Raw genomic sequence first — 230,686 nt, forward strand, 5'->3', positions numbered from 1 at the left:
CCGAACCACTCTGCTGCGCTTAGCGCAATTCTGGAGGTGGTTCACAAAACGGGCATCGATGTCACGGATCTGGCGGGAGTAGGTCATCGCGTTGTGCATGGGGGGGCGTCACTCCAAGCCTCCATCGGCGTGGATGCGGCGGTTATCAAGGAAATCCAGCGCTGCAGTGATCTAGCTCCCTTGCACAATCCTCACAATCTGGCAGCGATTGAGGCGCTTAGTGACTTGGCGCCAGATTTGTTGCAGGTCGCGTGTTTCGATACTGCTTTCCATGCCACCAATCCGGAAGTGGCCCAGCGTTACGCACTACCGGACAGTCCGGAGATGAAAAACTTCCGGCGGTACGGGTTTCACGGCATTTCCTATCAAGGGCTAGTGAACACATTGGCCGATCGCGCTCCAGACGGTGTGCCGGATCGGCTGCTTGCGCTCCACCTGGGCAACGGTGCCAGTCTTTGCGCCATTAAATCTGGCCAATCGGTCGCAACGACCATGGGCTACTCGCCGCTAGAAGGCCTTACCATGGGGACACGGTGCGGCGGCATCGACGGCAATTTGGTCTTGCGTTTGGCCGAGCAATTCGGGGTCGACGAGACATCTCAGATTTTGAACCGGAAAAGCGGACTTCTTGGTCTCGGTGGTATTTCGGACATGAGGGCCTTGCATGCATCCGGAACTGATGCTGCACAGTTCGCCATCGATCACTTTTGTTATTGGGCGGTCCGTCATGCGGGATCGATGATTGCCGCGATGGGTGGTCTGGATGGAATCGCGTTTGCCGGGGGGATCGGTGAGAATGATGCGCTGGTCCGGCATAAAATTCTTTCAGGGTTGACTTGGCTCGATACCGGTTTTGACACGAAAGCCAATGAAAACAATGCGTTTCGGATCGATGCCGTCGGTTCTTCAATCCCGATTTGGATCGTTGAAGCCGAAGAAGAAAAAACAATAGCGGCGGAAACGCAAAGGCTGCTGAAGCAGTACGACTAGGCTGAATTCCGGTTGCTCTCATCAGAAATGTCGTTTTTCGACAACAGATGTCGTGAAAATTTCTTTTCTTTTTTCATTTTTTGTGTGAAATTTTTTGAATAAATTTCACGGAGCCGGAATTGGTATGGCTGATCTGGGCGCGGATTTACGCGCACTTCGAAAAACAAAAGGCATTACTCTGACCGAACTTGCAGAACGTCTCGGCAAATCGGTTGGATGGCTCAGCCAGATCGAGCGCGGCATCTCAAAACTGTCGAGCGAGGATATCGATCGCCTTGCCGATGTGTTTGACGTTGCTCCATCGCTCCTGGACGGCAGGGAAGGTCCGGACGCTCGGGAAAATGGAATAATTGTCCGGTCGTCTGATCGGCGCATGATTGGCGAGAGGGTGCCGGGGCTGGTCGAGGAACTTCTCTCGCCCGATCTCACAGACAGTTTTGAAGTCATCCACTCAACATTTCTTCCAGGCTCAGAACGGGAAGATGCAATCAACAGACCGACCCAGGAACTGGCCTTTCTGGTGTCCGGAAAACTGAAAATCTGGCTCGAAGATGAGCCATTTCTCATCCGCCAAGGCGACTCCTTTCGGATCCGGGGAGACAAGTATCGCTGGGCAAATCCTTATGATGAACCAGCTGTCGCAGTCTGGATCATTTCACCTCCTGTTTATTAATCCCTGACTCAACCGGAGCCAGCCATGTCGGAATTTCCTAGCACAGCACGTGTCGTGATCATCGGGGGAGGGGCTGTCGGTGCCTCGGTTCTCTATCATCTTGGTCTGGCTGGATGGAACGATTGTGTTCTTTTGGAAAAGAACGAGCTGACAGCCGGAAGTACCTGGCATGCGGCCGGCAACATTCCGACATTCTCGTCCAGTTGGGCGGTCATGAACATGCAGCGCTATTCCACCGAGCTCTACCGGCGGCTGGGTGATGAGGTGGACTATCCGATCAACTACCATGTCACGGGATCTGTTCGGCTGGCGCATTCCAAAAACCGGATGATGGAGTTTGAACGGGCCAACAGCATGGCCCGGCGGCAGGGCATTGACTCAGCCATGATGTCGCTTGCGGACCTTAAGGACGCTTATCCGTTCCTGGAAACACATGATCTGGAGGGCGCGTTCTGGGATCCCACTGACGGCGATATGGATCCGGCCCAGCTTACCCAGGCGCTGGCAAAAGGTGCGCGCGCCATGGGGCAGAAGATCCTGCGCTTTACACCCGCGACTGGTGTCCGCCGGGAGAACGATGAATGGATCGTAGAGACCGAAAAGGGAGATATCCGCTGCGAGTATGTTGTTAATGCCGCTGGGTATTACGCGCAGCGTGTTGGTGAATGGTTCAAGCCCTATGGTGGCCGCACTGTGCCAATGATGGTGATGAGCCATCAATATCTCCTGACTGAACAGATGGATGAGCTGGCCGCCTGGACCAAGGAAAGTGGCAAAAAACTGCCGCTCCTTCGGGATGTGGATTCGTCTTATTATCTGCGCCAGGAAAACACCGGCCTGAACCTCGGGCCGTATGAGCGAAACTGTAAAGCACATTGGATCACGCCCGATGATCCGATGCCGGATGATTTCAGCTTCCAGCTCTACCCGGACGATCTCGACCGCCTGGAATGGTACATAGAAGATGCCATGGCTCGGGTGCCGCTGCTTGGCCAGTCTGGAATTTCAAAGGTTATTAATGGCCCCATCCCATATGCCCCGGACGGCAATCCGCTAATCGGTCCGATGCCGGGTGTGAAGAACGCCTTTGAAGCCTGTGTGTTTACCTTCGGGATCGCCCAGGCGGGTGGTGCTGGCAAGATCCTCACCGAGTGGATCACCGAAGGGGAAACTGAGTGGGACTGTTGGGGACTCGATCCCCGGCGTTACACCGATTACACCGACCACGACTATTGTGTTGCCAAAGGAATGGAGATTTATGGCCATGAATACGCAATGCATTATCCGCATTACGAATGGCCGGAAGGGCGGGACAAAAAGCTCTCGCCTGTGCATGAGACCCTGAAAGCTTCTGGCGCCCAGTTTGGCGCTTACAACGGTTGGGAGCGGGCCAATTGGTTCGCTAAAGAAGGTGACGATACCTCATTGGAGGGTGCCGAGACCTGGATGCGGAAGGGGCCTTGGTTCGAGCGGGTGCGCGAAGAAGCGCTTGCTGTTCGGGATGGTGTCGGCGTTCTTGATCTACCCGGATTTTCACGTTTCAAATTGTCCGGGCCGGGAGCTGCAGGTTGGCTGCGAGGACGCATCGCGGGTGGGTTGCCGAAGATTGGCCGCATGACGCTTGCCTACTTCCCGACCTCGAAGGGCCGGGTTCATACGGAAATGTCGATCATTCGCTACGGTGAAGATGACTTCGTATTGATCACCGCGGCTGCGGCGCAATGGCATGATTTTGAAATCCTTGCCATGCACATGCCAGATCATCTCAGCCTCACCGACATCACCTCTGAGCTGTCGACTCTCATTGTCACTGGGCCGAAATCACGGGAGCTTTTCGAAGCGATCGGAACCAGTGCCGATCTTAGTTTGCCATGGCTGAGTATTCAAAAAGCACACGTTGCCGGGATCGCATGTGAGCTTTACCGGGTGAGTTTTGCCGGCGAACTTGGATGGGAAATCCATGCGCCGCTGGCCGATATTCCTGCGCTTTATGCTGCCGTGACGAAGGCGGGGGCGGCGCCGTTTGGAATGTATGCTCTCAACAGCCTGCGGATCGAAAAAGGATACCGGGCATGGAAGGGTGATCTCAGCACCGACTACACCTTGCTGGAATCCGGTCTGGACCGGTTCACCAAGCTGGACAAGGAAGAAGACTTCCCTGGTAAAGCCGCGCTGCTGAATGAAAAGCAACAAGGTTCGAAACAGCGCTTCGTGACACTCAAGGTGGACAGCGACGAGATCGATCCGCCGTATATGTCGAACATCTGGATGAATGGAAACATTGTGGGCGAGACAACGTCCGCGGCCTACGGTTTCCGGATTGATGCCTGTGTGGCGCTTGGCATGGTTCGGGAAGATTTGGCCCATCCAGATACCGCTCTTGAGGTTGAAGTCTATGGGCAGCGCGTCGCTGCGACTGTCCAGCCGGATGGTCCGCTTTGGGATCCTCAAAACCAAAGGCTTAGAGCCTGAACGCGCGCCGTCTGACCAAGACACTTTGATCAATTGCTATTTGGACGAGGTCCCATGGCCATTCCTTCAAAAGCCCGTGTTGTCATTATCGGTGGCGGTGTTATCGGGTGTTCCGTTGCCTACCATCTGGCAAAGCAGGGCTGGAGCGACATCCTTCTTTTAGAGCGTAAACAGCTCACAAGCGGCACGACATGGCATGCGGCGGGGCTGATTGCCCAGCTTCGGGCGACCCAGAACATGACCCGCCTCGCCAAATACAGCCAGGAGCTCTACGGCTCTCTGGAAGAGGAAACCGGTCTGTCGACAGGCTTCCGGCGATGCGGGTCGATCACTATGGCTCTGACGGATGAACGCCGGGAGGAAATCCTCCGTCAGGCCTCAATGGCGCGGGCTTTTGGTGTTGAAGTCGAGGAGATTTCGCTTTCAGAAGTCAATCAGCGCTATCCGCATGTCAGCACCGATGGAGCCACAGCGGCCGTCTATCTCCCGCTCGATGGGCAGGGCGATCCAGCCAACATCGCGCTGGCACTTGCCAAAGGCGCCCGGCAAAAAGGTGCCAAGGTTCTTGAGCGGGTCAAGGTAACCGGGATCGATGTCAAAGACCGCCGTGCCACTGGTGTTTCCTGGGAACACGAGGGTGAAACTGGGTTTGTTGAGGCCGACATGGTCGTCAATTGTGGCGGCATGTGGGGCCACGAGGTAGGCCGCATGGCCGGGGTCAATGTTCCGCTTCATGCCTGCGAACATTTTTATATCGTCACCGAACAGATTGATGGATTGGGGCAACTGCCCGTCCTGCGTGTCCCCGACGAGTGTGCCTACTACAAGGAAGATGCCGGCAAGATGCTGCTTGGGGCGTTCGAACCGAATGCCAAGCCATGGGGCATGAACGGTATTCCCGACCGGTTTGAATTCGATCAGCTGCCGGAGGACTTCGATCATTTCGAACCGATCCTGGCAGCCGCTGTCGAGCGCATGCCGATGCTGGCCGAAGCGGGCATTCACACGTTCTTCAATGGGCCGGAAAGCTTCACGCCGGATGACGCTTATCATCTAGGACTGGCGCCGGAACTGGAAAACTTCTGGGTCGCGGCAGGGTTCAATTCCATCGGCATTCAGTCCGCTGGAGGGGCCGGAATGGCGCTGGCCGCCTGGATGGATAGCGGCGAAAAACCGTTTGATCTCGGTGATGTCGACATTTCCCGCATGCAATCGTTCCAGGGGAACAAGACCTATTTGTTCGAACGGTCCAAGGAAACCTTGGGACTACTTTACGCAGATCATTTCCCGTACCGTCAAAAAGCGACCGCTCGAGGCATTCGCCGTTCACCGCTTCACGCGCATCTTTTGGAGCAAGGTGCCGTGATGGGGGAACTCTCCGGTTGGGAACGCGCCAACTGGTATGCAGACCAGGGTCAAGACCCAGCCTATCAATACTCCTGGAAGCGTCAGAATTGGTTTGAAAACAGTGCGCGCGAGCACATGGCGATCCGGGAAAATGTTGGCATCTACGACATGAGTTCGTTCGGAAAGATCCGAGTTGAAGGACCGGATGCCGAACGTTTCCTGAACCATGTCTGCGGCGCGGATATGAGCGTGCCAGCTGGCCGGATCGTTTATACTCAAATGCTCAACAGCAAAGGCGGCATCGAGGCGGATGTGACGGTTACACGGCTTAGCGAGACCGCCTATCTGATGGTCACCCCGGCCGCGACCCGTCTGGCCGATCAGACTTGGTTGCGCCGGCATATAGGCGACCATCAGGTTGTCCTCACCGATGTGACCAGCGGTGAAGCCGTTCTGGCGGTTATGGGGCCAAAGTCCCGGGATTTGCTTGGCCGTGTTTCGCCGAATGATTTTTCCAATGGGGTTAATCCGTTCGGCACCGCTCAAGACATCGAAATTGGTATGGCGCTCGCCCGGGCACACCGGGTCAGCTATGTCGGCGAATTGGGCTGGGAAATCTATGTGCCGACCGAATTTGCTGCTCATGCGTTCGAAACTCTTCGGGAGGCAGGGCAGGACGACGGGCTGAAACTCTGCGGTCTTCACGCTATGGACAGTTGCCGGATGGAAAAGGCCTTCCGGCACTTCGGCCATGACATCACCTGCGAAGATCATGTCATTGACGCCGGTCTTGGCTTTGCCGCCAAGACAGCCAAACCGGATTTCATTGGCCGCGATGCCGTCCTGAAACGCAAGGAAACTGGTCCTAAAAACCGATTGGTTCAGTTCCTGCTGACGGATCCGGAACCCATGCTCTACCACGCGGAGCCGATCCTGCGCGACGGCAAAGTCTGCGGCTACTTGTCTTCTGGCGCTTACGCACATGCGTTGGGTGCTGCTGCTGGCCTCGGCTATGTGCCGTGCGAAGGCGAGAGCGCGGCAGATGTTTTGGCATCTACATACGAAATTGAAGTGGCCGGGCAACGGATTGCTGCTCAGGCGTCCCTCAAACCAATGTACGACCCGCGGTCAGAGCGGGTGAAAGCATAAAGCGCAAGTCGATCTTAAGGGAGGAGAGTCGATGGTTCAGGAAGAGATGACACCGGCCCCGCGCCGGTCCGGGCGTTCCGGTGGACGGGCTGCGCGCAAGGCCTTGCGGGCAGCTCCTCTTGCCGACAACATCCGGCCAATCCGCCCCGGAATGAGCGGTGGGCGTTACAAGCCAATGACTGATGCCGGTGTTGAACGCATTCACCAGGCTGCACTCGAAGCATTGGAAGTGATCGGCTTGTCTCAAGCCCCACAATCCGGCATCGATGCGATGACGGCAGCAGGTGCGGACCTTGGCGATGATGGCCGTCTGCGGTTTCCCCGGGCACTGGTGGAAGACATGCTGGCAAAGGCGGCCCGCAACATAACGCTGCACGGCAGGGATCCGAAATACGACCTGCACCTCAGCGGATCAAATGTTCATTACGGTACGGGTGGCGCGGCCGTGCATCTGGTCGACCTGGAAACCAACACCTACCGGGAAACGACCGCGCAAGATCTTTATGACGCTGCCCGCATTGTCCAGAATCTAGACAATGTCCACTTCTTCCAGCGGGCTATGGTCTGCCGGGATGTGACCGACAATTTGGAAATGGACCTGAACACGCTTTATGCCTGCTGTTCCGGTACGCAAAAACATATTGGCACGTCCTTTTCAGACCCTTCTTATGTGGCGCCATGCTTTGAGTTGATCCACGAAATCGCTGGTGGGGAAGATGTTTGGCGAGATCGGCCATTCATCTCCAATTCCAACTGTTTTGTTGTGCCGCCTATGAAGTTTGCCGAGGAAAGCTGTGTTGCCATGGAACACTGTATCCGTGGCGGCATGCCGGTTCTGCTGCTCAGCGCTGGTCAGGCAGGAGCCACGGCGCCGGCACCGATTGCTTCTGCTATTGTTCAGGCCGTGGCTGAATGTTTGGCAGGTGTCGTATATGTCAACAGCATCAAACCGGGGCATCCGGCGATTTTTGGTACCTGGCCGTTTGTAAGCGATCTGCGCACGGGCGCCATGTCGGGCGGTTCTGCTGAGCAAGCGCTTCTGACTGCAGGCTGTGCCCAAATGCACCGTTTCTACGACCTGCCTGGTGGTGCTGCGGGTGGTATTTCGGATTCCAAATTGCCGGACATGCAAGCTGGCTGGGAACAGGCCAACAACAATACGCTGGCTGGGCTCTCCGGTCTGAATATGGTCTATGAGGCCGTCGGCATGCACGCGTCTCTGCTGGGTTTCTGTCTGGAATCGCTGATCCTCGGTGACGATGTACTCGGCCAGTCTTTGAGAACTGTGCGGGGCATTGATGTCACCGAGGACAGCACGTCAATCGAGGTCATGAAATCGGTCTGTCTGGAAGGTCCCGGCCACTATCTCGGCAGCGAGCAGACTCTGGCGTTGATGCAGACAGAATATGTCTACCCGGCCCTTGGCAACCGCATGAGCCCAAAAGAGTGGGTGGAAGCGGATCGGCCAATCCTTCTGGAAAAGGCAATCGCACGTAAGAACGAGATCCTAGCAACGGCCCCGAGCCAGATTGCAGAAGACCTTGATCGTGCGATCCGCGACCGCCTGAACATTTACTTCAACTAGTAGCTAGAACGGCAGCCGGATCAGTCGGCTGCCGTTGAAAACTTCGATCCTTCCCCTCGACTCCCCCGGCCAATGGCCGGGGTCTTTTTTTGAGGTCGACAAAACGCCGGGGCGGAGAGGAGTTAGGTTCGCTCTTGCCTCAGCCGAAAACCGCAGTCAAAGCTTCATCGATCGTATTTGTGATCTGATCAATGTCGTCAGCTGTCGCGATCAGGGCAGGTGCCAGGCACAGGGTGTTGTTTAACCCTGGCAATGCCCGGTTTGTCATGCCGATGATCACACCTTGCGCCATACAATGCCCGACGACAGCTTGAACTTTGGCTTCATCAGCCGGTTCCTTGCTTTGCCGGTCGGCGACCAGTTCTGCGCCAGCAAACAACCCGCGGCCACGGACATCGCCGATCACTGCATGTTTGGCTTTTAGGCCTTCCAGATTTTCCATAAGCCGTGCGCCCATGGCGAGGGTGTTGTCGAGCAGACCCTCGTCTTCGATGATACGCATGTTTTCAAGTGCCGCCGCAGGTCCAGCTGCACATCCGGCATAGGTCGAAATGTCCCGGAAGTAGCTGAGGGGATCGCCTGAACCATCTTTGAACATGTCAAAGACTTCTTCCGTTGTCACTGTGCAGGAGATTGCTGCATACCCGGAGGCAACTCCTTTTGCCATGGTGACGAAATCCGGTTTGATACCAAATTGCTGATAGCCGAACCAAGTTCCAAGCCGGCCAACACCGCAAACCACTTCATCCAGATGGATCAGGATTTGGTGCCGTTTGCAGATCTCTTGGACGCGCTCCCAATACCCTTCGGGCGGAACAATGACACCGCCACCGGCCGTCATAGTTTCCAGACAGATCGCACCGATTGTATCCGGTCCTTCGCGCAGGATCACTTCTTCAATCGCATCGGCAGCTCGCTCGCCGTAGGCGTCCGCACTGTCATATTGATTGCGGTATTCCAAACAATGCGGGACAGGAACAAATCCTGGAGTGAAGGGGCCATAATGCGCTGAGCGCTCGTCTTGACCACCGGCAGACAAAGCCGTGATGGTCGTACCGTGATAGTCCCGGTCCCGATAAAGGATTTTCGATTTCTTCCCCCCGTGATGCAGCTGAGAAATCTGCCGCACCATCTTGAAGACTTTTTCGTTCGCCTCTGATCCGGAGTTTGAATAAAATACGCGGCTCATGCCCGGCATTTTAGAGATCAACCGTTCGGCAAACAGAGCGCCAGGAACAGAGCCGAGCGTATTTGCAAAGAAGTTCATCGACACAAGCTGGTCACGTACAGCGTCGGCGATGCTTTCCCGGCCATATCCGACATTCACGGTCCACACACCGCCGGAGACGGCATCAAGGTGTTCTTTGCCGTTCGCATCCCAGACCTTGAGGCCTTTGCCCTCAACTATGATCCGGGGATCAACGGTTTCAAAGGCTTTGTGCTGAATTAAATGGTGCCAAACGTGTGCCTTATCGGCTGCAATGACATCGGAATTGTCGTTTTTTGCGAGAACAGCATCCACGGTAACACCTCCATGGTTTTGGTGGAAATCCATTTGGCCTTCGGCCTTAGCTTTGCGGTTGGCCAGCCGCAAATTCCTTTGCAGATAAACCATCGCAATGCACAATCTTGCGTCACTGTGCATAGCCACCAACCACGCAATAGGGCCAGTGTGTTGCCAGGTGTAAGTCCAGACTTGTTCCATTGCTTGCCAGCTGAAATCTCAGCTCATACGCTTTTTCACGGATAAACGGCAGCGGAAGAATTGCCGTGCTCAACAGAACAAGAACCGTGGCAATTTCCGGGAATCTGATCTCGAATTTTCAGGAACCTCCCGGTAGGGCAAATAACAGATGGAGTGGAACAATGGCGTTGAAATCGAAACTTGGTGGTGCTGTGGGGCTCTTGGCCTTGATGGGAATGTTTCAACCTGCATCGGCGGAAGAGTTGACTGTTGCTTACTTCCTTGAATGGCCGATGCCATTTCAATATGCCAAGGTGACCGGCAAGTATGATGAGGCTCTGGGTATGAAGGTCAATTGGGTGTCCTTCGACACCGGAACCGCCATGTCCGCCGCCATGGCTTCTGGCGATGTTCAGATTGCTGTCAGCCAGGGCGTGCCGCCATTCGTTGTCGCCACATCCGCGGGCCAAGATCTGCAGATTGTCGATGTTGCTGTCAGTTACGCAGAAAATGACAATTGTGTCGTTGCTGAGAAGTTGGAAATCGACAAAGACAGCGCAGGTGAATTGGCCGGCAAGAAGGTCGGTGTTCCTATCGGAACGGCTGCGCATTACGGCTTCTTGAAGCAGATGGAGCATTTTGGCGTCGACATCAACACAATGGATATTGTCGATATGGCTCCGCCGGATGGTGCTGCTGCTTTTGCGCAAGGCAGCCTTGATATGGTGTGTGGCTGGGGTGGCGCGCTGCGCCGAATGAAAGAGCATGGCAATGTTCTCCTGACTGGTAAGGAAAAGGAAGAACTTGGTATCCTGGTGTTCGATGTGACATCGGCTCCTGCTTCATTTGTTGCTGAAGAGAGCGAAACTCTGGCGAAGTTCCTTAAAGTCACCGCAGATGCCAACGCTATGTGGAACTCGGGCGATAACACGGCGGAAATGCTGCCTGTGATTGCAAAAGATGCTGGTATGTCGGAAGATGACACAGCAAGCACAATGGCAACTTTCGAGTTCCCCAATGTGGATGACCAGCTTAGCGGTAAATGGCTGGGTGGCGGGTCCCAGAATTTCATGAAGGGTGTTGCTGAGGTCTTCGTGAAAGCTGGAAGCATTCCTTCTGCCCGCGACTCTTATGAGGGCGCTGTTGACACGTCACCGCTTGGCGCAGCTTCGAAAATGTAAATTGCGATCTGGCTGACACGATGCAGCGGGCTTGGTCCGCTGCATCTCCAGGGTTGGGCTACCGGGAGTGTAACGTGCCGCTGATACTTGAGAATATTTCGATGCGCTTCGATCTGCCGAACGGCAGCTCCATTCAAGCGCTCAAAGACGTTTCCCTGACATTAAAAGATGGTGAACTGCTGTCGGTACTGGGGCCTTCCGGCTGCGGCAAGACGACGTTGCTGAACATTCTGGCAGGGTTTTTAGCGCCGACAGAAGGCCAGGTGGTGCTGAACGGCGACGTGGTCACCGGCCCGGCTCCTGAGCGTGGCATGGTGTTCCAAAAAGGGGCTCTGTTTGAGTGGATGAATGTCCGGTCAAATGTTGATTTTGGGCCGCGCATGAAAGGCATGCCTAAAAAACGGCGGGACGAAATCACCGATCACTTGTTGGAAATTGTTGGGCTGCAGGACTTTAAGGAGAAGGCAGTTTATGAACTCTCCGGCGGGATGCAGCAGCGTGTAGCGCTGGCCAGGTGTCTTGCCAATGAACCCGATGTGATCCTGATGGACGAGCCGCTCGGGGCGCTCGACGCTTTGACCCGGGAAAAGATGCAAGGACTGGTTCTGAAACTTTGGAAGGAAACCGGCAAAACCGTCATTCTTATCACTCACTCGGTTGAAGAAGCTTTGCTGCTTGGCGAAAGGCTTTTGGTGATGGCGCCGCGTCCGGGGCGAATTCATAAGGAATATCAATTGCCCTTCGCCGATAGCGCGGTGAACGCGGATCTGCGAGCTGTGAAAAAGCAGAAAGGCTTTTCAGAAACGCGGGATGAGATCCTCAATATGATCTGGGAAATGGAAGAAGAGATCATGGGCCGGGCGGAGGCTGCCGAATGACCATTCTCCTTGCCTACATCGTGATCTTTATCGCCGCATTTCTCATTGTCCGGTTTATAACCATCAGGCTTGTGCACCGGATCGATTTCACCAGTTTGAAGACAGTGACTTTCGGAGATGAAAGCGCCGTCAAAGCGAACCGCGTCGCTTCAGTCATTTCTGTCTTGGCAGTGTTCTTCATCTGGGCAGCCTTCACAGGGTCCAAGTTAACTCCGATCCACGTTCCGGGCCCATTTATCGGCACGACGGAGTTCACGTACACCGCTGAAGATGCATCTGGAGCGACCGACAGCGCAACGGTTACGGTCGTTGTTCACAAACTGGACGAGAAGGTAGAGCTGCCTGAACCGGCGTCAAGCAGCGGTTTTGCCCAGAACGATGTCGATAGTATTGCGGCCTGGCGCAGCGGTCTGATCAAAGTCAACCGCAATGACACCGGCTATAAAGAAGACGGCTTCAAGATCATCGCCATTGACGGACAGCCGATTTCCGTCGGCTCTCCGGTTGAAGTTGCCGACGGCTCTGTCGCACTAACAGCAAAGGGGTCGCTGAATTTCACACCGGACAAAGGCATGCAGATGGAGCCGATCTGGCTGCCGTCACCAGAAGCTGTCTGGAATCGCTATGTCGAAATATTTGGCGAGGGGTATCAGGGCATTACCCTGGTGGAACATCTAGGATGGTCGCTGCTCCGCGTCTTTGCAGGTTTTGTGCTCGGCAGTCTGATTGGTATTCCACTTGGCTATGCCATGGGGCTGTCCGGCTGGTTCCGTGGCTGGTTCGACCCAATTGTAGAATTCATGCGTCCCGTTCCGCCGCTGGCTCTCATCCCGCTGGTGATCATCTGGTTCGGTATTGGTGAGTCTGGGAAGATCATTTTGTTGTTCCTCGCCGCTCTTTGGATCATGACTATTGCCGCCCGCGCTGGTGTGTCGGGTGTCAACATATCCAAGGTCCATGCAGCCTATTCGCTTGGTGCCTCAAAACTGCAGATCCTTATGCATGTGATCGTGCCGAACTCGCTGCCCGAAATCTTTACCGGTGCGCGGGTCGCCATGGGTGTTTGCTGGGGAACGGTTGTTGCTGCCGAACTGGTGGCAGCAGAAAAGGGGGCCGGCAAGATGATTGTGGCGGCCAGCAAGTTTCAGCTGACCGACATTGTAATCATGGGCATTGTACTCATCGGTGTGATTGGTTTTGCCATTGATGTTTTGATGCGCCGTGCCGAGAGCTGGCTTGTCCCCTGGAAAGGACGCAGCTGACAATTATCCTTCAAAGTGAGCCGCGCAGTTCTACTGCGCGGCCACCTGAGCTGTTTCGGAAATGACGGAAATCAGTGTTTTCGTGATCGCACGTGTTCCCATGTCACCGCCAAATTCCATCGGCCGCAGCATGTTGTTCTGAAAGCCTGTTTCGACTGCCGCATTGATAAGGTCAGCCGCGTCCGATAGCGCTGGTTGGTCTTGCGTTTCTGCCACATAATCCAGCATCAAGGCACCGCTCAGGATCGCAGCGAGCGGATTGGCCTTATCTTGCCCAATGATATCCGGGGCGCTGCCGTGCGCCGGCTGGAATAGACCATTCTTGTCGCCAATTTCGGCACAGGCAGCCATGCCCATGCCCCCGACAAGGCCGCCAGCGAGATCAGACAGGATATCGCCGAACATGTTTTCCATCACCAGCACATCAAAGTCCCAGGGCTTGCGGACAAGATCCAAAGCTTGCGCGTCGACATAATTGTAACCGACCGCAACATCAGGATGGTTTTGCCGTACCTCATCGAAGATCTGACGGAAGAAGGCGAGGGAGGTGAAAACATTGGCCTTGTCGACACAAGTCAGCGTGCCGGCACTGCCCTTGTCCCGGCGTTTGCGGGCAAGGTTGAAGGCAAACTCATGCAGCTTTGTGGTCGTCTTGCGGGTAATACGCAGGACGTCTCGAACTTCGTCGTCATTGGCGAGCAAAGTACGGTTGTGGGTGGCAGCGGAGTAAAATAGTCCTTCGGTCGACTCTCGCAAGATTATCAGATCAATGTTGGCCGCGCGCGGATCGGCCAAGCGTTGTGGGGCGTTCGGATAGGCTTTTACAGGGCGGACACCGGCATAAAGCTCGAACCTGTCGCGCAGGCGCAAGTGTGGTGATATTTCCGTGCCATCGGCATGGCGGATTGAGGGCAGTCCGATCGCTCCAAGAAAGATCGCATCGGCAGCTTCCGCTCGGTCTTCACCGCCCGGCTCAATGTCGTGTTGCGTTTCCTTGTAATAGCCGGCACCAGCTTGGATTTCGTCGTACCTGGGGGGGAGCTGACCCGTCTTGGCAAGAGCAGCCTCAACAACAGCTATTGCAGCTTCCGCCACATCAACGCCGATCCCGTCACCTTTGATTAGGGCAATTCTCATGGCCGGTCCTTAAGTCCAATCTACATCAAAACGGTCTATAACCCGGGAAATCTGATCCGGGGTGAGGGCTGCCACCGGCATGCCGTGCAGGAGCACGGCAAGACGGGCGTTGGCTTCCAATTCTTCCATCGCAAAAACAGCGGCTTCCAAATCCTTACCCGCAACAACAGGACCGTGATTAGCCAGCAGCACCGCGGAGCGTTTTCCGGCCAATCCCCGGACTGCGTTGCCCATTTCGGGATCGCCGGGCACAAAAAACGGCAGCAGTTTGACCTTTCCCAGTTGCATGATCCCATAGGCCGTCAGTGGCGGAAGCACATTGTCCGGATCAATGCCGGGTAGGAGTGAGAGGGCAACCGAATGGCAGGAATGAAGATGAACTACGGCTCCGGTTGCGGCTCGTGTTTGATAAAAAGCCGAATGAAGCGGCATCTCTTTGGTTGGTTTGTCGCCCGACAGAAGGGTGCCGTCTTCTGAGAGGTGGCTGATCCGCTCTGGATCGAGAAACCCCATAGATGACCCCGTTGGTGTCACCAGCAAGCTGCCATCGCTGAGGCGCATGGAAATGTTGCCTGTTGAACCATGGGTTAGGCCGCGGTCAAACATTGACTTTGCCATCTGCGTGATTTTTTCGCGGGCCTGGGTCGTCTCACTCATGCGGTTTGCTCCAGAATTTCCAGAGCTTCTGAGAAGAAGTCCGGACCACCAAAATTTCCGGATTTCAGGGCGAGCGCGAGCGGTTGGCCGGAAACTTTCAGTGCCGGAACACCAGCCGCAATTTTGGGGCCGATTTCTAGCGTATCGGCTTTAAGTCCGGAGACAACAGCCCCGGAGGTTTCTCCTCCGGCAACCACAATGCGATTGACCCCGGCCTCTGACAAGGCAGCTGCCAGCTTGTGAAACAAGGTTTCAATCGCTGCCGCGCTTTCAACCCGCCCATGAATTCGTTGAGCTTCCTTGACGATTGTTGGGTCTGCTGATGTAAAAAGCAGGGGCGGTGTGTCTTGTTGCATTGTCCAATCAACAATTTCGGCAATTTCGACCTTACCGTTCATGATGTCACTTGCAGCCAGTTCGCGGAATGGCGCCTTGGTTTGGTACTTCGCGACTTGTTGCCGAGTTGCATTCGAACACGAACCAGAGAGCACTGCCGCTTTACCGCTGCAGCCGTTCCAGTGACTGCGGCTTTGCGATGCGGTCAAGTTCTCGGCAAGGCCAAGCGCAATACCCGAGCCACCCGCGACAAGCTTTCGGTTCGCGGCTGCTTGTCCAATGGTAATGAGATCGGCGTCGCTGACTGCATCGACAATAAACATGGTTTTAGATTGGCTGCTGGTCGCAGTCTGGATTGCTGCCGCACCGCTATCGACCACGGATAGGGGGACATGACCGATCTGCCAGCTGGTTTGGCGGGTAAGGACGCGCCGGATGTCAGGATCGGTCATTGGCGTGAGCGGGTGATGCTGCATCCCGCTTTCACTCAGGAGCTTGTCGTGGACAAAGAGATGCCCCTGATAGACGGTCCGGCCATTTTCAGGAAATGCCGGGCAGACAAGCACCGACGTTTCGCCAAGCCGGTCGGCCAAGGCCTCTGCGACTGGACCAATGTTGCCATCATCCGTGGAATCGAAGGTGGAACAGAATTTGAAGATAATCTGTTCGCAGCCTTGGGCGCTCAACCAGTCACAGGCATCCAGTGATTGTTGAACGGCGTCGCGCGCGGCAATTGTGCGCGATTTCAAACTGATGACACCGGCGCTGAAACCGGGATCTGCAGGTCGGTTTGGAATGCCAACATATTGAACGGTTGGCATGCCGCCTTCCGAAATCATCAAGGCAATATCAGAGGCGCCGGTAAAGTCGTCGGCAACGACACCCAGTTTCATACCCCGATCCCCTTCAATGGCCCATTGTCCAGCCGGACAATATGGTCCGGTCCATGAACCGGGAACAACTCCCGTACCAACGGATCATGGCCTGGAACCACAAGATCAACGGAACTGGCGAGCGTTTGGATTGTTCTGAACCCGTCCAGCATTTCTTTCAGGTCAGCGACGATTGGGAACGGTTTTTCTTCCAAGAAATTCTCGTAAAAATGGGAGGCATCAGAAGCAAGACACAGCCAGCCGGATGCGGTCATGACCTGAACGGCTTGCAGGCCTTTGCTGTGCCCGCCAATCCGGTGGACCAGAATACCTTCACGCACTTCCGAGCTGCCGTTATGAAACACCAGGCGGCCGGAATAGAGCCGTTTGACCGCTTCGCACACATGCTCAGCCGTGAACGGGTGTTTCAGGGCGTCGTGACACATGCAAGGCCCAGTCGCATAAGTCATCTCGGCTTCTTGCAGATGAATTGTGGCATTGGGGAAATGCTTGAGCCCACCGGCATGGTCATAATGAAGATGCGTGACGATGATGGTCGAAATGTTTTCAGTCGTAATGCCAAGTGGCGCCAGCGCTTCGGCCGGATTCATGAGGACGGGCCGGCCACGGTCCTTTCCTTCCTCATGGTCGTAACCTGTGTCGACAAGAAGAACCTCGTCCCCGCGCCGTAGGACCCAGATGAAATAGTCCATTGGATGGGGAGCATCGTGATTGTCTTCAAAAATGAAGCTGTCTTTGCGCATGCGGGCATTTCTGTCCGCATACTTGACCGCATAGACTTCCCAGGGCGTCATTGGATCACCTGTGTAAAGGTCTGCACTGTCTTGTTTGCAACCATCGAAGCCACCTTGGCATCAAAGACCTTGAAGTGCCGAGTCAGAAGGTGTGCTCTGAAAGCCGCTTCATCGTCATAGAGCTCATAGAGGAAAACCTCGTGGAGTTTTGCCGGATTGCAACACACATCAAACTGCCGGCAGCCGGGTTCTTCCTTCAAGGATGCTTTTGCGTTGGCGGTCATGAGAGGCAGGAAGTCGTTGACATGCGATGCCTTAATTTCAAACATCACTGTAACTGCGAACATCGATTGCTCCCCTTTCATCGGAACAAATACACCATAGACATGGAGATGAACGGCAGATAGGTCACTGCCAGGAGAGCCGCGATCGCCGCGATGTAGAGCGAGGCCATATTGCGGGCAATCGACAAGACACCGACGCCAGAGATCCGTGAAGCGACGTAGAGCGTTGCTCCAACTGGCGGCGTGAACAGCCCGACCGCCACGTTACAAGTCATGATGACACCGAGATGCACTGGATCGACACCAAAGGCTTTGGCAGTCGGCAGGAACAGCGGTGCTGTCAGCAAGATCGCAGGGACCGGATCCAGGACAAGTCCAAGAACCAAAAGCACGATGTTGACGAGGAGCAAGAACATCCAGGGGCTGGACGAGAAGTCTTGAACGAAGCCGACCAGGATCTGAGGCATTTGTTCCAGGGTGATCAGCCAACCAAGAACAGTCGTCGCGCCAATCACAACCATAACCACGGCGCTGGTCACGAAAGAGTCGACCATCAGTCGGGGTAGATCACGCAGCTTAAAGTCCCGGTAGACCACCGTGGTGACAAACAGACCGTAGATCACAGCAAGCGCTGCGGCTTCGGTCGGCGTGACCCAGCCGGTAAAGATACCGCCGAGAATGAGCACAGGCATGAACAGCGCCGGGGCGGTGCCGATGAAGGATGACACCAGTTCATTTAAGCTTGTTGTGCGGCCGCCGGGGTCACACTTGGATGTCTTGCCAACGTAATAACAGACACCCATGAACATTGCGCCGAACAAGATGCCGGGGACCATGCCGGCCAGAAAGAGGTCGGCGACGGACACGCTGCCGACAAAACCGTAGATCAGCATTGGAATGGACGGCGGAATGATAATGCCGATGGTGCCAGCAGCAGCCACCAGACCGGCGGCAAAAGCAGTGTTGTAGCCCTCGCGCGACATGTTCTTGATCATGACGGAGCCAATGGCTGCGGAATCGGCGATGGCCGATCCGGAAATGCCGCCGAAAATCATCGAGGCACCCACGACAACCATCCCAAGGCCGCCGGCCATGAAGCCGAAGGCGGCGCGGGCAAAGCCAATGATGCGCAGGCCGACACCGCCGCGGCTCATCATCTCGCCGGCTACGATAAACAGCGGAATTGCCAGGAAGTGGTTCGGTTCCACACCGCCAATGAAATTCAGGAACAAGGCCTGAAGCGGATAGCCGAGATCAAAGAAAAAAATTGGTAGCACGGCTGTCAGAAGGATGGCCCAGACAAGCGGAATACCCAGGAAAACCGTGGTCAGGAAAACCGCGACAACAAACAGAAGGATCATGTGACTGCCTCCCCGCCATCAGAGTGGGCGGCATGGGGGACGACCGGATTGCGCAGGTCGTATGTCATGTTGAACAGATGGAAAATCAGGCTGATGGTCATACCGGCAGGCATGGAGGCATAGAGTAGTCCGACCGGCCAATAGAGTACGGTGGTTTTCTGCGCCCATGTATGAACGGAGATGTGGTAGCCGGTGTAGATCAGGCTGATCAAAAGGCCCGCAATGATCACATCAATCAGGACCGACAAGCTGCGCTGGACGGATGTCGGCAGCAGTTTCTCAACGATCTCAGTGACCCGCATGTGCGCTCCGCGCGCAATAGCCGCCGAACATCCGATAAAGGTGCTCCACAGCAGTAGGAAACTGGTGACCTCAAGAGACCAGGCCAGGTCAAATCCGGCAAAGCCTCTCAGAGACGCGTTGCAGAAAACAAGTGTGATGATCGCGATGCCGCCAAGCGCAAGGCAAAAGTCGACCAGATGGCTGAGCCAGCGAAGCGCAGCCGGATAATGATCTCGGTAGTCCAAGGAATTTCACTTTCAGGAAAAAGACCGGAACCTCACGGGTTCTACGATAAGGTTCCGGTTCAGTTAGCCCCTACGGATTGGTCAGTTCTGGGCTGGGAGTGCTTCCCGGATCGTCGCCGCGTCGGCCAGGATCTTGTCGACGGCTTCGGCGCCGTAAACATCCTTTGCTTTTGCGTAGACCGGCTGAACCGCTTCACGGAACGGCCCAATCTCCGGAACGCTGACCGACGCACCGTCTTCCTGCATTTCAGTCAGCTGGCTATCAACCGAACTCTTGACGAGATTTCGGCTGAAGGCTGCCGATTCCGCCGCTGCTTTCCGGATAGCTAACTGATCATCTGCCGAGAATGACTGCCAGGTTTTCTCTGCCACTGTTAGCGGTAGAGGGCTGTAAACGTGACGGGTCAGTGTGATGTTCGGCGCAACTTCATAAAAGCGCAGCGACTTGATGGTGTCGACCGGGTTTTCCTGACCGTTCACGATACCTTGCTGGATCGACAGATACACATCCGTGATCGGCATAACGACGGTCTGGAAACCGATGGCTTCCATGGACCAGCGGATCATGTCGTTCGGGAAAACGCGCATTTTCATGGATTCTGCGTCTTTTGGAGACGTCAGCGGTTCGTTGGTTGTGAAGCTGCGGAACCCAGCTTCCCAAGTGGATAATACGCGGAAACCTTTGCTTGGAAGTTTTTCAAACTCACCTTGGAGCCAGGCTGACTTGTCGTAAAGCTCCCAGCCTTGCTCGTAGGTGTCGACAAGGAATGGCATGGCGGTCAGGTTGAGGGATGGCAGGTGGGTTGCATAGCTGCCCGTGGCCGAAACGGTGAAGTCGATGCCGCCCAGTTGCAGCATTTCGATGGCTTTAGGATCGTTGGCGAGCTGACCTGACGGGAAGATCTGCACTTCATAGCGGCCGTCTGTGTATTCGGCGACTTTCTCAGCAAACAGTTCAGCAGCTGCCTGGCGGGAACCGCCTGGATTGTCGGTGTGGCTGAACCGCAGTTTTTCAGCCGCGATCGCACTGCTCATGCCTACGGCGAGTATTGCTGCACCAGCCAGCAAACGACCAAGGGATTTCTTGTCAATCATTTCAAACTCCTCCCACGGCCCTCGAGCCGTATTGATTTGCACATTTCATTGCGTATACATAATTCAATCCCTTGTCAACGGCAGCAAGGTCGACTATCAAGAATCCGCAAGGGGTGATTGCAGCTGCCTCGCTGCGGGAACCGCGAACCACGCGCTCAATTGGTGTGCAGGAGGAAAGAATGAAGAATGGCGCCGAGCCGCTAAGGGTCGCCTGTTTGGGAGCGGGGTATTTTGCCGGATTTCACTATGAGGCCTGGCGCAAGATCGACCGTACCCGCCTGGTTGGCGCGTGCGATCAGGGCCGGGATAAGGCAGTGGCCACTGGCCTAGCCGCCTTTACGGATTTGGCGTCCATGCTAACCATGGCGCAGCCAGACCTCCTGGACATCATCACACCGCCGCAAACGCATTATGAAGCAATCAAGCTTGCCATCGAACATGGCGTGAACACGGTCATCTGTCAGAAGCCGTTTTGCTTGTCTCTAGATGAAGCACAAGCGGCAACCCGGCTCGCTGAAGATGCCGGTGTTACGTTGGTCATCCATGAAAATTTTCGGTTCCAGCCATGGTACCGGACGATTAAACAAGCGCTGGACACCAAATTGATTGGCGATGTGCTTCAACTGACGTTCCGGTTGAGAACTGGCGACGGGCAGGGCCCTCATGCCTATCTTGACCGGCAACCCTACTTCCAGGAGATGCCAAAACTTTTGATCCACGAAACGGGGGTCCACTGGATTGATACTTTCCTATTCCTTCTTGGCGAGCCGTCTGCGGTCTATGCAGATTTGCGCAAGATGAACCCGGTCATCAAAGGAGAAGACGCTGGCTATTTTGTCTTCGATTACGACAATGGGGTCCGTGCGCTCTTTGATGGCAATCGGTTGCTAGATCATGCAGCTGAAAACTGCCGGACAACTTTGGGCGAAGCCCTGATTGAAGGAACCGAAGGCACACTCGCTTTGACCGGAGAAGGTTCGGTAAAGCTACGGCGTTTTGGCGATCAGGCTGAAAAAGACCTTCTGGCAGCCAAAAAATGGCCAGGATTTGGCGGTGATTGTGTGAAAAACCTGATCGCGCACGTGGTTGATGGGATTTTGGACGGAAAACCCCTTGAGAATCAGGCAAGAGAGTATTTGAGGGTCATTGTCATCGAACAGGCAATCTACGACTCCGACCGTCAGGAGCGAAAAATCCGGGACTTCGCCCATGCTTGAAACCCCAAAACAAAAAACCATCACAACGCAGGCCATGGAAAAAATCCGGCAACTGATTTTTGATGGCGAATTGGCGGCGGGGTCCGATCATCTTGAAAGCGAACTTGCCGGACGTTTGGGGATGTCCCGAACTCCGGTCCGGGAAGCGACTTTAATGCTCGCGCAGCAAGGTTTGCTGGAAGTACGCCCGCGCAAAGGTGTACGGATCGTCACTTTGTCTCTCAAGGATATGGAAGAAATCTATGCTGTCCTAACAGAGCTTGAGAGCCTGGCAGCCGAAGAAGCAGCCAGACGTGGCTACAAGGACGCGGATCTGGCCGACCTCAAAAAGGCGATTGAGGCCATGGAGAAAGCGCTGGCCGACGAGGACCGGGAAGCCTGGGCGTTGGCCGATGACGCGTTTCATACGGAATTGGTCCGTCTTGGCGGCAATTCTCGGATTCAGACCATCGTTGCGATGATGGCCAACCAGGTGCGCCGGGCGCGTGCCATGACGCTCTACATCCGGCCGCTGCCGCTCAAATCCAATGAGGATCACAGAGCTGTTTTTGATGCGATCCGAAAAGGTGATGCCAACTTGGCGCGTGAGCGGCACCACAGCCACCGTCAGCACGCCCGGGAAGTGCTGATCGAACTATTGAAAAAGCACAAGCTGTTTCAGCTTTAGTACTAGCTCAGCGAGCCGCGTTCTTTCGGCTGGAGTCTTGCACACAAGTGCTCAAACACGGCCAGCAGATGGAATGTGCTCCAACACATAATGCCGAAAAACTTGGCGCTGTCTTCCAAGTATACGATCCCCGCCTCAACGCTGTGAAAAAACTGATCGACAAACATGGAAAGCCCAAGTGCAGCTGCCCCCAAGACCAAGATCCACCAACTCTGAGCGAAGATAAAACGCCAGCTAACGGCGACATAAAGAGCAGCTAGAGCAAGGTAGATAATCATTACCAGTTCTTGAGGAACACCTAGTTTTGGCATGACTTTTTCATGAACCAGGAACATGTCATCGAGCCCGATCCAGCCGGACAGGCAACCGGCACTCAACGCAAAGCGTGTGAAGCGATCGGCTCCGGACACCGCCCAAAAAGCCAGCCCAACGACGAGACAGACGGCTGCCGTTCCGATCCAGAAAACCAAACCGATGTTGGATATGAAACCATAATAGACATGGCAGCATTCGGGAGCCATTTCAGCAGCTGCTAGGGGATCGAGGAACATCCATTTCGGTTCGGCAAACGGCTGCAAAAACACGGCGGCCAAGAGCAGAACTGGAAACGCAAACATAATGAAAATCGCAGCACGGATCACTGTTCCTTCGGACACCGTAAACCTGCGGACGGTGTTGCGTTCAGCAATGATTTTGTCAGCGTCTGGTTTTGTCGTAATCATTTCAAATATGCCTTTCCTGGCACGAGGCTAAGCCGTCATGCCCAAGCTGCACAATTAATCCCGGTTTTCTGTCTTGCCGAAAACCACATCAACAAAGTGCTCACAACACCTGCAGCCAAATATCCAATTGCAACAGCTGTTAGCCCTACACTTTGATGTGTGGCGATCAACACGGCGATGGAAACGAAAAGAGCCAACACGAGTATCTGGAGGACGCGGTTCTGATTGCGCTTCATACCAAGAACTGCCGGGGCGGGACCAAACAAAGCCCGGATCGGCAAAGTTGCCATGATGATCATCAGAACCTCGTGGCCTTGCCTGAACTGTTCTCCAAACAATCCCAGCAGGAATGGACCAGCGAGTGCCACAGCGGTCCAGGCGGCAAGGGCGTAGACAAACGCCACCCTGCTGGACAGGCGGATGAGGCCTTGTGCTTCGCTGTCATTTTCGATTGCATTGGCTGCAAAGACCTTGGGCATGAGCAAAGAATACAGGGCTTTCATGCCGAAACCCGCCAGTTGTCGCATGCGGAAACAAATGTGAAGCAGGGCAATTTCAAAGGATGCGAACAGCAAGCTGGCAAGCAAGATCTGAATCTCGATGAAATAGTCCCAAAGCAGCGTGATCAGTGCCCAGCTGGGCGCGATCTGCCACCATTTTTTCTTTTCTTTTTTGAAAGACGCTGGATCAACTGGACCTGAGCCCGAGTGCCGCCGTAAGCTCAGCCACAAAAGACTAGCTGTGACCCAGAAAATGCAGGTTGCCGCAAGCAGAAATGTCCAGGTTTCGATGTCCGGAACGAAACCAGCAAACAAGACTGTCACCAGTATCACCAGCAAGGGGCGCAAGAGCATATCCGGCAATTGTCCGGCAAAAGGATGCTGTAGGCCGATCAAAATGCTGCTGTTGAAATAGATGAGCGCCATCGCCACGGCAGACGGAACGGCAAAGGCGGAAATCAGTCCGTATTTGTGAAGTTGACTGTCAGGCCAAATGGAAAACAACAGGATTGCTGTTCCCGCAACGAGCAGGCCAGTCCCAAAAATCAGTTTCTGCCCATAACCGATATAAGCTCGAAGCATTGCCGGATTGTCTTGTGAAACATATTCGGCGGCAAGCATCGAGCCGATGGCATGAAAACCGCACGGCAGCAGCACAGACAAAACACTGGCGATTGCCAGATAGACGGCGTATTTCGCCATCATGTCCGCACCAAATTGGCGTGTGATCAAAAGCGTTGTCGCAAATATACATAATGAACCGACGATCCGTGCCCCGGTCAGGAACGCCATCCCAGAAAACAAACGGCTATTGAATTCACGTCTCACGCTTGCCTCGAAGCGTTAGGTACCTGAGCCGGCTTTGTCCGATTACGGTAGTCGTGAAGGATCCGGGCGAACTCACCCTTCTTGCGCCTTGTAAAGTAGAGCGCGTGCCCCAGTGCGCGCACTTTGAGGGTGGCACCAAAATGATAATATCTTGGCGTAACCGATATTTGGCCGCGCTTGCCAACAAAGCCGCGTTTGAATTGATGCAAATGGCAATCCTTGTCGGCACCGCCAAGATCATACCAACGCACATGTGGCGCAGCGACCAAGTGTTTTGAAATCTCCCAATGCATGACATACCCGGCCTTGAGCGGCAGAGCTCTGTTGTTGGTGGCTCCGTATAAATAAACCGCACGTTCGCCGCTCGCGTCGACAACGCCGCCAGCAATCGGTTCTCCATTCTGTTCGACGATCAGGATCAATGGTCTCAACGCAGGTTCTTTGGCGTCCATCAACGCCTGCAACGTATTGATCGCGGACGTGTCGTGAAACGCCTTTCGGTCAATCATGGCGTTGTAGAGTTGCATGAAGGTCTTGAAGCCATCTTCGCCCTCTACGAAGCGTGCTGACAGTTCGTTCTTTTCCGCCTTTTTGAGATTGTAACGCCACTTTTGCGACAGGCTTTCGCGCAAGCCCTTGAGCGACAGATCCATATTCACAAAATATCGGTCGGGTGATGCCAGTTCTTCACCGGGATGAAACCCGCTTTGCTCCAATGCCTGTGTTTCAATGCCTGATATTTCCGGATCGGCCCGCGGAAAAAAACTCAGAAAATAACCCCCATCGAGCGCGTAGATTTGTTTGAGGGCATCAATTGTTCGTTGAAGGTTCTTGGGATCGTCCGGTCGGCCTTTCGGGCGCCAAAGCGGACCCCATTTGACGACTGCTATCCCGCCGCCGATGACCGGAAACCGCATCTTGAGAATTACAGCGGCGCTGACCAAGTGACCGTTTTTGTAGAACGCAACGCGATCGAGTTGATGAGGGGGCCAGCGGAGGGCGTTGAAACATTCGGTCTGTTCGTGAAGCACATCACGAAATTGAACCGCGATTTCATCCCACTTGGATGGCGGAACAAACTTTGACTCAAGGTTGTCCAAATCATTGACGATTTCCGCTTGCGTTTGCTGAGCTTGTTGGAGTGCCGGCATCACAGGCACTCCTTGCGCATCACGACCCGAAAGAAGGCAGGTTGCGTGAACCGGAGCCGTGTTATGCCACCGATCAGAGGTAAGCTGTCACAGAGTGTGAAAAGACCCGGTAATCGGTCATTTTGGACAAACCCAACGTCAATATCTGTGTGCTTGAAGTAGGAATAGGCCTTACGGGCGGCAACCAATGCCTGCCAGAAGGAGAGTTTTCCTGTTTGCCAAGCTTTTTTGATGGAAGCCAGTTCGCCAGCCAGCCAACCGTAGGAAATTCCAACAGTCCCTTCTAGATAAGAAGCGGGGGAATTACGGCCCTCTGTCAAGTCGATCAAGCAGTCTCCAAGGCCAAGATTGCATTCCTCAGGCACAGCGTGATTGCCCGCAATACGCGGGTTTAGTTCAAGAAAATTCACATTGCCTGTCTCAGGCTCAACAAGATATTGAGCACATCCAATCCCAGTGTAGTTCAAGTTCTTGACGAGTGCTTTAGTGTGCTGCTTCAGCGCCGGGCATGGCGCAACCGTCTTGCCTTCGATTGCCAATCCAGATCCGTCAGGCTGATCTGTCCGGGTGATTTTCGCGTGAAGATAGCGATAGATTTCGCCGTCTTGGGCTGCGAAATAGATGTTTTCCCGCAATCCTGGCGAATGCCGTTGAACTAAAAGCCGGTAGTCACAATCGATCCAAATGGGATCGAGTCCCTTCAAGGCCTCCAAGTGGTCAACCGTGATGGCTTTTTGACCGTCGAGCAATTTGCCGGTTTGAAGGGGACGGATTACCAGAGGAAAGCCGATCTCCGAAGCAGAATAATAAAAATGCTCTTTGCCGGACGTTTCGGTAAAGGGGGCAACTGGAACTGACAACTCTTTTGCTTCGGCAAGCAGACTCTGTTTGTCGAGGCAGCGAAGAACAAGTTCTCCTGCTGTCGAGCCCAACCTCACGGGACGAGCCAACGTCAATTTGCCGTCTGCAAATGCACGTATGACCGGCTCTGCAACCGGATAGATATCCGAGATATCAGGCCGGGATGCTAGGAGAACGTCGAGCTCTTGTTGAAAGGTGTCTACTTCTGAGGAGTAGGAACTGTGCCGCCAAACCGTATCAACATATTTGGAAACTTCTGCTCCGCGGTCAAAACCATCCAGTCCGCAAATAACGTTATACCCACGCTGCTTTAGACTGCGAGCGAGTATAAAAGTTGGCCGATAGTTTCCCAACAGCAATGCTGCCTTCACGGATGTTCCCCCAAGGTGATGAGTAAGCCTTTGGGTTTAAGCGCTTTCTTCTATAAACGGAGTAAAAATCCGGGTGAATACCGATAAAATGGGCGATATGGTTACCCAACGGTATGTTTGTTTTGCCATGACAGTTTGGCCGTTTCCATTTCACCATATTGGCGAAGTTCACAATTCGTCCAAACGGCCTAATTCCAGACTGTGCCTAGTTGAACTTAGGCATCAGTTTCTTGAGAACACCGCGAAGTGAACCTCGCGATTGATAAGCGGAAAAGGCCAACCGGCCGACCAATCCGGACGTCGCGGTCACATTGGTGAGAGGAATTCTATCGGCGCGAAACGATTGCTTGTAATCTTCATCTCCAATTGTGAAGTCGAAGATCGTTCGGCCTCGTTCCGTCTCATCGCGAATTTTTTCACACAGGCCAATCAAGCCAAGAGAATATCGTTGATATTCCTCGTTGTTCGAAAAACCGCCGAGCAGGAATAAAAACCGGTCATTTTGGCGAAGGCCAAAATCAACTGATATGATCTGATCTTCAAATTTCCCAACGAAAGTTGATGCAATTCCTTGTTGGCTACCGAGCACCGCGACGTTCCGGTAAAACTGGAAATACTCCAGCCGCGAAAACAGATCGTCCTCATATCGGGCCGCTCTCAACTCCCGCATGAGTTTGAACGCTTCGTCGATCTCTTTCTCTTCGGCGAGTTCATGAAAACTAAGCTCGCCATAGTCTTTTTCAAAACCGTTCCGTTTGCGTCGTAACCCTTTGCGCATGTTTTTAGAGACCACGTTATTCAGCCATTGATCATAGTCCCGGCCAATAACCGCCTCATAGGAGCTGCTAATATTCGGTCTTTTTTCAGCGCCAGAAAACAGCTGTGCAGCGTCAAAAACCCAAGGCGGCTGTTTGCGGAATAAAATCAAATCATAAGGCCGGATAGCTTTCAGGAGATCCTTTGAAAAACTGGGTGTTTTAGCAAGTACTTCGAGGTTTTCGTCTGAGCCAATGACCGCGTTATAATCAGCGACACCGAGGTCGGCGGGCTGGATGATTTGAATGCCAAAATGGGTTTCCCGTACAAGCGGGATTACAACAGCCGGATCTTGAGAGCCATTCAGGTAAATCGTGACGATAATCGGAGTTGCGCCTGCTCCTGGTACGATCGTTTTGTAAAACTGCTCGAGCCACAATGGGCCTTGAAACGCCGTTGCGCTGGAGCGGTCAAACAACGCTGAAAAATGATCAGACAAAAAGTCGTAGGCATCGCTTGTTTCGATCCGGTAATCGGAAACGTCGATGGCAGCTTGGCGGTTCATGAAACCTGTACCCTATTGATTTTGGGGAATGGAGGCGTCTTTGGATTTCAAAAGCGCATTTATTGCGTCTTTGTCAGGCTCATGCGTCCTTGGATCCACTATTCCAAATCCGTCAGAATAATCCCAGTGCGTCCATCCGATGCACCGTTCTTCCACTGCATTTACAACTGTACCCAACCAGAACAAGCGGTCGGTTCGTGGAGCGTCGTAAGATAGTACGCCGAATTCATTCACTACCACCGGACGGCCATGTTTTTGCGACCACCTTTGAACGGTGTTGAATGCGTTCTCGATGTCTTTGGCGGTCCAGGGTTCTTCAAAAATTTGACGGACTTCTTCTGCCGCTTGCAAATGGCCCTCTTCGGTCAATCGGTCAATCAGCGCGTCAATCCGTGGGTCATTTTCGCGGGATGGGAAAGGAACACCGACGGAAAGCCGGACAGGATCTGAAGGCGGATGCCATTCAGCGCCCTGATGGGTGAAGATGAACGGGTCGTAGAAATGGACTGCATAAATGACATTCGGGTCGTCTAAGGGATGAAAATCGGCAAGACTTTCATGGCGCATAGGCCCGGATGGCCCAACAACAATCGTATGACGAGGCAGCCATTGCCGCATCTTGTGAGCTAGCCTTTCCGCGTGGCTGTGCCAAATTTCTGGTGTCAGGTCCGGTTCATTCAAAAACTCGATAGCGACTAATTCTGGGGGCGTGTCCTGAAGTGCTTCTGCCAGAAAGCGCCAACTCTGTTCCAAGCGCCGGTATCCCGCTTCCGTGTTAGTTCTGAGAAGCCGATTGAAATCTCCATCCGGGTGGAAGTCGATTGTTACTGCGTATCCGATCCCAGTCAGCTTTTCGATCACAGACAAAACCCAATGCGTGTAGTCCGCTAGATCTGCGGATCCAAAGTCCGCATCGTTAAATGCTGAGTGGAAAACCGGTAAACGGATATGGGTGAAACCCTGGCCATAAAGGTCGCGCACAGTCGCAAAGTTGGGACGGTACTCGATGTGGTCGGTATCCCAATTCGGCAGGTTCACACCGCGGGCCATTTTTTTCAAAAGCGGCGCATTGGCAAACGCCGGAAAGGTATCCTGAGTGAAACAGTGATTAGCTGGTTGGCTGAAAGCTGAAGAAGTATTCACCGCGATTGCCAGAAGGCTCGCCCACAAACTGCGCTTGATCGGAAGAAGGAACCGCATACTGGTCAATCTTCAAGAAACTTAAAAAGCGCCTTGTGGTTTGTCTGGAGATATCTAGGCCCCAGTCGGCGCGGCTCAAGAATTGTTCTGTAGAGCCATTCCAAACCGAGCGCTTGCATCCACTTTGGGGCTCTTGAGCGCTTTAATGACAAAAAGTCAAACAGTCCGCCGGAAGTCTTAATGACACCGACATTTGTCAATTTGTTGAGGTTCCGCGATACAAATTGCTGTTCTCTGGGAACACCCATTCCAACCCACAAAAAGTCAGGCCCCAGTTTGTTGATCTCTGCGACAATTTTGTCTTCTTCGTTTGCAGAGAAATAGCCATTCCGGCGACCAGCGATCTCCAGATCCGGATAAAGCTCCGCGGTCCGATTCACTGCAGCCTCATTGGACTCTTCATCGCTTCCGAGCAAATAGAACGATGCGCCGATTTTTTGCGCGATCTCGGCAACGTCGTGATAAAGATCTGTTGTTGCGACCCGCTCAACGTTCGGAAGTTTGTGTTTGAATTTTGATAGCCAGACCATTGGCATTCCGTCGGCCAGAATTTGGTCGGCATGCAAGAACTCATCAAGCACAGCGCTGTCTTCGCTGCACATCACGACAACCTGACCATTTGCCGAAGTCGAATAAAACGGTTTCGCAGGCTGCCCCCGTTTGGCGAGAGCCTGAGCAATAAGTGTTTCGGCGGCCGTAGTGCGGTCGGTCCACGTAATTGGCAGTCCGCCGAGGGTCTTTACCGGCAGATATGAACGTGCCAGCTCCGCTAGGTGTTTTGCGTCTGCCGAACGCGCCTGGACACTCCGTGCCTGTTTTGATGTTTGCTGACCGTTCATGTGATCCAGCGAGGCTCCCGAATTCTTACAAGCCTATAATTACCTGTAGGGGATTAATGTTCGGCAAACACGTATGGTTTACGCGGGGAGGCATTAGAGTAAAATCCGGCGAATTCTGTTGTGTGTCTTCGAGGAAAGTTCGCCTAATAAGGCCTTGGTACGCGGGCTTTCCGGCTCGTGAGCAGATTCTATCAGCACGAAAAAGTCGGCAAATTCTACCAGTCTTTGGATCTGATCTTGGTTTTTCACCGGCGGCGCATCAACAATCATGCAGGATTCCCGGCCGACATTGCTGACAGAAAAGCCCTCAACGATCTCCCAGATCGACCGGCGGTTTCCGAAGTGTTTCGCAGTGATCTCAGTTGGATTAACGATCGATATTTGCTGACTTTTTGGGAAGCCCAGAGCATCCAGATCCGGCCGGTTCATATCACTGAGGGCAGTGTTGGCCGTAAGCAGTAAGATAGGAATCGATCGTTGGCCAGCGAGTGCAGTCAGGCCTAGGGCTAGATCTGACTTGCCAGGATGTGCGATCGGTGAGCTCAATACAATGACCGCTCCGTGCCGGAGCATGCGGTTGAGATCGCGGCGCAATGGTCCGTGTTCCAGGCGTTGGGCCATTTCTAGAGGATCAAGGATTTCCTGATCGTCAAACCGTTCAGCATTGTTGTGGTTTGAACTTTGGGGCGGCTCAGTCCGGTCGTAATCTGCGTCTACATCCACAAAACCGATCTTCTGGATAGTCGCGTGTAGTTTCCGCGCCGATTTTTCTTGGCCTGTTACGTGAGAAACTGCCGTCGTATGCTCTGCGGATCTCTTTGATCCGAATGGCAAAGCCGTTTTTCCCGAGAGTATTATTGGCGTAGCAAAAAACGTTTCTCGAGCTACGGCATACGCTACTGCAATAAACCCCGATAGCAAGCCGAAAACGATTGTTGCGAGGATAGTACCTGGTTTGCTTTTCTTCAAAGGTGGCAGAGCTGGGGACGCAATCCTGGCCTGTTCGGTTTCAAGTCCACTTTGTTCTTCCGTGGCTTTGAACCTGGCAAGGAATTCTTCGTAAAGTCGGCGGTTTGCTGCCGCTTCACGTTCCAAGCCAGCCAGCTGCACCATGGCGCGCTCAGTTTCGAGCGCTGCTTGCTTTCGCTTCGTCAGTTCCTGGGTTAGGGCCTCCAATGCGGAGGTGCTGCTTTCTAAACGCTCCTTTTGGATGGCCAGGAGGCGTCTGCGTTCTTCTGCAATTTGCCGGTCGATGCCGGATAATTTGCTGCGTTCGGAGGTCACACGCGGGTGGCGGTCACCATATACCCGGCTGAACTCAGACAGGGTTTGCAAAACTTGGCCGCGTTCACGGCGTAGTTCTACGAGCTGCGCGGCATCTGATTGCTCTGCTGCCGGTAGGACACCAGACCCGGTGCGGATTTTATCATGACGTGCCCGGGCTGCCTCGGTTTGCGCTTTGGCTGCAACAATTTGTTCGTTTAGCGTGATCAGCTCACGTTGCAGCAGAGTGCTGTCTTCCGTGACGTCGATGATGCCATTTTTTGCCTTGAAACGAGCAACCGCTTTTTCCGATGTCTCAAGATTGCCTTGGAGCACATTTAAGCGTTCTAGCAGCGAAGAAGCCGCGGTCTCAGTCGCTAACACCCGCGATTGTGTTTGGCTATCAACAAAGGCCTGAGCGACAGCGTTGGCGTAAAGGGCTGATTTATCAGCGCTGTTCGAGGAAAATGAGATTTCTACGATGAAGGTTGCGCCGACACGATCAACCTCAAGCTTGCGTTTGAAGGCGGCCAGCAGCTTGCGGTCATCCGATCCAGCAGAGCTGGCGAACAAGGGGTCTTCTTTGACGTTCAGATTATCAATCACGGGCCGCAAAAAGCCGTCGGAATGAACAATCTGAACGATACTTTCCAAGAATGCCGCGTCAGACCCAATTCCAGGCAGAACGTTTTCCGTCAACGTGACCCTGCGCTCCCTTGGATCAACCAGAACCAGAGCTGTAGCGCGGTACGGGAACGGATAGAGAGAAAACAGCACTAGAAAAACAAGCGTCAAAACTATCGTGACGATCGAAATCCGGACGAGATTGTGGCGGGCAAATGCCAAGAGTTCGGAAAAGTCCACCAAACCCTGATCGAAAGGACCGTAAAACCGATTGTCTTCGCGGGAGAAATCACCTTTCGAGGTGTTTTTGGTCCAGGCTCTACCTGGAATGGCGGTCATGTCAACGCGCTCCAGTCCCATCGAAAAGCACTCAAATCTATACGATTGTTAATACGCCTAGGGGCGTAAGTGGTTGGTGGCGATGGTCAAAAAGTTAGCACTAATTCAATAACTATCCGTTAAACATACCAGGATTCGGTGTGTATTGGTTCCTATCAGGTGCGTCTTCAAAGCTTGTCGTTTGTATGAGAGTTGCCGGTAAAAATCATTCTGTTCAGATATCCTTGCGGTTCCGAACCTGGAACCGCGACACCGTTGATGCATTGGGGGCATTGGCAGGCGGCTTTTTGCTCATCGGCATTTCTGTTATTGGGCATTTGCTATCCCCGTTGATAGCGATCCCATTGGCGGCGTTGCTCAGCGCATTCGTGGCAAATTACGCGCCGCGCACCGCCGTGGTTAGCGTTATTGTCGCGCTTTTGTTTCAGAATTTGTTTGTTTCGCTGGTCTCGGAATACTTAAGCGGGCCGGATGAATTCAAGATCATCCGGGGCTACAATTTCATAATTCTGGTCATGGTTTGGGTGACGATAGCAGCAGGATATTTAACCCGGCTACGTGGAGCAAACAGATCAATCGATAAGCTGATGAACGTGACGTCTTGCGTTATGGGGATCGTGTTTATCTATTTTTTGTTCGGTTTCATTCAAAACCCAACACCGGCAGTTATTTATTTGCGGAACATTGTTTCGCCGATCATGCTTTTTCAAATAACAGTTTTGGTATTTTGCCGACTTGAGTTCCGGATTTCAGCAGCGCTGTTCTTCATCTCTCTTATTTTTATCTTGTTGGGATACGTTGAGCTAACGTCGCGTGCGGATTGGCTCAATCTCACCGGTGGCAATAACTACTGGGAATTGGATATGCGCGGTGAGCGTCTTTCTTTGGAGTGGGACCGGGAAGCGCGTGAGTCGGGGCGTGTTACGACCAGTTATCTGGATGCCTTTAAGGTCGACTTTTTTAATACTCCGCTCCTGGATGGACTGGATTTGAGGATCACCCGTCTCATGGGCCCGAATATGCATGCGATCAGCTATTCCTATGCGGTCGCGTTTTTGTTGATTTTTGCGCTGTTCCGGGGCACGCCTATAAGTGCTGCGCTGCTCTTTCCATTGCTGGTCTTTGCCAACGCGAAAGGGGCCCTCATTCTTCTGGTCTTGGTGGGTGCAGGCTGGTGCGCATTTAGACTACTTGGTGCACGATTGAGTTTTTGGGCAATGGGGTTGCTCCTAACGGTCTACACTTTGGCCGGGGTCGTAGTCGGCCTTCAAATCGGTGATTTCCATGTTCTGGGCTTTATGGGCGGCCTGCATAATTTCCTGAGTTTCCCTTTCGGGCATGGCATAGGTGTCGGTGGAAACCTTGCGACGGATTTTACCAAACTCGATTGGCCTGCTTATCAAGCGCTGGGGCGAACGCCAGTTGCTATTGAGAGCGCCGTTGGTGTTTTGCTGTATCAGATGGGGCCGGGTGCGTTTATTCTGTTGGGACTTTACGTCTGGATTGCGTGGCAAACGCTTCGAGTTGCATCTTATACTGGCAATTCACTTCACATTGCTGCGAGTTTTGCTCTGTTAACTGTACTTGTGAACGGAATCTTTCAAGAAGAAGCTCTATTTTCACCGCTTGCGCTCGGTCTCTTGATCACTCTCAACGGCATGGCGCTTGGCCAGGCTATCCGAAAAGGCTTCATTCCATAGGCATGAAAAACGTGTTTGCCTCTTTTGCCGCTTTTGTCCGACGGACCGAAGTGATGGGTGTCATTACGTCCATCGTAATAAAAGCCGTATCGATACTTTCTGCATTTTTGCTGTTCACCTTGAGCGCACGGGTCTTAGGGGAGGAGCAATTCGGGCAATTCGCCCTGTTCTTTAGTGCCGCATCCATGGTGTCGGTTGCTGCTGTCTTCGGCCAGGAAATGCTGATCGTACGGGTCTGGAACGAGCACATTGCGGCTGGCCGTTTGGATCTGGTTAAAGGCGGGATTGTTTTTGGCCTGGCTGTCTCAGCAGCTGGTGGGGCGTTGGGCGCTGCCGTCATGGGGCTGATTGTCTTTTTCTATCATTCTTTTGCCGCTGCACTCAGCGCCAGTGTGTTCGTTGCGGTCGCCGTTTTTCTACTTTTTCTCTCCAGCCTGGCCAGATCAGTAGTCAGCATTTTGATGGGCGACGGGCAACGGGAAATGACAGCCTTTTTGCCGGCTAACCTTGGTCTTGGTATTTGCCTAGCCTTGAGCTTGAGCCTTTCCGTTACCTGGGTTGTCAATCTGCTGACACTTGGAATGGTGTTGGCCGTGGCTTGTCAGATCTTCTATTTGCTGCGCGTCTTGCGAAGAACTCAGCCAGACATCTTCAAAAGCTCCTGGTCTTATACGCCGGAGATTTGGTTTCCGTCGTCGCTCCGGCTTTGGGGGGCCAGTATGCTGGAGGTGTCGAACCAGTATCTCGACGTCATTCTGGTAGGGTATTTTCTAGATCCGGTTGCGGCCGGCGCCTATTTCGTCACGACGCGCCTTGCCAATGGATTTGCTTCGGTTGCCGACGCATTCAACACATTTGCTATGCGCCAATTTCCTGAGCTCTATTACAAGCGCGACAATGTCGGCCTTGTGCGTTTGCTGCAGACGCTCGCGATTTTAACCGGATTGGCTGTGGTTTCCGGCCTGGTTGTCGTCGGCTTTGCGGGGGATTGGCTCTTGCTGATATTCGGCGAAGAATACATGGGCTACTACCACGTTCTGTTGATTTTGTGCTTGGGGACAGCCGTGTTGGCGGCAACCGGACCTGCAGCACCGGTTTTGATGTTGACGGGACATGAAGGCGCGTATCTTCGTATTGTTGCAATCAGTGTGTTAGTACGTGCTGTCGGGTTTGTTTTTGTTGTGCCGCTATTCGGAATCGTTGGTGCAGCGTCAACGACAGCAGTATCGCTTCTTGTCATGGCTGTGTTGGTTAGCATCAAGGCGCAAGTATCGACTGGTTATAATGTGACGGCGACACGTGTATTAACTGACTGGTATTCCGGTCGCATAAAGGTCAGAGAATTGTGAGAATGAAGAGGCGCCGCATCGTCTTCGTCCAGACACAGGCGGAAAATGCGGGTGCGCAGGAAGTTTCCCGGCTTCTTGGCGAGCAATTGACGAACCGTGGCCATGAGGTCCGTCACGTCTTTTTTTATAGGAAATCAGAAGATTTCTCGGCGCCGCCGAACACTTTCATCATTTGTGACAAGCGGCCGTCCAAAGCTGAGATTTTTTCTTTCCTGACTGGCCTTTACAAATTCATCAAGGAGTTCGAACCGGACTGTGTGTTCTGCTTTCAGCACTTTGGCAATGTGCTTGGGGCACCTGTTGCCCGCCTGGCAGGATGTCCGGTGATCGTTGCAAATCAGGTGACAGCGCCAAGCCTAATCAATCCGGTTTTAACTGCTCTCGACAAGGTATTCGGAGTGATCGGGCTATATGACAGCATTACCGTGAATTCCAATTTCCTTCTTGATGCGTACACCCAGCGGCCAAAACGCTATGTCGAAAAGCTCACGCTAATTCCTCAAGGGTTTGAGACCAAGAAGTCGGACGTTGACAAGGCGACCGCCCGTCTCGAACTTGGATTGCCTGAGGATGTGGCGCTGCTCGGATGTTCGGCGCGGTTAAATCCGGCAAAACAATTGGACAAGGTGATAGCAATCCTACCAAATAAACCGGATTGGCACTTTGCAATTGCCGGACAGGGGCCGGATTATAATCGCTTGATGGAGTTGGCCGCAAAACACGGTGTGACTTCTCAAGTCCACTTTCTGGGTGAGTTCTCTCCGGATCGCATTGGTGTTTTTCTCGCGAGCCTGGATGTGTTTGTGTTTCCGTCCGCTGCCGAAAGTTTTGGATTGGCGGCCATAGAAGCGGCACAAGTTGGCGTGCCGGTTGTTGCAAATTCTCTACCTGTTTTGCAAGAAGTGCTTCAGGCAAACGGAGCGCCTTGTGCGCTGTTTGCAGATGTTTCAAACACTGCTGAATTCTCTAGTGCGATTGAAACGGTTTTGACGGATCAGGACCTCGCCAATTCCCTTCGTGATCGAAGCGATGATTTGAAGATGCGCTATTCGCTCGACGCTATGGTGGACGCCTATGAGAACCTTGCAGTCGGTAATGATGTTTCGTTTTCCACTAACGAGGCGTTGGCATCCTGATGCGGGTTGAAATTGTCATTGAAAAAGATCGGGCACGCGGCTGGCTCCTGCATTTGATGGACGTTCTGCAAAAGTCTCGTTCCGCAGATGTTGTGTTTCGGTTTGTCGATCCCGAACCGCCGGTTTCCAGCGCATTGAAAACGCTTTTGGCGTTTGAAAAGGTCTTGATGCGCTCCCACCGGCCTTGCGGATCGGAGTTGATCGACGTTGATCGTTTGCCACAGGCGCGAGACGGGGAGGCCCAGGCAGACTGGACGTTCAACCTGACGCCCAAATCCCCTTCAGCTTTTTCCGGTCAAACGTTTGATATCAGGTTTGATGGTGCGCTGGGAGAGGAGGCTTTGTTTGCAGCGTTGATAACAAATGGAACACCCACCATTGAGATCATTGATCTGAGTTCCGGCCAAATTGCAGCGCATGGGACAGCTTCTTTGGAGGCGGCGGTTGGAACTGGCGGTGCGATGGAGGCTGTCTATTCGCGCGTGGCAATCTTGATTGGCCGGGTTATAGGGCGCGCGCATGAACACGGAACACCAGCTAAAACCGACACTCTCCCTCCGATATCCGTGAAACAAGTCGCGACCCGTATGCTTCGGGAGAGCGTGGTTACGGTCATTCGTGCGATCTACAGGAAGTGTTTTCATGCATCACATTGGCGTATTGGCTGGCGCTATGGTGCCGCAGAAAGTGTAGCTGCTAATCAGGATTTAGGCGGTGCACCTTGGAAAGTTTTAGCCAGTCCGCACGATCATTTTTATGCCGACCCTTTCCTGTTCGAAAAAGACGGCCGGCAATTTTTGTTTTTTGAAGATCTGCCGCAAAAGACCCAAAAGGGCGTCATTTCTATGGTTGAAATGTCGCCTCGCGGGCCCGTGTCCGAGGTTCAAACGGTTTTGGAAGAACCATGGCATCTCTCCTATCCATTTGTGTTCGAACGGGACGGCAGCATTTGGATGATCCCGGAAAGTTCCACGAACCATGAAGTGGTTCTTTATAAGGCCGCAGAGTTTCCACTGCGATGGGAGCGGCACTCGGTCTTACTGTCCGGTGTTGAGGCGGCAGACGCAACGCTCGTTGAGCATGAAGGGCGGCTTTGGATGTTCGCGGTTACGCGTCATGGCGTCGGCGGTTATTCCGACACCTTGAGCATCTATTTTGCGGATGAGCTCACGGGACCCTGGCAGCCGCATAAAGGTAATCCGGTTGTTGTCAACGACCGCACAGCCAGACCAGCCGGAGAGTTCTACCGCCAAGCTGGCAAACTCTGGAGGCCGGTGCAGGATTGCAGAAATGGGTATGGCGCTGCTCTTGCTCTTGCGACAGTCGATGAACTGACCCCGTCAACTTTCAAGCAAACCGTCCATAAAACTCTGACACCAGGCGCTGTTTGGCCCGGGCGCAAGCTGCATACTTTGAATAAGGCTGGAGACCTGGAGGTCATCGATGGATGTACATATCATCCAAGATCACAAACCGCGGCATATCTGAAGGACCTTTTTGAGAAGTCCCCTTCGTGATGCAGTTGCCAAGTGCCTAATAGAGGCTGGAGGTTTCCATACAATAACGGTTTCGACCGTCTTGCTTGGCACGGTAAAGTGCCTTATCCGCCCGCGCAACGAGATCATCAATCGTTTCATTGCCGTTGGACATTGCAATGCCCTGGCTGAGGGTAACCTGGATGGTATGGTCCTCGTGCTGCACTTCAAGAACCTCGACAGATTGACGCACACGCTCCGCAATATCGGCGGTTGCCGTAAGGTCAGTGTCGCTGAGAACAACCATGAATTCTTCGCCGCCATAGCGGCCAACGTGATCATAGCCGCGCAAGGCATTTTTGATCCGAGTGGCCACCAAATTCAGGACTGCGTCACCAGCAATATGCCCATGGTTGTCGTTGACGGACTTGAAGTGATCAATATCGGCCATGATGACCGTGACTGGTTTGTTGTTCCTTTTGGCTTTGCTAAGGTCGTGCTCTAGCAGCTCGAAAATCGCGCCTCTGTTCAAGACACCGGTGAGTGCATCGTGCATCGACTGTTCTTTTAACTGCTGGTGCGCCTCAGAAAGGAGGGTGTTTAGGTCAAAGAGCTGCTGATAGAGTAGACTCTTTTCGATCAGAACCGAGACTTGACCAGCGATCTGCAAAAAAATGTCATGGTGGACATTGTCGTAGGTGTTCTTCTCGCGGCTTGAAAAGAATAGAAACCCGATAGGTTTGCCGTTGGCAATGAGCGGGCATGTCAAGCTGGAGCGTATGCCTTCTGCAATGATTGTCCGTGTGGCTTTTGAACCCGGGTTTTGGGCCAAATACTCCTCAAGATCATTGATGATCCGCGGCTTTCCAGTCGCGATAATCTGTTCCAGGCTGCTGCCTGCCATCTTTGCTGTATAGTTTTTGTTGAGCCGCGTGTCCAAGTAATCTGCTCTTGCCCAATAGGCACACAAAAACTGGCCATCGTCCTCTAAAAGAGCGCAACCGATCCGGTCATAAGGAATGAGTGAACGGAAGGTTTTGTATATTCTGTCGAGAACGTTTTCAGCAAACAGTTCGCTGCCGATTTCTTCCGACAGCTCTTGAAGTTTTCGGAATTCGCTGAACCTCACTTCGAGCCACTGGCCGAGCTGTGCCAACTCGTGTCCGAATGCATCGATGGGATCTGCAACATTGTTCGGTGCGGACACTTTGTCGAATTGCCCGGCCCGCATTTGGCGCACAGCAGAACCGTAATTTTCCAGGCGTTGTAGATCTGTTTCCCCAATGGGCGCGGGAGCACCTGTTTTCATCATCGGCCCTTTCGTACGGACTGTACTCGCTCTGTGGCACATAAGTGAGCTGGTTGGAGCGTAGGGGGAATGGCTAAATTTTATGTAAAAACCGCTGAATAATAAAATGTATTCAATCAGTGGTGGTGTAAAAATGACGCTGCGTCAATTTGAGCTTGTTACCAGCTTCGCCGCACTGTTAAACAGAGCGGCGACCTTCGGTGTCAAAGTAACGGGCCTTTTCGGCTGTAAAACCCAAAGAGACTTCCTGACCCTCTGGAATATCATGCTGGCCAAAGAACCGTGCCGTGATTTGTTTCTCTCCAGTTTTGGCAATCACATTGGTATCGCCGCCGAGATGTTCCACATGCTGAACGATCGCTTTGATCGGTCCGTCAGATGCAACAACAAGGTCTTCAGGCCGAACTCCAAGCGTGCGTGTATCTCCCGGTGTAATCGTGTCTGCAGGCAAGAAATTCATGGAGGGTGACCCGAGGAACCCGGCGACAAACTGATTTACAGGGTTGTTGTAGAGCTCCATTGGGCTGCCGATCTGTTCGACACGGCCATCACGCAGGACGACGATCTTGTCAGCCAATGTCATGGCTTCTGTCTGGTCGTGGGTCACATAGACGATCGATGTGCCAAGCTGGCGATGCAAGTTGGCAATTTCCAGCCGAGTGTTCATGCGGAGCGCGGCATCAAGGTTAGACAGTGGCTCATCAAACAGGAAAAGTTTGGGCTGCCGAACAATAGCCCGTCCAATGGCAACCCGCTGGCGCTGTCCGCCGGAGAGCTCAGATGGGTACCGGTCGAGATACTCTTCCAGATTGAGCATTCGGCTGGCCTCGCCTACCCGGCTGCTGATCTCTGTTTTACTTTGCCCTTCTTGTTTCAACGCGAGAGACATATTCCCGCGCACGTTCAAGTGCGGATACAGAGCATAGCTCTGGAACACCATGGCAATGCCGCGCTTGGAAGGCGGGGTATTGTTGACGATGTCACCACCAATCCGAACCTCACCAGAAGTCGCGTCTTCAAGACCCGCAATGATCCGCAGCAAAGTGGATTTGCCGCAGCCGGACGGGCCGACGAAGACGACAAATTCTCCCTCTTCGACTTCAATGTTGATGTCTTTTAGAACCTCAACAGCGCCGAACGATTTGTGCACATTGGAGAGAGAAAGAGCGGTCATTGCGCTGGTCCTAAGGTAATCGGTTGGCCGGTGCGGATGCTTTCATCGGCCGCAAGGCAGATTGCAAGTGACTGAACGGCGTCCTGCATGTGACGGGTCAGATCGATGTTCTCGGTGATTGCTCGAACCATATAGGCTTGTTCTGCATCGCAGAGTTCCTGATGGCCAGGTTCACCGGGCATGTCGATGGTCTCATCACCTTCTGGCCGATGTACCAGGATACTGCCGACTTTGGTGTGTCCGTCGATATCCGCAGACGCACCTTTGTTGCCGTCAGTGATCGAAACAGAACCGTTCGGCGAGACGATGTCTTTCACGAAGAAGGCTGTTTCCGACATCATCGGCCCCCAGCCGGCTTCATACCATCCGACGGATCCATCGTCGAAAATCACCTGAAACTGGCCATAGTTGTACATGTCCTCGGCGATCTCGTCAGAAAGACGCACCCCCATGCCATTAACACGGACCGGCTTTCCATCTGTGATCTGACACATGACATCAACATAATGCACCCCGCAGTCGACAATCGGACTTGTCGTTCGCATCAGGGATTTGTGCGTTTCCCATTCCGGACCTGAGGATTGCTGATTGAGATTGAGCCGGAAGACGAAGGGACCGCCAAGATCGCGAGCCTCGGTGATCAGGCGAACCCAGGATGGATGGTGACGCAGGATGTAACCGATCACCAGTTTTCTGTTCGTTTCGATAGCCTTTGCAACCACCCGTTCAGCATCTTCGACAGTTGTTGCCAGCGGTTTTTCAACGAAAACATGGGCACCGGCCTCCATCGCAGCACAAGCATAATCCGCGTGGCTGTCGGAATAGGTCGCGACGACAACAAGATCTGGTTTGAGCGCCAATCCATCTTCAAAATGGTTTAAGAGGGGGTAGGTTCTCAATTCATCAGGTAAGTCTACCGGAGAGCGGTTGACCAAACCAACGATCTCTACGCCGGGGTGTTTGTGAAGGGCCAGAGCATGGGACAAGCCCATGTTGCCAAGCCCGGCAACAACAGCACGGATCATTTGACAGCTCCTGATGTGAGGCCGCGGATCAGCTGGCGAGAGAAGATCACGTAAAGGACCAAGACCGGCAAGATCGCCATGGACAGCGCCGAGAGCACCGCGTTCCAGTCGGTGACGAACTGGCCGATAAAGACCTGACTGCCGAGCGTCAGAGTCTTAGTTTCTTCAGCCGGTGCCAGGATCAGAGGGAACCAAAGGTCGTTCCAGATCGGGATCATGTTGAAGACGGCGACGGTTGCCAAAGCCGGGCGGACCAACGGCAAGACCAACCGCAAGAAGATCGTATATTCGCTAAGGCCATCGACCCGTGCGGCGTTCTTCAGGTCGTCTGATACCTGACGCATAAACTCCGTCAGGATGAATACTGCCAGTGGTAAACCTTGAGCGGTGTAGACAAGGATTAGTGCCCAGAGCGAGTTAACGAGACCTGTTGTCACCATCATTTCTAAGATCGCGACAGTGCCGATCCTGATCGGCACCATGATGCCAAGCGCCATGTAAAGTCCGAGCAACATGTTTCCGCGGAACCGGTATTCGCTCAAGGCAAAGGCCGCCATCGAGCCAAACAACAAAATGAAGAAGAGGGACGCGACCGTGACGATCATGGAATTCTGGAAATACAGGAAGAAATCTCCCTGTTTCATCACGGTCTGATAACCGATCATCGAAAAGCTGTCCGCACTTGGAAGTGCGAGAGGTTCGCGGAAAATGAACTTCCGGCTCTTGAAGCTGTTGATCAGGATGACGAACACAGGGAACAGCGCGATCAGCGTATATACGATCAACGCGCCGTGCATTGCCACAGTGTTGATGGGATTGGTGCGGGCCTGGCTCATTCTTTCGACCTCATAATTGGTACCGGCGGAGCCGTGTTTGAATGCCGAAGAGGTAGACGCTCACGCCAGCTAGAATAATCACGAACATGGCACTGGCAACGGCGGCGCCCATATGCGTATCACCCAATTGAAGCTGGAAACCGTAGAACGTGCGGTAGAAGAAGGTTCCGAGAATGTCGGTGGAGAAATTGGGACCGGCCAGAGCGCCTTGGGAGGCATAAATCAGGTCAAAAGCGTTGAAATTGCCGACAAATGTCAGGATGGAGATGATCCCGATCGAAGGCAGGATCAAAGGGAGCTTAATCTTCCAGAACGCGGCCATGCCGGTAATTCCGTCGATCTCTCCGGCTTCCAGGATCTCTTCCGGGATCGACAAGAGCGCGGCATAAATCAGCATCATCGGGATCCCGATGAACTGCCAAACGGAAATCAGCGACAAGGTTGTCAGCGCGTATTCTTCTTTTCCGAGCCAGGGCGCGAACAGGAATTTCAATCCGACGGCGTCCAGCATCGACGGCGCTATCCCCCAAATCGGTGAAAGAATAAGTTTCCAGGCAAATCCGACGATCACGAAGGACAAAATAGTCGGAATGAAAATCGCAGACCGGTAAAGCGCCGCGAAGCGGAGTTTTGGATGAGATAGCATCGCTGCAAGCGCAATCCCAATCGGGTTTTGGACGAGCATATGGATGACAAAGAACCAGATATTGTTACCCAGAGCATTCCAGAACTGGTCAGACCAGACCGGGTCGCCAAAGAGCGTCATGAAGTTTTGTAGGCCGACAAAAATCCGCTCCTGGTCAATGCGGCTATAGAGGGCCAGACGCAGGGTATTAAACAGAGGGAAAATCATGATCGTCGAATAAACAAGCACTGCAGGTGCCAGAAAAACGACAATATGCCAGCGAATGCGGGGGCGGTTCATGCGGCCTCCGATGCCAATCCGGGTAGCTCAATGGCTACCCGGAGGTACGTTTCTAGGTGTTGTTTACTTGTGCGGTGCGTACCAGCTGGACAGGCCTTCCTGAAGTTTGGCGCCCAGTGCTTCCGGAGTTTCTGTGCCTTTGATCGCGGCCACACTTGCGCCCCAGGTGTCGTTTTCCAGGTTTGGCGTGCCGCGGGACAAGATCTGGTAGGTCGAGCGGATAGTGGATTCGCACTCACCACGCCAGCTCGCGAACTCCTTGGCAAGCGGATCTTCCAGTTCCACCGGTGTTTTAGACAGCGGGAAGAAACCCGGCAGTGCATTGCCGAAGATTGACGCAAACTCGGGGCTTGCGACCCAAGCCAGGAAGGTTTTTGCAGCCTCTGCATTCGGGCTGGCAGCGTTCATTCCGATGCCGATATCCGTATGGTCAGAGATGTAGCAAGTGTCTCCGGCGTTTTTGACCGGCGCTTTGAAGGCACCCATTTCAAAGTCGACTTGCGCATTGAAGCCGGCGATTTCCCAGCTGCCGGCCGGGTAAACAGCAGCGCGGCCGAGCATGAACAGGTTTTGGCTGTCTGGGTAGGTTTGTGCTTCATAGCCGTCACCCAGATATGGAGCCCACTTTGCCAGTGTAGCGTAAGGGGCGACCCAGGCCTCGTCCGTCAGTTTCTGTTCGCCCTTGATCAAGGCTTGGCGGCCTTCTTCGCCTTTCCAATAGTTCGGACCGATGTTGTTGTAGCCCATGGTGGCCGCTTCCCATTGGTCACTGGTGCCCATGGCCATCGGAATGTAACTGCCGTCGTCCTTGATTTTGGCGAGGGCTGCGAAGAACTCATCTTCGGTTTTCGGGGCCTCGAGGCCAAGTTCTTTGAAGGCGTCTTTGTTGTAGATGAACCCATGAATGACCGAGGCCATCGGAACGCAGAAGGAAGCGGATCCATCATCCGTTTGCCAAGCGGACTTCGCGACATCTGAGAAATTCGACATGGCTTGCATATCGTTGAGATTCGCCAGGTGACCATCTTCAAAGAGTGCAAGCGACGCATCAAACGGGCGGCAGGTGATCAGGTCGCCAGCACTGCCTGCTGCCAGTTTAGAATTGAGGGCGGCATTGTATTCTGTCGGTGCGGTTGGTGAGAAAACAATCTTGATACCCGGATTGTCTTTCTCAAAGGCAGGAATGATCTTGTCTTGCCAGAGCGTCAGATCGTCCGTCCGCCAGCTTTCAATTGTCAGTGTGACATCTTCAGCGATTGCAGCTGTGCTAACCAGCGCTGTTGATGCAAGGGCAATACCTAACGTTTTCAGTTTCATGAGCGTGTCCCCTCTGTTCGATGATGTGTTGTTTCCCATCGGGTCTTTGCCCGAATTTTTTCGAGCGCTGGGCGCAAGTGCCCGCCGCTTTCTCCTAAGAGGTCAGATGCCTCTGTAATGCTTTGCGCGCCTGCGGCGAGCAGGCAGGCGTATTTGACATTGCCGTTTGATTTTTCGATGGCTGCAGATGCTGCTTCTAGCGTTGCACCTGTGATCGTTGTGACAATGCGGCGTGCACGTTCGCGCAGTTTGATGTTGTCCGCCCGCAGGTTCACCATCATTCCGTCGTATATGTGCCCCAACTCCAGGGCCATGAGCGTCGACAAGGTGTTGAGTGCTATTTTTTGCGCGGTGCCTGCGCCCATTCGGGTTGAACCGGAAACGATTTCGGGCGCTGTCGGCAGGTGAATCGCGTGAGTGCTCATCTCGAACAATAGCGCATCCGCATTGTTGGCAATGGCAATCAAGGTCGATTTGGCGGCGACTGCAAGGCGCGCAGCTTCGAGCGTGTAGGGCGTTGATCCACTTGCCGACACCACAAGGACCGTATCTTTTTCCGATAGGTTTGCGAGATTAGCTTCCAGGTCTGCAGTTGCGTCTTCGGTATCTCCTGGCATGTAAGCCGAAGTTGGAATGCCTCCTGCCATCATGATGCGAATTTGATCGGCTGGGATCCCGAACGTGCCGCCAAGCTCCATTGCATCTGCTGCGGCCATCAACCCTGAAGAACCGGCGGCAATGTAATAAAGCGAACCGCCGGCGCGGATTGTTCGGGCCATGGCCATAGCTGCTGTGGTGATTGCAGCTTTGGCATTTTCCACGGATTGAGCGGCTGAAATTTGTCCTTGAATAAGAATGGACGCCACGTCTGCTGCGGGCTGGGAATCGATCCCGGCAGCCAAATGATGCAGCTTTTCTGTGGTGGCCTTCGGCACGCGATCCTCCTTCAATCAACAGAACAATACCTTTTTAATACCATTTGTCCAGACTTTAATTTTGATTCAGGGAATTTTGCGGTTTGAGGGCGGTGGGGCGCGGTTGGTCTTGTTTTTTTAATTGATTTTGCTGAAAGGTATTATATAGGTATTGTTATGTTTGAACCCGCGCATAGCTGTATTCTCGCTGTAGATGGCGGCGGCACTCGGTGCCGTCTGGCGTTGGTGTCAGGAGCTGGCAACATGCGGGTGGAGGTCGGGGCGGCGAACGTGACGACCGATATTGAGGCGGCTGTTCACGAGATCAATTTGGGACTGTCGAGCTTGTCTGGAAAGGCTGGCCTTGCTTTGGAAGATCTCGGCAAAATGCCGGCCTACCTTGGATTGGCAGGGTTTCATGCCGAAAAAAATCTGGCGCGTCTCAACGAAGGGCTGCCGCTTCGTTTCATGAAAGTCGAAGATGATCGCCCTGCTGCGCTACAGGGTGCTCTCGGTGCGAGGAACGGGGCGCTGATTCACAGCGGGACCGGGTCGTTTTTCGGAGTTCAAGTAGGCGGTAAAAAGAAATTCTCTGGCGGTTGGGGGGCAATCCTGGGTGATTGTGGTTCAGCAGCTTGGTTTGGCAAAAGTGCCTTGGCTTTGGTTCTTGATGCAGAAGATGGACTTCTGGAAAAAACCACTCTTACTCAAGCTTTGCTCGTCCGTTTTAAAACTCCTTCTGGAATACTGGAGTTCGCAAACAACGCGAGGCCTGCAGATTTTGGCGAGCTGGCGCCGATTGTTCTTGATGTTCCCAATGACCCTGTCGCACAAATTCTCGTCCAGAGAGCGGCAAGTCACTTTGAGCGAAATCTGCGTGCAATTGGCTGGTCGGCGGATTTGCCTGTGTGTTTGACCGGCGGTTTAGCGCCGCATCTGGCACCGTATCTCACAGCAGATGTTCAAAGCAATTTATCGGCCGTCACTGGAACGCCGCTTGATGGAGCTGTTTCCCTGGCCCGAATGTTTGCAGAGGAGGTGCAGGTCTCATGCTGAGTGATTTCCTTGTCCCTGACCATTGGTTCACGCAAAGCGCAGGCCCGAGATACGTGCAGCTCCGCCAGCGGCTGGAAGAGGCGATTGAAACAGGCCTTCTTCCGGCAAATAGTTCTTTGCCGCCTGAACGCGAAATTGCTGATATTACGGGGTTTTCCCGGGTTACTGTCCGCAAGGCTATCCAGGAGATGGTCAAGGATGGCGCGATCGAGCAGCGCCAGGGCTCAGGGTCCTTTGTCCGGGAGGCGCCGCCGCGGGTGGAGCAATCCCTGTCGCACCTTACTTCCTTTACCGAAGACATGGCCAATCGTGGCATGGAAACGAGTTCCCGGTGGTTGGAGCGCGGAGTGTTCATGCCAACCCAGGATGAAATCAGGACGCTGTCTCTTTCGCATGAAGACCAAGTGGCACGCATCTATCGATTGCGCGAAGCCGGCGGTCAACCAATGGCACTGGAACGTGCTGCTTTGCCGCTTGATATCCTTCCCAACCCGCTTGAGGTTGTAACCTCTCTCTACGAGGTGCTCGCAAAACACGGTCACCGGCCGGTCCGAGCAACACAGAAGATTGCGGCAATCAATCTGGAGCCAGTCGAAGCACATTTGCTCGGTGTTCCTGAAGGGACTGCAGGTTTGAAGATCCAGCGGATTTCTTATCTTGAAAGCGGACGTGTCGCTGAATTTACCCAATCCATCTATCGCGGAGATGCTTATGACTTTGTCGCAGAGCTCCGGTTGTCTGACTAGTGAGGCCTTTCCGATGGCGCAAGCCACCAAGATGAAACAGGAAATCGCTGAGATCCCGGTCGCTGTAGAGCGGTTGCTGAGCGCAGGCGAAGCGGACATCAAAGCCATTTCCTCTGAAGTGCGTGGCAGGGATATCCGCTGCCTTTTGTCGGTTGCGCGTGGATCTTCCGATCATGCCTGCACGTATTTGAAATATGCCGCGGAACTACTCCTTGGGTTGCCTATGGCTTCTGTTGGACCTTCGCTTGCCTCTGTCTATGGCGCCAATTTGCGCGCGAAGGGCATGCTCTGCTTTTCGGTGTCTCAATCTGGCAAAAGCCCCGACATCACCCGGATGACGCAATCGCTGACGGATAGTGGTGCCACGACACTGGCAATCACGAACAATCCAGGCTCACCACTGGCGAATGCCTCTACAGCGACAGTTCCGATCCATGCTGGTCCGGAACTGTCGGTCGCTGCAACCAAGACCTTTGTAACCTCGCTTGTTGCGGGATTGTGGCTGCTTGCAGAATTGAAGTCTGATGCCGCGCTCATCAGTGCGATCAGAAATCTGCCCAGAGATCTCGAAAAAGCCGTGACATGCGACTGGTCGAAAGCGGCGCCGAGCAAGGATGTTGGGTCTCTGTTTACACTGGGCCGTGGACCATCCTGGGCAGTTTCCAATGAAGCTGCGTTGAAGTTCAAGGAAACGTGCCAGCTTCACGCCGAAAGCTATTCCTCGGCTGAAGTGCTGCACGGGCCGGTTTCAATTATCTCAAAAGATTTTCCGGTTATCGCCTTTGCCGCCGCCGACGCAGCCGAGCAAGCCGTGGTGGATGTTGCCGATAAACTGTCTCAAATGGGCGCTCGGGTTTTTGTGACCAGTTCAAAAGCGCAAAAGGCTGATGTTCTCCCGGTAATTCGCACGGAACATTGGCTGACGGATCCGATTGCGTCCATCGTATCGTTTTATGGATTGGTGGAACATGTAGCCGGACTGCAAGGCATCAATCCGGATGCCCCAAGGCATTTGAACAAAGTCACGGAAACCGTATGACCGAGACTGTTCTTGTAAAAGCGGCTGCGATCTTTGACGGCGACACGCTGCACACCGGCGCTGGTTTATTATTTGGCCCAAACGGGTTGGAGCGTATCAGCCCCGTCGAAAGTGTCGCTGATAATACGCGGATCATTGACTTCGGCGAGGATTGCATCAGCCCTGGCTTTGTTGATCTTCAGGTCAATGGCGGCGGTGGCATCATGCTCAATGATACGCCCAGTGTTGAGACGGTGCGCCGAATTGCGGAGGCGCATTGGTCTTTGGGCACGCGCCATTTCTTGCCGACACTGATCACCGACACGCCGGAAACGACCGAAGCTGTTATCGCGGCAGTTATTGATGCTGTAGGGGAAACGGTGCCGGGAGTTGCTGGACTTCATCTGGAAGGACCGCATTTGTCTGTTGCCAGGAAAGGCGCTCATGATGCGGCCTACATCCGGCCGATGGAGGATGGCGATCTTGAAACCTTGCTTCAGGCAGCAAAGCAGCTTCCTGCGCTGCTCGTCACGATTGCCCCGGAGAACGTTTCTCTGGAACAAGTGGCAGCGCTGTCTAAGGCTGGTGTGGTGGTGTCAATCGGGCATTCGGATGCCGATTTCGACACCGTTATGGCCTATGCGGAAGCTGGGGCGCTGTGCGTCACGCATTTGTTCAACGCCATGAGCCAGATGGGGAACCGCGAACCCGGTGTGGTCGGTGCGGCTTTGGCGTCAGGTAACCTCTCGGCCGGACTGATCGCAGATGGCATTCATGTTCATCCTGACATGATCCGCATCGCCTGGGATGCCAAACAGGAGCCGGGCAAAATTCTTCTGGTAAGTGACGCGATGGCTGTCGCCGGAACCACCGACGACTCCTTTGAGCTCGATGGCCGGAAAATATTGCGGGCAGGGGGGAAATTGACCCTTGAGAACGGCACTTTGGCGGGCGCTGATCTTGATTTGTTGACTGCCGTCCGCGTTCTGGTTGAGCAGGTTGGGATTCCCTTGGCAGATGCTTTGAACGCGGCCACCAAGACCCCGTTTGACCTCATTTCGAAGGCGCCGTTTCAAGTTGTTGGGATGCCTGCTGATGACTTCATCCGCATCTCAAAAGACCTCAAAACCACCATGCCACTCACCCTGGGTTGATGGTTGGCCGGGAGTCGAAGATGCTGCTCGAAGTCTGTGTCGATACGATTGACGGTGCCTGGAATGCAATTCGGGGTGGGGCAGGGCGGATCGAACTCTGTTCTGCGTTGTCGGAAGGTGGCCTAACCCCGTCCGCCGGGCTTATGGCTGCCGCTGCCGACCTTCCGGTTCCTGTCTATGTCATGATCCGCCCGCGCACTGGGCTTTTCCACTTCTCGAAAGAGGAAGAAAAGATCATGGCGAGGGACATTGAAGTGGCGAAGTCCCTCGGGCTTGCCGGTGTTGTGCTGGGGGCTCAATGCCAAGACGGAACTCTCGATCGGGACATGCTTGAACGGTTGTCTTCAAAGGCTGCCGGAATGGGGCAAACCTTGCATCGGGTGATTGATAGGGTTCCGGACCCGATTGCTGACTTGGAAGTGGCAATCGACCTTGGTTTTGAACGTGTTCTGACATCGGGCTCAGAGCCAGCGGCAGAGCAAGGCTTGCCTTTGATCCAGAAACTTTTTGAAGCCGCGACTGGTCGGATCGGCATTATGCCGGGCTCCGGGGTGACGCCCGAAAATGCCGGGAAAATCCTTCAAATGACGGGTGTCCGGGAGCTTCATGCCTCTTGTTCAGTGGTGGTTGCTGATGGTGATGAAGAATTGAGTTTTGCGCCGCTCGGCGGTCTCAAACAGACTTCAGAACAGCGCGTAAAAGAGATGGTTGAAGCCATGGATCAAGCGATGAGCGCTTCAAACTATCCATTATAAAGCTGAGCTGGAAGACCGGGAAGTTATGGGGTATTACTTTTGAAAAGTTCTAATAAATCAAATTTTTAGCAGTTCGTGCTCGCATATTGACGCAAGTCAATTCCTGCCACCTCGATCCGTGCGCTAACTCATCCTGAGCTGAAATCCGTCTTGGCTGTTCATGTCCATGACGCCCCCAGCGCTTATCAGGATTGAGGTTTGGCCAAGAACCCAGGCACTTTTCCTGACCAGCCAGGAAAGGAAGCCTCGGATGTTTCTCAGGATCCTTGTGAGTGCCATGCTACTAGGGGCTCCGGCATTGGCGGCAGAACCTGTCACACCGGAAGCGCCGCTGGTAGTCGATGAGGCCCGCGCCGAACTCGGCAAGCGCCTTTTTTATGACTATCGCCTTTCCGGTGACACCTCGCTTTCCTGTTCCAGCTGCCACCAACCAGACAAGGCCTTTACCGACGGCCTGCCACTATCTGCTGCCTATTCGGGGGCAGCGCACTTCCGCAACACCCCGACACTTGCCAACACCGGCTACCGCAAGGCCTGGATGCATGACGGGCGGCTCGGCACCAATCTCAATGACACCGCACGCGAGATGATCACCGAGACCTATCTCATGAACCTCGACATGCGGATCATGCAGGAACGGTTGAAACAGGACCCGGTCTATGTGGAGATGTTCAAGGCAGCCGGCATGTCCGAACCTTCCAATGGGGGCGCCCGCAACGCCCTGATGGATTTCATGAAGACCATCCAGTCGCAGAACGCGCCTTACGACACGGGCACTATGTCCGATGCGGCCAAGCGCGGTCAGGTGATCTTTGAAGGCAAAGGGCAATGTGCGGCCTGCCATTCGGGCATCCGGTTTACCGATGACCAGCCACACAATACCGGCGTACCAGACAATCCGGAGATCTGGGCTGATCCAGAGCGGCATTCCGCCTTCGTGACCTACGCGAAGTTCTTCGGTGTGCCGAACTACATGAATATCCGCGAAGATCTGGGCGCCTACATCCAGACCCACCGGGACGAGACCCGCCGCAGTTTCCTGACGCCGACTTTGCGGGAGCTGACCTACACAGCGCCTTACATGCACAACGGCATTTTCGCGACGCTGGAAGAGGTGGTCGATTTTTATGACGCGGGTGGCGGTTCTGATCCGCTCAAAGACTCGCGGCTGAAACCCCTTGGTCTGGTCCCGTCTGAAAAAGCCGACCTGATTGCATTTCTTGAAAGCCTTTCCGGAGACAGCTTCGACACCGACACATACATCTGGCGTAAGGACGATTATGGCTACGCCCTGATCGACGACTGGCGCAACGTGCAAAATTGAGGGAGGCAAAGATGACCATTCGATCCGTTCTCGCGATTGTCTCGCTCGCTCTGGCGATCAGCCCGTTGTTCGCAGCCGACACTCCCCGTCCGGAAGGGCTTGCGCCCCTTGGTCCACCGCCAGTCCCGGCCGACAACCGGATGACGCCGGAAAAGGTGGAACTCGGCAAGAAGCTGTTCTTCGACCCGATCCTGTCCGGCAACTATGTGATGGGGTGTTCGGCCTGTCATGAACCTTCAGCCGGATGGGCCGTACAAGCGCCGATCAGCTTTGGCTACCCGGGCACGGTTCATTGGCGCAACAGCCAGACGATCATCAACTCCGCCTATTACGGCAAACTCTTCTGGGCTGGCGCCAGTGGCAGCTTGGAACATCAGGCCCGGTCCGCCGCAAGAGGCGGAGTTGCCGGAAACGGCGAAGACGACATGATGGAGGCGCGTATTGCCTTCGTTCCTGAATACCGAGAAGCGTTCAGGGAGGTCTTCGGCGACGACTGGCCGAATATCCGCCACGCCTATATGGCAATCGCCGCCTATCAACGCACGCTCGTTCAGACCGACACACCGTTCGACGACTATATGCGCGGCAATGATGATGCGCTGAGCGCTCAGCAAAAGCGCGGCCTCAAGCTCTTCGCAGGCAAAGCCAATTGCATTGCCTGCCACAATGGTCCGCTATTAAGCAATGAAGCCTACTACAACACCGGTGTTCCGCCTTACAGCGGCTGGGACGAAGATCCGGTCGCCCAGATAACTTTCCGGTTCGAGCTTTATGCAAAAGGCGTGACGGAAGAGATGTACCGGTCGACCAAGGACGACCCAGGGCTTTATTTCCGCACCAAACAGGCCGCCGACAAGGGCAAGTTCCGTGTGCCGTCTCTGCGCTATACCAAATACACCTACCCCTACATGCACAACGGCATGCTGGAGACGCTGCGCGACGTGGTTGCCTTTTATAACGACGGCGGCGGTGAAAACGAATTTGCCAAAAACAAGTCCGAATTGATCAAGCCGCTTGGATTGAGTGACAGTGAAATCGACGATCTCGTCGTTTTCCTGGAAAGCCTGTCCGGCGAAGAAATCCTGATCGACCAGCCTGACCTGCCGTTTATGGAGCCGCTGCCAGCGGTTCAGAACTGATGCGGAGGATTGAAAAATGACCCAAGTTGACCCGAAAATCCTCGCAGCCATCAATGGAGAAGGTGGAGAAGCGGAAAATGCCGGAACCCGCCGCTGCCTGATGAACCGGCGGCAGTTTCTCTTGTCCAGCGGTATATCAACCACGGTGGTGATGGTCGGCATTCCGGGCATGCCGGAAGCCAGCACACCAGCGGCCGTCTCCACATATCCGCGCAAGCTGATCGCCATGCTGAGTGACCTCAAGGTCGATGAGCCCTTTGACTTTGTATACCCGGACGAAGGCCAATATGCAGAATCCATTCTGGTGAAACTCGGCCGCAAGGCTGGCGGCGGACTGGGCCCCGACGAAGACGTTGTTGCCTTCAACTACACCTGCACCCACCAGGGTGGCCCGCTTCAGGGCACTTATCAGGCGGCCGACAAGGCACTCGGACCCTGTCCCTTGCATCTGACGACCTTCGATCTGACCCGGCATGGAATTTTCATTTCCGGCCAGGCGTATCAGTCGCTGCCGCAAGTGCTATTGGAGCTTGATGGCGATGACATTTACGCCGTTGGCATGTTCGGCCTGATCTACGGCCGCTTTGACAATCTTCAGGGCTGAGGAGGTTTTCTGATGTCCACTCCTTACTATGTCCCGGAAACTTCTGTTCCGCTCCCGCCGCCTGATGCCGAAGTCATTTCGACCGCCTGCGACTACTGCATCGTGGCGTGCGGCTACAAGGTCTACCGCTGGCCGGTCGCTGGCGGCAAAATCGGCGGGCCGAAAGCCGATCAAAACGCCTTTGGTGAAGATTTCCCGGTGGCGCCGTTGGGGACCTGGATCGCGCCGAACCAGCACAACATTGTGCTTCACAACGGCGAACCGCATCACATCATCATCATTCCGGACAAGGACACCAAATACGTCAATTACACCGGCAATTCATCCATCCGCGGCGGCGCACTGGCCAAGAAAGTTTACAACCCGCAAACCCCGACCCGCGACCGGCTGAAATCGCCCATGGTGCGTATGTTCGGTGTCTTGATGCCGGTCACCTGGGACTTTGCTCTCGATATTGCCGCGGAAGTCGGCAAGCACGTTCTGGAAAAACACGGCACCAACGCCTACTGCGTCAAGACGTTCTCTTATGGCTACATGGAGAACACCTATGCAATCACGAAGTATGCCTTGCGCAATATCCGCACCGCGAATTTCACCTTTCACGACACGCCATCCGATGTGACGTCTACGCCGGGGTTCCGGGACGCAGGATTTGATAATTTCGGCCCGTCCTATGACGATTGGGCCGAGGCCGACACGCTGATGATCTGCGGCACGGATCCATACGAATCCAAGACCATTCTCTTCACTGACTACATCATGCCGGCGATCCAGAACGGCCAGAAAACCATCTTCCTGTTGCCGCGCCGGACCGGCGGCGTTGCCTATGCTGAAAAGCACGGCGGCATGTGCATTGACATCCAGCCGGGCACGGACCTGCCGGTAGTGCTCGCGATTGCCCGGGTGATCGTTGAGAACGGCTGGGAAGATTCTGAATGGATCAAGAAATGGGTCAACAACAAATGGGAGTCCTCCTCCGGGTTCGGTCAGGGCACCCGGAACACGCCGTGGCAGTGGCGCACGACCTGGGGCAAGTTCCAGACCAAGGGTTTTGACGACTGGAAAGAGTGGCTTCTGGGTCAGGAGTATTCCGAACCGGAAGTTGCCGCCGAAATGGCGCAGGTAGATGTTGAGAAGATCTATAAGGCCGCGGAATGGATGGCCAAACCTCGCGCCGATGGTAGCCGCCCCAAAACGTCGGTGATGATCGAAAAGGGCTTTTACTGGTCTAACAACACTGGCAACACCCAGGCGATTTCCGCACTCGGGATCGTCGTTGGTGCGGGCGGACGGCCGGGTCAGGTGATCGGCCGGGCTGGCGGGCACCAGCGCGGCGGCCTGCGCGGCGGCGGATATCCGCGCAACAAATCACCTGAAAAACTACCCGGACGCCGGCGCCGAGCCATGGACACCGACCGCTATCTGATGTCCGGCCACACACGGCTCGCCCACGTCATCGGCAACACCTGGGTGCAGGCGATGTGCGGCAGCCAATCCTTGCAGGCAAAATTCGATGAACTGACGACCCGCAATCCGCATCAGGTGATGTCGTCTGAGAAACAGGACATCATCGATACGCTAAAACGGCGGGCTGACAGCGGCGGCATGGTGGTCTGGGATCAGGATATCTATCTGGTCGACCCGATCGGCGCCCGCTACGCCGACATTGTCTTCCCGGCCTCCGGCTGGGGCGAAGACACCTTCACCCGCGCCAACGGCGAGCGGCGGCTGCGCCTCTATCCGAAGTTCTATGACGCCCCAGGCGAAGCAAAACCGGATTGGTGGATCATCGCCCAACTCTCCAAGAAAATGGGCTTTGAAGGATTTGACTGGCGCAACTCCAACGAGGTTCTTGAAGAAGGCGCCCGTCATTCGCGCGGCAGCCGCAAAGACTTCAACATGGTGCTAGTTGCTGCCCGTCGCGAAGGCAAAACCTTGCACGAGAAATTCGCCGAGTTCGGTACCAATGGCATCCAGGGGCCGATCTTGATGGATCGGGATGGCAATTTGGTTGAAACAAAACGGCTGCATGATGTGAACAGGGTGCTTCCTGAAGAAGGTCCTATTGGCAAGAACGTCTTCAACAAGAAGCTGACCCATTTCAACAGCCAGACGGGCAAATGCAACATCCAGAAAGCGCCGTGGGATTTGTTTGCCAGTTACTGGGAATGGTTGAAACCAAGGGAAGATGAAATCTGGATCAGTTCAGGCCGCATCAACGAGCGCTGGCAGTCCGGCTACGACGACCGCCGACGGCCGTATATCGTCCAGCGCTGGCCGGAAAACTGGATTGAAATCCATCCGAAGGCCGCCAAAGCGCGCGGCATTGAATCAGGTGATTATGTTCAAGTCTATTCCGACCGTATCCCGGTCCAGAAAGATACCATTGTCGGGGTTGAAAGCAGTGACTTCGATTTCGCCAGCCTGATGAAAAACGGCCACATTGAATTGACCAAAGCATCGATCACAGCGGTCGCGATTGTCACCCCTGCGGTGAAGGAAAACATGGGTTACATGGACTTCCTGCACACCGCGCAACCGGCGAACGCTTTGGCTGGGCGGGTCGTCGACTGGATCAGCGGCAACTACAATTACAAGATGGGTGTCGGCAAAGTCCGGAAGATGGGCGAGAGCCCTTACAAAACCCAGTTCCGGTCAATGTCCTTCGCCCGCCGGGATATTGCCTGATGTATGCGGAGCGCCGACAGGAAGACCCGGCTTCTGAGTTGGAGCTGTTCAAGCGCCACCTGACGAGCGGCAATGATGTGGTGCGCAATATGGCGGTGCGGGCTATCCCGGTGATGGATCTCGATCCTGACAGCACCCGTCAGGCGCTTATCGAGGCTTTGCAGGATCCGGATCCGGACACACGGGCAGATGCGATGGAGCTCTTTGCCTCTCTTGCAAACCTGGCTGACGCCCCGCTACTGCGAGACAGCTTAACGGGCGATCCGGTCCGTGAGGTTAAACTTGCGGCCATCTCCGGCCTTGCCCGTTTGAAAGACCAATCCTCCGTCCCTCTGCTGCGCCGCTTGGTCACCGATCACTGCAACGAACACGTGGCATGGGAAGATGAAGCCGGCGACTGGGAAGACTGGCTTGATATTCAGATTGCGGCCATTGGTGCTCTCGGCCAGTTGCAGGCCGTTGAGGCCGTCGATGACCTGATGGCGGCGCGCGCTGATGAATTCGGTCAAGATCTGGATATTGCGGTGTTCAATGCACTCGGCCAAATGGTCGGTACTGGCGTTGAAAAACTGCTGGATGCTCTCAAGCGGGAGCGTGGTCTTTCAAAGACCCGAGTCGTGCAGACCCTGGGGAAATTGGCCCCGCATGTTTTGCAAGACCATTGCCACCTTCTGATTGCCTCCGATGAACCTTTGCTGCGCCAAGCAGCCATTCCCCTTTTAGGATCCGGTAGCGCGGACATTGAACGCCTCATCAAGGATGATCCCGATCCAGCCGTACGCATCACCGCACTGCGTCACGCTCATACGGCCCGGCCGGATCTGGTCGTCGGATGTCTAATCGATCCCGACCAACCGGTACAGGCGGCTGCCCTCGAACTTGTCGAGCTGCCACTCCCGAACAGCATTCAGTCAGCCCTTGGCGATAACATGCAGGCCTGGCTAAAAACAGCGGCTCTTCCGCTGAAGATGGCAGCTACCAGGCGGTTGGCAGACGTGATCCCCGATCAGGCATGTGAACTCCTGTGCGCCGTCATTGAGGATCAGAGCTGCCCGCTGGAATGCCGCCTTCAAGCCGTTGAAGCGTTGGAGAACCCGGCTCTTGGTTTTTCGGTATCTGAATTGCGTGCGCTGTTGTCCAATCCGGCACAGCAGGTCCGGGTGAAAGTTCTGACCGCACTGAAGTCTCGGGCGGCAGCTAGTGACAGAGACGGTATTGAGGCCATTGCCGATGCGATTGCTGGTGTGGTTCTGAAGGAGGCCGGGGAGATCCGGTCACGGTCTGTTGCCAGTCGTGGTTTGGATGCTTCAACACCGAAAGACGACGCGATCGGCAAGCGCAACATTATCATCACGGAAGACGGTGACATCGTTGAAACCGATACCCTCAAGGAGAACGCCCCGGCGGGTCAATCGACCTTGTCATCGATCCTGAAGGGCAATCAGCCAGAACCTTTTTCCACCAGCTCAGATGCCCTGCCAAAGGGCACCCACACAAGCGCCAAGGACCGCAAACGCCGGCCGGTCGAGGGGCCGGATGCCGCTTCATCGGCCCTGCGCAAGGAAGCGATCCGCGCTTGCGCTGACCTTGCTGCCCCACAAATTCGGTCTGCTCTCGTTGAGTGCCTGGACGATCCGCAGGACGAGCTGGTGCGTGAAGCCTGGGTGGCCCTTGAGCAGCAAAACGCAATCTCCGAAACCGATGACGACCTTTTGGCTGCCGCCAAGATAGCGTTTGGCCATAAAGATCCGGTTATCCGGCTGGCTGCATTCAAGATCATCGCCGGCGCTGAACCAGACGCAGGCCTGCTGGCTGCAGCCCTGATAGATGAGGATGCCCTCATGCGTGCTGCGGCCGTTCAGTTCGTGGCGCCGGAAGAGGCGATCCTCCATCTTGGCGACCAGATTTCCCTTGTTCGGACCACCGCGCTCACACGGGTCTTGACCGCAGATACACCGAAGATAATCGGAGAGGCGGCCGAGATCCTGATTTCGGCAGAACGCATCGACACGCTTTCCAAACTGCTGTCCACCTCAGCTGGCCTTTTCCGGCAGCTGAAACACGACCTCCTCATTCAAGAGTGGCCTCCAAAGAGATCCTTCATCGTATTGAGCGCACTCGCTCAGATGACGAAAGAAAAGTCATGTCTAGACATCATCAGTTGACCGCATTTATCGCAAGAGGCCTAATAGCTGCGCTGAAACCAGCCCTTGCCCTTTCCATGTGTGCCGTTGCCGGCTACGCCATGGCAGCCATGTCGCACCGGACGGTGGATCAGATCACGAATTTCTCGGTCTCGTCCGCTTCCGGGATGTTTCAGTTCGCGCCCAATCTTGTGCGGATTGAGCCGGGCGAAACGCTTACTTTCTTGAACAGCAGGGGCGCACACACGGTAAAATCTCAAAAAGGGTTCTGGCCGGAAGGAGCACCTGAGGTCGACATCACGGGGCAGCTTGAAGCCGATGTTGTCTTCGATACTCCCGGACTTTACGGGGTCACCTGCCGCCGCCACGGCAAATACGGAATGGTGATGCTGGTTGCTGTCGGCGACGTTGAGCCGACGCAAGAGGATTACGAAAAGATCTCCAAGCTTAAAGCCAGCAAAAGCGCGAAGGATGGCTATCAGCGCCTCATGTGGGAACTGCACAAATAATGGGTGGCGGCTCCCCCGCTTTCTTCCTGGTAACAGCCAATGTGCCGGTCCGCAGCCATCGTATCGCCGCCGGATGGACTTGATGTCACGTCCTGGCCATTGGTCGCCAGCGCTTCAGAAACCTGGTACGCCAAGCCAGATGCGAACGGATTTTTCTGGCTTGCCGGGCAAGGTGGCTATGGTGTTCAGACAGCTCCTGCCTTATCTCAGCTTGTGGCAGATCTTTGCCTTCACCGGAAATCGGACTTGCCGCTTGACGTGGTGCAGGCTCTCGATCCCTCCCGCCTAATATAGTCTTCATTCTCATATTTAGGAAAACACAATGTCAGATATCAAACGGCTTGAAGTCGGTCCGCGCATGAGTCAGGCAGTTGTCCATGGCGGCCTTGTGTGGTTGGCCGGACAGGTTGGCACTCCAGGTGACAGTGTGGCCGATCAGACCAAAGTGATCCTGCAAAAAATCGAAAAACTTCTTGCAGATGCAGGCAGCGACAAGTCCCGCATCTTGCAAGCGACAATCTGGCTTGCCAGCATGGATGACTTTGCTGAGATGAACGAAGTGTGGGACGCTTGGGTTGATCCTGCCAATCCGCCGGCCCGCGCGTGCGGCGAAAGCAAATTGGCAACGCCAGACTACACCGTAGAAATCATCGTTGTGGCAGCTGCAGGCTAACACTTCTGCCATCGATCAGATTTGGTGTGCCGTCAAAGAACGGGACTTGTAACAAAGTAGCATCTGGCTGCTCGATTTCGCAGACTACGGCAGCATAACTGCCGTAGTCTTTTTGTTCGTGTGAGGGAAAATCACGGCAGCGGAACGCCCAGAACCTCTTTGAAGAGCAGGGTGAAACAGAAGATGATCGCCGCAACGCCGGTCACAAGGATCACCCAACCCTTTGCCGAATAGGCCTCATGTTGAGCAGGTAGGATCAACGCCAATCCCATCAGGATTGCCGAGCTTTGGAAGCCGAAAATTGGGAGCAACGCGATAGCCCCCAGCATCATGACCGGCACGGCGGTCATCCGTAGCCACGACCCTTCCACAGCAACTTCGGTGACATGGCGGGTGATGAAGAGCTTGATCACGGCCAAGGCAGTCAAGGCGAACATGGCAATGGCGATCGTTCTGGGAAAGACTGCCGCTTCCTGATTGAGGCTTGCCGATTGGGAGATCGCGATCAGGGCAATGCCGCCGAATACAACAAGGCTGGCAAGATCGCGCAACACGGCATTTCTCGGTGCCGGATCCCGGTCCAGAACCGGCTCGCCACTGGACTTGATGACCAGCTTCTTGATTTGCGGCCAGAAGGGGTAAAGGAAACTGAGCACCGTCAGGGCGATGATCACCATTGAGAGCGGCCGGCCAAAAAATTGGCCCCATAGATCGCCGATGGCATCCCCTATGGTCCAGCTCTGCACAAAGCCCTGTTCGGCAATGCGTCCAAGGATCAGTCCCAGCACAATTGGAGACGCAGAGAAGCCGCGTTTGGATGCCAGCCAGCCGATCACACCAAGTACGATCATGATGACAATGTCGGAAACGCTGTTGCGAATGGCGAAGGTGCCAATGACGGTCATGAAGGCAACGGCGGGTACAAGCGCAGCTTTGGGGGCTTGAACGATCGCGCGGTAGGCGAACCGCCCGATGAGCAACCCGACCGGCAGCATCAGCACGGTGGCAAGCAGGAGCCCGAAAATGAAGGTATAGACGATGTCAGCGCCCTCGGAGAACAGGCTCGGTCCGGTGCGCACACCTTGAACCAGCAGCGCGCCCAAAATGACCGCATCCGGCGGCGTGCCGGGAATGCCTAGGACCAATGTGGGAATAAAGCCGCCGCCGACTGTGGCATTGTTGGCCGATTCCGTCGCGATAATGCCGCCGGGGTTGCCTTCGCCAAATTTCTCGTCGCCTTTGTTGCTGCGGCGCGCTTCCGAATAGGCAACCAGGCCGGCGATGGATCCACCAGCGCCCGGAAGGGCACCGACCATCGTGCCGATGACGGAACTGCGAATGAGGTTGAACTTGTTGCGTGCCAGCGCCATGACAGCCTCCGGCAAGCGGAAGCCGCGGGTGTCCTCAGGTTCCTGCAAATGCTTGTTTGGCGTTGCAACGAGATCGATCAGCACCGGAATACAGTAAAGCCCGATCAAGGCGGACACGGTCTCGATACCACCAAGCAGGGTGCTGGATCCGAACGTGAAGCGTACTTCTGCGCTGGTTTCAGAAATACCGATCATGGCGATCAGCAGGCCAAAACAGGCACCTATGACACCTTTCAGAAAGTCCCCTGTTGAAAGGGCTGCGATCAGCGACAAGCCGAATATCGCCAGCCAGAAATATTCAACCGGACCGAAGGCGAGGGCAGCCTCAGCCAATGGCGGGGCAAAAATCAGCAACGCCAAGGCTCCTACAAGACCTCCAGCAACGGAGGCCAGGCAGGCAATCGAAACTGCGAGATCGCCGTCCCCCCGTTTTGCCATGGGGTAACCGTCGAAGGTCGTCGCAATCGCAGAAGGTGTTCCGGGAGTGTTCAACAAAATGGCCGCGTAGGCACCGCCATAAATGGCTCCGGTATAGATGGCCCCCATCAAGATTAGCGCGCTGTCAGGTGCCATGGTGAACGTCAACGGCACCAGAACTGCAACGGCCATGGTGGCTGTAAGTCCCGGTATCGAACCGATAATCGTTCCTGCTGCGACCCCCAGAAGGGCAAGCAACAGGTTCAATGGCGAAAGGGCGTTTAACCAGAAATCGAGCAAATGTATCTCCCTGGGCGGCGGTTCAGGGGCGGTAGGAACAAAACAAAGGGCGGGAGCGCGCAAAATGGCACGCTCCCAAGTCCAGATTTATTCGATGATACCCGCAGCTTTGGCTGCACCAATGTAGCCTTCAGCCTTTTCGGTGAGGAAAGCATTCATGCTGTCGCCATAGCCAACATCCAGAAGGGCAAAACCGCCATCAAGCATCTGCTTCTGAAAATCGGGGTCGGCGTTGATCGCCGCAATTGCATCTGAAACCTGCTTGCGGGTTTCTTCTGAGGCAGAGTTTGGAACTGCGACGCCGCGATAGGCACCGGACACAAGGTCAAAACCGAGCTCGCGGAATGTCGGCACATCCGGGAAGGCAGGGTGCCGCTCTTCCATGGCAACAGCCAACATACGGACCTTGTCGCCCTGCTTTGCGCCGACGGTTGTGTAGCCCCATTCAGCTTTCACCTGATTGCCCAACAGTGCGGCAACGGCAGCGCCGGTCCCTTTGAAAGCAACATATGTGGTTTCGATCCCGGCAAGCGCATCAAACTGGACCTGTGCCAGATGGTTCGCTGTTCCTTTGCCCGAGCCGGAGAAGATGACCTGTTTCGGGTTGGCCTTGGCATGGTCAATGAGGTCCTGCAGGCTCTTGAAGTCGCTGTCGGCTTTAACAACGATCGCGTCTGGCGTGTAGTGGAACATGTAAACAGCAGTGACGTCTTCAGTCTTGAAACCGACGTCGCCCTGTTGCGGTTTGATGACAATGTGCGGCAGGTTAATGCCCATGATCACCGAACCGTCGCCCGCCATGGAGTTCAACTGCGACCAGCCAACGGCACCGCCGCCGCCGGGCTTGTAGGAGACAACAAGCTGCTGACCGTAGAGTTTTTCAAAGAAGGGTTGCTGAAACCGGGCAGTGATATCAGATTCACCACCGGGACCAAAGGGAATGACGTAATCGACACTTCCTGCCGGAAAATCTTCGGCTGCAGCTATACTGGCCACGGCCGAAAGGGCGGCCGCAATGATGCTGGTTCTGAACTTCATGAATTTCCTCCTCAAAAAATTGGCTTTCTTTTTCCAGACACGGGTGCCACCCCGTGGCCAACGGTTCAGGCTGAACCGGTTTTTTTGATCTCCTCCAACAAATGAGCCGGAACGGCGACGCCCCGGTTACGCGCCTCCTCACGCGCATTGAAGCGGCGGTTGCCAGGAAGGCGCGTGCCGTCCTGGGCCTCAATTTCACCAATCAGCACCTCTATTCGATCGGCGAAATTGTTTCCAGAAACCAGGTCCGGGGCAAAAGTGATTATGGTTTGCCCAACACCGGGAGGCGCGCCATCAGCGTCGAAAAAGGACGTTGCTTCAAAGGAGTGATTGGCCCCGATCAAAGTGGCTGCCAGGATCTCAACGATGAGTGCCAATGCGGCACCTTTAGCGTCTCCGGCCGGGATCATTGTGCCGGCGAGCGCGGCCTTTGGGTCCGTCGTCGGTTGACCGTCTTTATCCAGTGCCCAGCCTTCCGGGATAGGCCTACCGGCTTTTGAGGCTGCCATCACTTTACCGCGGGCAACCTTTGACAGGGACAGATCAATCACCAAAGGCGCAGTATCTTTGCGAGGGGCGGCAAAAGCGATTGGATTGGTGCCGAAAAGCGGTGCATGACCGCCCCAGGGCGCCATCGCCTGCGGTGCATTGGCCACCATCAGCGCAACCAAACCCTGCTCGGCCAGGCGCTCCACATGAGCGCCCAATTGGCCACAGTGGTGCGATCGCCGGATGCCTGCGCCCGCAATGCCGGTTTTGGGAGTTAACTCGGTGAGCGTGTCGATTGCCAAGTCAATGGCCGGAAAGGCAAAGCCATTGCCCGCATCAATCCCGGCATAAGCTGCAGCACGTTGGACAATTTCTGGTGTTGCTCTGCCATCCACCTTGCCTGACCGGGCTTGCGCCGCATAACTGGCCACTCTGGAAAAACCATGGCCAGCCTGACCGTCGATTTCCGCAGCGACAAGCGCCCGGGCCACAGATAATGCATTGCCGGGACTGGTGCCGCTCTTTTCAAGCACGGCCTGGACCATGTCCTCGGCGGCTTGGCGCGGCATATAAACGACATCATCAGCCATGATTGAGTACCCGTTTGACATTTTCGACTGTCACGGAAGACACGCGGACATTGCCTTCTTTGGTCACACCGGCAATGTGCGGTGTCAGAATAAGATTTGGAACATCCTTGAAGCGGGAGGCGGCATCTTCCGTCAAAGGTTCGCTCTCGAAGACGTCCAAGGCCGCACCACCCAAGGCCCCTGAGAGCAACGCCTCAGCAACGGCTGTTTCATCGACAACACCGCCACGGGCTGTATTGATCAGGACAGCACCTACCGGCATTTTTGCAATGGCTGCCGCATCAATCAGGTTCCGGGTACTGTCAGTAAGCGGCACATGAAGCGACAGCACATTAGATTGGCCAAGCAACTCATCTCCACTTTCACAGCGCTGAACTCCGGACCAGGCCGGGTCATCGGCGGCAACAAAGGGATCATAGGCCGCAATTGTCATTCCCAGGGCTTGCGCACGCACGGCAACAGCCCGGGCAATGCCGCCAAAACCCCAAAGTCCCAGGCAGCGGCCAGAAACTTCTCCGCCGATCAGCGCATTGCGCGGCCAATCACCAGCCTGCATTTCAGCTGCGGAATGATAGGCGCCACGTACCAGAACAAGAGCGGCGGTAATGACATACTCTGCGACTGACAATGTGTTGGCGCCCGTCGCGGGGCAAACGGCGACCTGACGGCTGGCGCAAGTGTCGAGATCAATATTGTCGAGACCGACACCCAATCGGCCAACCACCTGGAGATTTGGGGCTGCGTCTAGAAGCTCCTGGTTCACCTGTGTCCGGTTGCGGACAATCAGGGCATCTGCATCGGCAAGTTCTCCCAATAGCGCGCCCCGGTCATCGACCAGACCAGGTGCGTAAAGCACCTGGTCTTCGTTAGAAAAACCAGAAAGCGCTGTTTCGTCCATGAATTCTGAAACAACGATTTTCATGGGCCTCACGCGCTTCTGTAGAGTTTTGTCATTGAGAACTCGCGGTGACCGAGGGCTTCGGCAGCGGTGTTGCGGCCGTTGGCGGTGCGGCGGATCATCTCGATCAGCGCATCGCCGGCCTCATCAATGGTCATCTCGCGGCGCAGGATGCCGGAGACATCCACATCCACGTGTTCACTCATGGTGCGCACCGTGCGCGGATTGGCGGTGATCTTGATCACCGGTACAATCGGATTGCCAACCACATTGCCCTGGCCGGTCGGGAAGGTGTGAATGACAGCACCGCCCGCTGCCATCAGCGTCACGCATTCTGCCGCCGCAGACGAGGAATCCATGAAGTAAAGGCCATTGCCGGAATTCGGCGCTTCGGCCGGCTCTAGAATGTCGATGTACTGGGAAGTCCGGCCAATCTTCTCCAGATTGCCGAGCGCCTTTTCTTCAATGGTGGTCAGGCCGCCCTCAATGTTGCCCTTGGTCGGCTGACTGTCAGAGAGGTCATCTGTCTGGTGGGCAAAGATGACGTCGTCCGAATAGGCTTTCCACATCTTGTACCAGCGTTCGCCGACTTCTTCGTTGATCGCCCGCTTCTGACAGATGTGTTCGGCGCCAGTGATTTCGGACGTTTCACCAAAGAAACCCGTGATGCCCTCAGGCAAGAGCTTGTCATACATGTTGCCAACGGTCGGACAGGAGCCAAGACCGGTGGTGGTGTCGCTCTCGCCGCATTTGGTCGACACCCATAGATCGGAGATCGAGCATTCCTCGCGCTGGTATTCCGACGCCATATGGACGAAGTCCTTCGCAGCCCAGGACGCCTGACGGATCGTTTCGAAGTCGCCTTTCTGCTCGATGGAAAACTCAGCGACCGGCTTGCCGGTTTTCCGGATGCCGTCGGCGATGCGTTTGGTCCAGCCCGGCTCGATGCCGATGACAACGACGGCGGCAACATTCGGGTTGGCGCCGGTGCCGATGATGGTGCGGAAATGCAGTTCCAGATCTTCCCCGAACTGCAGCCGGCCATAGGCATGCGGAATGGCGAGCGTGCCCTTGACGTTGTTGGCGACGGCTTCACAAGCGGCGTTGGAGATATCATCGACGGGCAGGATGAGAACGTGATTGCGCACGCCGACGCGGCCGTTTTCCCGCCGGTAGGCCTTCACCGTGATATTCGAATATTTGGACGACATGAAACGGCTCCTTACCAGCGCTTGGTTTTGCAATTGTGGGTGTGAACGTGGCCGCCCTTTTCGATATCGGCGATGATCTTGCCGATGTCCTCGCCGTATTTGATCGCCGTGTCGCCGTCCTTCAGGTCCTTCAGCGCGATCTTGTGACCGATCGGCACATCCGCGCCGGCAGTCAACCGGAACGTGGAATTGTCATGGGTGACGCAGCACAGCATATCCGTGCCGGCACTCAAGCCTTCCACAACAACAACACCGACATTGTCGGCATGCTCGTGGACAAGCAAATGCGGTATCTCTGACATCATTTAGCTCCTCAAGAGACTGGAAACATGAAGGGCATGTATAATAAGTCTTATATAAGAGTCAATGTAGATGTTTCGTCAAGCTCCAGCCCATGTTAACTTGCGCGCATGACTGAAAAGCGCGCGCAGCCAAAACTCTATCAAACCGTGTTTGACGCCATCATCGAGCGTATTGTATCCGGCGATTATGGTCCTGGTTCGATGCTGCCGAGCGAATTTGATCTTGCGGCTGAACTTGGGGTCAGCCAGGGAACGGCGCGCAAGGCTCTAATCGAGCTGGAGCGAAAAGGCGTCATCGAACGCCGGCAAGGTAAAGGATCATTTGTCACCCAACGGACGCCGGAAAGTTCCCTCTTCCACTTTTTCCGCCTGCGCGATGCGGATGGCCAGCAGGTTGTTCCGGAGCTGTCGGCAGAAACCGTACGTCGGCGGAAATCGACTGCAGCCGAACAAAGGCAGCTTTTTGGAAACCCGGCTCAGGTTTTTGAAATTGAACGCACCAGGGGTTGGCACGGTAAGCCGCTGTGTCAAGAAGTGAGTGTCGTGCCAGTGGATTTGTTTCCTGGATTGGCAGAGCGGGCGCCTTTGCCCAATACCCTTTATGTGCTGTTTCAGCAGGCCTATGCCTGCGCTGTTATCGCAGCAGAAGATGATCTCAAAGCTGGGCTGCTTGGCGCGAAGCTGGCTGAGGTGTTTCATCTGCCTGCTGAAACGCCGGTTCTTTTTGGGCAGCGGCGCAGCTACGATTTGCTTGATCGTGTCGTAGAACTTCGTGCCAGCGTCTATCTGACCACGAATGCCAGTTATGCCGTCCGCATGGACTAGAAAGCTGTGCAAATTTTTTCGTACAAGTTTTCGTTTTTTTCGTATTCTCTCTTTTAATGACGTTTTTGGGGAGAGTAATGAAGAAGGCGACCAATTCGCAGACGCGCCAATCGGAGATCTTGCAGCATCTGAAGCATGTGGGCAGCGCCACGGTCGATGAGCTGGCGGAGCTCTTCCGTGCAACGCCACAAACGATCCGCAAAGACCTGACAACACTCTCTGAAGCCAATCAGATTTCGCGTTTTCACGGTGGTGCGGCGCTGCTGGCGGGGACCGTATACACCGGTTTCGAGGCGCGGCGCGAAATAGCTCGGGCGGAAAAGGAAAGCATCGGCAAAAGCCTGGCATCCCGGATCCCGGACAATTGTTCGATCATCCTGAACGCAGGGACGACAACGGAAGCGGTGATCCCGCATCTTGAGCACCATTATGGGCTGAAGGTCGTTACAGATTCGGTGCATCTCGCAGATAAATTACGGCATTTCACCGGGCTTGAGGTGATGATCCCTGCTGGTGTCATTCGAGGGGCGGACGGTGTCGTTCTTGGTGAAAGCGCCGTGGAATTTATTCGGCAGTTCCGGGCTGATTTTGCTCTGGTGGGCACTGCTGCAATCGCCGCGGACGGGGCGTTGCTTGATTATGATCTTCGGGAAGCCTCGGTCACACGTGCCATCATCGCAGCTGCACGCCATGTGTTTTTGGCGGCCGATTGCCGGAAGTTTGGCCATGGCGCGCCGGTGTGTTTCGGTCACTTGGAGCAAATCGATACCCTGATTACGGATGCAGGCGCCGGCAAACCGTTCCTTGAAGCTTGCGCGAAGAATGGCGTTGAAGTGGTGATCGCTGATCAGAGGGAGGAGGCCGGTGCCGAATTAGCTTGACAAAATTTTCGTTTTGATTTGTAAAACGAAAATAACGAAAAATGATATGATCCGGTAATGCGATATGAAATGCGCTTTGGGAGGAGCGGATGCAATCAAAACCTGGATACCTATTGGCCGTTCTGGCGCCGCTTTCCTTTTTCAATTCGCATTTGTTGCGGGTTGGTCGTGGTGTTGGGGTTGTTGCGGTTGCTTTGATGGTGGTTGCGATCCTGATCCAGGTTGTGTTCCGCTATGGGTTCAACAATGCGCTGCCCTGGCCCGATGAGGCGGCGCGGTTCTGCATGTTGTGGATGACCGGCCTGATGGCGCCGACGGCGCTGCGGCGGGGCGGATTTGTCGCCATCGATACCCTGGTGATCATGCTGCCCAGGCAGCTGGCAAGCGCCTTGTCCCTGGTGCTGTTGTTTGTCTCGCTTGCCGTTCTCGTTGTTGCCGTTCAGATCGGCTATGCGGAAGTCACCGGTTTTGGCGGCAAATTTGCCACCGCCTCGCTCTATGTGCCCAGCAATTTGAGCTTGAGTGAGTGGATGCGGGTGCCGCGCAGCTGGATGATGCTGTCGCTGCTGGTTGGCGTGGTGCTGCTTATCCTGGTGAATGTGGAACTGATCCTGCGTTCCCTGATCGGCTTGTTCGGCGGTGAAGATCAGCTGCCCCGCATTCCCGATGCAGATATGGCGGGGGCAGACTGATGCTGATCTGGTTCCTGCCTGTCTTTCTTGTGTTCCTGATGATCGGCCTGCCGGTGTTCTTCGGCCTTCTGGCCGCTCCGGGGCTGTTGTTGTGGCTGAACGGTCAGGAGCGCGACATCACGCTTTTGTACCGCAATGTCTATAACGGCATGGATAGCTTCCCGCTGATGGCGATCCCGTTCTTCATGCTGGCCGGAGAATTGATGAACAAGGGCGGCATTACGATGCGCCTGGTGGAGTTCTCTCAGGCCTTGATGGGGCATCTGCGCGGCGGCCTTGCCCATGTCAACATCCTGTCGTCGATGCTGTTTGCCGGTCTCTCCGGTTCGGCGGTCGCCGACACGTCTGCGCTCGGCTCCATGCTGATCCCGGCGATGGAAAAACAGGGGTACACCCGCCGCTTTGCCGCCGCCATCACCGCGGCCTCCTCCGTCATTGGCCCGATCATTCCGCCGTCCGGCATCATGATCATCTATGCCTATGTCATGGGCGAGAGTGTTGCCGCGCTGTTCCTGGCCGGCATTGTGCCCGGCGTCATGGTCGGTGTTGGCCTGATGCTGATGGTCAAGGTCATGGCCGACAAATACGACTTTCCGGTTGCCTCCAGAAAGTCGACCTGGCGCGAGCGCGGCCGGGCGTCCCTAAAAGCCTTCTTTCCGCTGATGACCCCGGTGATCATTCTGGGCGGCATTCTGGCCGGCGTCTTCACGCCGACAGAAGCCGCGGCCGTCGCCGTGGCCTATGCGCTGGTGATTGGTCTGTTTGTGCTTCGAACCTTGAAGCCTCATGAGATCCCGGGTGTCTTGAACCGGGCCGGCATCACCTCGGCCGTGGTTCTGCTTTTGGTTGGCGCGGCGATGGCCTTCAAGACCGTGGTCAGCTTGAGCCATGCGCCGGAGATCATGGCGGACTTTGTGCTCAGCCTGACCGACAACCCGCTGATCTTGTTGTTCTTAATCAACCTGCTTTTGTTTGTGGTCGGTATGTTTTTGGACGCCGGACCGGCGATCATCATCCTGGGGCCGATCCTGGGGCCGATCTTCACCTCAATGGGGGTCGATTCCATCCACTTTGCCATCATCATGAGCGTCAACCTGACCATCGGTCTGGCGACGCCGCCGATGGGGCTGGTTCTGTTTGTTGCGGCCTCTGTCTCCAAAGAGCGGGTGGAGACGATTGCCAAGGCCATTCTGCCGTTTCTGGCGGTGGAGATCGCGGTGATCTTTTTGATCACCTACATTCCGGCACTGTCCATGACGATCCCGCGTCTGACCGGATTTGCCAACTGATCTGAGCTCAAAAGGGAGGAACCTCATGCTCAAATCTGCCCTGAAATCCCTAACGGTCGCGGCGATGCTCGCCGGCTCCGCCTTGAGTGCGGCGGCTGCCGACTACACGCTGCGCGCCACCGCCAACTCCAATGAAAACGATGAAGACTACGACGGTCTTGTGGTGTTCAAGAACTTCGTGGAAGCAGCCTCCAACGGCGCCATCGAAGTGGAGCTCTACATCGGCACGCAGCTGTGCTCGAACGGTGCGGAGTGCCTGCAAGGGGTCGCGGGCGGCGCGATCGACATCTACATCTCCACCTCCGGCGGGGCGTCCGGCATCTTCCCGTATGTCCAGGTGCTCGACCTGCCCTACATGATGAGCGATGACCGCATTGCCGAGCATGTTCTGAGCGGGGACTTCACCCGCACCATGCGCACCATGGCGCTGGAAGATTCAGACAACACCATCCGCTTGATGACCATCGGCAACACCGGTGGCTGGCGCAACTTTGCCAACACCAAACGCCGCGTGGCCGCCCCGGCCGACATGGAAGGCCTCAAGATCCGCACGGTTGTCGCCGACCTGCCGCAGGAGCTGGTGAAAGCCCTGGGTGCGTCGCCCACCCCGATCCCGTGGCCGGAGCTGTTCACCTCCTTCCAGACCGGCGTTGTGGAGGGCTCCAAGAACGGCATCACCGACATCATGGGCATGAAGTTCCCGGATGCCGGCCTGCAGTATGTCACCCTCGACGGTCATGCCTACATGGGCGCGCTGTGGTGGATGAGCAACGAAAAGTTCCTGTCCTTGCCGGAAGACATGCGCCGGGTGGTGGTTGACGGCTTTTATGCCCTGCAGCAGGCAACCTTCGCCTCACCGAAGCGCAAGTCGATCAAGGCCTATGAAGACTTTGTCGCCGGAGGCGGCGATCTTTATGTGCCGACCCCGGCCGAAAAAGCGGCCTTCAAGGAAGCGGCAACCCCGGTCTATGCCTGGTTTAAGGAAAACGTCGGCCGCGGCGGCGAAATCTTCGGCGCCCTCGAAGAGGCCGTCAAAGCCGCAGAAACCGACATCAATGCAGCCAGAAATGCTGACCTGAACTAGAAACTCAACAACAGGACCCCAGGGCAGATCTTTCTGCCCTGGGGCCGCGAACACCCCTTACCGCGACATGTTTGTCTTGAATTTCAATCCATGGGAGGCTCCCGCTTCCGGTCTTGGGCCGTGCGTGAGCTTCCCAGTGGCCTCTATGGTGTTGTCATGACCCGTGTCCTGTGCATCGGCTCCGCTGTGGTCGATTTCACGTTCACCTTCGACCAGTTGCCGGATCGGGCTGAGAAGTATGTGGCACGCTCTGCTGAAGTGGTCGGCGGAGGTATTGCCGCGAACGCTGCCATTGCCGTGGCCCGATTGGGCGGGACTGCCTTGCTCGGGGCGCAACTTGGCGACGATACCATCGGCGAGACGATCCTTTCCGGGCTCCGTGCGGAAAACGTTGATGTTTCGCTCGTCAGTCGGGCTGCAGGTGGCCGCTCGTCCTATTCCTCTGTTTACATCGACGCGCAAGGCGAGCGCCAGATCGTCAATTTCCGCGGCGAGGGCCTCCATCTGGATGGCAACTCCTTTGAGGGCGCGGCAGATATTAATGCGGTTTTGGTCGACACCCGGCTGCCGGAAGCCGCGCTTGCCGGTTTGCAACTGGCGCGATCACACGGCATTCCGGGAATTCTGGACGGTGAAGCGCCGGTCGATTCCCGCCTGATCGCTGAGGCCAGCCATGTGGCCTTTTCCCGGCAGGGACTTGAAGCCGTGATGCCGGGGCGTGATCCAGATGAAGCTCTAGACGAGATCGCAGTACGTCATAACAACTGGGTTTGCATGACTGACGGTGCGAACGGCGTTCGTCACAAGACGCCCGGCGGCATCGCGCATACTCCCGCTTTTCAAGTGACAGCTATCGATACCTTGGGCGCCGGCGATGTCTGGCATGGCGCCTTTGCGCTCGCGCTTGGTGAAAATCAGACCGTTGAAGATGCGGTCCGCTTTGCCAGTGCTGCTGCAGCGCTCAAATGCACCTGGCCCGGCGGCCGGAATGGAACCCCTGATCGCACTGCGGTCACCCAATTTCTAAAGGAGAACTCCCAATGACGCTTTCCCCAGGCAAACAGTGGAGTATGCGCCGGATGGCCGATGCCAACGGTATTTTCAAAATGACCGCTGTCGATCAGCGTCCACCGATCAAGGGCCCGATTGCGGCACATTTGGGCGTCGAAACCGCGCCGTGGGAGGAGGTCGCCCGGTTCAAGGCGCTGCTGGTTGAAACCCTGCAAGACCAGTCGACAGCTATGCTGCTCGATCCGCATTACGCCATTCCGAAAGCGATCGATACATTGTCTCCGGCAAAGGGGCTGATCGTCACGTTGGAAGACAGCCTGTTCACGGAAACACCGGACGGGCGGTTGAGCTCGAATATCGACGACTGGTCGGTTGAAAAAATTAAACGCATGGGCGGCGATGCGGTCAAGGTGCTGGCCTGGTATCGGCCCGATGCTGGTGAAAGTGTTTGCGCGGCGCAGCAGGATTACGTCAAAAAGATCGGTGAAGACTGTGCCCGCTATGACATTCCGTTCCTGTTTGAATTGCTTGTCTATCCGCTCGCGGCCGATGCGCATCAGACCACGGACTACATCGAAATGAAGGGCAAGAAGGCGGACGATGTTCTGGCCTCTGTCGAAGAATTCGCCAAGCCGGATTATGGTGTTGACGTTTTCAAACTGGAAAGCCCGGTCAATGCCAAGGACGCGGACGGGTCTGCGGAAGTCCAGGCTGTGTTTGATGAAATGGGCCGTCTGGCCGGACGTCCTTGGGTGATGCTGTCGGCAGGCGCAGGCAAAGCCGAATTCCGCAATGTATTGGACCATGCGTTTGCAGCTGGTGCTTCCGGGTTCCTGGCTGGCCGGGCAATCTGGCTTGAGGCGTTTCAGGCTTATCCGGATTGGGACAAAATCCGTTCGGCGCTTGAAACCGATGCCAGCGCTTATCTCGCCGACATCTCCGCTCTCGCTGATGCCAAAGCAGCTCCTTGGTCCAGCCATTCTTGTTATGGTCCGGAGCGAGCCGCATTCCAGCCGGCCGATGCAAGTTTCCGGCATGGCTATGCGGGTTTTGGAGAGTAACTATGAAACTTGGTTTGCTGCCCCTTGGGCGTCCAACCTTTGATGTGCCGTTTGCGGAGAGCAAACTGGCGGCCATGTTGTCAGCCGTTGACGCTTGCGGACATGAGGTGGTGGGGGCGCGGACGCTGTTGTTCGATGAAGCTGCCACCCTTGCTGCGATCGAGAACCTGAAACAAGAGAATGTCGATCAGGTTCTGATCCTACAGGTGACCTTCACCGATGCGAGCATGGCTGTTGCGGCTGCAAATGCGTTTTCTCAGCCGCTGTCCATATGGGCAGTGCCGGAGCCGCGGGAAGGTGGCCGCTTGCGGTTGAATGCCTTTTGCGGTCTCAATCTGGCTGCTCATGCGCTCGGGCTGAATGACCGGGCCTTCTCGTGGCTTTATGCGGACCCGGATGGGAGCATCGCTCCTGATCTTGCTGCTCTGCTGTCCGGGGAACGCCCCGCTGGGAAGCTTGGTGCGGGTGCTGTGCCGAGCACGGACTCCGAAGGTGAAGCCGTGGCTGCGGCCTTGAAAGGCCGGCGGATCGCCCGGATTGGCGAACACCCGGAAGGATTTGATACCTGCGCATACGACCCCAAGAGGATTGATCAGCTCGCGGGTGTTGCGGTCGAAGCACTGGAGTTGGAAACCCTGTTCGACACGGCCCGCCAGGCCGAGGCGGCCGATGTCGCGGAGCTGCGCCAAAAACTCGACAGCCAAGTGTCCAATGCGGATGATGTCGACAAAGATCAACTCGACCGGTCTTTGCGCTTGAAACTGGGCCTCGACAGCATTCGCAATTCTGGCGAATTCGATGCGTTTGCGATCCGGTGCTGGCCGGAAACCTTCACAGAATATGGCGGCGCGGTTTGTGGACCTGCAGCGATGATGGGGGAGGCAAAAGTGCCCTGCGCCTGCGAAGCAGATGTTTATGGGGCTTTGACCCAACTGCTTTTGATGGAAGCAGCACAAGCGCCGGTTTTTCTGACAGATCTCGTGGACGTTGATTGTGAAGACGGCACCGCTGTGGTCTGGCACTGTGGCCAGGCGCCGCTGTCGATGTGTGATCCGGCGGTTAAAGCGACCGCAACCGTTCACACAAATCGCAAGCAGCCGCTGCTTTATCAATTTCCGTTGAAACCGGGTGAGGTGACCCTTGTCCGGGTCAGCCAGTCGTTCAACGAGCCGAAGCTGGTGTTGTCATATGGCGAAATGCTCGCCCGTCCGGCAGCTTATACCGGCACGTCGGGTGTTCTGCGGTTTGACCGGCCGGCCTCCGATGTTCTGGCTGATCTGATTGCTTCCGGATTGGAACACCACATGGCTCTTGCTTATGGCGACCACCGGCAAACGCTCCGGGCTGCGGCAGGGGCGCTTGATTTGCCCCTTCTTGAGATTTGACAACAAAACCACCGCTGCGGGCTGGCCTGTCTGGAGAGGATAGGCCAGGAGCCCATCCGCTATCTCAGTTTTCTCAATGGTTGCCGGAAATCTGCGTTCGCGGAGCCGGCCCCAATGATCTGGGCAGCTTTATTGAAAGGTTAGGAAATGGACGTGTTTGGCGAGATGCCTGACGGGATACCCGTCAAGCGCATTTCACTTGAAGGTGGCGGTCTGACTGCTTCGTTCCTAACCTACGGCACAGTTCTTCAAGACCTCAGGTTGGAAGGTCATGCCAAGCCGCTGGTGTTGGGGTTCGAGACGTTTGATCCCTATCTGACCAAATCCCCCTATTTTGGGGCAACTGCGGGCCGGTATGCCAACCGGATCCGTGATGGCCACCTTGAGATCGACGGCAATACCTATCAGTTGGACCGGAATTTTCTGGGCAAACATGCGCTTCATGGCGGTGCGGTCAGTATGGGAAAGCGCCTGTGGCACCTGGAGGACAGCTCTAAGAATGCCGCCGTATTTGCCATTGACCTTGCAGATGGCGAGATGGGGTTTCCGGGAAAACTCAAGGCCAAGGCCAGGTTTTCGCTTCTGGAAGGTGGTGTACTGGATGTCGTTTATTCAGCAACGACCGATGCACCGACGTTGTGCAATCTGGCCCATCACAGCTACTTCAATCTCGGCAGTGACACGGTTCTCGAACATCAGCTGCAAATCAACGCTGGCTATTATCTGCCGGTCAATGAAGAGCTGATCCCGACAGGAGAGATTGCTCCGGTTGAAGGAACACCCTTCGACTTCCGCAAGCCGGCGCCAGTTGCACAAGGCGGACCTTCTGGAACCTTCGATCACAATTTCTGTATCAGCCCTGATCACCTGCAACTGCGTGATGTTGCGGTCCTTCGTAATCCGTCCTCTGGGGTAACCATGCGATGCAGAACCACTGAGCCGGGTCTTCAAATCTATGACGGCGCCCGGATTGATATCGATGAGCCGGGTCTTGGCGGCATGAAAATGGGCGCGCATGCAGGTATCGCCCTGGAGCCGCAAATTTGGCCGGATGCGCCGCATCACCCTGACTTTCCATCTGCCTTGCTGCGCCCCGGCGAAACATACCGGCAGCATAGCCAATATATTTTCGAACTGGATAGACCATGAGCGACTACAAGACTTACCTCTGCGAAGACAACCTGATTGGTGGCGTCTGGACCGGTGCAGATGACGGCGCCAGGATCGCGGTGACCAATCCAGCAACCGGCGATGTCATCGGACATATCCCCAAATGCGGCCGGGTCGAAACGGACCGTGCTATCGCGGCGGCTGCGAAAGCCTTCGACAGCTTTGGGCGGAGCGATCTGAGCCAACGGGTGAAGCTGCTGCAAGATCTGCACGATGCACTGATGGACAATCAGGAAGCGCTCGCCCAATTGCTGACCGCTGAGCAAGGGAAACCTTTGTTTGAATCTCGCGGAGAGATCGCCATTGGCGCAGCATATATCCGCTGGTTCGCAGAGGAAATTCGGCGCGCCAAAGGGGAAATCGTGCCGGCGCCTGGCAGTGACCGCAGGCTGTTTGTCACCCGCCACCCTGTCGGTGTTGTTGCGGCAATCACACCGTGGAACTTCCCGTCGTCCATGTTGGCACGCAAGCTCGGGCCAGCTTTGGCTGCGGGCTGCACGGTTGTTGCCAAGCCCGCGACGAACACACCGTATTCGGGTCTTGCCTGGGGTAAGCTTGCCGAAGAGGTTGGCTATCCGGCCGGTGTTTTGAATATCGTAACAGGTGGAGCAAGGGATATTGGCGGGGCGATAATGGACAGCCCGCTGGTGCGCAAAGTGACCTTTACCGGATCAACCGAGGTGGGGCGGACACTCATCCGGCAATCCGCCGACACCGTCAAAAAAGTATCCATGGAGCTTGGCGGCAATGCACCGTTTATCGTGTTCGACGATGCGGACATTGATGCGGCCATCGAAGGTGCCATGATCGCCAAGTACCGCAACATGGGACAGACCTGCGTTTGCACCAACCGGTTCTACGTTCAAGCCGGTGTTCATGACGCGTTTGTCGAAAAATTGCGAGCCGCAACCGCGGATCTCAAAGTCGGTGAGGGAATAGAACCGGGGACCATGCAAGGGCCGTTGATCGATGACGCCGCGGTCGCCAAGGTGGAAGACCTGATTGCGGATGCTGTTGGCAAAGGCGGGCAGGTGGTTGAAGGCGGTGGGCGCCATGCGCTTGGCGGCACATATTTTCAGCCAACCGTCATCACCGGAGCAACAGCCGATATGGCTTTTGCAACCGAAGAAATCTTTGGTCCGCTCTCGGCCGTATTTAAGTTCGAAACCGAAGAAGAGGCCATCTCGGCGGCCAACGCAACGGAGTTTGGGCTTGCTGCCTATGCCTACACCAAAGACCTGGCCCGTATCTTCCGCCTGAACGAGGGTCTGCAATACGGGCTGATCGGTATCAACGCTGGCTTGATCACCACCGTTGAAGCGCCTTTCGGCGGTTTGAAACAAAGCGGAATGGGCAAAGAGGGCGGAACTCAGGGGCTCGATGATTACCTGGAGAGCAAATACATGTGTGTCGCAGGTCTTTGACCCGCGGCACCGCGTTATGTCTGGTCAAATGATTTAACAGTCCGACCTACTAGTTGGGATCTGATCTGCTTTCCATTTCGCGGATCAGATCCCGGGCTTCATCGCCTTCCGGGATTGGGCGGCCACTGTCACGCCATTCAATCGCCGCTTTGAAACCCTCAGTCTGGGCGTACCGGCGGAACCACATGCCTTCCGGATTGTGCCGGGTGATCCCGTCAAAGACGGTAGCAGACATTTGCGCCTGTTCCAGGCCCATGGTCAGCATAATCTGATTGACGACCAGCTTGTGCATGGCGAGGTGACTTGCCGGTACTCCAGAAATACGCTTGGCGAGTTGCAACGTTGTCTCGTCGAGATCTTCTGCCGGACATGACATATTCGCCAAACCCCAATCGGCGGCGGTTTTGCCCGTTATCATATCGCCAGTGAACATCAGTTGTTTGGCCCGGGCCGGGCCCAGCCGGTAAGTCCACATGGCTGTCGTGGGGCAGCCCCAAACCCGGGTCGGCATATATCCGATACGGGCATCGTCGGCCATAACCAGCAAGTCACAACACAGGGCAATGTCGCTTCCCCCGGCAACGGCAGCACCGTGAACCTTTGCGATTGTTGGTTTCCGGGACCGCCACAAGGCCATGAAGTCCTCAGTGTTGCGTTTCATGACAGCGTAGTCGACCATCGGGTCCCAAGGGTTGCTTTCCTGCTGACAAGGATGATCTGCGTCATTTTCGGCATAAAACGTTAGGTCATAGCCGCCGCAAAACCCCTTTCCTGCGCCTTCAACGATGATGGCGTGAATATCTTTGCTGTCTTCGGCCCATTCAACGGCCGCACGGATTTCACGGGGCGTGTTGTCGGTGATTGCATTGAAGCGCTCCGGCCGGTTCAACAGCAACCGGGCAATGCGCGGTTCGTCGTCCAAAGGGTCAATCCGAAGCGTTGAGTATTCCGGCATGGTGTCCTCCATCGGCATCAGCAGATGGGGTCACAATCGCAAGATTGTTAAAAACAGTCAATGCTGACTGTTTTAATTGCATTGATTGACGGATGGCCGCCGCTGGGTTGGGAGCTGCTTATTTGGTCTCAGATTTCAGCAGATTTTTGACGGTTTCGATCCAGTCTTCAATCAACCGGTTCCGCAAGCGTGGGTCGTTGCGAAGCAAGGTTGATACCGCCAGCCCACGCACGAATTCGATGGTCAAGAAGATGACTTTTTGGCCGCCGGGTTGGTCCGGAAGTTCGCCGAAGAGTTTCGCCAGCACCCTGTCGTGATCCTCGACGGCGTCCTTCTCGGCGGCGCGCAATGCTTTTCTGAGTGTTGGGTCCGACCTTGATGCCACCCAAAGTTCAAGCTCAGCGCCGAATGAGGGATGGGCATAGGCATTGGCCAAGATCCAAATGGGTTTTGCGATCGGGTCGGTAAGATGTTCAAGTTTTGCCGCCTCGGTCCAGACCGCCTGCTCGTTCAAAGTGACCAACTCATTGACGGTCTTCGACAACAAGTCAGCGTGGGTCGGAAAATGGTGGAGCAATGCGCCTCGGCTGACCGCGGCCTGTTTTTGAACTTCCAGCGTTGTTGTCTTTGAAAGACCGTGTTCGATCAGGACCCCGACAGCGGCTTTTAGGATGCGGGCACGTGTTGCATCGCTTTTTGTTTTTTGGGCGGACTTTCGCGGCGGGGTGGATGTCTCACTGGAGGGTTCGATGTCTCTGACCTTTCATCTGTCCCGCCAAAAAGGTGCGGGATCCCGTATCAGTCGGATCATACGACCGGACAATCGGTGAGTGGAAGGGATGAGAGGAACATTTCCCACTACACTGCTCCCACTACACTGCGCTGGCTGAAACAGCTTCTCATGTGCCAGCCTTGGTGTTTCCAAGACCTCGAAAGTCAGAAAATTTGCCTGAAAAAGCAATGCCATCTTTACAGAGGCGTTTGCAAGGCGTTTAAATTTCTCTGAGCCAGCTACGTTGGACCTGATGGGAGGGGAACTGGACGTGCAAGCCACCGATACGACGAACCCGGAATACTTCCACAAAGTCGTCGACTGCCAATATGCCTGCCCGGCGCATACGCCCGTGCCAGCCTATATCCGCCTAATAGCCCAGCAAAAGTATACAGACGCCTATCTGATCAATTGGGAAAGCAATGTCTTTCCTGGTGTGCTGGGCCGTACCTGTGACCGGCCTTGTGAACCTGCATGCCGGCGCGGTCGCGTTGAAGAAGAGCCCGTTGCGATCTGCCGTTTGAAGCGGGTAGCGGCGGACTTCAAAGACGAAGTTGCTAGTATGCTTCCAAAAGCAGGTCCGCCCAATGGCAAAAAGATCGCGCTGATTGGCGGGGGACCTGCGTCGCTAACTGTGGCCCGCGATTTGGCTCCACTTGGCTACGAGCTGCATCTCTACGACGAACAGGCCAAAGGCGGCGGCTTCATGCGCAGCCAGATCCCTTCGTTCCGATTGCCGGAAAGCGTGCTCGACGAAGAGATCGGTTATGTTCTCGATATGGGCATCAAGACCGTTTTCAACACCTATGTTGACAGCATGGCGGAGATGCTGACCAAGGGATATGACGCGATCTTCGTTGGGTCCGGAGCGCCGCGTGGGCGTGATCTGCCCAAGCTGCCCGGCCGCAAAGAAGCTGATGCAAATATCCATATCGGAATTAACTGGCTGGCCAATGTCGCTTTTGAACACACCAAGCAAATTGGCAAGCGCGTCATTGTGCTCGGTGGCGGGAACACCGCCATGGACTGTTGCCGGACGTCGCGCCGGCTGGGCGGGGAAGACGTGAAGGTCATCGTTCGCAGCCCGTTTGCGGATATGAAAGCATCGCCTTGGGAGAAAGAAGACGCCGTTCACGAAGGTATTCCGATCATCGACAATCACGTTCCGCGTGAGTTTGTAATCGAAGATGGCAAACTTGTCGGCATGACGTTCGACAAGGTCGAAGCGGTCTACAGTGATGATGGAAAACGTGAGCTGGTGCCGACCGGTGAGGAGCCGGAGTTTTTCCCTTGCGATGATGTGCTGATTGCGATTGGCCAGGAAAACGCATTCCCCTGGATCGAAAAGGAAACGGGCATCCGGTTCACTAGCTGGGGAACACCGATCATCAACGATGACGAGACGTTCCAATCCACCCGCAAGGAAGTGTTTTTTGGCGGGGATTCGGCCTTTGGCCCCTCGAACATCATCACGGCCGTTGCGCACGGTCACAAAGCGGCGGTGTCTATCGACCTTTACTGCCAAGGAAAGGATCTTTCCAAACGGCCGCCGCCGAATGTCACCTTGGTGGGTCAGAAGATGGGCATCCACGAATGGAGTTACGATTCCATTCCCATCACCGACGAACGCAAGACCGTCCCGCTGGAGGATCTCAAAAAGTCCCTGAGCGACAGGTTGGTTGAGGTCGAACTGGGCTTTGATCCTGAAACTGCCTTTATTGAAGCGGAACGCTGCCTGAATTGTGATGCGCAAACGGTCTTTACAGATGTCAATTGCATCGAGTGCGATGCGTGCACGGATGTATGCCCGACAAGCTGCATAACTTTCACGCAAAACGCTCCGGAAGGGGAACTGCGGAACAAGCTTCTGGTTCCAGCCGAGAACACAGATCAGGACCTGTTTGTCTCAGGCACGCTGCCTACAGGGCGAGTGCTGGTCAAAGATGAGGATGTTTGCCTGCACTGCGGTTTGTGCGCGGAACGCTGCCCAACGGCGGCCTGGGACATGCAGATGTTCTTCTACAACATGGCAAAAGCGGCGCCCAACCTGGTGGACTTCAAATGAAACAGATCAAAGGCGTCAACGATTTTGTGGTGAAATTCGCCAATGTGAATGGCACAGGATCGGCATCTGCCAACCATATGTTCGCAAAAGCGATTTTTCGGATGGGCATTCCGGTAAGCCCGCGTAACATCTTTCCATCGAACATTCAGGGCCTGCCGACCTGGTATGAGGTGCGGGTGAGCTCCAAGGGGTATCTCGGCCGGCGCGGCGGTGTAGACCTTATGCTCTGCGTGAACCCGCAAACGATGGAAGACGATGTTGCCAGCGTCGAGCCCGGTGGGTACTTCGTCTACGATTCCACCCGGCCATTGGCTCCGCATCTTAAGCGGGACGACATCAGCTATTTCGGTATTCCGCTGACGGCCATGTGCATGCGCGAATTCGAAGTTGCGCGGTTGCAGCAGCTCTTAAAGAACGTGGTCTATGTCGGCGCACTTGCGGCACTGCTGGATGTCGATTTTAAGATCTTAAAGGATCTGCTGCATGACCAGTTCAAGGGCAAGGAAAAGCTTGTCTCCCCGAACGTACATGCGCTTGAGATGGGCTATCAGTTTGCCCAGGAGAATTTCACCTGTCCGTTGCCGATCCGGCTGGAGCGGGGGGTTAGCGATGCACCGCATATCCGTGAAAGCCAGCACATTTTGATGAACGGCAATACGGCGGCTGCCCTTGGTGCCATCTATGGCGGGGCCACCGTCGCGGCTTGGTATCCGATCACTCCGTCGACATCCGTGGTCGACGCCTTTGCAAAATACGCTGAACGCATGCGGATCGATGCCGGAACGGGCAAACGAAATTTCGCGATCTTGCAGGCGGAAGATGAACTTGCGGCTATGGGGATTGTCGTTGGTGCTAGCTGGAATGGCGCGCGGGCATTCACCGCCACATCTGGCCCGGGCCTTTCCTTAATGAGTGAGTTTTTGGGGCTGGCATATTTTGCGGAAGTACCGGTTGTCTTGATCGACGTACAACGATCCGGGCCATCGACCGGCATGCCGACGCGAAGCCAGCAATCGGACATTCTTGCTGCTGCTTACGCCAGCCACGGCGACACGAAACACATTCTTTTGTTCCCGGCGACGCCGCAGGAATGTTTTGAAATGACAGTGCAGGCCTTTGATCTGGCCGAGCAGCTGCAAACCCCGGTCATTGTCATGTCAGACCTTGATCTTGGCATGAACGACTGGATGTCGCCGCCACTTGAATGGGACGACAGCTACGAGATGAAGCGCGGCAAGGTTCTGGACGCCGCTGCTTTGGACGAGGCGGAGGTCTGGGGCCGTTATCTTGATGTCGATGGCGATGGCATTTGTTACCGGACGCTGCCAGGGACGCATCCGGACAAGGGCGCCTTCTTCACCCGGGGGTCGTCAAAGAATGACATGGCGATCTATTCCGAAAAGGGCGAAGACTACGTCAAGAATGTGGACAGGCTGGTCCGCAAATTCGAGACCGCCAAAACCTATGTTCCCGCACCCAAGGTTCACGATCCAATTCCGGTGAAGAAACCGAAGACCAAGAAGAAACTCGGTGCTCTGTTCTTTGGCACTTCGGCGTCACCGTCCTATGAAGCAGTCGAAATCCTTGCGAGTGAAGGCTACCCCATTGATGTCATGCGCATCCGGGCTTTCCCGTTTCATAAAGACCTCGATGCATTCGTGCATGAGCACGATATCGTTTTTGTGATCGAGCAAAACCGCGATGGTCAAATGCGCCAGCTGATCATGAATGAGTGCCATATCGCACCAGACAAATTGACATCGGTTCTCAACTACTCCGGGACACCGATCACAGCCCGCACGATTGCCGGCCAAATCCGAAAAGCGCTGAATGTCGCCAGCGCCGACGTTGTCAAGCTGCATCCGGAGACCGCCTGATGTCTTACTATAAGCCGAAATTTCAACACCCGAAACTGCCCAAAAACGAGCTGGGCTACACGGTTGCCGATTATGACGGCGCGGTCTCAACGCTTTGCGCGGGGTGTGGACATGACAGCATTTCCGCTGCCGTCCGCAACGCCTGTTATCTCTCGGCCATTCCCCCGCACCGCATCGCGAAACTGTCCGGTATCGGTTGTTCGTCGAAGATGCCCACCTACTTTCTGGGGCGCAGCCACGGATTCAATTCCGTGCACGGACGCATGCCGTCTGTTGCCACAGGGGCGAGCGTCGCCAATCGGGACCTTATTTATCTTGGCGTTTCAGGCGACGGTGACACGGCGTCGATCGGGATGGGCCAATTCGTCCACCTGATCCGGCGCAATGTGAATATGACTTATATTGTGGCCAACAACGGCTGTTATGGCCTGACCAAGGGCCAGACCAGTGCCACCTCGGATCTCGGATCGATCGGCAAATACGGCGGCGAAAATCCGTTTGAAGGCATTGATCTGGCCAGTCTCGCTGTGTTGCAAGGCGCCAGTTTCGTGGGGCGCAGTTTTTCCGGTGACAAGGAGCAGCTGGAGCCGTTGATCCGCGCGGCAATGGCCCATAGAGGCTTTGCGTTTATTGACGTTGTGTCGCCCTGTGTGACCTTTGCCAACAATGCCGGGTCGACTAAAAGTTATGCCGCAACCCGTGAGAACCTGGATGCGATGCCGGTTGATTTTGTACCCATGCGTGAAGAGATCCGAACCCAATACAAAGAAGGATCAAGCCAGACGGTGACACTGCACGACGGCTCGAACATCCAATTGCACAAGGCCAGCAGCAAATACAAAGCCGACAGCCGGGACGACGCGCTGATGGCACTCCAGGAGGCCAATCGCAATGGGAAAGTCCTGACCGGACTTTTCTACCTCGACCCGAATGCGCAGGACCTCAATCACACTCTGGCACTCGCCGACAAACCGTTGAACAGTTTGAGCACGGATGAGCTTTGCCCCGGTAGCCGCGTTCTCAATAGTATCAATGAAGGGCTACGGTAACTGGCAATTTGCCGGAAACGGAGCGCTACACTATCGCCGAAATTTGAGAAGGGGGAGGAAACTGCCTCTTTCTTTTTGCCGAGTTGGTCGAGCAGACAGACCGTAAGCCCGTTTTCGAACTGCGTTTATGGTTTGACCGTGAATTGAAAATTCTGACCGATATCCGTTCGAATTCCTCAAATATTACAAATGGATAGATTTCTCTGATCTCCCTTAGGTTAAGCGCGGCGTTGTATCTGTGCGTGAAATAAATTTCACTAATAGAAATAAATACCAAATCCTGTTGACCATCGTTTGACGTGCGCCTTATCAATTCCTTGTCCGGGATAAAAACCGGTTCATGAAATTTCTTGCAATGCTGCTTTGGGTTTGAAAAGCTGTACTGCAAGATGAGGAGGAGTTGCTCTAGGGAGGAAACTATGGGCGCTTTGAAATTGAAGGCTTTACTGGTGTCTGCAGCGCTGTCGACGGCCGTATTGTCTGCAACACCAGCGACTGCAAACGGACTGAAATGCGAGCCGGGTGAGACCTACATCATGAATGTTATGGTCTCTGGTCATCCATACTGGGTGCCTGTCTATCAGGGGTTCAAGCAGGCGGCCGAAGCCTTTGGCTGCGAGACAATCTTTTCAGGTACACCGGACTACGACATAACCAAGCAAATCGCGTCCTTTGAACAGGATATGGTGAAACAACCGGCCGGTATTCTGGTTCACCCAATGCAATCCGATCCGTTCATCGAGCCGATCAACCGGGCGATCGACAGCGGAACGCAAATCGTCACATTTGCGGCTGACTCTCCGAAATCCAACCGCACGGCCTACATCACGTCCGACAATCTGGCTGAAGCCAAATTCGCTGCTGAGGAAATTGTCAAGCAGATCGGCGACAGCGCGGAATATGCCGTTTTGGAAAATCCGGGCCAGTCCAATCACGATCTTCGGGTGACTGCGCTGATTTCCTATATGGAAGACAACTACCCGAACATGAAACTGGTTGGCCGTCAGGCAACGAACCAGGACAGCAACGCGGCTTACCGTGCGACCGGTTCAATCCTTCAGGCGAACCCGAACCTCGGCGCTTTGTGGATCCCTGAAGCCGGGTCCGCAGAAGGGGCTGTGGCTGCGGTTCTGGAAGCGGAAGCCAAAGTCCTGATCATGCACGCTGATGTGACACCGACCACGTTGGAACACATTAAGGCGGGCAACATCCACATGGCCTTGAACCCGAACCAGGGCATGCAAGGTTTCATGGGCTTTATGGCAACTTTCCTGGCCTCGCACTCTGATGTGTTCGATCCCTTCAACGACTACAAGGTCTCCGGCTACAATCCGGTTCAGATCCCCTATGTCGATAATGGGTTCGCTGTCATTACCAAGGACAATGCCGACAGTTTTGACCTGAACACATACATGGAAGGCCGCGATCCGAGCTGATCCTGGTCCGGGGCTTAGTGCGCCCCAAACTCCTGGGTTGTCTGTCAACAAGTGGCGGATAGACAACCCACTTTCCCAAAAAAATACCTTCGTTTAGCAGAGTGTTTCAGTCATGCGCGATGACGTGATCCTGAAAATCTCAAACTTGAGCAAATCGTTCGGACCGATCCGTGCACTTAGGGGCGTTGATTTCGAACTCCGCAAAGGCGAGATCCACGCGATTGCTGGTGAAAACGGTGCCGGGAAATCCACGCTGATGAATGTGATCGACGGCATCCTGCAACCCGATGATGGCGACATCATCTTTGACGGCGCGCGCGTGAAAATCGGATCACCGGCTGTGGCGCAGAAGCTGGGAATTGGTTTTGTTCATCAGGAGATCGCGCTCTGTCCGGATGTCTCGGTTGCTGAAAATATTTTCATGGCAACCACCAATGTCAGCCGTTCGTTCCTGATGGATTATGCAGCGCTTGAAAAGAAAGCTGCTGCTGTTCTTGGTCAGCTGAGCGACATCAACCCGGCAACCCTTGTACGCAACCTGTCGATCTCCCATCAGCAGCTGGTTGAGATCGCAAAGGCGCTGACATTGGACTGCCGGATCCTGATCCTGGACGAACCGACGGCCGCATTGACGGAAAAAGAAGCTCAGATCCTGTTTAAGATCATGCGGCGGCTTGCAGATCAGGGTATTTCCATCATCTACATCTCGCATCGCATGGTCGAAATATTCGACAACTGCGACCGGGTTTCCGTCTATCGGGACGGCAGCTACATCACCACACAGAATGTTGCCGATATCCAGCCGAGTGACGTGGTCAATGCCATGGTCGGCCGGGTTATTGATGACCTTTATCCGAAAAAACAGACGGATACCGAAAAGTCTGGCGAGATCATTCTCGACGTTCGGCACCTAAATGAGCGGACGCGGTTCCAGGATGTGTCCTTTCAACTTGAGAAGGGCGAAATCCTCGGCATTGCCGGCCTGATCGGCGCCGGGCGCAGCGAGATCGTCAAGGGCATCTGTAAGCTGGAGGGGGAGGTCACGGGTGAAGTCGTCCTCAACGGCAAGACACTCGACCTGACCTGTTATCGCGACAGCATATCTGAAGGAATTGTCTATCTTTCGGAAGACCGGAAAGGCGATGGCGTCTTTCTCGATATGTCGATCGCCTCCAACATTTCGGCCCTTAAGCCGGAACAGGTGGCGAGTGGATTTGGATTGATCCAGAAACATAAAGAAGAAGAGCAGGCCCAAGATCTGGGCGATCGGCTCAATCTGAAATGTGGAACGCTGTCTGATCCCGTTTCTTCGCTATCTGGTGGCAACCAGCAAAAAGTTGCGATTGCCAAGATGCTGTCGGTCAATCCGAAGCTCATCTTTCTTGATGAGCCGACCCGCGGTGTTGACGTCGGGGCCAAGGCTGAGATCCACCGCATCTTGCGCAATCTGGCGCGCAGCGGTGTTGGGATCGTCGTGATCTCGTCGGAGCTGCCCGAACTGATCGGCGTATGCGACCGGGTTCTGGTCGTTCGGGAGGGACGGATCAGCGGTGAAGTTACCGGCGATCAAATGACAGAAGAAAACATCATGCACCTCGCATCGGTCGGCGATGCCGAGGCAACGATACACTAAGGGTGGGATTAAAATGGAAGACGCAGTCTCCCTGACCGACACACCGGACACTAAGAAGGCGGAAGCCTCGTTCATCCGCCGTATTCTACGCATGCGCGAAACCGGCCTGATCGCGATCATCCTGTTGTTGTTTATCGTGATGTCCTTTGCATCACCCTACTTTTTGACCTGGGTGAACATGCGCGCGATGGTCATGGCATTCGCCGTGGAAGGCATAGTTGTCGTCGGAATGACCATTTTGTTGATTTCGGGCGGCATTGACCTGTCGGTGGGATCTGTCACGGCGCTGGCCATGGTGATTGCGGGCTGGCTGTTCTTGAACGGCGTTGACCCTTGGGTGGCCTCGGCGATCTCGATCGCGGCCTGTACTGCAATCGGCGCATTCATGGGTTTTTTCACCACGCGGATTGGGTTGCATCATTTCATTGTTTCGCTTGGGGTGATGGTGATCGCCCGGGGTGCATGTCTGTTGGGAACGGGCGGCCGTCCGCTGGGCCTTTACACCTTGCCGCCGGAGTTCAAATTCATCGGCCAAGGCTCGATTGGTCCGATCCCGGTTGTCATCATTCTGTTCATCGTCGTGGTTGTAGCCTTCGATTTCATGCTGCGCCGGACAACCATGTTCCGGAAGGTGTTTTATACCGGCAGCAACGAGAAGGCCGCGGCTTACTCCGGGATCCGGACCAAGAAAGTGGTGTTCCTGACGACGACATTGTGTTCAGCACTGTGCGGCTTTGCCGGGATCATCTACATGGCACGTTTTGGATCAGCCCAGCCGACTTTCGGCATCGGCATGGAACTGAACGTCATTGCGGCAGCTGTCATTGGCGGCGCCAGTCTCTCAGGCGGATCGGGCACGATTTTTGGTGCGATCCTGGGCGCTGTCCTTCTATCGGTGGTCTCCAGTTCACTCGCGCTCCTGGATGTCTCGGTCTACTGGCAGGACATTATTCGCGGATCGATCCTGCTCGCAGCGGTATCCATCGACCATTACCTTGTCAAAAAACGCGCCTGATACGGCCTTGAAGAAAAAGGGTTTCCTGATGGCAGACAAGAAAAACGACATAGAGCTGATGCGTCAGATGCACACTGTTTTGGTGCTGCATTTCCTGGAAGGCAGGAAACAATCTGAAATTGCTGAAACGCTCAACTTGTCGACATCCAAGGTCAACCGGCTGATCACGCAAGGCCGGAAGATGGGCATGGTGAAGATCGATATCGAAAATCCGTTCCAGCGGCTGACCGATCTTGAAGCGCTTCTTGAAGAGCAAGTTCCCTTGAACCGGGCGCTTGTGACGTCAGCGGTTCCAGGCAGTCCGGACACGACCTTGAAACAGGTTGGGCTCGCTGCCGCCAATCATCTCATCGAGACCATCCGGGATGGGGATGTGATCGCAATATCTGGCGGTAAGGCGGTGAGTGCCGTCGTCCAGAACATAGAGACCGATCGCAAGTTTGACGTTACCGTCGTTCCGCTAACCGGCGGGGTCCAGGGGAAGTTCTACACGGACGTTAATCATCTGGCGACACAATTGGCTGACCGGCTTGGCGGCGAGGCCATTCTTGTTCATGCACCCCTCTTCGCCGAGAGCCGGGAACAGCGGGACATGCTGATGGACGTGGCATCTATCAAACAGGCTTTCGAAACGGCCCGGCAGGCGAACGTTGCGTTGGTCGGAGTTGGCTCGATCCAGACACCGGGCTCCAGTTATTACGATCTGCATCCCATGCCGGAAAGTGACCGCAAGATGCTGGTGGGCACCGGGATCACGGCCGAGTTTCTCGCGCATTTAATGCGTCCGGACGGAACCGTTGCCGACTACGCTTTGAACTCACGGCTTGTTGCTTTGAAGCCGGAGGAATTGCGGCAATGCAAACGGGTGATCGGGGTGGCATCAGGCGCTGAGAAGGTGATGCCGATCCGGGCAATCCTGAACGGCCATCACATGGACTCACTTATTTTGGACGAAGACACTGCCAGCGAAGTTCTGGCGGCAACGGAAGGTGCTCAAAATGTTGCATGACATGCTGACACGAACAATCGGTCACTCGGGCATTGAGGCGTCTGCTGTCGGCCTGGGGACATGGGCCATCGGTGGCTGGATGTGGGGCGGGACTGACGAAAACCGGTCTGTTGACGCCATCCGCGCATCGATCGACGAAGGTGTCACGCTAATCGACACTGCGCCTGCTTATGGTCAGGGGCTGGCAGAAGAAATCGTCGGCAAGGCTTTGGTGGGACGCCGCGACAAGGTGGTCCTCGCGACAAAATGCGGCTTGGTCTGGCATACCCAGAAGGGAAGTCATTTCTTCGACTATGACGGTAAGCCGGTGCACCGGTATCTTGGCAAGGACGCCATCGTCTATGAGATTGAACAAAGTCTGAAGCGTCTCGGAACTGATTACATCGATCATTACATCACGCATTGGCAGGACTCGACCACCCTGATTGACGAGACTATGGAAGCCCTTGAGTTGCTCAAGTCCCAGGGCAAGATCCGCTCCATCGGAGCAAGCAACACATCAGTTGATGACCTGAATGCCTATATCCAAGCCGGTCAGCTTGATGCTGTTCAAGAAGAATACAGCATGGTGAAACGGGATATTGAAACGACCCACGTTCCGACGTGCCTGGACAAAGGCGTTTCGGTTCTGAGTTACTCGTCGTTGGCACTTGGGCTTTTGACCGGAAAAATCGGACCAGACCGCACTTTCAGTGGGGACGATCAGCGCAAAGACAATCCTCGTTTCTCGATAGAAAACCGTCAGAAGGTGGCTCTCTTGATGGAAACCATCTCGCCAATTGCCGAGGCGCATGAGGCCAGCAAGGCCCAAGTCGTGATTGCCTGGACCTTGCAGCAACCGGGTATCACTTTTTCATTATGCGGAGCCCGCGACCCCGGCCAGGCAGTAGAAAACGCCAAAGCGGGTAGGCTTCGTTTGTCACAATCAGATCTGGATGCCATCAGCGCCGCAGCACAAACGCATTTGACCCAACTCGCCGCCTGATCCAACCACACCAGGTGCACAACAAAATCTAGCAGTAAGGAACGCCGGAACTCTTTTCGGCGAACGGGAGATCTATGTCCGATCAACGGCAAGAAAACTGGGGCAGCCTGCGCAGCGGCAGCGCGTTCGATGTCATAGTCGTCGGTGGCGGCATCAATGGTATTGGCGTTTACAGAGAACTAGCGCTCCAGGGACTGCGCGTTCTTCTCGTTGAGCGGAATGATTTTTGTTCCGGCTGCAGTGCCGCTCCATCGCGCATGATCCATGGTGGCTTGCGGTATCTTGAAAACGGCGAGTTTGACTTGGTTAGGGAGTCTCTGCGCGAACGGGATGCTTTGCTCAAAAATGCACCGCATTTGGTTCATCCGCTCCCGACGGTCATTCCAATCAAATCGGTGTTTTCGGGGCTCTTGAATTCTGCGGCGAGTTTTTTTGGTTTATCCGGTCAACCGTCGAGCCGCGGAGCTTTGCCGATCAAACTTGGTCTGATGCTTTACGATTGGGTGACACGCTCACAGCGTTTGCTGCCCAAACATATGTTTCAGGGCAAAAAAGCAACGCGTGCCCGATGGCCGAAGTTGATACCGGATCTGAGGTTTTCGGCGGTCTATCACGATGCCTGGATCAGCCATCCGGAACGTCTTGGAATTGAGTTGATTTCCGATGTGCAGGAACAGGCGCCGAACTGTGTGGCCTTGAACTATGTAGAGGTTGGCGCTCGTCAGAGCGGTGGATTTGATGTCCAAAACCTCCGGACCGGTGAAGCGGTGAACGTCTCGGCACGTCTCGTAGTCAACGCCACCGGAGCCTGGCTGGATGAGACGATCAGACAGATCAGCGGCGAGACGAAGCGGGAGCGGCTGGTGTCAGGGACCAAAGGTTCTCATCTCATAATCGACAATGATGACCTGGCAGACGCTCTCGACGGGCACATGGTCTATTTTGAAAATGCCGACGGCCGGGTCTGTATCGTGTTTCCTTATCTCGGGAAGGTACTGGCCGGTTCGACCGATATCCGGGTGAAATCCGCAGCCAGAGTTCGCTGCGAGGATGATGAAAGAGACTATATCCTAGAGTCCTTGCGTCTCGTCTTTCCGGGAATTGCTGTCCGGGTTGACCAAATTGTCTTCAGCTATGCGGGCATCCGCCCGCTTCCTAAAAGCGACCATGATTATACCGGCCGGATTTCCCGGGGGCATTTCACCAAACGGCTTGAAGGCCCAGTTCCTCAGCTGTGCATGGTGGGTGGCAAGTGGACGACATTCCGGGCCTTTGCCGAGCAGACCGCAGACGAAGTTTTGGCGGAATTTGGACGCCCAAGGCAGACAAATACGCTTGGTCTTCCAATTGGCGGCGGACAGGCTTTCCCGAAGGATACCAATCGGTTTGAGATAGACCTGATAAATGACTTTGCTGTCCAGTTCGACCGGGCACGGCATCTGGTTCGGACTTACGGTGCGGCGGCGGTTGAACTTCAGAAATTCTGCTTTTCTCAGGGAAACGACCAGCTGATCCCCGGATGTGCCCTGACGAAGAATGAAGTGATTTACCTGATCCGAAACGAGTTTGTCGAAACAGTCTCTGATCTTGTTCTCCGCCGCACGTCGCTAGCAATCGACGGTAGCGTTTCTCTGGACATCATCGATCAGCTGACAGCCTTGCTGCGCCAGGAGCGAAGTCTTTCCCCACAGGAAGCCGAACGGCAGCGTTCGGATCTCATTGAAGAACTTGGTGACTATCACGGCGTTTCCAAGAAAACGCTGGAATTCCGTAATCAAAATTGGAGTGAAGAATGCGAGTTAGCACGAAAGCCCGCATGAACCGGATGTTCACGCATGGCGGTTGCCTGGATGTGGCGATTGATCACGGCGTGTGCAACGAACCGAGTTTCATGGTTGGCCTGGAAGATATGGCCGGTGTTGTCGATACTTTGGTTGATGCGAAACCCGATGCCATTCAGATGGCATATGGTCAGGCCGATCTACTGCAAAACCGCCCGGAAAAGGACAAACCGGCCTTGGTCATGCGGATCGATATGGGCAACCCCTACAATGATCAGCGCCACCGGGTGATGTGGTCGATGCTGCAAAACTCGGATGAGCCGATCATCGGTGCCCTTGAAATGGATGCAGCATGTGTTGTGGTGAACCTGTTCATGCTGCCGGACGAGCCCGAACTGTTCCGTCAGTGTGTCGACAACATCTCCCGCGTGCGAGCCGCTTGCCACAAATATGGCATGCCGCTGATGATCGAGCCCTTGGTCATGCTGCCGAATGAGGTGCGTGGTGGATATCAGGTTGACGGCAATGCGGAAAAGATTGTCACACTGGTCCGGCTGGCAAGTGAAATGGGAGCAGACATTATTAAGGCGGATCCCACCGAAAACCCTGAAGATTTTCATCGTGTGATCGAAGCTGCCCGGGTGCCCGTACTGGTGCGCGGCGGCGGCAAAGAGGATCTGAGAACGGTCCTCAACAAGTCGGCCGCACTGATGCAACAGGGTGCCAAGGGCATGGTCTACGGCCGGAACATCTATCAGCACGACAATCCGCGGGCGGTAGTTTCGGCTCTTATGGCCATGATCCATCATGGTGCAGATGGTGACGAAGCCTGGGATATCTACAGCCGTGGTTGATGAGAACACATATGTGCTGGGCCTTGATGCGGGAAACACCGTTATCAAGGCTGTGCTCTTCGACCTTCATGGCCGGCAAATTGCCATGCACGCTCTGGACGGACAGTCCAGCACTCCGCAGCCGGGGCATGTGGAACGTGATCTGAACGAACTTTGGGACAATGCGCAGCAAGCTATCAAGGGCTGCATTGAAAACGCAAACATCAAACCATCTCAGATCGCCGCGATTGGCTGCGCGGGGCACGGCAATGGCCTTTATCTGCTGGATCGGCAAGACGAGCCACTTGTCGGGATTCAGTCTTTAGATACGAGAGCTGCGGGCCATGCTGAAGAGCTGAGGACGGCCAATGGCGCAGCGCTCCATGCCCTATGTCTTCAAGAACCCTGGCCATCCCAAACGCCCGTGCTGCTTGCCTGGATCAAAGCCAACCGGCCGGATCTTTATCAAAAGGCCGGAACGTTGCTTTTATGCAAGGATTTCATGACGTTCAAGCTGACCGGCGAGCGTGTGAGCGATATCTCGGACATGTCCGGCTGCGGTCTGACACGGATGCCGGAATGCGTCTACGACGAGGACTTGCTATCCCTCTATGGCCTTTCAGATGCGCGTCAGTTGTTGCCCCGCCTTATCCGGCCAACGGATGTTGCCGGGCGGATTTCAGAAGTCGCGGCTGAATTGACAGGACTTGTGGCCGGCACGCCCGTGATCGGCGGTTACTTCGATGTCGTTGCAAGTGCCATCGGCTCCGGCGTGGTCAATCCCGGTGAGGCATCGATCATTGCAGGGACTTGGAGCATCAATCAGGTGTTTTCCGATGCGCCGGTTGTCGACCGGTCGATGTTCATGGCTTCCGGTTTTGCGCCGGGCCGGTTTGTGAACATTGAAGCAAGCGCAACGTCGGCAGCCAATCTGGAATGGTATGTGCGCGAGTTCATCGAACGCGGCGAACATCACGATGACCCCTTCGGCTATTGCAACGACCGCATAGCCGAAACTACACCGGCGGCTGATGATCCCTATTTTCATCCATTTCTTTATGGATCAGGGCAAGGAGCGGACTACAGGGCCGGGTTTTACGGACTTGCTGGATGGCATAGCGAAGGGCATTTGCTCAGGGCGTTGTTTGAAGGGGTCCTGTTTGAACACCGGCGGCACATAGGGGTGCTTCAGTCTTCCGGTGTTCAGTTTGACGCAGCCACCTTGTCTGGTGGCGGCGCACGCAGCCCTGTTTGGCCGCAAATGTTTGCAGATTGCCTTGGTGTTCCCATCGCGGTTGCTGATGCACGCGAAACAGGGGCACTGGGAGCCGCGATCGGTGCCGGTGTCGGTACCGGGTTGTTTGCGTCTTATGAAGACGCAGTTTCGGCAATGACTGATATCCGCAGAACCTACCAGCCGGACACTGCCATGAAGGCGTTTTACGACCGGCGTTACCAAACTTACCTGAACCTGACGGAGGCCATGAAGGCCTTTTGGAGCACTTGGGCTTCTTCCAACTGATCAAGGCGTTTGAGACATGAAAGCTGTTGGTTTTTTCAACTCCCTGCCTATTGAACATCCGGAAAGCTTGCTGGATGTCGACCTTCCAGACCCGTTGGTCGGCGAAAACGATTTGCTTGTCGAAATCGAAGCAATATCGATCAATCCGGCCGATGCAAAACGCCGGATCCGGACGGCTGCAGATGCACCTCACGAGACTGCTTTTGTGCTTGGATACGATGCTGTGGGAAGGGTGCGCTCCTGCGGGAGCGGCGTGGCCGGTTTTAAAGATGGCGACCGGGTCTGGTATGCCGGGGATGCTTCGCGCCCGGGATCTTATGCTGAGCTGCAATGTGTAGACCATCGGATCGCGGCACATGCGCCCTATGGGGTTTCAGCGGAAGCAGCAGCATCCTTGCCTCTTGTTTCCTTGACCGCCTGGGAAATGCTGTTTTCCCGTTTGCAAGTTCCATCCAACGAACAGCCTTTTTCCCTTTTGATCATTGGCGGGGCAGGTGGGGTCGGTTCAATTACAACGCAACTTGCCCGCAAACTCACTAGTGCGGCGGTGATTGCCACGGCCTCCCGTCCGGAAACGGCTGATTGGTGCCGGCAAATGGGGGCGCATGAGATCGTGGATCATCGTGACCTGATTGCAAGCGCGCGCGCGACTGGTTTTGAATACGTGGACCACATTGCTCAATACGCAGACACGTCGCAGCACTGGGACGCGATGTGTGAGTTGATCGCGCCCCAGGGGCGCATTGGGACGATTGTTGAAACACCTGACAAGCTCGACATTTCTGCTCTTCAAGGCAAGTCAGCAGCCTTGATGTGGGAGCTCATGTTTACACGTTCGCTCTATGGCACACCTGACATGAGCCGGCAGGGCCTGATCCTCACGCGGATGGCGCGTCTGGTGGAGGATGGTGTCATTTCCACCTTGGAGACTCGTGTTTTGAACGGGTTGTCGGCCGCCACATTAAGTGAGGCGCACAGGATCATCGAAAAGGGCGCGATGATTGGAAAGCTGGTGGTCAAATACTGACTTTGAAACGGCAAAGGGCCGCGCAATATCGCGGCTAAAACCGACATCCGACATGAACCTTCTGAACGAGGTTGATAAGGACACGACCCTAGCTCCCGGAGCAGAAGGCGAGCGGGATAATAGCGCCGACATTTGTTTGCAATACCCATTGCAGATGCAAGAATAATGTAGACGCAGCGTATTTCATGTTCTGCGCATTAGAGGCTGATTGTTCCACAATACGGATTAGTCAATTTGTGGTTTCGAATAGCTTGCCAGCTCCTTTTTGATCCCTTTCCTGACCACTGACTTCGGTGAGGCCAAAGTGTGGATCGGAAAGCCCCTTGATAATTGTTTGATATTTAAGGAAAAATAATGAGGGCTTCGAATCGTTGATCATTTTGATTTACGCATGTCAGAATGCTGCCCGTTTTTGCCGGTTCAAGGGGATCGAATGGCACGGCCAACAGTACATGATATTGCGCGCGAAGCCGGCGTGAGCTTGTCGACTGTCGATCGGGTTTTAAATGGCCGGACAGATGTCCGTCCCAAGAACGCAGAGCGGGTAAAAGCTGCCGTTCAAAAACTTGGTTATGTGCGCGATACCAACGCTGCCAATCTGGCCAAGCAAAAGAGATACCGGTTCTTGTTTATCCTGCCGGAAGGGCCGAACCATTTCATTGAAACGATCGATGCAGCGGTAGATGGCCTTATCGGATCACCGCTTGCGGACCGGACGGACATTCAAAAGCTCTTTGTCAATGTAGGCGATCCGCATGCCGTTGCAGCACGGCTGAGTTTCTTGAAGCCGGAAGAACTGGACGGAGTGGCCCTGATGGTGCCGGAAACTCCGCAGGTTCGTGATGCGATCACGCACCTTAAGGAGGCGGGCGCCCGGGTTGTTGCTTTGGTGTCGGACCTTCCCAATTCTCAGTGTGATCACTTCGTAGGCATAGACAACTTCTCGGCTGGCCGCACTGCTGGAGCCTTGCTTGGGCGCTTTCTTCGAAATGAAACCGGCAAGATCCTGGTGGTGACCAATTCAATGACGTCTCGGGACAGCATTGAACGGCGGTTTGGCTTGGACGAAGTTTTGATGCGCGATTTCCCGCAGATTCATGCGCTTCCAACAATAGAGTTCTATGACGATCCTCAAAGGATCCAGCAAACCCTCAAGGCTGCCTTTACATCTTATCAGGACATCGTCGGGGTCTATTCGATGGGATCTGGCAACGCTGTCATGCTTGAGGCGTTGCGCGGCTGTGTCGATGACAACCGCCTGGTCATTGTTGCGCATGATCTGACCGCGGTCACCCGCCAGGCGCTGCTTGACGGTGAAGTTGACGCTGTTATCACGCAAAATGTTGGCCATCTTGTGCGCAGCGCCCTTCGGGTATTGCGGGCAAAGTGCGACGGTGCCGAAATTCTGGAAGCCCAAGAGCAAATCCGCGTTGAAATCACAATGCGTGAAAACCTCTATTAAAATCATTGCCTTAATCTGAACTGTCCTGCGTTTTTCGGTGTTGGAGAGGCGGTGTATCTGCTCGTTTTAACTCAAAAAGAAAGACGTATGTCAGTTTTGTTCTTGACTTGACAGACGTATGTCAAATAGCTTCGTGACGCACTTGGAGGAGTGCCTCTGCCCGGCGAGCGCCGATGCACTGTCTTTTTGGGAGGATGATCCATGAAATCTGCAAAACTTCTCGCTGCGTCTGCCCTTGTTGCGGCAAGCAGCTCTTTTGTTGCGCCGGCACAGGCCGCCGATTTGACGCTTTGCTGGGCGTCCTGGGATCCGGCAAATGCGCTGATTGAATTGTCAAAAGATTTTGAGAAAAAATCCGGCCACAACATGAGCTTCGAGTTTGTGCCCTGGCCGAATTTCGCCGACCGGATGCTCAATGAGCTCAACTCCGGCGGCAAGCTGTGTGACCTGATGATCGGAGACAGTCAGTGGATTGGTCTGGGTGCCGAAGCGGGCCACTATGTGAAGTTGAATGACTTCTTTGATGCCGAAGGCATTTCAATGGACGACTTCATTCCGGCAACGGTGACCGGTTATGCCGAATGGCCAAAGGGGACGCCGAACTATTGGGCGCTTCCGGCGTTTGGAGACGTGGTCGGCTGGACCTACCGGAAGGACTGGTTCGAGCGGCCGGAACTCAAGGCCGAGTTCAGCGCCAAATATGAGCGGGAGCTGACTGTTCCTAAAACACTGGAAGAACTCAAAGACATCGCTGAGTTTTTTCAGGGCCGTGAAATTGACGGCAACAAGGTTTATGGCGCCGCGATCTATACCGAGCGCGGTTCTGAAGGGATCACCATGGGCGTTACGAATGCCCTTTATAATTATGGGTTCAAATACGGAAATCCGGAAAACCCATATGAACTCGCGGGGTTTGTGAACTCACCGGAAGCAGCGTCCGGGCTGGAGTTCTACAAGACCCTCTATGACTGCTGTACCGCACCGGGATCGTCTGACTGGTACATGTCTGAAAACATTGATGCCTACAAATCCGGTCAGGTTGCACTGCAAATGAACTTTGCCTTCATTTGGCCGGGGGTTCATGCCGATCCGAATGTCGGCGGCGATAAATCCGGCTATTTCCCGAACCCGGCGGGGCCAGGTGGGCATTTTGCACAGCTCGGCGGGCAGGGCATTTCGGTGGTGTCCTACTCTGAAGATCAAGATGCGGCGCTGGAGTACATCAAGTGGTTTGCACAGCCTGAGATCCAAAAACAATGGTGGGAACTGGGCGGATATTCCGCGCTGCGGGCCGTGGTGGAGGATCCCTCATTTGCAACCAGCCAGCCCTATGCTCAGACTTTCCTCGATTCCATGGCGATCGTGAAGGACTTCTGGGCGGAGCCGGCCTATGCGTCCCTGCTGCTCGCCATGCAGGACCGCGTCCACAACTATGTGGTTGCCGGTCAAGGAACCGCCCAGGAAGCGCTCGACGGCTTGGTCAAAGATTGGGTCGAAGTCTTCGAAGACGAAGGCAAGCTCTAAGCGCATAAGTCGCAGCCGCTCAGGTTCCAGAGCGGCTTTGCATAAAGGTGCGCGGGGCTGATTGCCTAACCTGAAGTCCCGCGCCTCCATCACAAGAATTCTTGGAAAGGCGTCTCATGACTGAGACAACGATGGACCGCGTTGCCAAAGCAACGCCTCCAACACTCGCGCGCCAAGTAAGAGGGATCTCTGACCGCACCATCGCCTGGCTCTTTGTTGCGCCCACCATTTTCCTTTTGCTGGCGGTGAACATCTTTCCGCTCATTTGGACCATCCGGCTGAGCTTCACGAACTTCCGGGCGAACCGGCCGAATGCGGATGTCAAATGGGTGGGGCTGCGCAACTACGAGCGCATCCTGACTGACAGCGATGTCTGGATGACCATGCAGGCCACCGCACACTTCCTGTTCTGGACGCTGTTCTTTCAGGTTTTGATCGGTTTTGCCTTGGCCTGGCTGATCAATCGGAAATTCAAGGGAAATGATCTTTGGACGACAATCATCGTATTGCCGATGATGTTGTCGCCAGCCGTCGTCGGCAATTTTTGGACCTTGCTCTATCAGCCGCAGATTGGCCTATTTAACAACATCGTGGCGTTCTTTACAGGTGCGGATCCGACTACCTTTTCCATGATCGGAGATGTCAATCTGGCACCCTGGGCGCTCGTGATCGTCGACACCTGGATGTGGACGCCGTTCGTGATGCTGATCTGCCTTGCCGGCCTTAGATCGATCCCGGATACGATTTATGAAGCAGCTGAGTGTGACCGCGCGTCCCCGTGGCGGCAGTTCTGGACGATCACGGTTCCGATGGCGCTTCCGTTCCTCATGTTGGCAGTTCTGTTCCGCGGCATTGAGAACTTCAAGATGTTCGATTTGGTGGTTCAGCTCACCGGAGGCGGACCCGGCAACACCACAACGCTCACGTCAATCGACCTGAAGCGGGAAGCCTTTGAAAAATGGCGGACAGGGTATTCATCAGCTTACGCCGTGATCCTCTTCGTCACTGTATTTGGCCTGGCCTCGATCTACGTGAAAGCCCTCAACAAGGTGAAAGAAAGATGAGCAGCTATTCTGTCACTGAGCCGTCTAACGGGCAGAAGTGGATCGCGGGATCACTCGTTATCGGCTATGCCCTTGTCACCATGCTGCCGTTGTTGTGGATCGTCGCAACAGGCTTCAAGTCCTCTGCCGATGCGATCGCCTATCCACCGAAAGTGGTTTTTGAGCCGTCTTTGGAAGGCTACGTCAATCTCTTCACGACCCAAACCCGTCAGACACAGGAGTTTCTGGACGCCAATCCACCGACCAATTGGGTCGAAGAAATCGTCCATGGCAAAGGCATGGTGATTGCCGGGCCGTCCCGCTATGGCGAGCGGTTTGCAAACTCCGTCATCATCGGTTTTGGCTCAACCTTCCTGTCGGTCTTTCTGGGGACACTTGCGGCCTATGCGTTTTCCCGTTTTCGGGTCCCGCTGAAGGATGATCTTCTGTTCTTCATCCTCTCCACACGAATGATGCCACCAATTGCTGTCGCAATTCCGATTTTTCTGATGTTCCGGTCACTTGGATTGAGCGACACGCACGCCGGAATGATCCTGCTTTATACGGCTGTGAACCTCTCTCTCTCCGTTTGGTTGCTGAAGGGGTTTATTGACGAAATACCGCGCGAATATGAAGAGGCAGCGCTCATCGACGGGTACACCCGGTTCCAGGCCTTCTACAAAGTGGTTCTGCCACAGGCGGCAACGGGCATCGCATCAACCGCCATATTCTGCCTGATCTTTGCCTGGAACGAATATGCCTTTGCGGTGTTGCTGACATCAGGCACGGCACAGACGGCCCCACCCTTCATTCCAACCATCATTGGTGTCGGCGGGCAGGATTGGCCGGCTGTGGCTGCCGGGGCAACCATCTTCCTGCTGCCCGTGATGGTGTTCACCATCCTTCTGCGCAAACACCTTCTGCGCGGCATCACATTTGGAGCAGTCCGCAAATGACCGAGTTCATAAAAGATTTGCAGCGGCTGCGCCGTGGCCCATGGGAGCTGATCGCCTCTCTTCTCATCGCAATCGGTGTTGTCATGCTGATGCAGCCGCATGTGATGTGGGCCTTCACCTACTCCTTCATCGTAACGCTGGTGGGCACCGTCATGTTCATCGTCGTCAGCCATTTTCCGGAGTGACCGATGGCAGAAATCGTAATTCAAAATCTGCGCAAAGAGTTCGGGTCTTTCACGGCGGTGCAATCCTCGTCGTTCAAGATTGAAGATGGTGAATTCTTCATGCTGCTGGGGCCGTCTGGCTGCGGTAAGACGACAACCCTTCGGATGATTGCCGGCCTAGAACTTCCAACTTCCGGCGAGATCTACATCGGCGGAGAGGAAGTCGGGCAAAAACCTGCCAGTCAACGCGACATCGCCTTTGTGTTTCAGATGTTTGCTCTGTATCCGCACCTGAATGTGCGCAAGAACATCAGCTACCCGCTGGTCAGCCAAGGCATGCCGCGGGCGCAGGTGAACGAGAAAGTCGCGGAAGTTGCCAAGACATTGGGGATTGAAAACATCCTCAATAGACCCGTCGGCGGGCTATCGGGCGGCGACCGCCAGCGTGTCGCGCTCGGGCGTGCAATCGTGCGAAATCCGAAGTGTTTTCTCATGGATGAACCGCTTGGGGCACTCGATGCGGAATTTCGCGAATATATGTCGGAGGAACTGCGGGCGCTTCACGACCGGATGGGCGCAACGACGGTCTATGTGACTCATGATCAACTGGAAGCGATGCAGATGGGCGACAAAATCGTCGTGATGAACCACGGCGTTGTTGAGCAGTTCGGTACGCCGCAGGACATCTACGATAAACCGGCCACCATGTTTGTCGCGGAGTTCATTGGGTCGCCGTCCATGAACTTCCTGAAGTTTCACGGCAGTCTTGATTTCGGCGCAACCGAAGTTGAGATGCACCATGAAAAACTAAACATACCGGCACTGCGCGAACCGTTTGATGGCGACATCGTCTATGGCGTGCGGCCTGAGCACATTTCCTTTTCCGATACAGGCGGATACCGGGGCGAGGTGATTGCAACCGAGTATCTCGGAACGACCCAGATTGTCACTCTGAACACCCACAATGGTGAGGTCAAAGCGCGCATCGCATCCAATCAACCGGCCCGGACCGGCGACAGGGTAGGGCTCGAGTTTAATGGTGCCACCGTGACGCTGTTCGACAATCAATCCGGCCGGGCAATCCGATCAGACTTAAACGAAGGAGTGCTGTCCCATGGCTGATGTCTCTCTTCGCAATATCTCAAAAACCTTTGACACCACCAATGCAGTCGATGATGTGACCTTAACGGTTCCAGACGGTGCTTTTGTGGTTCTCCTGGGACCAACGGGTGCGGGAAAGACGACGACTTTGCGGTTGATCGCTGGGTTGGAGAAGCCGGACCAAGGCGACATTCTGATCGGCGGGCGTTCTGTCGTTGGGGATACGCCAGCACAGCGCAATGTCGCGATGGTGTTTCAGCAGTACTCTTTGTACCCGCACATGAGTGTTCGGGATAACCTAGCGTTCCCGCTGCGGTCTCCAATGCTCAAAACACCAGAGGATGAGGTTGTCCGCAAAGTGTCTGAAGTTGCGGAAGTTCTGCGGATTGCTCATAAACTTGACAACAAGGCGACCGCGCTTTCGGGCGGGGAAATGCAACGGGTCTCCATTGGGCGAGCGCTTGTGCGGGATCCATCGATCTATTTGATGGACGAACCGCTCAGTTCTCTTGATGCCAAACTTCGGGCGGACTTGCGCATTGAACTAAAACGCGTTCATGCAAGCCTTGGGGCCACGTTTCTTTATGTGACACACGACCAGATTGAAGCGATGACGATGGCGACACATGTCGGCGTTCTGGATGAAGGGCGTTTGGTGCAAGTCGGCAGCCCACGTGAAATTTACGATAATCCGGTGAACCTATACGTTGCCGGACGGCTTGGATTGCCGCGCATCAATGCGCTGCCTGCAGACATCTTTTCCGGTGCTCCAGTTGGTGCCAAGACCATTGCACTTCGGCCAGAACATATCCGGCAAGGAGAGGGCAAGCAGTCACAGGTCACGCGCATAGAGCGCCTTGGCGACCAAACCCGATTACACCTATCTCTGGAGGGTCACGACATCGTGACACTGGCAGATGTCCATACCGGCCTGGAACCCGGCGATACCCTTGCTATTCAACCCAACAATGCTCTGTATTTTGACGCAGCGGGCGCGCGAGTCGCCTGAGGAGACCAGTCATGAAACAATTTATCAATACAAAAGAAACGCTGGTCACCGAAGCTATCGATGGCTCGCTTCGGACAGGTGGCGGGCGGTTGGCCAGGCTCGACGGCTACCCGCATATCAAAGTGGTCGTGCGCACCGACTGGGATAAATCCAAAGTTGCGCTGGTGTCTGGTGGCGGTTCCGGCCACGAGCCGAGCCATGCGGGTTTTGTCGGACAGGGGATGTTGACGGCCGCTGTCTGCGGTGAAGTGTTTGCTTCGCCATCGGTCGATGCGGTTCTTGCCGGTATTCTGGCCGTAACCGGCAAGGCCGGCTGCCTTGTCATTGTGAAGAACTATACCGGTGATCGATTGAATTTTGGCCTTGCTGTCGAAAGGGCCCGTGCGTTTGGCCTCAAGGTCAACATGGTCATCGTCGACGATGACATTGCGTTGCCGGACCTGCCGCAATCCCGCGGTGTTGCAGGGACCCTCTTTGTGCACAAAATCGCTGGCGCCCTGGCCGATCAAGGTGCCGGTTTGCAGGCGGTCACCGACGCTGCTGAACGCGTGATTGATGGTGCTGTGTCAATTGGCATGTCATTGGATACCTGTACAGTCCCGGGCTCACCGAAGGAAGACCGGATCGAACCCGGCAAGGCAGAACTGGGGCTTGGCATTCACGGCGAAGCCGGTGTTGAGCAAGTCGCATTTTCAAATGCCAAAACAGCCATGGCGATGGTTGTCGATCGGCTCGAAACGTCACTTCAACCAGGTCCTCATGTCGCCCTATTGAACAATTTGGGTGGAACAACACCCCTTGAGATGGCCGTTTTGGCCGAAGAGTTGACCCACTCGCGTATTGGGCCGCAAATTCGCTGGCTGATCGGTCCGGCTCCGTTGATGACGTCCCTGGATATGCATGGCTTTTCGGTTTCTTTGTTGCCGGTGAGCCAGACGGAAGAAGCTCTCTTGCAGGCCCCCGTGGCACCGTGGGCCTGGCCTGGGTGTCTGGCGCTCGGGGCGGTTTCGGTTCTGCCGCTTCCAGATGGGCTCTCACCGATCCAGCCGCTGCCATCACAGGATGAAAGGACACAAGATTTCATTGAACGGTGTTGCAGCATCTTGATTGCCGCTGAGGCGGATCTGAATGCTCTGGACGCAAAATCGGGGGATGGAGACACCGGGACAACATTGGCGGCCGCTGCCCGCGCGCTGATCGAAGCACTTCCCAGGCTTCCTTTGGCCGACACAACGCAGCTTTATCGGGCGATTGGCTTGGAATTGAGCCAGGTTATGGGGGGATCGTCCGGCGTGCTTCTGGCGATCTTTTTCGCTGCTGCCGGAGACGCGTCCTCCAGTGGTCAGAATTCAATCGGGGCTTTGAAAGCGGGACTTGAAAGGGTCATGCAGGTGGGCGGCGCTGGTCCGGGCGATCGGACAATGATCGATGCGCTTCTGCCGGCCTTGGATGCGCTTGATAATGGCTTGGAGGCGGCGGCTTCGGCCGCGCGCCAGGGGGCAGATGCAACCTCCCGGATTACCCGTGCCAGAGCGGGGCGGGCTAGTTATGTCTCTGAGAGCAGTCTGTCAGGCCACAACGACCCGGGAGCCGAAGCTGTCGCGCTGTTGTTTGAGCAAATTCTCACCAGGCACGCGCTTTCTGCTTAAGGGGGCATGTCAAAGATTGGCCAGCTGCGCGCACCAGTGCTGCTGGCCAAAACATATTTGTTTGATGCGCGCTTAAGGCGACAGCAATTTGGCATGTTCTGCAATCATATCGGCCGCATCTTCTGAAAACAGTTCGGGCCGGCTCTCGCACAAGGTCTGGAGTGTTATGAAAATCCGGGCAAGATGGATCTCCATCGCCGCGACTGCTGCCGCCGGATCGTTGTTTTTCAATCCCTCATAAATCGCCGTGTGTTCTTCCAAGACGACCTTCATATGATCAGGCAGGGGGAACGCCAGTCTGCGTACTCTGTCCAGCTGGCCCTTGGCGACATGAATGGTTTTCCAGACCCGTTTTGAGGCCGCGATTGAGCTAATAATTCGGTGAAACTCCTCATCCGCTTGATAAAAAGCCGCTTCATCCATGTCTGATGCGCAGCGCTGCTGCTGGTACATGTTGACGTCGAGCTCGCGAAGAAATTCGGCGTCCATCTTTAGTGCGGCAACCCGGGTTGTTTCCAATTCCAAGGCCCGCCGGACGAATTGCCCTTCGAAAACCGTTGCTAGATCGATCTTCGATACGAACGTGCCCATGTTGGGCACGATGGTGACAAAGCCTTCGTCGGCAAGCTTTAAAAGTGCCTCGCGCAGAGGAGTGCGTGACACCGACATGGCTTCGCCGATGGCCTTTTCCGAAATTGGGCTGCCGGGGTTGAGTTCCATCTCGATGATCAAGCTGCGGATCAGGCTGTACATTTGCTGAGCGCGTGGCTGGTTGTCGTCAATCCCGGCCAGGATCCGGTCTGGAACTATAAAGGGTTCCTGCAGCAAGGCATTATTTTCAATATCTTTTTTCCTAGGCCTTGGCACGCTGTGCTCCTGCTGGTCGTTCAATCATTTCAAAAAACAAAACTCTAAATACCGAAATATCGGTTTTTTGTCGAGGTCCACCTCACGTCTCGTTAGAACAAAATTTGTCTCTTGCAAAAACCAATATATCGGTATATTGATTGCGAAATAGCAAATTGAACCGAGGGTCTCAGCTTGCATAGACGTCAAAGCTTCGGTTCTGTGGGAGGATAAAAAATGGCGATAGCCGCCGCGACCAAACCGCGCGAGCGTATGAATTTGGCTTTTGCCGCCAATCGCCAGTTCTGGCTGTTGATGATCAACCTGGCAGTCATCGCATTGATCGGCTTTTTCCGGCCAGATGCTTTTTTGAGCTGGACCAATTTCAAGGCGGTGCTGACCTTGATGTCCTACGATCTTCTGCTGGCGGTGGCGATGACCGTAGTGTTGATCGTGCGAGGGCTGGATCTGTCGGTCGGCTCGGTTCTTGCTCTGACCTCTGTCGTTCTTGCCATGTTGCTGAAAGACGGAACTCCGGTCTATCTGGCTCTAATCTTAAGCCTCGGTGTTGCGCTCCTATGCGGAGCGATCAATGGCGTCTTGATCGTCAAGGCTGGCCTGCTGCCCTTCCTTGTCACTCTTGCGATGATGACGGCGGCGCGCGGGGTCGCAACGGTTCTGACGACCGGACAATACGTCTCTTTTCCGTATGCTGCCCGCTGGTTTTCCAAGTTTGCCCGTGACGAAGTCCGGATCCCCATTGGTGACATGGTCTATGGCTTCCCGAATATGCTGTTGATCACTCTTGCGGTGACAGGTCTGTTTGGCCTCTTGCTCTGGCGTTGGGCGCCAATGCGCGGCTTCTTTTACCTCGGCGAAAGCCCGGAAGCGGCCAAACTGTCTGGTTTGAAAGTCGACCGGATCGCCATTTCCGCCTATGTGCTCGCAGCTGCTTTTGTCTGGGTTGCCGCTGTACTCATGACTTCGGCAAACAAGATTGGCTACGCAAACTATGGGATCGGCGCTGAATTACGCGCTCTCGCGGCAGCCGTCATCGGCGGCGCCAGCCTATCTGGCGGGGCTGGATCTGTTCTTGGAACCTTTCTTGGCGTTCTGCTGCTTGCGCTCATCGGCAACGGATTTGTGTTGCTAAACGGTGACCCCAACTGGCAGCAGGCGACTGTTGGTGCCGTTCTTATCCTGGCTGTTGCGATCGATGCTGTCCGCCGGGCCCGCGGAGGAGATTCCTGATGCTCCTCGCGCAAGAAATTACCAAAAGTTTTCACGGAAACACTGTGTTGCACGGTGTCGATTTTGAGTTGGTGCCAGGCGAAATCCACGCCTTGATCGGAGAAAATGGTGCCGGCAAATCCACCCTCGTCAACATCATTTCCGGCAACCTGCGGTATGACACGGGCAAGGTGCTTTTGGATGGAGATGAGCATGCGTTTGGCCATCCGCTGGAAGCCATGCGTGCCGGAATCGCCGTGGTTCACCAGGAGCTCAGCCTGGTGCCGAATGCTACGGTTGCGGAAAACATGTTCCTGCGCCGGGAAATCACCAATCGGTTTGGTCTGAATGACTGGCCTGCAATGACCCGGGCAGCACAAGAAATCTTCGACCGGATGGGTGTCGATATCGACCCGAATGCGCTCGCCGGTTCGCTCTCTACCGGGATGCAGCAGCTGGTCGAGGTCGCCAAGGCCGTCTCCCTGGATGCCAAATACATCTTTATGGACGAGCCGACGTCTTCTTTGTCAGAGAAGGAAATCCAGGAACTTTTCCAAGTAGTCCGGGATCTGCGGGACAAAGGGCTGGGAATTGTTTTTATTTCTCACAAGCTGTCCGAGCTCTTCGAGATTTCCGATCGGATCACTGTGTTGCGTGATGGCCGCTTCATCGGAACGCGGCTGGTTGCGGAAACCGATACCGGTGAAATCATTGCCATGATGGTCGGCCGTCATCTGACCGACCTTTATCCGCCCAAGGCCAGTGCACCAGGTGAGGTCATGTTCCGTTGCAGTGGCCTTTCGGCCTTCGGCACCGTTGCCGACGTCTCCTTTGAAGTGCGGCGCGGTGAAATCCTCGGTGTTGCAGGGCTCGTCGGTTCTGGCCGGACAGAGGCGATGCTGGCGCTGATCAACGCAACACCCAGAATTGCTGGCTCTTTTGAACTGGAGGGGGCCGGGATCGATATCTCAGATCCTGCCGATGCCATGAAAAAGGGAATTGTTTATGTCTCGGAAGATCGCAAGGGTTCTGGGCTCTTCCTGACATATTCGATTGAACAGAACATCGCCGCGGCATCCCTGATGAGAAAGTCCGGATCGATGGCCATGGTCAACAGCGGCGCCATGGCGGAGGCAGCGAACACCTACATTGTCCGCATGGACATCCGTCCCGCCCGGCCATCAGTGGCGGTGATCGACTTGTCAGGCGGCAACCAGCAAAAAGTTCTGCTCTCCAAAGCTCTGGAAGCAGAACCAAAGTTGCTCATCGTCGACGAGCCGACCCGCGGCGTCGATGTCGGTGCGAAATCCCTTATTCACCAGCGTCTCAGGGATCTCGCTGAGGCCGGGGCGGCCGTGATTATGGTGTCCTCTGAAATGCCTGAGGTCCTTGGCATGTCGGACCGCGTTCTGGTTTTTCGCAGCGGGCGGGTCTCCGCACTCCTTGACAACAGCAAGACTGAGCTTGGCCAGGAAGAGGTCATGGCTGCGGCCATTGAATAGGGCATTCAATAATGAATCAGAAAACCAAAAAGATACGCCCTGAACAGGTCCAGTACATAGGCCTGATCCTGGTGACACTCGCTATCGCCATTGGCTTCCAGATGGTGTTCGGCAACGTGCTGACTGGCGCAAACTTGCGGGTTCTGGCGATGAATATGGTGTTCGAAGGCATCATGGCTATCGGCATGACCTTTGTGATCATCATGGGCGGCATCGATCTATCTGTTGCATCAGTCTTTGCATTTGCCGAAATCTTGGTTGCAAAGTTGATGGTGGAGGCCGGACTGCCAGTGTTTCTTGCAGTCTCACTGACGGTTCTGGCCTCCATGCTGATTGGCGCGATCAACGGCACGCTGATTGTACTGCTGCGTGTTCATCCGCTTATTATCACATTGGGCATGCTGCTCACGCTGCGCGGTGTTAATCTGGCTATTACCGATGGAAAGTCGATCTCGGGATTTTCCGACAGTTTCCTCTATCTCGGTCAGGGCCAGATCCTTGGTATCGATGTTCCGATTTGGTTTTTTGCCATCGCGGCGTTGGTGCTTGGCTTGTTGCTCGCCCACCACCGGTACTTCCGCCAGCTCTATTTCATTGGCGGTTCTGAGCGCTCGGCCCGGTTTTCTGGCGTCAACACAGATCGGGTAAAAATCTCTATCTACGTCCTGTGCTCAACCTTGGCTGGATGTGCCGGGATCATGGCCGCTGCCCGCTATGGTGCGGCCCACTGGGGCCATGGAAACCTCGCCGAATTGAAAGCCATTGCAGCTGTTGCTGTTGGTGGCGCTGACATCATGGGCGGATCGGGAACCATGTTCGGTACCGTGCTTGGCGTCATTTTTCTGGCTGTTGTGCACAACGTCTTCGTCACCTCAGCCATCAACCCATTTTGGTATGACGTCGTCAATGGCGCCATGCTTCTGCTGGCGGTCCTCTTGAGCCGCATGATCGCTCTCAAAAACCGGCGGGACTTGCTTAGTGCAAGGCAAATGAAACTGGACCAGACCCCTAAAAAATTGATCGTGGAGGAGAGTTGAGAATGAACCTCATCAAAGGACTGGCTGTTGCCGCTCTAACCTTGAGCGCAACATTTACCACCCCCGCCTTGGCGGAAGACAAAGAACACTACGGCATGGTGGTATTCTTGAAGGGCTCTGAGTTCTTCAATTGGGCTTATGCCGGCTTCAAGGATGCAGCTGCAACTGTTGGTGCAACAACAGAGTTGCAAGGTCCAGCCGACTGGGACGCTTCGGCCGAAGCTCGTGCGGTGGAACAGCTTGTTGCCAAAGGCGTCAAGGGAATTGCAGTGACTGCCGGTGATGCCGACACGCTGACGGGTGCCATCGATGCAGCCATGGAAGCAGGCGTACCAACACTGACGTTTGATAGTGACAGTCCGGAATCCAACCGCCTCCTGTTCGTCGGCACCAACAACTACAACGCAGGTTACGCTGCCGGCAAAGCAATTGGTGAGATCTATGGCGACAAAGCCCGTGTTGGCGTGTCCTTGATCCCCGGCCTCGATTCCATCAACCACCGCCTGCGCGGCTTTAAAGAGGGCATGGCTTCCGTCGCACCCGGCGCAAAGGTTGTTGCGGAAGTCAATGATGAAGGCGACCTGCAAAAAGCTGAGACCGTGAACACGGCGATGCTACAGGCCAATCCGGAAATCAATGTCATTTTCTGTGCACATGGCAACCCTGCGACCGGCGCGCAAGCGGCAACCCGCAACGTCGGCCGGGACCGTGGTGAAAATCAGGTTGGCGTATTGGCCTGGTCAATTGATGCGCCGATCCTGATGGGTATCGACGATGGCGAGTACCTCGCGACTGTTGCTCAAAACCCATACATGATGGGTGTGCAATCTTTCTGGCAGCTTTGGTCGGCTGCGCATCCGACACAGTTCGACAGCATGACAAACCCGGGCATGGGGCAGGTTCCCACAGCCGACATCGATACCGGTGTGGCCATCCTTGTTCAGGGCGATATGGCGATCCGTTCGCTCTTGAACCCGCCATCGCTGTAATCTTGCGTACCGGGGCAGTGATGCCCCGGTCCCTCTTGGAAAGCATTCGAAATGAACCTTGATGGAAAAACGGCGCTGGTAACAGGTGCAGCTGGAGCTCTTGGAGCTGCCATCTGTGAGCGCCTTGCGGCTGACGGTGCAAATATCATCGCGCTCGACATCGACCAAACACACCTAGAAAAGCTCGCAGAGACAACGGGCGCAACACCGATATGTACAGACCTGGGTGATCCGCGTTCGCTCGAAACCGTTATTGGGGAGCTTGCTCCAGTCGATATACTGGTGAACAACGCTGGCGTCTTGTCCAATGACAAACTTGAAAAACAATCCCTGACAGATTGGCACCGGATTCACCGGATCAATCTGGACGCTGCTTTTCTGTTATCCCAAAACGCTCTGCCAAAAATGGTCAGCCGCGGCTGGGGGCGTGTGATTAACATGTCGTCCTGGGCGTCCAAATGCGGCGGTCTGACTGCCGGAACCGCCTATACCACGTCAAAAGCAGCTTTAACCGGTTTAACATTTTCTGTTGCCAGGGAGTATGCGGGCAAAGGTGTTACTGCCAATGCAATTGCTCCGGCCTATGTGATGTCTCCAATGGTGTCGGAACAGCTGTGCGAAGACCAGCGCCAGCATCTCTTGTCTGAAATTCCTGTTGGCCGGTTTTGCTCTCCTGAAGAGGTGGCGCATACGGTCGCGTTTCTTGCGTCGCCCCTGGCTGGATTTATTACCGGCGAAGTGATCGATATGAATGGCGGCCTGCAGTTCGACTGACCCAGCATTTTCTAAGAGCCTGAAACCAATGTTTGCGATAGACAGCCACCATCATATCTGGGACCCGTCACGGGGGGATTTTACCTGGATGGGCGCAGAACATGAACCGATCAACAAGGTGTTTTCGGTCGAAGATCTGGCGCCACTTCTCACCAGCGCGCAAGTCTCCCACACCATCCTTGTTCAGACATGGTCCAGCCTTGAAGAAACCGAAACGTTTCTCGATCTTGCCGGCAAAACCGACTTCATTGCCGGTGTCGTTGGCTGGATTGATCTCACCAAGGATGCGGTAGCGCAACTTGACCGTCTTAAGCAGCATCCCGCAGCAAAATACCTGAAAGGCATTCGCCATCAGGTACATGACGAGGCCGACCCGAATTGGCTTCTGCGGGCCGATGTCCAGGCATCGTTGCTGGAAGTAGCCAGGCGCGGACTTGTTTATGATTTGCTGATCCGTCCGCGTGAACTGGCCGCGTCTGCCGCTTGTGTCGAAAGGCAACCGGACCTGAAGTTTGTCATCGATCACATCGCCAAGCCACGCATTGCCGATGGCTGGGATACTGATTGGGAAGAGGGTATTGCCCGTCTGGCGATCTTTAAAGATCGTGTCTGGATCAAACTCTCTGGTCTGGTAACAGAAGCTGACTGGGCCAACTGGTCTGCAGACGACATCGTGCCCTACATCAACCACGTCATTAATCTGTTTGGCGCTGACCGGGTGATGACCGGTTCGGACTGGCCGGTTTGCACATTGGCGGCTGACTATGGCAGCACGCTTGATCTGGTGCGGGCAGCGATTGCCGGTCGCCCGGCTCGCGAACAGGAGCAGATCCTGCGGACCTCAGCCATAGAAGCCTACAGTCTATATGCTTGACACCAACGCCACTCTGTCTGGCCTACTCACCAATATTGGAAAACCTGATGATTGAAACTTGGCGCTGGTTTGGACCAGAAGACCCCGTTCCCCTGGCACATATCCGGCAAGCCGGCGTTGAAGGCATCGTGACCGCCATGCACCAATATGTTCCGGGACAAGTTTGGACGGTTGAGGATATCCAAAAGCGGAAAGACTTGATTGAGCGCGCAGGATTGGCTTGGTCAGTTTGTGAATCCATTCCCGTACCGGATGCAATCAAGCGGGACGGCACTGGTGCCCGTGCTGAGGTCAATGCCTGGAAAGATACCCTCGCGCGCGTCGGACAAACTGGCATCAAGACTGTGTGTTATAACTTCATGCCGGTGGTTGACTGGACGCGGACCGATTTGATGTTTCAACTGCCGGGTGGCGGCTACGCGTTACGCTACGATCACACTGATTTTGCCGCTTATGACATCTTCATCCTGAAGAGGCCAAATGCTGCCCAGGATTACTCCGCGGACGTGATTGCAGCCGCTCGAGCTCGTTTTGAGGGTATGAGCGATGCGGATAAAATCCGCCTGGAACAGAACATCATTGCCGGTCTTCCGGGCGGGGCCGAGGCTCAAACGCGGCAGACAATCGCAAACGCCATTCAGAGTTTTCAAGGACTGAGTGAGGACGACATCCGCTCAAACCTCGCGGCTTTTTTGAAAGAAGTGGTCCCGGTTGCGCAAGAGTTTGATGTCAAACTCGCAATTCACCCCGATGATCCGCCGTTTCCCCTGTTCAGTCTGCCGCGGGTGGTTTCCACACAAGCCGATGCCCGCGCTATTCTGGCAGCCTATGACGCACCGGAGAACGGGCTGACCTTCTGTACCGGCTCCTACGGAGCGCGGGCTGACAACAATTTGCCAGAGATGGCGCAGGAATTCGCAGACCGCATTAATTTCGCCCATTTGCGCATGGTACGTCTGGAACCCGGACAATGTTTCCATGAAGCGGAGCATCTGCACCGGTTGGACGAATTGCTTGAAGTGATAAAACACATTCGCGCTGGGGAAGAAAAGAATGAACAGGCCATCCCGATGCGGCCGGATCACGGGCATCTCATTGCGACCGACATCGGTAGCGACTCCAATCCAGGATATTCCTATATTGGCCGCTTGAAAGGGCTTGCGGAATTGCGCGGTCTCATTGCTGCCACCTCTGAAGAAAGGGCGGCGTGATGCGCACGCGAACTCTTGGAGAAACGGGGCTCAACCTGACCGAACTCAGTTTCGGGGCAGGAGCTATTGGGAATCTCTACCGGCCGGTTGACCGCGATTCTGCCATGGCCGCTATGCAAGCGGCCTGGGACGCCAGAATCCGATATTTCGATACGGCGCCATTCTATGGGCACGGGCTGTCTGAACGGCGGGTTGGTGATTTTCTGCGAGACAAAGACGGTTGGGTTCTGTCGAGCAAGGTTGGCAAGCTGTTGCGTCCGGTTGTCGAGGCCGATATTCCCGATCATGGTTTTGTTGACCCGCTGCCTTTCACGGTCGACTTCGACTACACCTACAATGGCATCATGAAATCATACGAGATGTCGCTCGCCCGGCTGGGTCTCAATCGGATCGACATTCTCTACGTGCATGATCTGGAGCCGCGCGGCTTTGATGAGGCGACCTATAAAAAGCACCTGACAGATTTTTTCGGCGGCGGTCATCTGGCTCTAACCGAGTTGAAATCCAGCGGTGCAATCAAAGCCTTTGGCCTTGGGGTCAATGAAGTTCAGGCGTGTCTGAACATATTGGTTCAGGCCGATCTCGACGTTATTCTGTTGGCGGGGCGCTTTTCGCTTTTAGATCGTCGTGGCGCAAAGGTACTCCTGCCGCTATGTGAACAGCGTGGCGTTTCGATTGTCGCCGGCGGGGTGTTTAACTCCGGTATTCTCGCAACGGGGCCAATTGACGGCGCTTACTTTGACTATGCTCCAGCGCCGCGCGACATCTGCGAGAAGGTCGCGCACATCCAAAAACACCTGGAGGCGAAAGGGCATCAGCTGCCTCAGGCCGCATTGCAGTTCCCTTTAACTTCTCCAGTGATCAAATCGGTTCTCATCGGCTCTGCCAAGGCTGGCAGCGTGAAGGCAAATGCTGAGTTGATGAACACATCGATCGATCCGGATGATTTCGAAGCGGTCAATCCTTACACGATCGGGTAGGGTGATTTATCAGGTGGCTGGGTGTCGTAGGTCCAAAGGGCCATTTGCAGGCTTTTAGGGAATACGTGTGCGATCAACGAACTTGCGCAGAGCAAAACGTGACCGGACCACCCGCAGCCCTGGAAGGCGCATGAGCTTGGTTTGGAGAAAACTCTCAAACTCCTCTAGGCTTTCGACCCAGATTTCCAGCAGAAAGTCCTGGGCGCCGGTCATCAGTGTGCCGGTTACGACCTCTTCAAAGAGGGCCACCTGGCTCTGAAAATTTAAGACTTCATCGGCATCTTGCCGTTCAAGTTCGACGGAAACGTAGGCTGTAATGCCAAAGCCGGCCGCTTTCCGGTCGATCCGGGCGCGGTAACCGGAAATCACACCGCTGTCTTCCAAGTGTCTGAGGCGGCGCTTACAGGGCGTTGCTGAGAGCCCAACCCGATCGGCTAACTGCACGATCGAAATGCGGCCATCTTCACAGACTGCGCGAAGAATCTTCCGATCGATGTCATCGATGGTGACTTCCACTCCAATTCTCCAATTTATGAGCGATATCCGCTAATAATCACAATTCTGAAGCTAAGAAAACGATTTTTCGTCTAACGAACCTGACTACGCTAAAGCGGGACGTAGTTTTCTACTGTTGGCGAGGAAATCATGCAGCTTAAGATCACCCAAGAAACGCCGCCGGCGGGCTTTGAACGCCTGCTTTTTGTTGAGGAACCGGACAGCGGCTTGCAGGCGTTTATCTGCGTCCATTCTACTGTACTTGGCCCGGCGGCGGGTGGCTGCCGCATGTGGAAATATGGTTCCTTGGATCAAGCTCGCACCGATGTCTTGCGCCTTGCCTCGGGCATGACCAGCAAGAATGCCATGGCGGGCTTAGGACTTGGGGGCGGCAAGTCGGTGATCGTTGGCGATGCAAAAACCGATAAGTCTGAAGCTCTGTTCCGAGCGTTTGGCCAGGCTGTAGAATCCCTGAAAGGAACTTACTACACCGCGGAAGATGTCGGGATTTCGCCGGAAGATATGGCGATGGTAGCAGCCGAAACCGACTATGCCGTTGGCCTGGAATGCGGTCAACATGGTAGCGGTGATCCGTCTCCTTTCACTGCGGAAGGTGTGTTCCAGTGTCTGAAAGTTGGCGCAGAAAACGTCTTTGCAACGTCTGACTTTACCGGGCGCCGGGTTCTGGTTCAGGGTCTTGGCCATGTCGGTATGTCGCTGGCGGAAAAGCTTCATGAAGCTGGCGCGCAGCTGATCGTCGCTGACATCAACGAAGCTGCCTTGAAGCGTGCGGCAAAAGACCTTGGTGCTGAGGTCTGTGCTGTCGACGCGGTGTTTGACGCGCAAATGGACATTTTTGCGCCTTGCGCTCTTGGCGGCGTGCTGACTGAGGAGAGTGCTGCGCGATTGAAGGCCAAGCTCGTCTGTGGAGCGGCCAACAATCAGCTCGCCACTCCGGGTGTGGCTGAAACACTGCGTGCACGCGACATACGTTATTTGCCGGATTACGTCGTCAATGCTGGTGGTATCATCAGTGTTGCCAGTGAGATCCATAAAACTGGTGAAGACTACCGGGATGACCGTTTGAATTTGCTCGCCGGGCGGATCCGCGAGATTTTGGATCTGAGCGACCAAAGCGGCAAGACCACAACACGTGTTGCCGATGAACTGGTTGCAAAGATCATTGCTGACGCCCGCAGCCTTCAGAAAGGCGCTGCATGACCCAGGATACTGCTCCTCTATCGTTGAATGTGCCGGAGCCGGGCTGCCGGCCCGGCGACACACCGGATTTTTCCGATTTCGAAATTCCCCGGGCCGGTGCGGTTGGCCGCCCCCCGGTAGACGTCGATCCGGATGAAATCCGGGACATGGCCTTTTCCATCGTTCGGGTCTTGAACAAGGAAGGCAAGGCGGTCGGCGAATGGGCTGGAGCGCTCAGCGTTGAGGAGCTGCGCTTAGGTCTGCGCCACATGTTGTTGCTGCGCACTTTTGATGCGCGCATGCAGAACGCGCAGCGCCAAGGCAAGACCAGTTTCTATATGCAGCATTTGGGTGAAGAGGCCGTGTCTTGTGCCTTTGCCCGAGCTTTGGAGCCGGGAGATATGAATTTCCCGACCTATCGTCAGGCTGGTCTATTGTTCGCCGTCGATTATCCGATGCTGACGATGATGAACCAGATCTACTCGAATGCAAAAGATCCTCTGGCAGGTCGCCAGCTGCCGATCATGTATTCGTCCAAGGAACATGGGTTCTTCTCGATTTCCGGCAACCTCGGAACCCAATTTGTGCAATCCGTCGGCTGGGCGATGGCTTCAGCGATCTCCGGGGACACAAAGATCGCGACCGGCTGGATCGGCGATGGCTCGACCGCGGAAAGTGATTTTCATGCGGCCATGGTTTTTGCTTCGACCTATAAGGCGCCAGTCGTTCTGAACATCGTCAACAACCAGTGGGCCATCTCAACGTTTCAAGGGATCGCACGGGGCGGTGTTGGTACGTTTGCCGCCCGTGGCCATGGGTTTGGCATCGCCTCCATCCGGGTTGATGGTAACGATTACCTCGCCGTTCACGCTGTCGCCAGATGGGCGGCAGAACGTGCGCGCAAAGGCTTCGGCCCGACGTTGATCGAACATGTGACCTACCGTGCAGGTGGCCACTCGACCTCAGATGATCCATCTGCATACCGCGCAAAAAGCGAGGCGGCCGCCTGGCCGCTCGGCGATCCGATCGAACGTTTGAAAAACCACCTGATCACCATCGGTGAATGGAGCGAGGAACGGCAAAGCCAGGCTGAAGCGGAAATCCTCGACACGGTGATTACCCTGCAGAAAGAGGCTGAATCCGTAGGCACGCTGGCGGGTGGGGAAGCGCCATCGCCGCGGGACATGTTTGAAGGGGTTTATGAAACCATGCCGCCGCACTTGGTCCGGCAACGGCAGGAAGCGGGGTTCTGATCATGGCTCAGATGACAATGATCGAGGCGATCCGTGAAGCCCATGATGTGGCGATGGGTACCGACAAACGTGTTGTGGTCTACGGCGAGGATGTCGGTTTCTTCGGTGGTGTGTTCCGCTGTACGGCAGGCCTTCAGGAAAAATACGGCAAATCCCGCTGCTTTGATGCGCCCATCAACGAAAGCGGCATCGTCGGAACGGCTATCGGCATGGCGGCTTATGGCTTGAAACCGGTGATTGAGATCCAGTTTGCCGATTACGTCTATCCGGCATTTGACCAGATCGCGTCTGAGGCAGCTCGGTTGCGCCACCGCTCAAATGGCGATTTTACTTGTCCGCTCGTGATCCGCATGCCGACCGGTGGTGGCATCTTTGGTGGACAAACCCACAGCCAGAGCCCGGAAGCGCTCTTTACCCATGTTTCGGGTTTGAAGGTGGTGCTCCCATCCAATCCCCGCGATGCGAAGGGCCTGCTGCTGGCCTCCATTGCAGATCCGGACCCGGTGATTTTCCTGGAACCGAAACGGCTCTACAATGGCCCATTTGATGGCCATCATGACAAGCCGATTGTCAGCTGGAAGAACCATGCACTGGGTGACGTCCCGGATGGCGATGAGATTGTCCCGCTCGGCAAGGCGCATACGTTCCGGGAAGGCTCGGATGTCACCGTTCTGGCCTATGGCACGATGGTCTATGTCGCCGAAGCCGCCGCAGAAGAAACAGGTGTTGACGCGGAAATCATCGATCTGCGCACCCTGTTGCCGCTGGATCTGGAGGCGATCACGGAATCTGTCAAAAAGACCGGCCGCTGTGTGATCGTTCATGAGGCGACCCGCACCTCCGGGTTTGGGGCTGAACTCATGAGCCTTGTCCAGGAAAGCTGTTTTTATCATCTCGAAGCCCCCATGATCCGTGTCACCGGCTGGGATACGCCTTATCCGCATGCGCAGGAGTGGGAGTACTTCCCAGGCCCAGGCCGCGTGGGTGAGGCCCTTCGCAAAGTCATGGAGGACTAAGCTCATGGGTGTTTTTGCAATCCGGCTGCCGGATGTGGGCGAAGGCATCGCCGAAGCAGAACTGATCGAATGGCATGTCCAACCTGGCGATCTGGTTCGCGAAGACGATGTTCTGGCCGAGGTCATGACCGACAAGGCGACCGTCGAAGTGCCGTCATCGGTTGATGGCAAGGTGCTGGAACATGGTGGCGACGTCGGTCAGATGATGGCCATCGGCTCCATTCTGGTTCGCATTGAAGTCCAGGGTGAAGGCAATGAGGCCGAAGGGAGCACCGAAGTTCCTGCAGCTGCAGTTGCCAAAGACCCGAGCCCGGCTCCCGTCGCGGACACAAAGCCCCAGCAAAAATTGGATGCACCGGCTGCACCTGTGCCGGTTTCAACACCGGCTCAACCAGCAACAGCTTCTGCACCGGTTCCACGGGCAAGCGGAACCAAACCTCTGGCGGCGCCGTCTGTGCGGGCCCGCGCCCGTGAAGAAGGGGTCGATCTGCGTCAGGTTCCGGGTAGCGGCCCAGCAGGCCGGATCAGCCATTCGGACCTGGACAACTGGATCGCTTCTGGCGGGATCCAGCAGGGCGGGGTCACCCGCGGCCAGAACACGGGCATTGAGGAAGTGCGTGTCATCGGCATGCGGCGCAAGATCGCCGAAAAGATGGCGCTTTCCAAAAAACATATTCCGCACATCACCATTGTCGAAGAAGTCGAAATGTCGGCTTTGGAAGACCTGCGGGCGGTGCTCAATACCAAATACAAGGGTGAACGCGCCAAATTGACGCTTCTCCCATTCCTGATGCGGGCGATTGTTGAAGCCGTGCGGGAACAACCGGGACTGAATGCGCGCTACGATGACGAAGCTGGCATCATCTACCGTCACGGCGGCGTGCATGTCGGGATTGCGACCCAGACACCGCAGGGGCTGAACGTTCCGGTCGTGCATCACGCGGAAGCTGGAAGCCTTTGGGACAACGCGGAGACCGTCTCTCGGCTTGCAGAAGCTGCGCGGGACGGTTCGATCAAACGGGAAGAGCTAAACGGCGGCACGATTACCATCACCTCACTCGGAGCGCTGGGTGCTATTGCAACGACGCCGATCATCAATCACCCGGAAGTGGCGATCGTCGGCGTCAACAAGATGCAGATCCGCCCGATCTGGGACGGACAGCAATTCCAGCCGCGCAAGATGATGAACATCTCCTGCAGCTTCGACCACCGGGTCATTGATGGCTGGGATGCAGCTGTCTTTGTCCAGAAACTGAAAACCCTGCTGGAAACCCCGGCCATGCTGTTTGTCGAGGGCTAAATGTCAGATTTGAATTGCAAACTTCTTATCATCGGCGCTGGCCCTGGCGGTTACATTTGTGCGATCCGGGCAGGGCAGCTCGGCGTCGACACGATTGTCGTGGATGAAGGCAAACCCGGCGGAACCTGCCTCAATGTCGGCTGTATTCCCTCAAAAGCGATGATCCACGCGGCAGATGAATTCTACAAGATGGCCCATGCCGGTTCCGGACCACTCGGGATTTCCGCCGGTAGCCCAACCATCGATCTGAAGCAGACGGTCGCCTGGAAAGACGGCATCGTTGAACGCCTGAACACAGGTGTTGCTGGCTTGATGAAAAAGGCCAAGGCGCGGTTCGTTTCTGGCCGGGCCCGTTTCCTTGATGGCAAAACCGTTGAAGTGACCGACAACGACGGCACTAAGACAATCCGCGCCGAATATATCGTCGTTGCGTCCGGTTCTGCTCCGGTCGAGCTGCCGTTCCTGCCGTTTGGCGGTTCAATATTATCGTCGACCGATGCGCTCAACTTGACTGAAGTGCCGGACAGCCTGGCTGTCGTTGGTGGCGGCTATATCGGACTTGAGCTGGGTACTGTCTTTGCCAAACTCGGCGCCAAGGTCACAGTGGTTGAAGCAGAAGATCGTATCCTTCCGCTCTACGACAAAGCATTGACGGCTCCCGTTGCGAAGCGGCTGAAAGATCTCGGCGTCACTGTGATGACCGGGACAAAGGCGCAAGGCTATGCGGATGGAACGCTGAGCACCGACAAGGGTGATATTGCCGCTGAAAAAGTGCTGGTCACTGTTGGTCGGCGTCCGCGCACCGCCGGGATTGGGATTGAAGAGCTGGCCCTCACCCAGGACGGGCCTTTCGTGAAGATCGACAAGTTCTGCCAGACGTCTATGCGCGGGATTTTTGCCATTGGCGACGTCACGGGCGAACCGATGCTGGCCCACCGGGCGATGGCTCAGGGTGAAATGGTTGCCGAGCGTATTGCCGGACATTCCGTGGAGTGGGACAAGCGGGCCATTCCGGCTGTTTGTTTCACTGATCCGGAAGTCGTGACATGTGGCGCGCTGCCAGGTGAGCTTGAAGGCACCAAGTTTGCCGAGTTCCCGTTCATGGCCAATGGCCGTGCCATGACAACGGAACGCGAGGACGGATTCATCCGCGTTGTCTGGCGGGAGGCGGATCATGCCGTCGTTGGCATCCAGGCTGTCGGCGCAGGTATTTCAGAAATGTCGGCTGCGTTTTCGCTGGCGATTGAGATGGGTGCCTGCCTGGAAGACATTGCATCCACGATCCATGCCCATCCGACCCAGTCGGAAGGCCTGCAGGAAGCCTGTTTGCGCGCGCTGGGACACGCGCTGCATATCTAGGCTGTTCTGCTAAGAAGTAATAAGGCCGGAGTGCGGGAATAACCCGCGCACCGGCCTTTTTGTATGGCGAGAGTGGAGGATCTACGGGCTTCCTCTTAGTGGTAACACTTGCGCCGGGACATCTTTCCGATGCCAGGATTCAGCGTGTTGGTCGGATCGCAGTCTTTATAGAATTCCGCCAAGTCCGGCTTGGCCTTGTAGAGATGGCCAACGTTGTGTTCTGCCGGGTATTCGGCGCCGCGTTCATCTAGGATCTTGAGCATTTTTTCCTTCAGAGCTTTCGGATCCTGGCCCTTCTTGACGATGTAGTCCTGATGCAGGACGTGGCAGAAGAAGTGACCGTAGTAGAGCTTGTGCACCAAGCCGCCTTCGATCTCGGTGGGGAGCTGTTCGAACCAGTCTCTGTCGTCCCGGCGAAGAGCAATGTCGAGGGCCAGAATGTCTTCGACTTCGTTCGAATGAACTGCCTGATAACGCACCGCCGCTCCCGCGGCCGCAAACCGGTGAAGGCCGGCTATTTTGCCTTCGCGCGGCGAACAGATAAACCAGTCGCCTTTTTCTTGCCCGAAGAACTTGCTCAGAAAGTCTTCGGCTTCTTGAACGCCGCCATCGCGCATTTTCAGGATCAGGTGGTGCTCATAGTGTGCCCGGAAATCTTCCATGCGTTTCGGCAAGATGTTGGGCCATAACTTGGTGAGCACCTGCATGAAGCGGTCGGTCAGGTTTGCGGGCAAAAGCGGGATCTTGGAAAGCCGCGCGTCAGCCCAGCCTTTCAGCGCAAAGATCCCTGGCAACCAGTCAGTGCCGAGCTTGTCGATCAGGATAAGTGTATCCTTCCCGTAACGCTTTGAGATGTCATAGATCTCGGCATGCATGTATTCCCCGGAGACGGGTAGATGCTCGAACTCTGCCAGAATGTGCCGGCGTAGGCGTGTCAGAACCTGGGTGTCGTTGGTGCCGATGTAAAAGACTTTCTCAGTATCCGGCTTTGGATAGGTGTCCAAACGGGCTGCAAACACTGCAAGTTTGCCGGCACAGCCGGAGGCCTCATGGAGGCGCCGTTTGTCGGCATTAAAGCGGGCGGGGCTGGGTTCGTCGATTTCGCGCACCCGCCGGTGATAGTCCGTGTCGGAGGCCTTGAGATTGGTGTCGTCGACGTCCTGGTCGGAATAGTCGCCGTTTTCAAGCCGGGTTAGGATCGTTTCCGGATCTTGCCCAAGGGAAATGCCCAGGTGATTGACCAGCTCCAGCTGGCCGTCTTCACGGATCTGGGCGTAAAGAGAGAGCTCGGTGTAGGACGGTCCGCGCTCTACCAGGGAACCCCCGGAGTTGTTGCAGACCCCGCCGATGATTGACGCGCCGATGCAGGATGATCCGATGACTGAATGCGGTTCACGGTCATAAGGCGCCATCAGTTTTTCAAGGGAAAACAACGTTGCACCTGGAAAGCTAATGATTTGCCGCCCGTCCTTCAGAACCTGGATTTTGTCCATGCGTTTGGTGCTGAGCACAACGGCGTCCCGGTCGTAGTCCCCGTTTGGTGTGGAGCCTTCTGTCAAGCCGGTGTTGGCGGCCTGCATGATGACGATCTTGTCGGCCTCAACACAGGCCTTCAGCACCTGCCATTGTTCCAGCAGGGTGCCGGGTTGAACCACGGCAAGTGCTGTGCCTTCTCCAGAGCGAAACCCCTTGCAGAACCGTTCCATCGACCGGGGATTGGTAATCACATGCCGGTTGCCAACGATGTCCTTCAGCTTTGCCAGGAGTTGATCGGCAGTATTGGGGGACACGGGCGTTTGCATTGGCAATCTCCAGATTTCTGGTCAATTCAAACCCTTGTCTCAATCCTGTCTGTTTGGACACAAAGGCGTCAGCAATTGGCGCCGAAAGCGTGTTCATTGCCGATTGTTCATATTGGTATAAATTATTTACCAATTTAACTGACGTTGCGCAAGTTATGAATATGCGCCTTTGTCAGACGCATTATGGTTTTCAGTTATTGGAGAGTCCAGGTGTGAGAAAACCGGCGCTTTCTCAGCTCTTTAGTCTGTTTTCAGGAGGAGGGTAGGGTGCAGTTGTACTGCCTGTTAAAAACTACAGACGAACGGTCCCGTGTGTTCGGCATCTGACGATCGTCTTAGACGGTCAAGGTAGCGCCCATTTCGCAGAGGCTGGTTTTTGAGAACGCGCTGACCCTTCTAGGCTTGCGCATTGAAAGCCTTTGTTAGCCTGGCGATGAACGCCGGTTTCGTATCATCCTCCGGCAGGCAGGTATGGGCCTTAAGGTCAATCGTCCGCTCTTCGCCGAGCAGGTTTAAAAAGCGGTTGATGGCATCAATGGCGTCAATTGAGACTGGTTCAATCAGCATGATGGCATGGGCCATAATGGCGCTTCGGGTCCGGTCGGCTTTTCCCCGCCGGATGCGCATTGCGGTGCCGGCGAATTTCAGGCCGTTCAGCTGAACGTTATACTCCCCATCGCAAAAGGCCCCGGGTTTCCAGCCTCTGCTCGCGCCCGGGCCCAGAGCCTGCTCGATCGGAGTGCAAAGCCTATTGTATTCTTCTTTTAAATCGACGGGTTTTCCCGGTTCAGTCGCATAGACATGGGTGACATTTAAGATGCCGGCGCCCTGCGGCGTGACATCGCCGCCGGTACTGCGCAAGTTCACCGTCCAACCTTCTGCTGCTAGGCGATGAGAGGCCTCGCCGAACCGAGGCTTGGTGCTCAGGCTCTTCGGAGAAACGAGAGACCTGGGGCTTTCCCAGAACCACAAATGGCGGTTGTCCGGATTGCGGCTGACGTCTTCGAGAAGCTCCAACTCACGGGCTAGAGCTTCGGCTGTGTCCAGAAAGTCTACCAAATCCGGTCTCCATCATGCCTGCTGTTCTTGCAGAAGAGGATCTAACCAGTCAGCCAAGAAAACACAATGAAGGCAAGTTGTGCATCGGATATCGCGATAGACTTTCATCAGCTGTTTCGGCGCTGTCTTTGACCAAGTCGAAAACGAGTTTGCCTCTTACAGCTAGACTATGCTGCGTTGCGATATTACTCTCTTTGCGGGAGGACACTTTCGTTGCCGACAACTGGCGTAACAAAGAGGTCCAAACTCATGATTTATAGAACAATTTTTTCTCAGACTGGAATTAGGCGATTGTGGAAGTCCGACCAATTAAAGTTGGTTGATCACTTTCAGCGGCTCGACAAACATACGCGGCATCTTAGATTTGGCGGGACAGTAAGCGACAGTTTTCTGACTGAGTATGCCGAGACAATTTTATCGACCGATTATGTGAATTTTGGCGCTTTTCCTGATGGTGAATTGCGGGGCGTAGCGGAATTGCGCGGGCTTTTAGATAGTTGGCCTCGGAGCGCGGAAATAGCTCTTGTGGTGGAGCCTGCCTGGCAGGATCGAGGAATTGGCGAAGCAATGTTTAACCGTCTGCTTGCTGCCGCCCAGAAGCGTGGAATTAAGAAGCTCAATATGCTTTGCCTGCACGAGAATATTCGAATGCGGAATTTAGTCCGGAAGCACGATGCACATCTGAAAATCGAAAGTGGCAATATCGAAGCGACGCTCGGTATGGCGTGGCCAACACCGATATCGATATTCGATGAAGTCTTCAGTGATCCGCGCGGCTATTTGCCCGCACCCTTTCGGACATCTAGCCGGCAAAAAGGGCAGTAGTCCGAACAACCTGAAGGGATTGACCCAGCGGCTCAGTTGTTTCGATTTGCCTATTGCGACTTGAAGCCCAGCCATCACTGCGGCGCCGTTCTTTCATTCACGGGATACTAACGCGGGAAGGGGGCTTCCGCTTCGGTATGGAGGTCATTCCCTTGCTGATGAGCGCCCAAGGCAAACCTTCGCAACTCTGTTCGTAGCTTGGTTATAGGAACAACAGACTCGCATCGCTTTATCGGCGTAACCGGAACTGAGATAACTGAGCACTTAGGACTGCGCTCTAAGTTGAGCTTTCTCACCGGTGTAGGTTCTCATCGCTTCTTCGCACCCGTGTGTCCAAATCATTTCCAGCCAGTGGTCAAATGCATTTGCGAAGGGGCGGGCGGCAGCGATATCGCCATAGATGCTGTTTTCTGTCAGCCAGGTTTGAGGCCGCGTGCGAGCTTTTTCCGCAATATAAGTCAGTTCGGACCAATTTGGGTCGTTCGGTTCAATCGTGGACCCATCTTCGCGGGTCCCTGCGCACATCCGTGCCCAGAGAGCTTCTACCAAAGCAAGGCCTTCTACGGGTGTTCCGGACGCAAGTGCATCTCGAATTATGGGTAAAACAAAGCCCGCATGCCGCGACGACCCATCGAACGCAACGCGCCTGGGTGTGTCGACAATTGCAGGATTTTTGAACCGATCTTCGATCAGATCAACATATTGTGCCGCCGTCATACCTGGAACATCTGCCACATGTGGCACGATTTCGTTAGTCAGAACCGTCCTGAATAACTGGGAGATCAGCGGATGAACCATGCAGTCAGCGACTGTATCAAGCGCAAGAATTTCTCCAGGTCCTGCAAGGATCTGATGACCAGCATTCAGAAGGCGAAGCTTCATCATCTCATACGCGTGGACGTCATCAGTAAATGTCGCCCCTACCTTCTCCCATAAAGGGCGAGCGGCACAAAAATCATCCTCAATAACCCACTGCCGGAAGGACTCATGGGTTACCGGAGCTTGGTCGTCGATGCCGATGTCCCGTGCAAGAGCGATCTCGCGAGGGCCGGTCGCCGGGACGATGCAATCAACCATCGAATTGGGAAAACTGCAGTTTGTATCGATCCAGTCTCCGAGGTCCGGATCTGACAAGCGTGCTAGCCCCGCAATCGTTTGGCGCAAAACATGGCCGTTTGCCAGAAGGTTGTCGCAGCTCAGTCCGGTGAATGGCCCAATTCCGAGGTCACGGCGAATTTTGAGTGCCGCAACAATGGCACCGAATGCTGTGCGCGGCGCATCGGGGTGATGTGCATCATGCGCAATGTCCGGGTGCCCGGCGTCGAGTTCTTTTGTCACGGGATCAATGTAATATCCGCCTTCGGTCACAGTCAGTGCGACGATCCTGACAGCGGGATCTGCCATCTGTGTGATGAGGCACCGGTTATCTGGTTCGATCGGTAGGTAATCGATCATTGAACCAACGACTTCGGCAGTGGCGTGAGAGGGTTTCAACTCGATGAGTGTGGTCAGGCAGTCCTGATCAAGAAGCTTGTTGCGCATGGCAGCGTCATATGAGCGGACACCAGCGCCAATAATGGCCCAATCAAGAGCCTGATTTTCTTGCATGAGACGGTGCAAATACCAAGCTTGATGCGCCCTATGGAAATTGCCGACACCGATATGGACAATGCCTGGTGTCAGCCTGGACCGGTCATAGGTTGGCCGGGCAGTGCTTGCTGGAATCCTGTCAAGATTGGCATCACAAAGTGGGATCAGCTCATCCATTGGCCGCCATCCACATTGTAGGTTTGTGCCAGGATGTAGTTGGCTTCGTCGCTGGCGAGAAACACCGCCATTCCAGTCAAATCTTCTGCGGTCCCCATGCGCCCAAAGGGAACAGATTCGCCGACTTCTCTTTTCTTCTGTCCGGGCGCTTTGTTCTCATATTTTGCGAAAAACGCATCAACGCCATCCCAGTGTTCGCCGTCAACGACGCCAGGGGCGATCGCGTTCACATTGATGCCATGATCAATGAGGTTGAGAGCCGCGGATTGAGTGAGACTGATGATAGCTGCTTTGCTTGCACAGTAGACGGCAACAAGAGGCTCGCCGCGGCGGCCGGCCTGGCTGGCCATGTTGATGATCTTGCCGCCACCGCCCCGGCCGATCATGTGGCGGGCGACCGCTTGCATTGTGAAGAGAGTGCCACTGACATTGATGTCGAAGACCCGTTGGTAGTCGGCTCTTTCAATTTCGACGATCGGAGCTGCGGTAAAGATCGCCGCATTGTTGATGAGGATGTCGATGTGACCCAATGCGGAAACGGTCTCGGTCACAGCACGATCAATGCTTTCTTGGTCTGTGACATCCACTTTTACAGCGATGGCAGCTTCGCCCAAGTCACTTGCGGACTGTTGCGCGCGTTGAAAATCAATGTCAGCGATCGCCACCCGGGCGCCTTCCGCAATGTAGGCTTTTGCGAAGGCCAGACCGATACCGCGTGCAGCACCGGTAATCAGTGCTGTTTTTCCTTCTAAACGCTTCATGGAAGCCTCAGGCCTTTTTCATCGAACTTATGAATGACATCTGCGCGCGGTGTCATGTGGATGCGGTCGCCGTGACGAAAGCCGACTTCCCCATCGGCCCGAACGGTTATCGTGTCCGCAAGGCCTGTGCCGTTCACGTGGAAGAAGGTGTCGGAACCCAAGTGTTCTGAGACGCTGACCACTCCGGACCACAAGCCTTCGGATTCCGAAACTGTGATGTGTTCTGGGCGAACTCCAATCGTGTGAGCGTTATGCTTGGCGGCTTCCGATCCTTTGATGAAGTTCATCTTCGGGGAGCCGATGAAACCGGCGACGAACTGGTTGCGCGGGGTCTTATAAAGCTCAAGCGGAGAGCCAACTTGCTCAATGTTACCCGCCCGCAAGACCACGATCTTGTCCGCCATGGTCATCGCTTCGACCTGATCGTGGGTGACATAAATCATTGTCGTTTTAAGGCGCTCGTGAAGCTCGGAAATCTCCAGACGCATGCCGACCCGCAAAGCGGCGTCGAGATTGGACAGCGGTTCATCGAACAAAAACGCTGAGGGTTCGCGGACAATGGCTCTTCCAATCGCAACGCGTTGGCGTTGGCCGCCCGACAGCTGTCCCGGTCGGCGGTCCAGATAGTCTGTCAGGTTCAGAACGGCGGCTGCTTGTTCCACCCGGCGATCCTGTTCGGCCTTGTCGAGCTTGGCCATGCGCAACGGAAAGGCGATGTTCTTGCGCACCGACATATGCGGATAAAGCGCGTAAGATTGGAAGACCATGGCAAGGCCGCGCTTGGCCGGCGGAACGCTGGTTGCGTCTTGACCGTCAATAAAGATCGTGCCGGATGTGATATCTTCCAGACCCGCGATCAATCTAAGCAGTGTTGACTTACCGCATCCGGATGGGCCGACAAAGACAGTGAATTCGCCATCTTCGATTTCCAGATCAAGCGACGGAATAACTTCCACATCGCCGAACCTCTTTGTCACCTGCTTGAGTGAGATTTGTCCCATGAGAGCGTTTCCTACTTAACCGCGCCGAACGTGAGGCCGCGAACGAGTTGCTTCTGACTGAACCAGCCGAGGATGAGGATCGGCGCAATGGCCATGGTCGAGGCCGCGCTGAGCTTGGCGTAGAAGAGGCCTTCAGGGCTTGAGTAGCTTGCGATAAAGGCTGTTAGCGGTGCCGCATCGGCCGCCGTCAGGTTGAGCGTCCAGAAGGCTTCGTTCCACGCCAGAATTATATTGAGCAGCACTGTTGAAGCGATGCCGGGGATCGCCATTGGTGTCAGGATGTAGAGAATCTCTTCCTTCAGGCTCGCACCGTCCATTCGGGCCGCTTCAAGTATTTCGCCTGGAATTTCCTTGAAGTATGTGTAGAGCATCCAAACGATGATCGGCAGGTTGATCAACATCAGCACGACTGTCAGTCCGATGCGCGTATCGAGCAGTCCCAGTTTGATAAACAAGAGATAGATCGGATAGAGCACACCAACGGCTGGCAGCATCTTGGTGGACAGCATCCAAAGCAGGATATCTTTGGTGCGCTTGGACGGTACAAAGGCCATCGACCAGGCCGCGGGGACGGCAATTATGATCCCCAATAGTGTCGAGCCGCCGGCGATGATTACAGAATTCCACAAGAACCGCATGTAATCCGACCGTTCCTGAACGATCGCATAGTTTTCCAGTGTCCAGTCAAAGAAGAAAAACAGCGGGGGATCATTGATCGCCTGGGCTTCGGTTTTGAAGCTGGTCAGGATGGTCCAAAGGATTGGGAAGAAGATCAACAAACCGATGATCCATGCACCGAGCGTGTTGACGATTTTGCGCTGGTTGGTGACTGCACGAGCCATGATCCGTCCTCCCCTCAAGCGTCCAGGTTCTTGCCGACAATCCGCATCAGGAAGACGGCAACGATGTTGGCGAGAATGATGGCGTAGACACCGCCGGCCGATCCGAGGCCAATGTTCTGGCTTTCTAGAACCCGCTGGAAAATCAGATAGGTCAGCGTTTTGGTGCCAAATGCGCCGGCGGTGGTGACGAAGATTTCGGCAAAGATCGATAACAAGAAGATCGTTTGGATCAGCACCACAATGGTGATTGCACGCGCCAAGTGCGGCAGGATTATAAATCCAAAGCGGGCGAGCGGCGGTGCGCCATCCATTTCCGCAGCTTCCAGTTGTTCGCTGTCGAGCGACTGGATGGCGGTCAACAGGATCAGCGTTGCAAATGGCAGCCATTGCCAGGAAACGATGAGGATGATGGAGGGCAGGGACGCCTGACTAAGCCACAATATGGGTTCGGCGCCAAAGAACCGCCAAATATGCGCTAAGAGACCGTTCACGGGGTCCATGAACATGTTCTTCCAGACCAGCGCCGATACAGTCGGCATGACAAAGAACGGTGCAATGACAAGGATGCGGACAACCCCTTGGCCCCACATTGGCTGATCAAGGAGAATGGCCAGCAGAACGCCCAAAACAATCGTAATAACCAATACCCCTCCGACGATAATGAGGGTGGCGTAGATGCTGGGCCAAAAGGAGCTGGACGATATAAACCGCGTATAGTTGGTAAAGCCGACCCAATCGAGACCGTTGGCCATCGAGTCGCCTCTAAGCGGCAAGTACTTTTTGAATGAAAAGAAAAGGGTCATAGTCAATGGAACGAGCATCCATCCTAGGAGCAGGATTACAGCGGGTGCCATCATAAGTCTGGCTGCAGATCGTGAGTGCTGGGTGGCCATGAATACGCCTCCTCTGTTGACGGCAACGCCGCCTCAGATGCCAATTCGATTGTTTTGGGTGCAATCAGACTAGAGGACCAGAGGGCAGGAGTCCCGCCCTCCGGGAGCAGTGAAGCTTAGCGGTATCCCGCCGCTTCCATTGCATCATTGGTCAGGGCTTGAGCCTTTGCCAAAGCGTCTTCAACACTCTGTTGACCTGCGTATACAGCTGAGAATTCCTGGCTGACTTCTGTCGCAATGCCTGCAAATTCCGGAATTGCTACGAACTGGATGCCAACATAAGGAACCGGTTTGACGGTTGGATTGGCAGGATCCGCCGCGTTGATGGAATCGAGGGTCATCTGTGCAAATGGAACGGCCTGATATTCTGGCGTCTCATAGAGCGAAGTGCGTGCGCCAGGAGGTACGTTGGCCCAGCCTTCTTCCGCAGCGACCAATTCAATGTAGTCCTTGGACGTGGCCCATTCGATGAACTGCTTGGCAGCTGCTTCTTTCTGAGTGCCTGCAGGAACGGCCAGTGCCCATGCCCATAGCCAGTTGGAGCGCTTGCCGAGGCCTGTATCGGGCGCCAGCGCAAAACCGACGCTATCTGCAACCGTAGAGTCCTTCGGGTTGGTTACGAAAGATGCTGCAACGGTAGCGTCAATCCACATGCCGCATTTGCCCTGCTGAAACAGAGACAGGTTTTCGTTGAAGCCGTTGGTTGCGTATCCTGGAGGGCCGGATTCTTTCATCATACCGACAAAGAAGTTGAGCGCGTTTGCCCACTCCGGCTGATCAAACTGGGCGTTCCAGTTTTCGTCAAACCAACGGGCACCGAAGGAATTTCCGGTCACAGTAATAAAGGCGCCGCCTTCACCCCAACCGGCCTTGCCCCGCAGGCAGATGCCGTTGATGTCGTTGTCACGGTCGGTCATCGCCTTCGCAGCTTCGCGGATGAACTCCCAAGTCGGTGCTTCCGGCATTTCCAACCCGGCATTTGCCATGAGGTCGGTTCGGTACATGACCATCGAGCTTTCACCGTAAAATGGAGCGGCAAAAAGCGTTCCATCGTGGCTTAGGCCACTGCGCATAGCAGGCAGTATATCATCAACATCATATTCAGCTGAAAGGTCATTCAGCGGTACTAGCCAGCCGTTGGCACCCCAAATTGGAGTTTCGTACATACCAATGGTCATGATGTCGAAAGCACCGCCTTTGGTGCTGATGTCTGTCGTAACGCGCTGGCGCAAGACGTTTTCTTCCAACGTGACCCACTCGACGGTATGGCCTGTCTTGGCTGTGAAGTCCTCGGTGTAGCCCTGCATGCGGATCATGTCGCCGTTGTTCACGGTGGCGATGGTCAAGGTTTCTGCCGCAGCTCCTCCTACTGCGAGCAAAGACAGCGCTGTGGCTGCGGTCAGTGTGTTCTTCAGTAGCATTTATTCCTCCCTGGACTGGGCGCTATACCCACGGCCAGTGAACGCGAAAAGTTTTCCCGCGTCAAGAAAATTTTTACGCGCGTAAAATTTGACTAGGCAGAGTCGCGCATAATCAAGCGGGCCGGGAATCGGATTTCCTCCCGTTGCTCAAACCGCCCTCCATTTTCGATCAATCGGAACAAGGTGTTAACGACATGTTCCGACACCGCTGCATAATCATGCGAAGCTGTTGTTAACGACGGGCAAGTGAAGCGTGAAAAAGGGTGGCCATCATGCGATGCGACGCGAAGGTCACAGTCTTCACCCCGTCCGACCTTCACACCCAATTCATAGCAAGCAGACAAAAACCCGATGGCCAGGCGATCGTTGCTACATAAGACTGTGTTGACTGGAAGGGCCCTGTTTTCCAGGAGTTCGAGCCCTCCCTGGCGCCCGATTTCTTCAAAACCCCAACCTTGCCCCTCGATGCGAATGACATGGGGCTCCAGCTGCAGGCGCTGCATCATGCTCAAATATGCCTCACGCCTTTTGTTCGCGTTCGGGTTCGCCGGATAACGCATCTCGAAGAAACAAGGCGGTTCGCCCGTTCGGCTTAAATACTCGACAGTTTGTGACACGAAACTGTAGTTGTCCGAGCCAACAAAGGCCTCTCCCATTCCTTCGATATTGCTATCAAACAATACCGTTGGAACTTCCTTGCAGAAGGCCTCGATTGCGGATTTGTCAGACTGTCGCCCAAGCGGAGCGAGCAAAACACCTGCTGGCTTTAACGAACGTAGGCTATTTAGAATGTCGTTTTCCCGCTCCTGCTCACCATGTGAGCCGAAGAGGGTCGGGGCGAACCCGGCGTCAATACAACGCCGCTCGATCACTCGGACGATCTCGGCAAAGAACGGGTCCGCCAAGTAGGGGACAACGATGCCGATATTCTTCGTCATCCGCCTGTTTTGGTTCATTGCATAAATGTTCGGGCGGTAGTCGAACCGCTCTAAAGCGGCCTCTATCCGTTCGCGCGTTGACGTGCGGACGCTTTCAGGATCATTGAAGTATTTTGAAATGGTCGGCCGGGAGATGCCGCTGACAGCTGCAAACTCCTCCATATTCTTCACCTTCCGGTCGCCCATTTATTTGCCTATTCGTATTCGACATCGTGTTTGGACCCAATGCACCTTTTGAAGCGCGGCAGGGAGTTTAGAATATTTACGCGCGAAAATATAAAATTTCCAATTTTTGTTACTTTGAAAACTGGTCAAGTTTTCAGGAAGCCGGAAAGGGGCCGGTCATTTTAGCTTTGACATGCTTGTCAGCTGTCCCTAGCGCAGAAAGCCTTATGGGAGTGGAACCGGGTGTCTTTGGTGCGAATTCGAAGTCTAAGCGGTCTCTAGTTGCCAGATATCGCGCAACAGAGTGATCACGGCGTCAATTGCCGGCAGTTTCTTGTGGGCGTCCAGCGTCACAAAACTCAAACTGGCTGGAACGGAAACTGTGTCCGATACCGCGATCCCGAACGCTTGTTGCTGATGGAGGGCAATCGACTCGCGGCAAAGGCTGAGCCCAACACCGGCACGAACCATTTCCAGCATGGAAGCTTCCTGATCCACCAAAGCAACGATGTTTTGGTGGCATCCAGCTTCCTCAAAAATCCCGCTTAGCAGCCGCCGATGAACCGACACGTCAGGGGTTCCGATCCACGGCAGTTTGGCAAGCTCCGGCCAGGATTTGCCTTCCAGGCGTCCTTGCCAGCCGGATGGGGCAATGACGTGATAGCTGAAATCGGCGAGCTTCATAAAATGCAGGCCCGATTCGCTTTCCGTCACTTCATCCTTACCGGGCTTCGGCCCGCTAAGGTAATAACCAGCATCTATTTGGTTGCGCTGAAGACGGGTAACAATCTCGCCACTCACACCATGTTTCAACTCAGTCTCTATATTCGGAAAATTTTCGCGGACCTGAATGAGCAACTGGCCCAGGCGGATAAATTCCGGATCAACGATTGTTCCGAGCCTGAGCTTGCCGCTGATTTGATTGGTGCGTTGCTCCGCGCTGCGCCGGAAATCCTCTAATGCATCAAGCACCTTTTCGGCTTTTGCCAGAAGGGCCGATCCATCCGGTGTCAGCCTCAATCCCTTGGCGGTGCGCGAAAACAGCAACACGCCGGCGTCTTCGCTGAGGCGTTTTATTTGATGGCTGATGGCGGGTTGACTGAGGTTCAGCACCTCAGCTGCCTGAGAAACGCTCCCTTCCCGGGCCACGGTGATGAAAGCTAACAGTGTATTTATATTAGAAAATCGTTCCATATTCAAAATTCTAATATTGCTCTGTTCAATTCGTCATTAGATTTTTTGCATGGCATCAGTATGGATTTCAAAAAGAGTGTTCTGGGAGGAACCTCCTCACGGCGGCATGACAAGATACCTCGGAATGTAAATCCTGCTGCCAATTCCGTTGTGCCATAAGTCCTCCCTGCCACCAGTACAGAAAACCAGCAAAGTCAGGGGTACCTATGCCATCTGTAAACGAGTCTGATCAGGGTTTCGATTACATCGTCATTGGCGGCGGTTCAGCAGGATGCCTTTTGGCCAACCGCCTGAGCAAGAACCCTGAAAACCGGGTGCTTCTGTTGGAGGCAGGCAAGGCTGATACCTATCCCTGGATCCATATTCCGGTTGGATATTTGTATTGCATCGGCAATCCACGGACCGACTGGCTGTTCCAAACCGAGCCTGACAAAGGCCTTAATGGCCGCAGCTTGCGGTATCCGCGCGGCAAAACCCTCGGTGGTTGTTCGTCAATCAACGGCATGATCTACATGCGCGGCCAGGCCCGGGATTATAACAACTGGGCCAATCTGACCGGCGCTGACGATTGGAACTGGGACAACTGCCTAACAGATTTCATGGCGCATGAGGATCATCACGCGCTCGACAACGGGGCGGATCCGGCGACCGGCGGCAACAGCCGTTTTTCTGACATGCACGGTCATGGAGGGGAATGGCGGGTCGAGAAACAACGGCTGCGTTGGGATGTTCTGGACAGTTTTGCCGAAGCTGCTGTGGAGGCGGGCATCGAAAAGACTGACGACTTCAACACGGGAGACAATGCTGGCGTCGGCTATTTCGATGTGAATCAACGCTCGGGCTGGAGATGGAACACATCGAAGGCCTTCCTCAAACCAGCCAAGCAGCGGCCAAACCTGACCGTTTGGACCGAAGCTCAAGTCGAGCGCCTGACTATTGCTAAAAACGGAGACGGGCAGCTTGCTTGCTCCGGCGCGATCGTCAACCGCAAGGGGCGTTCCACCTCTGTGACGGCCGCCAAGGAAGTTGTGCTATCTGCCGGAGCCATTGGGTCGCCGCAGATCCTGCAGCTGTCCGGCATTGGCCCGGCTGGTCTGTTGAAGTCCCATGGTATTGATGTGGTTCTGGATGCGCCGGCGGTTGGTGGGAACTTGCAAGACCATTTGCAGATCCGGGCCGTGTTCAAGGTCAAGGGGACACGCACACTCAACACGCTGGCCAATTCCCTGTTCGGGAAAGCGGCAATTGGCCTGGAATACGCCTTCAAGCGGTCAGGGCCCATGAGCATGTCACCAAGCCAGCTCGGCGCTTTTTCCCGGTCTGATCCCGACCGCTCGTATGCCAATCTGGAATATCACGTGCAGCCGCTCAGTCTGGAAGCATTCGGGGAAGATCTGCACGACTTCCCAGCCATCACAGTAAGCGTTTGTAATCTAAACCCGACAAGCCGCGGACATGTTCAAATCCGTTCCGGCGATTTCCGGGATGCCCCGAAAATCTCGCCGAACTATCTTGCGACGGAAGAGGACCGCAAAGTCGCTGCCGATAGCCTGCGTCAAGTGCGCGAAATCATGGCGAAGCCAGCGATGAAACAATACGCCCCGGAAGAATACAAACCAGGTATCCAGTACCAGAGCGATGACGAACTGGCCAAATTGGCAGGAGATATCGCCACTACGATCTTCCATCCGGTCGGCACGGTTAAAATGGGCCGGGAGGACGATGCCTCAGCGGTTCTTGACCCTCATCTCCGTTTCAAGGGCGTGTCCGGGCTACGCGTTGTGGATGCCAGCATCATGCCGGAAATCACCAGCGGGAACACCAATGCCCCGACGCTGATGATCGCCGAAAAAGCAGCAAAATGGATTTTGGCCGGAGTCTAAGCGAAGGCTCACTGGAGTAAAGGCCGTTGACTTCGGCTAATGCAATGTATTGCTGGTTCAGCCTTTGCAATACCTCATCGCATCACGAATGGATTGGCCATTGGTTTCCCGGAAATGTTGATCCAGACGGTCTTCGTGCGGGTGTAATCCAGAACAGCCTCAACACCGGCTTCCCGTCCATAGCCGGACTGGTTGAAGCCGCCAAACGGGGCCATGGGAGATATGGCGCGGTATGTGTTGATCCAGCAGATGCCAGCTCGCAACCTCTCTGAAACTCGGTGGGCGCGTGCAACGTCCCGGGTAAAGACCCCGGATGCCAACCCGTAGGGCGTATCGTTTGCCAGGGCGATGGCCTCCTCTTCCGTGTCGAAGGGCAGCAAAGACATGACAGGACCGAACATTTCCACCTTAAGAGTTTCAATATCTGAAGATGGACATTCCACCAGCGTTGGAGCCATGTAGTTTCCTGGCCGCGACAGGGGCGCCCCACCAAAACGGATTCTGGCTCCTTGCGCCTTGGCGTTTTCCAGTGTCGCTGTAATTTTGTTGATCTGCGCCTTTGTGCAAAGTGGCCCGACATGGGTCGCCGCATCCAACGGATCACCAACAGCGATTGTGGCCGCTTTTTCAGAAATGCGCTCAACCAGATTTTCGAAGACACTTTTTTGAACGAGGGCGCGTGATCCGGCTACACAGCTTTGGCCGGAGGCTCCAAAGTTGCCGGCTATTAGTCCATTTGCGGCACCGTCCAGGTCAGCGTCATCGAAAACCAGGACTGGAGATTTTCCGCCCAATTCCAAACTCGTCACCGCGAAATTCTCCGCCGAGTTGCGGACAACATGGCGAGCCGTTTCTGGGCCGCCGGTAAAGGCAATTCTGTCCACATCAGGGTGCCGGGTAAGGGGAATGGCACAGTTCTCAGCATCGCCTGTGACGACTGATACCACGCCTGGAGGAAATCCAGCTTCCTCAATGAGTTTTGCAAATTCGAGCATTGGCACCGGTGCAATTTCAGATGCCTTGAGGACAACAGTGCAGCCCGCGGCAAGTGCCGGACCCAGCTTCGTCGCAGTCAGGAACATCTGCGCATTCCATGGAACCACCGCTGCCACAACGCCGATCGGTTCGCGGCGGGTGTAGACATGCATATCTGGTTTATCGATTGGCAATACGGCGCCTTCGATCTTATCCGCCAGTCCTGCGTAATAGCGGTAGTAGTCGGCGACGTATTTTGTCTGGCTGAGGGTTTCGGCGAGTAATTTGCCGCTGTCCGTGGTTTCCAATCGGCCAAGATCTTCGGCCTTTTGTTCGATCAATTCGGCTAGCCGGTAAAGCAACTTGCCACGCTGGGTTGGGCTCAAATCCCGCCAATCGGGGTCGTTCAGAGCCCGGCGAGCAGCGCCAATTGCTTCTTCAACATCTGACAGCGCTGCACCCGCAAAGGATGCCCAGCTTTCACCAGTGGCAGGGTTCTGGCTGTGCATCACTTGGCCGTCTGCGCCATCGCGCCAGCGGCCATCAATATAGAGCTGATAGTGCTGCATTCTTCCCCCTCAGCCGAATGCCGGCATCACGTCCTCGATGAATCTGTTCAAAGACGCTGTTTTGCGTTCATGGCTCATGCCGTTGTCGATCCAAAATGAAAACTCGTCGTATCCAAGATCTTCATAGCGTTTGAGCAGGTCAATGACCTCTTGCGCGGTTCCGATCGTCAGGTCACGGGCCATGTTTTCTGGCGCCATCATTTTGTTGGCTGCCATTTCTTCTTCAGAAAGTTCAGCAATAAGGCCCTTTGATACAGCCCGTTTATTCTGGAACCAGGCCCCAAAATAACAATAAAAACGGGAAAGTTCCCGGGCCGCCAGTGCTGCATCATCGCCATCCGAAGCTACATATGTGTGATGAAGCAGCATGACCTTAGGCCTTGGGCCGTCGTAGGTGGCGCAAGCATCGTTGAAGCGGTCCATCAGACATTCAATTTCCTCCATTCCCTGCCAAAGCGGCGTGACCTGGATGTTGAAACCTTGGTGAACGCCGAATTGGTGGCTGTTCGGGTCCCGGGCTGCTATCCAGATTGGCGGGCCGTTTTCCTGTAAGGGCTTGGGAGCTGACGTCGTGGCGGGGAAGTTGTAGAAACCGCCATGATGCTCACAGTCTCCTTGCCACAGAGGTCTCAGCAAGGGGGCCGTTTCGCGCATGCGCTGGCCGGCTTCCCAGGCTTCCAGTCCGGGCATCAGACGCTCATATTCATAGGAGTATGCGCCCCTGGCGACGCCAAGTTCGATCCGGCCGCCGGTCATCAAATCGGCTGCGGCCGCTTCGCCAGCTAGTTTTATCGGGTGCCAGAAAGGGGCAATCACAGTACCGGTTCCCAGTCGCACATTTTTTGTGTGATGCGCGAGGTCGACAAGCGTCAGGAACGGGTTGGGCGCAATTGTGAATTCCATGCCATGGTGTTCACCGGTCCAAATAGCCCGCATACCACCGCCATCGGCGAGTTTGCATAGGGACAAAAACTCCTCGTAGAGTTTTTCATGGGGCTGGTCGGGCGTGAGCCGTTCCATATGGGCAAAAAGAGAAAACTCCATGGATCAAATCCCCTCTGTCAATGCGTGGATCTCTCCTGAGACCGTGTCACCGAGATAACAATTGAGGTTTCCGGTCCTGCATTCTTGGGCGTAGCGGGACAACAAGCTGGCAAGAGGCGGACTGGTGAATTTCAGACCGGGAAGGTCTTTTGGAGCAACCGAAGTCAATTTGGTGTCAGCTGCTACACTGGTTGCTTCCGCAAGGAGGTACGCGAAATGCGTATCCTCACCGGGATCATCGAAAACTGAATAGACAGGGCCAAAACTGGCTGTCACGCCCTGTTGTCTTAACGTGGCTGTAAGGGATTTCCGGAGAGCTGTTCTTTCAGGAACCGTGCATTCGGGCAGCCGGTAACCGTCGGCGGTCTTTTCCAGAAGAACGTTGCCTTGATGACGTACCAGTGCTCCTACGACATTCATTTTTGCGGACGGATCACGTGCGTTACGTTCGCGCGTTAGGCTGAAGAATTGACCTTCCGCATACCCAAGGCCTGCTCCAGCCGTTTGCTCGAATGCAGTTACTTCGCCGATCAGGATGACATGGTCACCGGCGGGAATGGCGTTGTGGGTTTGGCACGAGAATCTTGCAATTGCCCCTCGCGGGGCAGGGATGCCATGGGCATCCAGCAGATGATCAGTCTTGGCAAATCGATCACCTTTGAAACCAGCAAAGGTATTTGCGACATCGGTCTGGCTTTCTTCCAAGACGCTTACGCAAAAGCGGTCGCAGGTAGCAAAGGCCTCATAGCTTGATAGGAATTTTCCCGGGCAGACCAGCAATAGCGGTGGGTCCAAAGATACGGATGTAAAGGAGTTTGCCGTGAAACCAACCGGCTTTCCGCTTTTGTCCCGTGCTGTAACCACCGTAACACCGGTCATGAAACGGCCAAAGGCAGTCCGTAACTCGCGGGGATCGATAGGCTTCATGTCGTGCACTCCCTCACAAAATCCAGCAGAGCTTTGTTGACTTGGTCCGGATGCGTCATCGGCATCATATGCGCGGCATCCGCAATCACTTGGGCCTTTCCTCGGGGCGCCAATCGAGCCATCGTTTCGGACATTTCCGGCGTCGAATTCGGCTCAAGTCCGCCAGTCATAAATAAGGCTGGGCAGGACAGCCCTTGGAGCAGGTCATCCGATGGTCCGTCCTCCTCGGCAAAGACTTGATAGGCAGCGCTGTACCCTTGAAAATCTGTGGTCTTTAGCCAGTATTCGCAGGCTTTGCGTGCGTCTGACTGATCAGATCCAAACCAGCGCGCCAGCGTGGGCTCAAAGTCTTGAGAAACCGAGTTGCTAAGCGCATTACTGCGTTGTTGGACAGCCCCTTTTGCGTCAATTGTGCGCCGGTAGATCGCGTTTAAAGCGACAACACCGCGAACCAATTCCGGGGCTCGGGCCGCCAGATCGAGCGCGATCATAGCCCCCATAGAGTGACCGATGATCACGGCCGGCTGATCTAATACCGCTGCAATGCGCGCGGTGAACGCAGCGAGGGTCGCAGGGCCATCAAGAGGAACGCTTTCACCATGGCCGGGCATATCGACCGCAACCATCTGAAACTCCCCGTTGAGCTCGTCAATCTGAGCATTCCAGGCCTCCGCGCGCAGTCCGACACCATGGATCAGGAACACATTCGGCCCTTCTCCCTGGCGGATGCTGGCGATACCAGCGCTTTTAGACCGCGGCCGGGTTGTCCACGTCACGACCCATCTCCTTCAGATCCTGATATCGGTCGCCAATGCGATGGAATGGCCGGCCAGACGTTGCTCCGCCGAGGACGACAACCACTTCGTCAGCGCGCGGAGCATCGGGGATAGAAAACTGAATTGTCAGATAGTGAGATCGTCGCCCGGCGTCGTTTTTATCCATGAGCGGAATCATGATCGGCGCATCGGCCGGTCCTCGGGTGTTGGTAAAGGCGAGATAGGACTTTGCGCCGACGGCTTCTCGGTAATGATTACCGAAGCGCAAGGTATGGATCAGACCGGAGGCGTGCTCGATTTCCCCGTCAAGACCGACAACCGCGGCCTTGCCATAAGCTTCGATAGCCTCACCGCTTCCGCCAAGCTTGATCATACGCTCTGTCAGCAACTCACCTAGAACGGGGCCGAAAGCCAGAATTTCCGATTTTAGGTCTTCAACAAAACGACCAGCCCAAGGGTTTTTCACAACGGCTGCAGCCGCAAACAGATGCCATGGGTGCTCGGTCTTCTTAAAACCCTCAATGAAGATCTCTTCTTCGAACGTGACTATTTTCCGGACTTCGGGCTGCATCCATCTTCTCCGTTTGGTTCCTACCAGCGTCGGCCCGAAGTATTCGCTTGCTTGACAATCCGCACAAACGAATGATTTTGACACTTAGGTATTAGTCAAACTAATGGGTAACTTGCGCATGGCTTCAGCTCTACCGCCGCTAAACTGGTTCCGCGCATTTGAGGCCGCGGCCAGGCATTTGAGCTTCACCGCCGCAGCGGAAGAAATCGGCATGACACAATCCGCTGTCAGCCAGCAGATCAAATCGCTGGAACTTCGATTGGGGGTGCCGTTATTCGAGCGCAAACCGCGCGGGCTTGCCTTGACCGACAATGGCCGGCGTTTGTTGCCCCAGGTTGATGCTGCCCTTGATCAGCTGACCGAGGCCTCCCGGTCGTTTCTACCGGAGAAGCCGGAAAAATTATTGACGATCTCTCTTTCAATCAGTGTGCTTCAATGGGTCATCGCACCTGTTCTGCCTACCTTTCAGGTTGAACATCCTGATATATCGCTTCGTTTCATGGGCGCAGTCTGGCCTGATGAATTCAGGCGGTCTCTGGCAGATATCGTCATCAGTTTTGGCTCGCGCAAACAGGCCGGCCCGAAGGCTGTTTTGCTCGGCAGCAACAGTTTGATCGCGCTGAAGCCAGCAAACCTTAGCGGCGAGATGGGAGACTATCCGTTGATTGAAGCTGTCGGAGTTTCCGGTGGCTGGGATACGTGGAGTGCTGCTGCGAAGATCAAATGCCCCAAACCTTCGATCTTTGTCGATTCATATGGCGCGGCACTTGAATTGGCGGTCAAAGGAAATGGGGGGTGTCTTGTCAATGAAATGCTCGCCCGCCATCCGCTTAGAAGCAATATGGCGGTACCCATTCGCCCAATCCTGCTGAGCTCGAACGAAGGTTATTTCTTATCGATCAACCGTGAAACTGCGGAAGCCGGCATCTTCGTCGATTGGATCAGCAGGATTGCGTCAGAAAACCCGGTTCGGTTCGAGCCATCCGACGTGTGATCCTTCAAAAGCTCCGCCTTTAATACAGATAGACGATCAAGGACGGCATTCCGGCGGGCATCGAGATCGGCCCTCAGCCGGTCGATATGTTCGAGCTTTTCTGTCAGTTTGGCGATGCCGCCTTCACAAGGCCGGGCTCCCTCGTCTGATAGACAGGCACTCATGGCGCGAATTTCACGGGTGGAAAATCCCGTCGCTATGAAGTCCCGAATTCGCCCGGCGCGGCGCAAATCAGCTTCGCTATAAGTGCGATATCCGTTTTCGGACCTGCGCACATCCAGTAACCCAGCCTTCTCATAGTGGCGTAACATGCGTTGGGTGATCCCAAGTCGTTCGGCAGCTTCCTTGGCCTGCATCCCATTCCCTTTCCAACTAACTTTGACAAATATGTTAGGGGCTGGATTGAAGATCAATAATGTCGGCGGTAGGGGGTCTTCGCCCGATTTGCCCAAGTATTAGGTTCGAAGCGACCAGCCGCCATCCACGGTCAGGACCTGTCCAGTCAGCCACTCGTTTTCCGAACTGCCCAGCCGGAGGATCCAAGGGACGATATCGGCGGGAACACCACGCCGGCCGAGAGGAACTTGAGCTTCTTCTTGCGCTTCGATCTGCTGAGCCATCTCGTCCGGCAATCCCATCATGCCGGTCAACGCGCCACTTTTGACTGGCCCTGGCGCAACGGCATTTACTCGGATGCCATCGCCGGCAAACTCGATAGCCCAGGAACGGGTCAAATGTTCCAGAGCGGCTTTTGTGGCTGCATAATGCGCCACCATAGGAACCGCGTTCCGCGATACAGCAGTTCCAATGTTGACAATCGCCCCTTTGGTTGTGCGTAACGCTGAATGACCTTCTTTTACCAGCAGAGAAGGGGCAACGATATTGACGGCTGACATCTTGGAGATCAGGTCGGCGTCATAGGCCATAACCGGCAGAGGCTGACCGGCACCTGAGTTGTTGACGATCAGATCCAGCCGTCCCCACCGGTCTAATGCAGTGTCAACAATGCGCGCAGCGCTGGCGGGATCTGAACTGTCTGCCTTTAATGTAACGATTGCCTTATCCGCTGACGCCACATTGGCCAGCTTCGCCTCATCGCGCCCTGTGACAAGGACTTTTGTGCCGCGTTCTGCCAATGCGAGCGCAGTGGCCTCTCCGATGCCAGAACTTCCTCCGGTGATGATTGCGACCTTGTTCTGCCAAGTGGTTTCCCGTGTCATCCTGAGTTTAATCCTATCTTCGAATGCGGCACATTTTGATGTGCGCATAGGCTTAGAGGATTGACACTAGTGTCAGGGTCAAGCGGCAAAGATCATGAAAGCAAAGAGATGTTTTCGATTTCGAATGCCTTGTCAGCGGCTATTGATAGGGCCGCAGCATTTCCACGAGAGGTATCACAATCTCGCGGATCGCTCTGCGATTAAACAACGTCCGCGACAACTGCGAGGCAGTCTCCAGATTTGATCAGTCCGGGAAAATGGCGGGCCATCAGGATGCCGGATCGTTTGGCATGGTATTCAACCGGGGCAACACCTGTCCGATCCGTTGCCCAGACTTTGGCAACCACATCACCGGCAGCCACGTCATCACCGAGATCCAAAACCGGTTCAATCATGCCCTTGCCTTCGCAGAAGACAAAACAGTCGCCATCGGGCATGTCGAGCAAAATTGTCGGGCCGAGTTCAAGGTCACCGTGCATGATGCCGGCGTGCCGCAGAACATTTCGGATCCCCTTCTTTGCAATTGCGATAGACCGGGCGGTCGACGTGCCGCCGCCACCAAGTTCGGTCGTCACGAAAACCTTGCCCTGTTCTTCAACCGCGGTGTCATACATGCCGACATTGTCAATCTCGAGCATGATCGCTGTGTAGGGCGCATTGAAGGCGTTGGCAGCGGCAACACAGGCTTCCTGCTGGGCCTTATTCTCGAGCACATGTGCAGAGGCAAAGGGCACAAAATCCAGTGTCTTTCCACCGGAGTGGAAATCGAGAACGATGTCGGCCAATGGGATCAGCACGGTCTCGAAATAGTGCGCGATCTTCTCTGTCACTGTCCCGTCTGGGCGGCCGGGAAAGGACCGGTTCAAGTTGCCTTTGTCGATCGGGGAGGTTCGCGTTCCTGCTTGAAACGCCGGGTAGTTGAAGGCCGGTATAATGATGACCCGGCCTGTGATGTCCTCTGGAGACAAGGAAATGGACAAATCTTGCAGGGCGACCGGGCCTTCATATTCATCGCCGTGATTGCCGCCGGTCAACAAAGCCGTCGGGCCGTTGCCGTTCCGGATCACCGTAATGGGAATCATGACCGAGCCCCAGGCGGAATCATCGCGGCTATAGGGCAGGCGCAGATACCCATGATGGACCCCGTCTTCGTCAAACGGGATCGTTGGAACAATCGGATTTTTGGTCATGGGTCAGGCTTTCACAAACAATTTGCGCGGAACATTTGCAAGGCATTCGGGTTCACCGTCCCGGATGACAATGCTTTCCGTGATCTCAAATCCCCAGTCTTCCATCCAAAGGCCGGTCATGAAATGAAACGTCATGTTTTCCTGCAAGACCGTGCGGTCGCCACTGCGCAAAGACATGGTGCGCTCGCCCCAGTCCGGCGGATAGGACAATCCGATCGGATACCCCGTGCGATTGTCCTTTGTGATGCCGTGTTTTTTTAGGACTGCGAAAAAGGCATGTGCAATATCTTCACACAGGTTCCCGGCTCTTGCCGCCTCCAGCCCCGCTTCAAGTCCTTCTAATACAGCCTGCTCGGCATCCAGGAATTTCTGGTCAGGTTTCCCTAAAAAAAGAGTGCGCGACAGCGGGCAGTGATAGCGATTGTGGACACCGGCGACTTCGAAGAATGTCCCTTCGCCGGCAAGCATTGGCTGATCGTCCCATGTCAGGTGCGGCGCAGCGGCGTCGCTTCCCGACGGCACAAGAGGAACGATGGCCGGATAGTCGCCACCTGCATCCAAGTTGGCATCATATTTAAGTCCCGCATCGTAGATTTCCGCGACCAGGTCGCATTTGCGCAGACCAACCTCGGCCTTTTCTAGGATACGGGCATGAATGTTCTCGACTTTTTTACCGGCAATTCGGAGATATTCGAGTTCCCGTTCGGATTTGACTGCGCGTTGCCAATTCACAAGACCGTTGGCATCGTGAAAGTGGGCATTTGGCAGGTTCTTTTGCAGGGATGCAAAAGCGGCTGCGGAGAAATAGTAATTGTCCATCTCCACGCCAATGTTGGATTTGCTCCAATCAAAGTCTTCAATCCTGGTTGAAAGGTAATCCATCGGATGGCAATCCGTCGATTGCACATAGTGATCCGGATATCCGATAATTCGGTCCGGATGCATGAAGCAGGTCCGAAGCGCTCCGTTTGCATCCTGCCCGCGCCCGAACCAGATCGGTTCGCCGTCCAGACCGACCAGCACAGCCTGATGCACGTAGAATGACCAGCCGTCATAGCCAGTCAGCCAGTTCATGTTGGAAGGATCTGAAACGATGAGCAAATCCAGGCCAGCGGCTTGCATCGCTTCCCGGGTCTTTTTGACCCGCTGATGATATTCGTCTCTAGTAAAGCGGAGAGTAAGCTCAATCACAGGCGCAATCCCTTGCTTATGCTTCGATGGTTATGCCGGCATTTGCGGCCTGTGCCCGGGCTCGGGCAAATGTTGCAATTGCGGTATCCTGAACGCCGGTTCCGGTCAGGTCACAGATCGTGATGGCTGCATCCGAGGTCCGGCCGGCCGCCTTTCCCGATACAATCGCGCCCAGATCATCAAACTGCGTGCCTTTGGTTACGGTGCCGGCTGCTAGAGCCGCGCGTAGTTCTCCCATCAACTCGGTTTGAGATTGACGATCTGGAACATAAAGATCTGCCTTGGCCAAACACTCAGGCGCGAGTTCACTCTTGTGAGATTGGTCCGAGCCCATTGCAGTGACGTGCTGTCCCGGCTGTAACCATTCCGCGCTTATGAGGGGTGCGCTGCTGGGAGTCGTCGTCACAATCACATCGGTTTGAGAGACTGCTGCCGGCAGATCGGAAGCCGGCAACACCTCGATACCGAGCTGTTTCGTCATCTGGCTTGCCGCACTTGATGCCTTTTCCGGGTCACGCGCCCAGATCAGAGCTTTCCTGATTGGCCGGACTAGGCACAAAGCCTGGAGCTGCAACCTGGCTTGGGTTCCTGCCCCGACAATACAGGCAGTGGAGGCTTCTTCCGGTGCCAGATGTCTCGCCGCAACAGCTCCCGCAGCAGCTGTGCGGATATCTGTCAGATAACCGTTGTCCAGCAGCAATGCCTCGACCATTCCGGTTTTCGCCGAAAACAGGATCATCAATCCCGACGTGCTCGGCAAACCAATCTTGGGATTGTCGAAAAAACCCGGCGACACTTTAATTGCAAAGCTGTCGATCCCCGGGACATAAGCTGTCTTTACATCAACCTCACCGTTGAACTGAGCAATGTCCATCGACAAGATCGGCGGCATGATGACACCGCCGGCGGCCAATGCAGCAAATCCCCGCTCAACCTTGTCAATTGCGGTCAGGTCAAGCTGGACCGCTTTTCGCAATTCATCTTCCGTCAGAATGGCAATGTCAGGCATGGTTTATGCGTCCCCTTCAGCCGTGAGATCGACATCTTCGCCGGAGGTGATCCGGTGATGCAGCTTCATGTCGATGTTTCCGCCAGACAGAACCGCGACAATTGAGGCATCTGATCGCACTTTCCAGCTGATCAGCGCTGCAATGCCAACAGCTGCAGCACCTTCAATGATCTGTTTTTCCTGCCAATACGCATGACGTATTCCAGCGGCGATTTCGGCTTCGCTTACCAAAACCACCTCATCGACCAGATCCCGGGTCATCTGAAACGTGAACCGGTTATCCAATCCGATGCCGCCGCCAAGGGAGTCGGCAAGGCTGGGTTCTTCGGTGACCTGAACGGGGCAACCTGCTTTCAACGATGCAATCATGGCCGGGCCTCTTTCCATGGAGATCCCGATCACCTTGACCGACGGTTTCGTTGCTTTGATTGCCGCGGCAACACCTGAAATCAGCCCGCCGCCCGAAAGCGGAACCAGCACGGTACCAACATCGGGAACATCTTCAAGAATTTCGAGACCAAGTGTGCCCTGTCCGCATATGACATCCCGATTATCGAAAGGCGGCAGGAGTACAAGCCCCTTTTCAGCGACCAGCCGGTCCGCCTCGATCTGCGCTTCATCCTGCGAGTTGCCGGTAATCAGGATTTCGGCACCCAGGTCCCGGATTGCCGCAACCTTGTTTTCCGGCACTAGGCGAGACATGCATATTGTGCAGGAAACGCCAGCTTGTTTGGCCGCAAATGCGAGTGCCCGGCCGTGGTTTCCGGTTGAAACGCCGACGATACCACGGCGGCGCGCTTCGTGATCCAATTTCGCAACAGCATTCGTTGCGCCCCGGAGTTTGAAACTGCCGGTGTCCTGCAGGTGTTCCAGCTTGAGATGAACAGGTACGCCTGCATGTGCACCGAGATTGGCAGACGGCACCACCGGCGTGTGCCGAACGGCGGTTGAAATCGCCGAGCGGGCGGCAACAAAATCCGCCACCTGAAACCGACAGCTTGCGCTCACTGGTCCTCCCTCAGCACAACTATCGATGTCCAACAAACATGATCCATTTCCAGTTCCTCAGAGATTGTTTGTGGAGACTGAAGAAAGGACAATTACAGGTCAATATATATATTAAATCATGACAATTTTGTCGACGGATGCTAAAAGATGTCCGTGTAAGGTCCTGGCGGGTTTTGGCAGATCGCGGCCAGTTGCTCCAAGCCAAAAATGAACTGGTCCTCACCGGTGTTGCCAAGGCAAATCCGAATGCCTGGCTCAACCTTTATCCCTGGAAGCGCGAACGCCGATCCGGGGGCAACAACCACACCGCGCTGCCGCGCCGCTTCAATAAAAACCTCCTCTGACCAACCATCCGGCAGGGGCATCCATATGTGAAGACCATTCGGGCTGCTGTTGAACGGCACGGAGGATAATGCGTCCTGAGCAAGCGCATTCCTTCGCGCCAAAGCAGATTTCTGCCAGTCAATAAGCTGGTCCGCCGTGCCATCCTCAATCCATTTAGCCGCGATCTCTGCAACGAGCGGGGTTGCCATCCAATCGATCGCCAAATGCCGGTTTGCCGCTACCGGAGCCAGGTGTTCAGGCGCAACAAGATACCCTTGCCGAAGTCCCGGCATAAGACATTTGGTAAAGCTTGTGAAATAGAATGTCCGCTCAGGAGCCAGGGCCGCGACAGGCGGAAGACGCCGTGGCTGGAGCGGGCCCCAAGCGTCGTTCTCGATGATCAAAAGATCATGGGCCTGGGCAATGGAAACAAGACGCCTGCGGCGCTCAAGGCCCATGACATGGGCCATTGGATTCAGACCATTCGGCAATAGAAACAGTATCTTGATTTCTTTGTTGCGGCAGGCAAGCTCCAGGGCTTCCGGGATGATACCTTCCTGATCCGTTGCCAGCCCCTGTATGTCAAAATCCATATATCTGGAAAGACGGATCAGCGGGTGATGACAAACCCCATCCGTCACGACGATCGCGCTGCCATCGATCACACTCATAAACGCTGTTGTCATGGCGGAACTGCTTCCGTTTGTAAGCACAACCCGATCGGGCGAGCAGACAACACCGCATTGCTCCAGCCATGAGGCCGCGGCCGCTTGATACGGGCGCAAAGCGTTGGCTGGCCGGAAGGAAAAGACTGCTGATGGCGGAAGCGTTTCGGACAGATCCGTCAACGCATTGCGCATCTTGTCCAGGTGAATATGCCCGCTTACCGGCTTGAGGTTGGAAAAGTCCACCAAAGACTCGCCAAGGCTCGCGGACAAATACGGGGCATCCGTCTCAACGGGCTTTGAATTTACATAAGTTCCGCGACCAACCTGACCGGATATCATCCCCCGCCGTATTAAGAGATCATAGGCTCGGCTGACTGTCTGCACGCTGATGTTCAGTTGATAAGCGAGTTCTCTGTGCGGGGGTAGTTTCTCACCGACGTTTAGTTCACCGTTTTTAATTGCAGTTGCAATCAGGTCCGCAAGCGAACGATAGGCAGGCCTTTGAATGGGCTGTGGGAAGCTTTTCCATATTGTCATGATTTGATATTGGAGCTAATCATAACAATTGACAAGGCATATCATCACAGCCATGGTCGCGCCATGATTGGGCTGAAACTTGACGACCGCGACCTGAAGATCCTGTCCCTTTTGTCACAAGAGGGACGGCTTTCCAAAGCGGACCTTGCCAAACGGGTGAACCTGTCTCCCACCCCTCTGTGGGAGCGCCTGAAGCGTTTGGAAAACGCAGGTATTATCCGCGGCTATAATGCTGATATCTCGCTAAAAAGCGTGGCTCCGCATATTGAAGTCTTTGTTACCGTCGAGCTTGAGAACCACAAGGCAGAGAGTTTCCAGGCTTTTGAACGTTCCATGGACCGGCACGAAGAGATAGTGGCTTGCTGGGCCGTAGGTGGCGGGTTTGATTATGTTCTTCAGGTTATCACCCGGGACATCGACAGCTATCAGCGGCTTATCGATACACTGCTGGAGGGGAAGGTAGGTTTCGCAAGATACTATACCTACGTTGTGACGAAGCCGGTCAAACTCCGCGGAGCTCCTCCATTGAAATTCCTCCTCGGTCGGGATCTGCCAGATGGATCTGCTGGCGACGGCACCGAATAAGAATGTAACGTCTTCGCCGACGTCTTTCTTTAGTCGTTTCTTCCATGAAACTCCTCTTACGATCCGGTCAAGCAAAAGGAGGCCGGATCAATGGCAATGCCCATTCATCAGGAAACGACGACATTTCATCTCAACGACAAACGATTGTTCCGCTCATTTGCCTATATTGATGGCAAGTGGACCGCAAACGGAAAAGGACACACGCTTCCGGTCACCGACCCGGCAACGGGGGACTGGATTGGTGACGTCGCAAACCTGAATTCTGCCGAAAGTTCTGCCGCTGTTGACGCTGCACACAAAAGTTTTGACAGCTGGGCCGGATTGTTGCCGCAGCAACGGGCAGCCATCTTGCGGCGTTGGTTTGAACTGGTCACCGAGCACCGTGAGGATCTTGCGCAGATCATGACGCTCGAGCAGGGCAAACCCATTTCAGAATCCCGAGGTGAGGTGGATTACGGTGCTTCATTCGTCGAGTTTTATTCCGAAGAAGCCAAACGCCCGAATGTTGAGGGTGTAACGTCTCATCTTGCCGACGCAGAGGTGGAAATCTGGCTGGAACCGGTCGGAGTGGCTGCTTTGATCACACCGTGGAATTTTCCCAGTGCCATGGTAACGCGTAAAGCTGCGGCGGCTCTTGCTGCCGGCTGTACCGTGGTTGTGCACCCATCTGGCGAAACGCCATTTTCGTGTTTGGCATTGGCGGAACTCGCCGAACGTGCGGGGATGCCGGCCGGCGTCTTCAATGTGGTGACTGGTGAACCGGCAATCGTTGTTCAGCCGTGGATGGACGACCCGCGCGTCCGGGCAATCTCCTTCACTGGTTCGACGGAAATCGGCAAACTGCTGTATCGCCAGAGCGCAAATACCATCAAGCGCATGGTGTTGGAACTCGGTGGGCATGCGCCCTTTCTTGTCTTTGCGGATTGCGATCTGGATCTGGCGGTTGAAGAAGCTGTGAAAGCCAAATTCGCGACTTCCGGTCAGGATTGCCTCGGGGCGAACCGGTTTTTGGTCGAGTGGCCGGTTTATCAGGAATTTTGTGAACGTTTTGCTGCCCGCACTTGCGAGCTAGCGGTCGGACCAGGTTACAGCGATCCTGACATTGGCCCGTTGATGAACCGAAATGCAGTCGACAAGCAGAAGAGCCATGTCGCCGATGCCCTGGCAGCCGGTGCGACGCTCCTGTGTGGCGGCAAACAACATGCTGCCGGACCTTTGTTCTACGAACCTACGGTCCTCTGCGACGTTCCAGAGACCGCTAAGGTCATGCACGAGGAGACCTTCGGCCCGGTGGCCGCAATCGCGTCGTTTGACACGGAAGAAGATGCCATGCGCCGGGCAAACGACACCGAATATGGCCTGGTGGCTTATGTCCACACCCGCGATCCTCGCCGCATTTACCGCGCCAGCCGTTGTCTCCGGTTCGGCATGGTTGCCATTAACAGAACCAAGGTGACCGGTGCACCAATCCCCTTTGGCGGTATGAAACAGTCGGGCCTCGGCCGCGAAGGTGCCCGCATGGGCATGGCTGACTTCATGGATGTCAAATACGTCTGCCGTGATTGGGCTTGAACCTATAAAAACGAGGAAACGATATGCTTCGAAACGACCAGCTCGATCAGTGGGATCGGGAAAACTTCTTTCATCCGTCAACCCATCTTGGCCAGCACGCCCGCGGCGAAGCGCCCAGCCGGATCGTTGAGACCGGGTCTGGTGTCTATATTGAGGACCGAGACGGCAACAAACTTCTGGATGCTTTTGCCGGCCTATACTGTGTCAACGTTGGTTATGGCCGTCAGGAAATTGCGGAAGCCATCGCAGAACAGGCCAAGAAACTCGCCTATTACCATGCCTATGTTGGGCACGGCACGGAAGCGTCCATAACCCTGTCAAAAATGATCCTCGACCGGGCACCGGCCAACATGTCCAAGGTGTATTTCGGCCTCGGCGGCTCTGATGCGAACGAAACCAACATCAAATTGGTCTGGTACTACAACAACATTCTAGGCCGTCCGGAAAAAAAGAAGATCATCTCACGCTGGCGTGGCTACCACGGTTCCGGGTTGATGACTGGGTCTTTGACCGGCCTGGAGCTGTTCCACAAGAAATTCGATTTGCCGTTCGACAACGTCCTGCATACGGAAGCACCATACTACTTCCGCCGTTCGGATGTCTCCATGAGCGAAGCCGATTTTGTGGCGCATTGCGCTGCTGAATTGGAAGCCCTGATTGAACGTGAAGGCGCAGATACGATCGCGGCGTTTATCGGTGAACCAGCCATGGGGACAGGTGGTCTTGTTCCTCCGCCTGCCGGGTACTGGGCTGCCATTCAGCCGATCCTTAAAAAGCACGACATCCTGTTGATCGCCGATGAAGTTGTCACCGGTTTCGGGCGTCTTGGGTCGATGTTCGGATCAGACCACTACGGCCTTGAAGCAGACATCATCACAATCGCCAAAGGCTTGACCTCAGCGTATGCGCCGCTTTCCGGATCGATCATATCCAACCGGGTTTGGGAGGTCCTGATGACCGGCACAGACGAAACTGGTCCAATCGGGCATGGCTGGACCTACTCAGCCCATCCGATTGGGGCGGCCGCTGCAATTGCCAATTTGGAGCTGGTTGACAGCATGGGTCTGGTCTTTAATGCCGGAGAAACTGGCGCCTATCTGAAGCAGGCGTTACTTGATGCCATTGGAGATCATCCGAATGTCGGTGAGGTTCGCGGCGAGGGCCTGTTGATTGCGGCAGAGTTTATTGAAGACCGGATTACACGGACCTTCTTCGATCCGGCCCGGAAAATCGGTCCGGCACTGGCGGCCGCGTTGCTTAAGAACGGTGTTATCGCGCGTGCGATGCCTCAAGGCGATATTCTCGGGTTTGCACCACCGCTTTGCGTAACCAAAGAAGAGGCTGATACGATTGTTGACGGCGTCAGAAAAGCCGTCACAGAGGTCCTTGGCTGAGCTTGAGTTTTGGGATCCGGTTTTCCGGATCCCTTCGTGCCGCTTTAATGTGCGAAATCGCTGGGTCGCAGCTGCACAAAGTGTTCAAGATGAGGACGTTCAAGACATGTTGAACCGCTCTGCCGAGTACGCAGCCAATTGGAGATTTGGAGTTCGGCCTGTAATCAGGTCAGCCAGCAGCTCTCCAGTCTTTGGGGCCATCATCAAACCATAGTGGCTGTGGCCAAAACCGGCATAAAGACCCTTCAATCCTTCAAATTCGCCAATCATTGGCAAGCTGTCGGGAAACGACGGACGGCTCCCCATCCAATAACGGGGTTCACTGACTTGGAGGTCTGGAATGGCAGCTTTGGCCTGATTTTGCATGCGCTGGGCTTTATTCATGTCTTCCGGCTCATCGACATGGGCGAATTCCGCCTGACCAGCCACCCGCAAACCACCTTCCATGGAACTTGCAACAATTTTTGCGTCTGTATCCATCACGGAGTTCTGGAGTTCGATCCCGGCTAACGGAAATTCGACATGATAGCCCCGCTCAGCCACAAGCGGCACTGAAATGCCCAGGGGCTTCAGCAAGTCAGCTGACCAGGCTCCCATGGCAACGATGACGCGTGATGCAGACAGCCTCATTCCACTGCAGTCGATGTCCCAACCGTTTTCCGTACGTCTAATGCTCGTGACCGTCTGTTGCAGAATGTCTACGCCGAGGCGTTCTGCCTTGTTTGCCAGCGCTGTCATGATCTGACCGGGAGACTGAGCGCGAGCTTGTCCGTGAATTAACACCGCAGCTTTGAATTCGGGGGAGAGGGCAGGTTCGATCTTTTGCAAACTGCTTTGCCCAACCAGCTCAAGGTCCGCGCCTTTCTCCTGCCGGATCCGATAATCCAAGGCTTTTAGCCGGTCTGGATTTTCGTCTCGGAAGGCATGGACGTAGGCGCAGTCTTTTATCAGATGTTCTTGTCCTGTCCCTTTCAGATGGCGACGGTAAAGATCTATCGATGGTGCGCACAAGGGTTCCATGGCGTCAGAAATTTGCCGGGTGCGGACTTCGGAACTGTTGCGCAGGAATTGTAGGCCCCACGGCAGCATGCGCGGCCAGAAGCCAGTGCGAACGCTTAGCGGGCGGTGTTTGCCGAACATAAGTGCTGGCATTTTCTTCCAGATACCTGGCTGCGACTGGGGGACAAATGACCAAGGCGAAATGACGCCCGCATTGCCAAAGGAGGCTTCTTGGCCTGGTTTCCCACGATCAATCAACCGAACCGAAATGCCGCGTTCAGCCAAGGACAGGGCGGTGCACAGACCAATCGCGCCTGCACCAAGAATTGTTACGCTTTGGACCATGGCTGTTCAGACAGCTTCTGCTCGCAAGAGGCGCGACTGAATGATCTGGCTCAGAATGGCCGGGCTGGCAATTGCAAGCGCAATCAAGTCTGCCTGCAGTGAGGGCGCAATGAAGACCAACCCGGAAAGCGCGAGCAGAACTCGGAAGATCATTCCCATGGGAACGAGCCAATACCCCACCACCGCTGCCGACAGGGCGATGACACCTGCAATACAGCTTGCAGCGGTATAGGTGAACTCGAAGAAATCGAAGCCGGTCGAAGAGACAAGCAGCAAGACCGGCGCATAGACAAAGGCCATCGGCGCAACGACTTTTCCAAGTCCCAGGGAAAAGGCCGAGATGCCCGTTCTGAAGGGATTGGAATTGGCGATGGCAGCAGCAGCATAGGCTGATGTGCAAACCGGTGGTGTGATCTCGGCAACGACACCGTAGTAGAGCACAAACATATGGCTTGCGATCGGAGGAATTCCGAGCTGAGCCAAGGCAGGTTGGGCGACCGAAACCAGCATGATGTAAAGCGCTGTTGTTGGAACACCCGCGCCCATCAGAATGCAGGCAATCGCGATAAAGACGAGGCTGATAAAGAGAGTCAGATCCTCAACACTGAACAGCTCGAAGTTGCCAATGCTGAACAGTCCATGCAGGTCGCCGCCCAGATTGGCGGCCGCTTGTGTCACCATGAAGCCAATGCGGAAACCGACGCCGGTGGTGTTGATGACGCCAATCACGATGCCGACAGCAGCCGCTGCGGCCCCTACTGCGAGAGCGTATTTCACTCCCGTTTCCATCGTATCGGCCATTTCGCTCACAGTTGTTCGGCGCTGGGGATTGAACGTTGCCAAGGCCGCACCGGCGATGAGCAGCGCCGACATTGGTAGATCAAATCCGCCGCCCGCAAATTTCCAAACTACAAAAGCGATAAAGGCTGCCGGATAGACCAGTGTGAGTGGCGACTTCACACGCGCCATTCCAGCGATCAAGGTGAGGGATATGCCGCAAAAAGCGGACATATAAGGCGTGTAGCCGGAAAAGAGCACTGTCAACAGGCCTACCAGCGGCACCATATTGGCCCAGCCATCACGCCAGACTTGCCCCAATTTCGGCAACATATCGGCTGACATACCCTTTAGGCCCAAACGGCGGGCCATCAAATGCACAACGGCAAACACGCCCGTGTAATGCAGAAGCGCCGGGAAAATCGCGGCAACGACGATGGTGGTGTAGGGCACCTCCAGAAATTCCGCCATGATGAAAGCGGCTGCGCCCATGATCGGTGGTGTGATTTGTCCTCCAGCTGATGCGGCGGCTTCAACCCCACCCGCAAAGTGACCCGGATAGCCCAGTCGTTTCATGTTGGGGATGGTCAAGGCTCCAGTGGAGACAGTGTTTGCGACCGAAGATCCGGAGATCGTGCCGAAAAAGGCCGAGGAGACAACCGAGACCTTCGCTGGCCCGCCAGTATAACGTCCCGCTAGTATAGTGGCGTTGTCGATGAAGAGCTGGCCCAGTCCGGTGCGCTGGGCGATGACACCGAACAGGACAAAATGAAAGACGATGGTTGAGACAACCCACAAGGTCACGCCAAAGATACCTTCCTGCGGGAAATACATTGATGACACAAAGGTGCGGAATTTCACGCCGGGATGCTGAAGAATTCCCGGGAAGATCGGGCCGAATAAGGCGTAGGATATGAAGACGCAGATGATGAGCGGCAGAACCCAGCCCAAGGTGCGCCGAGCGATGTCGAGGACCAGAGCAATCAGGATGCAGCCGAAGACCAGGTCATAGGTGTTGGGGTTGCCCATCCGGAACGTTTGTTCCTCGATTCCCAAAGCGGGAATGCCGTGCCATGCAAACCCGAGATAGAGGGAGGCGGCAATGCCCAGAACCATCAGGATGATATCGAGAAACGGGACGCCGCCAAGATGCAGGGCGCCGGTGTTCAAGTCGAAGGATGTTTTGGTTTTGACATGCGGAAACAGCGCATAAATCAGGATAAACAGGCCCGACAGGTGCCAGCCCATATGCCAATAATCGGGCGGCAGGCCAAATCCTGCAGTCAGATAGTGGTAGGTGGCAAAAACGAGCGCGACATACCGCAGAACCTTGGCGAAATGAGTCGACACCTGGCGTGTGGCCGCGCCTTCGTCATATTTTTTCTCGATCGCGGCCAATTCGTCCGCCGATAGCTCTTCCACCACCGGGTTGCGGTTTGTGGCCTGAGACATCTCGCTCATCGCGCAATATCCTGATTTTTATGTCTTATGGAAAAGAGGCGGCACGACAGGGCGCGCGCCGCCCAATTGCAGGCTGCATGCGGCGTTGATTATTCCATCATGCCTGCTTCTTTGTAGAACTTCTTAGCGCCGTCATGGAGCGGAACACCAAGAGCGGCAACGCCATCCAGGGCCGTATCTAGTGTGATCTGCTTGCCCTTCGCGTGACCATTGTCGAGCAACTTCCGGGTGTTGTCGTTCCAGAGCGCCTTGGTGATAGCGTAGACGAAGTCTTCGGAGAGATCCGATGAGACGACCAGTAAGGCTGAAACGGCCGGTGTTTTGGCGTCGTAATCGACACCTTCATAAGCCCCTGCCGGGATCATGGACGGAATATAGGCCGGCACGGCCGCGTTGATCTTGGCCATGTCTTCGTCAGTGAAGCTGTGCAAATCCATGCCTTTGGTGGTAGCGAGTTGCACCATCGCAGACACCGGCCACCCTGCAGCATAGAAATAGGCGTCGATCTGACCGTCAGCGAGGCGTTCGGCTGACTGGCTGTTGTTCAGTTCAGCTTCGTCAATGTTGTCCCGGCTGACGCCCCAAAGACCGAGCATAGCCTCCACAGCGACCTGTGTTCCCGAACCTGCCTGTGCGATGCCGACCCGTTTGCCTTTCAGATCACCCAAATCGTTGATCTTGGTGCCCTTGGCCAGGACCAGGTGAAGGTCTTCCGGATAAAGATTGGCAACAACCCGCAGCTTTGGATGCGGTTTGCCTTCAAACTTGCCTTCGCCCAAATACATATCCCGGGTTGAATAGGCACCGGCCAGACCAGCTTCCAATTCACCATTTTGAACTGCGGCGTTGTTGAAGACCGAAGCTGTCGTTGATTGTGCAATGGCGATGAGGCCAGGTACGCCGCATTGACCGCCCTTGTCGCAAGGTCGGGAGCCGGGAGGTGCGGAAATGCCGTTGGCTATCGTGCCGCCAATCGGAAAGTAAGTCCCGCCTGCACTGCCAGTGCCGATGCGGAAAAATTTCGGATCTTCGGCAAGAGCAGTTCCTGCCGTGAGTGACGCCGCGATGGCTGCAACGGCCAATCGATAAAACATGATCTTCAGTCCCTCTGGTTTCGTCCAGGATCGTCGCGCCCCGGATCGATATGAACGCAGAGTGATGCAGGTTTATGATAAAAACAAATTTTAATATTTTTGATATTTCAAAATTTTGTTTATGTATTGTTTAATTGCCGTTGTCCTGCCAACTCGACAGAGAAACTCATGAACTTGTCTCAGATGACCGCATTTCGCGCTGTTATGAATTCCGCGTCCCTATCCGAAGCTGCTGAAAAGCTTGGCAGAACACAGCCGGCGGTGAGCGCGGCAATTCGCTCACTCGAGGAGACGCTCGGGCTAAAACTGTTTGAACGGCGCGGCCGTCAACTGGTGCCAGTACCCGAAGCCCAATACCTTATGGCAGAGGCGAGCGAAATTCTTGATAGGGTGTCGAGCGTTGCCGGAACGATGAAAAGCTTGAAAGCTGGCCAAAGCGGCAGCCTGAATGTCGCCTGCATGCCTGGTCCATCTACTTTTTTAATGCCGAGGTATATCAGCCAGGCTGTTGGCGCCAATCCGGATGTTCATATTGTGTTTTCCAGCCGGTCTTCGCCGCAAATTCGCGAATTAGGGGCGACACAAGGGTTGGATTTTGGGTTTGCCGACCTGATCGGGCGGGAGCCGTCAACCGTAACTTTCCGGCAGGAAACGATCTCGGCGAATTGTTTCTGTGCGTTGCCGATAGACCATCCATTGGCAGACAAAGACACCATTTCCTGGAAGGATTTAGATCACGTGCCGCTCGGGCTGCTTCAAAGCTCTCATATTGTCCGGCAAAAAACCGTGCAGACAATGCTAGCGGCAGGCGTAACGCCAAACGTCGTGTTGGACAGTCAGTTTTTCCTGCCCATCATGCAGTTCATCAGTGTCGGGCGTTGCCTATCGATCGTGGATCCCCTGACGATGGTCACAGAACAGGAAATCAATTCTGCAGCGGGGCGTGTCGTCTTCCGTAAGCTGTCGGAAGCCTTCCGCTATGACTATTCGATCATAACGCCAATTTATCGTCCGCTGTCCCAACTTGCCCGCCGGATCAAAGAAGGCTGGCAGCAAGAAGTCATGGGACTGCTCACCCGCATTGAGGCCGACCCGGTGTATTGCCCTTAGACCGTGGCGCCGAAGATCAACGTCTCGCTGATAGGGGCAATTAAGACGGTTCATTCCGAGGATGTGGCTGAAGGGGCGAATGGCCGCCCCTTCAATTTTGCTTAAAGGATTTTGCTGCGCAGTTTGGATGAAATCATTTCACCCAGGATCACCAGGGCCAGAATGGTCAAGAGCACCATGGAGACTTCCGGCCAATTGAAGGTGTCGATAGCCCCTTGCAAGATCACACCGATCCCGCCTGCACCAACAAGCCCGAGAACAGTGGATTCCCGCAAGTTGATGTCCCAGCGCAGGATGGCGATGGCAAAAAATGCCGGTGCGACCTGCGGAACAATTCCGTAAAGCACCACCTTGAACCTGGAGGCTCCGCAGGCTTCCAGTGCTTCGATTGGCTTGGGATCGATTTCCTCGATAGCTTCACCCAGCAGTTTGCCGAGAAAGCCGATGGAGCGGAACATGATCGCGACGATACCGGCGATGATGCCCGGGCCAAAGATTGCCACGAACAACAGCGCCCATATGATCGTGTTCACAGAGCGGGAGGACACGAGAATGAAGCGCCCGACCCAGAGCGCTAAGCGATTGGGTGTGGTGTTCTGCGCGGCGATGTAAGCAACCGGCAGGGAGACAACAACGGCGATAGCTGTTGCGAGCGTTGCAATGTTGATCGTCTGCCAGATGGCTTCCAGGATTGACGGCAGGTTTTTCGGATCCGGTGGGATCATCCGGTTAAAGAGATCCAGCATCTGTTCCGGTGCGTCCCAGACCCAGGCCCAGATGACATCAATGCTGCTGAGGGCCCAGGAAATGGTCAGTGCGGCCAACGCAAAAGCTACGTATCGCTGGAACCTTTGCTGGGGCGAATACCGTGCCCAACTGTCGAGAGTGGTCTGACTGGTCATGAGATTCGCTTTCTGATCACGCCGCTGAAGGCTTCAGAGATCAGGATCACCCCGACGATCACCATGGTGATGGCGAGCGCAAAGTCATAGTCGTAGCGGCCAAAGGCGTTCGCCAGAGTGGCGCCGATCCCGCCCGCGCCGACAATTCCGACCACGGCTGAGGCCCTGAGGTTACTGTCCAACTGATAGATGCTGAGGCCAACGAGGCGGGGCATGATCTGAGGAAACACCGCGTAGGCAATGGTCGAGAGGAACGGTGCGCCAGCCGATTTCATTGCTTCCACCTGACCGAAGTCGATCTCCTCGATTTTTTCAGCGAGCAGTTTTGCAACAAAACCGATGGAATAGACGACAAGTGTCAGGACACCGGCGAGCGGGCCAAAACCAACGGCTTTCACGAAGATGATGGCGACGATCACCGGGTGGAAACTACGAGCGATGATGATGAGGCCGCGGCCAAGCAGATAGATTGGTTTGATCGAGATGTTTTTGGCGGCCATGAAGGCCAGCGGAATCGACAGCAGGATGCCGCCGACACTTGCCAGAATGGCGATTTTCAGGCTTTCCAAAAATCCGTCGATCAACAGGCCGGAGCGTTCAAAGCTGGGCGGAAAGGCGCCGCCAAAAATCCGTCCGGCCCGTTCCATGCCTTCTGCCACGCGTTGCCAATTGATTGGCAAGGTCACCAGCGTCACGCCGAGATACCCGAATACAGCTACATAGAGCCCATAGCGCAGCAGCTTGTTCTCTATGAAAGGCGGTTTTTGCCAATGGTCTTGTACCGTGCTCATGCCGCCGCGCCCATGCTGGGCCGTTCGTCAGCCGGGGTGCCGGAATAGATGGCATCCATTTCTTCGGTTCCAAGGGATGCAGGCCGATCGTCGAAGATGATCTTGCCGTAGCGCATTCCGACGATCCGGTCGCTGTATTCCTTGGCCTCGCCAACATTGTGGATGTTGATGATCACTGGCAGGTTCAATTCGCTCGCCAGATCGCGCAACAATCCCATGATCTGTTCGGAGGTCTTTGGGTCGAGCGACGCGGTTGGCTCATCAGCCAGGAGAATTTCTGGGCGCTGCATCAGGGCGCGCACAACACCAACGCGCTGACGTTCACCGCCAGAGAGTTCATCGGCGCGCTTGTTGGCATATTGTGCGATACCTACCCGTTCCATCAGTTCGAAGGCGCGGCGGATGTCGTCCTTCGGATAGTTGCGGGTTAGAGCCGCCCAAGTGGAGATGTAGCCCAGCCGGCCGGACTGAACGTTTTCCATGACAGTCAGGCGATCAACCAGATTGAAGCTCTGGAACACCATGCCGATCCGGCGGCGGGCGGTCCGCAACTCGCGCTTGCCGAGAGTGGTAAATTCCGTGCCGTTGAGCACGATGGAGCCGGAGGTCGGTTCCACAAGCCGGTTGATACAGCGCAGCAGTGTACTTTTGCCTGCGCCGGAAGAGCCTATGACGGAAACGACCTGTTCGCCTTCCACCTTCAGGTGCAAGTCTTTCAGGACCGGCGCAGCATCGCCGTAGCTCTTAATGAGATGATTGATTTCTAACATGATATCCGCCGAAACAAAGATGCCGCTCCAGCACAGGGCTGAAGCGGCAGACAAGTGGTCGAGAGCTTATTTTCCGGCCAGGCCCTGAGGTGTGTATTCAACACCATTGGATGCCTGGATCTGGCGGATAACAGCCCACTGTTTCTTGTAAGTGATCGGAATGAACCGGCTCACGCCTTCAAATTCCTCACCAAGCGCGGTGCCTGCAAAGTCGAAGGAGAAGAAGGCGTCTTTGATGTTCTGAGCCAGTTCCGGATCCAGATCGTGGGCCAGCGTGTAGGATGTGGTCGGGAACGGATCACTTTCCCAAACTAGGCGCACGTCTTTGGTATCGTAAAGACCGCGGGCGGCCATGCGCTCAACCACTTCAGAGGCAACCGGAGCCGCGTCATAGTCGCCGGCGACAACACCCAGTAGGGACTGATCATGAGAGCCGGAATAAACGACTTCATAGTCCTTATCCGGGGTCACGCCTTGGGCCGGGAAGAGGGCGCGCGGCGCCTGGTTGCCGGAGTTGGAGGTCGGGGAGGTATGCGCAACGCGTTTGCCGGCCAGATCAGCAACAGTCTTGATATCGGAATCCGCTTGGGTGAACACCTGCAGCTTGTAGCCGAACTTGCCGCCTTCCGCGCCCATGATAGCGAACGGCACAGCGCCAGCGAGGTTCACGGCAAACGGGGTCGGACCAGTGGAGAAACCAGCAATGTGCAGGCGGCCAGAGCGCATGGCTTCAACTTCGGCAGAATTCGACTGAACCGCGAAGAACTGAACGTCCTTACCGGTTTCCTTTTCCAGGTGCTGGATGAAAGGCTCCCAGATATCTTCGTAAACGGCCGGGTCTTCAACCGGGGTGTAGGCAAAGACAAGTGTGTCCGGGTCGCTCAGCTTGGACGGGTCGGTTGGTGCGTCCGCGACCATATCGCCGTTGGCATCACAATACAGAACATCCAGTGCGCCACGGTTTTTGCAATCATCGGCGGCGAAGGCCGGAACGCTGGCGGCAGACAGTAGAAACGCCGCTGCGGCGGTCCGGATCAAATGAGTATGCATAATTTCCTCCCAAGGTGTTTTACCACCGCGTTTGGGCACGTCCCAGGCGGTGTTTGGATTACGCAAACAAGACCCTATTGCTGCACGGCCTTATCGTGACAGCGGCGAAGTATTAACAAAAGCAACCAATCAAAGCCTTTATGTTAACAGTGTTACAAGGTGAGATGGGTCCAGTAACAATTGTAATAAACCAGAGGTTTTTGACGCTGGGGCCTGTGCTAATCTGGCAAAAACTAAATCTCTGGGAGTGAGAATGAGCGGTTCTGAACACCGTCCTGCAATTGCGATCGTCGATGACGATCAAGACATGAGCGAAACCCTCTCTGTATTGCTATCTGAAGGTGGTTTTTCGCCAGTAGTCTGTTCACGAATTGCGGATTTTCTAGCATTGGGAGACCCGCCGCCGATTGATCTTGCCCTGATTGACCTGCGTTTGCGGGGCGAATCTGGTCTGGAACTCGCCATCCATATTCGTGAACGTTATCCCTTGCCCATTGTGATGCTGACCGGGGTAGGCGATGAAATTGACAAAATCATCGGTCTTGAGACCGGCGCTGACGATTATGTCACAAAGCCCTTCAATCCGCGCGAACTGGTGGCCCGCATTCGCGCCGTATTGCGCCGCTCAGGCACTGGACCGGGCCGAGTTACAGCTTCGTCTGACATCTCAATCAAGTTTGGCGACAAACATGTCGATTTGAAACAGCGGCAGCTAATTGACCCGAACGGCGATGAAATACCGCTGACCAACGGTGAGTACAGGCTCCTGGAGTATTTCTTGAAGAACCCGGACCGCGTGATCACACGTCCGGAGTTGCTGCAAGAACTGGGGACCGACATGGAGCGCTATGTTGACCGGACCATCGATGTTCTAATTCTGCGCCTGCGCCGGAAAATTGAAGCTGTGCCTTCCAAACCCGTTCATCTTCAGACCCGCCGTTCGCAAGGGTATGTCTTTCAGCTCAATGGCCAGTAACCCAGTGACCGCCCCGATATTCCGACAAAGTGTTCAGCTGCGTCTGTCGACGGCGATCGCGATCCTGTTTCTGGTGATCCTGTCGATTTCAGCGATTGCGCTGACAACCTTGCGCAATGCGGAGGGCTGGCTGGACATTGTTCATCGCGACACATTGGCGGAGGTTTCGCGGGCTCTGGAGCTTTCCAGTGGGGCGGCCGACCTGGCAACGTCTGCACCGTTTCTGATCACGGTGCAGATTCCAGCCCTGATGGACGCTGAGGTCACGTCTGTTCTGGAAACAATTTCCACGATTGAGGCGATTGCCGGTGACGATCCGGCACTGTCCATTCCTCTTTCACGCATGCGAGTCGCAATCCTGGACATGAACCGGGCGGCGTCTCCCAAAAGCGCTCTAGAAACGGAAGTCGCACGGATCGACCGGGATCTGGTACGGCTGCAAAACCGGTTCAAACGCCGCGCCAGTATGACCCAAACCACCTTGAACGAACGGCTTTATTGGGCACAGTTGCAGCAATTGACCGCCGAGGCGATTGGTGCGGCGCGGGCACAGGAAATGATATCGGTCGGTGAATATGGTCGCCGTTTCCAAAAGATCCTCGCAAGTCTCCCGGAGCCGTTGAATGTGGCTATGGAGTCCGGCTTAAGGGAGCTGAAGAGTGTTCTTGAATACGGACCAGACCATCTTTTTGTGGTCAAACATCGGGCTTTAACCTCATCGCTTGATGCGGAAAATGCGCTATTTCGGATCAGGCGGGCATCCAATCAACTTACTGCCTATGCGGATAAGAAGGTGGAGGAGGCCGAAGACCGGCTGACCCTTGCTCAGACGCAAACGACGCGAAACCTCGTTATTGCCCAAAGGGTGGTGCTTGGGCTGGCATTGCTCAGTTCTCTGATCGCGATCGGCTCTGCCTTGTTTGTCTCCCGGTATGTCGCAGCAAATCTACGCCGGATTGCAGAGGCTATGCGGCAGCTCGCGGCGGGTGACTTGCATACCCAATTACAGCCCAACACAAAACAAGACGATGAGATTGGCCAGCTGTTCGACGCCTTTAATGTGTTTCGTGCCAACGCTCGCAAACTGGAGCGGCATACCAATCTAATCAATCGCCAAAATGCGCTGTTTGCCAACGTGTTTCGCAACATCAATGATGGGGTAGCCATCCTGTCTGCCGATGGGAATATCGAAGCTGAAAACGAGAACGTTCGCGCCTTGTTGCGTTTGCCCGAGGCAAAGCCTGGTGGCAAAGACCTTTTGGTAGACGTAATTGGATCATCAGATTTCCGTCGTGAGGCGACCGAAGCCAGCGTTGTTGGTCTTGAGGAGTACATCCATCCGGCTGGACATGTGATCGAAATCCGACAATCAAAACTGCCCGACGGAGGCTCGGTTTGGCTGTTTTCGGAAACAACCGAACGCAGAAAGATTGATGAACGCTTGGAAGAAATCCGCCGCGTTGAATCCCTTGGCAAACTGACAGGGGAAGTTGCTCACGACTTCGGCAATATCCTGTCGACCATTTCCGGTAACATCCATCTCTTGGAAACAACCAGCACAGACCGGGCGCCCGAGCATCTTCGCAGGATTTCTGCGGCCGTTGACCTTGGAGTTACGCTAACCGAACGGCTGCTTGCTTTTGCGAGGAAACAACACTTAGAACCCGAGGCAGTCGAAATCGGCACCCTGGTTGAAGGGATGAGCGATCTTTTGGATGTTGCCCTGTCCGACGGCATCAACCTGTCCCTGGACATTCGCAATTCCTCATTGAGTGCAAAAGTCGATCCGGGGCAGCTTGAGAGTGCGATCTTGAACCTTTGCATCAACGCGGGACAAGCAATTTCCGATGAAGGCTCTGTTCGAATTTCGGTGTTTGGAGACAACACCGATTTCATCGTTCTGGAAATCACCGACACAGGTTGCGGCATGCCTCCGGATATTTTGCATCGCGCATCAGAACCATTCTTTACCAAACGCTCTGATGGCGCTGGCACCGGTCTTGGTTTGTCCATGGTGCACGGTTTTGTTCACCAGTCCGGCGGGACAATGGAGATTGAAAGCACAGTTGGCCAGGGAACAACAGTCCGGCTGCGCTTCCCGATCCTCAAAGACCTTGGCGACGAAACAGGCCACTTTCATGCGGATGGTTTGGCCTTGATTGTCGACGACGACATGGTTTCGGCAGAGAACACGCAAAAAGTTCTGAAGGATTTAGGCTTTGCCACTGAATCAGCACTGACGTTTTCTGATGGTTTAAGGGCTACGGCAGAGCTGGAGAACATCCGCCTTGTTGTCACGGACTTTTATCTTGATCACGACAAAAGCGGATGGGACTTGGTCCGAGAGGTTTTGGGGTCGGATGAAAACAGTCATGCGATTCTCATGTCCAGCAAACTGCCCGATGTCGCAGACCTGGATGAGGAGTTGCTACCGCGTTTCGAAATGGTGGCAAAACCCATCACGCCAGATGGTTTAAGAGAAGTCCTGAAACGATGGCATCTCATCTAGGGTCTTGTGTTTGGCCGTCCAGTTGATGCCCGGTGCGTTTGTGCTCCGTTATCTCTTAATCATGATGCTTGCTGAACAGCTTTGGGAGCATCCGAAAAAATCAAGCGCCGGATGTCATTCGAAATGGCCAGTAGCACTGGGATCAGGATCAAGGTGATCAGTGTCGCGAAGATTTCGCCGTAGGCGAGTGACACCGCTGCCGGGACAAGATACCGGGCCTGTTCTGAGGTTTCGCTCATCAATGGAATAAGGCCGACGACTGTGGTGGCAGTTGTCAAGAAAATCGCCTGAAACCGGGCAATGCCGCTGTTTATTACAGCGTCTTCATGCGCCACACCCTCTTCTCGAGACTGAACGTAGTGGGTCATCATTACCAGAGAGTCGTTCACCACCACGCCGGTTAGCGCAAGTACGCCAAAAAACGACAACAATGAGAATGGTAGGTCCATGACTGTATGGCCGATGACCGCACCAACAAATCCGAACGGCACAACCGACATGATGATCAGCGGTTTCCAATACGATTTTAGCGGGATGGCCATCAGGATGTAGATCAGCAGACAGGCGATCAGAAACGCACGCAGCAAACCGCCTCTCATCTCGCCGATTTCCTCCAGCTCGCCGCCCGCATCGATTGTGAGGCCGGGGTATTTTGCTTCCAGGTTTCGCGAAAACTCACCAAAGATGGTTTCGGCAACCTCTTCCGGAGCGACGATTTCTCGATTGATATCGGCCATGACTGTTGTGATCAGAGCGCCATTGCGCCGCTGGATTCGTTCTGGAACATAACTGGCCTCAATGTCGGCAACAGCGGAGAGCGGGATCCAAGTACCCTTGCTGCTTTTGAGCTGAAGATCCATCAGGTCTTCAATCCGGTCCCGCGCGCTCAGCGCATTTCGAACCACAACGCGCACTTCTGCATCTCCGCGCTGAATTCGTTGGGCTTCGCCGCCACCAAAGGCGTAGCCGATTTGGCTGGCCAGCAATTCAGATGTAAAACCCAATGATCTGGCTTCGGGCTTGAGGCGGAGGCGCAACTCAGGCTGTCCGGTTAGGATAGTGTCTCTTGTGTTGGAGACACCATCAAACTGATCCAGTTTTTCTCTGACGTCGCGGCTTGCCAGTTCCAAAAGCTGACGATCCTTTGCAAGTAGCCGGATCTGGAAACCGCCCCCAAAATTTTCAAAGGCGGAAAAGGTTATCTCCGATACCCCTTCCAACGACCCAATGCGGGATTTCCAGGCTTCAAGAATGTCCGTTGTGGTCAGATTGGGCCGTTCCGCAGATGGCGTCAGTTCCATATAGAGTTCTGCGGTTGTTGCGCCTGTGACAAACGCAAAGACGTGTGCGACTGGGCCGGCTCCTGCAGGCGTTTTCAAATCCGAGTCCTGGTCAACTGAAAACGCCGCCTTTTCTATAACCAAGACGTTATTCTTCGTAAGGTGAGCCGGGGCACGTTGATCCATTTGAAGTGCCACCGAAATTACCTGGCCCGGAACATTCGGAAAGAACACAGACTTGATCTGCCCCTTTGCCATCAGTCCAAATACCAGGCTGGCTACCGCGATAAAGGCAATCAAAACTGCATACCTGTTGGCCAGCGCCCAACGCAGTGACGGTGCATAAATCCGGTCACGAAAAGCTCTCAACCCGGATTGAGCGATGCCTTGCAGTCTTCCCCAAATCCGAGAAAACACTCCAGGATTTTTGGTCTCTTTGGTGTTGAGGTGCGCCAAATGCGCCGGCAAAATCAGCTTGCTTTCTATCAGCGAAAACAACAGGGCCAGGATCACAACACCTGCAAAGCCAGCCAGCACCTTTCCGAGCGGGCTTTGAATAAGAAGCAATGGAAAGAACGCTGCGACTGTGGTCAGGACACCAAAGACAGTGGCAACGGAAACCTTCTCAACACCGATTTCTGTGCCCTTTATCGGATCGGCGAACTTCCGGCGCTGCTCGTGAACACTTTCACCGACTACAACCGCATCATCGACCAGAATACCGAGCACGATAATGAAACCGAATGTCGTGATGTCATTGAGCGAATAGTCGATCCATCCGCTGGTGGATACAGCAAATGCACCTGCCAGCGAGATGGGAATTCCCATGGCAACCCAGAACGCCAGTTTCACGTTCAAGAAAAGAGCCAGCATGAGCGTCACAAGGATCAAACCCTGGACAGCGCTGCTTGAGAGGAGCTGCAAGCGATCTGAAATGTAGTCGCGCGAATTGCCCCAAATTGCAATTGTCACACCCTGCGGCAGCCGTTTCGAGATATTCGCGACGACTTGTTCGGCTGCATCTGACACCTGCAAGAGGTTGTCTTTGCGGCCTATCAGAACCTCCATGCCAACCGATGGCTTTTGATTGAAACGGGTTTCGATCGGGACTTCCTCGAAACCGTCCGTGATGGTTGCGATCTCGCCAAGTCGTGTCGACGTACCATCCGGCCAGGTTACAATCGCAATGTCTTCAAAATCACGGACAGAGTAGGCCTGACTATCGGCGCGCAGTGTAATGTCCCCACCTTCAGTGCGCAGCGTTCCGCCTTGAAAAAACAAAGACGATTGCTGAATGCGTTCCATCACATCCGAAATGGTCAAATTCAAACGTTGCAGAGTCCCAGGTGCGAACTCGATTGCGATCTCTTGGGTTTGAAGACCCCAATTGTCGATCCGGGATATTTCTGGGTCAGCAAGCAGGTCGGCCCGCAATTCCCGAGCGATGGTTTGAAGCGTTTTCAGATCGGTTTCGCCATACACCTGCACGTAAAGCGCTGGCAGATCAAAATTGTTTGTTTCGATAACCGGGCGCCTTGCATCCTTGGGCAGGTCGTAGATGCTGTCGACCTTGAGACGGACATTGTCGAGCAGCTTCTGCAGCTTTGATCCGTTGGTTTTTTGAATTGAAACCACGGAGAGACCAGGTTGGGTTTCGGATCGGACCGATTTGACGCCTTCCAATCCCTCGACAGCCTTTTCGATTTTACGTGTAATCTGCTCGTCGATTTGGGCGGTGTGTGCGTTGGGAAAGGATGTGGCGACAGTAACGATATCTGCCGGGATTTTCGGAAACCCTTCGATACGAACCGTCAAAAGGGATGACACACCGACAAAGAGGATGAAGATCATCAGCAGGTTTGCCGCGACAGGGTTCCGGATGAACCAATTCGTGAGCCACGTCATTGGCCAGCCTCCCGCTTTACAGGCTCGACTTTTTGTCCCGGCAGGTAGGCACTCATTGGCAAGGATACAACACGGAAATCTTCATGTTTCCGCAAGAAATCGGGCACTCTAACTACAACTGCGCCATTGTCACGAAACAGTGGCCGTGCCTCGAACCGTTGAAGCCGGTCTGTGTCGTCGAGAAACCAGACAAACCCATTTTGGGTGAGCGCACTTTCAGGAATGCGGAGTGTTTGTTCAAGCGCCCGTCCGGGCAAATTGACCCGGACAAAGGCGCCAGGCAGGATGGCGGTTTCGGTTGCCCGCTCGACCTCGAGAAAAAGTTGGTATTTGCGCGACTGCGGATCGAGAAATCCGCCGCCCTGACGCACCTTGGCGGTTCCAATTTTTTGATCGGTATCGCTGTAGACTGTGACGCCTAGAGATTGCCAGTTCCGGTTCAGCAAAGACCAATCCCGTGCGCCGACGGACGCCTGTATGTCTAGCAGACTATCGTCCAAAACACTGAAAAGGACATCGCCTTCATTGACGGTCGCACCAGGGCTAACGTTTCGTTTTGTTACAATAGCGGGAAAGGGCGCGCGTAAAAGAGTCGAGCTTAGATCGTAGTCTGCCGCCGCAACTCGCGCTTCAGCAGCGCTTACAGCACGTTCGGCGACCCGAACTTCAGGGATGTGAACCGCCATTTCGGGCGGCTGCCGGTCGGGATTAACCGCGCGCCAGTCTTTCAAGGCAATCGTGTGTTTGTTTTTCTTCTTGCGGAGTTCAAACTGGGCGTTTTCAAGAACCGAACGTGCATCTGACAAGCTGGCTACATATGGAGCGTCTTCCAATTGTAAGAGAACATCGCCTTTGGAAACGCGGGATCCGGCCAAAGCGACAGGGACTGCATCACTCACAATTCCGGAAACGCGGGAGCGTAAGTCGACTTGCCAACGCGGTGTTACTTCTGCAAAAACACTGACCGACCCGGTATGTGCGCCGATTTGCGCAGTGATTACCGTAACTTGGCGCAACGGCTGTTGAGCCGCCGCAGTCTCAACGTCAGCGGTGTCTTCCAGTACGGTCAACACACCCAAGACCCCGGCCAATGCAAGACAAGCAAGGCCAATCCAAAGAGCTTTTCTTATCATCAAGTATCTCCGCGAGACGCGAAGCCATCAAAAAGGCAACGGACTGCTCTCGCCGTCTATTCTGGAATTGGGCAGGGTTGTTCATGTGTCTGGACTTTTTGCCAAACCATGTCAGTGGCCATCCATTGATTTCCCGACCAGGCGCGCAGCTTCATCGTTTCACCAAAAGTCGTCGCTGAGAGATTGAAGACTTCCTCCGTGGATGGATCGAGAACCTTGCCATTGATCCACGATTGTCTTGCGGGATCCCAGACGAGGTCCCAAAGGAGGGGCAAATCGCACAACGCGTTTTTATGCTGGGCTAGGTTCCTATCTGTTACTGCGCCTGGCAGACCGGCGATTATGCCGCAGAGTGTTTTGCTTCCTGCTTTGCAAGGACCTGTCGCAACGACAATCCCGCGGTCATCAGTGAGCCATAGCGCTTCCGGCGGTTCCTCGGCCATTAGAGGTGAAGAGGCAAAGCAGGATGCGAGCATTCCGCCTGTATATGCCAAGGTCGTAACGATGTTAGCCAAGGGATAGATCTCCACTTGAGTTGATACGCCGGGTGATTTCATTGAGGCGAGACCAGCTTTGCAGCGCTATCGGCAGCATCAAAGCTGCTTCGACATACTCCCAGGAGTAGCTTGCAATGGAAAAAATCCGCCCGGCGGTGATGCCAGGCAAGCCGGCCGCTTGATAAAGGTTGAAAGCGATAAATCCGATCTGAAGCAGAAAGATCCCGCCGTAGACCACGGCTTCTGTGTCGGAGATTGCAACTTCATGCCGGCGCAAAGCGCGCAGATGCTGATAAACTCCTAGCAGCTTACCTTTCGCGAGCACATCCACTTGTTGTTCGCGTTGCTCGTTGAGGCGGCTGTTCACGTTGTAGAACCGCCTGTGGAAGCAGCCATAAACAAGCAGCATACCGGCAATCACCAAGATCGATGACAAGCCCAGAGCAGGGTCGAAGTAAGTGAGGACTGCCAGGCTAACACCTATCTGAATGAAGGCGGTTATCAATTGCGGGGCTTCCTCCTCCAGGAAATCCACAAACTCCCGGGACATGTCGATGCGGGCGTTCCGTTTTGAGATCTGCAGAGCGGAGGAGCGCCGATGCAATTCAGCGCCAAGATGCAACCGGATCGTTCCATAGGCGCGTGTATCGTAAATCCGCCGTCCGACTGCGATGACACCCAGACCGCCGAGGGTTGCGACCATCCAGCCGAGTTCGGTCACTTTGCCTGCAAGAAGGCCGTCGATGGACCAACCGATTAACAACGGGATCAAGGCGATCAGGATGTTTTCCGCAATAACGATTGTCCAGGTGAGCGCGATACGTGCCCGAAAGGTTTGCAAAATGTAGGTGAGATCTATCGGGATCCGCATGGTCAATCGTCTCTGCAATAGTCGTCCGCAAATTTTTGAGATGCCCGCTCTTTAACTACCTCAGAGAGTGATTTGCAAAGAGCGAACGTTCGTTCAGTATATAAGCAGGAGAAATCCGATCCGCAATAGCTGGTGCGAGATGAAAAAGCCGAAAAGCCTGTTAGTTCGCTTATCCGGCTTTTGAGTGGGCGGAGTTAATTGGAGTGTCTGGTCGCCTCTGCAGTGCGATTCACGCAGAACGAATGTTGAGATCTGCGCGCTTGCGCATCAATCTCCAAGCGGTTGAGGTCCGGTGCGGCCGTGATAGGCTGTAAGAGATGCTCGAATGCGCCTGAGGTTTTCCTTTGTTGTCTCAGCCGCTTCCTGCGCCACAGAAGTTGCCAGCGCATCTACGATCACCAAATGCACATAGCGCGAGGCCGTTGGTTTGAAGATGGCCCGGTCTTCTGGAACGTCGATCAGGATCGGGATCTTTGCGGCATTTGCCAACCGGGTATTCGGCTTGGTAATGCAAATTGTTGTCGCCCCATATCCATTGGCGATTTCTGCCGCACCGACGATCGCGTCAGCTTCGCCGCTTGCAGAGACCAAAAACAGGGTGTCTCCCGGGCCAAGCGTCGCCGCGCGCATTTGTAAAAGATAACTGTCGCTAACGTGAAACGATGGGATCCCGAGGCGAAAAAAACGGTTGGCCGCTTCTTGAGTGATCATCGAAGAGCCGCCGCCGATGCCCGCAAAAAGGATTTGCTTGGTTTCCAGAATTACATCTTTCGCAACATCGAGTGCGCTCGTTTGCATTTGTTTGCGGAGCGTGCCGACAGACGCGTACAGAGCGCCAATAACCTGATCAATTGCTGTGTCTGTATCCGGCAGCTCCGGAATGGCGCTGGCGCTCATGTATTGCGCGCTCACAGCCAAGTTCTGCACCAGTCGCAGTTTGAAATCCTTGAAACCTGAACATCCTAAGCTACGGCAGAACCGGATGACGGTCGGTTTGCTGACCTCGCAATGATGTGCCAAGTCACCAATCGTCATTCCGCTGATCGCATCCAGGTGGTTCTTGACGTAGGTTGCGACCCGTTGCTCCTGTGCAGCAAATTTCCCATCCAGATTATTCAGCGCTGAAATCACGTCAAACACGCCTGGGCCGCCTTTTTGAGGCGGCTGCATTGGGTTGTTGGTCGCGTCTTGTGTTTGAGTTTCGAGCGTCGAGTCAGGTTCATAAGTCATGAAACTAAGTTACATATCTATGTCAAAATAATCAAGAATTTCTCCGTAGTTAGATATTATCTAATAAAAAATGTAACTAAATTTCATTTTTGCGTTGCTTAAGATGAGATATACGGGCATATATGTAACCGAGTTACGGATCGCGTTTCTGGGGGGAAGGTGTTGGTTCAAGATTGGGCAGCTACTGCAAGTGAGCGTGTCAACAAGGCCGTGGAGTTCGTGGTTGCGGGCTTGATGCTCGCGCTCGTTCTGGACGTCTGGCTAGGTGTCGTGGACCGTTACTACTTCCGTTGGCAGCTGCCCTGGCCGGAAACACTGGCCCGCTATCTGATGATCTGGGCGGCCATGCTGGCTGTCTCCTCCGGCATTGCGCGGCGGGATCACATTGGTCTGACTGCTTTTGTTATGGTCTTTCCCTTATCTGTTCGCCGACTTGTTCTGATCGCGGTTGATGTGTTGTCGCTGGCGCTTTTTCTCTATGTCGCCTGGTACGGGATTGCTTTTGCTCAAAGTGGTGCGCCGCGTCACGCCATGATCTTTGGTATGAGTTTGGCGCCGTTTTATGCGGCTATCCCTGTGTCGGCAGCCTTGTGTTCGGTGCAGCTCGTTCTAGTTCTCCTGCGCGATCTTGGTGGTCATCTGGATAAGCCGGTCTTCTCCGAACCAGTCACGGAGGAGGGCCCGTGATCGTCGCAATAGCTTTTGTCATCCTGATCCTCTATGGCATGCCCATCGGGTTTGCCATCGGTCTCGCCGGTGTCGTTGGTCTGATCGATATGGGCGGCGGGTCTTTCCTCGCGATCGGGCCCAGCAAGATCTTTAACGGGCTCAACATCTTCCCGTTCCTTGCCATGCCGTTCTTCATTCTGGCCGGGGAAATCATGAATGGAACGGGCATCACCACCCGGTTGGTAAGCCTCGCTCAAGTGCTGGTGGGCCGGTTCCGTGGCGGGCTTGCCCACACCAACATGCTGGCGTCTGTCTTCTTTGCAGGTCTAACCGGATCTGCCACGGCCGATGCGGCCGCCTTTGGCCGCACCCTCGTGCCGGCCATGGTGAAAGAAGGCTACAAGCGCGACTATGCCTGTGCTGTTACAGCGGCTGGGTCGATCATTGGGCCAACCATCCCGCCGTCCGGTTTGATGGTGGTTTATGGTTCGCTCATGGGGGTCTCGATCGCCGGCCTCTTTGCAGCTGGTATTCTTCCAGGGCTTGTCATTTGTGCAGTCTGCATGGGCGTCATCGTCATTGGCGGCAAACGGGAGAAACTGCCCAAAGCCGTTCGCGGGGCAAGCCTCAAGGAAGTTTGGCAAACGTTTGTGTCCTCGCTGACAGCGCTTGCCATGCCAGTGATCATTCTGGGCGGAATCCTTGGCGGCATCGTTACACCAACAGAAGCCGCCTCCATCGCCGTTGCCTATGCGCTCTTCATTGGCGCGGTGGTCTATCGCACGCTGACCTTCAAGAGCTTCTATTCCATGCTGGTGCGCACAGCACGGATCACCGGAGTGATCTTCGTCATCATTGCCTTTGCCGGAGTGCTTGGGTGGTGGATGAGTTTTGAACGCATTCCGCAGCTGATGGCCGAGACTGTCTTGGCTCTCTCTGACAACCGCTATGCTGTCATCGCGATCATCATCGGCCTTTTGCTGGTGGTCGGCATGGTCATGGACATCACCGCGATCCTGATCATTCTTGCGCCGGTCCTCGTGCCCTTGACCGAACAAGTTGGCCTTGAGCCGATCCATGCCGGCATCATTTTTGTGCTGGCGCTCAACATCTCGCTGATGACGCCGCCAGTGGGCGCTTGCCTCTTCGTGCTCTCGTCGGTGACCGGCGAGCGGCTGGAACGCATTTCCTTGAAGCTTATGCCGTTCCTTCTCGCCGAAGTCGCCATTCTCTTCATCTTCGCTTTCTGGGAGGACGCAGCGTTGCTCCTTCCCAGGCTCCTTGGCTTTGCCAGCTAACCAAAAATAAATACCAGAGAGGGAAATGACATGAAACGGACTGCTTTGATCGCGGCGCTTGCCGCAACTCTAACCGCGAGCACAGCTTTTGCGGACGGCGGTGTGATCCGCTTTGGTCACGACAACAAGACCGACCCGTTTGAAAATCCGGCCCATGCGTGTACCGCTGTGTTCGATAATCTCGTCACGTCCGGCACGAACGGCAGTGTATCGGTAGAGGTCTTCGGCTCGAACCAGCTCGGTTCTGCGGCAGAACATGTCCAGCAGGTACGTGATGGTCTGCTTCAAGCAACTCTGACGTCAACTGGGGCGCTCGCCAGCTATTATCCGCGCATCGACGTTTTGAACCTGCCGTTTGCTTTTAATGGCAACGCGGCCACCTATGAAGTTTTCGACGGTGAATTCGGCAAGGCGTTGGCTGCTGATATCGAAGCTGAACTCGGCGATGTTGTTGTGCTCGGGTTTCCGGATACTGGCGGGTTCTTTGCCGTGACAAACTCGCAGCGCGAAATCGCAAATCTTGCCGATTTTGACGGCATCCGCATTCGCACCATGACTTTGCCGTCCCACCAGACCATCGTGAAGGCGCTCGGCGCAGAGGCTTATCCACTGTCTTGGGGTGAAGTTTACTCCGGTCTGCAAACCGGCGTGATTGATGGCCAGATGAACCCGGTGCCGATCATTTCCTTCGCTAATTTCGCGGAAGTACAGGAATACCTGACACTCACCAATCACCTGTTCTCGCCTTACACGTTCCTCATGAACCGTGCGTTCTACGAGGGCTTGTCCGATAGCGAAAAGGCGAATGTCCGGACGGCGGCTGAAAACTGCGTAGCCGCCAGCCGTGGCCTGTCCCGCATCATTGAAGCCTCTGACCGCGGTCTCGCCGGTCTTGCCGATGCCATCAAGGTCACAGCCTTGAGCGACGAGCAACGTGCAGAAATGGCCGCAGCTACCCAGCCGGCGTTTGAAACACACGTGGCAGAGAACCTCGACCCGAAAGCCAATGAGCTTCTGGCGAAGTTCCGTGATGCGGTCGGCAAAGCGAATGCGGCCTCATATCTGAACTGATCCGCACGGCCGGATGGCTGTCTCAAGATCCGCCGGAGGCCATTTGCTTGGCCTTCGGCTCATAACAATAACCCGGACAGGACCCTTCAATGCGGATCTTCTGTGCATCGCTCGCCACAGAGACGAATACCTTTTCGCCCTTGCGGACAGATTTTGCTGACTTCAAGCAGAGTTTTTACGCGCCTCCTGGCGCACATCCAGAGACACCGACCTTGTGTAGCGGCGTGTTTCCCGCTCTCCGCCGAGCGTCCCAGGATCAGGATTTCGACTTGATTGAAGGCACGGCTACATGGGCGGAACCGGGCGGACTGTTGAATGCTGAAACCTGGACATACTTGCGTGATGAAATCCTCGACCAAGTGCGAGCTGCCCTACCGCTGGATGCTGTGGTCCTCGGACTTCACGGCGCGATGATTGCAGATGGCTGCTCGGATTGCGAAGGTGTTCTTCTGGAAGCTGTTCGGGATATTGTCGGTTCAGAAACGATTGTCGGTGTCACCTTTGATCCGCATAGCCACCTCAGCCAAAAACGGGTCGATAACGCCGATATCATCACTGTTTTCAAGGAATTTCCTCATACGGATTTTGCCGAAACAGGAGAGGCCTGTGTTGATCTGGTTTTGCGCGCTTTGCGAGGCGAGATCATACCCGTTGTTAGTGCGTTCGATGTTCGAATGATGGACATATTGCCGACAAGTCAGGCCCCGATGCGCGGTTTTGTTGACCGCATGAAAGCAATGGAAGAAGACGGCACGGTCCTTTCTGTGTCGGCTATCCATGGTTTTATGGCCGGCGACTCTCCGGATCTGGGTGCCAAAATCGTCGTGGTCACTGACAATGATAAAGAGAAGGGTATAGCGATCGCCAAACGCCTCGGTGAGGAGTTGTTTTCCTTTCGCGGACAAACCAAGCCAGTTTTTTTGAATGCCGCAGATGCCTTGAGGCGTGCAAACAGTGCGAGGAGCGGACCGGTTGTGGTTGCCGACGTATGGGACAACCCCGGCGGTGGTGTCGCAGGCGACTCTACTTTGCTGCTTCAAGAAGCCATCAAACAAAATCTGCAATCGGCTGCTTTTGGCACGATCTGGGATCCGATGGCTGTTCGCCTATGTCATGCCGCAGGTGAGGGCGCAACACTCAACCTGCGTTTTGGCGGCAAGACCTCTGCGACAGCAGGCGATCCGATTGATGCACATGTGACTGTCTTGCGAAATCAACGCGATGCGGTGCAGAGCTTCGGCACATCGGTTGTTCCCCTAGGGAATTGTTCTGTCATCCGGCTGGGCGGCATTGAAGTGGTTCTAAATTCCAACCGGAGTCAGGCGTTTTCGCCGGATCTTTTCACCAACCTTGGGATCGGCATTTCGTCGAAGAAAGTTGTTGTGGTAAAATCCACGAACCACTTCTACGGGGCGTTTTCAAATATTGCTGCTGAAGTTCTTTATGCGTCGGTCGACGGCCCTTATCCGAACAACCCGAGAACGACCCCTTACACCCGTCTAAAGCGGCCTGTTTGGCCGATTGTTGCCAACCCCTTTGAAGTTGCTGAGTCATGATGTTTCCAGACGTCCAAACGCCTGCTGTCCTCGTTGATCTTAATATCGCCGAGGCCAACATCGATAGCTATCAGGCATATTGTTCTGAACATGGCTTTGCGCTCAGACCGCACATCAAGACCCACAAGCTGCCCTTTCTCGCCAAACGCCAGATTGAAGCGGGTGCAATCGGCATCACGTGCCAGAAAGTCAGTGAAGCGGAGGCCATGATCGCCGAAGGCGGCATTGAAGATGTGTTGATCACGTTCAACATCTTGGGCGCCGAAAAACTCGGCCGATTGCGGGCTCTTGCGGAAAAGGTCCGCTTGAGCGTCGTCGCCGACAACACTCAAACCGTCGACGGGCTTTCAGAGGCGTTTCAGGATGCGGTGGAGCCACTCAATGTCCTCGTTGAGTGCGATACAGGTGCACGTCGCTGCGGTGTGATGCGTCCAGAAGATGCTGCCATGCTCGCACTCTACATCTCAAACAAATCTAGTTTGAGCTTTGGTGGTTTGATGACCTATCCGCCTGTTGGGAAGGAGGCAGACGTTCAGGACTGGCTCTCTAGCGCGAAAGATTTGATCGAAACTGCCGGACTTTCCGTTCCTGTGATTTCCAACGGTGGGTCGCCCGGTATGTGGCAGGCGCAAAAAGTGCCGGTGGCGACCGAATACCGGATCGGTACCTATGTTTACAATGACCGCTCCCTGCAGGATCGTGGCATTTGTGACTGGGACGATTGCGCGTTGACGGTTCTGGCGACCGTGGTTTCAGTACCAGCATCGGACCGGGCTGTGATTGACGCAGGTACCAAAGTCCTGACCTCCGATTTGCTGGGCTTGAAAGGGCATGGTCATGTTCTCGGCCGTCCTGACATAACAGTTGACGCCCTATCTGAAGAACACGGTGTTTTGAGAGCCGATGCGATCGATCTTGAAGTCGGTGACAAGATCCGGATCGTTCCCAATCATGTCTGTGTCGTCAGCAACATGGTCGATGAAGTTCAACTCATTCGCGGGGATAAAGTTCTGGGGACATCTCCCGTTTCTGCCCGCGGTAAGGTGCTGTGATCCAACAGACTGACTACAAAAGTCTTCCAAAACAAAGGACGCTTGATATGAGCCAAGCAACAATTGAACGTTTCGGCGGTGGCAAAACCGGCGCGGGAGGGCAGCCACTCCCATTTGCAACGGCCGTCCGGGCCGGCGATTTTGTCTTTATTTCTGGGCAAGTCGCCATGAAGGAAAACGGTGAAATCGAGCCGGGCGGTGTGGAGAGCCAGACGAAACGAACCATGGAAAACGTCATCGCCGCACTGGCACTTGCGGATTGCACTTTGGACGATGTTGTGAAGATTGGTGTGTGGTTGGACGATACGCGTGATTTTTGGACCTTCAACAAAGTCTATGCGGGTTATTTTCCAAATGGCGGCCCAGCCCGGTCTACGGTTCGTTCCCAATTGATGGTCGACGCCAAGGTTGAAATCGACGCGGTCGCCTACAAGCCAGTTACATAAGCTCGAAGATGCCCTCACAAAAGCTGGCGTTTTTATGGAAAATTCTCTAGTTCCGGCTTGTGACCCTGAGAGTTGTTCCTGAGGCAGGGCTTGATATGACATCAAGATGTGCACCGACCAGCTCGGTGCGCTGTCGCATAGATTTCAGCCCGAGCCCATCACTCTGCACAGTTGAATCAAACCCGATGCCATTGTCCTTTATTTCAAGGCAGTATTTTTTCTTCTCTTGAGCGAGGCGGATGTCAATTGCGGTCGCCTTGCCATGCCTGACGGCGTTTTGCAGTGCCTCTTGAAAGATGCGGTAAAGGTGTCCCTGGACAGTTGGGGCAAAAGTGATGCTGTCATCGACATCAACAGATACTGTCAGCCTGGATCGATGACGTATGATATCCGCATGACTGCGGATCGCAGCTGCAAGTCCTTTCTTTTCGATCATCGCTGGTGAAAGGTCATGAGCGATCCTGCGGGTATCTGAAATGGCGGCATCAACATGCCCGACCACTTCGGAAAAGCCGCTTTCGGCGGATGTTCCGCGGTGTTGTCCCTGCAGCATTTGCAAGTTCAGTTTGATCGTTGAAAGCCATTGACCAACACCATCATGAATGTCGTAAGCCACACGACGCCGTTCATGTTCCTGCGCGCGCAGAACCTCACTCTGGGCTTCAGCCAGTCGCGCTTTGGCCTCAAACAGAGGTTGGATACCTGCCCAGGTGAGGGAAAGCAGAAATATTGGAACGGTCACCGCACCAAAACCGGAACCGGTGGTCCGCAGCGCCCAGTCTTCTAACCCGAGCAAGGACATCGTGGTTGAGATCCAGATGACGGCAGCGCCGACTATGACCGGATAAGCTCTGCTGTCTCTGTGCAGGGCCCCGCGGATTGCCCAGATACTGATCTGTAAAAACGTCAAGGCAGAAAGCATAGACCAGATCAACGTGTCGGCACGGGAGATCGGGAATAGAAAGTCAGCTGTTCCGTCTGGGATGAACGGAAGCGCCAATATGGAGACTTGCAGCATGCGTGTGTACCAACGGATACGAACTCTCAAATGTATTGCAGAGAATTCGATGACCGGAACGAGTACATAAGAGGACAGGTTTAAAACGAAGAACGGGAATAGGGCCGGCGGGAATTTCCACTCCAAGTACGCGGCAGCCGATGAGTTCAAGAGACACACCGGTAGTAGAACTACGAAAGCAATCAGTAGCCAATGAATCCCTGTGTCTTTGCGGGCAACCAACCAAATACCGAAAGTGATAAAAAACGCGAGCACAAGCACGAAGACCGACAGGCTGTTGTAGAGAATGAAAAACGCCGTTCGGGCATTGGACTTCTTGAGTGCGTCTACCTCTTCGATGATTTCAATTGGCCCGGATAGGAAAGTGTTTTCCAGCCCGTTGCGGGTGGATCGAATGGCAAGAACATTCTCTCCCTGCAGGTTCAGCAAGTTTGGCGGAAAGGCAAACGTGCGCGGCAACGGCATATTGTTGTCGCTGACCAACCCGGCATATGGCGGGTCGAGCATAGCCACCCGGGCGAACTCCACGCCGTTAAGATAAAAAATGTTGCCTGCCTGCAGAACACCAATATGAAGTGCAGGACTGGAAATATCTGCCAAAGCCGATCCGTCGAAAGTGACCCTTTGCCAGAAATTGCGATCATCAAGCCCGGCCCCACGTTCTGCCCATCCTCCGGACAAGAGGATCGGATATTCAGCCCACCCGCTGTCGTCGTAAGTTGGACCTGCATAGTCTTTGCTATCGCCAATTGTGAAACGAAACGGGATCTCGGCCAGGTTCAAACCTTTGGCTTGCACTCCAAGTGGCCAAATGAACAGCAGAAGAAGAATGCCCAATAGGAGAATGCGTCCGTGATGCGGTGTCATGGACCGGCTCACGTCGACAAAAGGCGCAATTTGAAAGCCGCAGCAACAGCTTCCGTCACGCGTTGGACACCCATCTTCCGGCAAGCATTCGCAAAGTGAAACCGGACCGTCCGTTCGGTGATGTCCAGATCAATGGCGATCATCTTCGCCGTTTGGCCACGGGCTGCGCCTGCGAGGCATTCCCGCTCCCGATCTGTCAGGGGTGTCTCCTCAGACATGGCCTCGACCAGAGTTCGGCACAGATATTGGTCCCCCCGCGCGACTGTCAGGATTGCTTCTATCAGTTCATCAAAAGCAGCTTCCTTAACCACATAGCCGTTCATGCCAAGAGCCAGCAACTCGCGAGCGAAAGACGGCTCAAGATGCATGGTCAATGCGAGAGTTTTCGTGTCTTGAGCCAGTCGATCGATCTGTTCCAGGATCCCGGCAGGTCCGGGGCCGGGCATAGATATATCTATGATGGCGACATCCGGCTTTTTGTCTGAGACCAGCCGGATCAGGCTATTGCCATCAGCGCATGTGCCATCCACGAATAACCGGTCGTTTCCCGACAGCAGGCGTGAAAGACCATCCAGAAACATTTGATGGTCATCCGCCATGACGACACGAATTTTGTCTTGCGCCAGGTTCACTGCCCCCATCTTTCAGCAATCCGTTCATTCTTGGACTGATACTAGCGATTTGTTTTAGGAATTGAACCTGTCTAGACAGACAGCTTTCTCTTCAAAGGGCCAATAGAATGTTCATGTCGCGTACAGCGGGTTGCGACGTTAGGAGCTGGTTTCAGCTGCTAAACCTAGGTCGAAAGAACGGTGGAACCGGCAATCGTCGACTTAGTATTTCGCGAGTTTGTTGAGGATGATTATTAGGGTGATAAGTGAATATCCATAGCTTCGGATTTCTTTTCCTAGATTTCAGGATGTTTCCCTTGCGGTGATTTTGTTTTTTTGTAAATTTATTTCGTAATCTGCCGTGTTGCATTGCAAATAATGAGTGCCTGATTTTCTTGTTGAGATTTATTGATGGATGCAAGTTTTATTCAATCTGCCGTTTCGCAATTTGAGAGTTGCCGGACCGCTGATGTTTTGATTGATCTCTTTGTCGATCAGATAAAGGTCTTTGGAACGATCGGGTTTGTTGCGGCGGATTATTCGATTGATGACCGTTCTGACCTCCTTCTTTATACCTCTATGCCAGATGTATTTTCGCCTCTGGATGAAGAGACACCTTGGTGGTCGGATGACCCGGTCGTCGCGCGCTTGGCATCTGGTGAAATCCGGCCATTTGACGTGGAAGACGCGTGGTCCAACCCTTTGCCGTCGGCCGCACCACGTTGGGAGATCTTGAGGGAAATGAGATTGAACCGGGGATGGGTGTTTCCGACCTCAAAGCCGGGATTTATTGGCGGCGTTCATGTCATTGCCGATCCGGATGATTATCATCGCCTTCCGGACAACAAGGAAATCGTCCATCAGCTGGCGCTCCATTTCCACGCTTACCTGACAGAGATGGACCCAAGTCCGGACACTAGAGGAGTTGTCCGCAATACGCTGAAACATCGGGCAAATTCTGACCGGAGGTCAAAGCTTTCGCCGCGGGAAGTCGATTGCCTGCGATGGTGTGCATTTGGAAAAACAGCCAATGAAATTGCCACAATAGAAGGCATCAGTGTCCACACGGTCCGGCAATATCTCAAATCTGGAACCAACAAGCTGAACGCGCGTTCGCAAGCACAAGCTGTTGCGCGCGCGTTGAAATATGGCCTTTTCCGTATCTAATTGCTGCGGGTGACTCCCTAATTTTAGGGTAATTAATTTTCGTTAACCGAATTTGTGGGAATTGCGTTCAATCCCGAGTTTTGGCCTTTTTAAGAAAAACAATAATGTCATGTAAGTAAATCAGGTCGGCATTGTTATGGTTTTTCTTGAGATGGTGGCTTGTTGCTGCAGGCCACTTTATGCAGTTTTTTTGTTTTTTTTATTAAAGCTGCCGAATGTCCGGTTGTTTCTGAATTCATTAAAGCCAGCCAATCCAACAATCGGCTGTGTGTACCTGTCGATACGAACAGCTATTCCGAAAAACGACATGTCCATAGGGTTGCCCCGGGATGTCCGAGCGGGGATTTCATAGATGGCACTTACTCAAAATATTTTCTTTTCATCCCAATCGACTGCGCTTGAAGATCTGCCGAATGTTGCGCCGGTAGATATCAGTGCGATCAATGACATCTTCACCTTGTCGTTCCAGGAAAGTGGCAGCTTTGAAAGCTTTCTTGCCTCTGCCAATTACGATTTTACATTCTCCACAGGCCTTCAGCTCAATCTGCACGACAGCTCATTGGGTAATCTCCAAATCGATTATCCGATGCTGCTCGATATTGATCTGCCGGACCGGATCACGGAAGGCGAAAGCTTCGAGATTTCGTTTCGTCAGGACCAGCTACAGGTTATTGACGAGGATACAGCCGCGCAGACAGGACACTCGCCAGCAACAATTACTGCGGAGTCTCTCAATTTCGATGGTTTCAGTATCGACCTGTTTTTCCGTTCGGAGCGGTCCGGACTTTCGGATATTTCTCTGCTGAACACGTCTTTCGGCTCTGCCTTCACTTTGGACAACAACCTCGTCTTTGACCCGCTCAATATCGAGGTGCCAATTCTTGAGCTGCCGGCAGGTGATACCTCGATCAGCCCTATAGACGGTGTCGATTTCAATTTCGCAACGCCCTCGGGCGTTGAAGCCGATGCGACGCTCGAAATTGCAGCTGCCAACACCTTTGAACCGCTTGAGCTTCAGCTCATCGAGACCTTGGCCGACGTCACGATCAACCCACTCGAGCTTCTAAGCCTGATCCCAAGTTTGAGCCCGTTGGGGGCGCTCAGCGAGACGTTTGAGTTTCCGGAAGTTGATATCCTTGGCCATCAGGTTGAGGCCGCCCTTGAAGCTGTGGTGTTCGCGCCGTTCATTTCTGGCGGCTTTGGCGTTGTACAGAATGTTTCCTTCACGCCAAATAGCCTGGTCGATGTTGAGGTGTTTTTTGAAGGGCAGCAGGTCGACAGCGGGTTTTTGTCAACGGACTTTAACTTGACCGCTCCCTTGCTCGCAGGTGACGCGAACCTGATTGATGGCACGCTGGATGGTGAGCTGCGCTTTGATCTTGGAGGCGAAGTCGCGCTCGATTTCCAGATCGCTCCAGTCGGGACAATCGGCTTTGAGGCGCTTGCTGCGGCCGGCTCCATTACCGTGGATGGCGAAGAAAGTTCTGCTTCGGTAGGTCCGGTTTTCGAGAACTCTGTCACGGGTGCTTCAGGCACAGGTTCTTTCAATATCTTTGCGCCAATCACCGTTGATCTGCCCGACGACTTTTTCCCGGAAGTCGTTGTTCCTTTTTCAATTGCTCTTGATGGTGAAATCCCGGTCAATGCACAACCGCGCTTGTTGGACGGTGCAGGAAACGACCTGACTTTTTCCGATCCGCTTGCAGTGTTTGAAGGCGCCTTCAACCCGTTAGCCCTTGGGCAAATCCAGGTCGTTGACGATGATACTGTGGGCGAGCTTCTGGTTCGGTTCTCTGTAGATAACGGCACATTGTCTGCTGATCCGACAGCCAATGTTGCTGTGACAGGCAGTGGCAGTAATCAGCTCACGCTGCGGGGAACTGCAGAGAACCTGTCTGCGTTTCTGGCAACCTCTACAAGGGTGTTTTTTGCGCCGGACATTCAGGGCAATGCCGCGGAGCTTCAGATCCTCACCGACGACCTTTCCGGAAACACGACCTACGTAACAGCACGGCTGCAAATCGAGCCTGAAGATGGCGGAAACCTCGCCGGCCAAAATCCGATTGTTGGCGGTCCCGGGGGTGAAGTCCTCGAAGGGACGACTGTTGAGCAAAACGACGGCAGCCGGGTGGATCAACCGGACAGCATTCATGGCGGCGGCGGTAATGATACAATCCGCGGCGACATCGCAAATGGCGGGGAGGCGGACACCCTGTTCGGTGGTTCCGGAGATGATACCATCTACGGAAATGGCGGCAGTGATTTCATTGACGGTGGATCCGGTAATGACCGGTTGGACGGTGACGACGCCACGCTCATCGGTGGAACAGGCGACGATGTCATTACAGGCGACAATGCAACACAGCGGGGCGGCGCGGGAAATGACACTCTAACCGGCAGTGGCCTTCTCGACGGTGGTGACGGTAATGATACGCTCCGGGGCACGGGGCGTTTGGTCGGTGGTTCAGGCGATGACAATCTAACCGCCACAGGTGCATCAATCTCGCTTGAGGGCGGTGACGGCGACGACAAGCTCGACGGATCAGCGGACGCGGAAATCTTGGATGGTGGCGATGGGGCTGACACCATTACGAGCGGTGGTGGTGCGGATACGATTACAGCGGGGCAGGGTGATGATACCGTCACGATGTCGCTGGTGGAGGGTATCTCTGCAGATGGCGGTGCCGGCACGAATCATCTCATCCTGAATGCGCTAAATTCGGTGCCTGGCGCGCCTGTAACCTATCTGATTGATCTCGCAAGCGGTGCCCTGAGTGACAGCAGTGGAGCGTCAGCTCAGGCACTGAACTTCGAGAATCTGGACTTCAATACCGACGGTTCGGCCGATATCTCCGGTAATGCTGAAGACAATGAAATCTCCGTGGATCAGGTGGGAAGCGCTGTCAGTACCGTGTCAGTTGCCGGTGGCGAAGGTAACGACACGATCTCGGTAACGAATGTCTTTGCAACAACGACCCTGGACGGCGAAGCTGGCGATGATGTTCTGGAAGGGGGGCGCAGCGCCGACATTCTGATTGGTGGTGCTGGTGCGGACACCCTCATCGGCAACTTGGGTGACGATGAAATATTCGCAGATCTTGACGATCTGTTCCTCGACGGCGGCAGTGGTGTAGCAGACGTATTGAATATGAGCGGAGCCGAGAATACCGGTGTCCTGTTCATTGATTTGGTAAGCGCGCACCAGGTTCTGACCTTCGGGACCAATGCCATCACTATTGTCAATTTTGAAAACGTCGTTGGCCGTGATGGTGGGAACGATGTTCTCGTCACAGCACAACGGGCGGAAGGTCTCGGCGGCGATGATATCATCGCGCAAGCAGAAACCGCGACCGGTGGCGCTGGTTTAGACACTTACATTTTTGAGCCAACATCTCGAAATCTGGTCGTCGATCTCTCCAACGGTAGCAATCAGCTCGTTAGTGGTGTGTCGGTTCAGTTGACCGGATTTGAACGGGTCATCACCTCCAGCGGCAATGACCGGATTACGGCGTCTGATGCTGCCAACATCCTCATTGGAGGGGCTGGCAATGACACATTTCTGGCTCTCGAAAGCAACGATAATGTTCAGGGTGGCGACGGCACAGATACCGCCGACTATTCTGGATCGGCTTTTGGTGTCACGCTTGACCTGACAACAGGCAGAGCCGTTTTTGAAAATGGCGACGAAGTCACCGCATCTGGCCTGGAAAGAGTGATTGGGTCAGATGGTCGGCGCGATGTTCTTGTGTCTGGCGATGGTGATCAGAAGCTGGAAGGGCTTGGCGGAGACGATCAGATTACATCTGGCGGCGGCAATGATGATGTTGAAGCCGGTGAGGGTGATGATCGTGTCGATTTGGGTTCTGGCGATGACACCGCGGACCTTGGCGCCGGAAACGACTATGCCGAAACCGGCGATGGCCGCGATAACGTTGATGGCGGCGATGGCAACGATGTCATCATTGCTGCAGGCAATTTGGCTGACCCGAATACTGTGCTCGATGATTTCCTTAGCGGCGGCGATGGGGATGACTACATCAGCGGCGGTGATGGGGACGACATACTGCGCGGCGAGGCCGGCAACGATATTCTTCTGGCTGGTGCCGGGTTTGATGAGGTTGTAGGTGGAGTAGGGCAGGACACCTTTGTCATTTCCTCGAGCGGCGGAAACGACTTCACCGATTTCAATGCGCTTGAGGACTGGATCTACATCGAAGGTTTCTCATATTCCGACGTTGCAATCGTAGAGGATTTTCAAGGCTTTGCAGAGATCAGGCTGCCAAATGGAAAGCGGGTCTTTACCCAGTCCCAAGTCGCGGATGTAACCATCGACCGGTTTCTCCTCGAAAAGCCGCCTGTTCCAGCTCAGCCTACTGGAAATGCGGCGCCGACGTCTATTTCAATATCAACAAACTCCATCGACGAGAATTCTCCGGTTGCGACTGTTGTTGGTCAGATCACGGTCACCGACCCGGACGGCGGAGATACTCATATTGTGAGCCTCGTCGATGATGCAGGTGGGCTTTTCGCCCTGGAAAATCGCAATCTGGTCGTCAGCGGGCCGCTCGACTATGAGACGGCGACTAGCCGTCAGATCACATTGCGCGCTGTTGATGCCGGGGGGCTGAGCGTCGATCAAACTCTGACAATTTCGGTGAACGATCTTCCTGACACCAATGGTGGTCAGACCGGTGGCGGGAACGGCGGGCAAACCGGCGGAGGAAATGGGGGCTCAGCACCTGGTGGTTCAGGGCCATCTGTCCCGCCTTCCGCCCCTCTCCCTATCGCAGATCAACCGCCGGGATCCGGTCCCATACAGACACCCTCCGGAGTGCCTATTTCGGAGCGAAACTTCAGCAATCAGGGAACCGAAACTGCAAGTGTCTTCTTGTTAGGAGACAATGAACAAGATGGTCTTGTCGCGATTCTGCCAGGTGGTGTTGGCGTTCAAAGCCGGGGGCCAGATACGCCAGAGATGAATACGCAAGCGTTGGAATATCTGCTTGGCATACTGGGCGGAACTCCGGAACAGAATGCGGCGGCAGAGACGGCTGCAAACACCTGGATCAACAGTCTGCCTGAGGATACCGAATATCAAGTGCGGTCTCTGGAGTTGACGGCAGACCAAGCCGCGTCCGGGCCAATTGTGATTGACGGTGGCGACACGAGTACCACTCGCGAAGCCTTTGTTATCGATGTCAGCGGGTTGCCATCAGGCACAGAGCTGCAAATCAATGATGTTGAATTCATTCAGATCATTGGCGATGTGAGAATGACGGGTGGTGCCGGTAGCAATATCGCCGTCGGTGATGAGGGCGCGCAATACATTGTCCTGGGCGCAGACGACGATGAACTGCATGGCGGTGGCGGCGATGACACCATTGGATCTGAAGGCGGGGACGACAAGCTCTTCGGCGATGCCGGCAATGACTTTGTCTTTGGCGGGGAAGGTAATGACTTCGTCTCTGGCGGATCAGGGGATGACCGCCTGTCTGGCGACGCCGGCAATGATCAGATTGTGGGCGGAACGGGCCGTGACATCGCCAAGCTGGAGGGCGCGAGTTTTGTTGGCATAGAAATTTCTGGTCCGCGTTCAAGCACCGTGGTTGTCACCGGCGCCGATACTGATCACCTGAGCGGTGTCGAACTTCTGATGATCGGAAATGAAATCAGGCTGTTGCAGGAAAACGCACCAACTGATTTTGATGAAGCAGTCTATTTGGCTCTCAACAGCGATGTCGCGGAAGCCGTACAGTCAGGGAGCATTGCCAGCGGGCTCGAACATTATCAAAACCACGGCGCCCAAGAAGGGCGCCTGTTTGGAAATGATATCGATGAGGCGTGGTACTTAGAAGAAAATGCTGATGTTGCTGCCGCCGTTGCAGCCGGTTTGGTGTCATCGGGGTCAATCCATTTTGCCGCCCATGGCCGATCGGAAGGCCGGGATCCAAATCCGTTATTCGATGCTGCTTACTACCTGGCTCAAAATGCGGATGTGATGGTCGCCCTCGATTCTGGCGGGTTTGCTTCTGCCTACGATCATTTCAGTCTTTACGGGGCTGCTGAAGGCCGGTCCGCGAGCCAGTATTTTGGTGCAGCGGATTATCTGGCTGCCAACACGGATGTCGCTGCTGCTGTCCAGTCCGGTGACTTCAGCTCAGCGTATGAGCACTTCATCCTCTTGGGTGCTCTGGAAGGCCGGAGCGGTTACGCCGTTGACGGCGTGAGTGCTGAGACCTTGTTCTTGTGAACATGAAAAGCAGGAGAAGTTATCGGTGGTGATTTACCGTCACTGCAGGCCACATGCATCGGTCATTGGTTCGAAAAACTTGCAGAGCAATGTTTTGAAGGTAACAAGAAGCTTTGGTCAGCACTCTGGCAGATTAACAGCTAGTCCGCCCAGTGAGGTTTCCTTGTATTTCTCCCGCATGTCCTGGCCAGTTTGGCGCATGGTCTCAATGCAATTGTCCAGGGGCATGAAGTGTGAACCGTCACCGTGAAGGGCAAGCGAAGCTGCAGAAACTGCTTTGATAGCGCCCATGCCGTTCCGCTCAATACAGGGCACCTGCACAAGACCTTTGACCGGGTCGCAGGTCATTCCCAAGTGATGCTCCAGGGCAATTTCGGCGGCATTTTCGATCTGCGCGTTGCTGCCGCCGAGCGCGGCGCATAGGCCGGCCGCAGCCATGGCGGACGCTGAACCCACTTCCGCCTGGCAACCACATTCGGCGCCGGAAATTGAAGCGTTGTGCTTGATCAGGCCGCCGATGGCTGCAGCAGTCAGCAGGAATGTATCGATGCCCTCGCGCGTGACATCGACGCAGTGATCTCGATAATAGCGGATTACCGCTGGAACAACACCCGCCGCACCATTGGTGGGCGATGTCACAACCTGACCGCCGGCGGCGTTTTCTTCGTTGACTGCCATTGCATAAACAGACAGCCAATCGTTGATGGTATGTGGCTGTTTGGAGTTGGCACCGCTTTGATCCAAGAGGCGTTGATGGATCGCTCTTGCGCGGCGTTTAACACTCAGGCCGCCGGGCAACGTTCCTTCCTGCTCGAGACCGCGATCGATACACGCGTTCATGACGGTCCAAATAGCGTCCAGCCGGTTGGTCAAAGTGTCTGGGCCAAGGGCGGTTTCTTCGTTGATCCGTTTCATCTCGGCGATGGACAGGTTCGAAGCTTCCCCCATTTCAAGCATTTCGGAAGCAGAGCCGAATGGATAGGGATAACCTACGGCTTCTTGTTCTTGATGCAGGTCTGCATCCGGTGCTTTCTCGGAGGCGATGAGTTCTGCTTCGGTCATCACGAACCCGCCACCGATTGAGTAATACGTCTCGGTCAGCAGAACTTCGCCAGACGCATCCAGCGCTGTAAGTCTCATGCCATTGGCATGATACGGCAGGGCCGGGCCGTAATCGAAAGTAAGATCTGCTTCAGGACTGAAGGCAACGTCACCACATTCTGGCAACGTGAGTTTTTCGGAGTTCTGCAGATCACCTAATTGTTGTTCTGCCAGGTCAGCATTGACTGCATCTGGACGGAAGCCCAGTAGACCGAGCATGACTGCGCGATCCGTAGCGTGGCCTTTGCCGGTGAAAGCCAGCGATCCGTGCAGCGACGCTCTTATCCGGGCAACCGACCGTGGATCGAAGCGCCCGCCTTCTCCCTTCTTTAGCTTGTCGAGAAAATCAACAGCTGCGGTCATCGGCCCCATCGTATGTGAGGATGAAGGGCCGATCCCGATTTTGAAGATGTCGAAGACACTTAGGAACATTGTTCTTGATCCGATGTGGAGCGCGGCGCCAAATGAAAGGTGCCGCGCTCAGATGCTGATTATTCAGCTGCTTCCGCGTAGTCCGACATTGGCGGGCAGGTGCAGACCAAGTTCCGGTCGCCGTATGCGTTGTCGACGCGATTGACTGGTGACCAGTACTTGTCGACATCAAACGATCCTGCAGGATAACACGCCTGTTTTCGGCTATAGGGGCGATCCCATTCACCAACGAGGTCTGCCACCGTGTGTGGCGCCCGCTTCAGAGGATTGTTTTCCGGATCGATCTTGCCATCGATGATGTCCTGAGCTTCGGCACGGATGGACAGCATTGCCTCACAGAAGCGGTCGAGTTCGGCCTTTGGTTCTGACTCTGTCGGCTCGACCATCAAAGTTCCGGCAACCGGCCATGACATGGTCGGGGCATGGAAACCGCTGTCCATCAAGCGTTTAGCAATGTCTTCAACCGTGACACCGGCGCTGTCCGCAAGAGGTCTGGTATCAAGGATACATTCATGCGCCACACGTCCTGTTTCGGACTTGTAGAGAATATCGTAGCCCTGCTCCAGACGTGCCGCGATGTAGTTGGCGTTCAGAATTGCCACCTTTGTTGCCTGAGTCAGACCCTCGCCACCCATCAGTAAGATGTAGGCCCAGCTGACCGGCAGAATTGATGGTGACCCGAAAGGCGCCGCGGAGACGGGCCCCACCGAGCTGCCATATTCCGGGTGGCCGGGGAGATAGGCTTCCAGATGGGATTTGACACCGATCGGCCCCATGCCAGGACCGCCACCGCCATGCGGAATGCAGAACGTTTTGTGCAGGTTCAAGTGGCTGACATCGCCGCCGATGTCGCCAGGCTTCACCAGGCCGACCATGGCGTTCATGTTGGCGCCGTCAATATAGACCTGACCACCATGATCATGGGTAATCTGGCAGACTTCCTGAACGGTTTCCTCAAACACGCCGTGTGTCGAAGGATAGGTGATCATGCAGCCAGCAAGATCCGCAGAGTGTTTCTCTGCCTTTTCCCGGAAGTCAGCCAGATCAATGTTGCCGTCTTCGTCAGCCTTGACCGGCACGACCTTGTAACCAACCATTTGAGCAGAGGCCGGGTTGGTTCCGTGTGCTGACGTCGGAATCAGGCAGATGTTCCGGTGTGCTTCGCCGCGTGCATCATGGTAGTTGCGAATGGTCAGGAGACCCGCGTATTCCCCTTGTGCGCCTGAGTTTGGCTGTTGGCTGATGGCGTCATAGCCAGTGATGTCACATAGCTTTTCGTTCAGGTCTGCGATCATCTCATGATAGCCGGCAGCCTGATCAGCTGGGACGAACGGATGCATGTCCGAGAATTCGGGCCATGTGACTGGGATCATTTCGATCGTCGCGTTGAGTTTCATCGTGCAGGAGCCGAGCGGGATCATTGCACGGTCAAGTGCCAGATCACGGTCTGCAAGGCGGCGCATGTAGCGGGTGATTTCCGCTTCTGCCCGGTTCAAGTGGAAAATCGGGTGCGTGAGGTATTCACTTTCGCGCAGAGCATGTTGCGGCAGCCGGTATTCCCGGTTTGCCTCACTGTCGTCCTGCATGGTGCCGCCGAACGCACGCCAAACGGCTTCGATGGTTTCCGGGCGGGTCTGCTCGTCGAGTGAAATGCCGACTTTGTTGTCGCCAACTTTACGCAAGTTGATGCCGTTGTCGACGGCAGCGTTGAGAATCACACCTTGCAATGCGCCGACTTCAACGGTGATTGTGTCGAAGAAGACATCCGGTTTGACTTCGAAACCGAGAGCTTCAAGGCCTTTTGCCAGGCGGGAGGTCTTGCGGTGAACGGACTGAGCGATCGCCTTGATGCCGTCCGGGCCATGATAAACCGCGTACATGGACGCGATGACTGCCAGAAGCGCCTGCGCTGTACAGACGTTGGAATTGGCTTTCTCTCGGCGGATATGTTGCTCGCGGGTCTGCAGGGAAAGGCGGTAGGCCTTCTTGCCGCGACTGTCGATAGAGACACCAATGATACGGCCTGGCATGCTGCGTTTGAACGCATCCTTGCAAGACATGTAAGCAGCGTGAGGACCACCAAAGCCCATTGGAACGCCAAAGCGCTGTGTGGACCCAACAGCGATGTCGGCACCCATTTCACCCGGTGATTTCAACAGCGCCAAAGCAAGCGGGTCGGCTGCGACAATGGCAAGTGCCTTGTTTTCGTGCAGTTGCGCGATGATCTCAGTGAAATCACGAACATGACCGTAAGTTCCAGGATACTGGAAGATGGCTCCGAAAACGGTTGCTGGATCTAGCTCATCGGGGTTGCCAACCTGGATTTCGATGCCTAAAGGCTCTGCGCGGGTTTTAATGACCGCAATGTTCTGCGGATGACAGTTTTCATCAATGAAAAACGTGTTGGACTTCGACTTTGCAGAGCGTTTGGCCATTGTCATGGCTTCCGCGGCCGCTGTTGATTCATCCAGCAGAGATGCGTTGGCAATGTCGAGACCGGTAAGGTCAGACACCATGGTCTGGAAGTTCAAAAGAGCTTCGAGGCGGCCTTGGGAGATTTCCGGCTGATAAGGCGTGTAGGCTGTGTACCACGCCGGATTTTCCAGAATGTTGCGCAAAATCGGGGCAGGTGTCGTTGTGCCGTAATAGCCTTGACCGATGAGTGACGTCAGCACCTTGTTCTTGCCAGCAACTTCTTTCATGTGGAAGAGGGCATCACGTTCCGAAAGGCCAGGTCCCCCCCAATCCAGCGGCTGTTTCTGGCGTATGGACGGTGGCACTGTCGCATCGATAAGATCGTCGAGAGAGGCAAAGCCGACAACCTTCAGCATTTCCTCCATTTCGGCGGGAGAAGGGCCGATGTGCCTGCGGTTGGCAAAGTCGTAAGCTTGATACGTGGTGAGTTCAAAAGGCATCCCTGCAATCCTTTAACCTATGAAGGCCTTGTAAGCGTCGAGATCCATAAGATCATTGAGTTGAGAGGTGTCCGACAGCTTTATCTTGTACAGCCAGCCGTCTCCTTCAGGACTTTCATTTAGTGTCGCCGGAGATTCTGCAAGAGCTTCGTTTGCCTCGACGATCTCTCCATCGACTGGTGCATAGATTTCAGAAGCCGCTTTGACGGATTCAACTACACCGATTTCATCGCTCTTGGCGAATGTGTCGCCAGCTTCTTTTTGTTCGACATAGACAATTTCGCCGAGCTGTTCGGCAGCATGGGCCGTGATGCCCAAGGTGGCGGTGTCGCCCTCAACGGTCATCCACTCGTGTTCTTCTGAGTAATAGGTGGTCACGCTGATTTCTCCCGATTTAACGTTTGTAGTTTTGCTGCACGAAGGGCAGCGAGACAATCTCGGCAGGTTGCGCTTTCCCGCGGATCATCAAATTGATCTCTGTTCCCGGTTCACTGCAAGCTGTTGCAACGTAACCCATGGCGACCGGACTGCCTGCAGTCGGTCCAAAGCCACCTGAAGTGATGACGCCGATATTGTTGCCATCCACGCTTTGAATTTCAACGCCATGCCGAGCGGGCGCACGGCCTTTGGGCTTGATGCCAACCAGTTTTCTAGAAGTGCCTTCGGCAATTTCTTTCTGAATGCGCTCAGCGCCCGGAAATCCGCCTTCTTCACGCCGGCGCTTCTGAATTGCCCAGACCAATGATGCTTCGATTGGTGATGTGTCATTGTCGATGTCGTTTCCGTAAAGACAAAGACCAGCCTCCAGCCGCAGGGAATCGCGAGCGCCCAATCCAGCAGGTTCACAGTTTTCATCGGCCAGGAAAGCGCGTGAAACCTCGACTGCCTTATCTTCGGGAATTGAGATTTCGTAACCGTCTTCCCCGGTATAGCCAAGGCGTGAAATCCGGCACTCAACACCTGAAATCTCACCAACCATTGTTTCCATGAACTTCAGGTCGCGCGCAGCTGGGCACAGAGAACCGACAACATCCTCCGCTTTGGGGCCCTGAACGGCAACAAGTGCGCGATCGAATATTTCCTCAACTTCAACACCGTCGAGGTGTTTCGCCATATGCGGAATGTCCTGATGACGCATGGAGGCATTGACGACAACAAAGAAATGATCGCCCGCATTCGAGACGATCAGATCGTCCATGATGCCGCCATCTTCGTTAGTGAAGAAGCCGTATCGGGCCTTGCCCTCTTTGAGAGTGGAATAGGCTTGCGGGCAGATCTTTTCCAGTTTTTCGCCGATGTTTTCGCCTCTGAGGATTACCTGACCCATATGGCTGACATCGAACAAGGCCGCTTTTTCACGGCACTGCTTGTGTTCTCCCATGATGCCCATGGGATATTGAACCGGCATCTCCCAACCAGCAAAATCAACCATCTTGCCGCCAAGTTCGACGTGAAGGTCATAGAGCGGAGTGCGTTTCGGTGTGTCAGCCATCTGCAGGCCCTTTCTTGTTCTAAAGACTATCAGTCACGCACGACGGAGACAGTGCAATGCGCATTGCGTACTATTCGGGCCAGGTTCGGTCCTATCTCGTAGTTCGGGAAGTCGCCCTTTGCTGAAGCCATGATAATGTGGTCGTAGCCATCTTTATGGGCGAGTTTGAGAATTTCACGATATACGCTGCCTTCTTCAATATGGATCGGAATGTCCTCTGCGCCGTTAGCCGCAAGAATTTCACTCACTTTGCCACGAACGAAGTCTTTTGCGCCGGATCCATAGTTGGCGGGCAAGTTGGGTAGTTGGATGATTTCGGGAATGACCGAAACCGCATGCAATTCAGCTCCGTAAAACCGAGCCTGTTCCAACGCAAACGGAATGGCCTTTTTCCAGGACCGGTCGTCGGTATGGTCAATCGGTAATAGAATTTTAGTGGTCATGTCTTGTCTCCACAAATCGGCTTAAGGTGTGGGGAGAGCCAAGTTGCGGCCCTCCCCAAGTCTCTTATTCCGCCGGCTTTGAACTGGTTTCCTCACTTGCGCCATCGGAAGCGAAGAACTCTTTCGTCAGCTTGAAAACAATCGGGCTGAGCAAGGCAAGAGCAATTAGGTTCGGGATCGCCATCATCGCATTCAGCGTATCAGCTAGCAGCCAGATGAAGCCGAGATCCGCAGTCGCGCCGAAGTAGATCATTGCGATCCACAGGACACGGTATGGCATCAATGCGCGGTGTCCAAAGAAGAATCCGACACATTTTTCGCCGTAGAAAGACCAGCCCAGGATTGTGGTGAAGGCAAAGATCGACAGAGAGATCGCGATCAAAGAGCCACCAATTCCGGGAAGGGACGTCTCGAAGGCGAGCGAGGTGAGAGCTGCACCTGATTCACCGCTGGTCCAGGCGCCGGAGGCGATGATCGCAAGGCCAGTGATGGAACATACAATGATCGTGTCTATGAATGTGCCGAGCATGGCGACGAGACCCTGGTTGACCGGACCTTTGGTCGATGCTGCAGCGTGAGCGATAGGTGCGGACCCGAGACCAGCTTCGTTGGAGAACACGCCCCGTGCAACACCAAAGCGGATGGCTGCCCAAACAGCAGCTCCGGCAAACCCGCCTTGCGCAGCGGACGGTGTGAAAGCATGCGTGAAGACAAGACCAATCGTGTCACCGATCGCGCCGATGTTGATGAGAAGAACCAGGAAACCTGCGACAATGTAAGCGACCGCCATAAACGGAACCAGCTTACCGGCAACGGCACCAATCCGAGAGATGCCGCCCAAAATGACTGCAGCGGTCAAAACCATCAAAATCACCCCAGTGACCGACGTGTTGACACCAAAATTGGCTTCGAGAACGTCAGCAACACCATTGGCCTGAACGCCGTTGCCAATACCGAAGGCTGCGATTGCACCAAACAGGGCGAATGCCCATGCGAGCCAGTGCCAGTGTGATGCCAGGCCGTTTTTGATGTAGTACATCGGGCCACCAACATAGTTGCCAAGCTCATCAACCTCACGGTATTTCACCGCGCAAACAGCTTCAGCATATTTGGTGGCCATACCCACCAGCGCAGTCATCCACATCCAGAATAAGGCGCCTGGTCCTCCCAAGAAAATCGCGGTCGCAACACCTGCGATATTACCGGTGCCGATGGTAGCCGAAAGGGAAGTCATCAAAGCATTAAACGGGCTTATCTGGCCTTCGCCCTGGCTTGAACGCCCTTGAAACAAAAGGCTGAAGCCTTTGCCCAAGCGAAGGATTGGCATGAACTTCAAGCCAACCTGCAGGAAAAACCCGACACCGAGAATAAGAACCAGCATCACCGGTCCCCATACAATGCCATTGATGGCTCCTACGATATTATTCAACGCTTCCATGGATTTCCTCCCAATGCGTTTCGGCTCGGGCTTTGCTGCTCAGTTGCAAGGCGCATTTGTGCAGAGCCCGGTTTCAAAAAACGTGGTGCGATGGGTGTGCCAGTAAGGCTCGAGTGATCTCTTCTGGAGCGCACAAGGCGCATTCTTTTTCGAATGCATTGTTTTTGCAGCGGCTCGTAAGCCTCTGTTTCAGAGCGAGTGTGGGGGATACCAAATGGCATCTGTAGCACTCCTTAAGCGTGTATTGCGCGGCCAAGCACGTCAAGGCAGGCTTCCTTAACTGCTTCGCCGAGGGCTGGATGGGCATGGCAGGTTCGACTGATGTCTTCGACACTCGCGCCCTTGGTCAGCGCCAGAACCAGTTCTGCAATCAGGTCTCCACCATGGGCACCGCATATGTGAGCGCCGAGTAGCTTTCCCTCTGGTGTCGCCAGAATTTTAACCGCGCCGTCGGTTTCACCACTGGAACGGGCGCGGCTGTTTGCCATGAAACTGAACTTGCCACTGATGTACTCTGTGCCGGCAGTTTTCAGGTCGTCTTCGGTCGCTCCGACTGAAGCGACTTCTGGGTCGGTGTAAACCACGGCAGGAACGGCGTTGTAGTCAATGTGGCTAGGTTGACCCGCCAGCATCTCAACACATGCCACGCCATCTTCTTCGGCCTTATGGGCAAGCATTGGACCGGGAACGCAATCGCCGATGGCGTAGATGCCTGGAACGGAAGTCATGAACCGGTCATCGACAGAGATGAAGCCGCGGTCGTTTCGTTTGATGCCGAGCGCTTCCGCGCCAAGGCCTCGTGTCACTGGCCGACGCCCGACGGCTATGAGCACTTTGTCAGCTTCAAGGACTTCGGTTGTGTCCTTGCCGATCCGTTCAAGGTTCAGGACAAGACCAGTTGGTGTTTGTTCAATTCCGGTCAACTTGCGGCCAAGCTGAAATTTGAGACCTCTTTTAGTCAGTGCCCGTTGCGCCAATTTGGCAATGTCGCTGTCCATTCCGGGAAGAATGCGGTCGAGGTATTCCACAACGGTCACCTTCGCCCCAAGCCGGGACCAGACTTGCCCGAGTTCGAGGCCGATCACGCCAGCCCCAATGACAACAAGATGATCCGGCACTTCAGAAAGCGTGAGCGCACCGGTGCTGCTCAAAATGTTAGTCTCGTCAAAGTCGATGCCTGGAAGCGGTGTCGGCTCAGATCCGGTCGCGATGAGGATGTTCTTTGCGGTTAGTACTGTTTCGCCGGCACCGTTTTTCACCAAAACCTGACCCGGTGCAGGAATGGAGGCCCAGCCCTCAATCGATTCCACGCCGTTTTTCTTAAAAAGAAAGGATATGCCTTTGGTCAGGTCTCCAACGATTTTATCCTTGCGGCCCATCATTGCGGCGATGTCCAGGCTTGCTTCGCCTGTGCTGATCCCATGGACCGCAAGATGTTTCAGCTCCGCAAATTTGGCAGAAGAGGTCAGCAGCGCTTTGGAGGGAATGCAGCCAACGTTCAGGCAGGTTCCGCCAAGTGAACCACGGCCTTCCACGCAAGCGACCTTCAGTCCAAGCTGAGCTGCCCGAATTGCGGCCACGTATCCTCCGGGGCCGCCGCCGATAACAACGAGATCAAAGTTGCTCATCTTCTCGCCTTAAAGATCGTAGATCGGGAATTGTTTGCAGATTTCTGCCACCTGTTTGCGGGTCTCGGCTTCGATATGAGCATCGCCATCCGGGTTGGCGGCAAGCGCATCCAGAACGTCGCTGATGAGATGGCCGATCTTGCGGAACTCTTCCGGGCCAAACCCACGGGAGCAACCGGCGGACGTGCCGAGTCGGATACCGCTGGTAACAGTTGGTTTTTCCGGATCGTTTGGAACGCCGTTCTTGTTGCAGGTGAAACCGGCGCGTTCCAAGGCCGCTTCAGCCGCATTCCCTTTGACACCTTTTGGTCGAAGGTCGACCAGCATCAGGTGATTGTCCGTGCCGCCGGATACTATAGCGCATCCACGGGCGATCATGACCTCTGACAGAGCCCGCGCACTGTCGATGACGCGTGTGGTGTAGTCTTTAAATTCCGGTTTCAAAGCTTCGCCGAATGCGACAGCCTTGGCCGCAATAACATGCATGAGCGGTCCGCCTTGAAGACCCGGAAACACGGCGGAGTTGATCTTCTTTGCGATCGCCTCATCATTAGTCAGGATGATGCCGCCGCGTGGCCCGCGAAGGGTTTTATGAGTGGTGGATGTCACAACATGGGCATGCGGCATCGGGGAAGGGTGGAGGCCTGTGGCCACCAGGCCGGCGATGTGTGCCATGTCTACCAGCAGCCAAGCTCCGACCTCATCCGCGATTTCCCGAAACTTCTTGAAATCGATCACCCGCGAATAGGCTGAGGCGCCGGCGATGATCATCTGCGGCTTTTCAGCATTTGCGAGTTCGGCAACGTGTTCGTAGTCGATCAGGCCTTCCGGTGTCAGGCCATATTGGACGGGCCGGAACCATTTACCCGATTGTGCAGGTTTGGCGCCGTGGGTGAGATGACCACCGGCATCGAGTGACATGCCCAAAATGGTGTCGCCTGGTTTCAGCAAAGCCAACTTGACCGCGCCATTCGCCTGGGCGCCAGAATGTGGTTGAACGTTTGCAAAGCCGGCGCCGAAAAGTGTTTTCAGCCGGGCAATGGCTTCAGCTTCAACTTCGTCGACAAACTCACAGCCGCCGTAGTACCGGCGGCCAGGGTAACCCTCGGCATATTTGTTGGTCAGGACGGAGCCCTGTGCTTGCAGCACGGCCTTGGAGACGATGTTTTCAGACGCAATCAATTCGATCTGATCGGCCTGACGGGTGGCTTCCCGGTCAATCGACTTGGCAATAACCGGATCTGCGACGTCTAGGTTTGTCTGAAACATGTCTGTCCTCCAACGTGTTTCCCAAAAAAGGGATGAGTTCCCTTTTGTCTCCTGAAGTTTCCAATAAGGGAAATATCCTCAAAATGCAACAAAAGTTTAGTCTGGCGGAAATTTGACGGTGTTTCGGGAGTGTGCGAAATACGCTGGAGGACCTAAGAGGCGGAAGATGGAACCGGTTTCGCAAAGCAAGGATGACGAGGTCATCGACGCACAAGATCACGATCATCTGGGCAAGATGATCCGGGAAGCGCGCGCCCAAAAAGGGTGGACACTCGAAGAGGCGGGCAAGGCGGCGGGCATTGGCCGGTCAACTCTGTCCAAGATCGAAAACAACCAGACGCGGCCGAGTTTTGATATTGTGCGCCGGCTGACCAAAGCGCTGGATCTCAAAACGCCGCAATTGTTTGTCCAAAGCGGACCGAACGATATCTCGGGCCGACGTGACGTGACCTTGGCGGGGCAGGGTGAAAAGCAGGAAACGCCGACCTATAGTCACGAATTGCTCTGCACAGAGCTGACCAGCAAGCGCATGCTTCCTTACATCGCCACGGTCAAGGCCCGGGATGTCTCAGAGTATGAGGCTTGGGTCCGGCACCGGGGCGAAGAGTTTATGTATGTGATCAGCGGAGAACTCACGTTCTTCACCGAACATTACCGTCCACTCGAGCTGAAAGCCGGTGACTCAGTCTATTACGACAGTGGTATGGGGCATGGCTGTGTTTCCACAAGTAAAGAAGATGCAAAGATCCTTTGGGTCTCGCTGGAATAGAGGCAATGCGCAGAACATTGAAAGCAGGATGTGATTTACAACCATTTTGGAAATTTTTGGCTTTAATGCCGGTAGATAGCCGCAGCTTCCTTTAATTCAAACAGTCGCGGAGCGTCAGAGGCTTTTGAGTGCCGTCGGCTCAGAGCAGACGCTCGCTCTTTCTAGACGGTTTCCGTTACCTTGAGCAGACCTTCAGGAGCATCCGGGTTTTCGCCGAGGAGACAGGAAAGGGTTTCGACAAAACTATAAAAAGCCACTGCCTGGAGTATTGGCAATACCGGCTCTGTCACGCCGCCGGGTAGATTCAGCGGTAGAATCCCATGACGACCATTGACCGAGAATACACGCGCGCCATTGTTGACCAATCTGGTTTCTGCAGCATGGACTGAGGCCGAAGCCGCCAGGCCGCTGTCAAAAGACAATACAGCAAGTTTTCTGTCTGCAATAACGATTGGTCCATGCAGGAGTTCCGCCGCCGAATAGGCCTCGGCATGGATCCTACAGGTTTCCTTCAACTTGAGCGCAGCTTCAGCCGCAACGGCCAAGCTTGTGCCGCGACCCAAACAATAGATGGAACTGGCGCGAGCGACCGGTGTTATCGCATGAGACCAGTTGCTCTCCAGCACCAATCGGGTCAGGTCCGGAAGGGAACCCAAGCTCATTTTTAGATCAACATCGTTTGTGTAGCCGGCAACCAGACTGAGCGAAGCAACCAGCATTCCAACAAAAGACTTGGTTGCGGCAACCGCTTTTTCTGGCCCGGCCAAGACCGGGAGGACTGTTCCAGAAGCAGTGCCAAGCGGGCTTTGTGTTTCGTTGAGAATGGCGACGGTATCGGCGCCGCCCTTTGCCGTTGCCTTTTGCAATGCGACCAGATCAGGACTTCCGCCCGATTGAGAAAAAGCGAGGGAGACAAATCCATCTAACTTGAGTTTCGTATCGTGGATTGACGCAACAGACGGGCCGATCGAGGCGACAGGGCGACCGGTTGCAGTTTCCATCATGTACTTAAAAAACGTAGCGGCGTGATCCGACGTTCCGCGTGCACATGTGACGAACCCATGGGGGTTATCGGTTCGCCAGCGGGCACCGGTTTGCCAGTACTGTTCCAGTCCTTCCGTCAGCTGGCGCTCGATCATTGCGGGAATTTCAGCGATTTCTGTCGCCATCTGAGTTGATTGATCGCTGGGCATGAGCGGTGGTCCAATCTAAGAAATTGAAGCAGATGAAAGTCTGGAGAGTGTCAAAGCCAGATCACTGGGACGAAGTGACTGTTACAGCGGCTAACGCATCTGCGCAGCACACCCGCTCAAAGCGGCGAAGTCATCGTCGAGCAGGTGAACCGGAATTTCCGAAACGAGCTTCGACTGACGCCCCTTGGCACAAAAAGCGGTCCTAAAATCCGGGCTGTCCAGAAATTGAGATAGCGCGCGGGTGACACCACCTGTGAGAAAAATTCCACCCCGGGCGAGAAAGATGAGAGCAAGGTCTCCAACAACCCGTCCAAGAAGGGTCACCCACTGGCGTGCAGTGGCTACACAATTCGGATCGGTTTCTTCTCTTGCGCGCTGGGCGATCTCGGCAGAAGTATATGGTGCAGCGGCCGTTCCAGAACGCAAGCACTGCCATTCATAAATCTCCCGCAGTCCGTTGCCAGATAGGGCACGTTCCACTGACGCCCGGCCCCGGCCTCTGGCCAGGTAGGACCAGAGATCAAGCTCAGTTGAAGACGTCGCCGGCAGAGTGCTGTGACCGCATTCCCCTGCGCCAACGATGAGGCCGTTCGCTTTGAAATAGAGGGGGGCTGCGTTGAAGCCGGTTCCAGCACCAACCACAAGTCTTGAGGCCTTGTCTGGCGCCGTAGCCTCAGGGGACAGGACCGGTTTGATCCGTTCCGGTTCGATTTTGCCAAGTGAATGGGCTAGGGCTTCAAAGTCATTGATAAAGCGGATTTCAGCACTGCCGAGAACACGCCCAATGCTGCTGGAATTCAGTGTCCAGGGGTGGTTTGTCATTTCAACGGAAGGCCCCTCGATGGGCGCGGCAACAGCAATAACCGCCTGAGAGCAGCCTTTCTGACCGATTTCACGGAGATAGGATGCGATCGCAGCTTCGGGTGTTGGGAACTCAGAATTGGCGTACCGGACAATGCTATCCCTGCGCACCTCATTGTTTTCCACCAAAGCCAAACGCGCGTTTGTGCCGCCGATATCCGCCGCAAGGCCGATAGAGTTCATCATAGTCTGTTTCCGGAGGATGGATCGAAATATGAGATTTTAGAGAGGTCGAACGTAATCGGAGCCAAATCTCCGGGTTTTGGCCGTGCATCGGCAGACAGCCGGGCAATAGCTTCAGTGCCGCCAAGATTGGTCACGGCATAGGTGTCAGCCCCCGCTGGTTCAACAACTTCGAGCAGGCAGTCCGCGGTTTGAAGGTTTGGCCGTTCATTCGGCGATTTATCGGATATGGCTTCCGGGCGGAGACCGACAATTAGATCGCTTGTTTCAGACGATAAGAGGTCGGGAGGGGTCTCCTTGTCGATCAGAACGATTTCACGGCCTTGTTCCGCCTTTATTTCCAGACGGATGTGATCACTTAATCGGTGAGCCGTTCCACGCATGAGGTTCATTGCCGGCGACCCCATAAAATCTGCTACGAATGTGTTGACCGGCTGGTTATAGATTTCGTGCGGGGTTCCAATCTGCTGAACAATCCCATCCTTAAGTACGACAATGCGGGTTGCCAGTGTCATCGCTTCGATCTGATCGTGAGTGACGTAGACTATCGACGCGTTTGTCTGCTGATGAATTCTTTTGATTTCTGTGCGCATAGTCACGCGCAACTTTGCGTCCAAATTGGATAAGGGTTCATCGAATAAAAACAGTTTTGGATCACGGACTAGAGCGCGGCCCATGGCCACACGTTGCCGCTGGCCACCTGATAACTCAGCAGGCCGGCGTTGCAGTAAATGTCCGATCTTCAGGAGCTCGGAGACTTCTGTAACTTTCTGCTTCTTAATCGCGTCAGGGACTTTTCGAACTTCCAAACCGAAGCCGATATTCCGCTCAACACTCATGTTGGGGAAGAGCGCATAGGATTGGAAAACCAAGGCGATATCCCGTTTTGATGGCTCGACATAAGTACAGTCGGTACCAGCAATGTGAATTGCCCCAGACGACGTCTCGGTCAAACCGGAAATGCAACTCAGCAATGTCGACTTTCCGCATCCCGATGGTCCGACAAGGACGAGAAATTCTCCTTGTTTCATCGAAATATTGATGTCTTTCAGCACATCAACGTCGCCGTACTTCTTCGCGAGCTTGTCGATCTTTAAGATCTGATCCAAAGCCATGTTCTGAATTGCGTCCTTCAACGCTGTCTTGTCAGGCGTCAGCCCTTTACGGATCCGGCGACGAGACCGGAGACGATAAATTTCTGGAAGCAGATCGCGAGTATCGCCGGAGGAAGTGTCGCCAAGACCCCTACCGATGCGATCACGCCGTAATCTGTGACCCGGCCGGCGGAGAAATCTGCGATAGCAACGGGAAGCGTCTTGGCGCTTTGATCGTTTGTAAAAATGAGCGCATAGAAAAACTCATCCCAGGCGACCAGGAACGACAACATCGCTGTTGCGGCTATGGCTGGTAGTGCTAGAGGCAAAACAACGTGCCGGACGGTATAGGCCGTACTTGCGCCTTCCATAAACGCGGCCAATTCGACTTCAACCGGCAGCACGTCAATGTTTGCCTTCATCAGCCAGGTTGCGAATGGCAACAACATGGCTGTGTAAACGATGACGAGCGTAGCGGTATGGTTCAACATTCCGAATTTGCTGAAGGTCGAATAGAGCGGCAAAATGTAAGTGATTGGCGGCATCATGATTGTTGCCAGGAACGCAAACAGAAGCACCATCGATGCGTTTCGCCGCGAAAAAGCATAAGCCGCGGGAATAGAAAGGATCACTGCGGCAAACGTGGCTCCGCCTGCGGTCAACAATGAATTCCGGAGTGCGTAGAGAAACCGTTCGCCGCTGCCGCCGTCGATATCCAGCAATGCCGCGTACCGGCTAATGTCAAATTCTGAGGGGATCCAGCGCAAGGGAACTTCAGTCAAGTCGGTTGGAGCGCTAACGCTCATGACCACAAGCCATAAAAGCGGTGCAACTGTGAAGCAGGCGAGCATGACTGCAGAGACGTAAATCGCAGCTGTCTGGGGAGCAGTACGTTTCATCCTGCAGCCCCTTGTCCTTGGCGCTTTGCCTGTGTGTAGTAAAAGAGAATGAGAACGGCGCTTAAGCCTGCTAGCAACACGGCATAAGACGCACCGCTGCCGCTTCTGAGGTAATTGAAGTACTCTTGGTAGATGTAAAAACTTGCGGTTTTAGTTGAATCTGCCGGACCGCCGCCGGTCATCACATAAACAATGTCGAAGACGCGGAATGCCTCAATGGTTCGTAAAACCATTACGACCAGTAACGGGCCTGATATCCAGGGCAGTGTGATCGTCCAAAACCGTTTCCATGGGTTGGCGCCTTCAACCGCGGCAGCTTTTTCAAGGTCGCCTGGTACAGTCTGCAAGGCTGCCAACGCGACATAGGCAACAAGTGGGAAGTTCTTCCAAACATCGGCCAAGATTACCATGTTAAGCGCGGTCGCTGGATTGCCGATCCAGCTTTGGTAATCACTGATGAGCCCCAGTTGAAAGAGCAAGGAGTTCAGGGCGCCATAGTCCGGATGATATATCAGCCGCCAGGCGACCGCGTTGACTATTGTCGGTACCGCCCAAGGGAGGATAATTAGGGCTCGTAAAAGGAGTTGTCCGCGGAATTTCTGATTAAGCAACACTGCGGCTGCGACACCGAGCACACCCTCCAGTCCCACCGACACAATTGTGAAGTAGAGGGTACGCAGCAATGCGTCCTGAAAATCAGGGTCTGTGAGTGCGAAGATATAATTCTCGAGCCCGATGAAGTGCACCGGTGTTGGTAGAGCCGAAATCCGCGTGTCTGTGAAACTCAGCCAAACCGTGTTTGCGAGAGGCAAAAGGGTAATTGTTCCAAGAACCGCTACGGCCGGCGCCAGAAGGATCCATTTTTCTCGTTTCTGGCGTCGGCCGTGCATAGCGTGTCTCCTTGAAAGCAACGGTCAGAATTAGCGGATGCGCTTCACGCGATCTGCCGCCGCTTTCAGAGCATCATCAACACTGGCTTGATCCAGCAGGACCTGATGAATGTTCTTTTGAAGGATGTCGGAGACTTCGGTGTAGGAGGGAACAAGCGGGCGCGGATACATGACAGCAATGCTTTGTTCTGCAGCAGCAATCAGGTCTTCTTGACCTTCCAGCACCTTGGGTTCGCTGTAGGACGCTTTCCAGATCGGCAGGCTTAACTTTGCATAGTCATCCTGGATGTCTTTCTGGGTCAGGAAGGAAATGAATGCCCAAGCCTCTTCAACATGCGGGCTGTTGGACGGGATGCCGAGGCCCATCGATCCGTTTACGCTGGACGCAGAGGACTTTCCGTCGACGCCGGGGGCTGGAGCGACTTTGACCTTGCCGGCAACCTTACTTTCGGCCGGATCATTCGCCATGGCGTTCATGTATGTCCAGTTCAAGGCGAACGCTGCTTCTCCGTTTGAGAATACCCGACGGACGTCTTCTTCAAAGTATTCACGTGAGGCCGGGTTGGTCAGACCTTCATCCAAGGTCATCTTCATGAATTCAACCGCGTCCCGCGCTCCACCTGCAGTGAAGGCAGGCTCGCCCTCGGAGAAAAACGCTCCGTCATTTGCCGCGGTTAAGGTTGTGAAGTCGCAAATCATGGCCTCTGATTGGGACCAGCTCCAGACGAGCGGATACTCAACCACGCCTTTGGCCTTGAGGGTTTTTGCCTGGTTTGCCAGTTCCGACCACGTCTTAGGCGGTGCGGAGATTCCGGCTTTTTCAAGCATCTCTGAATTGTAAAACAGGTATTTCGTGTCGAGGATCCATGGCATGCCATAGCGTTTTCCGCCGTACTCAACGGTGGTCCAGGCGCCGTCGAAAATCTGCCCGGTCAAATCAGCCGGAATCCGGTCTGTGACATCTGTTAGGAAACCGCGGGACGCGAATTCCGCAGGCCAAATCACATCGTAAAGCACGACATCATAGCCGTTGTCTCCAGCGCCGGCCGCGGCGACAATCTTGTCGTGGAGCGCTTCATAAGGCACAAATTCCAAGTCGACTTTGATGCCCGGATTTGTTGTTTCAAATTTCTCGGTCATCGATTTGATGTCCGCCTCGCTGTAGGCGGCCTGGCTCATGAACAAAGCGTTCAGAGTTGTATCGGCGAAAGCCGACGATGACAGTGAGAAGGCTGTCAGAACACTCCCGACAAACAGTTTTCCAATCGTCTTCATTTTGCCCTCCGGTTTTTATCTGGCGAGCGGCATCCTATGTGGATTTTTTATTTTGTCAAATTGATATAAAAAATAAAATGTGGTTTGCGAGAAGGATGAACGATACATCTTTTTCGTCGGTGGCCTTTCGGACCAGCGGTACAAACCTCAAGCGCGCAAAGCTGCACAACCATCGGGTCGTCCTTGAAATCATCCGGACACGCGGCCCTGTTAGCCGCACCGAAATCTCTGAAATTACATCGCTTTCCCGCCAGACCGTACAAAACATTGTGGCGGATATGGAAAGCCGTGGTGTAGTGACAATGCAGGCGAGCAAAGCTGTCGGCCGGGGGCATCCGGGTATGAAGGTGCAGCTGAAAGCGGATCATGCGTTCAGCCTTGGGTTCCACGTCAACCGGCTCTCTGTTGTTGCTATCGCTTGTGATCTTTTCGGGCAAATTGTCTGGCAGCAGTCTGCTGTCCTGCCATCAGGACCCGCATCAGCAACGGCTGCCAACAACCTCGTGGTGCAGCTGACAAATCAGCTCCGGAAGGACAAACCAGATCTTTGTGAAAAAGTATTTGGGGTCGGATTGGCGGCTCCTGGCCCATTCCTTTCTGAGGAGGAAATTTCAGAGGGATTTGATGCCACGGTTTTTTCCGAGTTCGGAGCTCCAGATAATCTCGCCAAATTGCAGACCACATTGGGGCTCCCGGTTGTCATTCAAAATGATGCCTCTGCTGCAGCTCTCGGAGAACACGTTTATGGCCTCGGGCAAAGTTTCAGCAGTTTCGCCTTTGTGCAGTTCGGTATGGGGCTTGGCTCAGGGTTGATTCTCAACGGCGCCTTGTATTCAGGCGCAACCAAGAATGCAGGCGAGGTTGGGCATATCTGCGTCGATCCAGCCGGTCCGAATTGCACCTGCGGCCGTCGAGGGTGTCTGGAAAAATACCTCTCGATAAATGCCTTATGCGAACGGTTGAGGCTTGAACCGACAGATCATACGTCTGTTGCTAAGATCGAGGCGCTTTTTGAACAACGGGATCCAGCTATTCTCGATTGGATGTCAGAGGTTGCTCCGCATCTTTGGAAATTGATCGATGTGATTGATATGATGTTGGATCCGGAAGCAATCATCATTGGGGGGATAATCGCCCCCGCATTCCTCCGGGAATTGCTATCCAAAGCCTCACCGCTGCCAGAGCGTCCCTTCGGCACGGGACAAAAGGTTGAACGGATCATGATCGGCGAGGCCGGGGTAACAGCAGTCGCACTGGGGGCAACCGCGACTGCGGTGGACGCGCTCTACGCACCACAGATTTCTCATTTGTTTCTCGCCTAGTCTTCGGACTGAGTTGGCAGCGCCCAATTTGGGTACTTTAGGATCTTAGCTCCGCGGGTGCATGGTTTTGGTTTTCTCTGGAGTCCGCTTAGCCTTGATCAAACGGATAGTTAACATTAGTAATTAACATTGTTAATTATATAGCTCGCGGCACATCTCTCTGGTTCGAGCTAAGGAAGAGGCAGGCATGTCCGGCGAATACACACTGCACAAACGTATCGGCTTCAAAGTCACCCGTTTGGCGCGGATCATGGAAACCCGTCTGGAATCGCAATTGACCGAACACGGAGTGACGCGGTTGATGTGGTGCGCTCTTCGGGGGATCGGAATGGAAAACGTTACCACTCCCTCCCAATTGGCGGACTACATCTGCATTACCCGGCCGGCCATCTCACGGCTGCTCAATACCATGGAAGAACGTGGATTGGTTCGGCGCACCGGGATCGACGATGACAAGCGTTTCACTGAAGTGGATTTAACCGAATTGGGGACGGAGAAAATGAAGCTCTGCCACGTTCTGGTGCGTGAGTTGAACGATCACTTCTCGAGCAAAGTGGGTCAGGACAGCTACGAGCTGTTCATGACAGTGATCGACCAAATGACTGAGGGCGAGAACATCCAGCTGATGCGGCTTTGAAAGCGATATCTTGGGGAGGAAACAGATTTGACAAACGACGTCGTAAAACCAGGTTGCAGACAGCATCTTAAGTGCGCGTGGCAGCGCGGATGAAGTTGTTTTCCGATCGAAACCGGGCGCCTCATCTGGGGTCGTTCCCACTGGAGCGTTTGGCGAGAATTTCAGAACTTGCTGACCTATCTGCATTGCCGGTTTTCAAGGGAATGAGCTTCCGGGAGAAGGCACGGCCGGAAAGCATCGTCAACGCAATGAGTGAAGCACAAGCAATGCTCGACGCTCTGCGAGACGGTGTCATCAATGAGGCCCAGGCGGAGGTGCCCGGTGATTTGTTGGAGCGCCAGAACCATCTGAAGGCCTTTGGGTATTTCGCCGATGCCTCGATGATGGCAACCTGCGCTCTCCGGCCGGAGATGTTGCTTGAGCACCCGTTTCGGAATTCGGACATCGGTGTTCTGGCTCACAAGTTGAAAACGACACAGACCAAGTCTCTTGCGTCCGGGATCGATATGATCATGGCGGACTTGCGAGATGCGATGGAAGCCCCAGCGCCGGATGTTAGCAATCACAGTCATGCATTGATAATCGCGGTACAAACGCCTCGTGAGGTCCGTTCAGGTGAACCCGGCGAAACCTGGTTGAAAGGAGCGGGCAAACACAGATCTGCCTTGCGGGCTGCGGAAGTTGCGGTAGTGCTGGCGCAGTATTTGCGCCTTCTCGGCTTCTCGGCTTGTGCACACAGTCACTCCACCAGCGATGTTGATCTGAACCGGCTGGCCGTTGCTTCGGGTCTCGCAGTTTTTAAACAGGGAGCTGTGATCGCGCCCTACATTGGGACTGAGTTTTCTCTTGCCGCTGTCACGACCGACTTTCAGATTGCAGAAGATGCACCTCTGGCCGACCTGGACCGGCAATCTTCTTTGCGCACGCACGGTCCGGCCTGGCATTTTGGCTATCGCACAGCGAAGAGCGGGCGGACACTCGATCCCTTCCAAAAGCGCCGGTATGTCGATGGGGCCTATCCGTTCGAAAAACTCAAAAGGGTCGATACGCCAACAACCTTCATTGACGAAGCACGAGTTCCGCGAGTTCCCAAACGGGCAGATATGTTTGCCAGGGCTCTGTTCGGCGACATGGGCAAGAAGAACCAAGAGGGCGCGACCGGCGGTCAGTATGTCCGCAAGTCAGCCCCGTCGATGGCCCAAAGACGGGCGCTCGGTGCCTTCGTCCTTCTCCAGGACGGCGAGCATAACTCCGCGCTTGCGGATCAACACACAAATGCGCAGGAGAATGCTGAAAACCTGAAGGCTATGTCGTATTTCCTGGGTGTGGATGCAGTTGGATTGTCCCGTTGCCCGGACTGGGCCTGGTACTCCCATGACGCGGCTGGTGCACAGATTAATCCACCTCATGACCAGGCCGTATCCATGGTGATCGATCAGGGGTTTGACACGATGGAAGGTGCGACCGGGGATGATTGGATTGCTGTATCCCAGTCCATGCGGGCCTATTTGAGATTTTCCGTTCTTGGCAGCATCGTCGCCAAGCAGATCCGGAACCTTGGGTATCCGGCGCGCGCCCATACGGTCATGGACGGTGAAGTTCTACAGCCGCCGCTCTTGCTGCTGTCCGGTCTTGGCGAAGTCAGCCGAATTGGTGAGGTTATTCTCAATCCCTACCTGGGACCGCGTTTGAAGTCTGGTGCCGTTACCACCACGATGCCACTTGCGCACGACAAGCCGATTTCGTTCGGATTGCAGAACTTTTGCGAGAATTGCAACAAGTGTGCCCGTGAATGCCCGTCCGGCGCGATTACCGCGGGGCCGAAGCTGATGTTCAACGGCTATGAAATCTGGAAGTCAGACAGCCAAAAGTGCACAACCTTCCGGGTTACCAACCAGGGTGGCGCCATGTGCGGACGCTGTATGAAAACATGTCCGTGGAACCTTGAAGGCATTTTTTCGGAGGCGCCATTTCGTTGGGTCGCCATGAATGTACCGCAGGCGGCACCATATCTGGCGAAGCTGGACGACATTGCTGGAAACGGAGAACAAAACTTCGTCAAGAAATGGTGGTGGGACTTGGAGCATGCGCCTGATGGCGCTTATCGCGCGGCGAAAAAAGTCAACGTTCGGCAACTGCAAAAGGACCTGGACCTCAGATACGAGGATCAAACACTTGCGGTTTATCCGGCTAACTTGGCACCACACCCCTGGCCATTTCCGTTTCCTATGGAGCGGGAGAAGGGGATCGAAGCTTATCAAGCACTGATAACTGCAGAACAATACAGGGCTCGATTGGAGCGAAACGAGACACAGGGCCTTGCACACGAGTACAGGATTTCGGGCGATGCGCCGGTCATTTGTGTCGAGGTGACGGGCGTTGAAGTCATGACCGATGGCGTGACCAAATATGAGTTCTCATCGCTTGATGGCACTCCCTTGCCAAGGTGGGATGCCGGTGCCCATATCGATATCGTTGTGGCACCTGAATTTCTCCGCCAGTATTCATTGTGTGGCGATCCCGCCGATCTGAGTAAATATCAAATCGGTGTTTTGAAAGAAGAGGCCGGGCGCGGCGGATCCAGGTTGCTGCATCGGATCTTCACCAAGGGACGGAAGATTTTCATCTCTCGTCCAATCAACCATTTTCCTTTGCAGGAGACAGCGAAAAAATCCTATCTCATGGGGGGCGGGATCGGCATTACGCCAATGATCGCGATGGCAAACCGGCTCCATTCGATCGGCGGGGAGTTTGAAGTTCATTACTGCTGCAGCCGTAGGGCAGATGCGGGTTTTTTAAACGATCTTGCAACGGTTCCGTGGGCTGAGCGCGTGCAATTGCATTTCAGCGATGAAGGCACCCGCGCCGATCTGGCGGAAATCCTGAACGCTTATGCTCCTGGCGATCATGTATATTCCTGCGGCCCGGCACGCTTCATGTCGTCCGTAATGGAGGCTGCGGAGCATGCGGGTTTTCAGGAAACGGAACGCCATGTTGAATACTTCAATGTCCCAGACACGCCGGAATATGAAAACCATGCCTTCACGTTGAAACTGGCGCGAAGCGGCCGGGAAATAAAAGTGCCTGCAGATCGAACAGCGGCGGAGGTGCTGGGAGAAAGCGGCATTCAAATCGACGTTAAGTGCTCTGACGGGATTTGCGGTATTTGCAAATGCGGCCTGGTGTCTGGCGACGTTGAGCATCGTGACTTTGTGCTGTCAAAGAGCCAGCGTGAAAATACAGTCATCTTGTGCCAATCCCGCGCAGCCAAACCGGGTGATGTAATCGTGGTGGATCTTTAGCCTCTCCGATCTGTTGGCACGAGGCGCCTTTATAAACGCCCCGCCGGAGCGGACAGTTCCGGCGGGGTTTGCTTGCCATCAACAGATCCCTATTGAATGCCCATAAGCATTTTCGGGAGGAAAAGGGACAGTTCCGGCAAGAAAGTTACCAGCATCACCATCGGCAGGTGGCCGAGACAAAGAAATTTGAGGGTGATGCCGATATATTTGTCGAGCGTGATCTTGCTAACACCGGCCGCCATATAAAGCATCGGCGCGCAAGGCGGAGAGACGTTGCCGAGGCCTAGATTGGTGCCGACGATGGCTGCAAAATGGATTGGGTGGATACCAAGCTCATTGGCAACAGGCAACAAAACAACCGCGGCAAGTACGCTGCCTGAGATGTCGTCGACGATCATGCCCATCAGCAATAGAACCAGATTGATCAGCAAGAGCAGCAATATGCGGTTTTCTGATAGATCAAGCAGCAGATCAGCAATCTGGCCGGGCACCTGTTGCAGCACCATGGACCGGCTCATCATGAACAGAAAAAACAGCACAGTGATGATCGAGCCGGTTGTGATTGCGGCCCATTTGGTCGCCTTCCAGAAGTCCTTGAAGGACAGGCTGCGGTAAATCAGGAAACCAACCACCGTGGCATAGACCAGCGCAATGGCAGCTGCTTCTGTCGGTGTTGCTATGCCGCCGTAGATGGTGCCCAAGATGATCAGTGGCATCAAAAGTGCCCAGAACGCCTTTTTTCCGGATCGGCCAACACCGGATATGGCTTGGCCGAAGGGAAGTTTTTCCTCCACCTGAATGTCGTTGTTGTTGCGCAAGAAGAAAAAGTTAAGCGCTATATAAAGGAGCGCCAGCATGATCCCCGGGATGATTGTCGACAGGAAGGCTGCTCCGACTGACAGGCCGCCGGTTACGGCAAAAACGATCATTGGGATTGATGGCGGGATCATCAGTGCCAGTACCGATGAGCAGGCAACCAAGGCGGTTGCATGGCCGACCGGATAACCTTCCCGAACCATCCGTGGGATCATGATCTGGCCGATGGCTGCAATCGCCGCTGACGACGATCCGGAGATCGCGCCAAACAGGGCGCAGGTGACGATGGTCACCGCGCCGAGACCTCCCTTGATCCTGCCGACAATGGAATTGACGAAATCCAGCAGCCTGTTCGATATGCCACTTTCCGCCATAATTGTGCCTGCGAGCACAAACAGGGGAAGTGCTAGAAGGGCGAAGCTGGTGGTGGTCTGATAAGCGTAGGGGATGAGGAACGAGATATTGCTGCCGGTGCCAATACCGAAAACCAAGGCGCCAATACCAAAAGCAAAAGCTATGGGCATTTCAGCCAAAAGCAGAACAACAATAATCAGAAGTGCAATGGCAAAGATCAGCATTGGACCGTCTCCCCTTCTTTCATCATTTGAAGAGCGACGTACTGGTTCACCCCCTGCATGACCAAAGCAAGTATTGTCCCGGCAAAGCCAATCACCAGAGAGAATGACCAAAGCCCCTTGGGCCAGCGCAAGTAGGAGCTGAGGCGGCCCTTCTCAATCTCGAAAAACGCATATTTTATAGCGAAGTATCCAAACACCACGCAGGCAATGATGCTGAAGACTGTCATGATCAGTCTGACACTCTGGATGATGGCTGGATTTGTCACGACCAATGTCAGGATACCGCCGTGAATATGCTCGCCCTGCCGTGTGACATAAGCCATGGCTGGAAAATAGACCCAGGCACCGAACAACAATGCCATCTCCTCAATGCCGACAAAGGGGGAGTTGAAGCCGTAACGCAGGATCACCTGGGCAAACATCAAAACGGCCAGGGCAATCGAGAAAGCGGCCAAACCGTTTGATAGGATTGAGGCGTAGACCTTTTCGAAATTCAAAAAAGCGGCGTAGCGCTCCGAAACAGGCCCATCCGGGATTGCGGTAACATGCTCAGGTGGTTCGGGGGTTGTAAGTTCTGGGTCATATATAAAAGATGCGCCCGGTTCGACCGGATCACGCGGGTGCTGTTTTGACGTTCTATCCATTTCGTCCTCCCTGAAATGAAAAGGGCCCGCACAATCGCGGGCCCATGGCTTTTGTTATTCCAGACCGGCGGCCTTTTTTAGTTTGGCCATGATTTCCGGGCCGACGACTTCCTCCATCGCAGGCCATTCGGTTTCATGGACAACAGAAGCTGCAGCTGCGATTTGCGCGTCACTCAATTCAATGACTTCGATGCCGGCATCGCGGGCTTTTTGCAGAAATTCATTGCTCTTGCTTTCCGCTTCATCCCAGGACCACAGAACGGTGTCGTCGGCTGCTTTTTGCAGAGCAGTACGGTCTTCCTCGGCAAGTCCGTCCCACCAATCCTTGTTCACCAGCCAGAAGGCGGTTTCAAAGTAATCATTGGTCAGGATGTTTGTTTCCAGCACATCACGCAGATTGTAAGTCTCGACCGCAGTCGAAAAGGCGCGGGCATCAACAGTGCCCAATTGCAGCGCGGTGTAGACTTCGGCAAGCGGGATTGGCACCGCCCCAAAACCGAGATTGTTGAAACGGTCAACAGCAATGGAGACCGGTGGTACGCGGATTTTCAGGTTTCCGCCGTCTCCCGGCAAATCCAACGGCTTGGCTCCAACGCCCTTTCTGATCACGACCGATCCGAAATCGGTGGGAATGATGCCAATGGCATGCACATCCATGTCGTGCAGAATGTCGTTGTAGATATCGAGCATCTCGCCGCCTGGTCCATAGACCTTGCGGGCGTCTTCCCAATTGGACACCACGTAGCCAAGCCAGGACAGGTCGAGCCGCTGATCAAATTCAGATGCGCCCCAGGTAAGGGTCATCGGTACAACGCCTTGCATGGACTGTTCAAAAAGAGAGGTCCAGTCGCCCAGATCGCCGCCGGGGTGGTAAGCAATGCGGAAATTGGAATCCTTACCTAAGGTGTCCTGGAATTTTTCCGACATAGCATGGAAGATGTGATCGGTTGTCATGGCGTGAGCGAGAATGAACCGCTCTTTTGCATCTGCTGGGGTAGGCGCATAAACAGCGGCCGCTGCAATAAACGCTGCACCACCCAATGCGCTAAAGGCACGTCTGCTGAGTTTGTCTATCATTTCGGGTTTCCTCCTCGGATTTTTGTCCCGCCGGCGCCCTGCCGCAGGACTTTGCTTCGCTGAAGCCAGCAAAGGTCGGGGGCCGCATGCACACGTGCACGCAGCTACATTTCTCTCGTTCACCCGCTTTAGAGTTGGGCGTTGGTTTGTCTGCTGATGGGCTAAAAAATCTGGTTTGCGGGAGCCGCCCCGATGATCGCTAAGTGATCATTTGGCTATTGGCGCTTGTCCGCGAATTGAGCAAGGGATAGTCGGATCTTGAAAAGAGAGCTTCGTTCTTGTTCTTTAGCTCTTGCCGTTTTGGCCAAACCGGCGCAATAGCGCCGGTTTCATGCAGGTTGCCGAAGTTAGCCCAAGGCGGGCAGTCGGCCTGTGAACTCATTCCAAGTCCCCTAAGATGTCGGCAAGACCGTCAAACAGGGTGTCGATTTCAGTTTCGCTGATGATCAGTGGCGGTGAAAGAGCGATGATGTCGCCGGTAACACGGACCATAAAGCCAGCGTTCCAAGCCTTTTTCATAGCGTCCATACCCCGGGCACCCGGAGCGCCATCACGCGGAGCGAGTTCTACTGCGCCGACAAGGCCAAGATTGCGGATGTCAACAATGTTCGGCAGACCGGCCAAGTCATGGATCCGCTTCTCCCATTGAGGTGCAAGTTTGGCTGCCCGCGCAAACAGGTCGTTCTTCTCATATGATTCCAGTGCCGCCAGCGCAGCTGCACAAGCCATCGGGCTGGCGGAATAGGTGTAGCCGTGGAACAACTCGATCGGGCTGTCAGCGTTTTCCATGGCGCTTTCGTAGATGTGGTTCTGCACGATTACGGCGCCCATTGGGATGACCCCATTGGTCAGTCCCTTGGCAGTCGTAATGATGTCCGGCGTGACCTCGAAATATTCTGCTGCCGTCGCTGCGCCTAGCCGGCCGAAGGCGGTTATGACTTCATCGAATATCAGCAAAATACCGTGTTTGTCGCAGATTTCCCGCAGAGCCTTGAGGTAACCAACGGGGGGCAGCAAGACCCCGGTTGATCCGGCCATCGGCTCGACGATGACTGCCGCAATGGTCGAGGGGTCGTGCAGACCTACAATTCGCTCCAGATCAAAAGCAAACTCGGCTCCGTGTTGTGGGCAGCCTTTGGAAAAAGCATTACGCTTTAGATCGTGTGTATCACGCAGATGGTCCACTCCGGTCAGAAGTGTACCAAAGTGTCTGCGATTGGAAACAATGCCGCCGACTGAAATGCCCCCAAAACCGGTGCCATGATATCCGCGTTCACGGCCAATCAAACGGGTCCGCGAACCGTCGCCACGCATTCGGTGATAGTGCAGGGCGATCTTGAGTGCGGTGTCGACTGATTCAGAACCGGAGTTTGTAAAGAACACATGGTCCATGCCTTCCGGCATGAGACTGGCGAGTTGTGAAGAAAGCTCAAAAGCTTTGGGGTGCGAAAACTGGAAACTCGGCGCATAGTCCAGTTCAAGCGCTTGTTCTTGAATGGCTTTGGTGACGAATGGATCCTTGTGACCGGCGTTAACACACCAAAGTCCAGCAGTTGCATCCATCACCTTATGTCCTTCGGTGCTGGTGTAATACATGCCTTCTGCGGATTTGATCAGCCGTGGGTTATTTTGAAAATCACGGTTGGCCGTGAACGGCATCCAGAACGATTCCATGGTGTTGGTTCTCTGCAGCATCGTGGCTCCTCCGTCAAAATGTGCAGCTGTTCGATGCCCAATAGTTCCACACGCTTTGGTGGTTCGTCACTCCAGATTCTTGAGAAAGTTTAACGTATTGAAAAACAATGCACCCTTGCTTAAAGTGCTTTCGATATGAAGCAGAAAAGCGAAAAATCTGATTTCGAGACAGCCAAACGTTTGCGAGTGATCCGAACCGCAAAGGGGCTCAGTCAGCGCAAGCTAGCCAAACTGTCAGGTGTTGGAAGCGGCACTATCTCGTTGATCGAGTCGGGTGCAACACAGCCTTCTGTGGCTCTCCTGAAAAAGATCCTTGGGGGGATCGATGTTAATCTGGGATTTTTCTTCTCCTTCGAAATGCGGGATGAAGAAAAGGTCTTTTTTACAAAGAAAGATCACCGCAATCTTGGGACGGCTGGAGTTGCCTACCGACTGATTGCCAGTGAGCGCCAGAACCGTAAGATCCAGATGCTGCTGGAGGAATACAAGCCGGGCACGGATTCTGGTCGGGCATCCCTTTCTCATGAAGGTGAAGAGTGCGGCGTTGTGATCTCAGGCCATTTGAAAGTTACAGTCGATGGCCGCTCGCAAATCCTTGGGCCTGGGGATGCGTACTACTTTGACAGTCGGCTGCCGCACCGTTTTCAGAATACCGAAGGCGAGCCATGCAAGGTGGTCAGTGCCTGCACACCGTCAACATTCTGAGGAGTTTGCGGAGGAGCCTCTGTGGAGGACACATTCCGCTTTAAACATCACATGCAGAGCAATTTTTGGCTTGTGGGGGCTATGAGGGCCGAAGAGGAGCGTAGTCGTAGGAAGTACTCTGCCAAAGAGGTCTTGCACTGAACCCGCGTTTGCAAGCATCATTTGCCAATCACAAAGCGATAGGGAAGTGAACGGACAACTAGCTTGTGATCAATGCTGGCGCCCCGACTAGTGGAATATCACTCCGCGGGAAATGCACGGAAGTGAGCGGTTTGTGATACCCCACTTTACCAATCAGGTTTATGCCACTGTTCCTTATGCGGTGCAGAGGTGGCAGGCGACACGTGCCTTTTCAGGGCCGAACTCCCTGACTGCAGGGCGTTCTTGCCGGCAACTGTCTTCCACCAACGAACATCTTGGGTGAAAGCTGCAACCGCTCGGCTTGTTAATCGGATCAGGGATTTCGCCTGAGACAATATCTGCGGTCCGGCCAAAAGCATCGATATGCGGTGCGGCATCCATGAGCATCCGTGTGTAGGGATGGCGCGGATTTTCGAACAACGTATCCCGGTCCGCCACTTCGACCAGGCGGCCAAGATAAAGAACTCCAATTTCATCGGCCATGTACCGGATTACGGATAAATCATGACTGATGAAAAGGTAGGTGAGACCAAGTTCCCGTTGCAGGTTCTTCATCAGATTGAGGACCTGGCTTTGTACGGAAACGTCGAGCGCAGAAGTCGGTTCATCGCAAACGATGAACTCAGGGTTCGACGCCAATGCTCGTGCGATCGCAATGCGCTGCCGCTGACCACCGGAGAATTCGTGCGGAAATTTCTCGCCGTCCGATTTCGCCAGTCCAACTTGGTCGAGTAATTCTTCAACCCGTTTGCTTATGTCGCCGGCAGGCATCAGCTCGAACGCCCGGATGGGCTCGCCAATAATATGTTTGACCCTCCAGCGCGGATTCAAAGACGCATAAGGGCTCTGGAAAATCATTTGGATGCGGCGGCGCATTGCCAATTTGTGCTTTTGATCCTTGATAGCGAAGAAATCTTCGCCGTCGATCAGAACCTGGCCGCTGGTTGGCTTCTGAAGCCCGACAATCATCCGCCCAATGGTCGATTTTCCAGACCCACTCTCGCCGACAAGCGCAAAGGTCTTGCCTTTGGGGATGTCGAAGTCCACGGAATCGACAGCCGTGAGAAGCCGCTTGGATTCCATTGCCAGCAACCGGTTGAGCCAGGGTTTGGACACATCAAATATTGCGCCCAGGCTTCGTGCGCTGATCAAAGGTGTCTCACCGGTCATTCGGACGCTCCGGATGTCTCTTTTTTGATTGTTTGATAGGCCGGATCATAGAGCCAGCAAGCCACCTCGGTGCCATCGACAGGTTCAAGAATGGGTATGTCTTTAAAACAGGCAGAGATTGCTTTGTCACAGCGTGCATTGAAGGCACATCCCTTCGGAATTGCCCGAAGGTTCGGCATGGCACCGGGAATTTGGCTCAGGGTGTGCATCGTGCCTGTTGTGGACGGCGTCGATGCCATCAATCCCACAGTATAGGGATGCGACGGAGAGCTCAGCACATTGCGTGTCGGGCCAATCTCGGCAATCCGGCCGGCATAGAGCACGGCGACCCGATCGGTTGTTTCGGCAATCACGCCCATATCATGGGTAATCAGAATAACAGCAGTTCCCCGTTCCCGGCATAGGCGTTTCAAAAGCGCCATAATCTGAGCCTGGACTGAGACATCGAGGGCGGTTGTTGGTTCGTCCGCGATGATCAATTCTGGTTCTGCAGCAAGTGCTAAAGAGATCACCACGCGCTGACGCATACCACCGGAAAACTGATGCGGATAGGCATCGATCCGGGCTGCCGCAGCTGGAATACCAACCTCTTCAAGCAATGCTATCGCTTTTGCCCGGGCTTCATTTTGCGAGAGCGGAAGATGGGTGCGGATGGTCTGAATCAGTTGCTGGCCGACCGTCATCAACGGATTGAGGCTGGTCAGCGGATCCTGGAAGACCATGGCGATCTTCTTGCCGCGTATACGGCGCATCCGGTCTTCAGGCAGATTGTCGATGCGTTCGCCGTCCAAGTGGATGGTGCCACCGCTAATCCGGCCCGGCCGGTCTATGAGGCCGATAATAGCCGACCCGCACATGGATTTACCCGCGCCGCTTTCGCCTACTAGGCCGAGAATTTCGCCGGCGCGGACTTCGAAACCAACCCGGTCTACAGGCCGCAGCACACCATTCCGGGTCGGGAACTCGACGATGAGATCGGAGACTTTGAGAAGTGGAGTATCTGACACGTGTCTATCGCAGTTTTGGGTTCAGAACGTCACGCAACCAGTCGCCGAAGAGGTTCACGGAGAGCGCAAGAGCAAGAAGGGTGAGGGACGGGAACAGCAGGATCCACCATTCACCGGACAGGATGTATTGTCGGCCGACGTTGATCAGAGTTCCAAGAGACGGTTCTGTTTTTGGAGCCCCGACGCCTAGGAAACTCAGGGTCGCTTCGGCGATGATGGCGAGAGCCAGGCTGATGGTGGCAATCACAAGGATCGGACCTGTCACATTCGGCAGAATGTGGCGCAGCATGATGCTCCAACGCGTCAGGCCGATGAGGTGGCCAGCTTGCACATATTCCTTCTGCCGCTCCACCATAGTGGCGCCACGCACGGTGCGGGCGAATTGGACCCACTCTGACAGGCCAATTGAGATGATCAGGACCCAGATTGCCATCTCATCTCGCAGATCCGGCGGGATCAGGCCCTTGCCGATGCCATAGAGCAGCATGGCCACCATGATGGACGGGAAGGTCATTTGAATGTCCGCAATCCGCATGATGACGCCATCAATCCAGCCGCCGACATAGCCGGATACAAGTCCGAGGACCACGCCGAGGGTCATTGCGAAAAGAACCGCGACCACACCAACAAACAGTGAAATACGCAAACCAAATAGGATCGTGGAAAACACATCCCGTCCCTGGTCATCTGTCCCCAACAGGAAATAATCGCCGGTGAACTCGTTTGCCGCCATTGGCTTAGTGAAGCCGTTCATCAAGTTAAGGCTTGACGGATCGAAAGGGGTATAGGGCGACAGAATTGGAGAGAAAACCGCGCCGAGTACAAGTGTAAGAAACACTATCGATGAGACGATGATGACGGGCGAAGACTTGTATGAATGCCAAATGTCGGAATCCATCCAGCGCTGCCATCTGGATACGGCAACGGCTTCGGTGAATTCCGGGCGGGCTGACGCGCCCTTTGGGGTCTGGATTTCCATGATGCCTCTTGACCTCAGTTGTTGCTTACACTGAGACGCGGGTCGATGGTGAAGTAGAGCAAGTCGACGATCAGATTAATTGTCACAAAAATCACGGCGACCAGCAGCAGGTAAGCCGACATGACCGGGATATCGACGAAACTGACTGCGTTGATGAAGAGCAGGCCAACGCCGGGCCACTGGAAGACGCTTTCGGTGATGATCGCAAACGCGACAATCGAACCGAATTGAAGGCCGGTGACGGTAATCACCGGGACGAGCGTATTTTTCATCGCGTGGCCGAAATTGACGGTTTTTTGGCTAAGGCCGCGGGCCCGGGCAAAACGGATGTAATCGGTCCTCAGCACTTCAAGCATTTCAGATCGTACAAGGCGCATGATCAGGGTCATCTGATAGAGACCAAGCGTCACCGCTGGCAGGATCATCGACTTAAAGCCATCAACAGTCAGAATTGCAAGTTCAACGCCAAACAAGCTGCGCGTGTCGCCGCGTCCAAAGGATGGAAGCCAGCCTAAGTTGACAGCAAAAAGCCAGATCAGGAAAACACCGATCAAAAAGGTTGGAAGCGAAACCCCGATCAGCGAGGCCGTCATGATGAAGTTAGCGACATACCCATCTCGTCGGATGGCCGTATAGACCCCTAGCATGAAGCCGAGTGATATCGCTATGACACCTGATAGAAAGGCTAATTCGAGCGTGGCGGGGAGACGCTCCAGGATCACCTCTCCGACTGGCAGGCCAACGCGGTAGGAAACACCGAAATCGCCAGACATGGCGCGTTGGAAGTAACGGACATATTGAACGATGATCGGATCATTCAGACCGAGCCGCTCCTCAAGTTCCGCGCGGTCGGCAGCTGTTGCTTCCTGACCGAGCATGTTCTCCACGGGGTCGCCCATGAATTTGAACATGGCAAATGAAACAAAACCGACGGCCATCAGGACTAGAAGTGCCTGGCCGAGGCGGCGAATGATGAATGCGAGCATTTTTCAAGCCAATCGAGAGACTGTGGCGTCCGCGACAGTCTGCTAAGTCTTCCGATAAGGACGTGCTTATACTTGCGCTATGCGCAGAGTCTACCGTTTTTCCAATGTTTCAACAGTGGTGCTGGCGGATAAAACCGTAAAACTCATCTGGCTGACAAGCTTAAACATCGCCACCGTACCAGATGAACTTCACCCGGTACGGTGGCGACAACGTGAGACTTAGTTAAAAGTCAGGAACTTAAAGTGCGGCTGATCTTCTGGCTGTACTGCGAAGTTGACCTTGTCAGCCATGCCCCAGTTCAGGACTTGGTTGTGGATCGGCAGGTACAGGTTTTCAGACTTCACCGTATCCCAGATTTCAGCAATCGTGGCGTTACGGACTTCCTGATCCGTTTCAGATGCGAGGCTTGCAATTTTCGCATCCAGTTCCGGGTTGGAATAGCCGGTTGCGTTCCAGGAACCGAGTTTGTCGGTCGTGGTGTGTGCCAGGAAGTTGAAGATGTACTCGGAATCGAAGGTCGGAACGCCCCAGCCGAGCATGTAGAAGTCGGTGGTCTTGTTCTGGATCAGCGGGAAATGCTGCGCCTTCGGCTTTGCGTCCAGGTTAACCTTGACACCGATCTGGCCGAGCATGCCGACAGCAGCCTGACAGATTCCTTCGTCGTTGACATAACGATCGTTCGGGCAGTTCAGCGTGATACCGAATCCGTCACCATAACCGGCCTCTTCCATCAACGCCTTTGCTTTCGGAACGTCATACTCCGGATATGCGTCCAGCGCTTCGGTCCAGCCGTTGACGAACGGAGGCATGATCACACCGGTCGGCGCGGACTGATCGCGCATGACGATTTTCTGGATAGCCTGGCGGTTCAGCGCAATGTTCATCGCTTCGCGCACGCGGTTGTCGGCGAGCGGGTTTTTGCCGTCGACTGTGTCGCTTGTGAGATCATCCGCGCCCTGGTTCATGCCGAAGAAGATCGTCCGGTTCTGAGCTGCGGTGTTGAGCTTCAGACCATCGGTCTTTTCCACGATCGGCAAATCTTGAACCGGGACGTCCTGAATCAGATCGACTTCGCCGGACAGAAGCGCAGACACGCGTGTCGCGCCTTCCTGAATCGGGGTGTAGATGATTTCAGTGACTTCCAGCGGAAACTCGCCTTTGCCCCAGTAGTTCGGGTTCTGCTTCAGAACTGTCTTGGAATCCTGCTTGCGGCTTTCCAGAGTAAATGCACCGGTTCCGTTCACTGCGCGAACGCACGGGTTGTCGCCGCCATTGGCGATGTCTTGCGGTGCTTCACAGCCGTTGTCGGTCGCCCAGCCAGAATCCATGATAAACAGGTTCGTCATGTTGTTCGGCAGCAGCGGGTTCGGGCCGTTTGTTTCGAAATGGACCGTGTGGTCGTCGACCTTGCGAACGTCCTTGATGGAGTTCAGCAGCTCTTTCATTGCCGAAGTCGGCATCATTGCCCGCTTGAAGGAGAAGACAACGTCATCAGCGGTGAAGTCTTCGCCGCCATGGAATTTCACGCCTTCACGGAGTTTGAATTCCCAAACTGTCGGGTCTTCAGTCGGCTCCCAGCTGGTTGCGAGCGCCGGAATGATCTTTGCTTCCATGTCACGCTGAAGAAGCGGCTCATACATCTGGTGGGCCAAAGCGTGGGTCGGGCCCTCGTTCTGCGCATGCGGGTCCAGCGTCAGCGAGTCGCCAGCGCGTGCCCAACGGAGCGTTTCAGCGTTTGCCGCGCTAAGACCGGCACAAATGGCCAGACTTGCAGCGGTTAGTTTAAGGACGGATTTTTTCATACTGTTCCCCTTCGGTTGTGACTGGGGCCGTTTGTCGGCGTGATCTTATCGTGATCCCCAGCTAGCCTTATTGGACTTTTTCGCAGACTTGATTGCTGTTTGGATTCGGTCAGCAAACTGCCATGCGGCATCCTGACCGGTAAAAGAGCGTTATGGCTGTTTGGAGTCAAGGGTATGTCGTTCTACGGATAGTGTTCGAATAAAATGTTCGCAAAAGCGCTATTCTTGAGAAAGATATTCCGCTTCAATGTGGCTTATTTGCTTGCTGACTTTCGCAAATGAAGGTCGCGGGTCACTAGGGTCGATTGCCGTAACCCATTTTGCGATAAGCCAATTTAATAATGACTAGCCGAAAGCTCTTCAGCAGGTCCGGAAATGCTCTGTTGATTTTCAGCAAAATAATTCCGGCACGGTCCTTGTTGTTCATGAGGACAGTTCAATAACGCCCATTGATTAGAAAGCCAGTCGACTTAAAGGATCTGACTTAGGGGCTCTTGTCCGGGGATCTTGCGCATTGAAGTTTGTGGCGACGAGCCAGTAGCCCTTTGGATACGTAAAGGGGGCCATGTCCGATGGCACCCGAGTCCAGGTCGATATTGTCTGGGCTGTCTTTTATGTGGCCCTTTGTCATCGGCCCGCTTTTCGACCCGGAAGGGAGCAGGATGAAACGCTATGAAATAGGCGAAAAAGCTGCCTAACTCATCGGGTCATAATCTACATGCCCCAAACCCTGCCCCTTTGGCTGTCAAAACTACGCCAGATCCATCGGCAACAACGCATCTGGCATGTTCTGATAGCAGACCGGGCGCAGGAAACGCCGGATCGACAAGGTGCCCACAGATGTAGCGCCAAAGTTTGTCGAGGCTGGATAGGGGCCTCCATGAACCATCGTATCAGCAACTTCAACGCCCGTCGGGAAGCCGTTGACCAGAAGGCGTCCAGCCTTGCGCTCTAGAACAGGCACGAGCGATTGCGCAGCATCGGTGTCTTCCGCATCAAGAACAAGCGTACAGGTTAACTGCCCCTCAAGTGATTTGGCGATGGCAAGACGCTCAGCCTCGTTCTGCACGGTCACAATCAAACCTAGTGGTCCAAAGACTTCGTGCATTAGCGCCTTGTTGGCGAGAAGTCCGCTTGCCGTTGTGCGCAACAGTACGGGTCCGGCGTTGCGGCCTTTACAATTGGCGCAGAACACGCTGGTTGCGACTTCGCTCATGGTAGCGGTTCCATTGTGAAACGCACTTGCAATACCGTCCGTCAGCATGGCTTGCGGTCCAATTTTGGCAAGGTTCTCAGCAGCCGTTGCTACAAAAGATTCCGCGTCCGGTCCTTCCTTAAGGATCAAGATGCCGGGGTTGGTGCAGAACTGGCCGGCACCCATCGTGAGCGACCCTGCCCAACCGGCCGCAATCTCGGTCCCTCGGTTTTGCAATGCATGATCCAGCAAAAAGACCGGATTAACGGATCCCAGTTCACCAAAGAACGGAATGGGTTCCGGCCTGCTGGCGCACAGATCAAAAAGAGTGCGGCCTCCACCGAGCGAGCCAGTAAAGCCGACAGCCTTGATCAGGGGATGCTGGACAAGGGCCGTGCCGACCGCCCGGTTGCCGCCCTGGACCTGACTGAATACGCCCGGGTGCACATCGCATTGCCGGATGGCTGCCAAGACGGCCTGAGCAACGATGTCACTGACACCGGGATGGGCCGAGTGACCTTTGACCACAACTGGACAGCCTGCGGCCAGAGCCGCTGCCGTATCTCCGCCCGCAGTCGAGAAGGCGAGCGGGAAATTCGACGCGCCAAAAACGGCGACCGGGCCGATTGGTCTTTGAACCATTTTCAGGTCGGGACGCGGTAATGGCAGGCGGTCTGGCAATGCGACATCATGGCGGCGGTCTAGGTATTCTCCAGCTTCAATGTGATTGGCAAACAAACGTAGCTGCCCGACAGTCCGGCCCCGTTCACCGATTAACCGGGCTTCCGGCAGCCCGGTTTCCCTCGTGCCGATTGCCGTGATGTCGTTACCGCGAGCATCGATATGGTCGGCGATTGCGTTCAAGAGCTCTGCCCGGCTTTCGCGGGAACTGTAGCCAAAGCTCCAGAAGGCGTCTTCCGCAGCCTCCACCGCAGCGGCCACATGCTCGGGAGTGCCGACCGAAAACCGGTCAACGTTTCCTGATACCGGCGCGTTTTCAAATGTGTCGTCGCCTGCGACCCAATCACCTGCAACAAGGTGTTTTCCAATAAACATCAAACTGACTCTGTCCTGTTTGGGCTTTCGCCGTTAACCTGCAGGGATCTCGCCCATGACTTTCGGCACGTGGTAGCCCTTTTGGACCGCAGGGCGTTCAAGAACGCGTTTGTACCAGGCTTGGACATTCGGGAATTCAGCTAGGTTGATCTGCTGCCACTCATAGCGGGAAATCCACGGCCAACAGGCCATATCGGCGATAGAGTAGTCGTCGACAATGTAGTCGCGGCCTTCCAGGCGCTTGTCCAAAACTCCGTAAAGTCGCCGGACTTCCGTGCGAAAGCGGTCTTCGGCGTATTCGGCTTTACCGGGATTGAAATGAAGGTAGTGATGCGCCTGGCCCAGCATTGGCCCAAGACCGCCCATTTGCCACATCAGCCACTCGATGGTGCGTGTCCGTTGTTCGCCATCGGCTGCGAGAAACTTGCCATATTTGTCTGCCAGGTAAATCATGATGGCCCCGGATTCCATAAGCTGTAGACCGTTGTCCTGGTCAACAATCGCTGGGATCTTGTTGTTCGGACTGATTTCCAGAAACTCCGGTGTTTTCTGGTCACCCTGACCGATGTTGATCGGATGAGCGTTGTAGTCGATACCCAGTTCCTCAAGAAGAATGGAGACTTTCCGGCCGTTCGGTGTGGTCCAGGTGTAGAGATCGATCACGAGTATACTCCGCGTGTCTGATTTGAGTGTTGTTCGGGTCAGCCGTTGTTTGCAGCCATGTCCAGTGCCGGATTGTCCTGAGCCCACGGACTGAAAGGGGCCGGGATCAGGATCTTGTTTTCCTGACTGATCTGAAATTTCCGGGTCTTGATCGCATATTCTTTCCAGCGGGGATCGGCCGTCAATTTTGCGCGGCGTTCCGACCGCTCCGCCAGATCCTTGTAAGCCCACATGTGAATGATCTGGTGCAGCTGGCCGATATCGGTTGAGAAATAACCTACCATGCGCCCCAGGACCGGTCGCTGAATGGCAAGGCCTTCTTCTTCGTAGAGCTTGAGGTAATCAGGTACAGCACCGATGTTGAGCGTGTAGGTGCGTTGTTCGACAATCATTTGGTTTTCATCCTTCTTCCCGAAACTGCAGGGCGGTTAATGAGCCAGCGCAGCTTCGCCTTGTCTGCGGGCATCGCTCAAAGACTGGCTTGGTGTCAGTGCTTCCGGATCGACGACGATTTCGATCAGGTACCCGCCTTTGGATGTTCGCGCCCGGGCCAAGGCTGCCGGGAAGGCCTCCGTGTCCGTAATCCGTTCCCCTTCAATTCCGAATGCTCTTGCGTAGGTGACGAAGTCCGGGTTGACCAACTCGGTCGCAATTACATGACCGGGGTGGTTGCGTTCCTGGTGCATCCGAATGGTGCCGAACATGCCATTGTTGACAACGATGTAGATGACGTCGGCGCCATATTGTTTGGCGGTGGCCAATTCCTGGCCTGCCATCATGAAACATCCGTCACCGGCGAAACTTATGACTTCCCGCGCGGGGGCGATCAGCTTGGCCGCAATCGCTGAAGGTTGGCTATAGCCCATGGATCCACTGGTCGGGGCCAGTTGGGTGCGGTAATCGGCGTGCTGGTGGAACCGGTGGACCCAGACAGTGTAGTTTCCCGCACCATTGGCAACGATTGTATCCGGCGGCATAGTCTCGGTCACGTGCCGGATAACATCGGCCATGTTGACTTTGCCTGGAACCGTGGTGGGCTCGATAAAACTGCGATAGTCGGCGTTTTGGTCTTTACGCCAATCCGCCCAGCGGCTTGCACAATCCGCTGGCTCCAACTTGAGAGCGGCATCAAGAAATGCTTCCGCAGAAGAGACGATCGACAGCTCCGGTGCATAGACCTGACCAAGTTCTTCCGCGCCCGGATGAATGTGAACCAGCTTCATTTGTGGAGTTGGGATATCAAGCAAGGTGTAGCCTTGCGTGGTCATCTCCCCAAATCGCGGTCCGATTGCGATCATGAGATCAGCTTCTTCCATGACCCGCTTGCGCAACTTGGGTGACGGGGCAATTCCGATAACTCCAACATAGTTTTCGTGGCTATTGTCGAAATAGTCCTGACACCGGAAGGATGCCGCTACCGGAAGGCCAAACCTTTCAGACAAGGCAATGGCCTTGTCGCAACACGCCTTGTTCCAGCCAGGGCCGCCGACAACCAGCAACGGCTTTTTTGCGGCCTGGAGCATCTTCTCCAGATCGGCCATCGCAGACGGCTGAGGGGCTGCCACGGGAAGAGGCGTTGGTTTTAGGTCAACAGTTGCGACCTCCTCGGTTAGCATGTCTTCTGGCAAGGCGAGGACAACGGGCCCAGGCCGACCGGAAAGTGCCACCTTCCAAGCGCGGGACAGATACTCGGGAATGCGCCGTGCATCGTCGATCTGGGCAACCCACTTGGCCATCTCGCCAAACATGCGCCGGTAGTCCATTTCCTGGAAGGCTTCACGGTCCATCATCTCCCGTCCGACCTGCCCGACAAGAACAATCATCGGTGTAGAATCCTGATAAGCAGTGTGAACTCCGTTGGAGGCGTTTGTTGCGCCTGGACCGCGGGTTACAGCGACAATGCCGGGTTTGCCGGTCATCTTGCCATAGGCGTCCGCCATGTTTGCAGCACCAGACTCGTGCCGGCAGGTGATGACTTGCACGTCGTTCTGATGTGCGTACAAGCCTTCCAGCAGGCCCAGAAAACTCTCGCCTGGAACACAAAAGATCTTGTCCGCACCCAACAAGGCGAGCTGGTCGGCAAGTATGCGTCCTCCGCTGCGCAGAGGCATCGCAGCATCGGCAAGCGTTTTGTTTTCCAGTGCTTTGGACATGTCGTCCCCCAGTTCCGTTAGATGCTTTTGATCATGCCGCCGTCGACGCGGGTCATTTGTCCGGTCACATACCCGGCCGGGTCGCTCAATAAGAACGCTGCAACGCTGGCAAACTCCTCCGGCCGGCCATAGCGTTTTGCCGGCAGGGAAGCTGCGATTTCGGTGCGAACTTGATCCAAGGTCTTGCCTTCACGATCGGCGCGTGCTGTGTCCAGCTGACCAACACGGTCGGTATCAATCTTGCCTGGAAGGATCATGTTGACTGTGATTCCGTCGCCAGCGACCTCAGCCGACAAGGTCTTGCAAAAACCGGCCATTGCACCTCGAATTGTGTTGGAGACGGCCAGATTGGGGATAGGCTGGATGACGCCGGACGAACCGATTGCAAGAATACGGCCCCACTTGCGTTCCTTCATCGAGGATACAGCTGCTTCGGTGATCTGAAACAGGCTGAACAGAAGCATTTGAGCAGACCGTTGCCAGATGTCACCGGACACTCCGAGAGATGGAGACGGCGGAGGTCCACCAGCATTGTTCAACAGGATATCAGGTTTGATTTCATTGCTGACCCTAGCGCAGAAACTGTTGACTGCATCAGAGTCCGAGAAGTCAACTGCGATGGGGGAAGCGGAAACGCCGTACTTTTCCGACAGCTCGGCAGCTAGGGCCTGCAACTTGTCTGCGCTGCGGGCCGTTAGTATGACGTTGGCACCTTCTTCAGCCAGCTTCTCGGCAATGGCGCGGCCGAGCCCTTGGGAAGCCCCAAGAACCAGTGCGGTCTTGCCGCGGATACCCAAATCCATGAGGTTGTACTCCTGATAGAATTTAACTTGTCTGATTGATCTGTTCGGCCTCAGGCGCCTTGCCGCCGTTTTTGAGCCGGTAGGCCACCATCACCGCCCCGGTCAGAGCCATCACGATGGCAACGGAGGGACGAACGATGCCAGGCATCATGAACACTGGGATGGATTGAACAATCAGCAGGGCAGGCACGAAGAACCGGGCCCATACCGCTGTTTTCATGTGCTTTTGGTAGTAAGGGAAAAGAAGAGAGAAACACCCGAGAAGCAGGAAGAACAGTGACCATGGCCGGCTGATGAACACCATGATGTCATCTGACCGTGCAAACACTTGGCTCAGCCTTGCTTCTGCGATGCCACCCAGCACGACCCCCAGTACCATCGGCACAATCGGGAACCCAAGAGCGCGTATGACAAAGCCGATGATGCCAAAGATGAACAGCGTCCACATATCGTAGGTGATGTTGTTCAGGGCAAAGATGCCGACCGAGCAATAGAACAGGATCACGGCGGTCAGCATGTACATCTTCACCTTGGTCACGAGCACAAAAGCTCTGAGCGTGAAGGACTGCATAAACAGCATCATGAAGTTGGCGACGAAGAATGCCAGGAAGATCGAATAGGCAATCTGTGGCTCGTCAGTGATAAACGATGGGCTCGGGATCACATCGTGGATCAGTAGGGCGCCGAGCATGATTGCTGTCATGATGTCGCCCGGCAACCCTAGCGCCATCATAACGATCAACGCTCCGCCGGCCGTTGCATTGTTCGCAGATTCCGGCGCAATGATCCCGTCGATTGCACCCGAACCAAATTTGTCGGAATCTTTACTGGTCTTCTTGGCCTGATCATAAGCGAGGATATTGGAGATCGTGCTGCCCGCTGCGGGCAGGACGCCGACAAATACGCCGATCAGGGAGGAGCGGACAATATTGCCCCAGCGTCTGATGACCTCGCGCGCAGATCCCAAGTAATCGATATGAACGGCATGAGCTTCGTTGCCGCCGAGGCGTTGATGCGCTTTTTCGGACGTCCGGACATCACCAAGCAGCCGGCTGAAGGCAAACAGGCCAACAAGCACCGGCAGGAAGGCAAATCCCTGAGCAGCTGGGTCCACCCCGAAGGTGAAGCGTGGCAAGCCAAAGACAACGTCATTGCCGACGGTTGAAATCAGCAACCCCAAGAGTGCCGCCATCAGCCCCTTGAGGATCTGGTCACCGGCCATACTGGCAGTCACGGTCAGGGCGAATAGGATCAGCGAGAAATAATCGACGGGTTGAAACTCAAGGCCGATGAGCGCCAGTTGCGGGGCAACGATCATCAAGACGATGGACGCAATGACACCACCGAAGAAAGATGCCCACACCCCGATACCCAGTGCCAGACCTGGTTTGCCGCCTCGCGCCATTGGATAACCGTCAAAGGTTGTTGCGACCGATGAGGGCGTTCCGGGAATTCCGGTCAATATACCGGACATCAGGCCACCCGACAGGCCGCCAACATAGACGGCGATCATGGTTGCCAAACCTTCGACCGGGGTCATGGAGAAGGTGAAGGGCAACACCAGCACGACTGCCATGGCGATGGTAAAGCCGGGTATGGCACCGGCAACCAGTCCGGCCATCGTACCGACCATCATCAAGATCATTGTCTTTATGGTGAAGAGTTCGGGCGCTGCTGTCGCCAGATTTTCAAAGAGACCCATGGCGTCAGTAAACCCTCAGAATTTCGCCTTCCGGCAGCAATACGCCGAGCAATTGAGTGAAGATCGCCCACATGCCGACCACGAAAAACAGCGAGATGGCAGCGTGAAGAGCAAGTTGTTTGGGTTTCCAGCCGCCGAGCACATTCAAAGTGAGGAACACGTAGACCAGGCCGCCCAGCAACATGCCGGCAACCGGCATTGAAACCAGGAATAAAGAGAAGAGTGAAAAGCAGATGATCGGATTACGATTATGATCCCACAAACCGCGCAGGCTTGATTTTTCCTCAGCTTTCGTGTCCACCACGCCCCGTTGCGACTGGACCAGAAGCAAAGCTGAGAGCAGGGTCAGGGGCACCAGAATGATGCGGGGCCACAATGCTGGGGACATCTGCCCGAACATAGCTTCCGGCAGATTCATGGATGCAATGAACATCACGGCGCAAAGCAGCAGAAAGAAGACCGCAACGAAGGTGTCTCGGTTGAGTGTCATACCGGGTATCCAGGATGATTGGGACCAGGAGCCGAAGGACCACGACCTTGATATTGACGTGGCCCACCGACATTTCAGGAAAAGACTTGATAGTGTTGTTTCAAGTCCAACCTAGCTACTGAAAACGGCCAACTTTGAGGGCTTTTGCTGCATCCAGGAACTCAGTTTCGGTTCCCTTCCACCAATTGGCGTATTCATCCGGACCGAGGTAGACTACAGATGTACCCTTGGCTGCCTGCGCGTCGACAAACTCCTTGTCTTCGGTCGGCTTCTTGAAAACATTGGCCCAGTACTCGACGATCTCCGGCGGTGTGCCCTTTGGCAGCATGACACCGCGTGTCAGCGAGTAGGTCATGTCGACTCCAAGCTCTTTTAAGGTCGGAACATCCGGGATCAGTTGATTGCGCTCATCGGCTGCAATGGCAAATGCCTTCAGTTTCCCGTCACCGCGCTGGGTCCGGGCTGCGGCCATGTTGATGCCGCCAAGGTCAATGGACCCGTTGAGAAGGCCAGTAATTCGGCCGGCTGTTCCGCCCTGGAACGGCACATACTGAAAGTCAGTTCCTGTCTTGGCACCAAGCATGATCCAGAGGAAATGGCTTGTTGCACCCATTGAGACGCCTGTTGGTATCTCACCTGGCTTTGCCTTGGCCGCAGCCAACATTCCCTCGAGATCTTCATATTCAACATGCCCGCCAGCGCCGATAATTTCAGGCGTATCTGTCAACATGGCAACAGGCTCAAATCCATCCCAACTGAAGTCAGTTACTCCATTGATGTAATTCACGACCAGATGCTGGTGAATTGCAAATAGGGTACACCCGTCCGGTTTGGCGGCATGGGCTTCCTTGGCTCCCTTTGCTCCACCCTGTCCCGGAACAGTCACGACCTTCACCTTGACCGGTGCATCAGATGCGTCGATGGCTTTTTCAAAAATCCCAAAGATTACACCTGTACCGCCACCGGCGCCCCATGGCACCACCAGCTTCGCTGTTGAGCAAGGCAGTTCAACAGCCTGCGCGGTACCAGATGTCCCGAGTACAACAGCCGCCATCATCGCGGCTCCACCCAAGAGTGTACGAACGAGCTTCCTATTCATTGACGTCCTCCCAAAAGTCGTCAGCCAACGCGCCTTAGATGGAAATCGATATTATCTATATTTTCTGATAATTTTCCATTTTATGGCCGATAGCTAATTTTTATCAGTTTAATTGCGCTCGTCGGATAAACAATATAGAGATAGAGAACACTTTGTTGCGTGAGGGAAACAATATGGACCCGGAACTGCTGACCGATATGGCGGTCTTTGCGGCGGTCGTAGAGCAAAACGGCTTCACCACAGCTGCTGAAACGCTCAATATGTCGAAATCTAATGTCAGTCGCAGAATTTCAGCGCTCGAAGACCGGCTTAACCTCAAGCTGATCCATCGAACCACCCGGAAAATTGGTGTTACGGAAAGTGGCCGGCTCTACTACGAGTACTGTGCCCGGCTTGTAGCTGAAGGTCGTGCTGCCGATGCCGCAATGATGGCTATGACATCGTCACCAAGCGGACTGTTGAACATCAGCCTGCCAGAAACCC

At 54.8% G+C, this 230,686-nt stretch carries 195 protein-coding genes and 1 pseudogene (2 of these 196 cut by a window edge); 93 read left to right on the forward strand and 103 right to left on the reverse strand.

Annotated elements, in window-relative coordinates; genetic code table 11:
* The 5 genes from FJ695_RS09635 to FJ695_RS09655 all read left to right on the forward strand — a co-directional run.
* On the forward strand, window positions 1-990 hold the 3' portion of the coding sequence (locus FJ695_RS09635; RefSeq protein WP_141185243.1) for an acetate/propionate family kinase. Its footprint begins 168 nt before the window's first position; the window shows 990 of its 1,158 coding nt (coding positions 169-1,158); the start codon falls outside the window, past its left edge; the stop codon is at window positions 988-990.
* 124 nt (window positions 991-1,114) lie between these two features.
* Complete coding sequence (locus FJ695_RS09640; protein WP_141185244.1) at window positions 1,115-1,663, forward strand: helix-turn-helix domain-containing protein; 549 nt, start codon at window positions 1,115-1,117, stop codon at window positions 1,661-1,663.
* 24 nt (window positions 1,664-1,687) lie between these two features.
* Window positions 1,688-4,135, forward strand: coding sequence for an FAD-dependent oxidoreductase (locus FJ695_RS09645; RefSeq protein WP_141185245.1), 2,448 nt, complete (start codon window positions 1,688-1,690; stop codon window positions 4,133-4,135).
* A gap of 54 nt (window positions 4,136-4,189) precedes the next feature.
* On the forward strand, window positions 4,190-6,631 hold the full coding sequence (locus tag FJ695_RS09650) for an FAD-dependent oxidoreductase (RefSeq protein ID WP_141185246.1): 2,442 nt from the start codon (window positions 4,190-4,192) through the stop codon (window positions 6,629-6,631).
* 31 nt (window positions 6,632-6,662) lie between these two features.
* Window positions 6,663-8,216 carry a trimethylamine methyltransferase family protein gene (locus FJ695_RS09655; protein ID WP_247653815.1) on the forward strand — a complete coding sequence of 518 codons (1,554 nt, stop codon included), beginning with the start codon at window positions 6,663-6,665 and terminating at the stop codon, window positions 8,214-8,216.
* 139 nt (window positions 8,217-8,355) lie between these two features.
* On the opposite strand, the gene FJ695_RS09660 is transcribed toward FJ695_RS09655, so the two are convergent.
* The gene (locus FJ695_RS09660) at window positions 8,356-9,738 is read right to left on the reverse strand and encodes an aspartate aminotransferase family protein (RefSeq protein ID WP_305778401.1); all 1,383 of its coding nucleotides are present in this window, start codon (window positions 9,736-9,738) and stop codon (window positions 8,356-8,358) included.
* Between the two features lie 344 nt (window positions 9,739-10,082).
* Between FJ695_RS09660 and FJ695_RS09665 the strand changes: the two genes are divergently transcribed.
* The 3 genes from FJ695_RS09665 (at window position 10,083) to FJ695_RS09675 (ending at window position 13,221) form a co-directional block, all read left to right on the forward strand.
* Window positions 10,083-11,081: an ABC transporter substrate-binding protein gene (locus FJ695_RS09665; protein ID WP_141185248.1), complete on the forward strand. Its 999-nt coding sequence runs from the start codon at window positions 10,083-10,085 to the stop codon at window positions 11,079-11,081.
* 101 nt (window positions 11,082-11,182) lie between these two features.
* Complete coding sequence (locus tag FJ695_RS09670) at window positions 11,183-11,959, forward strand: ABC transporter ATP-binding protein (RefSeq protein ID WP_247653858.1); 777 nt, start codon at window positions 11,183-11,185, stop codon at window positions 11,957-11,959.
* Window positions 11,956-13,221 carry an ABC transporter permease subunit gene (locus tag FJ695_RS09675; protein ID WP_141185250.1) on the forward strand — a complete coding sequence of 422 codons (1,266 nt, stop codon included), beginning with the start codon at window positions 11,956-11,958 and terminating at the stop codon, window positions 13,219-13,221. The genes FJ695_RS09670 and FJ695_RS09675 overlap by 4 nt, the downstream gene beginning before the upstream one ends.
* Window positions 13,222-13,251: 30 nt before the next feature.
* Here FJ695_RS09675 and FJ695_RS09680 read toward each other — a convergent pair whose 3' ends face one another.
* The 8 genes from FJ695_RS09680 to FJ695_RS09715 all read right to left on the reverse strand — a co-directional run bounded on the left by FJ695_RS09680 (window position 13,252) and on the right by FJ695_RS09715 (window position 20,245).
* On the reverse strand, window positions 13,252-14,358 hold the full coding sequence (locus FJ695_RS09680) for an isocitrate/isopropylmalate dehydrogenase family protein (RefSeq protein ID WP_141185251.1): 1,107 nt from the start codon (window positions 14,356-14,358) through the stop codon (window positions 13,252-13,254).
* 9 nt (window positions 14,359-14,367) lie between these two features.
* The gene (otnC, locus tag FJ695_RS09685; protein WP_141185252.1) at window positions 14,368-15,015 is read right to left on the reverse strand and encodes a 3-oxo-tetronate 4-phosphate decarboxylase; all 648 of its coding nucleotides are present in this window, start codon (window positions 15,013-15,015) and stop codon (window positions 14,368-14,370) included.
* Window positions 15,012-16,244, reverse strand: coding sequence for a 3-oxo-tetronate kinase (gene otnK, locus FJ695_RS09690; protein WP_141185253.1), 1,233 nt, complete (start codon window positions 16,242-16,244; stop codon window positions 15,012-15,014). The genes otnC and otnK overlap by 4 nt, the downstream gene beginning before the upstream one ends.
* Window positions 16,241-17,038 (reverse strand): N-acyl homoserine lactonase family protein, encoded by a 798-nt coding sequence (locus FJ695_RS09695; protein WP_141185254.1) that lies wholly within the window; start codon window positions 17,036-17,038, stop codon window positions 16,241-16,243. The genes otnK and FJ695_RS09695 overlap by 4 nt, the downstream gene beginning before the upstream one ends.
* Entirely contained in the window at window positions 17,035-17,325 is a 291-nt protein-coding gene (locus FJ695_RS09700) for a putative quinol monooxygenase (RefSeq protein WP_141185255.1), read from the reverse strand. The genes FJ695_RS09695 and FJ695_RS09700 overlap by 4 nt, the downstream gene beginning before the upstream one ends.
* A 14-nt stretch (window positions 17,326-17,339) precedes the next feature.
* A complete protein-coding gene (locus FJ695_RS09705) occupies window positions 17,340-18,623 on the reverse strand; it encodes a TRAP transporter large permease (RefSeq protein ID WP_141185256.1) in 1,284 nt (427 codons plus the stop codon).
* A complete protein-coding gene (locus FJ695_RS09710; protein WP_141185257.1) occupies window positions 18,620-19,150 on the reverse strand; it encodes a TRAP transporter small permease in 531 nt (176 codons plus the stop codon). Before FJ695_RS09710 ends, FJ695_RS09705 begins: the two co-directional genes overlap by 4 nt.
* An 81-nt stretch (window positions 19,151-19,231) precedes the next feature.
* Window positions 19,232-20,245, reverse strand: coding sequence for a TRAP transporter substrate-binding protein (locus tag FJ695_RS09715; RefSeq protein ID WP_141185258.1), 1,014 nt, complete (start codon window positions 20,243-20,245; stop codon window positions 19,232-19,234).
* A 179-nt stretch (window positions 20,246-20,424) separates the two neighbouring features.
* On the opposite strand from FJ695_RS09715, the gene FJ695_RS09720 reads away from it, so the two are divergent.
* Both FJ695_RS09720 and FJ695_RS09725 read left to right on the forward strand, forming a co-directional pair.
* A complete protein-coding gene (locus tag FJ695_RS09720) occupies window positions 20,425-21,462 on the forward strand; it encodes a Gfo/Idh/MocA family protein (RefSeq protein ID WP_141185259.1) in 1,038 nt (345 codons plus the stop codon).
* Window positions 21,455-22,129, forward strand: a complete 675-nt coding sequence (locus FJ695_RS09725; RefSeq protein WP_141185260.1) for a GntR family transcriptional regulator — start codon at window positions 21,455-21,457, stop codon at window positions 22,127-22,129. The genes FJ695_RS09720 and FJ695_RS09725 overlap by 8 nt, the downstream gene beginning before the upstream one ends.
* Before the next feature lie 2 nt (window positions 22,130-22,131).
* Here the strand turns inward: FJ695_RS09725 and FJ695_RS09730 are convergent, their stop codons facing one another.
* The 8 genes from FJ695_RS09730 to FJ695_RS09765 all read right to left on the reverse strand — a co-directional run bounded on the left by FJ695_RS09730 (window position 22,132) and on the right by FJ695_RS09765 (window position 32,148).
* Window positions 22,132-22,851, reverse strand: a complete 720-nt coding sequence (locus FJ695_RS09730) for a hypothetical protein (protein WP_141185261.1) — start codon at window positions 22,849-22,851, stop codon at window positions 22,132-22,134.
* 35 nt (window positions 22,852-22,886) lie between these two features.
* Complete coding sequence (locus FJ695_RS09735; protein ID WP_141185262.1) at window positions 22,887-24,179, reverse strand: lipopolysaccharide biosynthesis protein; 1,293 nt, start codon at window positions 24,177-24,179, stop codon at window positions 22,887-22,889.
* Window positions 24,176-25,330, reverse strand: coding sequence for a GNAT family N-acetyltransferase (locus FJ695_RS09740; RefSeq protein ID WP_141185263.1), 1,155 nt, complete (start codon window positions 25,328-25,330; stop codon window positions 24,176-24,178). The genes FJ695_RS09735 and FJ695_RS09740 overlap by 4 nt, the downstream gene beginning before the upstream one ends.
* The gene (locus FJ695_RS09745) at window positions 25,330-26,562 is read right to left on the reverse strand and encodes a hypothetical protein (protein WP_141185264.1); all 1,233 of its coding nucleotides are present in this window, start codon (window positions 26,560-26,562) and stop codon (window positions 25,330-25,332) included. Before FJ695_RS09745 ends, FJ695_RS09740 begins: the two co-directional genes overlap by 1 nt.
* A gap of 205 nt (window positions 26,563-26,767) precedes the next feature.
* Entirely contained in the window at window positions 26,768-27,883 is a 1,116-nt protein-coding gene (locus tag FJ695_RS09750; protein WP_141185265.1) for a GNAT family N-acetyltransferase, read from the reverse strand.
* Between the two features lie 12 nt (window positions 27,884-27,895).
* A complete protein-coding gene (locus FJ695_RS09755) occupies window positions 27,896-29,083 on the reverse strand; it encodes a glycoside hydrolase family 5 protein (RefSeq protein ID WP_141185266.1) in 1,188 nt (395 codons plus the stop codon).
* A 5-nt stretch (window positions 29,084-29,088) separates the two neighbouring features.
* Complete coding sequence (locus tag FJ695_RS09760) at window positions 29,089-29,922, reverse strand: WecB/TagA/CpsF family glycosyltransferase (RefSeq protein WP_141185267.1); 834 nt, start codon at window positions 29,920-29,922, stop codon at window positions 29,089-29,091.
* Window positions 29,923-30,015: 93 nt separating this feature from the next.
* Window positions 30,016-32,148, reverse strand: coding sequence for a GumC family protein (locus tag FJ695_RS09765; protein WP_168206310.1), 2,133 nt, complete (start codon window positions 32,146-32,148; stop codon window positions 30,016-30,018).
* A gap of 287 nt (window positions 32,149-32,435) precedes the next feature.
* Here FJ695_RS09765 and FJ695_RS09770 point away from each other — a divergent pair, with 287 nt between their 5' ends.
* From FJ695_RS09770 to FJ695_RS09785, 4 genes are read left to right on the forward strand one after another with little or no spacing between them, the layout of a single operon-like run.
* Window positions 32,436-33,848 (forward strand): hypothetical protein, encoded by a 1,413-nt coding sequence (locus FJ695_RS09770; protein WP_141185269.1) that lies wholly within the window; start codon window positions 32,436-32,438, stop codon window positions 33,846-33,848.
* A 2-nt stretch (window positions 33,849-33,850) separates the two neighbouring features.
* Window positions 33,851-35,197 (forward strand): polysaccharide biosynthesis C-terminal domain-containing protein, encoded by a 1,347-nt coding sequence (locus tag FJ695_RS09775; RefSeq protein WP_141185270.1) that lies wholly within the window; start codon window positions 33,851-33,853, stop codon window positions 35,195-35,197.
* A 2-nt stretch (window positions 35,198-35,199) separates the two neighbouring features.
* Entirely contained in the window at window positions 35,200-36,333 is a 1,134-nt protein-coding gene (locus tag FJ695_RS09780; protein WP_141185271.1) for a glycosyltransferase family 4 protein, read from the forward strand.
* Complete coding sequence (locus tag FJ695_RS09785) at window positions 36,333-37,850, forward strand: hypothetical protein (RefSeq protein WP_141185272.1); 1,518 nt, start codon at window positions 36,333-36,335, stop codon at window positions 37,848-37,850. Before FJ695_RS09780 ends, FJ695_RS09785 begins: the two co-directional genes overlap by 1 nt.
* Before the next feature lie 16 nt (window positions 37,851-37,866).
* Here FJ695_RS09785 and FJ695_RS09790 read toward each other — a convergent pair whose 3' ends face one another.
* From FJ695_RS09790 to FJ695_RS09820, 7 genes are all read right to left on the reverse strand, one after another.
* Window positions 37,867-39,120, reverse strand: coding sequence for a sensor domain-containing diguanylate cyclase (locus FJ695_RS09790; protein ID WP_209010989.1), 1,254 nt, complete (start codon window positions 39,118-39,120; stop codon window positions 37,867-37,869).
* Between the two features lie 175 nt (window positions 39,121-39,295).
* Window positions 39,296-40,291, reverse strand: coding sequence for an ABC transporter ATP-binding protein (locus FJ695_RS09795; protein ID WP_141185273.1), 996 nt, complete (start codon window positions 40,289-40,291; stop codon window positions 39,296-39,298).
* Window positions 40,288-41,316, reverse strand: a complete 1,029-nt coding sequence (locus FJ695_RS09800; RefSeq protein ID WP_209010990.1) for a Gfo/Idh/MocA family protein — start codon at window positions 41,314-41,316, stop codon at window positions 40,288-40,290. Before FJ695_RS09800 ends, FJ695_RS09795 begins: the two co-directional genes overlap by 4 nt.
* Window positions 41,313-42,152, reverse strand: a complete 840-nt coding sequence (locus FJ695_RS09805) for a carbohydrate ABC transporter permease (RefSeq protein WP_141185274.1) — start codon at window positions 42,150-42,152, stop codon at window positions 41,313-41,315. Before FJ695_RS09805 ends, FJ695_RS09800 begins: the two co-directional genes overlap by 4 nt.
* Window positions 42,153-42,162: 10 nt before the next feature.
* The gene (locus FJ695_RS09810; protein WP_141185275.1) at window positions 42,163-43,077 is read right to left on the reverse strand and encodes a carbohydrate ABC transporter permease; all 915 of its coding nucleotides are present in this window, start codon (window positions 43,075-43,077) and stop codon (window positions 42,163-42,165) included.
* A 63-nt stretch (window positions 43,078-43,140) separates the two neighbouring features.
* On the reverse strand, window positions 43,141-44,394 hold the full coding sequence (locus FJ695_RS09815; protein WP_141185276.1) for an ABC transporter substrate-binding protein: 1,254 nt from the start codon (window positions 44,392-44,394) through the stop codon (window positions 43,141-43,143).
* Window positions 44,391-45,329, reverse strand: coding sequence for an N-acetylmuramic acid 6-phosphate etherase (locus tag FJ695_RS09820; protein ID WP_141185277.1), 939 nt, complete (start codon window positions 45,327-45,329; stop codon window positions 44,391-44,393). Before FJ695_RS09820 ends, FJ695_RS09815 begins: the two co-directional genes overlap by 4 nt.
* A 156-nt stretch (window positions 45,330-45,485) precedes the next feature.
* On the opposite strand from FJ695_RS09820, the gene FJ695_RS09825 reads away from it, so the two are divergent.
* The 13 genes from FJ695_RS09825 (at window position 45,486) to FJ695_RS09885 (ending at window position 59,118) form a co-directional block, all read left to right on the forward strand.
* The gene (locus tag FJ695_RS09825) at window positions 45,486-46,364 is read left to right on the forward strand and encodes a BadF/BadG/BcrA/BcrD ATPase family protein (RefSeq protein ID WP_141185278.1); all 879 of its coding nucleotides are present in this window, start codon (window positions 45,486-45,488) and stop codon (window positions 46,362-46,364) included.
* Window positions 46,358-47,110 carry a GntR family transcriptional regulator gene (locus FJ695_RS09830; protein ID WP_141185279.1) on the forward strand — a complete coding sequence of 251 codons (753 nt, stop codon included), beginning with the start codon at window positions 46,358-46,360 and terminating at the stop codon, window positions 47,108-47,110. The genes FJ695_RS09825 and FJ695_RS09830 overlap by 7 nt, the downstream gene beginning before the upstream one ends.
* Window positions 47,111-47,123: 13 nt before the next feature.
* Window positions 47,124-48,149 carry an SIS domain-containing protein gene (locus FJ695_RS09835; RefSeq protein ID WP_141185280.1) on the forward strand — a complete coding sequence of 342 codons (1,026 nt, stop codon included), beginning with the start codon at window positions 47,124-47,126 and terminating at the stop codon, window positions 48,147-48,149.
* Window positions 48,146-49,282 (forward strand): N-acetylglucosamine-6-phosphate deacetylase, encoded by a 1,137-nt coding sequence (gene nagA / locus FJ695_RS09840; protein WP_141185281.1) that lies wholly within the window; start codon window positions 48,146-48,148, stop codon window positions 49,280-49,282. Before FJ695_RS09835 ends, nagA begins: the two co-directional genes overlap by 4 nt.
* Window positions 49,283-49,302: 20 nt before the next feature.
* A complete protein-coding gene (locus FJ695_RS09845; protein WP_141185282.1) occupies window positions 49,303-50,037 on the forward strand; it encodes a copper homeostasis protein CutC in 735 nt (244 codons plus the stop codon).
* A gap of 250 nt (window positions 50,038-50,287) precedes the next feature.
* Entirely contained in the window at window positions 50,288-51,361 is a 1,074-nt protein-coding gene (locus FJ695_RS09850) for a cytochrome-c peroxidase (RefSeq protein ID WP_141185283.1), read from the forward strand.
* A gap of 11 nt (window positions 51,362-51,372) precedes the next feature.
* On the forward strand, window positions 51,373-52,500 hold the full coding sequence (locus tag FJ695_RS09855) for a cytochrome-c peroxidase (protein ID WP_141185284.1): 1,128 nt from the start codon (window positions 51,373-51,375) through the stop codon (window positions 52,498-52,500).
* Window positions 52,501-52,516: 16 nt separating this feature from the next.
* The gene (locus tag FJ695_RS09860; RefSeq protein ID WP_141185285.1) at window positions 52,517-53,104 is read left to right on the forward strand and encodes an arsenate reductase (azurin) small subunit; all 588 of its coding nucleotides are present in this window, start codon (window positions 52,517-52,519) and stop codon (window positions 53,102-53,104) included.
* A gap of 12 nt (window positions 53,105-53,116) precedes the next feature.
* Window positions 53,117-55,792 carry an arsenate reductase (azurin) large subunit gene (locus FJ695_RS09865; protein ID WP_141185286.1) on the forward strand — a complete coding sequence of 892 codons (2,676 nt, stop codon included), beginning with the start codon at window positions 53,117-53,119 and terminating at the stop codon, window positions 55,790-55,792.
* Window positions 55,792-57,957, forward strand: a complete 2,166-nt coding sequence (locus FJ695_RS09870) for a HEAT repeat domain-containing protein (protein WP_141185287.1) — start codon at window positions 55,792-55,794, stop codon at window positions 57,955-57,957. Before FJ695_RS09865 ends, FJ695_RS09870 begins: the two co-directional genes overlap by 1 nt.
* Entirely contained in the window at window positions 57,936-58,445 is a 510-nt protein-coding gene (locus FJ695_RS09875; RefSeq protein WP_141185288.1) for a plastocyanin/azurin family copper-binding protein, read from the forward strand. The genes FJ695_RS09870 and FJ695_RS09875 overlap by 22 nt, the downstream gene beginning before the upstream one ends.
* Window positions 58,446-58,484: 39 nt before the next feature.
* Window positions 58,485-58,739, forward strand: a complete 255-nt coding sequence (locus FJ695_RS09880) for an FAD-binding oxidoreductase (protein WP_209010991.1) — start codon at window positions 58,485-58,487, stop codon at window positions 58,737-58,739.
* 28 nt (window positions 58,740-58,767) lie between these two features.
* Window positions 58,768-59,118, forward strand: coding sequence for a RidA family protein (locus FJ695_RS09885; RefSeq protein ID WP_141185289.1), 351 nt, complete (start codon window positions 58,768-58,770; stop codon window positions 59,116-59,118).
* Window positions 59,119-59,249: 131 nt separating this feature from the next.
* On the opposite strand, the gene FJ695_RS09890 is transcribed toward FJ695_RS09885, so the two are convergent.
* The 6 genes from FJ695_RS09890 to FJ695_RS09915 all read right to left on the reverse strand — a co-directional run bounded on the left by FJ695_RS09890 (window position 59,250) and on the right by FJ695_RS09915 (window position 65,733).
* Window positions 59,250-61,205: a tripartite tricarboxylate transporter permease gene (locus FJ695_RS09890; RefSeq protein WP_141185290.1), complete on the reverse strand. Its 1,956-nt coding sequence runs from the start codon at window positions 61,203-61,205 to the stop codon at window positions 59,250-59,252.
* Between the two features lie 87 nt (window positions 61,206-61,292).
* On the reverse strand, window positions 61,293-62,243 hold the full coding sequence (locus tag FJ695_RS09895) for a tripartite tricarboxylate transporter substrate binding protein (RefSeq protein ID WP_141185291.1): 951 nt from the start codon (window positions 62,241-62,243) through the stop codon (window positions 61,293-61,295).
* Between the two features lie 65 nt (window positions 62,244-62,308).
* Window positions 62,309-63,322 carry an Ldh family oxidoreductase gene (locus FJ695_RS09900; RefSeq protein ID WP_141185292.1) on the reverse strand — a complete coding sequence of 338 codons (1,014 nt, stop codon included), beginning with the start codon at window positions 63,320-63,322 and terminating at the stop codon, window positions 62,309-62,311.
* Window positions 63,315-64,244, reverse strand: a complete 930-nt coding sequence (locus FJ695_RS09905) for a hydroxyacid dehydrogenase (RefSeq protein ID WP_141185293.1) — start codon at window positions 64,242-64,244, stop codon at window positions 63,315-63,317. Before FJ695_RS09905 ends, FJ695_RS09900 begins: the two co-directional genes overlap by 8 nt.
* A 5-nt stretch (window positions 64,245-64,249) precedes the next feature.
* The gene (locus tag FJ695_RS09910; RefSeq protein ID WP_141185294.1) at window positions 64,250-65,431 is read right to left on the reverse strand and encodes a UxaA family hydrolase; all 1,182 of its coding nucleotides are present in this window, start codon (window positions 65,429-65,431) and stop codon (window positions 64,250-64,252) included.
* An 11-nt stretch (window positions 65,432-65,442) separates the two neighbouring features.
* Window positions 65,443-65,733, reverse strand: coding sequence for a UxaA family hydrolase (locus FJ695_RS09915; protein WP_141188662.1), 291 nt, complete (start codon window positions 65,731-65,733; stop codon window positions 65,443-65,445).
* 108 nt (window positions 65,734-65,841) lie between these two features.
* Here FJ695_RS09915 and FJ695_RS09920 point away from each other — a divergent pair, with 108 nt between their 5' ends.
* The 10 genes from FJ695_RS09920 (at window position 65,842) to FJ695_RS09965 (ending at window position 76,555) form a co-directional block, all read left to right on the forward strand.
* A complete protein-coding gene (locus FJ695_RS09920; RefSeq protein WP_141185295.1) occupies window positions 65,842-66,558 on the forward strand; it encodes a GntR family transcriptional regulator in 717 nt (238 codons plus the stop codon).
* Window positions 66,559-66,635: 77 nt separating this feature from the next.
* Window positions 66,636-67,439, forward strand: a complete 804-nt coding sequence (locus tag FJ695_RS09925) for a DeoR/GlpR family DNA-binding transcription regulator (protein WP_141185296.1) — start codon at window positions 66,636-66,638, stop codon at window positions 67,437-67,439.
* A gap of 89 nt (window positions 67,440-67,528) precedes the next feature.
* Complete coding sequence (locus FJ695_RS09930) at window positions 67,529-68,131, forward strand: TRAP transporter small permease (protein WP_141185297.1); 603 nt, start codon at window positions 67,529-67,531, stop codon at window positions 68,129-68,131.
* Window positions 68,131-69,420: a TRAP transporter large permease gene (locus tag FJ695_RS09935; RefSeq protein WP_141185298.1), complete on the forward strand. Its 1,290-nt coding sequence runs from the start codon at window positions 68,131-68,133 to the stop codon at window positions 69,418-69,420. The genes FJ695_RS09930 and FJ695_RS09935 overlap by 1 nt, the downstream gene beginning before the upstream one ends.
* Before the next feature lie 25 nt (window positions 69,421-69,445).
* On the forward strand, window positions 69,446-70,504 hold the full coding sequence (gene dctP / locus FJ695_RS09940; protein WP_141185299.1) for a TRAP transporter substrate-binding protein DctP: 1,059 nt from the start codon (window positions 69,446-69,448) through the stop codon (window positions 70,502-70,504).
* 120 nt (window positions 70,505-70,624) lie between these two features.
* A complete protein-coding gene (locus FJ695_RS09945) occupies window positions 70,625-71,548 on the forward strand; it encodes a PfkB family carbohydrate kinase (protein WP_247653816.1) in 924 nt (307 codons plus the stop codon).
* The gene (locus FJ695_RS09950; protein ID WP_141185300.1) at window positions 71,545-72,576 is read left to right on the forward strand and encodes a tagatose 1,6-diphosphate aldolase; all 1,032 of its coding nucleotides are present in this window, start codon (window positions 71,545-71,547) and stop codon (window positions 72,574-72,576) included. Before FJ695_RS09945 ends, FJ695_RS09950 begins: the two co-directional genes overlap by 4 nt.
* Window positions 72,577-72,578: 2 nt before the next feature.
* Complete coding sequence (locus FJ695_RS09955; protein WP_141185301.1) at window positions 72,579-73,961, forward strand: L-fucose/L-arabinose isomerase family protein; 1,383 nt, start codon at window positions 72,579-72,581, stop codon at window positions 73,959-73,961.
* A 147-nt stretch (window positions 73,962-74,108) separates the two neighbouring features.
* On the forward strand, window positions 74,109-75,110 hold the full coding sequence (locus FJ695_RS09960) for an aldose epimerase family protein (RefSeq protein WP_141185302.1): 1,002 nt from the start codon (window positions 74,109-74,111) through the stop codon (window positions 75,108-75,110).
* Window positions 75,107-76,555, forward strand: a complete 1,449-nt coding sequence (locus tag FJ695_RS09965; protein WP_141185303.1) for an NAD-dependent succinate-semialdehyde dehydrogenase — start codon at window positions 75,107-75,109, stop codon at window positions 76,553-76,555. The genes FJ695_RS09960 and FJ695_RS09965 overlap by 4 nt, the downstream gene beginning before the upstream one ends.
* Window positions 76,556-76,604: 49 nt before the next feature.
* Here FJ695_RS09965 and FJ695_RS09970 read toward each other — a convergent pair whose 3' ends face one another.
* Both FJ695_RS09970 and FJ695_RS09975 read right to left on the reverse strand, forming a co-directional pair.
* A complete protein-coding gene (locus FJ695_RS09970; RefSeq protein WP_141185304.1) occupies window positions 76,605-77,510 on the reverse strand; it encodes a crotonase/enoyl-CoA hydratase family protein in 906 nt (301 codons plus the stop codon).
* Window positions 77,511-77,628: 118 nt separating this feature from the next.
* Entirely contained in the window at window positions 77,629-78,183 is a 555-nt protein-coding gene (locus FJ695_RS09975) for a TetR/AcrR family transcriptional regulator (RefSeq protein WP_141185305.1), read from the reverse strand.
* Between the two features lie 370 nt (window positions 78,184-78,553).
* Here FJ695_RS09975 and FJ695_RS09980 point away from each other — a divergent pair, with 370 nt between their 5' ends.
* From FJ695_RS09980 to FJ695_RS10075, 20 genes are all read left to right on the forward strand, one after another.
* Complete coding sequence (locus FJ695_RS09980; RefSeq protein WP_141185306.1) at window positions 78,554-80,347, forward strand: FAD-dependent oxidoreductase; 1,794 nt, start codon at window positions 78,554-78,556, stop codon at window positions 80,345-80,347.
* Entirely contained in the window at window positions 80,344-82,224 is a 1,881-nt protein-coding gene (locus FJ695_RS09985) for a 2-oxoacid:acceptor oxidoreductase subunit alpha (RefSeq protein ID WP_141185307.1), read from the forward strand. Before FJ695_RS09980 ends, FJ695_RS09985 begins: the two co-directional genes overlap by 4 nt.
* Window positions 82,224-83,273 (forward strand): 2-oxoacid:ferredoxin oxidoreductase subunit beta, encoded by a 1,050-nt coding sequence (locus FJ695_RS09990; protein ID WP_141185308.1) that lies wholly within the window; start codon window positions 82,224-82,226, stop codon window positions 83,271-83,273. The genes FJ695_RS09985 and FJ695_RS09990 overlap by 1 nt, the downstream gene beginning before the upstream one ends.
* 419 nt (window positions 83,274-83,692) lie before the next feature.
* Window positions 83,693-84,709 carry a substrate-binding domain-containing protein gene (locus FJ695_RS09995; RefSeq protein ID WP_141185309.1) on the forward strand — a complete coding sequence of 339 codons (1,017 nt, stop codon included), beginning with the start codon at window positions 83,693-83,695 and terminating at the stop codon, window positions 84,707-84,709.
* A 112-nt stretch (window positions 84,710-84,821) separates the two neighbouring features.
* The gene (locus tag FJ695_RS10000; protein WP_141185310.1) at window positions 84,822-86,342 is read left to right on the forward strand and encodes a sugar ABC transporter ATP-binding protein; all 1,521 of its coding nucleotides are present in this window, start codon (window positions 84,822-84,824) and stop codon (window positions 86,340-86,342) included.
* 91 nt (window positions 86,343-86,433) lie between these two features.
* Window positions 86,434-87,357 carry an ABC transporter permease gene (locus FJ695_RS10005; protein ID WP_247653859.1) on the forward strand — a complete coding sequence of 308 codons (924 nt, stop codon included), beginning with the start codon at window positions 86,434-86,436 and terminating at the stop codon, window positions 87,355-87,357.
* 28 nt (window positions 87,358-87,385) lie between these two features.
* Window positions 87,386-88,366, forward strand: coding sequence for a sugar-binding transcriptional regulator (locus FJ695_RS10010; RefSeq protein WP_141185312.1), 981 nt, complete (start codon window positions 87,386-87,388; stop codon window positions 88,364-88,366).
* Window positions 88,356-89,351 (forward strand): aldo/keto reductase, encoded by a 996-nt coding sequence (locus FJ695_RS10015; RefSeq protein ID WP_141185313.1) that lies wholly within the window; start codon window positions 88,356-88,358, stop codon window positions 89,349-89,351. The genes FJ695_RS10010 and FJ695_RS10015 overlap by 11 nt, the downstream gene beginning before the upstream one ends.
* A 74-nt stretch (window positions 89,352-89,425) precedes the next feature.
* Entirely contained in the window at window positions 89,426-91,171 is a 1,746-nt protein-coding gene (locus FJ695_RS10020) for a glycerol-3-phosphate dehydrogenase/oxidase (protein WP_141185314.1), read from the forward strand.
* A complete protein-coding gene (locus FJ695_RS10025; protein ID WP_141185315.1) occupies window positions 91,144-91,986 on the forward strand; it encodes a class I fructose-bisphosphate aldolase in 843 nt (280 codons plus the stop codon). The genes FJ695_RS10020 and FJ695_RS10025 overlap by 28 nt, the downstream gene beginning before the upstream one ends.
* On the forward strand, window positions 91,979-93,487 hold the full coding sequence (locus tag FJ695_RS10030) for an FGGY-family carbohydrate kinase (RefSeq protein WP_141185316.1): 1,509 nt from the start codon (window positions 91,979-91,981) through the stop codon (window positions 93,485-93,487). The genes FJ695_RS10025 and FJ695_RS10030 overlap by 8 nt, the downstream gene beginning before the upstream one ends.
* Window positions 93,488-93,503: 16 nt before the next feature.
* The gene (locus FJ695_RS10035; protein ID WP_141185317.1) at window positions 93,504-94,514 is read left to right on the forward strand and encodes a zinc-binding alcohol dehydrogenase family protein; all 1,011 of its coding nucleotides are present in this window, start codon (window positions 93,504-93,506) and stop codon (window positions 94,512-94,514) included.
* 433 nt (window positions 94,515-94,947) lie between these two features.
* Window positions 94,948-95,976 carry a LacI family DNA-binding transcriptional regulator gene (locus FJ695_RS10040; protein WP_209010992.1) on the forward strand — a complete coding sequence of 343 codons (1,029 nt, stop codon included), beginning with the start codon at window positions 94,948-94,950 and terminating at the stop codon, window positions 95,974-95,976.
* Between the two features lie 201 nt (window positions 95,977-96,177).
* Window positions 96,178-97,500, forward strand: coding sequence for an ABC transporter substrate-binding protein (locus FJ695_RS10045; protein ID WP_141185319.1), 1,323 nt, complete (start codon window positions 96,178-96,180; stop codon window positions 97,498-97,500).
* A gap of 116 nt (window positions 97,501-97,616) precedes the next feature.
* Complete coding sequence (locus FJ695_RS10050) at window positions 97,617-98,564, forward strand: carbohydrate ABC transporter permease (protein WP_141185320.1); 948 nt, start codon at window positions 97,617-97,619, stop codon at window positions 98,562-98,564.
* Window positions 98,561-99,499 (forward strand): carbohydrate ABC transporter permease, encoded by a 939-nt coding sequence (locus tag FJ695_RS10055; RefSeq protein WP_141185321.1) that lies wholly within the window; start codon window positions 98,561-98,563, stop codon window positions 99,497-99,499. Before FJ695_RS10050 ends, FJ695_RS10055 begins: the two co-directional genes overlap by 4 nt.
* On the forward strand, window positions 99,496-99,684 hold the full coding sequence (locus FJ695_RS10060) for a hypothetical protein (RefSeq protein WP_141185322.1): 189 nt from the start codon (window positions 99,496-99,498) through the stop codon (window positions 99,682-99,684). The genes FJ695_RS10055 and FJ695_RS10060 overlap by 4 nt, the downstream gene beginning before the upstream one ends.
* 3 nt (window positions 99,685-99,687) lie before the next feature.
* Window positions 99,688-100,785 (forward strand): ABC transporter ATP-binding protein, encoded by a 1,098-nt coding sequence (locus FJ695_RS10065; RefSeq protein ID WP_141185323.1) that lies wholly within the window; start codon window positions 99,688-99,690, stop codon window positions 100,783-100,785.
* On the forward strand, window positions 100,778-101,773 hold the full coding sequence (locus FJ695_RS10070) for an ABC transporter ATP-binding protein (RefSeq protein ID WP_141185324.1): 996 nt from the start codon (window positions 100,778-100,780) through the stop codon (window positions 101,771-101,773). Before FJ695_RS10065 ends, FJ695_RS10070 begins: the two co-directional genes overlap by 8 nt.
* An 11-nt stretch (window positions 101,774-101,784) precedes the next feature.
* Complete coding sequence (locus FJ695_RS10075) at window positions 101,785-103,422, forward strand: dihydroxyacetone kinase subunit DhaK (protein WP_141185325.1); 1,638 nt, start codon at window positions 101,785-101,787, stop codon at window positions 103,420-103,422.
* 72 nt (window positions 103,423-103,494) lie between these two features.
* On the opposite strand, the gene FJ695_RS10080 is transcribed toward FJ695_RS10075, so the two are convergent.
* On the reverse strand, window positions 103,495-104,250 hold the full coding sequence (locus FJ695_RS10080) for a GntR family transcriptional regulator (RefSeq protein ID WP_141185326.1): 756 nt from the start codon (window positions 104,248-104,250) through the stop codon (window positions 103,495-103,497).
* A 255-nt stretch (window positions 104,251-104,505) separates the two neighbouring features.
* Here FJ695_RS10080 and FJ695_RS10085 point away from each other — a divergent pair, with 255 nt between their 5' ends.
* Genes FJ695_RS10085 through FJ695_RS10120 form a run of 8 tightly spaced genes read left to right on the forward strand, consistent with a single transcriptional unit; the run spans window position 104,506 to window position 112,865 of the window.
* Window positions 104,506-105,519, forward strand: coding sequence for an ABC transporter permease (locus FJ695_RS10085; RefSeq protein WP_141185327.1), 1,014 nt, complete (start codon window positions 104,506-104,508; stop codon window positions 105,517-105,519).
* Window positions 105,519-107,000, forward strand: coding sequence for a sugar ABC transporter ATP-binding protein (locus tag FJ695_RS10090; protein WP_141185328.1), 1,482 nt, complete (start codon window positions 105,519-105,521; stop codon window positions 106,998-107,000). The genes FJ695_RS10085 and FJ695_RS10090 overlap by 1 nt, the downstream gene beginning before the upstream one ends.
* 11 nt (window positions 107,001-107,011) lie before the next feature.
* Window positions 107,012-108,037 (forward strand): ABC transporter permease, encoded by a 1,026-nt coding sequence (locus FJ695_RS10095; protein WP_141185329.1) that lies wholly within the window; start codon window positions 107,012-107,014, stop codon window positions 108,035-108,037.
* A gap of 2 nt (window positions 108,038-108,039) precedes the next feature.
* Window positions 108,040-109,026, forward strand: coding sequence for a substrate-binding domain-containing protein (locus FJ695_RS10100; RefSeq protein WP_141185330.1), 987 nt, complete (start codon window positions 108,040-108,042; stop codon window positions 109,024-109,026).
* A gap of 51 nt (window positions 109,027-109,077) precedes the next feature.
* Window positions 109,078-109,800, forward strand: a complete 723-nt coding sequence (locus tag FJ695_RS10105) for an SDR family NAD(P)-dependent oxidoreductase (RefSeq protein WP_141185331.1) — start codon at window positions 109,078-109,080, stop codon at window positions 109,798-109,800.
* Between the two features lie 28 nt (window positions 109,801-109,828).
* Window positions 109,829-110,674, forward strand: a complete 846-nt coding sequence (locus tag FJ695_RS10110; protein WP_168206312.1) for an amidohydrolase — start codon at window positions 109,829-109,831, stop codon at window positions 110,672-110,674.
* Window positions 110,675-110,721: 47 nt separating this feature from the next.
* A complete protein-coding gene (uxuA, locus tag FJ695_RS10115) occupies window positions 110,722-111,885 on the forward strand; it encodes a mannonate dehydratase (RefSeq protein WP_141185333.1) in 1,164 nt (387 codons plus the stop codon).
* Window positions 111,885-112,865 carry an aldo/keto reductase gene (locus FJ695_RS10120; protein ID WP_141185334.1) on the forward strand — a complete coding sequence of 327 codons (981 nt, stop codon included), beginning with the start codon at window positions 111,885-111,887 and terminating at the stop codon, window positions 112,863-112,865. Before uxuA ends, FJ695_RS10120 begins: the two co-directional genes overlap by 1 nt.
* Before the next feature lie 54 nt (window positions 112,866-112,919).
* Here FJ695_RS10120 and FJ695_RS10125 read toward each other — a convergent pair whose 3' ends face one another.
* Window positions 112,920-113,381, reverse strand: a complete 462-nt coding sequence (locus FJ695_RS10125; RefSeq protein ID WP_141185335.1) for an Lrp/AsnC family transcriptional regulator — start codon at window positions 113,379-113,381, stop codon at window positions 112,920-112,922.
* 129 nt (window positions 113,382-113,510) lie between these two features.
* Here FJ695_RS10125 and FJ695_RS10130 point away from each other — a divergent pair, with 129 nt between their 5' ends.
* The 5 genes from FJ695_RS10130 to lpdA (FJ695_RS10150) are packed head-to-tail and all read left to right on the forward strand — an operon-like array spanning window position 113,511 to window position 119,488.
* Window positions 113,511-114,581 carry a Glu/Leu/Phe/Val dehydrogenase dimerization domain-containing protein gene (locus FJ695_RS10130; protein WP_141185336.1) on the forward strand — a complete coding sequence of 357 codons (1,071 nt, stop codon included), beginning with the start codon at window positions 113,511-113,513 and terminating at the stop codon, window positions 114,579-114,581.
* Window positions 114,578-115,813, forward strand: a complete 1,236-nt coding sequence (locus FJ695_RS10135; RefSeq protein ID WP_141185337.1) for a 3-methyl-2-oxobutanoate dehydrogenase (2-methylpropanoyl-transferring) subunit alpha — start codon at window positions 114,578-114,580, stop codon at window positions 115,811-115,813. Before FJ695_RS10130 ends, FJ695_RS10135 begins: the two co-directional genes overlap by 4 nt.
* A 2-nt stretch (window positions 115,814-115,815) precedes the next feature.
* The gene (locus FJ695_RS10140; protein WP_141185338.1) at window positions 115,816-116,829 is read left to right on the forward strand and encodes an alpha-ketoacid dehydrogenase subunit beta; all 1,014 of its coding nucleotides are present in this window, start codon (window positions 115,816-115,818) and stop codon (window positions 116,827-116,829) included.
* 4 nt (window positions 116,830-116,833) lie between these two features.
* The gene (locus FJ695_RS10145) at window positions 116,834-118,129 is read left to right on the forward strand and encodes a dihydrolipoamide acetyltransferase family protein (RefSeq protein WP_141185339.1); all 1,296 of its coding nucleotides are present in this window, start codon (window positions 116,834-116,836) and stop codon (window positions 118,127-118,129) included.
* Window positions 118,130-119,488: a dihydrolipoyl dehydrogenase gene (gene lpdA / locus FJ695_RS10150; protein WP_141185340.1), complete on the forward strand. Its 1,359-nt coding sequence runs from the start codon at window positions 118,130-118,132 to the stop codon at window positions 119,486-119,488. It begins immediately after the preceding gene.
* A 95-nt stretch (window positions 119,489-119,583) separates the two neighbouring features.
* Here lpdA (FJ695_RS10150) and dld read toward each other — a convergent pair whose 3' ends face one another.
* Together dld and FJ695_RS10160 are read right to left on the reverse strand one after the other, a co-directional pair.
* Window positions 119,584-121,290 (reverse strand): D-lactate dehydrogenase, encoded by a 1,707-nt coding sequence (gene dld / locus FJ695_RS10155; protein WP_141185341.1) that lies wholly within the window; start codon window positions 121,288-121,290, stop codon window positions 119,584-119,586.
* A 396-nt stretch (window positions 121,291-121,686) separates the two neighbouring features.
* Window positions 121,687-122,349: a hypothetical protein gene (locus tag FJ695_RS10160; RefSeq protein ID WP_209010993.1), complete on the reverse strand. Its 663-nt coding sequence runs from the start codon at window positions 122,347-122,349 to the stop codon at window positions 121,687-121,689.
* A 291-nt stretch (window positions 122,350-122,640) separates the two neighbouring features.
* Here FJ695_RS10160 and FJ695_RS10165 point away from each other — a divergent pair, with 291 nt between their 5' ends.
* Window positions 122,641-123,174 (forward strand): GNAT family N-acetyltransferase, encoded by a 534-nt coding sequence (locus tag FJ695_RS10165; protein ID WP_168206313.1) that lies wholly within the window; start codon window positions 122,641-122,643, stop codon window positions 123,172-123,174.
* Between the two features lie 264 nt (window positions 123,175-123,438).
* On the opposite strand, the gene FJ695_RS10170 is transcribed toward FJ695_RS10165, so the two are convergent.
* The 8 genes from FJ695_RS10170 to FJ695_RS10205 form a co-directional block, all read right to left on the reverse strand.
* Entirely contained in the window at window positions 123,439-124,941 is a 1,503-nt protein-coding gene (locus FJ695_RS10170; RefSeq protein ID WP_141185343.1) for a mannitol dehydrogenase family protein, read from the reverse strand.
* Complete coding sequence (locus FJ695_RS10175) at window positions 124,929-125,702, reverse strand: L-iditol 2-dehydrogenase (RefSeq protein ID WP_141185344.1); 774 nt, start codon at window positions 125,700-125,702, stop codon at window positions 124,929-124,931. Before FJ695_RS10175 ends, FJ695_RS10170 begins: the two co-directional genes overlap by 13 nt.
* Window positions 125,699-126,703 carry an ABC transporter ATP-binding protein gene (locus FJ695_RS10180; RefSeq protein ID WP_141185345.1) on the reverse strand — a complete coding sequence of 335 codons (1,005 nt, stop codon included), beginning with the start codon at window positions 126,701-126,703 and terminating at the stop codon, window positions 125,699-125,701. The genes FJ695_RS10175 and FJ695_RS10180 overlap by 4 nt, the downstream gene beginning before the upstream one ends.
* An 11-nt stretch (window positions 126,704-126,714) precedes the next feature.
* Window positions 126,715-127,545 (reverse strand): carbohydrate ABC transporter permease, encoded by an 831-nt coding sequence (locus FJ695_RS10185; protein ID WP_141185346.1) that lies wholly within the window; start codon window positions 127,543-127,545, stop codon window positions 126,715-126,717.
* 14 nt (window positions 127,546-127,559) lie between these two features.
* On the reverse strand, window positions 127,560-128,438 hold the full coding sequence (locus FJ695_RS10190; protein WP_141185347.1) for a carbohydrate ABC transporter permease: 879 nt from the start codon (window positions 128,436-128,438) through the stop codon (window positions 127,560-127,562).
* Between the two features lie 116 nt (window positions 128,439-128,554).
* Window positions 128,555-129,859 (reverse strand): sugar ABC transporter substrate-binding protein, encoded by a 1,305-nt coding sequence (locus FJ695_RS10195; RefSeq protein ID WP_141185348.1) that lies wholly within the window; start codon window positions 129,857-129,859, stop codon window positions 128,555-128,557.
* Between the two features lie 92 nt (window positions 129,860-129,951).
* Complete coding sequence (locus tag FJ695_RS10200; protein WP_371708983.1) at window positions 129,952-130,959, reverse strand: LacI family DNA-binding transcriptional regulator; 1,008 nt, start codon at window positions 130,957-130,959, stop codon at window positions 129,952-129,954.
* Between the two features lie 270 nt (window positions 130,960-131,229).
* On the reverse strand, window positions 131,230-132,156 hold the full coding sequence (locus FJ695_RS10205) for a LysR family transcriptional regulator (RefSeq protein ID WP_141185350.1): 927 nt from the start codon (window positions 132,154-132,156) through the stop codon (window positions 131,230-131,232).
* A 206-nt stretch (window positions 132,157-132,362) separates the two neighbouring features.
* On the opposite strand from FJ695_RS10205, the gene FJ695_RS10210 reads away from it, so the two are divergent.
* The gene (locus FJ695_RS10210; protein ID WP_141185351.1) at window positions 132,363-134,039 is read left to right on the forward strand and encodes a GMC family oxidoreductase; all 1,677 of its coding nucleotides are present in this window, start codon (window positions 132,363-132,365) and stop codon (window positions 134,037-134,039) included.
* Between the two features lie 74 nt (window positions 134,040-134,113).
* Here the strand turns inward: FJ695_RS10210 and FJ695_RS10215 are convergent, their stop codons facing one another.
* The 5 genes from FJ695_RS10215 to FJ695_RS10235 are packed head-to-tail and all read right to left on the reverse strand — an operon-like array spanning window position 134,114 to window position 138,901.
* Complete coding sequence (locus FJ695_RS10215) at window positions 134,114-135,583, reverse strand: aldehyde dehydrogenase (RefSeq protein ID WP_141185352.1); 1,470 nt, start codon at window positions 135,581-135,583, stop codon at window positions 134,114-134,116.
* Window positions 135,584-135,592: 9 nt separating this feature from the next.
* Window positions 135,593-136,627 (reverse strand): LLM class flavin-dependent oxidoreductase, encoded by a 1,035-nt coding sequence (locus tag FJ695_RS10220; RefSeq protein WP_141185353.1) that lies wholly within the window; start codon window positions 136,625-136,627, stop codon window positions 135,593-135,595.
* Window positions 136,628-136,630: 3 nt separating this feature from the next.
* Window positions 136,631-137,554 carry a flavin reductase family protein gene (locus FJ695_RS10225; RefSeq protein ID WP_209010994.1) on the reverse strand — a complete coding sequence of 308 codons (924 nt, stop codon included), beginning with the start codon at window positions 137,552-137,554 and terminating at the stop codon, window positions 136,631-136,633.
* The gene (locus FJ695_RS10230; RefSeq protein ID WP_141185355.1) at window positions 137,551-138,330 is read right to left on the reverse strand and encodes an alpha/beta fold hydrolase; all 780 of its coding nucleotides are present in this window, start codon (window positions 138,328-138,330) and stop codon (window positions 137,551-137,553) included. The genes FJ695_RS10225 and FJ695_RS10230 overlap by 4 nt, the downstream gene beginning before the upstream one ends.
* Complete coding sequence (locus FJ695_RS10235) at window positions 138,302-138,901, reverse strand: amino acid synthesis family protein (RefSeq protein WP_141185356.1); 600 nt, start codon at window positions 138,899-138,901, stop codon at window positions 138,302-138,304. Before FJ695_RS10235 ends, FJ695_RS10230 begins: the two co-directional genes overlap by 29 nt.
* A 118-nt stretch (window positions 138,902-139,019) precedes the next feature.
* On the opposite strand from FJ695_RS10235, the gene FJ695_RS10240 reads away from it, so the two are divergent.
* A complete protein-coding gene (locus FJ695_RS10240) occupies window positions 139,020-139,895 on the forward strand; it encodes a LysR family transcriptional regulator (RefSeq protein WP_141185357.1) in 876 nt (291 codons plus the stop codon).
* On the opposite strand, the gene FJ695_RS10245 is transcribed toward FJ695_RS10240, so the two are convergent.
* The 8 genes and pseudogenes from FJ695_RS10245 to FJ695_RS28470 all read right to left on the reverse strand — a co-directional run.
* The gene (locus tag FJ695_RS10245; protein WP_141185358.1) at window positions 139,787-140,251 is read right to left on the reverse strand and encodes a MerR family transcriptional regulator; all 465 of its coding nucleotides are present in this window, start codon (window positions 140,249-140,251) and stop codon (window positions 139,787-139,789) included. The genes FJ695_RS10240 and FJ695_RS10245 overlap by 109 nt on opposite strands.
* 99 nt (window positions 140,252-140,350) lie before the next feature.
* Window positions 140,351-141,115 carry an SDR family NAD(P)-dependent oxidoreductase gene (locus FJ695_RS10250; RefSeq protein ID WP_141185359.1) on the reverse strand — a complete coding sequence of 255 codons (765 nt, stop codon included), beginning with the start codon at window positions 141,113-141,115 and terminating at the stop codon, window positions 140,351-140,353.
* 200 nt (window positions 141,116-141,315) lie between these two features.
* Window positions 141,316-142,305, reverse strand: coding sequence for a N(2)-acetyl-L-2,4-diaminobutanoate deacetylase DoeB (gene doeB, locus FJ695_RS10255; RefSeq protein ID WP_141185360.1), 990 nt, complete (start codon window positions 142,303-142,305; stop codon window positions 141,316-141,318).
* Between the two features lie 3 nt (window positions 142,306-142,308).
* Window positions 142,309-143,493: an ectoine hydrolase DoeA gene (gene doeA, locus FJ695_RS10260; protein WP_168206531.1), complete on the reverse strand. Its 1,185-nt coding sequence runs from the start codon at window positions 143,491-143,493 to the stop codon at window positions 142,309-142,311.
* 19 nt (window positions 143,494-143,512) lie between these two features.
* Window positions 143,513-144,505, reverse strand: a complete 993-nt coding sequence (gene eutC, locus FJ695_RS10265; RefSeq protein WP_141185362.1) for an ectoine utilization protein EutC — start codon at window positions 144,503-144,505, stop codon at window positions 143,513-143,515.
* A 3-nt stretch (window positions 144,506-144,508) separates the two neighbouring features.
* Window positions 144,509-145,513, reverse strand: coding sequence for a hydroxyectoine utilization dehydratase EutB (gene eutB, locus FJ695_RS10270; protein WP_141185363.1), 1,005 nt, complete (start codon window positions 145,511-145,513; stop codon window positions 144,509-144,511).
* Between the two features lie 140 nt (window positions 145,514-145,653).
* Window positions 145,654-146,748 carry a PLP-dependent aminotransferase family protein gene (locus FJ695_RS10275; RefSeq protein ID WP_371708990.1) on the reverse strand — a complete coding sequence of 365 codons (1,095 nt, stop codon included), beginning with the start codon at window positions 146,746-146,748 and terminating at the stop codon, window positions 145,654-145,656.
* Between the two features lie 72 nt (window positions 146,749-146,820).
* Window positions 146,821-147,042 (reverse strand): annotated as a pseudogene (locus tag FJ695_RS28470) (GntR family transcriptional regulator); the annotation flags it as partial.
* A gap of 63 nt (window positions 147,043-147,105) precedes the next feature.
* On the opposite strand from FJ695_RS28470, the gene FJ695_RS10280 reads away from it, so the two are divergent.
* The 3 genes from FJ695_RS10280 (at window position 147,106) to FJ695_RS10290 (ending at window position 150,593) form a co-directional block, all read left to right on the forward strand.
* Window positions 147,106-147,627, forward strand: coding sequence for an Lrp/AsnC family transcriptional regulator (locus FJ695_RS10280; RefSeq protein WP_209010995.1), 522 nt, complete (start codon window positions 147,106-147,108; stop codon window positions 147,625-147,627).
* A gap of 90 nt (window positions 147,628-147,717) precedes the next feature.
* Window positions 147,718-149,199: an NAD-dependent succinate-semialdehyde dehydrogenase gene (locus FJ695_RS10285; RefSeq protein WP_209010996.1), complete on the forward strand. Its 1,482-nt coding sequence runs from the start codon at window positions 147,718-147,720 to the stop codon at window positions 149,197-149,199.
* Between the two features lie 23 nt (window positions 149,200-149,222).
* Window positions 149,223-150,593 (forward strand): aspartate aminotransferase family protein, encoded by a 1,371-nt coding sequence (locus tag FJ695_RS10290; protein ID WP_141185365.1) that lies wholly within the window; start codon window positions 149,223-149,225, stop codon window positions 150,591-150,593.
* A gap of 99 nt (window positions 150,594-150,692) precedes the next feature.
* Here FJ695_RS10290 and FJ695_RS10295 read toward each other — a convergent pair whose 3' ends face one another.
* The 3 genes from FJ695_RS10295 to FJ695_RS10305 all read right to left on the reverse strand — a co-directional run bounded on the left by FJ695_RS10295 (window position 150,693) and on the right by FJ695_RS10305 (window position 155,269).
* Complete coding sequence (locus FJ695_RS10295; RefSeq protein ID WP_141185366.1) at window positions 150,693-151,937, reverse strand: FAD-binding oxidoreductase; 1,245 nt, start codon at window positions 151,935-151,937, stop codon at window positions 150,693-150,695.
* Between the two features lie 6 nt (window positions 151,938-151,943).
* Window positions 151,944-154,175 carry a TRAP transporter permease gene (locus FJ695_RS10300; RefSeq protein ID WP_209010997.1) on the reverse strand — a complete coding sequence of 744 codons (2,232 nt, stop codon included), beginning with the start codon at window positions 154,173-154,175 and terminating at the stop codon, window positions 151,944-151,946.
* 89 nt (window positions 154,176-154,264) lie between these two features.
* Window positions 154,265-155,269, reverse strand: coding sequence for a TAXI family TRAP transporter solute-binding subunit (locus FJ695_RS10305; protein ID WP_141185367.1), 1,005 nt, complete (start codon window positions 155,267-155,269; stop codon window positions 154,265-154,267).
* A 168-nt stretch (window positions 155,270-155,437) separates the two neighbouring features.
* Between FJ695_RS10305 and FJ695_RS10310 the strand changes: the two genes are divergently transcribed.
* Window positions 155,438-156,379, forward strand: a complete 942-nt coding sequence (locus tag FJ695_RS10310) for a LysR family transcriptional regulator (RefSeq protein ID WP_141185368.1) — start codon at window positions 155,438-155,440, stop codon at window positions 156,377-156,379.
* A gap of 101 nt (window positions 156,380-156,480) precedes the next feature.
* Here the strand turns inward: FJ695_RS10310 and phnE (FJ695_RS10315) are convergent, their stop codons facing one another.
* From phnE (FJ695_RS10315) to phnD, 4 genes are all read right to left on the reverse strand, one after another.
* Window positions 156,481-157,281 (reverse strand): phosphonate ABC transporter, permease protein PhnE, encoded by an 801-nt coding sequence (gene phnE / locus FJ695_RS10315; RefSeq protein WP_141185369.1) that lies wholly within the window; start codon window positions 157,279-157,281, stop codon window positions 156,481-156,483.
* The gene (gene phnE / locus FJ695_RS10320) at window positions 157,278-158,072 is read right to left on the reverse strand and encodes a phosphonate ABC transporter, permease protein PhnE (protein ID WP_141185370.1); all 795 of its coding nucleotides are present in this window, start codon (window positions 158,070-158,072) and stop codon (window positions 157,278-157,280) included. The genes phnE (FJ695_RS10315) and phnE (FJ695_RS10320) overlap by 4 nt, the downstream gene beginning before the upstream one ends.
* Window positions 158,069-158,842: a phosphonate ABC transporter ATP-binding protein gene (gene phnC / locus FJ695_RS10325; protein ID WP_141185371.1), complete on the reverse strand. Its 774-nt coding sequence runs from the start codon at window positions 158,840-158,842 to the stop codon at window positions 158,069-158,071. The genes phnE (FJ695_RS10320) and phnC overlap by 4 nt, the downstream gene beginning before the upstream one ends.
* 66 nt (window positions 158,843-158,908) lie before the next feature.
* Window positions 158,909-159,892 (reverse strand): phosphate/phosphite/phosphonate ABC transporter substrate-binding protein, encoded by a 984-nt coding sequence (phnD, locus tag FJ695_RS10330; RefSeq protein WP_141185372.1) that lies wholly within the window; start codon window positions 159,890-159,892, stop codon window positions 158,909-158,911.
* 253 nt (window positions 159,893-160,145) lie between these two features.
* Here phnD and FJ695_RS10335 point away from each other — a divergent pair, with 253 nt between their 5' ends.
* Together FJ695_RS10335 and FJ695_RS10340 are read left to right on the forward strand one after the other, a co-directional pair.
* Complete coding sequence (locus FJ695_RS10335) at window positions 160,146-160,868, forward strand: response regulator transcription factor (protein ID WP_141185373.1); 723 nt, start codon at window positions 160,146-160,148, stop codon at window positions 160,866-160,868.
* Between the two features lie 4 nt (window positions 160,869-160,872).
* The gene (locus tag FJ695_RS10340) at window positions 160,873-163,377 is read left to right on the forward strand and encodes an ATP-binding protein (protein WP_168206314.1); all 2,505 of its coding nucleotides are present in this window, start codon (window positions 160,873-160,875) and stop codon (window positions 163,375-163,377) included.
* A gap of 59 nt (window positions 163,378-163,436) precedes the next feature.
* Here FJ695_RS10340 and FJ695_RS10345 read toward each other — a convergent pair whose 3' ends face one another.
* From FJ695_RS10345 to FJ695_RS10365, 5 genes are all read right to left on the reverse strand, one after another.
* Window positions 163,437-166,562 carry an efflux RND transporter permease subunit gene (locus FJ695_RS10345; protein ID WP_141185375.1) on the reverse strand — a complete coding sequence of 1,042 codons (3,126 nt, stop codon included), beginning with the start codon at window positions 166,560-166,562 and terminating at the stop codon, window positions 163,437-163,439.
* Window positions 166,559-167,695: an efflux RND transporter periplasmic adaptor subunit gene (locus FJ695_RS10350; protein ID WP_141185376.1), complete on the reverse strand. Its 1,137-nt coding sequence runs from the start codon at window positions 167,693-167,695 to the stop codon at window positions 166,559-166,561. Before FJ695_RS10350 ends, FJ695_RS10345 begins: the two co-directional genes overlap by 4 nt.
* A 56-nt stretch (window positions 167,696-167,751) precedes the next feature.
* Entirely contained in the window at window positions 167,752-168,252 is a 501-nt protein-coding gene (locus FJ695_RS10355) for a DUF2147 domain-containing protein (RefSeq protein ID WP_141185377.1), read from the reverse strand.
* Window positions 168,203-169,063 carry an ABC transporter six-transmembrane domain-containing protein gene (locus FJ695_RS10360; protein WP_141185378.1) on the reverse strand — a complete coding sequence of 287 codons (861 nt, stop codon included), beginning with the start codon at window positions 169,061-169,063 and terminating at the stop codon, window positions 168,203-168,205. Before FJ695_RS10360 ends, FJ695_RS10355 begins: the two co-directional genes overlap by 50 nt.
* Window positions 169,064-169,330: 267 nt before the next feature.
* Window positions 169,331-170,293, reverse strand: coding sequence for a MurR/RpiR family transcriptional regulator (locus FJ695_RS10365; RefSeq protein ID WP_141185379.1), 963 nt, complete (start codon window positions 170,291-170,293; stop codon window positions 169,331-169,333).
* A gap of 159 nt (window positions 170,294-170,452) precedes the next feature.
* Between FJ695_RS10365 and FJ695_RS10370 the strand changes: the two genes are divergently transcribed.
* The 6 genes from FJ695_RS10370 to FJ695_RS10395 all read left to right on the forward strand — a co-directional run bounded on the left by FJ695_RS10370 (window position 170,453) and on the right by FJ695_RS10395 (window position 176,385).
* A complete protein-coding gene (locus FJ695_RS10370) occupies window positions 170,453-170,980 on the forward strand; it encodes a TRAP transporter small permease (RefSeq protein WP_247653817.1) in 528 nt (175 codons plus the stop codon).
* Window positions 170,977-172,260, forward strand: a complete 1,284-nt coding sequence (locus FJ695_RS10375; RefSeq protein WP_141185380.1) for a TRAP transporter large permease — start codon at window positions 170,977-170,979, stop codon at window positions 172,258-172,260. Before FJ695_RS10370 ends, FJ695_RS10375 begins: the two co-directional genes overlap by 4 nt.
* Window positions 172,261-172,290: 30 nt before the next feature.
* On the forward strand, window positions 172,291-173,331 hold the full coding sequence (locus tag FJ695_RS10380) for a DctP family TRAP transporter solute-binding subunit (protein WP_141185381.1): 1,041 nt from the start codon (window positions 172,291-172,293) through the stop codon (window positions 173,329-173,331).
* Window positions 173,332-173,420: 89 nt separating this feature from the next.
* Window positions 173,421-174,887: a M81 family metallopeptidase gene (locus FJ695_RS10385; protein WP_141185382.1), complete on the forward strand. Its 1,467-nt coding sequence runs from the start codon at window positions 173,421-173,423 to the stop codon at window positions 174,885-174,887.
* On the forward strand, window positions 174,884-175,939 hold the full coding sequence (locus FJ695_RS10390) for a D-TA family PLP-dependent enzyme (RefSeq protein WP_141185383.1): 1,056 nt from the start codon (window positions 174,884-174,886) through the stop codon (window positions 175,937-175,939). The genes FJ695_RS10385 and FJ695_RS10390 overlap by 4 nt, the downstream gene beginning before the upstream one ends.
* A gap of 47 nt (window positions 175,940-175,986) precedes the next feature.
* A complete protein-coding gene (locus FJ695_RS10395; protein ID WP_141185384.1) occupies window positions 175,987-176,385 on the forward strand; it encodes a RidA family protein in 399 nt (132 codons plus the stop codon).
* Window positions 176,386-176,431: 46 nt separating this feature from the next.
* Here FJ695_RS10395 and FJ695_RS10400 read toward each other — a convergent pair whose 3' ends face one another.
* Both FJ695_RS10400 and FJ695_RS10405 read right to left on the reverse strand, forming a co-directional pair.
* On the reverse strand, window positions 176,432-178,270 hold the full coding sequence (locus FJ695_RS10400) for a sensor histidine kinase (protein ID WP_141185385.1): 1,839 nt from the start codon (window positions 178,268-178,270) through the stop codon (window positions 176,432-176,434).
* Between the two features lie 8 nt (window positions 178,271-178,278).
* A complete protein-coding gene (locus FJ695_RS10405; RefSeq protein ID WP_141185386.1) occupies window positions 178,279-178,911 on the reverse strand; it encodes a response regulator transcription factor in 633 nt (210 codons plus the stop codon).
* Between the two features lie 381 nt (window positions 178,912-179,292).
* Between FJ695_RS10405 and FJ695_RS10410 the strand changes: the two genes are divergently transcribed.
* Both FJ695_RS10410 and FJ695_RS28445 read left to right on the forward strand, forming a co-directional pair.
* The gene (locus FJ695_RS10410) at window positions 179,293-180,048 is read left to right on the forward strand and encodes a helix-turn-helix transcriptional regulator (RefSeq protein ID WP_141185387.1); all 756 of its coding nucleotides are present in this window, start codon (window positions 179,293-179,295) and stop codon (window positions 180,046-180,048) included.
* Between the two features lie 352 nt (window positions 180,049-180,400).
* Complete coding sequence (locus tag FJ695_RS28445) at window positions 180,401-186,298, forward strand: cadherin domain-containing protein (protein WP_141185388.1); 5,898 nt, start codon at window positions 180,401-180,403, stop codon at window positions 186,296-186,298.
* 117 nt (window positions 186,299-186,415) lie between these two features.
* Here the strand turns inward: FJ695_RS28445 and FJ695_RS10420 are convergent, their stop codons facing one another.
* The 8 genes from FJ695_RS10420 to glyA all read right to left on the reverse strand — a co-directional run bounded on the left by FJ695_RS10420 (window position 186,416) and on the right by glyA (window position 197,016).
* Window positions 186,416-187,831 (reverse strand): L-serine ammonia-lyase, encoded by a 1,416-nt coding sequence (locus FJ695_RS10420; protein ID WP_141185389.1) that lies wholly within the window; start codon window positions 187,829-187,831, stop codon window positions 186,416-186,418.
* A 59-nt stretch (window positions 187,832-187,890) separates the two neighbouring features.
* On the reverse strand, window positions 187,891-190,746 hold the full coding sequence (gene gcvP / locus FJ695_RS10425) for an aminomethyl-transferring glycine dehydrogenase (protein ID WP_141185390.1): 2,856 nt from the start codon (window positions 190,744-190,746) through the stop codon (window positions 187,891-187,893).
* A gap of 12 nt (window positions 190,747-190,758) precedes the next feature.
* Window positions 190,759-191,124 (reverse strand): glycine cleavage system protein GcvH, encoded by a 366-nt coding sequence (gcvH, locus tag FJ695_RS10430; protein WP_141185391.1) that lies wholly within the window; start codon window positions 191,122-191,124, stop codon window positions 190,759-190,761.
* Window positions 191,125-191,140: 16 nt separating this feature from the next.
* Window positions 191,141-192,238, reverse strand: coding sequence for a glycine cleavage system aminomethyltransferase GcvT (gene gcvT, locus FJ695_RS10435; RefSeq protein ID WP_141185392.1), 1,098 nt, complete (start codon window positions 192,236-192,238; stop codon window positions 191,141-191,143).
* 29 nt (window positions 192,239-192,267) lie between these two features.
* Window positions 192,268-192,681 (reverse strand): universal stress protein, encoded by a 414-nt coding sequence (locus FJ695_RS10440; RefSeq protein WP_141185393.1) that lies wholly within the window; start codon window positions 192,679-192,681, stop codon window positions 192,268-192,270.
* A 64-nt stretch (window positions 192,682-192,745) separates the two neighbouring features.
* A complete protein-coding gene (locus FJ695_RS10445) occupies window positions 192,746-194,119 on the reverse strand; it encodes a sodium:alanine symporter family protein (RefSeq protein WP_141185394.1) in 1,374 nt (457 codons plus the stop codon).
* Window positions 194,120-194,352: 233 nt separating this feature from the next.
* Window positions 194,353-195,747, reverse strand: coding sequence for a dihydrolipoyl dehydrogenase (gene lpdA, locus FJ695_RS10450; protein WP_141185395.1), 1,395 nt, complete (start codon window positions 195,745-195,747; stop codon window positions 194,353-194,355).
* A gap of 9 nt (window positions 195,748-195,756) precedes the next feature.
* The gene (glyA, locus tag FJ695_RS10455) at window positions 195,757-197,016 is read right to left on the reverse strand and encodes a serine hydroxymethyltransferase (protein WP_141185396.1); all 1,260 of its coding nucleotides are present in this window, start codon (window positions 197,014-197,016) and stop codon (window positions 195,757-195,759) included.
* Window positions 197,017-197,182: 166 nt separating this feature from the next.
* On the opposite strand from glyA, the gene FJ695_RS10460 reads away from it, so the two are divergent.
* Window positions 197,183-197,785: a helix-turn-helix domain-containing protein gene (locus FJ695_RS10460; RefSeq protein ID WP_141185397.1), complete on the forward strand. Its 603-nt coding sequence runs from the start codon at window positions 197,183-197,185 to the stop codon at window positions 197,783-197,785.
* A gap of 161 nt (window positions 197,786-197,946) precedes the next feature.
* Here FJ695_RS10460 and FJ695_RS10465 read toward each other — a convergent pair whose 3' ends face one another.
* The 6 genes from FJ695_RS10465 to FJ695_RS10490 all read right to left on the reverse strand — a co-directional run bounded on the left by FJ695_RS10465 (window position 197,947) and on the right by FJ695_RS10490 (window position 204,180).
* Window positions 197,947-198,978, reverse strand: coding sequence for an SIS domain-containing protein (locus FJ695_RS10465; RefSeq protein ID WP_247653818.1), 1,032 nt, complete (start codon window positions 198,976-198,978; stop codon window positions 197,947-197,949).
* Window positions 198,979-199,068: 90 nt separating this feature from the next.
* Window positions 199,069-200,025 (reverse strand): glucokinase, encoded by a 957-nt coding sequence (locus FJ695_RS10470; protein WP_141185398.1) that lies wholly within the window; start codon window positions 200,023-200,025, stop codon window positions 199,069-199,071.
* Window positions 200,022-201,137 carry an ABC transporter ATP-binding protein gene (locus FJ695_RS10475; RefSeq protein ID WP_209010998.1) on the reverse strand — a complete coding sequence of 372 codons (1,116 nt, stop codon included), beginning with the start codon at window positions 201,135-201,137 and terminating at the stop codon, window positions 200,022-200,024. Before FJ695_RS10475 ends, FJ695_RS10470 begins: the two co-directional genes overlap by 4 nt.
* Before the next feature lie 38 nt (window positions 201,138-201,175).
* Window positions 201,176-202,015: a carbohydrate ABC transporter permease gene (locus FJ695_RS10480; protein WP_141185399.1), complete on the reverse strand. Its 840-nt coding sequence runs from the start codon at window positions 202,013-202,015 to the stop codon at window positions 201,176-201,178.
* Window positions 202,012-202,905, reverse strand: coding sequence for a carbohydrate ABC transporter permease (locus FJ695_RS10485; RefSeq protein WP_141185400.1), 894 nt, complete (start codon window positions 202,903-202,905; stop codon window positions 202,012-202,014). The genes FJ695_RS10480 and FJ695_RS10485 overlap by 4 nt, the downstream gene beginning before the upstream one ends.
* 30 nt (window positions 202,906-202,935) lie before the next feature.
* Window positions 202,936-204,180 carry an extracellular solute-binding protein gene (locus FJ695_RS10490; protein ID WP_141185401.1) on the reverse strand — a complete coding sequence of 415 codons (1,245 nt, stop codon included), beginning with the start codon at window positions 204,178-204,180 and terminating at the stop codon, window positions 202,936-202,938.
* A gap of 95 nt (window positions 204,181-204,275) precedes the next feature.
* Between FJ695_RS10490 and FJ695_RS10495 the strand changes: the two genes are divergently transcribed.
* From FJ695_RS10495 to FJ695_RS10505, 3 genes are all read left to right on the forward strand, one after another.
* Window positions 204,276-205,502: an ROK family transcriptional regulator gene (locus FJ695_RS10495; RefSeq protein ID WP_168206315.1), complete on the forward strand. Its 1,227-nt coding sequence runs from the start codon at window positions 204,276-204,278 to the stop codon at window positions 205,500-205,502.
* A 187-nt stretch (window positions 205,503-205,689) separates the two neighbouring features.
* On the forward strand, window positions 205,690-206,139 hold the full coding sequence (locus FJ695_RS10500; RefSeq protein WP_141185403.1) for a MarR family winged helix-turn-helix transcriptional regulator: 450 nt from the start codon (window positions 205,690-205,692) through the stop codon (window positions 206,137-206,139).
* Between the two features lie 89 nt (window positions 206,140-206,228).
* On the forward strand, window positions 206,229-209,441 hold the full coding sequence (locus FJ695_RS10505) for a 2Fe-2S iron-sulfur cluster-binding protein (protein ID WP_141185404.1): 3,213 nt from the start codon (window positions 206,229-206,231) through the stop codon (window positions 209,439-209,441).
* An 89-nt stretch (window positions 209,442-209,530) separates the two neighbouring features.
* On the opposite strand, the gene FJ695_RS10510 is transcribed toward FJ695_RS10505, so the two are convergent.
* The 5 genes from FJ695_RS10510 to FJ695_RS10530 form a co-directional block, all read right to left on the reverse strand.
* The gene (locus FJ695_RS10510; protein WP_141185405.1) at window positions 209,531-210,835 is read right to left on the reverse strand and encodes a TRAP transporter large permease; all 1,305 of its coding nucleotides are present in this window, start codon (window positions 210,833-210,835) and stop codon (window positions 209,531-209,533) included.
* Window positions 210,829-211,479 (reverse strand): TRAP transporter small permease, encoded by a 651-nt coding sequence (locus FJ695_RS10515; protein ID WP_141185406.1) that lies wholly within the window; start codon window positions 211,477-211,479, stop codon window positions 210,829-210,831. The genes FJ695_RS10510 and FJ695_RS10515 overlap by 7 nt, the downstream gene beginning before the upstream one ends.
* Before the next feature lie 54 nt (window positions 211,480-211,533).
* On the reverse strand, window positions 211,534-212,556 hold the full coding sequence (gene dctP, locus FJ695_RS10520) for a TRAP transporter substrate-binding protein DctP (protein WP_141185407.1): 1,023 nt from the start codon (window positions 212,554-212,556) through the stop codon (window positions 211,534-211,536).
* Between the two features lie 199 nt (window positions 212,557-212,755).
* Window positions 212,756-212,938 (reverse strand): hypothetical protein, encoded by a 183-nt coding sequence (locus FJ695_RS10525; RefSeq protein ID WP_141185408.1) that lies wholly within the window; start codon window positions 212,936-212,938, stop codon window positions 212,756-212,758.
* On the reverse strand, window positions 212,935-214,251 hold the full coding sequence (locus FJ695_RS10530) for an aspartate aminotransferase family protein (protein WP_141185409.1): 1,317 nt from the start codon (window positions 214,249-214,251) through the stop codon (window positions 212,935-212,937). The genes FJ695_RS10525 and FJ695_RS10530 overlap by 4 nt, the downstream gene beginning before the upstream one ends.
* 135 nt (window positions 214,252-214,386) lie before the next feature.
* Here FJ695_RS10530 and FJ695_RS10535 point away from each other — a divergent pair, with 135 nt between their 5' ends.
* Entirely contained in the window at window positions 214,387-214,956 is a 570-nt protein-coding gene (locus FJ695_RS10535) for a cupin domain-containing protein (protein ID WP_141185410.1), read from the forward strand.
* Window positions 214,957-215,271: 315 nt separating this feature from the next.
* Here the strand turns inward: FJ695_RS10535 and FJ695_RS10540 are convergent, their stop codons facing one another.
* The 13 genes from FJ695_RS10540 to FJ695_RS10600 form a co-directional block, all read right to left on the reverse strand.
* Window positions 215,272-216,267: an ABC transporter ATP-binding protein gene (locus tag FJ695_RS10540; protein ID WP_141185411.1), complete on the reverse strand. Its 996-nt coding sequence runs from the start codon at window positions 216,265-216,267 to the stop codon at window positions 215,272-215,274.
* Window positions 216,264-217,274 (reverse strand): ABC transporter ATP-binding protein, encoded by a 1,011-nt coding sequence (locus tag FJ695_RS10545; protein WP_141185412.1) that lies wholly within the window; start codon window positions 217,272-217,274, stop codon window positions 216,264-216,266. The genes FJ695_RS10540 and FJ695_RS10545 overlap by 4 nt, the downstream gene beginning before the upstream one ends.
* Window positions 217,275-217,278: 4 nt before the next feature.
* Window positions 217,279-218,253 (reverse strand): ABC transporter permease, encoded by a 975-nt coding sequence (locus FJ695_RS10550; protein WP_209010999.1) that lies wholly within the window; start codon window positions 218,251-218,253, stop codon window positions 217,279-217,281.
* A 14-nt stretch (window positions 218,254-218,267) separates the two neighbouring features.
* Window positions 218,268-219,239, reverse strand: a complete 972-nt coding sequence (locus FJ695_RS10555; RefSeq protein WP_141185413.1) for an ABC transporter permease — start codon at window positions 219,237-219,239, stop codon at window positions 218,268-218,270.
* Between the two features lie 219 nt (window positions 219,240-219,458).
* Window positions 219,459-221,042, reverse strand: coding sequence for an ABC transporter substrate-binding protein (locus FJ695_RS10560; protein ID WP_141185414.1), 1,584 nt, complete (start codon window positions 221,040-221,042; stop codon window positions 219,459-219,461).
* A gap of 751 nt (window positions 221,043-221,793) precedes the next feature.
* Window positions 221,794-223,293 (reverse strand): aldehyde dehydrogenase (NADP(+)), encoded by a 1,500-nt coding sequence (locus tag FJ695_RS10565; protein WP_141185415.1) that lies wholly within the window; start codon window positions 223,291-223,293, stop codon window positions 221,794-221,796.
* Between the two features lie 33 nt (window positions 223,294-223,326).
* The gene (locus FJ695_RS10570; RefSeq protein WP_141185416.1) at window positions 223,327-223,956 is read right to left on the reverse strand and encodes a glutathione S-transferase family protein; all 630 of its coding nucleotides are present in this window, start codon (window positions 223,954-223,956) and stop codon (window positions 223,327-223,329) included.
* A gap of 38 nt (window positions 223,957-223,994) precedes the next feature.
* Entirely contained in the window at window positions 223,995-224,348 is a 354-nt protein-coding gene (locus FJ695_RS10575) for an NIPSNAP family protein (protein ID WP_141185417.1), read from the reverse strand.
* A 36-nt stretch (window positions 224,349-224,384) separates the two neighbouring features.
* A complete protein-coding gene (locus FJ695_RS10580) occupies window positions 224,385-226,109 on the reverse strand; it encodes a thiamine pyrophosphate-binding protein (protein WP_247653819.1) in 1,725 nt (574 codons plus the stop codon).
* A 17-nt stretch (window positions 226,110-226,126) separates the two neighbouring features.
* Entirely contained in the window at window positions 226,127-226,912 is a 786-nt protein-coding gene (locus FJ695_RS10585; RefSeq protein ID WP_141185418.1) for an SDR family oxidoreductase, read from the reverse strand.
* A gap of 22 nt (window positions 226,913-226,934) precedes the next feature.
* Window positions 226,935-228,614: a tripartite tricarboxylate transporter permease gene (locus FJ695_RS10590; protein WP_141185419.1), complete on the reverse strand. Its 1,680-nt coding sequence runs from the start codon at window positions 228,612-228,614 to the stop codon at window positions 226,935-226,937.
* A gap of 4 nt (window positions 228,615-228,618) precedes the next feature.
* A complete protein-coding gene (locus tag FJ695_RS10595) occupies window positions 228,619-229,104 on the reverse strand; it encodes a tripartite tricarboxylate transporter TctB family protein (RefSeq protein ID WP_141185420.1) in 486 nt (161 codons plus the stop codon).
* A 115-nt stretch (window positions 229,105-229,219) separates the two neighbouring features.
* Window positions 229,220-230,203 carry a tripartite tricarboxylate transporter substrate binding protein gene (locus FJ695_RS10600; protein ID WP_141185421.1) on the reverse strand — a complete coding sequence of 328 codons (984 nt, stop codon included), beginning with the start codon at window positions 230,201-230,203 and terminating at the stop codon, window positions 229,220-229,222.
* A gap of 173 nt (window positions 230,204-230,376) precedes the next feature.
* Here FJ695_RS10600 and FJ695_RS10605 point away from each other — a divergent pair, with 173 nt between their 5' ends.
* Window positions 230,377-230,686, forward strand: partial view of a LysR family transcriptional regulator gene (locus FJ695_RS10605; protein WP_141185422.1) — the 5' end (the start) only. Its footprint extends 644 nt past the window's final position; only the first 310 of its 954 coding nucleotides appear in the window; the start codon lies at window positions 230,377-230,379; its stop codon lies beyond the right edge, outside the window.

This window comes from Labrenzia sp. PHM005 (genome assembly GCF_006517275.1).
Lineage (GTDB): Bacteria > Pseudomonadota > Alphaproteobacteria > Rhizobiales > Stappiaceae > Roseibium.

Coding starts and splice junctions, on each gene's coding strand:
- FJ695_RS10595 (WP_141185420.1), bottom strand. CDS start 229,104: ATGACACTCAACCGAGACACCTTCGTTGCGGTCTTCTTTCTGCTGCTT.
- FJ695_RS10380 (WP_141185381.1), top strand. CDS start 172,291: ATGAAACGGACTGCTTTGATCGCGGCGCTTGCCGCAACTCTAACCGCG.
- gcvP (WP_141185390.1), bottom strand. CDS start 190,746: ATGCCTTTTGAACTCACCACGTATCAAGCTTACGACTTTGCCAACCGC.
- FJ695_RS10195 (WP_141185348.1), bottom strand. CDS start 129,859: ATGCTACTGAAGAACACACTGACCGCAGCCACAGCGCTGTCTTTGCTC.
- FJ695_RS10360 (WP_141185378.1), bottom strand. CDS start 169,063: ATGCGGATCCCGATAGATCTCACCTACATTTTGCAAACCTTTCGGGCA.
- FJ695_RS10535 (WP_141185410.1), top strand. CDS start 214,387: ATGAAGCAGAAAAGCGAAAAATCTGATTTCGAGACAGCCAAACGTTTG.
- FJ695_RS09965 (WP_141185303.1), top strand. CDS start 75,107: ATGAGCGACTACAAGACTTACCTCTGCGAAGACAACCTGATTGGTGGC.
- FJ695_RS10480 (WP_141185399.1), bottom strand. CDS start 202,015: ATGAAACGTACTGCTCCCCAGACAGCTGCGATTTACGTCTCTGCAGTC.
- FJ695_RS10405 (WP_141185386.1), bottom strand. CDS start 178,911: ATGGGGGCAGTGAACCTGGCGCAAGACAAAATTCGTGTCGTCATGGCG.
- FJ695_RS10200 (WP_371708983.1), bottom strand. CDS start 130,959: ATGGAGGAGTTTGCAGCTGTCAGCGGCATCTCCCGGCCGACCATTTCA.
- dld (WP_141185341.1), bottom strand. CDS start 121,290: ATGCAAACGCCCGTGTCCCCCAATACTGCCGATCAACTCCTGGCAAAG.
- FJ695_RS10180 (WP_141185345.1), bottom strand. CDS start 126,703: ATGGGACAAATCTCACTCAAGCAGGTGACAAAGAGGTTCGGCGATGTG.
- otnK (WP_141185253.1), bottom strand. CDS start 16,244: ATGAAACTGGGTGTCGTTGCCGACGACTTTACCGGCGCCTCTGATATT.
- FJ695_RS10580 (WP_247653819.1), bottom strand. CDS start 226,109: ATGTCCAAAGCACTGGAAAACAAAACGCTTGCCGATGCTGCGATGCCT.
- FJ695_RS09845 (WP_141185282.1), top strand. CDS start 49,303: ATGCTGCTCGAAGTCTGTGTCGATACGATTGACGGTGCCTGGAATGCA.
- FJ695_RS10525 (WP_141185408.1), bottom strand. CDS start 212,938: ATGAGTTCACAGGCCGACTGCCCGCCTTGGGCTAACTTCGGCAACCTG.
- lpdA (WP_141185395.1), bottom strand. CDS start 195,747: ATGAGCAACTTTGATCTCGTTGTTATCGGCGGCGGCCCCGGAGGATAC.
- FJ695_RS10110 (WP_168206312.1), top strand. CDS start 109,829: ATGTTTGCGATAGACAGCCACCATCATATCTGGGACCCGTCACGGGGG.
- FJ695_RS10170 (WP_141185343.1), bottom strand. CDS start 124,941: ATGGATGAGCTGATCCCACTTTGTGATGCCAATCTTGACAGGATTCCA.
- FJ695_RS10585 (WP_141185418.1), bottom strand. CDS start 226,912: ATGGATTTGGGTATCCGCGGCAAGACCGCACTGGTTCTTGGGGCTTCC.
- FJ695_RS10350 (WP_141185376.1), bottom strand. CDS start 167,695: ATGATAAGAAAAGCTCTTTGGATTGGCCTTGCTTGTCTTGCATTGGCC.
- FJ695_RS09670 (WP_247653858.1), top strand. CDS start 11,183: ATGCGCTTCGATCTGCCGAACGGCAGCTCCATTCAAGCGCTCAAAGAC.
- FJ695_RS09950 (WP_141185300.1), top strand. CDS start 71,545: ATGACGCTTTCCCCAGGCAAACAGTGGAGTATGCGCCGGATGGCCGAT.
- FJ695_RS10220 (WP_141185353.1), bottom strand. CDS start 136,627: ATGGAGTTTTCTCTTTTTGCCCATATGGAACGGCTCACGCCCGACCAG.
- FJ695_RS10105 (WP_141185331.1), top strand. CDS start 109,078: ATGAACCTTGATGGAAAAACGGCGCTGGTAACAGGTGCAGCTGGAGCT.
- FJ695_RS10095 (WP_141185329.1), top strand. CDS start 107,012: ATGAATCAGAAAACCAAAAAGATACGCCCTGAACAGGTCCAGTACATA.
- FJ695_RS09645 (WP_141185245.1), top strand. CDS start 1,688: ATGTCGGAATTTCCTAGCACAGCACGTGTCGTGATCATCGGGGGAGGG.
- FJ695_RS09885 (WP_141185289.1), top strand. CDS start 58,768: ATGTCAGATATCAAACGGCTTGAAGTCGGTCCGCGCATGAGTCAGGCA.
- FJ695_RS09790 (WP_209010989.1), bottom strand. CDS start 39,120: ATGATGAAAACAGGTGCTCCCGCGCCCATTGGGGAAACAGATCTACAA.
- FJ695_RS10135 (WP_141185337.1), top strand. CDS start 114,578: ATGACCCAGGATACTGCTCCTCTATCGTTGAATGTGCCGGAGCCGGGC.
- FJ695_RS10555 (WP_141185413.1), bottom strand. CDS start 219,239: ATGCTCGCATTCATCATTCGCCGCCTCGGCCAGGCACTTCTAGTCCTG.
- FJ695_RS09655 (WP_247653815.1), top strand. CDS start 6,663: ATGGTTCAGGAAGAGATGACACCGGCCCCGCGCCGGTCCGGGCGTTCC.
- phnD (WP_141185372.1), bottom strand. CDS start 159,892: ATGCATACTCATTTGATCCGGACCGCCGCAGCGGCGTTTCTACTGTCT.
- FJ695_RS09765 (WP_168206310.1), bottom strand. CDS start 32,148: ATGACCGCCATTCCAGGTAGAGCCTGGACCAAAAACACCTCGAAAGGT.
- FJ695_RS10420 (WP_141185389.1), bottom strand. CDS start 187,831: ATGTTCCTAAGTGTCTTCGACATCTTCAAAATCGGGATCGGCCCTTCA.
- nagA (WP_141185281.1), top strand. CDS start 48,146: ATGACCGAGACTGTTCTTGTAAAAGCGGCTGCGATCTTTGACGGCGAC.
- lpdA (WP_141185340.1), top strand. CDS start 118,130: ATGTCAGATTTGAATTGCAAACTTCTTATCATCGGCGCTGGCCCTGGC.
- FJ695_RS09760 (WP_141185267.1), bottom strand. CDS start 29,922: ATGAACGGTCAGCAAACATCAAAACAGGCACGGAGTGTCCAGGCGCGT.
- FJ695_RS10500 (WP_141185403.1), top strand. CDS start 205,690: ATGTCCGGCGAATACACACTGCACAAACGTATCGGCTTCAAAGTCACC.
- phnC (WP_141185371.1), bottom strand. CDS start 158,842: ATGTTAGAAATCAATCATCTCATTAAGAGCTACGGCGATGCTGCGCCG.
- FJ695_RS10120 (WP_141185334.1), top strand. CDS start 111,885: ATGCGCACGCGAACTCTTGGAGAAACGGGGCTCAACCTGACCGAACTC.
- FJ695_RS10305 (WP_141185367.1), bottom strand. CDS start 155,269: ATGTTTTATCGATTGGCCGTTGCAGCCATCGCGGCGTCACTCACGGCA.
- FJ695_RS09695 (WP_141185254.1), bottom strand. CDS start 17,038: ATGACGCCCTGGGAAGTCTATGCGGTCAAGTATGCGGACAGAAATGCC.
- FJ695_RS10490 (WP_141185401.1), bottom strand. CDS start 204,180: ATGAAGACGATTGGAAAACTGTTTGTCGGGAGTGTTCTGACAGCCTTC.
- FJ695_RS10225 (WP_209010994.1), bottom strand. CDS start 137,554: ATGAAGCCTATCGATCCCCGCGAGTTACGGACTGCCTTTGGCCGTTTC.
- FJ695_RS10395 (WP_141185384.1), top strand. CDS start 175,987: ATGAGCCAAGCAACAATTGAACGTTTCGGCGGTGGCAAAACCGGCGCG.
- FJ695_RS10090 (WP_141185328.1), top strand. CDS start 105,519: ATGCTCCTCGCGCAAGAAATTACCAAAAGTTTTCACGGAAACACTGTG.
- gcvT (WP_141185392.1), bottom strand. CDS start 192,238: ATGGCTGACACACCGAAACGCACTCCGCTCTATGACCTTCACGTCGAA.
- FJ695_RS09900 (WP_141185292.1), bottom strand. CDS start 63,322: ATGGCTGATGATGTCGTTTATATGCCGCGCCAAGCCGCCGAGGACATG.
- FJ695_RS10235 (WP_141185356.1), bottom strand. CDS start 138,901: ATGCAGCCCGAAGTCCGGAAAATAGTCACGTTCGAAGAAGAGATCTTC.
- FJ695_RS10045 (WP_141185319.1), top strand. CDS start 96,178: ATGAAATCTGCAAAACTTCTCGCTGCGTCTGCCCTTGTTGCGGCAAGC.
- FJ695_RS09780 (WP_141185271.1), top strand. CDS start 35,200: ATGAAGAGGCGCCGCATCGTCTTCGTCCAGACACAGGCGGAAAATGCG.
- FJ695_RS09835 (WP_141185280.1), top strand. CDS start 47,124: ATGGCGCAAGCCACCAAGATGAAACAGGAAATCGCTGAGATCCCGGTC.
- FJ695_RS09705 (WP_141185256.1), bottom strand. CDS start 18,623: ATGATCCTTCTGTTTGTTGTCGCGGTTTTCCTGACCACGGTTTTCCTG.
- FJ695_RS09675 (WP_141185250.1), top strand. CDS start 11,956: ATGACCATTCTCCTTGCCTACATCGTGATCTTTATCGCCGCATTTCTC.
- FJ695_RS10485 (WP_141185400.1), bottom strand. CDS start 202,905: ATGCACGGCCGACGCCAGAAACGAGAAAAATGGATCCTTCTGGCGCCG.
- FJ695_RS10560 (WP_141185414.1), bottom strand. CDS start 221,042: ATGAAAAAATCCGTCCTTAAACTAACCGCTGCAAGTCTGGCCATTTGT.
- FJ695_RS09720 (WP_141185259.1), top strand. CDS start 20,425: ATGAAGAATGGCGCCGAGCCGCTAAGGGTCGCCTGTTTGGGAGCGGGG.
- FJ695_RS09700 (WP_141185255.1), bottom strand. CDS start 17,325: ATGTTCGCAGTTACAGTGATGTTTGAAATTAAGGCATCGCATGTCAAC.
- FJ695_RS09725 (WP_141185260.1), top strand. CDS start 21,455: ATGCTTGAAACCCCAAAACAAAAAACCATCACAACGCAGGCCATGGAA.
- FJ695_RS10140 (WP_141185338.1), top strand. CDS start 115,816: ATGGCTCAGATGACAATGATCGAGGCGATCCGTGAAGCCCATGATGTG.
- FJ695_RS10075 (WP_141185325.1), top strand. CDS start 101,785: ATGAAACAATTTATCAATACAAAAGAAACGCTGGTCACCGAAGCTATC.
- FJ695_RS10100 (WP_141185330.1), top strand. CDS start 108,040: ATGAACCTCATCAAAGGACTGGCTGTTGCCGCTCTAACCTTGAGCGCA.
- FJ695_RS10070 (WP_141185324.1), top strand. CDS start 100,778: ATGGCTGATGTCTCTCTTCGCAATATCTCAAAAACCTTTGACACCACC.
- FJ695_RS10250 (WP_141185359.1), bottom strand. CDS start 141,115: ATGACACGGGAAACCACTTGGCAGAACAAGGTCGCAATCATCACCGGA.
- phnE (WP_141185369.1), bottom strand. CDS start 157,281: ATGACCAGTCAGACCACTCTCGACAGTTGGGCACGGTATTCGCCCCAG.
- FJ695_RS09665 (WP_141185248.1), top strand. CDS start 10,083: ATGGCGTTGAAATCGAAACTTGGTGGTGCTGTGGGGCTCTTGGCCTTG.
- FJ695_RS10190 (WP_141185347.1), bottom strand. CDS start 128,438: ATGGCCACCCAGCACTCACGATCTGCAGCCAGACTTATGATGGCACCC.
- FJ695_RS09830 (WP_141185279.1), top strand. CDS start 46,358: ATGCTGAGTGATTTCCTTGTCCCTGACCATTGGTTCACGCAAAGCGCA.
- FJ695_RS09805 (WP_141185274.1), bottom strand. CDS start 42,152: ATGAGCCAGGCCCGCACCAATCCCATCAACACTGTGGCAATGCACGGC.
- FJ695_RS10445 (WP_141185394.1), bottom strand. CDS start 194,119: ATGGAAGCGTTGAATAATATCGTAGGAGCCATCAATGGCATTGTATGG.
- FJ695_RS09920 (WP_141185295.1), top strand. CDS start 65,842: ATGACTGAAAAGCGCGCGCAGCCAAAACTCTATCAAACCGTGTTTGAC.
- FJ695_RS09955 (WP_141185301.1), top strand. CDS start 72,579: ATGAAACTTGGTTTGCTGCCCCTTGGGCGTCCAACCTTTGATGTGCCG.
- FJ695_RS10390 (WP_141185383.1), top strand. CDS start 174,884: ATGATGTTTCCAGACGTCCAAACGCCTGCTGTCCTCGTTGATCTTAAT.
- FJ695_RS09800 (WP_209010990.1), bottom strand. CDS start 41,316: ATGATCCGTGCTGTTGTTGCCGGGCTTGGCAACATGGGCTTGTCCCAT.
- FJ695_RS10600 (WP_141185421.1), bottom strand. CDS start 230,203: ATGAATAGGAAGCTCGTTCGTACACTCTTGGGTGGAGCCGCGATGATG.
- FJ695_RS10010 (WP_141185312.1), top strand. CDS start 87,386: ATGGCAGACAAGAAAAACGACATAGAGCTGATGCGTCAGATGCACACT.
- FJ695_RS09985 (WP_141185307.1), top strand. CDS start 80,344: ATGAAACAGATCAAAGGCGTCAACGATTTTGTGGTGAAATTCGCCAAT.
- FJ695_RS10050 (WP_141185320.1), top strand. CDS start 97,617: ATGACTGAGACAACGATGGACCGCGTTGCCAAAGCAACGCCTCCAACA.
- FJ695_RS09775 (WP_141185270.1), top strand. CDS start 33,851: ATGAAAAACGTGTTTGCCTCTTTTGCCGCTTTTGTCCGACGGACCGAA.
- FJ695_RS10465 (WP_247653818.1), bottom strand. CDS start 198,978: ATGCCCAGCGATCAATCAACTCAGATGGCGACAGAAATCGCTGAAATT.
- phnE (WP_141185370.1), bottom strand. CDS start 158,072: ATGAGCACGGTACAAGACCATTGGCAAAAACCGCCTTTCATAGAGAAC.
- FJ695_RS10475 (WP_209010998.1), bottom strand. CDS start 201,137: ATGGCTTTGGATCAGATCTTAAAGATCGACAAGCTCGCGAAGAAGTAC.
- FJ695_RS09740 (WP_141185263.1), bottom strand. CDS start 25,330: ATGCCGGCACTCCAACAAGCTCAGCAAACGCAAGCGGAAATCGTCAAT.
- FJ695_RS10505 (WP_141185404.1), top strand. CDS start 206,229: ATGAAGTTGTTTTCCGATCGAAACCGGGCGCCTCATCTGGGGTCGTTC.
- FJ695_RS10335 (WP_141185373.1), top strand. CDS start 160,146: ATGAGCGGTTCTGAACACCGTCCTGCAATTGCGATCGTCGATGACGAT.
- eutC (WP_141185362.1), bottom strand. CDS start 144,505: ATGCCTGACATTGCCATTCTGACGGAAGATGAATTGCGAAAAGCGGTC.
- FJ695_RS09880 (WP_209010991.1), top strand. CDS start 58,485: ATGTGCCGGTCCGCAGCCATCGTATCGCCGCCGGATGGACTTGATGTC.
- FJ695_RS10355 (WP_141185377.1), bottom strand. CDS start 168,252: ATGAAATCACCCGGCGTATCAACTCAAGTGGAGATCTATCCCTTGGCT.
- FJ695_RS10400 (WP_141185385.1), bottom strand. CDS start 178,270: ATGACACCGCATCACGGACGCATTCTCCTATTGGGCATTCTTCTTCTG.
- FJ695_RS10470 (WP_141185398.1), bottom strand. CDS start 200,025: ATGATGAACTCTATCGGCCTTGCGGCGGATATCGGCGGCACAAACGCG.
- FJ695_RS10540 (WP_141185411.1), bottom strand. CDS start 216,267: ATGACCGGTGAGACACCTTTGATCAGCGCACGAAGCCTGGGCGCAATA.
- FJ695_RS10185 (WP_141185346.1), bottom strand. CDS start 127,545: ATGGCTCGTGCAGTCACCAACCAGCGCAAAATCGTCAACACGCTCGGT.
- FJ695_RS10130 (WP_141185336.1), top strand. CDS start 113,511: ATGCAGCTTAAGATCACCCAAGAAACGCCGCCGGCGGGCTTTGAACGC.
- FJ695_RS09930 (WP_141185297.1), top strand. CDS start 67,529: ATGCAATCAAAACCTGGATACCTATTGGCCGTTCTGGCGCCGCTTTCC.
- FJ695_RS09715 (WP_141185258.1), bottom strand. CDS start 20,245: ATGATTGACAAGAAATCCCTTGGTCGTTTGCTGGCTGGTGCAGCAATA.
- FJ695_RS10015 (WP_141185313.1), top strand. CDS start 88,356: ATGTTGCATGACATGCTGACACGAACAATCGGTCACTCGGGCATTGAG.
- FJ695_RS10035 (WP_141185317.1), top strand. CDS start 93,504: ATGAAAGCTGTTGGTTTTTTCAACTCCCTGCCTATTGAACATCCGGAA.
- FJ695_RS10210 (WP_141185351.1), top strand. CDS start 132,363: ATGCCATCTGTAAACGAGTCTGATCAGGGTTTCGATTACATCGTCATT.
- FJ695_RS10175 (WP_141185344.1), bottom strand. CDS start 125,702: ATGAAGCGTTTAGAAGGAAAAACAGCACTGATTACCGGTGCTGCACGC.
- FJ695_RS10410 (WP_141185387.1), top strand. CDS start 179,293: ATGGATGCAAGTTTTATTCAATCTGCCGTTTCGCAATTTGAGAGTTGC.
- FJ695_RS09960 (WP_141185302.1), top strand. CDS start 74,109: ATGGACGTGTTTGGCGAGATGCCTGACGGGATACCCGTCAAGCGCATT.
- FJ695_RS10245 (WP_141185358.1), bottom strand. CDS start 140,251: ATGCAGGCCAAGGAAGCTGCCGAACGACTTGGGATCACCCAACGCATG.
- dctP (WP_141185407.1), bottom strand. CDS start 212,556: ATGATAGACAAACTCAGCAGACGTGCCTTTAGCGCATTGGGTGGTGCA.
- FJ695_RS09850 (WP_141185283.1), top strand. CDS start 50,288: ATGTTTCTCAGGATCCTTGTGAGTGCCATGCTACTAGGGGCTCCGGCA.
- FJ695_RS09865 (WP_141185286.1), top strand. CDS start 53,117: ATGTCCACTCCTTACTATGTCCCGGAAACTTCTGTTCCGCTCCCGCCG.
- FJ695_RS28445 (WP_141185388.1), top strand. CDS start 180,401: ATGGCACTTACTCAAAATATTTTCTTTTCATCCCAATCGACTGCGCTT.
- FJ695_RS09925 (WP_141185296.1), top strand. CDS start 66,636: ATGAAGAAGGCGACCAATTCGCAGACGCGCCAATCGGAGATCTTGCAG.
- FJ695_RS09795 (WP_141185273.1), bottom strand. CDS start 40,291: ATGACCGCTCTTTCTCTCTCCAATGTGCACAAATCGTTCGGCGCTGTT.
- FJ695_RS10515 (WP_141185406.1), bottom strand. CDS start 211,479: ATGGATAGAACGTCAAAACAGCACCCGCGTGATCCGGTCGAACCGGGC.
- FJ695_RS10385 (WP_141185382.1), top strand. CDS start 173,421: ATGCGGATCTTCTGTGCATCGCTCGCCACAGAGACGAATACCTTTTCG.
- FJ695_RS09855 (WP_141185284.1), top strand. CDS start 51,373: ATGACCATTCGATCCGTTCTCGCGATTGTCTCGCTCGCTCTGGCGATC.
- FJ695_RS09730 (WP_141185261.1), bottom strand. CDS start 22,851: ATGATTACGACAAAACCAGACGCTGACAAAATCATTGCTGAACGCAAC.
- uxuA (WP_141185333.1), top strand. CDS start 110,722: ATGATTGAAACTTGGCGCTGGTTTGGACCAGAAGACCCCGTTCCCCTG.
- FJ695_RS09755 (WP_141185266.1), bottom strand. CDS start 29,083: ATGCGGTTCCTTCTTCCGATCAAGCGCAGTTTGTGGGCGAGCCTTCTG.
- FJ695_RS09860 (WP_141185285.1), top strand. CDS start 52,517: ATGACCCAAGTTGACCCGAAAATCCTCGCAGCCATCAATGGAGAAGGT.
- dctP (WP_141185299.1), top strand. CDS start 69,446: ATGCTCAAATCTGCCCTGAAATCCCTAACGGTCGCGGCGATGCTCGCC.
- FJ695_RS09875 (WP_141185288.1), top strand. CDS start 57,936: ATGTCTAGACATCATCAGTTGACCGCATTTATCGCAAGAGGCCTAATA.
- FJ695_RS10590 (WP_141185419.1), bottom strand. CDS start 228,614: ATGGGTCTCTTTGAAAATCTGGCGACAGCAGCGCCCGAACTCTTCACC.
- FJ695_RS10060 (WP_141185322.1), top strand. CDS start 99,496: ATGACCGAGTTCATAAAAGATTTGCAGCGGCTGCGCCGTGGCCCATGG.
- FJ695_RS09825 (WP_141185278.1), top strand. CDS start 45,486: ATGTTTGAACCCGCGCATAGCTGTATTCTCGCTGTAGATGGCGGCGGC.
- FJ695_RS10575 (WP_141185417.1), bottom strand. CDS start 224,348: ATGATTGTCGAACAACGCACCTACACGCTCAACATCGGTGCTGTACCT.
- FJ695_RS10310 (WP_141185368.1), top strand. CDS start 155,438: ATGAACTTGTCTCAGATGACCGCATTTCGCGCTGTTATGAATTCCGCG.
- FJ695_RS09650 (WP_141185246.1), top strand. CDS start 4,190: ATGGCCATTCCTTCAAAAGCCCGTGTTGTCATTATCGGTGGCGGTGTT.
- FJ695_RS09970 (WP_141185304.1), bottom strand. CDS start 77,510: ATGCCGGAATACTCAACGCTTCGGATTGACCCTTTGGACGACGAACCG.
- FJ695_RS10345 (WP_141185375.1), bottom strand. CDS start 166,562: ATGACGTGGCTCACGAATTGGTTCATCCGGAACCCTGTCGCGGCAAAC.
- FJ695_RS09785 (WP_141185272.1), top strand. CDS start 36,333: ATGCGGGTTGAAATTGTCATTGAAAAAGATCGGGCACGCGGCTGGCTC.
- FJ695_RS10000 (WP_141185310.1), top strand. CDS start 84,822: ATGCGCGATGACGTGATCCTGAAAATCTCAAACTTGAGCAAATCGTTC.
- FJ695_RS09810 (WP_141185275.1), bottom strand. CDS start 43,077: ATGAACCGCCCCCGCATTCGCTGGCATATTGTCGTTTTTCTGGCACCT.
- FJ695_RS10240 (WP_141185357.1), top strand. CDS start 139,020: ATGGCTTCAGCTCTACCGCCGCTAAACTGGTTCCGCGCATTTGAGGCC.
- FJ695_RS09895 (WP_141185291.1), bottom strand. CDS start 62,243: ATGAAGTTCAGAACCAGCATCATTGCGGCCGCCCTTTCGGCCGTGGCC.
- FJ695_RS10285 (WP_209010996.1), top strand. CDS start 147,718: ATGGCAATGCCCATTCATCAGGAAACGACGACATTTCATCTCAACGAC.
- FJ695_RS10495 (WP_168206315.1), top strand. CDS start 204,276: ATGAACGATACATCTTTTTCGTCGGTGGCCTTTCGGACCAGCGGTACA.
- FJ695_RS10040 (WP_209010992.1), top strand. CDS start 94,948: ATGGCACGGCCAACAGTACATGATATTGCGCGCGAAGCCGGCGTGAGC.
- FJ695_RS09680 (WP_141185251.1), bottom strand. CDS start 14,358: ATGAGAATTGCCCTAATCAAAGGTGACGGGATCGGCGTTGATGTGGCG.
- FJ695_RS10280 (WP_209010995.1), top strand. CDS start 147,106: ATGATTGGGCTGAAACTTGACGACCGCGACCTGAAGATCCTGTCCCTT.
- FJ695_RS09910 (WP_141185294.1), bottom strand. CDS start 65,431: ATGTCGTCCAAATATTCGAATATCACGGTGAAGGCCTACCGGCGGGAA.
- glyA (WP_141185396.1), bottom strand. CDS start 197,016: ATGTTTCAGACAAACCTAGACGTCGCAGATCCGGTTATTGCCAAGTCG.
- otnC (WP_141185252.1), bottom strand. CDS start 15,015: ATGAGTGAGACGACCCAGGCCCGCGAAAAAATCACGCAGATGGCAAAG.
- doeB (WP_141185360.1), bottom strand. CDS start 142,305: ATGACCAAAAATCCGATTGTTCCAACGATCCCGTTTGACGAAGACGGG.
- FJ695_RS10025 (WP_141185315.1), top strand. CDS start 91,144: ATGCGAGTTAGCACGAAAGCCCGCATGAACCGGATGTTCACGCATGGC.
- FJ695_RS10460 (WP_141185397.1), top strand. CDS start 197,183: ATGGAACCGGTTTCGCAAAGCAAGGATGACGAGGTCATCGACGCACAA.
- FJ695_RS10085 (WP_141185327.1), top strand. CDS start 104,506: ATGGCGATAGCCGCCGCGACCAAACCGCGCGAGCGTATGAATTTGGCT.
- FJ695_RS09995 (WP_141185309.1), top strand. CDS start 83,693: ATGGGCGCTTTGAAATTGAAGGCTTTACTGGTGTCTGCAGCGCTGTCG.
- FJ695_RS10440 (WP_141185393.1), bottom strand. CDS start 192,681: ATGACCACTAAAATTCTATTACCGATTGACCATACCGACGACCGGTCC.
- FJ695_RS10510 (WP_141185405.1), bottom strand. CDS start 210,835: ATGCTGATCTTTGCCATTGCACTTCTGATTATTGTTGTTCTGCTTTTG.
- FJ695_RS10205 (WP_141185350.1), bottom strand. CDS start 132,156: ATGGAACGATTTTCTAATATAAATACACTGTTAGCTTTCATCACCGTG.
- FJ695_RS10530 (WP_141185409.1), bottom strand. CDS start 214,251: ATGCTGCAGAGAACCAACACCATGGAATCGTTCTGGATGCCGTTCACG.
- FJ695_RS09815 (WP_141185276.1), bottom strand. CDS start 44,394: ATGAAACTGAAAACGTTAGGTATTGCCCTTGCATCAACAGCGCTGGTT.
- FJ695_RS10005 (WP_247653859.1), top strand. CDS start 86,434: ATGCGCGAAACCGGCCTGATCGCGATCATCCTGTTGTTGTTTATCGTG.
- FJ695_RS09915 (WP_141188662.1), bottom strand. CDS start 65,733: ATGTCAGAGATACCGCATTTGCTTGTCCACGAGCATGCCGACAATGTC.
- FJ695_RS09935 (WP_141185298.1), top strand. CDS start 68,131: ATGCTGATCTGGTTCCTGCCTGTCTTTCTTGTGTTCCTGATGATCGGC.
- FJ695_RS10565 (WP_141185415.1), bottom strand. CDS start 223,293: ATGTTTATTGGAAAACACCTTGTTGCAGGTGATTGGGTCGCAGGCGAC.
- FJ695_RS09905 (WP_141185293.1), bottom strand. CDS start 64,244: ATGAAAATCGTTGTTTCAGAATTCATGGACGAAACAGCGCTTTCTGGT.
- FJ695_RS09990 (WP_141185308.1), top strand. CDS start 82,224: ATGTCTTACTATAAGCCGAAATTTCAACACCCGAAACTGCCCAAAAAC.
- FJ695_RS10215 (WP_141185352.1), bottom strand. CDS start 135,583: ATGCAGCACTATCAGCTCTATATTGATGGCCGCTGGCGCGATGGCGCA.
- FJ695_RS10055 (WP_141185321.1), top strand. CDS start 98,561: ATGAGCAGCTATTCTGTCACTGAGCCGTCTAACGGGCAGAAGTGGATC.
- FJ695_RS10065 (WP_141185323.1), top strand. CDS start 99,688: ATGGCAGAAATCGTAATTCAAAATCTGCGCAAAGAGTTCGGGTCTTTC.
- FJ695_RS10020 (WP_141185314.1), top strand. CDS start 89,426: ATGTCCGATCAACGGCAAGAAAACTGGGGCAGCCTGCGCAGCGGCAGC.
- FJ695_RS09870 (WP_141185287.1), top strand. CDS start 55,792: ATGTATGCGGAGCGCCGACAGGAAGACCCGGCTTCTGAGTTGGAGCTG.
- FJ695_RS10295 (WP_141185366.1), bottom strand. CDS start 151,937: ATGGTCCAAAGCGTAACAATTCTTGGTGCAGGCGCGATTGGTCTGTGC.
- FJ695_RS10365 (WP_141185379.1), bottom strand. CDS start 170,293: ATGACTTATGAACCTGACTCGACGCTCGAAACTCAAACACAAGACGCG.
- FJ695_RS10145 (WP_141185339.1), top strand. CDS start 116,834: ATGGGTGTTTTTGCAATCCGGCTGCCGGATGTGGGCGAAGGCATCGCC.
- FJ695_RS10290 (WP_141185365.1), top strand. CDS start 149,223: ATGCTTCGAAACGACCAGCTCGATCAGTGGGATCGGGAAAACTTCTTT.
- FJ695_RS10550 (WP_209010999.1), bottom strand. CDS start 218,253: ATGGAAATCCAGACCCCAAAGGGCGCGTCAGCCCGCCCGGAATTCACC.
- FJ695_RS09640 (WP_141185244.1), top strand. CDS start 1,115: ATGGCTGATCTGGGCGCGGATTTACGCGCACTTCGAAAAACAAAAGGC.
- FJ695_RS10300 (WP_209010997.1), bottom strand. CDS start 154,175: ATGAGCGAGATGTCTCAGGCCACAAACCGCAACCCGGTGGTGGAAGAG.
- FJ695_RS09750 (WP_141185265.1), bottom strand. CDS start 27,883: ATGAACCGCCAAGCTGCCATCGACGTTTCCGATTACCGGATCGAAACA.